This window comes from Roseixanthobacter pseudopolyaromaticivorans (assembly GCF_043195145.2).
Lineage (GTDB): Bacteria > Pseudomonadota > Alphaproteobacteria > Rhizobiales > Xanthobacteraceae > NCEH01.
The window spans coordinates 4757181-4982437 of record NZ_CM195539.1 but is presented as its reverse complement, the minus strand read 5'-3'; the positions used below and the strand labels follow the sequence as shown (position 1 = coordinate 4982437).

Genomic DNA, 225257 nt, shown 5'->3' with positions numbered 1-225257 from the left:
ACCAGCCATTCACTTCTGGTCGGCGCAATCCTGCATGTCCTCTATGCCGAGCCGGAAAAGACGCTGGCCGGCGTCGCCAACTTCCTCTCCGATCCGAAGCGCCCGGTGGAGTCGACGTTGCGCGCCATGATGAAGACCGCGCATCTCGGCGAGGCCGGGCCGCATCCCGTCGTCGCCAGTGCTGCGCGCGAACTGCTCAACAAATCCGACAATGAGCGCTCCGGCGTTCTATCAACCGCCATGTCGTTTCTCGGATTGTACCGCGATCCTGTCGTTGCCGAGGTGACGCGCCGCTGCGACTGGCGGATCAGCGACATTGTCGGCGGTGAGCGTCCGACGACGCTCTATCTTGTCGTGCCGCCCTCGGACATCAACCGCACAAAGCCCCTGATCCGCCTGCTGCTCAACCAGATCGGCCGGCGTCTGACCGAGGATCTGCAATCAGGGGGCGGCCGCCATCGTCTGCTGTTGATGCTGGACGAGTTTCCCGCGCTCGGCAGACTCGATTTTTTCGAGACCGCCTTGGCCTTCATGGCCGGGTACGGCTTGAAATCTTTCCTGATCGCGCAATCGCTGAACCAGATCGAGAAAGCCTACGGGCCGAACAATTCGATCCTCGACAACTGCCATGTGCGCGTGAGCTTTGCGACCAACGACGAGCGGACGGCCAAGCGCGTCTCAGACGCCCTCGGGACAGCCACCGAGATGAAGGCCATGAAGAACTATGCCGGGCACAGGCTGTCGCCCTGGCTTGGCCACCTGATGGTGTCCCGCTCGGAAACCGCCCGCCAGTTGCTCACGCCGGGCGAGATCATGCAGCTTCCGCCGGCCGACGAGATCGTCATGGTCGCCGGCATTCCGCCGATCCGGGCGAAAAAGGCGCGCTACTATGAGGATGCCCGTTTCCGCGAACGCCTGCTGTCGCCGCCCGCCTTGAAGCGCCCGGAACAGATTCGTCCGGACGACTGGACCAGCCTGCCGATCCCGGCGCGGCCGGAAGCGCTCGATGCGCAACCGGCAGGCCGATCCGACGACGAGGACCCGACCGAATCCGAACGGCGGCTGCAGCACGAGCTCCACCGGGTAAAGCCGGTAGAAAAGAAAGCGCCGATCGAGAACGAGTTCGAGATCGAGCCGCCTGACGACATCGATGAGGATGCCGTGCGCAACCAGCGCATGATCCGCCGGATGCAGGGCGTCGCACGGCAGGTCTCGCTCGATCCGAATGACGGCATGGAACTGTAGGCGCCATGACCAGTCACCGGAAGAAGATAAAGACCACGGTCTATCTGGACCCCGATGTCGAGAAGACCCTGGCGGATTTTGCCGCCCGCCGCGATCAGTCGCAGTCCATGATCGCGGAGGCGGCCATCGCGTCGTTCCTCTCGCCGGACGATGCCGAGCGGCGGGAGGCGATCGTCGCCAAGCGCCTCGACCAGATCGACCGCCGCTTGACGCGCCTGGAACGGGACGTCGGCATCGCCGTCGAGACCCTTGCGGTGTTCATCCGCTTCTGGATCACCACGACGCCCGCCTTGCCGGAGCCAGCCGCGCAGGCAGCGCGGGCCAAATCCAGCGAGCGATATGAAGCATTCATCACCGCGCTGGGCCGGCGTCTGGCGCAGGGGCCGAAGCTCCGTCAGGAGATTTCGGAAGATGTGCCCGAATCGGACGCCTGAACATCTCGCGCGCGGCATCTGGGAATCGATACGACCAGTTCAAGAACAGGGGCGCACCGCCGTTCTCCTGTATTTGCACGCCACGCTACTACTACGACCGAAACTTGTTGAATCGGCCTGATTCAGGGCTCTTTTAATCATCCCCGATCCGGGGATCATCTGTTGCGTCCCCACGAGAAACGGGGACGAGATGGCATCCACTCATCACAGACAGGAAGCGAGCCAGCGTGGCGCGCGCATGCTGCGCACCGCGCTCGGCAGCGCCATCGCGCGATTTCTGGAAGACCCGGCCGTGGTCGAGGTGATGCTGAATCCCGATGGGCGCATCTGGGTGGATCGGCTTTCCGAAGGGTTGGCCAACACCGGCGAGACGATGACGGCCGCCGATGGCGAGCGCATCGTGCGTCTGGTCGCGCACCATGTTGGTGCGGAGGTTCACGCCCGCTCGCCGCGCGTCTCGGCCGAGTTGCCGGAAACAGGTGAGCGTTTTGAGGGCCTGCTTCCGCCAGTCGTAGCGTCACCCGCCTTCGCTATTCGCAAGCCGGCTGTCGCGGTCTTCACGCTCGACGATTATGTGGCCGCCGGCATCATGACGGCCGACCAGGCGGTGAAGCTACGCGCAGCGGTCCAGTCCCGCGCCAACATACTCGTCGCTGGGGGCACTTCTACCGGCAAGACAACGCTGACCAACGCGCTGCTCGCCGAGGTGGCGAAGACAGCAGATCGCGTCGTCATCATCGAGGATACCCGCGAACTGCAATGCGCAGCGCCGAACCTTGTCGCGATGCGGACCAAGGATGGCGTTGCCACGCTTTCCGATCTCGTCCGCTCCTCGCTTCGCCTCCGGCCCGACCGCATTCCCATCGGCGAGGTCCGCGGCTCAGAAGCTCTCGACCTGCTGAAAGCCTGGGGCACCGGCCACCCCGGCGGCATAGGCACCATCCACGCTGGCTCCGGCATCGGCGCGCTGCGTCGCCTCGAGCAACTCATCCAGGAAGCCGTCGTCACCGTTCCGCGCGCGCTGATCGCCGAGACCATCGATCTCGTCGCCGTCCTCTCCGGCCGCGGCTCGTCGCGCCGGCTCGCCGAGCTCGCGCGTGTCGACGGCATCGATCCCGCCACCGGCGACTACCGCATCACCCCCGCAACCACCTCGAATGGAGAAGCTGAATGAATTCGCCCGTCGTTCCGAATGTGACCAATCCGCCCGTCCTGTCGTCCGTGCCCATCGGTCCAGATCTGCCCGCCGGCTCGATCATGCGCGGCAGCTACCGGCGTCTCGCCAGTTCGACCGCGCTCTTCACCATCATGATACTGGCCGCCACGCCGCCGGCCCATGCCTCCGGCTCCTCCATGCCGTGGGAACAGCCGCTTCAACAGATCCTCCAGTCGATCGAGGGGCCGGTCGCCAAGATCGTGGCGGTGATCATCATCATCGCCACCGGCCTGGCGCTCGCCTTCGGCGACACCAGCGGCGGCTTCCGCCGCCTGATCCAGATCGTATTCGGTCTGTCGATCGCCTTCGCGGCCAGCTCGTTCTTCCTCAGCTTCTTCAGCTTCGGCGGCGGGGTACTTGTCTGATGGCGGCGGTCCTCGAACAACTCGACGCGGTGCCGGGCTTTTCGGTGCCCGTCCATCGCGCCTTGACCGAGCACATCCTGCTGGGCGGTGCGCCGCGCTCCATCGCGATCATGAACGGCACGCTGGCCGGGGCCGTGGGCCTCGGCCTGCGCCTCTGGCTCGTCGGCCTCGCCATCTGGGCAATCGGTCATTTCGTGGCCGTCTGGGCGGCCCGTCGCGATCCGCTCTTTGTCGAGGTCGGGCGCAGGCATCTGCGCATTCCGGCTTTCCTCGCGGTGTGAGGAGGCGGTCATGATGAATCTCGCCGAATATCGTCGCACTGCCGCTCGCCTCGCCGACTATTTGCCATGGGTCGCTCTGGTCGCTCCCGGCATCGTGCTGAACAAGGATGGCTCGTTTCAGCGCACGGCCCGCTTTCGGGGTCCGGATCTGGATTCCTCCGTCGCGGCCGAGCTGGTTGCCGTTGCGAGCCGCATCAACAACGCTTTCCGCCGCCTTGGCCTGGGCTGGAGCATTTTCGTCGAGGCGCAACGGTACGAGGCCGCCACCTATCCCGACAACATCTTTCCCGATCCCGCGTCGGCTTTGGTCGATGCCGAGCGCAAGGCCGACTTCGAAGAAGCCGGCGCACATTTCGTATCGAGCTATTTCCTCACCTTCCTGTTTCTTCCGCCGGCCGAGGAAGCCGCGCGCACCGAGTCCTGGCTTTACGAAGGGCGTGAGCGCTCGGGCGTCGACCCGCACGAGATCCTGCGTGCCTTCACCGACCGCACCGATCGCGTGCTGGCGCTGCTCGACGGTTTCATGCCGTCCTGCGGCTGGCTCGATGACAGCGAGACGCTGACCTACCTGCATTCCTGCGTGTCGACGAAGCGCCATCGCGTCCGCGTGCCGGAAACGCCGATCTATCTTGATGCGCTGCTCGCCGATCAGCCGCTCACCGGCGGTCTGGAGCCGCGCCTTGGCGACCAGAATCTGCGCGTGCTGACCATTGTCGGTTTCCCGACCGCGACCACGCCCGGCCTGCTCGACGATCTGAACCGGCTGGCCTTCCCGTATCGCTGGTCGACGCGCGCGATCCTCCTCGACAAGACGGATGCGACGAAACTTCTGACCAAAATCAGGCGCCAGTGGTTCGCCAAGCGCAAGTCGATTGCCGCGATCCTCAAGGAGGTGATGACCAACGAGCAATCGGTGCTCGTGGACACCGACGCCGCGAACAAGGCCGCCGACGCGGACATGGCCTTGCAGGAGCTTGGCGCGGACGTGGCCGGCATGGCCTATGTCACCGCCACGATCACGGTCTGGGACGCCGATCCGCGCCTTGCCGATGAAAAGCTGCGGCTGGTCGAGAAGGTCATCCAGGGCCGCGACTTCACCGCCATGATCGAGACGGTGAACGCGGTGGACGCCTGGCTCGGCAGTCTGCCCGGCCATGTCTATGCAAACGTGCGCCAGCCGCCGATTTCGACGCTCAATCTCGCCCACATGATCCCCCTCTCTGCCGTGTGGGCGGGGCCGGAACGGGATGAACACTTCGATGCGCCCCCGCTGCTTTACGGCAGAACCGAAGGTTCGACCCCGTTCCGGCTGTCTTTGCATGTCGGCGATGTCGGCCACACGCTCGTCGTCGGCCCGACTGGCGCGGGCAAATCCGTGCTGCTCGCCCTCATGGCCTTGCAATTCCGACGTTACAACCGCTCACAGGTCTTCGCCTTCGACTTCGGCGGTTCGATCCGCGCCGTATCGCTCGCCATGGGCGGCGACTGGCACGATCTTGGCGGCGGCCTGACCGAAGGATCGGAATCCTCGGTATCGCTCCAGCCGCTTGCCCGCATTCACGACACCTATGAGCGTGCCTGGGCCGCCGACTGGATCGTCGCGATCCTCCTGCGGGAAGGGATCAAAATCACCCCGGAGGCAAAGGAGCACATCTGGACGGCGCTGACCTCGCTCGCCTCGGCGCCCGTTGGCGAGCGCACGATCACCGGCCTCAGCGTCCTTCTTCAGTCCAACGACCTCAAACAGGCACTCCGCCCTTTCTGCGTCGGCGGTCCTTATGGCCGGCTGCTCGATGCCGAAGCCGAGCATCTGGGCTCGGCCGATGTACAGGCATTCGAGATCGAGGGGCTGGTCGGAACGGGCGCAGCGCCTGCCGTGCTTGCCTATCTCTTTCATCGCATTGGCGACAGGCTCGACGGACGGCCGACGCTGCTCATCATCGACGAAGGCTGGCTGGCGCTCGACGACGAAGGCTTCGCCAGCCAGCTCAGGGAATGGCTGAAGACGCTTCGCAAGAAAAACGCCTCGGTCATTTTCGCCACGCAGTCGCTCTCGGACATCGACAATTCGGACATTGCCCCGGCGATCATCGAAAGCTGCCCGACCCGATTGCTCCTGCCGAACGAACGCGCGATCGAGCCACAGATCACAGCCATCTATCGCCGCTTCGGCCTCAATGATCGTCAGATCGAGATCCTCGCGCGGGCGACGCCCAAGCGGGACTACTACTGCCAGTCACGGCGCGGCAATCGCCTGTTCGAGCTGGGCCTGTCCGAAGTCGGCCTCGCGCTCTGCGCCGCTTCCTCGAAATCCGACCAGACGCTGATCGCCCAGATCGTCGCCGAGCATGGCCGCGATGGCTTTCTCGCGGCCTGGCTCAACGCCCGCGATGTCGGCTGGGCCGTCGATCTCCTTCCCAACGTCGCAACGCTCATCCCCCAACCCGAAAAGGAGCTTCAGTCATGAGCATCCGTCGACTTCGTAATTCCTCCGCTCTTCTCGCTGTGACCATGCTTGCCATGCCGCTCGCGGTCTCCCCCGTCGTAACCGGGCCCGCCTTTGCATGGAAGATCGTCTATGATCCTTCCAACTACGCGCAGAACGTTCTGACGGCTGCGCGCACGCTCGAACAGATCAACCACCAGATCACCTCGCTTCAGAACGAGGCGACGATGCTGATCAATCAGGCGCGCAATCTTGCGAGCCTTCCGTTCTCCTCGCTCCAGACGCTCCAGCAGAACGTTCAGCGGACGCAGCAACTCCTGACCCAGGCCCAGAACATCGCCTTCGATGTGCAGCGGATCGATCAGGCGTTCCAGCAGCAGTACGGCAACGTCTCCATGTCGGCCACGGATCAGCAGCTCGTCTCCGATGCGCGCTCGCGCTGGCAGAACACGGTCGGCGGCCTTCAGGACGCCATGCGCGTCCAGGCGGGTGTCGTCGGCAACATCGACACCAACCGCACGCAGATGAGCGAACTCATTAGCCAGAGCCAGGGCGCGACGGGCGCGCTTCAGGCGACGCAGGCCGGCAACCAGCTCCTCGCACTCCAGTCGCAGCAGCTTTCCGATCTGGTGGCGTTGCTTGCGGCCAACGGGCGTGCCGGCGCGCTGACCGAAGCCGAGCGCACGGCTGCGGCGGAGCAGGGACGAGAACAGCGCCGCCGCTTCCTGACGCCGGGCTCAGGCTACCAGCCGGGTAACGCGCAGATGTTCAACGGCAATTGAGGGCGGGCTTATGGACGGCAAGATGCTGGCCCGGCTGGGCGCTGTCGCATTCGTCGCCGTCGCCATTACGGCGGCGGTCGTCGAACTGACCCGAAAGGAGGAACCGAAAGAGGATTTCTCCACGCGCATTATCGAACCCTCGCACGATCCGCTACGCGCGGGGCAGCGCCGGTGCCAGCAACTTGGCCAGCAGGCCGCTAGCGATGCGGAATGCCTGCGCGTCTGGGCGGAAACCCGCGACCGTTTCCTGCGTCCGTCGTCTGCACCGGCGGCGCCGTCCTCCAGCGAAGGGCGGTGAACAATGGGCGGCTCGGGCGTTATCGACACATTTCTCGGAACCTTCACCCGCTATATCGACAGCGGGTTTGGTCTTCTCGGCGGCGAGGTCGCGTTTGTCGCCACCACGCTGATCGTCATCGACGTGACGCTGGCCGCTCTCTTCTGGAGCTGGGGCGCCGACGACGACATCATCGCCCGTCTGGTCAAGAAGACCTTGTTTGTCGGGGTCTTCGCCTACCTGATTTCCAATTGGAACAACCTCGCCAAAATTGTCTTCGACAGCTTCGCCGGCCTCGGACTGAAAGCCTCCGGCACCGGCTTCACTGCGCAGGATCTGCTCCGTCCGGGCAAGGTCGCACAGACCGGCCTCGATGCCGCGCGTCCCTTGCTCGACGCGATATCACCCCTGATGGGCTGGATCGCGGTTTTCGAGAACCTGATTCAGATCGTTTGCCTTTTGTTTGCCTGGGCGCTGGTCATCCTCGCCTTCTTCATTCTGGCGATCCAGCTCTTCGTGACGCTGATCGAGTTCAAGTTGTCGACGCTCGCCGGTTTCGTCCTGATCCCGTTCGGCCTCTTCGGCAAGACCGCCTTCATGGCCGAGCGCGTGCTTGGCAATGTGATTTCCAGCGGCATCAAGGTCCTGGTCCTCGCCGTCATCGTCGGCATCGGCTCGACGCTGTTCAGTCAATTCACGCAAGGCTTCGGCGGTCAGACCCCGAGCATCGACGACGCGATGGCCATCGTCCTTGCGGCGCTCTCGCTCGTCGGCCTTGGCATCTTCGGTCCCGGTATTGCCTCCGGTCTTGTCAGCGGCGGCCCGCAGCTTGGCGCAGGCGCTGCGGTCGGCACCGGCCTTGCTGTCGGCGGTGCGGCACTCGCCGCTGGCGGCGGCGCGGTACTGGCCGCGAAGGGCGGAGCCGCTCTTCTTTCCGGCGGCGCCGCTGCCGCGCGTGGTGGAGCTGCGGCGGCCGGCGCGGCATCATCGGCCTACACATTGGGCTCTATGGGACAGTCGGGCGCGTCTGGCGTCGCGTCCGGCCTCGGAGGCGTAGCACGCGCCGCCGGATCGGCCTCCGTTTCCCCGTTGCGCCGTGCCGCGTCCCGTGCCTCGGAAAGCATGAAATCCAGCTTCTCCGACGGCGCGCGTGCAGGCGTCAGCGCCACCGGCGGCTCCTTCTCATCTGGCGCGGGCACCGACGAATCCGATCCCGCTTCCGTCGCTCCCGCAACCACACCCGATCAGCCGCCGGCATGGGCCCAGCGCATGAAGCGCGGCAGCCATGTCGCCCACGGCGTCAGCGCTGCCGCCCATGCCGTTCGCTCGGGCGACAGCCATGGGTCCGGCGCATCCGTCAATCTCTCCGAAAGTGACCGCTCATGAATCTCTTCAAACGACCGGCCGTGCATTACGGCAAGACACCTGAGCCTGAAACACCTTACCAGAAGGCCGCACAGATCTGGGACGAACGTCTTGGATCAGCGCGCGTGCAGGCGAAGAACTGGCGCTACATGGCGTTCGGTTCGCTGATCCTGTCGGCGGGCTTCGCCTCTGCACTGGTCTATCAGTCCGCGCGTGGGACAGTGGTTCCCTGGGTGGTTCAGGTAGACAACCTGGGTCAGGCCCAGACCGTTGCGCCTGCCGTGGCCGACTATCGTCCGACCGATCCACAGGTGGCCTGGCATCTCGCACGTTTCATCGAGCAGACCAGAAGCATTCCCGCCGATCCGATCATCGTCCGGCAGAACTGGCTCAGGGCCTATGAATGGACCACGGACCGGGGCGCGGCGGCGCTCAACGATTATGCCCGTGCGAACGATCCCTTCACGAAGGTCGGCAAGCAGCAGATCGCCGTCGAGGTTTCCAGCGTCATCCGCGCTTCTCCCGACAGCTTCCGCGTGGCGTGGACGGAACGGCATTTCGAGAATGGCCAGCTCGGTGCGACTGAGCGATGGACCGCGATCCTGACCATCGTCATCCAGCCTCCGCGCGATGCCGAGCGGCTGAAGGTCAATCCGCTCGGAATTTACATCAACGCCATCAACTGGTCGCGGGAGATGAGCCAATGAGATCGGCTTTCCGTAACCCCGCCATTCCGGTTTTCCGTAAATCCGTACTTCCGGTTCTGCTGCTTTCCGCCTCGGCGTTGGCAGGCTGCGCTACGCCGCAGAAGCCGCCGGAAATCAGCTACGATCGAAATGTTCCGGCCTTGCCGGCCGTTCCCGTATCGGTGACAGATGATCGGCCCCGTCCGATCCACGTTCCTCCGGCCTGGACGCCGGCAAAGGGAGGCACTGCGGCCAGCACACCAGTCGCTCGCGTCGAGAACGCCAACGCTGCCGCTCGCGTGCAGCCGCGCCGGGAGGGGTACTTCAATGCGATCCAGATCTACCCCTGGTCCGAAGGAGCGCTCTATCAGGTCTATGCAGCTCCCGGGCAGATCACCGATATCGCGCTGGAACCCGGAGAGTCGCTGACAGGGGCCGGCCCGATTGCGGCCGGCGATACCGCCCGCTGGATTATCGGCGACACCGAGAGCGGCAGCGGTACGACACGCCGCGTCCATATCCTCGTAAAGCCTTCAAGGCCGGATATCACGACCAATCTCGTCGTGACCACTGACCGGCGCGTTTACATGATCGAGCTGCGTTCCGGCGCGAAACCCTATATGCCATCCGTCGCCTGGTCCTATCCGCGGCCGCGCGCCGGTCAAGGCCAGAGCATTCCGGCGACGCCGGTCATCCCGGCCGTTGCGGCGCGCAACTACCGCTACGGTTTGACCGGCGGGAATCCGCCCTGGAAACCCGTCTCCGTCTACGACGACGGCCGCAGGGTTTACGTCGAGTTCCCTCGCGGAATCGTTCAGGGCGAAATGCCGCCGATCTTCGTCATTGGTCCGGACGGCGAAGCGCAACTCGTCAACAGCCGTATTCACCAACACATCCTGATCGTTGATCGCCTGTTCGGCGCGGCCGAGCTTCGCCTTGGCAGCGGCGACAAACAGCAGGTCGTCAGGATCGTCCGGACGGACGGGAGACCCGCATCATGAGTGAGGACAATATCAACAATGCAGCTCCCATGCGCCTTCGCGCCGAGGGGCCGCGCGTCACCCGCCTTTCGCGAAAGGTGCTGGCAAGCTTCACAGCCGTCGGCCTCGTCGGGATCGGCGGCGCGCTGATCTACGCTCTCCAGACCCGCGATGGAGGCCAGGGCGGAGAGGAGCTCTATTCGACCAACAACCGACAGACCGCAGACGGTCTTGCCGGTCTGCCGCGCGACTACACCGGACCTGTCCTCGGCCCGCCACTGCCCGGCGATCTCGGGCGGCCGATCCTTGACGCCCAGAACAGGGGACAGCCCGTCGTTCCACCGACGATAACGACGCCCACCGTCGATGAGGCGGAGCAGCGCCGCCGGGCCGAGGAAGAAGCGGCGCGCACCAGTCGCGTTTTCTTTCAGACCCAACCTGGGTCGACAGCGACGACACCCGGCGGCTCAACCATGCCGAATGTTCCCGGCTTCGATCTCGCCGGGCTCGCTGGACAGCCCGGCCAGCAGACCGCCCAGGACCGGCAGCTTGCATTTTTGAATGCGCCCGTTGATCGCCGGACCACTTCGTCGGATCGGATCATGGCTCCGGCTTCGCCGTTCATCCTCCAGGCTGGGGCGGTAATCTCAGCCGCTCTCATCACCGGCATTCGGTCGGATCTACCCGGCCAGATCACGGCGCAGGTAACGGAAAATGTCTACGACAGCCCCACCGGAAGATTGCTTCTGATCCCCCAAGGAACGCGGATTATCGGCCAGTACGACAACAACGTGCAGTTCGGGCAAAGACGGGCGCTGCTGGTCTGGAACCGGCTCATCTTCCCGAATGGCCGATCCATCGTGCTGGAACGCCAGCCGGGCGCCGACACGCAAGGCTATGCCGGTCTCGAGGATGGTGTCGATTATCACTGGTGGGATCTCGCCAAGGCGGCCGGCCTGTCCACGCTGCTTGCAGTCGGCACGGAACTGGCAGTCAGCGACGAGGACCGCCTGGTGCGCGCTATCCGTGACGGTGCGCAGGATACCATCAACGACGCCGGCCAGCAGATCGTCCGGCGCCAATTGCAAGTCGCGCCGACGCTGACCATTCGGCCGGGCTTTCCCGTTCGCGTCATCGTCACGCGCGATCTCGTCCTCGAACCCTACAGAGGCTGACCATGGCAAAGCTGAAACTTGGACCGATCGCGGACGATAAGCCAATCAAAGTCACGGTCGAGTTGCCCGCCCAACTCCATCGCGATCTTGTCGCATACGGCCGCCTCCTCGCGGAACCGGGAACTCCGCCCGTTGATCCCATTCGGCTGATCGTGCCGATGCTCGAACGCTTCGTCATTAGTGATCGCGGATTTGCAAAGGCGCGGCGATCAGCAAATGTGTCCGTTTCAACAAGCGGACAAGACCGATCATAACCGGGGAGTAGACTGCCGCGAAATTTCTTTGGCCAAGCTTAGTAACCGCCGGAATGCGGGATTGTCATTTCTTGCGGACCAGACTGCACTGAAGGGCAGGACCTCTCCGGCAATCGGTCGATATGTCACGCCGGGAAATTGGGCGGCCGTCGTGGCCTCACTGGTCAAAGTCAGACCGCGGCCAATCGCCACCAAAGGCAGCAGGTTGTCGCGCCCGACATATTGCGGCTGCACATGAGGGTGATGTCCCAAATCAGAAAGTCTCTGGACAAGGTATTCATGTATTTGAGGGCCAGGCGCGACGTCACTGACAATGAAGTGCTCGCCTGCCAAATCGGTCCAGTTTAATATTTCCTTGCGCGCCAACGCGTGTTCTTCAGGCAAAACTGCGAACACACGTTCCGACCACAAGTGCGCCGTTTCACACTCCGTCCAAGCCGATGTGCCTGTGATGAACGCGACATCCAGGCGGAGCTGCCGGATGCCGGCTACATGCTCCGCTGGATTGCCGTCGATCAGCTCGGTTCGTACGCCGCTATGGTCCTTGCTGTAGGAGCGCAACAAATCGGAGAGGAAACCCGAGGCAAGAGACGAGAAGATGCCAATTCTGACCACACCTTCTTCGCCACGCCCGACCGTGCCAATGTAGCGACGCCCCTCGTGGATCGCTCGCAGGCCTTGCCTAGCTCGTAGTAGGAAGATTTGGCCCGCATAGGTCAGCGATACTCCGTTCGTGCAGCGGTTAAAAAGTGAGACACCAACCTCGTCTTCGAGATCGCGGATGCGGCGACTGATCGCTGATTGACATATTCCAAGAACGTTCGCTGCCTTCCGAAAGCTGCCATGCTCGGCGGCTGCCACGAAATAACACAGGTGGCGAATCTCTATTGGATCACATCTCTTCGCCCCCCGTCGTGTCATTAGCCCATCGATCCTAAAGGGTGTTCTCGCCGCTGTCGGATAGGAGTCGTTTCCGAGCAGTCGTTCTTTACGGTATCGGCAAACCGCAGCTCCGCTCGTAGCCCGCCCTCGCGCCGGTTTTCGAGGTATACCTCTCCGCCGAGACGCTTCATCGCGAGATCCGCGATCGCCAGACCCAAGCCACTGCCCATCGCGGTCTTGTTGCGGCCCCGGTAAAATCTGTCACGAACCTTCGGTAACTCCTCCGCGGGTATGCCCGGTCCGCTATCGTCAATGACGACGTTGATCCCATCTTTCTCGGTGCGCACCGAGCATCGCACCACTCCGTCCGACCCCGAATGCAGGGCGGCATTCTCCAGGAGGTTCCGCGCCGCGAGTGTGAACAGGGACGGATCGACCGAAAGGCAAATGCCTCCTAGCTGTGGATCCACTTCGATTGCAGCCGTGTCCGAATAATGTTGACCGATGTCGTCCGCCATTTGCCCGAGGATTTTCCCGAGGTTCACGTCTTGTTGAGCCGATGCGATTTCGCCGCTCTCGGTATTCGTCAGATCGGTAAGCTGCCGCACCAAACGAGACGTGCGGTCCACCCCGATCACCATCTGGCGCAAAGCATTGTTTCGTATCTTGGGGTCTTCGCTTCCCAACGCCACTTGCGCCTGTGTCTTCAGTCCGGCGATCGGCGTTCGCAGCTCATGTGCCGCGAAGGCGGTAAAGTCGCGCTCTCGTTGCCGAGCCGCGCTGACGCGACCGAACAGCCCGTTGAGCGAACGGATCACGGGCCTGATTTCAGACGGTGTTTCCGCGTCGGGCAGCGCGCTCAGATCCGACGCCGGGCGCGTTTCCAACGTGCTCGCCATCGCGTTCAATGGAGCAAGCCCCTTGCGAACGCTCAGCCAGATCAGTCCTGCCAGGATCGGAAGGATAAGCAACGCGGGCAGCGCGAGGCCACGGATCACATCGGCGACCAGCCTGTCGCGGACGCGCATATTGTCGCCGACGAGCACGCGCATGCCGAGATCACTGTTCATCACCGCGTAGACGCGCCAGATTTCTCCTGCGATCACCGTCTGGGAGAACCCTTCGCCGCTATCGGTAAGAGGTGTGGCCGGCGCGGCGTCCGAGCGCCCGACCAAAGTTCCGTCGAGCGCCCAGATCTGGCACGAGAGCTGACGGTCGTAGGAAGCGTGGAGGGCCGGCTCGACAGTCGGTAACTGTGCCGCGCGCTTCGGGTCGATCTCCTGGCTGGTGATCAGCGAGCTGACCATGCGCGCCGCTTCGATCAGGCGCGCGTCAAGTACCCGTTCGACCTCGTGACGCGTGCTGAGATAAATCCAGACGATCGCCGACATCCAGACGACGCCGGTTGTGATCATCAGGATCATGAACAGCCGGCTGCGGATCGACTTCATGCACTGTCCTCCGCCAGCTTGTAACCCACCCCTCGCACCGTCTCGATAATTCCGGGGCCGAGCTTCTGCCTGAGATTATGGATGTGAACCTCGATCGTATTGCTCTCCACATCCTCCTGCCAGCCATAGAGCCTCTCTTCGAGCTGCGACTTCGACAGGATCTGGCCCGGCCGGTCCATCAGAGCATGGAGGATGGAGAACTCGCGGCGCGACAGACGAACCGCCTCACCACATTTCGAGACGGCCATGGTGGAAGGCTCCAGGCGAAGATCCCGCCAGACCCGGCAGGCGGATCCGCCACCGTTGCCTCGTCTTGTTAGAGCGCGTAGCCGCGCAGCGACTTCATTCAGATCGAAGGGCTTGCCGAGATAATCGTCCGCGCCGGCATCCAATCCGGCGATGCGGTCGGGCACGCTATCACGCGCGGTCAGCAGCAGCACCGGCGTTGCGACCTGACGGCCGCGCAGTTCGCCCAGAACCTCCAGGCCTGATCCGTCCGGCAGCATCAGGTCGAGAACGATCGCGTCGAAAGCAGAGCCGCGCAAGGCGGCCGAAGCATCGGCGCAAGTGGCGACGGCGTCCACGGTGAAGCCGGCCAGTCCCAGCCCGACCTGCAAGCCGTTCATCAATACAGCGTCGTCTTCGACCAACAAGACTCTCATGCACACAAACCCTTGGACGCGACAGAACAATGGAAATCCGGTGCCCACCTTAAGCCAGCCTTAAGGTGACGGGCGTGGATCGCAGGACGCGCAGGCGTCGACCTGTCCGTATCAAGGCCAAAAGGAGATCCTATATGCCAGCTCTTACGCGTCGCGGCGCCGTGCTCGCCATTGGTGGCGCGGTACTGACCGTTCCTCTGATGAACCGTGCGGCGCTCGCGCAGACCGCCGCCGACGTATCCAAGGAAATGATCCTCAACGATCCGGCAGCGCCGGTCGCGGGCAACCCGAAAGGCGACCTCACCATCGTTGCCTTCCTCGATTACAACTGCCCGTATTGCAAGAAATCCGCTCCCGACCTCGACCGCGTCGTCAAGGAGGACGGCAAGATCAGGCTGGTCTACAAGGATTGGCCCGTCATCCGCCCGACCTCGATCGACGGCGCCATGATGGCGCTCGCCGCCAAATACCAGGGCAAGTACGACATCGCGCATCACGCTTTGATGGGAATTCCCGGCGTCGGGGTTCCGAAGGAGAAGATGCGCCAGGGACTTCAGGCCGCGGGCATCGACATGGCCCGCCTCGACGCCGACATGAAAGCCAAGTCCGCCGAAATCGACGCCATCATCAAGCGCAACATGGCGCAGGCCGACGCCATCGGCTTTTCGGGAACGCCGGCCTACCTCGTCGGTCCATTCCAGACGTCGACGCTGGATTATCAGGGGTTCAAGCAGGTCGTGTCCGATGCGCGCAAGAAGCAGGCGGAAAGCAAGTGAGAGGGCCACGCTCTCACCAGCCCCGCTCGCGATGCCTGATGTCGATCGTGCCGCCCTTCAGCATATGAGACCAGTAGAGCCAGGGCAGGAACTTTGTTTTCAGGTACCACATGCTCTTGCGGGGCACGCGGGGATCGAGCGGGAAACTTGGCGTCACCTTGCCGCCATAGGCGAACTCGGCAAGCACGATCTTGCCGAGGGCCACCGTCAGCGGGCACGAACCATAGCCGTCATAGGTTCTGGGCATGGCCTTGTCCTGCATGGCAGCCAGCAGATTGGCGACAACGACGGGGGACTGGAGCCGGACGGCCGCCGCCGTCTTGGCGTTCGTCGTGGACGCTGCGTCGCCGAGCGAGAAGACGTTCGGATAGCGGACATGACGCAGCGTCGCCGGATCGACCTCGATCCAGCCCGCCGCGTTGGCCAGCGGGCTTTCCCGCACGACATCGAGTCCGGTCTGCGGCGGGACGACATGGATCATGTCGAAGCGCATCTCGACGTCGCGTGCCGCGCCGTCCTTGTCGGTTACCGAAAACAGCGCCGCTTTCGCGGGACCGTTGATGGCGATCAGGTTATGCCGGTAGCAGACGTCGATACCGTACTCGTCGACCGCTTTCTGCAATGGCGGCACGAAGAACGGCACGCCGAACAGCGCCTCGCCGGCAAGGCAGAACTTGAGCTTCGAACTGTCGAGCCTGCCTCGCCGCCGAAGATGGTCGGCCATCATGTACATGATCTTCTGGGGCGCACCGGCGCATTTGATCGGCATCGCCGGCTGGGTAAACAGTGCGATCCCGCCCCGGAAGTCCTGGATGAGGCGCCAGGTGTATTCGGCCGTATCGGCGCGATAGTTGCTGCACACTCCGTTCTTGCCGAGTGTATCCTTCAGCCCCTGGATGGCGTCCCAGTCAATCTTCAAGCCGGGGCAGGCAACGAGATAGTCGTAACCGAGAGCCCGGCCGTCGCTCATCCTGACCAGATTGTTGTCCGGCTCGAAGCCGGTGACCGCGGCCTTGAGCCACGTCACGCCCTTCGGGATCAGCGATTGCTCCTCGCGCTCGGTCTGCCGGCGCGTGAAGACGCCCGCACCGACCAGCGTCCAGCCCGGCTGGTAGGAATGGGAGCCCGAGGGCTCGACGATCGCGACGTCCAGCTTCGGATCGTGCCGCTTGAGCTCGGCCGCCACCGTGATGCCGGCTGCACCGCCGCCGACAATGACGATCCTGTGTCTGAGACTCGGTGCCTGTGCGGCGCGGATGTCCTGAATGGCTTCCATGGCATTCCTCCCACTTGCAGAATTACATATCTGGTTTTATGTAAGTATGTAATTCAGATTGACAAGCGTCAAGGAGGAGCCCCATGAAACCGATACCGGTCACAGAGAAGTTTTCCGTCGCGGGGCAGCTTCAGCCCGAGGATTTCGCCGAACTTGCCAAGCGCGGCTTCAAGACGGTCATCAACAACCGGCCGGATGGCGAAGAGGCATCACAGCCTGGATCGGCGGCCGAGGAAGAAGCGGCCAAAGCAGCGGGCCTCGACTATGTCTTCATCCCGGTCACCAGCAACAACATGCGGCAGGAAGACGTTCGGCGCTTCGCCGAGGCGATCGTTGTTTCCGACGGTCCGGTGCTCGCACATTGCCGCTCCGGTGCACGCTCCTTCTACATGTGGGTGCTGGCTGGAGACGCCGACGTCGAAGGGTTCAGTGACGACAAGCTGATCGCCGTGGCAGGTGACGTCGGCATTGCTCCCGACCATGCTCGCGACTGGCTCGCTGCCCACCGGCACGTCGGCAAACCGGAGGTCAAGGGCTTCTACGAGAAGCGCACCGGCAGCATTCAATATGTCGTCAGCGACCCGGCGACGAAGACATGCGCCATCATCGACCCGGTGCTCGACTACGACGAGAAGTCTGGATCGACCAGCACTGAGCAGGCCGATACGATCCTCGCCTACATCGCGGAAAAGGGCCTGACCGTCGAATGGATCCTCGACACCCATCCGCACGCTGACCACTTCTCCGCCGCCCGCTACCTCAAGGACAAGACCGGGGCTCCGACCGCGATCGGAGCGCATGTCGTCGATGTGCAGAAACTCTGGAAGGGGATCTACAACTGGCCCGATTTTCCCGCCGATGGTCATCAGTGGGACCGGCTGTTCTTCGCCGGCGATACCTTCAAGGTCGGCACGATCGACGCGAGAGTGATGTTCTCGCCGGGGCACACGCTGGCCTCGATCACCTATGTCATCGGCGACGCGGCCTTCGTCCATGACACGTTGTTCATGCCGGATTCCGGCACGGCCCGCGCCGATTTCCCGGGAGGCAGCGCAAAGCTCCTCTGGCGGTCGATCATGGACATCGTCTCTCTGCGTGACGAAACTCGCGTTTTCACCGGCCACGACTATCAGCCGGACGGCCGCCCGCCTCGCTGGGAAAGCACGGTCGGCGAGCAGAAGAAGTTCAATCCGCACATTGCCGGCCAGACCGAGGAGAGCTTCGTCAAGCTACGCCAGGAGCGCGACGCGACCCTACCGATGCCCAAGCTCATCCTGCATGCCCTGCAGGTGAACATAAACGGCGGCCGGCTTCCCGAGCCGGAGGACAACGGCAAGCGCTACCTGAAGATCCCACTGGACGCGCTCGAGGGGGCGGCCTGGTGATGGACGCTTATTTCGCACCAATGGCCGGCGGCGCACTGATCGGCTTGTCTGCCAGTCTTCTCATGTTGCTCAACGGTCGCATCGCCGGCATCAGCGGCATCGTCGGCGGCCTGCTCGGCCGTCGCGGTGAGCGGCTCGGTCACGACATCGCCTTTGTCGCCGGCCTCCTTCTTGGTCCGCTGACCTACCTCGTCATCTTCGGCACTGCGCCACAGGTGGTCGTCGCGGCGTCCTGGCCGCTCCTTATCGTCGCCGGCCTGCTCGTTGGCGTCGGCACGCGCATGGGTTCCGGCTGCACCTCCGGACACGGCATCTCGGGACTGGCACGACTGTCTCCCCGATCCTTCGCGGCGGTGCTCACCTTCCTCTCGACCGCGATCCTGACCGTGCTCGTCATGCGGATGGGAGGCTGGCTATGACCCCGGCTCTGCGCATCCTGACGGCCCTTGCCGCCGGCCTTCTGTTCGGGCTCGGCCTCGCGATTTCCGGCCTTCTCAACCCCGCCAAGGTGAAAGCTTTCCTCGACATCACCGGCGCATGGGACCCAAGCCTGATCTTCGTTCTCGGCGCCGGCGTCCTCGTCGCCTTTATCGGCTACAGGATCGCCTTCGTGATCAACAAGCCTCTGTTCGACGATCAGCTTCATCTACCGACCAAGACCCGGATCGATGGCCCACTTATCCTCGGCTCGGCGATCTTTGGCGTCGGCTGGGGCCTGGCCGGCTTCTGCCCCGGTCCCGCAATCGCATCGCTTTCGCTCGGCCTCGCCCCCGCGGTCATCTTCGCTGCCGCCATGTTCATCGGAATGGTCACGCATGATCGATTCCTGGCCGGAAAGGGTTGAGCCATGCTTGCCAATCTCGGCCCTGCGCTCGCCTCGGGCGGGCTTGTCGGATTTTCCCTCGGCCTCGTTGGCGGAGGCGGCTCGATCCTCGCCACGCCGCTGCTGCTCTATGTCGTCGGCGTGACGCAGCCGCATATCGCCATCGGCACGAGCGCGCTCGCTGTATCGGTCAACGCCTTCGCCAACCTCATCGGCCACGCCCGCAGCGGCAACGTCCGCTGGCGCTGCGCGGTCGTCTTCGCCGGGGTCGGGACGTTCGGCGCTCTCGCCGGCTCGACGCTCGGCAAGGTCATTGATGGTCAACGGCTCCTCTTCCTCTTCGGACTGCTGATGATCCTCGTCGGCGTGATGATGCTTCGACCGCGCAAAGCCAACGCTTCTGCCGAGCGCCCGGCCGATCTGAGGACTTGCCTCGTCACGGCTGCCGTCGCCTTTGCCGCCGGGTCCGCCTCCGGTTTTTTCGGCATTGGCGGCGGCTTCCTGATCGTGCCAGCACTCATTCTCGCGACCGGCATGCCGATGATCAACGCGATCGGCTCATCACTCCTGGCGGTCGGCAGCTTCGGGCTCGCCACGGCGATCAACTACGCCGCATCCGGCCTTGTCGATTGGCCGATTGCCTTCGAGTTCATCGCTGGCGGCATCCTTGGCGGCATTCTCGGCATGATGCTCGCCAATCGGCTCTCCGCCGGCAAGAACACGCTCAATCGCATCTTCGCGGCGCTGATTTTCGTGGTCGCAGCCTATGTGCTCTACCGGAGCGCGGGCGCTCTCATGACCTGATCGAGGTATCCACAGTCATGGGAGCCGCCTGGCCTGAGCGCTCCTGTGGCTGACGGCTTGTTTGAACGTTGGAGAATATAATGATCGAAGACTGGAAGAAGCTGATCGAGAACATGAACGGCGGCGTGAAATCATTGCGCCAGGAAGCGCCTGCGGTGATGAAGTCATTTTCCGAAATGGCCCGATCTGCACATGCCGGAGAGGCGCTTGATCCGGCAACGAAAGAGCTCATTGCGTTGGCGATCAGCGTTGCGACACGATGCCAGCCCTGCATTGCCTATCATGCGGAGGGAGCGGCAAAGGCTGGCGCAACCCGTGAGCAAATCAGCGAGACCCTTGGCATGGCCGTCTATATGGGCGCTGGCCCATCCGTAATGTACGCGGCGAAGGCTTTCGAAGCCTTTGACCAGCTTTCGCAGTGATCAATTTGAAATGATAGCCGGTTGCGCTTGCGACTCGACCGTCACGTTGAACGCCCGGTCCAGACCAACCCCATCAGCATCAGCAGTGCGAGGGATAGCGCCGGAATGCTGCCCCATACAGAAAATACGGTTGGGCTACCCTGTGTCGGCAGAAGTGTTTCAATATGTCCGGCCGTTTGCCAGGGCACCCTCCCAACATTGTCGATGTTTGACTGGGGGAGCCGTCGATCCGTCCATTTAAGCCTAGCTTAAGCTTGAGACTGCGTTTCGGTCCGAAAACTCACGGAGGACCGAATGAATGCAGTCACGACGATGTTTTCTGATTTCGACCGCCGCGCTCTTGGCGATCCCTACGACCGTCACGCGCGTCGCCGCCCAGCAGCCGTCCCGTGAGGAAGTGTTTTTTGATCCGGTGACGCCAGTGCTCGGCAATCCGGATGGCGACGTCACGATCGTCGAGTTCTTCGACTACCAATGCCCGTTTTGCAAAAGCACCTATCCCGAGCTCAAGAAGTTCGTCAGCGACGACGGCAATCTGCGCCTCATGATGCGAGACTGGCCGATCTTTGGCGAAGCGTCGCGATTCGCGGCCGAGCATGTTCTGGCGCTGGATCCGCAGGCCTACGGCCGCGCTCACGAAGCGCTGATGGGTACGGAAGGACGGCTCGCCGAGAGCGATGTCATCGAAGTGCTCGAAGATGCCAGTGTCAAAGGTCTCGCGCCGGCTCACTCACCTGAAGCGGTGGCCGACACCTTGTCGCGCAACGACCGCATGGCCAAGGCCTTCGGCCTGGCCGGCACGCCCTCCTTCGCCATCGGCTCGAAGATCTACGGTGGCGTGCTCGATCGAACCGGCCTTGCCCAGGCAGTTCTCGAAGCGAGGAGGAAACGGACGTGATGCTGGACCGACGCTCTCTTCTGGTTGGCGGGCTGGCATCCGCAACCTTCGCCGTCGCGTCCGCTCGCGCCTGGGACGGAGCCTTCGACACGGCAAGCGCCCGCATGGACGGCCTGCAGGACGTCGAAACGCCGCTGCTTTCGGCGACGACATTGCACGCGACGCGGATTGCCTCCGAAACCTACGCAGGCTGGGCGGCCGAAGGCGGATGGCCCGCCTATCCGTTCACGCAACGGCTCTCCCTTGGCGCGCAGGGCAACGAAGTCTCCTGGCTGCGCCAACGGCTCGCTGTGACGGGTGACCTGGCGCCGCAATTTGGCGCGGGCACCGTCGTCGACAGCTTCGTCGATGCCGCCATTCGCAGGTTTCAGGCGCGGCATGGCCTGACCGTGGACGGGGTGGCGGGCACCGCCACGTTCGAGGCGCTCAACCGTCCGGCGGCAGACAGGGCGCGGAGTCTTGCTGCGAACATTCCCAGATTACAGGCCGCTCTGGTCGACGATCGCCGCCAGGTGACGGTCAACGTTCCCTCGGCGCAGATCGAGATGGTCGAGGATGGCGCCGTGGTGCTGCGCCAATCGGCCGTCGTCGGTCAGCCCAATCGCGCAACGCCGCTGCTTTCGAGCAAGATCCACGAGATCAACTTCAACCCATATTGGCATGTGCCGAAAAGCATCATCCGCCGCGATCTCATTCCGATCATCCGCAGGGACCCGGATTACCTGACTCGTATGGGGATGCGCATTTATACCGGCAACTGGAAAGAAGTGTCGCCGTCGAGCATCGACTGGAGCACCGAGGAAGCGACTAACTACATGTTCCGGCAGGAGCCGGGGAGCCGCAATGCTCTTGGACGCGTCCGCATCAACTTCGCGAATCAGCATTCGGTCTATCTTCACGACACGCCCGACCCCGGCCTGTTCGGCGATGCAAGCCGCTTTCACTCGTCCGGCTGCGTCAGGGTCCAGCGTATTCCGGAATTCGTGACCTGGCTGCTCAAGGACACGCCGGGTTGGTCTCCCGAGACCGTCGCGGAATTCCTGACCAATGGTCAGCGCCGGGACGTCGCGATCACCAATCCCGTCCCGGTCCACTTCGTCTACATCACGGCCTGGGGCGTTCCGGCGGGGCCGGCGCAGTTCAGGAAAGACATCTACTCTCTGGTGGACGGCTCGTGACGGCGAAGGCCGCGGCGGCGCTTAATGCTGCCTTAAGCTCGCAGGCAAAAGGCAGCAAACATGCAGATCTGTCCATAACATCGACTGGTGCATCACGAATGAAAAAGCTTCTACCCGCTCTTGCTCTTGCAACGATGCTCGCCGGCTGTAATGACAATAATGAAACAGTCTCGTCAAAGACGGCAAGCAACTCCGAGGCGATCCTTGCGTCGCTGAAGAGCCAGGGCCTGACTATCCACGGCCCCATGGAGGTGCCGGGCGGATTGCAGGCCTATGCCGCGAGCTCGGGCACGCAGCCGCTGGCCGTCTACATCATGCCCGACGCCAATTATGCGCTGATCGGCACCCTGATCGATGCCAAGGGCGATTCTGTTGCCGATGCCGCGTTGAAGCAGGCAACGAGTGAGCCGATGCACCGGGACGCCTGGGGAGCGCTTGAAGCCGCGGCCTGGGTTCAGGACGGCAATCCGAATGCGGAGCGTGTCGTCTACGCATTCACCGACGCCAATTGCCCTTTCTGCAATGAGCTATGGCGTTCGGCGCGACCATGGGTCGAGGCCGGCAAGGTCCAACTTCGCCATGTCATGGTGGGCGTGATCCGCGCCGATTCGGCCGCGAAGGCAGCCGCGATCATCGAAGCGGCCGATCCGCAAGCCGCCCTGACGCAAAATGAGATGAACCACGCCTCCGGCGGGATTGCCCCGCTGGCAAAAATATCGCCGGAGACGAACACCAAGCTCACCGGCAATGTCGAGCTGATGAGAAGGCTTGGCTTTAGCGGTACGCCCGGCCTCGTCGCGCGGGGCACCGACGGCGAACTTATCCTCCAGAGCGGCGCACCCCGAGGCGCCGCGCTTGAAGCGCTGTTCGGGCCGCTCTAGGCGGTTCGGCAAAGATTTTCCCACATTCAACGAATAAAGATGCCCTTAAGTCTGCCTTAAGCTGCCGATCGGACCTCTCCCGCCGTCGTAACATCAAGCGGGAGCGTGCATTGCCTTCAAGAACTGTCTGGTCCGTCATTCTCGCGGCCATGATCATGGCGTTTGCAGCGCTGTCGATCACGCCGGCATCGGCGCAGGTGACGTCTTCAGGAGGAATGCCGCTTCCCGTCGATCAGGCGTTCAAGCTCTCGGCGACACGGCAAAATGACGGTAGCGTCCAGATCCGATGGACGATCGCGCCGGGATACTACCTTTATCAGGATAAATTCAGCTTCGCTCGCGGCGGCTCGGATCTTCCGGTTCCTGAGCTCCAAGGGAACGGCCAGAGCAAGGACGACCCGACCTTCGGCCCCTCGACCGTCTTTCACGATCACGTCGCCGCGGTGGTTCCCCTTGATGCGTCGGCATCCGCTCCGCTCGAAGTCCGCTATCAGGGATGCCAGGACCACGGCATCTGCTATCCGCCGATCATGCGCCATGTCGATGCGACGACGCTTGCCGTAACCGATCCGGAGGAGCGCGCCCCTGCGACGCAGGCGAGCGAGTGGACGACCCCGGCCGTCACGACGACTGCGAACGGGCCGGCGACCGGAAACGAGACCGGCATTTCCGTCGCGGCCGACAATGGCGGCATGATCGGTTCGCTGCTGAAGGACGGCGGCGTCGCGATGGTTCTCGCAAGCTTCATGCTGTTCGGCGTGCTGCTCGCCTTCACGCCTTGCGTCTTCCCGATGTACCCGATCCTGGCCGGAGCGATCGCGCGGCAGGGCGAGTCCGTCACCGCACTCAGGGGCTTTACCCTGTCGCTTGCCTATGTGCTGGCGATGGCAAGCGCGTTCGGCCTGCTCGGCGTGGCGGCGGCCTGGTCCGGGCAGAATTTGCAGATGGCGCTTCAGTCGCCGCTCGCCATCGGCGCAGTCTCCGCCCTGTTCGTCGTGCTGGCCTTGTCGATGTTCGGCCTGTTCGAGCTGCAACTGCCATCGGCCTGGGTCAATGCGATCGGCCGGCTCGGTCAGGGCAATCGCGGTTCGCTGGCCTCGGCCGGGTTGCTCGGCTTCACCTCGGCACTGATCGTCGGGCCTTGCGTGACCGCGCCGCTCGCCGGTTCTCTGATCTATATCGCGCAGACCGGCGACGTCGCGCTCGGGGCAGCGTCCCTCTTCGCGCTTGGCCTGGGCAAGGGCATTCCCCTGATCGCCTTCGGCACGCTCGGCCCGAAGGCACTTCCCAAAGCGGGAGCGTGGATGACTATCGTCCGTCAGGCGTTCGGGTTCGTCTTCGTGGCGACCGCCATCTGGATGGTCTCGCGCATCATCCCGGCAGAAGCGGGCCTTGCGCTCTGGGCCCTGTTCGCGATCGGTCTTGCGGTCTGGCTCGGCGCCTTCGATGCGATCGGACCGGAAGCTCCTGGGCGGCGCCGGGCGGCAAAGGCGGCCGGCATCGCGGCCGCACTCTACGGCATCGTGTTGGCTGTCGGCGCTGCAAGCGGTTCCGGCGATCCCTTCCGGCCTCTCGCCAACCTTGCGGCTGGAACCGGAGGCGCTCCCGGTTCTTCGGAAGCGCTTGCCTTCCGCAGCGCGGGCACGCCCGCCGAGCTTCAAACGAGGATCGCGGATCGGAACGGTAAACCGAGCCTGCTCTACGTCACCGCGGACTGGTGCGTCACCTGCGCCGTCATAGACCGCAGCGTCCTTTCCGATCCCGCCGTCCAGTCCACGCTCGCCCGCTTCAATCTGATCAAGCTCGATGTCAGCGGCAACACGCCTGAACAGCGGCAAATCATGCAGGGCCTTCAGGTGGTCGGTCCGCCGACGATGATCTTCGTCGATCCCGAAGGGCGAGAGGCGACCGGAACGCGGCTTGTGGGAGACGTGACCAAAGCGACCTTGCAGGCCTCTGTTGAGCAGATTGGCTCCGACAAGACCGGGACGGTGCGATGAACGCCATCGCGATTGGGCCTTTCGTCTTCGCCTCGGAGCAATTCGCGGCCATTCTCGGCATCTTCACCTTCACGATCGCGACGTCGATCCTCGCGCGCCGAGTCGACCCCATCATCGGACAATGGTCGACCTGGGCGCTGATCGGCGGCCTGGTCGCTGCCCGCCTTGGTCATGTCGCGCTGCATTGGCAAAGCTTCGCGGCCGAGCCCATGCGGATCTTCGCCTTCTGGCAGGGCGGCTTCCAGCCGATTGCCGGCTTTGTCGGCGTGCTGCTCGTAAGCGTGTTGTTCATCCGCTCGCTCAAGGCCGGGCTTGCTGCCGCAGGGGCCCTCGGCCTCAGCCTCGTGCTGTGGGTCGGCGTGACCCAACTCACCCAGGCCACGCTCGGTCAGCCCGCCCCGACAATCGCGCTTCAGCAAATGGACGGTCCTCCGCTCGCGGTCAGCGACGTGATCGGCAAACCCGCTGTCGTCAATCTCTGGGCGAGCTGGTGCCCTCCATGCCGCAGGGAAATGCCGCTGCTCGCGGAAGTCGCCGCAAGCCGCGACGACGTCACCTTCCTGTTCGTCAATCAGGGCGAAGGCTCGGAAACGATCCGTGCCTATCTCGCGAAAGAAAACCTCAAGCTCGATCGCGTCCTGCTCGACCAGTCGATGCAGATCCCCCGCCACTACGGAAGCATGGGACTTCCCATCACCCTGTTCCTCAGAGCCGACGGGACACTCGCCTCCATGCACATGGGCGAGATCTCGCGCGAAGCGCTCAATGCCGCCATCGAACGGCTTGGAGGCTCGACATGATGCCTGCCTGCCCTATCCGATGGCGGGCAGCCCGTTCCCTTAACCCCGAACCTGAACCATCCGCCCTCCCTGACCGGAGCGCGGACAACGATGCGTGAATCCAGATGAGTCTATCAAAAAAGAGCGGATTATTTTCCGCGTTCCTGTTCAGCCTGCTCGCAGCCGGTTGCACCACCACGGCGACGCCGACAACCGCCGTCACGCAGCCGCTTGACCGCAACCGGCCCGCGACAGTCGCCAGCTACGCCGCCCAGACCAATGAAAGGTTTCCGGTCGCGGCGATCGACACATCCCGCGTCGATCCGAAGAATCTCCGACAGCAGGTGGACTACCGCACAAGCGAGCCGCCGGGCACCATCGTGGTCGATACGAAAAACCGCTTCGTCTATCTCGTTCAGGAGGGCGGCAAGGCGATGCGTTATGGCGTCGGCGTCGGTCGCGAGGGAATGGAATTCACGGGAACGGCCAATATCGCCTGGAAGCAGGAATGGCCGAAGTGGACGCCGACCCCGGACATGATCAGGCGCGAGCCGGAGAAATACGCTCAATGGTCTGGCGGCATGGAGGGCGGAGCCAACAATCCGCTCGGCGCCCGTGCGCTCTATCTCTTTAAGAACGGCAAGGACACCCTGTTCCGCATTCACGGCACCAACCAGCCGGAAACGATCGGGCATGCCGTTTCCTCGGGCTGCATCCGCATGATGAACCAGGATGTCATCGACCTCTATCGCCGGGTTCCGACAGGTTCGAAGGTTGTCGTGATCTAGCCATACCGACAATTTGCTTGCCTAACAAAAACAGGCTTCTGTCTCCTCGAGCGGAAGCCTTTCAAGCCACTGGGACGACTGCCATGGAGAACGATTGGGATCGTAGATTCGAAGGTGAAGACTATCTGTTCGGGACTGAGCCGAACGCCTTTCTTGCCTCGCAAGCCTTCCGGCTTGAGCCAGGCATGAAGGCGCTCGCAGTGGCCGATGGAGAGGGCCGTAACGGCGTCTGGCTCGCCGAGCGCGGCCTCGACGTCGTGTCGATCGACGCTTCGACGGTCGGCCTTGCCAAGGCGCGCGAGCTCGCCCTCCGTCGCGGCGTCAGCTTGCAGACCGTGCTTGCCGATCTCGCCGAATGGGAGTGGGAGCCCGAGGCCTACGATCTCGTCGTCGCGATCTTCGTGCAGTTCGCTCCGCCCGAGCTGCGCCGGATCATGTTCGAAGGCTTCCACACCTGCCTGAGGCCGGGCGGGCTCCTGATCATGCAGGGCTATCGCGTCGAACAGCTCGGCTATGGCACCGGCGGCCCGCCGCACGCCGATCATCTCTATACGCAGGATCTGCTGATCCGATCATTCGGGCATTGGGAAATCCGCCATCTGGAAGAGCATGACAGCGTGATCGAGGAAGGAGCGGCCCATTCCGGAATGTCGGCGCTGATCGATCTCGTCGCCGAGAAAGCCAGGCAGGACATCCTGCCGATACCTAAAATCGGCGTAGCTCAAGCCGGTCTTCAGGCGGAGATCCGCGCCGCGGCACGTCCCTCCGGCTGAGAGCGGGTGCTGCGCCGCGGCGTTCCTAGAACTTGTAGCTCGCGCCGATGAGAACCTTGTGCTGCGTCGCGCTGAAATCACCGACGTCCGAGCCGAAATCCTTTTTGCCGAAATCGGAGTAGCGGTATTCGCCACGGACGATGATGTTGTCGGTGAACGCATGCTCGATACCGGCGCCGGCCGTCCAGCCGATCAGGATATCGTCCTTCTTGCCGACCCCTGACGCATCGATCTTGGCGCCGGCTGCCGCAACACCACCGGTCGCAAAGAACAGTGTCCTGTCGAGGGCATAGCCTATGCGGGCGCGGCCGGAAGCATCCCATTCGAGATTGGCGTCACCCTTGTCTTCGAAATTGTAATTGAAGTCGTTTTCGATGCCGTAGACGATGTTACCGGACTGGAAATTATACCCGCCGTGGACCCCGGCGCTGCCACTGTCGAGATTGCGGTCCGCACCCAGTACGGTGGCCTTGTTCCAGGAATAGCCGCCTTGGGCACCGAGATAGAAGCCAGACCAGTCGTAAGGCGCATAGGCCTCCTGCGATCCCGCAGGAGCCGGCTGCTCATATGTCAGGTCGGCGGCGATAGCCGGCATTGCGGACGACACAGCCATTGCGGCAAGCGCGACAAATGTAAAACGCATCGAAAGACCTCATCTTGTTGCTACTGAACATGGGAGGCCGACAACAGATCGTTCACCCCGCTCATGTCGAACAAGATGCGGCAAACCGATATTGCGGTGTGTCCTTTGATATTCTGTTTTATTGCGCGGATCCGGCACGTAAAATCCGCAGGCTGCGCCGCCTCGAGCCGGGCGCGAACATTTCTCAACATAAAATATTCCACGGCAACGTCCGGGTCACCTACGTTCGAACCAACGAAACTGGACGCTCCTCACGCTCGGATAAAAAACTGCCGCTGTCTTCTCGCATGCAGGCCCCCGGCGCCGAGGGCTGGAACCTGGCGAGAATTCCATGCTGCAATTGTCGAGACGCTCGGGCGTTGCGTTCACAACCCTTTTCTGCGCGGCCCTGTCCGCATGCTCACAAGAGCCATCGCAGCAGGCGGCAAGGCCGGCTCCTGTGAAAGTTGCGGTTTACGAGGTCAAGCCGGAGCGGCTGCCCGTGGTCAGCGAGCTTCCTGGTCGTGTTGCGCCGACCGTGATCTCCGAGGTCCGCCCACGCATCACCGGTATCGTCCTGCGCCGTGTCTTCGAGCAGGGCGCGGTCGTGAAAGAGGGCGATGTCCTGTACGTCATTGACCCTGAACCGTTCGAAGCCAAAGTCATTTCCGCAAAAGCGACACTGGAATCAGCTGTAGCCGCGCAGCAGCTGGCACAGCAAAAGGCAAACAGACAGATACAGCTGACACAAACCGGTGTGACCAGCCGTGAGGCACGGGACACGGCTATCGCCGAGCTGGCGCAAGCCAACGCAGACGTCGAACGCACCCGTGCCGATTTGACGAGCGCCGAACTCGACCTGCGCTATACAGAAATCCGCGCTCCGATCTCTGGACGGATCGGACGCGCCCTCATTACTGAGGGCGCCCTTGTCAGCCCGACCTCCGACGTCATGGCGACGATCCAACAGACCGACCCGGTCTACGCCGATTTCACCCAGCCGGCCGACAGGTTGATTGCTCTCAAGAACGCCGTAGCCGACGGCATGCTGGAGGCCGACGCCTCGGGCAGCCCGTCCGTAAAACTCATATCGGCCGAGGGCAGGCCTTATCCCCATGATGGGCGGCTGTTGTTCCCGGAAGCCGTCGTCAATGCCGCGACCGGCCAGGTCATCCTGCGCACCGAGTTTCCCAATCCCGATGCCAATCTGCTCCCCGGCATGTATGTCCGCGCCCGCATCGAGCAGGCCTCCATGGACGGAGCGCTAGCCGTGCCGGAGCAGGCGGTCCAGCGCGATACCGCCGGCAAGTCCCAGCTCTACATCGTCGGAGATGGCGACAGGGTCGAGCTTCGGACCGTCGAGCTTGGCTGGCTGTCCAACGGTCGCTGGGTGGTTACGAGCGGCATCAAGGCGGGCGACCGCGTCGTTGTCGAGGGCTTCCAGAAAATCGCGCCGGACGCAGAGGTCGAGGCCGAGGCATGGGCGGCCGGCACACTCGCCCAGTCCAAACAGCAGAAAGGGAACTGACCGATGGCAGCGTTCTTTATCGATCGCCCGGTCTTCGCCTGGGTGCTTTCCATCGCAATCATGCTCGCCGGCCTGCTGTCGCTCACCGTGCTGCCGGTCTCGCAATATCCCAACGTCGCGCCGCCGCAGATCAGGATCGCGGCAACCTACCCCGGCGCATCGCCCGAGGACACCTATGAAGGGGTGACCCGGCTGATCGAAGAGGAGCTGAACGGCATTCCCGGCCTGCTCTATTACGAATCGACCTCCGATGCCTCAGGTTCGATCACCATCAACGTGACCTTCGAGCCCGGCACGGTTTCCGAGACGGCGGCGGTGGAGGTGCAGAACCGCGTGCGGCGCGTCGAGGCCCGTCTTCCCTCGTCGATCGTCCAGCAAGGCATCAGCGTCGATGCGACGGGCGGCGGCACGCTCCTCGTCGTGGCCTTGACGTCGAAGGCAGGCGAGACCGACGGGATCGGTCTCGGCGATTATATGAGCCGCAATGTCGCAAGCGAACTGCGCCGCGTGCCCGGTGTTGGTAATGTGCAGCTATTTGGCAGCGAGCGCGCCATGCGTGTGTGGGTCGACCCGGACAAGCTGGTCGGGTTCAAGTTGTCGCCGAGCGACGTCACCGACGCGATCCGTTCCCAAAACGCGCAGGTCGCAGCCGGAAGACTGGGCGCCGCGCCGGTCGGACCGGACCGCCGCACGACCGGGTCGCTTCTCATCAAGGGGCAGCTTGCATCGCCCGAAGAGTTCGGGGCGATCGTGTTGCGCGCGCAGTCCGACGGCTCAACCGTGCGGCTGCATGATGTCGCCCGCATTGAGGTCGGTGCGGAGAGCTACAACACGTCCGTGCGCATTAATGGTAAGCCGGCGTCCGGCGCGGCGATCGAGCTCGCGTCGGGCGGCAATGCGCTCGAGGTTGCGACCGCAATCCGGGCAAGGATGCAGGAGCTTCAGCCGACCTTCCCGCAGGACATCGAATGGTCGATACCCTACGACACCACGCCGTTCGTATCGATCTCCATCGAGAAGGTCATCTATACGCTTTTTGAAGCGGTCGTGCTGGTCTTCGTGGTGATGTTCCTGTTCCTGCAGAACATCCGCTACACCGTGATCCCGACCATCGTCGTGCCGATCGCGCTTCTCGGCGCTTGTGCCATCATGCTGGCGCTCGGCTTCTCGATCAACGTGCTCACCATGTTCGGCATGGTACTCGCGATCGGCATCCTGGTCGACGACGCGATCGTCGTCGTCGAGAATGTCGAGCGCATCATGATGGAAGAAGGCTTGCCTCCAAAGGAGGCGACGAAGAAGGCGATGAAGCAGATCACCGGGGCGGTGGTCGGCATTACTTTGGTGCTGACCTCGGTGTTCGTGCCGATAGCGTTCTTCCCAGGTGCCGTTGGCGTCATCTACAAGCAGTTCTCGCTGACTATGGTTGCCTCCATCCTGTTCTCGGCCTTTCTTGCGCTGTCGCTGACGCCAGCCTTGTGCGCAACCTTCCTCAAGCCGATCGCGAAGGGGCATGCGCATGCAAAGAAGGGTTTCTTCGGCTGGTTCAATCGCGGCTTCGACCAGACGTCGCACGGTTACAGCAACTGGGTCGGACGGCTGCTGCACAAGAGCGGCCGGGTCATGCTCGTCTATCTGTTGATCGCCGGCGCCACGGCCTATCTGTTCATGCGCCTTCCCACCGACTTCTTGCCGGTGGAGGATCAAGGCACCCTGCTGGCGCAGGTCCAGGGACCCGCCGACGCGACGGCATCGCGCACGCTGGAATCGGTCGAGGCGATGGAAAGGACCGTTCTGGACAACGACGCCGTAGAACGCGTCGTGGCGATCAACGGCTTCAGCTTCGCCGGGGCGGGAGAAAACGCCGCGCTGGTGTTCATGACGCTCAAGGACTGGAGCGAACGTGGCGCCGAGCGGTCCGCGGCGACGGTGGCGCAGACGCTTAACGGCGCGTTCCAGTCGATCAAGGACGCGATCGCCTTTGCGACCTCTCCGCCGGCAATATCAGGGCTCGGCAACAGCAACGGCTTTGCGTTTCGCCTCCAGGACAGGGCCAACCACGGCTATGCCGACCTGAGCGCGGCGCGCGACCAGTTCCTTGCCGAGGCGGGCAAGAGCCCGATCCTCGCGGGCGTCAGGGAAGAAGGTCTCGCCGACGCCCCGCAGATGGTGCTGACGCTCGACCGTGAGAAGGCGAACGCCTTCGGGGTGACCTTTGCCGAGATCAACCAGACGATCACCACCAATATCGGCTCGTCCTATGTCAACGACTTCCCGAATTCCGGGCGCATGCAACGGGTGACCGTTCAGGCCGAGCCGGCAAAGCGTGGCAGCATCGAGGACATCATGACCATGAGCGTGCGCAACAGCGAGGGCGGCATGGTGCCGATTTCCGCCTTCGCGACCTACAGCTGGTCGAAAGGGCCGACCCAGCTGGTCGGCTATAACGGGTTTCCGGCGATACGGATCAGCGGACAGGCCGCGCCCGGCTATTCGTCGGGCGACGCCATCGCCGAGGTCGAGCGGATCGCGGCCGGGCTGCCGGCCGGGTTCGGCTACGAATGGAGCGGGCAGTCGCTTCAGGAGATCCAGTCGGGCTCCCAGGTGCCGCTGCTGCTGGGCTTGTCCTGCCTGCTGGTCTTCCTGTGCCTGGCCGCCCTCTACGAAAGCTGGGCGATACCGCTCTCCGTCATGCTGGTCATCCCGCTCGGCATCGTCGGTTCTCTCGTGGCCGTGATGCTCCGCGACATGCCGAACGACGTCTACTTCAAGGTCGGGCTCATCACCATCATCGGCCTGTCGGCGAAGAACGCGATCCTCATCATCGAATTCGCCAAGGATCTGCGGGAGCAGGGAAGGTCGACCTACGATGCCGCCATCGAAGCGGCCCATATGCGCTTCCGGCCGATCCTGATGACCTCGCTTGCCTTCACCCTCGGCGTCGTGCCCCTGGTGATGGCCAGCGGCGCGGGATCGGCCAGCCAGCGCGCGATAGGCACCGGCGTCATGGGCGGCATGATCTCGGCGACCGTGCTCGCCGTGTTCTTCGTGCCTGTCTTCTTTGCGTTCGTCATGCGCTTTGCCCGTCGTGGATCATCGGCGGGCGATACTGTTACTTCCAACCTGCAATCCCGGTCTCATCTTTAGAGGTCTTGTTCGCAATATCTTGCAACAAAACTGAACGTAATGCTGCAACAAATGGTCTACGCTATCGCTTCGATCAGTTTTGGCGGGCTTTGCGTGGATATAGATCAGCAGGTAGAACCAACAGAATTGAGCAAGAAGGTGGAGCTCCTTCGCCAACTGGCCAACGCGAAGCGGCTTCAGATTTGCGCTATTCTTTCAGCGCGGGAATTGGACGTGAGAACTTTGGCGGCCGAGGTCGGCCTTTCACAGTCAGCGCTCAGCCAACATCTGGCGCGGCTTCGCGTCTCGGACATGGTAAAGGTGCGCAAGCATGGACAGTGCCGCTACTATCCCGTCCTATTCACCGGGTTGGAGCGTAGGGCGTCCTGGCAGGCTGACTTGAGCGTTCGGCACGCGGCTGCATCCGCTTGCGGCGGGGTGGTTGGGCCTGACGGGCGGCGTTGGAAGTTGCTGGGCGAGAGGATTGGTGGGGCACTAGCCCCGTTGCTTATGGTCCGGCCGGATGGAAGCTGCGGGCGAGGCCGCGGAACAGCACGGCATGCGGGCAGGCGGCGGCGAAGGCGAGGCGGACCCGGCTGGCGGTTTCGATGACCCGGCCCGCCACTTTGAGCAGGCGTAGCCTGAGGGTGGCGAACTCGGCAGCCGCCAACTCATGCGTCGTGGGAATGCGGTCGCGCAGGGTCAGCAGCAGCCAGTAGGCGGCGGTGTGCAGGACCAGACGGACCTGATTGGCCAGCGGTGAGCGGCAAGACGTGCGATCGGAGGCGAGTTGGGCCTTGTGCAGCTTCACCAGATTTTCCGCCTGTCCCCGCGCGCAGTATAGGGCGTCATAGACCCACTCGGCGCTGCCGCGGGTGAAGCTGGTGACCACGAAGCGAATATCGAGGCCCTGGGTGCTGGCCTCGATGCGGGCAACCACCCGACGCTGCTTGCCCCAGGATTTGGCGCCATAGTGGGTCTCGGCATAGCGGCGCAGCACCGGGGCATTCTCCTCGGCACGGCGGACCCGCACGTTGTCGGCCGCGTCCTCGACGGCGGCCCGCAGCACGGCATTGGTTGGCAGGCCAAAGACGTAGTCGATGCCCTCCGCCTCGCAGAAGGCCATCACCTCCGGGCGGCCGTAGTGCCCATCGCCGCGCAGGGTGATGTGGGTGCTCGGCCAGTGGCGCCGGATTTGCCGGACTAGACGGCGGAGATGGCCCCGGATCTCCGCGCCGGAGGGGGTCTTGCCCGGCCGCAGCAGCACCATAACCGGGCGGGAGGTCGCGGTGTCGTAGACATGGATGGGCAGAAAGCAGCGTTCGTCGTAGTGGGCGTTGAACAGCGACAACTGTTGGCGCCCGTGGACCACGTCCACCGTGTCGTCGATGTCCAACGTCACCGCCGCGGGCGGCTTCGGGTAGCTGGCGCAGTAGAGGTCCACCATGGCCCGCATCAGGCGCACCACCTCGCGCAGGGAGGGCGCATTCTCCCAGCGCGACATGGTCGGCTGCGAGCACAGGTCCCGCCCGCTGTCGGGCAGGCGACCGCAGGCCAGCTTGAAGCCGGGATCCCGGCGCAGGTGGTCGAGGTCGTCGGCATCCTCATAGCCGCAGGCGATCGCCAGGATCCGCGCTCGCAGGATGTCGGCCAATGGGTGGACCACCCGCGCCGGGTCGCGCGGGTCGAAGATCAGCGCCGCCAGCCGATCGCAAATGCCAAGCTGTCGCTCGGCCGCGGCCAGCAGCATTACCCCGCCATCCGAGGTCAGCCGCCCGCCGTCGAAGGCGGCGACCACCTTCTTGCGGCCGATCGCTGGAAAGCCGAAGGGCTCGGTCGTATCGTCATCCATGGCGGGTGTGGCGCGGCCTGATGCTGCTGCGGATTGGTCTCGACACCCAAGTCCGTAAACGCAATCAGCAGCTTACGCCACGCCCGCCAGCCGCACCGTAGGCCCGTGATGAATAAGAGCGGCTATTCATGTGATCGAAATGATGTTGTTCGAATGCTTGAGACAGTCCACCAAATCTTCGGCTTCAGGCCAAATCCAGTTGCCCGACATCTCGAGGAGTCGGATGAGGCATCTGAATAGCTGGAAATTTTCGCGCGAGAATTCTTGGAACCGCTAAAGCAGCGTTCTCATTCGAACTTGCAGGAACCATGCTGGCCGATCGTCAGGATGCTATTCATGCTCGTGTCGGCAACCGCATCACGATCATAAGTCCATTCGGCTCGCGGTCACGAAGCTCGAAAGTCCCCCCGTGTCCCTTCGTGATGATGCCATGCGCGATCGCAAGTCCAAGCCCGAAACCGGCGCCGCTGGCCGGCGAGCGCGATTGATCGACCTTGAAAAAGGGCTCCACCACCTGGGCCTTCAATTCGTCGTTGATTCCGGGACCGTCGTCGGCGACGGTAATAATCACGGCGCCGTCAGGCCCTTGCATGAGAAGGACCGCGATGTGATCGGCGTGACGCGAAGCGTTGTCAATGAGATTGGAGACAACACGCGAAATCGCCCGTGGTTTGCAATCATAGATGAGACGTCTGGGACCCTTGAACTTCACTTGCACGCCGACATCGACGAAATCGGATGTCACCGTTTGCAGCAGGCTTGACAACTCGACTTTTTTTGTCGGTTCGAGCGTCCCATCCAGAAACGCCAGGCTCTCGTCGATCATGGCGCCAAGAATCTCGATGTCCTTAAGCATTTTCTGGCGCAGTTCAGGCGGCTCGGAACGCTCAGCGCGCATGCGCAGCCGCGTCAAAGGCGTGCGGAGATCATGACTGATCGACGTCAACATGGTCGTACGCGCATCCATCAGGCTGCGCACCCGATCTCTCATCACATTCAAGGATCCGGCCAGGCTCCGGAGCTCCGAAGCGCCTTCGGCTTTGAACGGTTCATCAAGAGCTTCGTCGGTGGCAATCCGCTCCGCAGCGGCAGCGAATTTAACAATAGGCCGACCAATCAATCGCGCACTGATGAGAGCCAGGATAGCGGTCGGCACGAGGATCAGGGCTAACGTGCCCAGTACCGCAGGGAGTATCCATTTGGTGAGCGTAAAAGGCGGCAGATGGAAGACCAGCCCCCGATTGTCGGACATGGTCACGACAAGATTGCCGGCATCAAGAGATTGGATGAAGTCATTTGGCTCCCAAAAAACATTGGGGTCCAGAAGACGCCGGATCGCCGACGGCAGCTCTGCGCGAGTAACATGGCCGCCTTCCATTTGACCGGTATCGGCCCGTTCGACAGTAATGCCGGTGCTCCTCGCCCTTGTCAGGACCTCATCTTCCTGGACCGTGTCTGAAGCCATCTCGAAATCCCGGGCGACCTTGTCAATCCGTTCGATCACGCGGCCAATTTCCAATCCCTTGTCGAACCGACCTCGCATCATTGGCTCGGTGATCGCCCCGATCGTCGTGACGATAATCGCAAGCATCACGGTCAGTACGGCAATCTGTGTGCGAACGGATCCCCGGAGGAGGCTCACGGCTGCACTTCCACCTTTGCTGCGAACATGTACCCGCCAAGTCTCACTGTCTTGATCAGTGAAGGCTCCTTAAGGTTGTGTTCGATCTTCTGCCGCAGCCGGCTGATGTGTGCGTCGACGCTCCTCTCGACCGGGCCTGCCGCACCGGCATGTGTCATGGAAAGAAGTTGCTCACGGGTCAGGATTTTGTTTGGATTCCGGCAGAAGGCCCAGAGCAGGTCGAACTCGGCCGTCGTCAAGACAACCTCTGCGCCCTCGGGATCAATCACCTGCCTGGCTTTGGGGTCGATCATCCATCCCGAGAAGCTCAGCGGCTTGACCGGTTCTTCTTTGGCCGGCTCGATCCCGAAGGAGGCCCTACGCAGCAGAGCCTTGACACGCGCGATCAACTCCCGGGAATTGAACGGCTTCGTTACATAATCATCGGCGCCCAGTTCGAGGCCGATGATGCGGTCGATATCGTCACGGCGTGCGGTCAACATCAGGATCGGCATCGGTCCTGATGCGCGAAGGCGTCGGCAGATACTGAAGCCGTCCTCGCCGGGAAGCATGGCATCGAGAATGATCAGATCGAACCGGCGCCGTGCCAGGGCTTTGTCCATCGCCGCGCCGTTTCCGACCGGCACGGCGCCGAAGCCATTTTCATTTGCAAGCTCGACAAGCATCGAGGCAATTTCGTCGTCATCCTCGACGATGAGAAGACAGGGTGTGTCAGAGCCCTCGCTGCTGAGGCGTGTGCCGACATCTCCATAATCAGAGGTCAAATTCAATTTATACAATCTCCAACCTGCCGAAAACTGAAGGCATGCCTCGCGATAACGATGTCAATTAGTCCTTATCACCTGCAATCGTGAGGTTATGCAGGATTATGTTGCAAAATATTGTGGCTGTCACTTTGTGCCGGCAATCGGCAGTCCCGATCTCGGTAAGATTTCAGACCGGCTGTTGTGGGTCGCCTTCCTCGGCGGAGCGTATCTCCCGCCGCAAGAGGGGCCGTGCACAAGTATGCATTTTACCGGCGGCCTCCTTCAAGAACGATGCGAACTCGTCCAGCGTAGTTCCATCGGCTCTCAAAACCTGAAGGATGATGGGGTCGCGAAGAATTTCAGAGACCGTCATTTCTGCTTGGAACATCTTAGCCTCCTTTCGATCTATGAGAACGATAGAGGATCACCGTCGCGGCAGATTGACGGAATTCTGTTACAATCGCGGCTGCGTTTTCTTTTATGTTGGAGAATGTTCGCCGGTGTTGGTCGTGGCTTCGTCGGCTGCGCGTGCCTCCTGTCTTCACCAGCTCTCGTGGCGGTTCAAGGACGCGTTGCCGTGAAGGTTACGCCCCGAAGAAAATTGAGCTTGTCGAATGCCTTTGGTGCCATCCTGCGATAGTTGTGAGCCCAATCGGCGATCAAAGGCTCGATGTCGAGGATCGGGGCCATGGCTGACGCTCGGATCTCTGCAATCAAGGCGGACGTCGTAACAATCGCTGTAAGGGGCCGCGCCTTTGTTGCCCTCAGGAACTGGTGCGAGCTTGTAGCCACGACGACGTTCAAGCCTTCTGCCTCCAGCGCGCACTGAACGAATTTTGCCGCAAGCGGATTGGTCAGGTAAACGCAGATTCTGCATAGCGTTGGTAATGCAACGACATTGAACATAGTCCAGCTCCCGATGGCGTATAAGAGCCGTACCTCATGTGGTCTTTTTATTGCATTCTGCTTCATTGCAAAATGTTCGTGCACCTGACCTGGAAGACGGTTGGTGCGACGGCGAATATAAAATCACAAAATCGAACACACGCCAAAATGAGACTGACCTAACCTTCATCTTGTCCTGATGAGGAGTCTGATCATGTCTTTCGAAACCGCAGGCGAGAACATACTCGTCTTTCTGCCAAATCCCGCCGCACAATCCATCGTCACCCGGTTGGCGCAGCACGGATACAAAGCTGCCGCGATGTCGACAGTACCCGAATTATTCGATGCCTTGCGGTCGAACGAGTTCGCATTCGCCATCACTACCCGACCGGACATAACGCTTCTCAGGAGCATCCGTACCATTCCGGTTATCAACATCGAGATATTCTTTCATGCCGACCCTAACGGTGACGGAGGTGCATCCAAACGCTTCGACGGCAAGGCATTTATGGATCGGGTCGAGTTCCTGTCTCGTCCGACCGTGTTGCGACAGAACGAAGATGCGCCCCGTCACCGTGAGTCAGGGCAGCAAAAGGCTGTCGCGCCGCGTTGGTGGTCAAAGATCAAAGGCGTGTGGCAACGGGCAAACAACCGTTGCGTCCCCGATGTTCGAGCTTGATGAGTGGGCGCGGTCATGTGGGCGCCGTTCAATCGACGAGTCGATACCGCTTGCGTGAGGTAACCCGTATCGCTGCTCCGCCGCGGGAGCTGCTGTTTCTTGGAGCCTGCATGATGGTTTCCTGGTTGCTGAACGCTGCATCGATGAGTGGCTATATGCTTTTGGCTCTGTTCACTTTCGTCTCGCTCGCGCGTGCCTTCAGACACTACGCAAGCGTCATTGCGGATCGGCTGCCGAGGCGCTCACAGGTCAGGCATTATCTCCTGTTCACAACGTCGATCGCGTTTTTCTGCCTTCTCGCTGTCAGGGGGTGTTATCTCGCCGCCATCATCGTGGATAGCGAGCTCCGTACCGATCCTCTCAAGGTTCATTAACACTGGCGAGCTGACGCAATTCCCCAAGGGCACAAAGAGCCATCGGGACAACATTTCTGAACAAATATGAAAACACGGCAACGCAAGCTCTCCCTATGGTCGAGTCGCCATGGGTTTGACCATGTTCGTTCTTGCGAACCGGAGAGGTAACGTGAAATTCATCCTGAGACATTCGCTTGCATGCTTGCTACTGGGCTCGGCGCTCTTGGGGTGCACGACGGCCGACCCTTTGGCTTATTCGCAACTGACTTCTGTATCTTACCTCCAGCCGAACCCCACCGATCCCAGTGGACGCGTGCCTTATCGATATGCCGGCAACGCCAACTGGAAGTTTTATGACAAGGCGATCATCGACCCTGTGACGGTTTACCGGGGGCCCGACAACCAGTTCATCGATGTCAGCGAGCCGGAAAAAGCTGAACTGGCGGCCTACATGCGCGAGCGCTTCGCCCAAACCCTCGCAAGCCGTTTCAGGCTGGTAAACACAAGGATGCCGGGCACGGTGCGAATTCATCTGACGCTCACCGGGGCAAAAAAGACGACACCCGTCCTCGGGCCGTTCTCGCACATCGACATCGGGGGAGGAGCGTATAACGCAGTCCAAGCTGCCCGGGGCAAGGAGGGTTCGCTCACCGGCTCGGTATCCTACGCCGTCGAAATCTACGATGCTGCAGACAATCGCCTGCTCTCGGCTTTCGTCGCCAAGCAATATCCCGGCGCAATGAATGTCGGGGCCAGTTTCGGTGCATTCAAGGCGTCGAAAGTCGCAATCGACAAGGGCGCCGACGATCTGCTTGTTCAGTTCCGATAAGCCACAAGCCGCCGGATGACGATCGCTCCATAGATCGCCGGCCCGCACATTCCGATCCTCGAAAGGGTATGAAAATGCCGGATTTTTGCGCCCAGCAACTGACCAGCGCTCCCGGTTCCTGTTGCACCGACGTGTCGCCAGTCGAGCGTGTGTGGCAGCATCGCCACGATATCGATCTCAGCGATTTCCAGCCACGCAATCGCGCGCGCCAGCTTGCGATTGTAGCCGGCACGGCCCTGTTTGCCGTCGCGGTCAGCGCGATCGCTTACAATGGTCCGGGGGAAGTGCATCCGCGATTGGAGGCGGCAAGGCCGCTAGTCGATCAATCCGCTCAGCGCGCCACAGTCATTCAATCGACTGTCGACGCATCACCTGCCCTTCAGATCCATTCGAAAGAACTCGTTGCAGACCCGACCATTCCAGTTCCCAGGTGGCGGCCGGAACGGGACGTGCCACCTGTCAAGAAAGTGAAGACAGCGGAACGAATCCAGTCTGTGACGGCTGAAAATCCGCCATTTAACCATTGCGATCATGAATGCGAAACGGCTGGTCTGCTAATGGCAAACACCGCGAAAAATGGGATGCCACCGCAACAAGTGATGGAGGACCGAGGCGAAACCCGTATTACTTCTCCGCTAGACCTTGGCCGGGTTGTTCTTTCCGAGACCGCAGCGCTTCCACTGGCCACTTTGAAAGTCGGTCGAGACATATTGATTGACCTGGCTCATCCGAATTAATTTCTGACGCTCATCCACGCCTTAACTTGTCCGATCTCCAAGCTCAAAGCTGTGAGGTTGGTGCAAACGAAAGCTGCGGGACGGAGGAGGGAAAACGACATGGTGCCGATGAAGGGCAGCGCCAGCAGATGCATCCATCCCACGCCGATCTCCTTACCGCCGCTCAGGTTTCCGATGCGAATGTCGCGGACGCAATCCCTTGATCGTCTCCCAGAAGAGTTGCAGCCATTCGATCCAACATCCCGGCCAGACAATCTGCCGGACCCTCGCGAAGACGGCTCATCACGAAGTGATCGACGCCGGGCAGTGAGATCAGGGCGGAGCGGCCAGGAGGCATTGCCTCCACGCAAGCCTCGATCACGCCGGCCGGGATCGTTCGATCCTCTTGGCCCGCAACGATGAGCACGCGCCCGGCAAATCCTCTCAGAATGGCGAAGGCATCGCTGTCGCGCCAGCTCTCATGGCGCCGGATGATGGCCGAAAACGCCGGACCGAAGGGTGCTGAATACGCTTGGCCGTCGTACATCGCCGGCGCAATCATAACCAAGGCGTTCAGCGAGACGATTTGCGACAACCTGACGGCGACATAGCCTCCCATGCTCATAGAAACGGCACCGAGCAGATTGCGCGGTCGGACCGCTCCGATCGCCGCTTCCGCTTCTTCGACCCTCAGCGCCAGCGAACTCTCCTGCGGATCGCCGCCGGTCAGGCCGTGGCCCCGATGATCCAACGCCAACGTGCCAATGCCCCGCTCGGCGAGATCGACGCGAAGCGGTAATATGTCGGCGGACGCCGTGTTGCCGCCGCCATGCAACAGCAACGCCGATCGGTCCCGAGGCCCGAAGTAGCTTGCGTGTAGCGCGTAGCCGTGCATCTTAACTTCGTAGCTGACGACCTCGTTCTGCATCCGACACCAGCTATCCAACCGCAAGGTGCGACATGGTCGGATCGGGAATGACGACGATCGGGCTGCCGTCGCGGACTTCGTTATAGAGATGGATGACGTCCTGATTGAGCAGTCGGATGCAGCCTGAGGATACGGCCTTGCCAATCGAGAAGGCTTCCGGCGTGCCGTGCAGCCGGTATAACGTGTCGCGCCCGCCCTCATGAATGTAGAGCGCTCGCGCGCCTAGCGGATTGGTTAGGCCCGGATCCATGCCGCCATTGGCGATGCTGTAAGGTTCGAGTTCGGGCTGCCGCACGACCATGCTGTCCGGCGGCGTCCAGCGTGGCCATTTGCGTTTGTAGGCGACGATCGCGCGTCCAGACCAGGCGAAGCCTTCACGACCGACGCCGATACCGTAGCGGGTGGCGCGGCCGCCGGGCTTGACGTGATAGAGGTATTTGCCCGGCGTATCGACAATGAGCGTACCCGGTCTTTCATCAGTCTGATAACCGATCTCCATTCGCCAGAAGCGCCGATCGATCTGCGAGACATCCACGGCAGGGATCGGGAACTGCTCGTCGGGCATCGCCGCATACATCAGCGGGACAACCGGCTCGGGCTCGATCTCGGCGACCGGCGCCATCGTCGGAACGGATTGGCCGGTCGAAACGCAGCCTGACAGAGCCAAGGCGCTGGCGCCGAGCAGGAACGCGCGCCTGCCCAACGGGGCGGTAAACATGATGTTCGTCAATTGTCTCTCAACCTTCTGAATTCGTTCAGTTCAGAAGGCCGAAACTTCAGCCCCACCTTAAGCCTGCCTTAAGGCCAGACCTTCCCGTTGGCATCGACAACGGAGAACCCTGCATGCCTCATATGAAATGGAAATGCGTCACCGTCCGCGAACGCGCTTCTAAACCAGCAAGCCGCCAGGAGGTCTTACGACAGCTTGAGGGTGTCGCAACGCGGCGTCAGCTTCTTGTCGGCGCGCTATCCATGGCGACGATCGATGCCTTGGCGGCTGACGCGAACGCTGCACCTTCGCTCGTCACCAATCTCCGTGAGTATCGCGAGACGCTGGCGCGGCTGTCGCCGCACTACCAGGCAGCGCTTGTCGACATCGGAGCTGAATGGTGCGCCGTCTGCAAGACGATCGACCAGAAGATCCTCCCCGATCCCGATGTCCAGCACGCGATGCAGCGGATCGCGTTGATCAAGGTCGACGTCACCCGGATGGATCAGACGAGCCGGGAGCTCCTCAGATACCTGCGCGCCGACGGGCCGCCGACGCTCTTCGTGGTCCAGACCGAGAGCGGTCGCGAATACAGCGGCACCCGGTCGGTCGGGTCCGTGACGGCGCGCGATCTGATTCGACGCCTGCGCCCCTTCGCATAGGCGCTAAAGCGGCCCCGTTCTCATTGATTGAAATCAAAGCGAGATGGAGGCGATTCAAGATAGTTACATAATTAAGGAAAGTAGTGGAACGTGCCGTGAAACTGTTGCTCAAACTCGCATTTGCCGGCGTATGCGGACTTGGCCTGTCCTACGCCATCGCCCTTTCAACACCCTATTGGTTCAAACCGAAGACCGAAGCGTCCGTCGATATCGCGGATGCAAGCCTGATCCGGAAGGGCGAATATCTCGCCCACGCGGGAGACTGCATCGCCTGTCACACCGCCCCCGGCGGCAAACCATTCGCCGGCGGGCTCGGCATGCAGACCCCTATGGGTACGATCTATTCCACCAACATCACCCCGGAAAAGGAAACGGGGATCGGCGCTTACAGCTACGGAGACTTCGAGCGGGCCGTGCGCAAGGGAGTTCGACCGGACGGCACGCATCTTTACCCGGCCATGCCCTATGTCTCCTATGCCGTCGTCCGCGACGACGACATCAAGGCGCTCTACGCTTACTTCATGTCGAGCGTCGAGGCGGTCAGGCAGGACAACCAGCCGACGACCATGCCGTGGCCGCTCAGCATGCGCTGGCCGCTTGCCTATTGGCAGCTCGCCTTCGCCCAGCCTCGCGACTTCGCCACGACGGTCGCGGATCCGCAACTTGAGCGCGGAGCCTATCTGGTCGAGGGGCTTGCCCATTGTGGCGCCTGCCATACGCCACGCGGCATCGCGTTTCAGGAAACGGCGCTTGCCGACGGCGCCAACAGCCGCTTTCTTTCAGGCTCGGTTCTCGAGGGCTGGTACGCGAAAAACCTGCGCAGCGAGGACACCGGCCTGTCGACATGGACGACTGCCGAGATCGTCGACTTCCTGAAGACCGGGCGCAACGACAAGACCGCGGCCTTCGGCTCGATGTCGGATGTCGTCGAGCACTCGACGCAGCATCTATCGAACGATGACCTCACGGCGACCGCGACTTACCTCAAATCCTTGAGAGCTCGGGACGGCCGCAGCCCGACCTGGCAGCCGAAGGAAGATCTCACCACCGCGGCGCTCAAGGCCGGCGACTTCAGCGCGCCGGGCGCCACCTCCTATGTCGAGCATTGCGCGATCTGCCACCGCATGGATGGCAAGGGCGCGCCTCGCATCTATCCAGCACTCGCCGGCAACTCGATGGTGTTCGCCGACGATCCGAGCTCGCTCATCCAGGTCACGCTAGCAGGCGGGCGGATGCCGAAGACCCCGCACGACACGATGGCGTTCACCATGCCAGGCTTTGCCAGCCTGACCAACCGGGAGGTTGCCGACGTCCTGAACTTCATCCGCAACGGCTGGGGCAATCACGGCAGCGAGATCAGTGAAGCCGACATCTCGCGCATGCGCCACGAGATTGCGCGCAAACCTAAACACTACGTGCCGGGAGAACAAAAATGAACAGGCGCTCCCTTATCCTGACCGGAGTTGCCATCGTAGCCGTCGCAGCAGCAGCGTTCGCGATTCTGCACGAGCCGACGCTGGACGCGCCGCCTATGGACGCGATCGCCGTACTGGACGCCAATGGCAAGCGGATCGGCGACTATCGCATTCCGGCAGACAGCGCGATCGCAACACAGCCGAACGCAGAAGCCATCCAGCTTGGGAAGCGGCTTCTCAACGAGACGGCGCGGTTGCTCCCGGCCAATGTCGGCAATGGATTGAACTGCAACTCGTGCCACATGGCGCAGGGAAAGCTGTCTGACGCCAATCCCTACATCAACACGACCAACAGCTATCCGTCCTTCAACCCCCGCGCCAATCGCGAGGTCGATCTGACGATGCGTATCAACGGCTGTTTCCAGCGCTCGATGAACGGCAAGCCGCTTGGGCCGGAAAGCACCGAGATGCAAGCCATGCTCGCCTATATGGACTGGCTGCGCCAGGGCGTGGCGAAAGGCGACAAGACAGCCGTGCGCAACGCCGGGCCGATCGACGAGAGCCTTGTGCCCGATCCCGAAAGAGGCCGGACGATCTACGCCGCCCAATGCTCGTCCTGCCACGGCGCCAATGGCGAGGGGATGAAGGATCAGGCCGGTGACTTCATCTTCCCGCCGCTCTGGGGCGTTGAATCCTTCAACATCGGCGCAGGTCTTGCCCGTACCTACAAGGCGGCGCAGTTCGTCAAGTACGCCATGCCGCCTGCCATGCATCTTGAGGCGCCGCTTGGAGCCGGCGGGGTGCTCTCCGATCAGGACGCGGTCGATGTGGCGGAATTCTTCACCCACATGCCGAGGCCTGACTTCGCCGGCAAGGTCAACGACTGGAAAGGCGTCAAGAAGCCCAAGGATGCCAGGTACTGATCGATCGCTTCGATTGTGCAATTCGCGCTGCGTCGGGCGATCCGTCAGCGCTTGTTCTTGAGCGGCATCTCGTTGAGGACGAGCTGGTGGGACTGGCCGTCCTTCCAGCCGTCAGCCGCAGGATCGGGCACCGGCGCTGACTGCGCGAGATCCATGCGGGCCTTCTTCACATCCGCTGTCGTGATCCCGAGTTCCCTGTCTCTCGACTGAAGGGCTTCCGGCTTGAGCTGACCGTCAGCGGTGAATCCCATCATCAACTGCGGAATACCGATCGGTAGAGCGGAATTCTGGTCGATCTGCCAGGTGTGCCAGGTCTTCCCGTAGGTGGAGACCAGGCTGGCAATGGCGGTATGCTCGATCGCTTCCGGAATTCCGGGCATGACGAGTTCCCCCGACGTCGTCTCATGCCGGTGGCTGTGCCAAAGGGGCTTTTCCTCCTCCGGCAGTGTCTTGAAGATCCGTTCGGAGACGATGTATTCGATCCCGATCAGGCGCGAGTTGGCCTTGTTGCCGTCATAGATGACGCACTGGAAGAAATCTTCGTTGACGTGCGTGCAATAGTGGTGCGCCTCGATCTGCCGACCCATGTCGTCGGCGTAAAAGTGAAACCCGTTCAGGTACATGTTGATCGCACCGATCGGGCTATCGTTCTGAAGGAGGTCGGCGCCCATGCCGAGCATGCGGCTCTTGGTGGATTTGTCAGCGCCGGGGATCGGATCGCCCTGTTCGGCAGGCTGTTGCGCCAAGGCGCGACCGCAACCGCAGCCCAGAACGGCCGCGGTCGACCCAACCAGACCGACAAACCCGCGACGGTTTGGTCGCATGAGATGATGGGACATCGCGTGCTCCTTTCCTTTAAAGCGCCCTAAGCGCTCGCGGCGTTCAAAGTTCCGTCAGTGTCGGTGCGAAGTGCGCGGAAAGTACGTCGAGGCCGTGTCACCGCGCCTTATTGCATTTTCTTCTTCGCCAGCCGGTTTTCTTAAGTTTGCCTTAAGGTGCGTTTCCGAGCGCTGAACCCCGTGTGCCTGCCGCAAGAGCCAGGACGCAAGGGGGAGGGATAAGCGCATGGTGACTATGGGACTATTGCTGGCGTTGAGCTTCGCCGTCTCGCTGCTCGCGCTCGCCTTCCTGATCTGGGCGATCAGCAACCAGCAGCTCAAGCTCGATCAGGAAGACGCGAAAGTGATTTTCGCGGCCGGCGATGAGGGGCACCTCGACAGTCCCGATGCCGAGCATTCGCCTGCCAGACGCCACTACTTCGACGCGGCCACCGCCGGCATCGATCGCATTTCCACCAAGCCCGTCACCGTCCTTCTGGTCGCCGCGACATTCTGGCTCATCGTCGGCTCGACCTTCGGCCTGATCGCCTCGCTGAAGCTGCACTGGCCCGACTGGCTGTCGGCCTATGCGCCGCTCACCTTCGGCCGCGTGCGGACCCTGCATCTCAACCTCGTCATTTACGGCTGGCTTTCGCAGATGGGCGTAGCCTCGATGATCTGGATCCTGCCGCGCATGTTCCACACGCCGTTGCGCGCTCCGCGGCTACCCATCATCGGCGCGATCCTCTGGAATATCGCCGTCTGTCTCGGCGCCATCGCCATCGCCAATGGCTGGACCGACGGCGAGGAATGGCTGGAAATCCCCTGGCAGCTTGACATGCTGCTCGCGCTCGCCGGGGTGTTTTTCGTCATCCCGCTCGTCAAGACGACGATCGCCCGGCAGGTCCACCACATCTATGTGTCCGGCTGGTATTTCCTCGCCGGCATCCTCTGGTTTCCCTGTCTCTTCGTTATCGCCAACATCCCCTACATCCATTCGGGCGTCGAGGAAGCCACCGTCAACTGGTGGTTCGCCCATAATGTGCTGGGGCTCTGGCTGACGCCGCTCGGCGTCGGCACGGCCTATTATTTCATTCCGAAGATCATCGGAAAACCGATCTACTCCTATTCCGTCTCATTGCTTGGGTTCTGGGGCCTTGCGCTCTTTTACAGCCAGGTGGGCATCCATCATCTGATTGGCGGACCGGTGCCCACCTGGGTCGTGACGCTGTCGATCGTCCATTCGGTCATGATGTTCATCCCGGTGATCGCGGTCGCCATCAACCAGCACGTCACCGTCGCGCGCAATCTCTGGGCGCTGAAGGAATCGCTGCCGCTGCGCTTCATCTCCTTCGGTGCGGTGATGTACACGCTCGCCTCGTTCCAGGGTTCGACCGAGGCCCTGCGCTCGGTCAACACCGTCACCCATTTCACCCACTATACGGTCGGCCACGCCCATCTCGGCGCCTACGCCTTCGTGACCATCGTCATGTTCGGCGCCGCCTATCACATGCTGCCGCGCATGACTGGCCGGGCCTTTCCATGGCCGGCGCTCATCAATGCGCATTTCTGGCTGATCGTCGTCGGCTTCGCGATTTACTTCTTCGGGCTCTCCATCGGCGGCGTCCTGCAGGGCCTCGCCATGCTCGACGCGACCCGCCCGTTCTCCGACAGCGTGACGGTTACGATCCCCTATCTCGAAGCTCGCAGCGTCGGCGGCGGCCTGATGACGCTCGGCCACATCGTCTTCGCAATCAACGTCGCCGCCATCCTTTTTCCGCGCCGGGCAGCGGCAGCCGCAAAGGTGGTGCCCGCAGAATGAACCGCTATCTCCCTCTTTCCGTTCTGGCCCTCGGCATTCTCGCCTTCGCGACCCTCATGCTCGTCATCGCGCCCGGCATCCAGATCAGCCGGCATGACATCCCGCCGGAGCTCAAGCCCTATACCGAGCAACAATTGCGCGGCCGCGAGGTCTATGTCTCCCTCGGCTGCGTCTACTGTCACAGCCAGCAGCCGCGCTCGCCAGACCAGGCGCCTGACGGCGTGCGTGGCTGGGGCCGGCCGGCAATCGCCGCCGACTACACCTATGACCGCCCGCACCAGCTCGGTACGATGCGAACCGGACCGGACCTCCTGAATGTCGGCGCGCGCCTTCCCTCGCGCGACTGGCATCTGACCCATCTCTATCAGCCCCGCGCCATCTTCGACTGGAGCATCATGCCGGCCTATCCCTTCCTGTTCGAGGAAAAGGGCGCGGCCGCGCCCGGCGATGTCGTCGTCGCCCTACCGTCGGAATACGCGCCCAAATCCGGCGTCGTGATCGCAACGCAGGAAGCGCTCGACCTGACGGCCTACCTGCAGTCCCTCGACCGGACTTATCCCGCGCCCGCCAACGCGCTGCGCGACGACGGCTACAACCGTCCGGAGGGCGCGCGATGACGGCAGACAAATCTCCCCGCAAGGACGAGGCCGGGCGGCCCGACGAGAATTTCGAACCCTACGAGCTTCACGGCAAGATGCCGTGGCCGCTGATCGCCATCGCCGTCGGACTCGGCATCTGGGGGGCGGCAACCCTCTTCGATACGCGCGAGGATGTCGCGGCGGCCCGCGACGAGCGCATTGCGGAAAGCCGGGTGGCGACAGGCGCCAGCCCGGAGCCGGGCTCCGCGCTCTTCGTTGCCCGCTGCTCGACATGCCACCAGCCTGACGGCATGGGCGTGCGCGGCGCCATTCCGCCGCTTGCCGGCTCCGCCTTCGTCGCGCAAGGCCCCGAGCTCGTCTCGACGATCCTGTTGCGCGGCATCGACGGACCGATCCGCGTCGGCGATCACAATTTCAACGGCCATATGCCGAGCTTCGCCAGCGTGTTGACCGATGTCGAACTTGGTGAACTCGCGACCTATGTGGCGCACCGCTTCGGCAAGTCCTCCGAGACGATCGAAGCGGCAGCCATCGCGAAGCTGCGCGGCGATGTCGCGGACAAGGGCAGCTTCAAGGGCGGGGCCGAGATCGCCTCCGCCACCGGCCTTGCTCTCGGTAGCCAGCCGCCTTTCGTGGCGCAGACCGCCGTCTCGCTCAGCCCGGCGGTCTCCGCGATGATCTTCACCGGGCGCGGAGAGCAATGGGCCTGCGCGAGCTGTCACGGCGATCTCGGCCAGGGCAAGGAAAACGTCCCGCGTCTGGCAGGCCTTCCCGCCGATTACATTGTCAAGCAGATCGATGATTTCCATAATGGGCGTCGCCAGAACGAGTCCATGAAGATCGTCGTGGCTTCGCTGACCGACGAGGAGAAACGCCAGCTCGGCGAATACTATGCCGCCTTGCGCGTACCTTCGAACGCCAAACCGGAACTCGGCGGCGATCTCGCACGCGGCGAAGCGCTGGCGCTGCACGGTGACTGGAGCCGCAACGTGCCGGCCTGCTTCTCCTGCCACGGACCATCGGGCTTCGGCGTCTCGCCGGAGTTTCCCGCACTCGCCGCCCAGCATGCCTCCTACACGGCAAGCCAGCTCGCGGCCTGGGTCGGCGGACACCGCAACAATTCCTCGCTCGACCTGATGGGACGGATCTCCCGCGCGCTCTCCGACGCCGATCGCAGAGCGGTCGCAGACTATCTCGCCTCGCTTCCCCCCGTGCCGGCAGGAGAAGACGCCCAGATTGCAAAGATCGGAGAACGGCCATGACGGAGCCAGCAGAAAGCCCACCAGCCAAACCCGCCGATCCCCAGAAGGGACATATCGCGCGACTATGGACCCACGCGGCCGGCGCGGGCCTGATCGTTGCCGCGCTCGGCGCACTCGCCTATGAGAGTGGTTTCATTCCAGGACGAAAGGCTGCCGAAGATAGGGCTGGCCCCGCGACCGCCGGCACATTCCAGCCGCCGACCGATGATCAGATCCCGAACGATCAGTTTGGTGCCGCTGTCCGGCGCGGACAAGCGATCTTCATGAACACCTCGACCAACGCCTCACAGTATGTCGGCAACGGCCTGTCCTGTTCAAACTGCCATCTCGGCGCCGGCCGCCAGCCCTTCTCGGCGCCGATGTGGGCCGCCTGGGTGCAGTATCCGAAATATCGTTCGAAGAACAAGCAGATCAACACCATGGAGGATCGTGTCCAAGGCTGCTTCACCTTCTCGATGAATGCCCAGCACTCGGTCAAAGGCGGACCCCCGCCCCATGGCGACGACATCTATCGCGACCTCGAAAGCTACTTCTTCTGGCTGGCGACCAACGCGCCGACGAACAAGGAGCTGGAGGGTGTCGGCTTCGGCAAGGTTGCCAAGACGGAACTCGGCTATTCCCCCGAACGCGGCGCGCAGGTGTTTGCCGCCAATTGCGCCGTCTGCCATGGCGGTGACGGACAGGGCCAGAAAGACATCAACGGGCGCTATGTATTCCCGCCGCTCTGGGGCGCGAGTTCGTACAACTGGGGCGCCGGCATGGCGCGCATCGATACGGCGGCAGCATTCATCAAGCACAACATGCCATTGTCACAACCCGGCCGACTGACTGATCAGGACGCCTGGGACGTTGCTGCCTACATCAACAGCTTCGAGCGCCCGAAGGATGCGAGACAGAAAGGCAAGACGATCGAGGAAACCCGCAAGCAGTACCACGACGGCGACCAGATCTACTACGGTCAGACCGTCAACGGAGTGCTGCTCGGCGTCGGCACCCCGGATCCGGAACGTCCGGTCGGCGCCGTGGACTGAGTGCCTTGCGCCGCCTGTTCGGTGTCAGCGGAATGGCCTGCGGTGGCTGCGCGCGCGGGCTGGAACGTAAGATCGGCCGGCTCGAGGGGGTCCGCGCCGTCGGGGTGCATCACCTGACCGCATCGATGCTGGTCGATTGGGAAGAGGCCAGGCTATCGATCTGCGACATCGCAGCCGCCGTCTCGCACGCCGGGTACAGGCTGATCGACCGCCACCGGCCCGAGGAGCTATCGGCGATCCTGTCGGCAGACATCAGCCGCCTTTCGCTGCGCCTTGCCGTCGCCGTCATGTCGGGCATGTGGTCCATGGCGCTTGCCGTCGTGCTCTATGTCTCCGTTCTCGATCCGGACGTCGGCTGGTGGATCGCGCTCGCTTCCGGCGTGCTGGCCCTGCCGGTCGTCGCTTGGGCGGGAGCCGGCATCTTCTGGATGGCCTTGCGCTCGATCCGCCTGCGAGCGCCCGGCATGGACCTGCTGATCGCGCTCGGCGCTGGCGGTGCCTACCTCCTCTCCGTCCTCTCGCTCGCATCTGGCTCGTCACATGTGTACTTCGACACCGCGACGATGCTGATCACGCTCCTGCTCGTCGGTCGGCTCGTCGATCTCCTGACACGGCGAAGCGCGATCGATGCTCTCAAGGCACTCGAAGAGACTTCGGTCGAGACCGTCGTCAGGCGCACCTCGGCCGGCGATGAAAAGGTCCCAGGCACGCAGATCGGGATCGGAGACTGCGTCGTGATCGATGCCGGGTCGATCATCGGCGTTGACGGAACCATCCAGCAGGGAGAAAGCCTCATCAACCGCGCGGTCCTGACCGGCGAAAGCCGCGCCATCCCCGTCGGCATCGGGCAGCGTGTCGAAGCGGGTTCCATCAATCTGCAACGCCGCATCCTCGTCACGGTGGATCGCGCATATGGCGATCGCGACCTCGACCGCATGGGCGGAGCGATCGCGCTGGAACTCGCGCAACGGGGCACCACGGCGTCGCGCGCCGACCGGATGGCCGGGGCGCTGAGCTGGGGCATCCCAGGCCTTGCACTGGCGACGCTCGCCGCCGCGCCTATTGCCGGCGTCGCTGCGGCCGATGCCGTTCTCAGAGGCCTGACAGTGCTCGCCGCTGCCTGCCCATGCGCCTTGTCGATCGCAGTGCCCCTTGCCCAGGCGCGCGCGGCGGGCATTGCGGCGAAGCTCGGCTTGCGCCTGCGCGATCCCGTCGCTTTCGAGGCGCTCGCCCGGCCGGCGACGATCGTCTTCGACAAGACGGGCACGCTCACCGCCGGCCGCCCTTCCGTGGTCACCGTCGAACCCGCGTCCGGATGGGCCGGAGACGAGGTGCTGCGGCTGGCGGCCCGCGCAGAAACCGGCATCGACCACCCGCTCGCCCACGCGATCATCGCGGGCCATGGCCGGGAAGAAGGAAGGGGTGGAACCCGCCACGAGCGCGGAGCGGAGGCCGATGATGCCGAGGGTCGCCGCATCAGCGTGCACGGCGCCGAACGCGACGATGGCCTCACAACGCTTGCCGTGCGGCTCGACGGCATCGTCATCGGCACGATCGGCCTCACCGATGCGGCGGCTGCCGAAGCGCACAGCACCGTAGCTCGTCTTCAGAAGGCGGGCATCGCCCTATGGATCGCGTCCGGGGATGCCGCCGATCCGACGCTGAGGGTTGCAGGGGCACTCGGCATTCCGCCCGGCAGGGTCCGTCATGGCTGCACGCCGATCGAGAAGGCCGAGCTCGTCAAAGCCCAGCCCGGACCCGTCCTGTTCGTCGGCGACGGGGTCAACGATGCCCCGGCGCTGGCCGCAGCCGATTGCGGGATGTCCGTGTCCGGCGCCCATAGTGCTGCCGCCCAGACCGCGGGCGTCGTGATTATCCACGGCGGGATCGGCCAAATCCTCCTAGCGATCGATCTTGCGCGGCGCACGGTCGCCATCACCCGGCAGAATCTCGGCCTTGCCATTGTCTACAATCTCGTTGCCGTGCCGTTCGCAATGACCGGACTGTTGTCACCCTCGATGGCGGCACTAGCCATGCTCGCCAGTTCCAGCTCTGTCGCGCTGAATAGCCTGCGGCTGGCAGGGTTGCCGGCATCAGCCTCGTCAGAAAGAGGCAGGTACAAGTTCGACGACCTCGGCGAAGCCGCGATCCGCTGATCTGCGTCCGACCGAGGGTCGCAATCACTTTTGGTCCAGTAGGTGTGCGTATCGGCTCGCCTCTTGCAGGAGTGCTATTGCCTCGCCTCGCGACGTGCGGAATGAAACTCGGAGAAAATCTTGACCGATCTGATAATTTGGGAATGCCGATTCCCTCGGTCAGCCGCTCCGCTTCGAGAGCGTGGCTCGCCGCTCTGGGCCCTGAACTGGCCTCTGATGAAACTACTGCTTGAGGACTGGCCGCCGCTCTTCGCGCGCGGCTTCGCCGGTGTCGTATCAGCGATCTTGCTCGGCCTGTTCGCGCTCAGCCGCCGCCAGTCGCTCGTATTCCCGCGCGCGGCTTTTCCGAGGCTCCTCTTTGCCTCCTTCACCAATGTCTTCGCCTGGATGGGGTTCAGCACGATCGCAATGCGGTTCGTTACCGTCGGCCAGGGCGCCCTGATCGTCTACACCATGCCGATCTGGACGACGCTGCTCGCCTGGCCGCTCCTTAAGAGGCGCCCGACTATCCGGGATGTTGCTTCGCTGGTCCTCGGCATGGCGGGCGTCGGACTGCTGCTTGCCGGAGACGGTTTCAGCCTTGATGCTGGCAAGCTCATCGGTATTGCCCTTTCTCTCGCAGCCGCAGTGCTGTTCGCGCTCGGTTCGGTCGTCAACGACGCGCCACTGCCGATTCCTCCGCTCGTCTCGGTGACCTGGCAGGTGGGACTCGGTTGCTTGGCCATGCTGGTATTAGGCATCGTCTTCGAGCATCCCTCCTATGGAGCGCTTTCCGCCGCGGGCCGCGCCAGCTTCGTCTATATGGTGCTTGTGCCGATGGGCGCTTGCTATCTGGCCTGGTTCGAAGCCCTTCGGCGGCTTCCGCCTGTCGCTGCGTCCACCGGCATGTTGCTGGTGCCTGCGCTCGCGATCGTCGCGGCGGCGCTCATCCTGGGTGAAGCTTTCGGAGTCAGGCAGGTTTCAGCGATTGCCCTCACGCTCGCGGGTGTCGCGCTGGCGATGCGAAAGGCTTAACGCCGCTGCAACGGCGGTTCTCCGGCAAGGTTTTGTCAGCGCCGGCCGTTCGCAAGCTTGATGGCTAAGGGGGAACTGCGCAGCTTGATCATCGCCCAGGCGCCGATAAACGGACCGGGCGCCAGCAGCGCGAAGGACCACTGCCAGCCTCCAATCCACGCAGCGACGTGCGGCATCAGCCAGATGATGAAAACGGTCAGCGCGAAGCCGAGCCCCATCTGCAGCGAGAGTGCGGTGCCGACGAAATCCCTGTCTGAGAGCTCGGTGACGGCGGCCGAGAAGAGCGGGGAATCGCCGACGACCGTCATCCCCCAGACCACGGCGACGAGCACGATAAGCCAGATGGGGCCGGAAAAAACGAAACCGATCAGCAGGGCACAGAGACCGGAAACGATCATGAAACCCGCGGTTGTGACGGTGCGTCCGAAGCGGTCGGATAAAACTCCGCCCGCCACACAACCGACGAGGCCAGCGGCGATCGCGATGAAGGTGATAAGCGAGGCCACATGCGTGGGCAGCATGCCATCGGCGGCGGTTCGCATGAAAATCAGCAGCCAGGCGGCATACAGTTCCCACATATGACCGAAATAGCCGATGTTCACGAGCAGCAGATCGCGGTCGCGGAGCACGAAGCCGATCTGCCGCGGGTTGAACACCGCCTTGCCGAACGGATAAGGCCCTTCGCGGGCAAGAAGCAGGAAAAGTAGGCCGGCCGCAAGCGAGGCCAAGCTTGAGAGGCCGACGACGAGCCGCCAGTCGATCTGTTCTGCGAAGGTGCGGAAAAGGTGCGGCATGGACGAGCCCAGCGTCAGCGCGCCGACCACGGCGCCGAGCGCCAAGCCCCTGTTGCGCACGAACCAGGTCGAGACAAGCTTCATCGCCGGCGGATAGACGGCGGCAAGGGCCGTGCCAGTCGCAAAGCGGCAGAGGATCGCGCCGACCGGACCGGGTTCGAGGAGGAGGATCGCGTTCATGCCTGCCGCCAAGATCGCCGCGCCCGCCATGAGCCGGTTGAGGCGGACGATATCGGGCAGGTTGACGAGACTTGCGAGCAGCGCGCCGGTCACGAAGCCGATCTGCACGCCGTTCGTCAGCCATGCGACCCCGCTGTCCGAAAGGCGCCATGCCTCCTTGAGCTCGGGCGTCACCGCCGTCGCGGAGAACCACGTCGTCATGGAAAGCACGACGGATGCGCACAGGATGGCGAGGACCGGCCAGGGATTGGGGTTCGTCGCCCGACCGACGGCGACATGGGCGCGGTTCGCTACGGTCTGCATAGGGTGCGTCTTTGCAGTCGCAGCGATATGTGCGGTCGCGATCCAGCGAATGCAGGCGGTCTGCGCCGCGTTGAACGCGCTGGTGAGAATCTTGCTGATCGGTTCGTCTCACGCGCCTCGGTGATGACGCTTGCGCCGATGATCAGCCGAACCGCGCCAAACCAGCCCTCCCGCATCCCCATCCCCTTACCCCGCTTAACCTCAGTTGACTCTTTAGGTCTATTAATCTACTAGTTGGATGGGAGTTGCGCAAGGCAGGTTTTGGGAACAGCACCGATCGAGCGAAGCCCTCCGGAACAAACGATGATCGCCGGCAACCTATCCGCGGCCGATCATCAGGCTAGGAGAGAAATGTATGCGGGCAGAGCTCCTCTACATCACCGACACGTACTGCATCTGGTGCTACGGCTTTGGCGCCGCCATCGAGCGCATCGCGGCCGACTACGCCGACCGGATTGATGTCAAGGTCATGAACGGCGGCATGATCCCGTCCGACGTGCCGTTGCCGGATCTCTTTCGTCCCTATCCCGACGTGACCGGGCTGCATGCCCGCGTGACGTCCATGTCCGGCGAAGCCTTCGGCAAGGCCTATCTCGACGAAATCGAAAACATCAAGGCGTCGAAGCTGATCCTCAACTCGACGGTTCCGGCGCGTGCGGCGCTGGCGCTCAAGTCGCTCGGCGTCGAGGATCAGCTCGCCGCGTTCAAGGTCATCCAGCGCGCCTATTACGACGAAGGCCGCGATCTTCAGAAGCTCTCGACCTACGAGGCCGTTGCGACAGCATTCGGCGTCGACTTCGCTGCCTTCAAGGAGACGTTCGAATCGCCTGACGTCGCGAAGGCGCTTGTCGAAGAATACCGGTTCATCGGGAGACTCGGCGTCAGGGGTTTTCCGGCGGTTCTCCTGCGCGGCAACGACGGACGCCTCGTCATGATCGCCCAGGGCTTCCTGCCATTCGAGAACCTCAGGGCCAATCTGGAGCAGGCCCTTCGGCAGTACGGACCTGCAAGCCAGTCGGCAGGACAGAGCTGCACGCTGGATGGCGTGTGTAGCTGACGCGAGCCCGCTTGCGCCTGGGCGAAGATCGGCTTCCGCCCGGAGACGGACTTATACGAGAAAGACGATGCTCATGGTTGATATGCGTTCCACAGTCCTGTCCGAAGCGGAAAAGCTGATCCGCACCTGCGGTTACGCGGGCTTCAGCTATGCGGACATTGCGGCCACGGTCGGCATAACAAAGGCGAGCATTCATCACTACTTTCCGACCAAGGAGAAGCTCGTCGCGACGGCGATCGAGGTCTACCGGGCGCGCTATGCCGAAGCCTTCGGTCAGATCGAGACCCACCATTCCCATGCGCTCGATCGTATCGACGCCTATGGGCGGCTTTATCTCACCGGTCTCGACCAGGACCTCGGCTGCCTGTGCGCGGCGCTCGCCATAGAGCGCGACACCCTGCCGGCAGGGTTGAGGGAAGCGACGGCGACCTTCTTCAAGGACCATCTGGACTGGCTGGAGCGCACCTACGCCGATGGCCTTTCGAGGGGACAGGTCTCCGACCACCTCGACGCGGCGCATGCGGCGAAGCTGATCCTGTCGGTGCTCGAAGGCGCGCTTCTGATCGAACGCCTACTGGATAAGCGCGACGGCTTCGAGATCAGCCTCAGCGCGCTTCGCAACACATTGTCCTGCGTATGCAGCCGTCGATGAGGAGTTCGATATCGATGACCGGGAAGGACGTACATGAGGAGCCGGAAACCGGCAGGTTCGTGCTGGAGCTGGACGGAGAAACCGTCTTTGCCGACTGCGAGCGAAAAGCCGGTCTCATCGCGATCCATCACGTCTACGCGCCGCCGAGCCTGCGTGGAACGGGAGCGGCCGATCGACTGATGACGGGCATTGCGGCGCAGGCGCGCGACGAAGGAACCCGGATCGTCGGTCATTGCCGATACGCCGACGCCTGGCTGCGTCAGAGCGCTGAATACCGGGACCTGCTCGCCGCCCCGTCACGGAGACGGGACGCGCACGCCGCTCAGGGCGACTGATCACTCGCGCGGCTGCTTTGCCGCGGCACATGACCCGGAAGTTGGAGGCGGTCCGGAGAACAGATTTGGCACACGGCGGGGATGAACCGCCGCGCGCTCAAGACAAAGGCGCGATGAAGCGCCGAGCGGCGACAAGCCGCGCGACGGCCGCACATCGGGGATTTGGGAGGATCCGCATGTATGACTGGAACGATCTACGCTTCTTCCTTGCGGTCGCCCGCGCCGGAACGATCTCCGGCGCCGGCAAGCTCACCAATACCGATCATGCCACTGCCAGTCGCCGGATCACCGCGCTGGAATCAGCGCTGAACACGCAGTTGTTCGTCCGCAATGCGCGCGGCTACAGCCTCACCCGGCAGGGCGAAAGCCTTCTCGCCGTCGCATCGCGCGTCGAGGCGGAGGCGGCGAAGGTCGAGGATCATCTCGGGGAGCCTTCGCAGCCGCTCAGCGGAACGATCCGTGTGACGGCCCTCGAAGGGATCGGAAACTTCTTCCTGGCGCCGCGTCTCAGCGCTTTTGCCGCCCGGCACAAACACCTTTGCCTCGAACTCCTCACCATCCAGCAGATCGTCGCGATCTCGCGGCGCGACACGGACATCATCGTCACCCTGTCTCCTCCCAATTCCAAGCGCTTCCTTCAGGAGGAGCTGACGGATTATCGCCTGTTCGTTTATGGCTCGAAATCCTATCTTGCCAGCAAACCCGAAATCAGAACGGCCGAGGATCTGCTGGACCATCCGTTCGCCGGTTACGTCGACGAGCTGATCTTCACGCGCGAGCTCAACTATCTGTCCGAATTCCACAAAGGCCTGAAGGCGCGGCTGCAATATTCCAGCCTGCACGGGCAGATGCAGGCGGCATGCTCCGGTTACGGGCTCTGCGTCCTTCCTGCCTTCATCGCGAGCCAGAAGCCTGAACTGGTCGCGGTCCTGCCCGACAAGCTCTCACTCAAGCGCACCTACTGGATGATCGTCCACGAGGACATCGCGTCGAGCACTTCGGTCAGCTCCGCCATGGAATTCATGCGCAGCGAGGTTCGCGCGTCCCGGCCCCTGTTCATGGGCGAGGATGCTGCCGAGGCGAAAGACCAGCCGATGCCGAAATGCGCATAGACCCGATCACCAAGCAGGCCGTAGCGGCCAATCTGTTCAAAACCGAATCCAACAAGGGAGAGAAGCGGAAATGACCCAGGCAGACTATGAAACCATCCTCGTCGAAAAGCGCGACCGCGTCGGGCTGATCACGCTCAACCGGCCGAAGGCGCTGAACGCCCTGAACGAGAAGTTGTCGGAAGAAATCCTCGCCGCCGTAACCGCCTTCGAAGCGGACGACTCGGTCGGCGCTATGGTGATCTGCGGATCGGAGAAGGCATTCGCTGCCGGCGCGGACATCAAGGAGATGCAGGAGAAATCCTTCGTCGACATGTACGGCGGCGATTATTTCGGGGCTTGGGACAAGGTGGCGCGCGCCAGAAAGCCGATCATCGCCGCCGTCCGCGGCTTCGCGCTCGGCGGCGGATGCGAGTTGGCGATGCTCTGCGACTTCATTATCTGCGGCGAGGGCGCCAAGTTCGGCCAGCCGGAAATCAAGCTCGGCATCCTGCCGGGCATCGGTGGGTCGCAGCGCCTGACCGCGCTCGTTGGCAAATCGCTGGCCATGGACCTGATCCTGACCGGTCGCATGATCGAGGCCGCGGAAGCCAAGCAGGCCGGTCTCGTCGCGCGCGTCGTTGCGGACGATGCCGTCCTCGACACCGCCATCGAAGCGGCAACGATAATCGCCGGATACAACCTTCCTTCCGTGATGATGGCGAAGGAAGCCGTCAACACGGCGCTGGAACTCTCGCTTACCGACGGCATCCGCCTCGAACGCCGCCTGTTCCAGGCCGCCTTCGCAACGGAAGGTCAGAAAGAGGGCATGGACGCCTTCCTCAACAAGCGGACAGCCGCCTTCAACGGCCGCTGATAGCAGACCCGTCCCGGGTGGCCGCCATCGCGGCCGCCCGGCAAGAGACCGAGACCGGGCAGTCGGCATCGGCAAGCGGTCGCACGCGATGCCGCGCCTTTGCTCCATCCCGAAAGTCGTTCGGGATGGATGCGGAAAGTATTGCTCAAATATAATTAGTAAATCCGAGTCGGATAATAAGTATATCTGTTCTTTATTGCACAAATCCTGCGCGTAATTGCGCGTATAATTACATTGTCCGCAGTGCTATTCGAAATCAAGGAGCCGGGAGAGCTTCAGACAATTTACAGGGAGGTATTATCATATGCCCGCAATCTCATTGCCGCGCGCGCTGCGGATCGGAGCAGGAACGACGTCGGAACTGCCGGCGGCACTCGCCCAGCTCGGCCTGAAGGCGCCCGCCATCATCACCGACGATTACCTGATGAAGAGCGGCGGCGCCGATCGCATCGCGACCACGCTCGCCGCGAAGGGCATGACCGCACGAATCTTTTCCGGCGTGGTTCCGGACCCCACCACAAGCTCGGTGAACGCAGCGCTGCAATTCGTCGCCGAGGGCCAGCACGATTGCGTGGTCGGTTTCGGCGGCGGCAGTTCGATCGACACCGCCAAGGCGGTCGCCGTCCTTGCCGCACGCGGCGGCTCGATGCGCGCGCTCAAGGCGCCGCATCAGGAAGACGCGCCCGGCCTGCCGATCGTCGCGATCCCGACCACGGCGGGCACCGGATCGGAGGCGACGCGCTTCACCATCATCACCGATGACGAGAACGACGAGAAGATGCTGTGCGCCGGCATGGCCTACATGCCGGTGCTCGCAATCGTCGACTATGAGCTGACGATGACGGCGCCGCGGCGCCTGACGGCCGATACCGGCATCGATGCCCTGACGCACGCGATCGAGGCCTACGTCTCTCGCCTTGCCAATCCATTCTCCGATTCCATGGCGATCGCCGCGATGCGCGCCATCTGGCCCAACCTGCGACGGGTTTACGAGACCCCGGACGACCGTCCGGCCCGCGAAGCGATGATGATCGGGTCTCTCCAGGCCGGCATCGCCTTCTCAAACTCGTCCGTTGCGCTCGTGCATGGCATGAGCCGGCCGATCGGCGCGCATTTCCACGTCGCGCACGGGCTGTCCAACGCGATGCTGCTGCCGGTTGTGACCGCATGGTCGGCGCCGTCCGCCGAGAGACGCTACGCTGAGTGCGCCCGCGCGATGGGCATAGCCACGCCGGAGGAAAGCGATGAGAGCGCCGTTGCGCGCCTGATCGAAGCGCTGCGCGAGGTCAATCGGGAACTCGCCGTTCCGAGCCCGAAGACGTTCGGCATCGACGAGTCCCGCTGGAACGACCTGATGCCGGTCATGGCCGAGCAGGCGCTGGCCTCCGGATCGCCCGGCAACAATCCCCGCGTACCCGACGCCGACACGATCCAGACCCTTTATCGCCAGGCGTGGGCCTGAAGTCTTTTCGAACCTGAAAGTTGATGCAATGACCGTTTCCAATCTCATCGATCACGTCATCTCCGGCCGCCAGCCGGCCGAGCCGCGCAATGTCTCGGATGTCTTCAATCCGGCGACCGGCGATGTCACCGCCAGGCTCGCGCTCGGCAGTGCGCTTGAAGTCGACATGGCCGTCTCCGCGGCCGCCGCCGCCTTTCCGGCCTGGGCCGCGACGCCGCCGCATGTCCGCGCCCGCGTCATGTTCCGCTTCCGTGATCTCGTCGACCGCAACCTCGACCGGCTGGCTGCCATCATCACCGCCGAACACGGCAAGGTCCTGTCCGACGCCAAGGGCGAGGTAATCCGGGGCCTCGAAGTCGTCGAGTTCGCTTGCGGCATCCCCCAGGTGCTGAAAGGCGAGTTCTCCGAGCAGGTCGGCCATTCTATCGATGCGGTGTCCTTCCGCCAGCCGCTCGGCGTCGTTGCCGGCATCACCCCCTTCAATTTCCCGGCCATGGTGCCGATGTGGATGTTCCCCGTCGCGATCGCCTGCGGCAACGCCTTCATCCTGAAGCCATCCGAGCGCGATCCGAGCCTTGCCAACGAGCTCGCGAAGCTGCTCGACGAAGCAGGCCTGCCCAAGGGCATCTTCCAGGTCGTGCATGGCGGCAAGGACGTGGTCGACGCGCTGCTCGACCATCCGCAGGTCGAGGCGATCTCCTTCGTCGGCTCGACGCCGATCGCCGAATATGTCCACCAGCGCGGCACGGCGGCCGCCAAACGCGTCCAGGCGCTGGGCGGCGCCAAGAACCACATGATCGTCATGCCCGACGCCGACATGGACAAGGCGGTCGATGCCCTCATGGGAGCCGCCTACGGCTCGGCCGGCGAACGCTGCATGGCCATATCGGTTGCCGTGCCCGTGGGAGAAGCCACCGCGGATGCGCTGGTCGAAAAGCTGGCGCCGCGCGTGCGCACGCTGAAGATCGGCCCGGGCACCGATCCCGAGGCCGAGATGGGACCGCTCGTCACCCGGCAGCATGCGGACAAGGTGCTGGGCTATATCGACACCGGCGTCTCAGAAGGCGCGGAGCTCGTCGTCGATGGGCGAGGCCTCAACATCCAGGGTTACGAGAAGGGCTTTTTTGTCGGCGGCACGCTGTTCGACCGCGTCACCCCCGACATGCGCATCTACAAGGAAGAGATTTTTGGGCCGGTCCTGTCGGTCGTTCGCAGCCAGAGCTTCGACGACGCCCTGAAGCTCGTGAACGATCACGAGTTTGGAAACGGCACCGCGCTCTTCACCCGCGACGGAGACACGGCCCAGGCCTTCCTCGGCAATGTGCGCGCGGGAATGGTCGGGATCAACGTTCCGATCCCCGTGCCGATGGCCTTCCACTCCTTCGGCGGCTGGAAGCGCTCGCTGTTCGGCGATCACCACATGCATGGTCCGGAAGGGGTCCGTTTCTACACGCGCCTGAAGACCGGAACGGTGCGCTGGCCGAAGGGCATTCGCGCCGGCGCCGAGTTCGTCATGCCGACGCTGAAGTAGTAGGTGGCCCGCGATGTCTGCCTTGCTGCTCGATGACCATGTCGTCACCGCGACCGAAGGACGGCTGGGGCTCATCACCCTCAACCGGCCGAAGGCCCTCAACGCCATCGACCTGGAGATGGTGAAACACATCTCCGCCATCGTCGAGCGCTGGGAGTTCGATGCGGACATCGACGCCATCCTCTTGCGCAGCGCCATCCCGCGCGCCTTCTGCTCCGGCGGCGATGTGCGCTCGATCGGCATTCTCAAGGATCCCGCCGAGCGCGTTGACCTCGGCCGGGACTTCTTCGGGACGGAATTTATCCTCAATCGGCGCATCAATCGCCTTCGAAAGCCCTTCATCTCGCTGATCGGTGGGATCGCCATGGGAGGCGGCCTCGGCCTGTCCGTCCACGGCTCGCACTGCATCGTCAGCGAAGACGTCCGCATGGCGATGCCGGAAACGATGATCGGCTATTTTCCCGACATCGGCGCGACATGGTTCCTCAACCGCTGCCCTGGGCAGATCGGCCGCTATCTCGCCCTGTCCGGCGCCCATATCAACGCCGCGGACGCCATCTATTGCGGGCTGGCGACGCATCAGGTCCCGTCCGCCTCCTTCGAGGTCCTGGCGCAGGATCTCGCCGCCGCCTCGCATCTCGATGCGGCACGGGTGGACGCAATCATCAAGCGACATTCCGCGACCTTCGACGGCGGTGTGCTTGCCAACCGCATGCGGGCGATCGATCGGATCTTCGGCGATGACGATCTCGACGTCGTGGTCGATGCGCTCCAGCGCGAGGCCGGCGACGAGCCCTGGATCGCCGACGCGCTGGCCGCAATGCGCCGCGCCGCGCCGACCAGCCTGCGCGCGACATGGCGGCGGATGGTCGAAGGCAAGGACCAGCCCGTCGAGACGATCCTGATCGAGGACTACCGGATGGCGCTGCGCATGGTCGCGCGCCGGGACTTCGCCGAGGGCATACGCGCCGTGCTCGTCGACAAGGACCAGTCGCCCGCCTGGCAGCCGGCAACGCTCGCAGAGGTGAGCGAGACCGATATCGACAAACTGCTTCTGCCGCTCTCGCCCGCAGCTCGCGGAGAGCCCTACGACCTGACGTTCTAGCAAGAGGAGAGGACGGCCACTTCTACAGAATGCCAAGAATTCGGCCCTGTCATTCGTCTGGAGTCATCGTGTTTGGGAGACGCGACGACAAAGGCGGACATCAGCAAGGCTCAAGACGTCATCGACTGAACAGCGAAAAACCTAATCGGGAGGAACTTATGAACGATCCTGTTGTGACATTCGAAATCCGTGGCAGCGCCGCCTGGGTCACGATCAACCGGGCAAAGAAGCTCAACGCCCTGTCTTCCGAGGTGGTCACGACAATGACCAACCTCATCCGCGAGCTGGAAGCCAATGACGAGGTCCGCGTTATCGTCCTGACGGGCTCGGGCACCAACTTCTCGGTCGGTTACGATATTTCCGAGGAAGTCGAGGCGGGCATCGAGCGCGCCGAGGACTGGCATGGCGCACTGACCCGGAATGTCGGCCTCTCCATGACCGTCTGGTCGGTCACCAAGCCCACCATCGCCGCCGTCGACGGCTGGTGCCTGGCCGGCGCCTGCGAACTAGCCATGGCCTGCGACATGATCGTCGCCACCGACCGGGCGCAGTTCGGCGAGCCGGAGATCCGCTTCGGTTCGGGGCCCGTCACGCTCCTGATGCCTTTCCTGATCGGACAGAAGAAGACCAACGAACTGCTCCTGACCGGCGACGTCGTGACGGCGCAGGAAGCCCAGCGCATCGGCATGATCAATCACGTCACGACCCCGGACGAGTTGCAGGCCCATGTCGATCGTCTCGCCGAACGCATAGCGGTGACGCCCGCCATCACGCTGAAGCTCACCAAGATCGCGCTGACCCGCGCCTACGAGGCCATGGGCCTGCGCAATGCCGTCAACGTCAACCTCGACCTCGCAGCCACGCTCAACGCCGCCTACTCGCCGGAGAAGGCCGAGTTCGGCAAGCGCGTCAAGGACGAAGGTCTGCGGGCGGCGCTGAACTGGCGGGACTCCCGGTACGGAAAGCTGGAGGCGAAGTGAGCGAATAACCGGATCATCCGCCAAGCGGAAGGGAGGAATGACATGCTTTCAACGATGCAGGGAGGCCAGCTCGGAGTACCGTTGCTTCTGCGGCATATGCAGCGGGTCGTGGGACGATCGCGCGTGTACGCGCCGGACAATGCCGAGGGCACGAGCTTCGCCATGCTGGCCGAACGGGCCGGGCGTCTCGCCAACGCTCTGACGGGGCTTGGCGTTGCGTCCGACGCCGTCGTCGGGACGCTGTGCGGCTCGACCGAGGCCCATATCGAGGCCTATCTCGGCATACCGGGATCCGGCCGCATCTTGCACACGATCAATGTACGCCTGCACGACAACCAGATCGAATACGTGGTCAACCATGCCGGCGACCAGGCCGTCATCGTCGACATCGCCTATCTGGACAGCGTGCTGCGTGGTCTTGATCGCTGCCCGAACGTCAAATGGGTCATCGTGACCGGCGCCGCCGACGGTGACCTGCCGGATGTCGCAGGGTGCCGCCTGTGTTCCTACGACAGCCTTCTGGCTGCCGCAGAGCCGCAGGCCGAATGGCCCGATCTCGACGAGAACAGCGCAGCCGTCATCTGCTACACCGGCGGCACGACAGGCATGCCGAAGGGCGTGGCCTACAGCCATCGCTCCCTATGGCTTCAGGCGGCCTCACTCTGCGCCGCCAACTCGCTCGCCATCGGCTCGTCGACGCGCGTGCTTCCGGCCGTCCCGCTCTATCATGTCAACGGATGGGGCATACCTTATGCCGCGCTGATGGCCGGCGCCGACGTCATCCTGCCGAGCAAGTCTCTGCAGGCGAAGGACCTGCTGGCGCTCATCGACCGCCACGAGCCGAACCTGGCCGCGGGCGTTCCGACGATCTGGTCGGACGTGCTGGAGGAGCTGCGGGCCCGCGGCCGTACCTCACTCGGATCGGTTCGGTCGATAAGCTGCGGCGGCGCGCAGGTGCCCTCCGTCCTTGCCCAGGCCTATGCCGCCATGGGGGTCGAGATCTTCCAGGCCTGGGGCATGACCGAGACCTCTTCCATGTCGGCGATCGCCAGGATTCCGCCCTGGGCGGTCAGCGACAAGGAGAAGGAGCATTATCGCACCAAGCAGGGACGCGTCGTCTGCGGCCTCGAAGCCCGCGTCGTCGAGATCGGCGGCGGTGAACTCGCCTGCGACGGCAAGACCGTCGGCGAGATCCAGATCCGCGGCCCCTGGGTGACGGCGAGCTATCTCGGCAGCGACGACCGCGAGAATTTCGACGATGGCTGGCTGCGGACCGGCGACCTCGGCACCATCGACGCGGACGGTCACCTCTCGCTCTCCGACAGGGCGAAGGACGCGATCAAGTCGGGAGGCGAGTGGATCCCGTCGCTCAGCCTCGAGGAGAAGATCCTCGCGCACCCCGCCATCGAGGAGGTCGCGGTCGTGGCCGTCGAGGACGCGCGCTGGCAGGAAAGGCCCGCCGCCATCGTGGTCCTGAAGATCGGCGTAACGATCACCGGAGACGAACTTTCCGGCTGGCTCGAAAACCATGTACCGCGCTGGTGGCTGCCGAAGCTGTGGGCGGTCGCGAGCCAGTTGCCGCGTACCTCCGTCGGCAAGATCGACAAGAAGCTCATCCGCCAGATGATCGGCGAAGGCGCGTTCGCAAGCGTCGATCCACCGAGAAAAAAGACTTCAAGCAGATCGCCGCGCTCGGCGCCGAAGGCGCTGGCGGCGCGATAGGCGGCATCCCGCCGCAAACTGAATCTGACCACCAACAAGGAGTAACGACATCATGAACGCCAAACCCTTCATCGACGCCAACGCCGTATCCGAGACCGTCGCGGCGGTGCGCGAGAACCCGAAGCTCGCCCAGGTCTCGTTCACGCTCGAAAGCTCATCGCTCGGCGGGCTGAGGATGCAGTCGCGCACCGGTGCGCTTCACCAGGCCGGCGAGGCCGACGAAAGCCGCACCGGCAAGTTCTCCCTTCAGACAGACGAGCCCGTCTCGCTGCTCGGCACCGATCAGGCGGTCAGCCCCGCCGAATACGTGCTTCAGGCGCTCGCGGGCTGCTACGGCGTCACGCTCGCCGCATGCGCGTCGGCCAAGGGCATCGAGCTCAACCGGATCGACCTCGATCTTCAATTCGATATCGACCTTCAGGGCTTCCTCGGTGTCGACGACACCGTTCGTCCCGGCGCCCAAGAGATCAAGGTCAAGGTGCGCCTCGACAGCCCGAATACGTCGCCGGCCGAACTCGAGGAACTGATCGCAGATCTCCAGAAGACTTCGCCGATCCGCGACACGCTGGCCAATCCCGTCAAGGTGACGACCCAGCTCGCCTGAGTGCCACGCCGCCCGCCCGGCTCATCCCCGGGCGGGCTGCCGATAGAGCCTGCCATCCGCGCTGATCATGCTCGGCTGAGCCGCGCGCAGGCAGCACCGCTTCATCATCGATTGCTTGTGACCGTTGCCTGGGAGGTCAACGGACGGACGCGCTTTGCCAAATGAAACAACAGCCATAGGGAGGAACCGAAATGGCCAGTAACGCAACAGTGGTGTCGGGTCAAAAGGACCTGAGCGCCAGGGGCATGGACAAGGAACATCGGAAGGTCGCGGTTGCAAGCCTGATCGGCACGGCCGTCGAATGGTACGACTACTTCATTTACGGCACCTATGCCGCTCTTCTGTTTCCGCATCTGTTTTTCCCGAGCGTCGATCCGCTTACCGGAACGATCGCCGCCTTCGCGACCTTCGCCGTCGGCTTCATCGCACGCCCCATCGGCGCGGCCGTCTTCGGTCACTTCGGCGATCGCATCGGACGCAAGTCGATGCTGGTGTTCTCGCTGCTCCTGATGGGCGGAAGCACCGTCGCCATCGGCTTTCTCCCGACCTATGAGACCGCGGGCATGTGGGCCGCCGTGATGCTCTGCGCGCTCCGCCTCCTGCAAGGGTTTGCCGTCGGCGGCGAATGGGGCGCGGCCGTCGTCATGGCCGTCGAGCATGCGCCCGCCAATCGCCGCGGCTTCTACGGCAGTTTCCCGCAGGTCGGTGTCCCGGCGGGACTTCTTCTGTCGACCGGCGTCTTCGCCATCGTCTCGGCCTCGATGAGCAACGAGGACCTGCTCGCCTGGGGCTGGCGTATTCCCTTCATCGCCAGCATCGTCATGATCGCGATTGGGATGTTCATCCGCTCGACCGTTCAGGAATCGCCGGTGTTCAAGGAGATCAAGGAAAACAACGAGGCTTCAAAGGCGCCGGCGCTCGAAGTCGTGCAGCAGCACCGCCGCACGCTGTTCGTCACCATCGGCATGCGCATGATGCAGAATGCCGTCTACTATCTCTACACGGTCTTCATGCTGAGCTACATCGTCGGCACGCTGAAGATGGACCGGTCCGCCGGCCTCAACGCTGTGATGATATCTTCGGCGATCGGCATCTTCACCCTGCCTCTGTGGGCCTGGCTGTCCGACCTGATCGGCCGCAAGAAGGTCAGCATGTTCGGCACGGTCGCCTCGACTCTGTTCGTCATGCCGTTTTTCTGGATGGTCGATACAGGAAACGTCTGGCTGCTGACGCTCGCCATGATCATCGCCATCAATATCTTCCACGACGCCATCTACGGGCCGCAGGCCGTGTATTTCTCGGAACTGTTCGGCACCAAGGTCCGGCTTAGCGGGGCGAATATCGGCTATGCGATCGGCTCAGTGCTGTCCGGCGGCTTCGCCCCGATGATCGCGACGGCGCTGCTCGCCGCCAACGACGGCAAGACCTGGGGCATCAGCACCTACATGATGGGCATGGGCGTCATCAGCATCGTTGCGACATTCTTCGCGCGCGAAACGTTCAGAGACGTTCTTCATGAACCTGCCCCCAACAGGGCGGCTCTGGCGACCTAGACAAGGCGTTCGACTGCTGGCGATTTCGAAGCCCGCAGGCAATGCCGAAGGCCACGAAGCGCAGCGGACCTTTCGCTGCGCTTTTCCTTTTCCGGTGGATATCGGCATCAGATCGGAACAACTCTTCCCGCGGTCGTGGCATGAGGGACGCTCTCGGCGAGATAGATTTGCAATGCTTCTATTGCCGTCATCGGCATCTGCCCCCGGTCGCGGCCGAAGCGGCCTGGCACGCCCTGGGCGGTGACGAACGCCACTTCGTAGTCCGTCTGAGGACCGAGCTTCTCTTCGTCTGCGAAGATTTCGACGATGCGGCTCCCGAACGGATTCTCGATCTTGGCGAAGATTGTCAGTCCGCAAAAGCGCTTCACATATCCGCTCATCTGGCCGAACGGATCGGCGCAGAAGGTCCTGTCGAGATTCTGCTCCATCATCGTGCGGATCTCCTCGCCGGTCATAGTGACCGTCGATACGGGGGGATTGACCGGTATGATGTTCCATAGGTCGTTCATCGTGACCGGGCCTGCGGGTATCGGTGCTCCGTACCGCCAGCCGTTCGAAAAGGCGATCTTGCAGCCGGAAACATGGCAGAGCGCCGCCAGCAGCAGATCGTCCATCGTGCAGTCGAGGATCGTGTTGCGATGGAGTGCGGTGCCGACGTTCCCGACAGGAACTGAGAGACGCTCGCGCAATGGCGCCATCACGCCTTCCACGAGCGCCGCCATCGCCGGATCGGGCTCGACAGCGTCGTCCAAGGCGACCAACTCGTGCCGCTCCAGCCGAACGCCGCCGTCGCCGACGCTCAGATCCAGACGCCCGACGAAGGCGCCGTGGCACCCGGACTGGATGATGATCGCTCCGTTCGCCACGACCGGGCGTTCGAGCCTGTCATGGGTGTGTCCGCTCAGGATTACGTCGATCCCGTCGACCAGCCCCGCAAGCTTGACGTCCTGCGGCAGGCCGAGATGGGACAGGACGACGATCAGGTCGACGTCTTCTTTCTGGCGGAGCCGGCGGATCTCGCGGGGCAGTTCCTTGTCGCCATTGGTGAAGCGCAGGCCCTCGCTGAAATGCGGCGGCATGGTCTTGTCGACGATGGTCGCGGCAACGCCGATGACGCCGATCCGCAAGCCGCCGCGCTCGATGACGCGCGATGCCGCAAACGGTCGCCGGCCGGTCTTCTTATCAAAGCAGTTGATCGCCAGGACCGGATAGTCGAGCCGCTTGGCGAGCGCCCTGAAATGGGCCGGTCCCCAGGCGAATTCCCAATGCGCCGTCATCGCGTCGAACGCCAGCGCATTGGTCAGCGGGACCAGTGCCTCTCCCTTCGAAGAGACGGCCGCATAGGTGCCGTGAAACGTATCGCCATTGTCGAGGGCGACGACCGCATCCGGGCATTCCGATCTGACCTTGTCGAGGTAACCCGCGATGCGCGCATAGCCTCCGAGCGTGGGGAAGCGAGGCTTGGCGCCGTGCCAGACCAGTTCGGGATGCGGCTCCAGATAGCCGTGCGTGTCGTTGACCTGTAGAAGCGTGATATTGCGGCGTGTCGTTTCGACCATTCTGGCGTTCCTCCCGGCAACTCGATGCCCAGGATGAGCGCCTCGCCCCCAAGCTTAAGAGCGTCTTAAGACAGGTTTCCGATCAGCGAATTCGCGCGAAATAGCGGCTCATCGGGCGATTTCAGTCCTCGCGATAAACAGTTCCATTCCAGATACCGAATTTGCCGCCCGATCGCGGGATGCTCCGGCATCGGGCGTTGGCGTATTGCCTGAAACCACCCGCCGATATTCGGCGGGGGTCATACCCGTCCATCGTCGGAAGGACCGATGCAAAACCGGCGCGGCGCTGTAGCCCAGTTGCAACGCCAGACTCTCGATATTCCCGACGTTCGAAACAAGTGCTCGGAGCGCTACGTCCCTTCGCAGGTCGTCCTTGATCTCATGGAAAGAGGTCCCCTCGGCTGCAAGCCGTCGGGTCAAGCTACGCTGCGACATTGTGCATTGGTTGGCAGCCTCCGGCAAAGTCAGCTCGAAGCCTCGCGGCGAAACGAGAATATTTCGGCGTATCTTCAGCGTCAGGGCGTGTTCGGACGATTGCGTGAACATCCAGTCACGCGGCGCGCGCTCGAGAAACGCCAGGATCTCCGTCTTCGAGCGCACGATCGGCAGACGCATCGTCGCGCTTGAGAATTCGATCCTGGTGCTCGGCGCTTCGAATCCGGCCTTTGCCGGGAACATGGTGTTGTAGTCCGCGCCGAAAGGGGGGCGCAGGAAGGCGAATGAAATGCCCGCGATCGGAACCTCTGAACCGGCAAGCCATGATACGATTCCATGGACGAGTTTCATCATGATGACGTGCGAGAACCGATTGGTGACTCGCGCCCTCCCTGTCGAATAGAGCGTCATGCGTTCCACATCCGGGGCGGATTCATGCGAGAGGCGATGATCATCCAGCAGAAGATTCCAGACCTGCGCGAGGCGGTGAAGGGCGGTCGTCATGGACGGGGCATCGATGACCGTCCGGCAGATGATTTTCAGAGCCCCCGAACGTATCGGGCGTGACCAGAGGCCCATCATCTCATCGCCGGTTTGAACCGCTGCGATCTTATAGAGCGCGATGACTTGATCCTGACTGATCCTGCCATCTGGTCGACGCAGGAGCCGCTCCGCAATCCCCGCTTCATCCAGGAAATTCCGAACGCGGCTTTCGGAAGCGATGGCCTGAAGGCTTGCGAGCCACTCTTCGATCAGCGCAGCAGAAAGCGTAACGGGGTCAGGGCCCGTCAGCCTTCTCACCGCCGTTTCTTGGAGATTGGCCAAATCCGTCATCCTTTTGGCAATCAGTATCATTTCGAGCAAATGCTTTCCATGAAACTATGGCCAGCAATGCAACACCTCTGATCTCACGATAGCGGGATGCGCGAAATTTGCCGCATGCCAAGCTGCGACCAACTGGAGAAGCGAACGACAATGACGACGGCCCTACATATCGAGTTGAAAGGAGACATCGCGCTCCTGACGCTGTCGCGCCCCGAGCGCCGCAACGCCATCGATGAGGCCACCGTCATGGAGATCGGCCGCTTCTTCGCCGATCCGCCGCCCGGCACGAAGGTCGTCGTCCTGACATCTGCCGGGCCGCATTTCTGCGCCGGTCTCGATCTCGAGGAACACGCGCGGCTCGCCCGCACCCCGGCTCAATTCATGCGCATGTGCCAGAAATGGCATTGGGCCTTCGATCAGATCCAATATGGCGGACTGCCTGTGATCGCGGCGATCAAGGGTGCGGTCGTCGGTGGCGGGCTGGAGCTCGCCGCGGCCTGCCATACCCGTGTAGCAGAGCCCTCGACCTTCTTCGCGCTTCCCGAAGGCCAGCGCGGGATCTTCACCGGTGGCGGCGCGACGGTGCGTGTGGGACGGATCATCGGACCCGGAAGAATGGTCGACATGATGCTCGCCGCGCGCACCTATGATGCGCAGCGTGGCCTGGACCTGGGACTCTGTCACGAGATCGCTGCGGAGGGCAAAGGTCTGGAACGCGCGTTGGAGATCGCGGCGGCTGCGGCCAAGCACGCGCCTCTCTCGAACTATGCGATGGTCACGGCGATTGGCAGGATCAATGACATGTCGACGACCGACGGGCTTTTCACCGAAAGCCTCATGGCGGGGATCGTGCAGAGCGGTCCTGAAGTGGCGGAAGGGCTCCGATCGTTCCTGGACAAGAAAAGCAACAGGCTGGAGCCCGTCCCGAAATAGCCTGTCGCAGGTCAAGGCGCGGCGTCTTCGCCGAACTCATACCACTTCTTGCAGCAACCTTATGTCTTACTCGCGGTCCGGTTGTAGGCCTTCAGGGCGGTGTGAACTCGCGGGTCCTGATCACCTAATCCGGGCGAAATTTGCCGCACCTCGCACGATATCCCTACGCTCCGGCCGGACTTCCGGCCTCACCATGCTCAGGAGTGCCCGTTCAGGATCCCCGGCGCCGAACACCGCTTCGATGCTGCGTACGCACAGGACGACGGTCTCATCTGCGAGGCTGTAGTATACCTGTTTCGCTTGGCGGCGCGTCGTCACGAGCTCTGCTTTGCGAAGCTCAGCGAGCTGCTGGCTGAGTGCGGGCTGGCCGATGCCGGTCGAGATGTCGATCTCGGTAACCGACTTTTCCCCTTCGAGGAGAAGGGAGAGGATCATCAAACGTTGCGGCTGCGCGAACTTGCGCAGTTTGTCCGCGGCAATATCGGCCTGCGCGCGCGACTGCCAAAGCGTCTTCATCCGTCCCTCCGGCAGAACCAGTCGGCCTCATGCTGGGCCTTTTCATCGGCGGGCTGAAGCAGCGGCTGGCCAGGCTGCCAGTCGGCGGGAGCCAGCTTCTCTCCCGAATAGGTGGCTTGCAGTGCCTCGACCATCCGCACCATCTCATCGACAGAGCGGCCAATCGTCAGGGGGTAATGCGTGATCGCGCGGATCACGCCTTCCGGGTCGATGAAATAGGTTGCCCGCACGCCCGCGCTGCTCTCGGCCGCCTCGTCAATCATCCCGTAGGCTCGGCCGACGAGCATCGTCGGGTCCTCGATCACCGGAAACGGGATTCCCACGGAGAAGAGTTCGCGGATCGCGCGCGTCCAGGCGAGGTGCGCATAAAGGCTGTCCACGGATAGCCCGAGGAGTGCACAGTCGAGCGCGGCAAACCGGTCGTGCGCCTTGGCGAGCGCAACGAATTCCGTTGTACAGACGGGCGTGAAATCGGCCGGGTGGGAAAAAAACACCAGCCAGCGGCCTTTGAAGTCGGAAAGCCGAACCGGGCCATGGGTGGAGCGTGCTTCGAAATCCGGGGCGGTGTCGCCCATCCGCAAGGCGGTAGCAGGTATACGAATCGATACGTCGTTCATTGAAGTCTTGGTCTCGTAAACGTCATCAACGCGTTTGTCGCATGCCGGGCCGGTTGACGCAATATGATTACACAATTACATAGTTCGACAAACACATAAATGTCAGCGGTCAAATCGCTGATCGGCGGCCTCGCGAGGCTTCGATGCCGACGATAGCTCCAGGAACCTTCACCTTCCGGTTAGGTTCGGGACTCACACGAAGGAAAAGTTTCCTTCCAATGAGATGTCGCAGGTCCCGCTGCTCGCCTCGGTCACGCGATTGAAAGAGAAGCGCTATGTTTGATGCCCTGCTGCTGGCGAGAATTCAATTCGGCTTCACCGTCAGCTTTCATTTCATCTTCCCGGCCTTTTCCATTGGCCTTGCCAGCTACCTGATGGTGTTGGAGGCGCTTTGGCTGAAAACCGGAAACGGCGTTTACGCCAATCTTTATCGGTACTGGCTCAAGATCTTCGCGCTTGCCTTCGGCATGGGGGTCGTATCCGGCATTGTGATGTCCTACCAGTTCGGGACGAACTGGTCCGTGTTCTCGGACAAGGCCGGCCCGGTGATCGGCCCCCTGATGGCCTACGAGGTCCTAACGGCCTTTTTTCTGGAAGCCGGCTTCCTCGGCGTCATGCTCTTCGGCATCAACAAGGTCGGGCCGAGGTTGCATTTCGTGGCGACCTGCATGGTCGCGGTCGGAACATTCATCTCCGCGTTCTGGATTCTGTCGGTCAATAGCTGGATGCAGACGCCAACAGGATTCGAGATCGGCGCGAACGGCCAGTTTCTCCCTGGGCCAAGTTGGTGGGCTATCATCTTTAACCCGAGCTTCCCTTACCGCCTCGTTCATACGGTTATCGCCGCTTATCTGACGACGGCCTTCGTGGTCGGCGCGGTCGGTGCGTGGCATCTTCTGAAAGATCGCACCAATCCAGGCGCGCGAAAAATGTTCTCCATGGCGATGTGGATGGCGGCGCTCGTGGCGCCGATACAGATCATCGCCGGTGACATGCATGGTCTCAATACGCTCGAACATCAGCCCGCCAAGGTGATGGCGATGGAAGGACACTATGACAGCCATCCCGACGGTGCGCCGCTCATCTTGTTCGGCATTCCCAACAGCGCCGAAAAGCGCGTCGACTATGCGATCCAGATTCCCAAGGCCTCGTCGCTCATCCTGAAGCATGATCTCAATGCCCCACTGGCCGGCCTCGATACGATACCCGACGATCGCCATCCTCCCATCGGTGTCGTCTTCTGGTCATTCAGGGTCATGGTTGGCCTCGGGTTTGCGATGCTTGGCCTCGGCCTTTGGAGCCTTGCAGCACGGTATCGCAAACGCCTCTACGACTGGCGCCTTCTTCACAGGGCCGCGATCGTGATGGGCCCGAGCGGCTTCATCGCGGTGATAGCCGGATGGATCACGACTGAAGTCGGCCGTCAGCCCTTCACTGTCTACGGCCTCCTGAGAACGGCTGAATCGGCGGCTCCTCTCGATGCGCCGGCCGTGGCCGCGTCTCTGATCGCCTTCATCATCGTCTACTTCGCCGTCTTTGGGGCCGGCACTCTGTACATCCTCAAGCTGATGGCCAAGCCGCCGCAATCACACGAGAGCGCCGACCCGTCCGAAGGGAAACCGGTTCGCGCGGCGGGCATCACGCCCGCGCCGGCCGTTGAAGGAGGAGGCTCGTGATGATCGATCTCACCATCATCTGGGCAGGCATCATCGCCTTTGCCGTGGCAGCCTATGTCGTCATGGACGGCTTCGATCTCGGCATCGGGATCCTTTTTCCCTCGTTCCGTGTCGGCGGCGAGCGCGATCGCGCAATGAACAGCATCGCGCCGGTCTGGGACGGCAACGAAACGTGGCTGGTACTTGGCGGCGGCGGCCTTATGGCCGCATTCCCGCTCGCCTATGCGATCGTGCTCCCGGCCCTTTACGCGCCACTCATCGCGATGCTGCTCGGCCTTGTCTTTCGCGGTGTCGCATTCGAATTCCGATGGCGCGACCCAGGCCATCGCCAGTTCTGGGACATGGCTTTCAGCGCCGGCTCCATTATCGCCACCTTCGCTCAAGGGATCACGCTAGGGGCGCTTCTTCAGGGAATTCATGTCGAAGGAAGAGCCTATGCGGGCGGCTGGTGGGACTGGCTCACCCCATTCACGCTTCTCACTGGCGCAAGTCTCGTGGTGGGATACGCGCTCCTTGGGGCGGGCTGGCTGATTTGGAAGACAGACGGCCCTATACAGGCGCATGCCCGGAGGCACGCACGTATACTCACCATCGCGCTTGTCGCAGCGCTCGTCGCCGTCAGTGCAGCGACTCCGCTTCTTGAAGCGCGCTACTATCAGCGCTGGTTTGGATGGCCGGGCGTGCTCGCCGCAGCTCAAATGCCTCTGCTCGTCGCCATCGCCGCGCTCATCCTCTGGCGATCGATCGATCGCAGCCGGGATTGGCTTCCATTCGCGATGACCCTTGTCCTGTTCGCACTGTCAATGGCAGGACTGGCTATTTCGATATGGCCCGACGTTATTCCTGGGCGGGTGTCGATCTGGGATGCCGCCGCACCGGAACGCAGCCAGGTCTTCATGCTCGTCGGTGCGGGCGTACTCGTCCCGATCATCATCGCCTACACCGCATGGGCCTATTGGGTGTTCCGAGGCAAGGTCGATGAAACTGGATATCACTGAAAAGACGGCGCCCAAGCTCTGGAAACGGCTTGCTTGGTTCGGTGGTATATGGCTCGCAAGCGTCCTGGCTTTGACGCTTGTAGCATTGTCCATACGAGTTGTTCTCAGGCTGTGATCAGAGATCCGAAGCGAGGCAATCGTCAGCGTGCACCCCGACGAATGATCGCCCATGATCCGAATTGCCGGCTCGCCACGTCAGTCCGACAGGTCGCCTAAAGTGATGGTGCGGGTGGTCGGGCTCGAACCGACACTCCTCTCGGAACCGGATTTTGAATCCGGCGCGTCTACCAATTCCACCACACCCGCATATTCGCCGCCGATTCTAGCCGACGCTCTCTGCACCTATACTGCACCTAGAGCAAAAACCGAATGGCTCACTTCACTTTTTCTTCCCACCCAAGCCCCTGAAAATTCGACACATTCAACTCGTCGTGATTTCCTGTGGATTGGTAGACAAACCTCTTTTTGAGTCCGGCGCGTCTACCAGTTCCACCACGCCCGCATCAGGCGCTATCTATAACGGCTTGCGGGGCGCGCCAACAAAAAAAGCACGGTTCTCCCGCCTCAAGCGGCACCACACTGAAGCGGCCCGCAGCCCTGACCGCCGTCACATCGTGCAGATCGCGCTCACAGGCCCTGCGGCCGGTGGACGCCATGCCAGCCAGTGCCGAAGCTCAGGCTCTGAAGAGGCGACCGACTCATGAACTGGCTAGAGGAAACGCGCGGCTTCTCGTTCAGCGCCTCCAGGAAGGATTGCGCCCAGCTGTCGATATCGTTGCGCTTCAACACCGCCATCATGCGGGCGTGGCGTTCACGGCGTTCGTCGAGCGGCATTTCCAGCGCACGCCGCAGGGCGAGGGCCATGCCTTCGGTTTCATGCGGGTTCACCATCAGCGCACCGCCGGACAGCTCCGCCGCCGCACCGGCGAATTGCGAGAGAACCAGCACCCCGGGATCGTCCGGCTTTTGGGCCGCGACGAACTCCTTGGCGACGAGATTCATGCCGTCGCGCAGCGGGGTTACGAGCGCAACGTCGGCCAGCCGATAGAAGCCGGCGAGCGCGGAGCGTGAATAGGTTTTGTTCACGTAGCGCAGCGGCGTCCAGGAGACATCCCCATACAGCCCGTTCATCTGCCCGGCCTTGTGGGAGATGAAGCGATCCATCTCGATATATTCGGGCACTTCGGTGCGGCTCTTGGGCGTGATCTGCACGAAGGTCATCTTCTGGTGCAGCTCGGGCGCGGTCCGCAGGAGATGTTCGTACGCCTCCAAGCGATTCGGGATGCCCTTGGAATAGTCGAGCCGGTCCACGCCGAGGATCAGCTTCTTGCCGGTCAGGCTCTCGCCGAAGCTCTTCACATAGGCCGTACGCCCGGCATGACGGGCGCGCCGGGCGAACGCCTCGGTCTCGATGGCGACGGGAAATGCGCCAATCCTCACGCGCCGGCCGGCGATGTCATAAGCCGTTCCGTCAGATGTCGCCTGCCCGCCGCGGGTTTCCAGATAGCGACCGAAATTGTCGCGGTCGTTCTCGGTTTGGAACCCCACAAGATCGTAATGGGCAAGCGACCCGATGATCTCGCCGTGGCGCGGCAAGGTGGCCAGCAGTTCCGGCGGCGGCATGGGAATGTGCAGGAAGAAGCCGATGCGGTTCTTGTGCCCGCGCTCGCGCAGATATTTGGCGAGCGGCATCATGTGATAGTCGTGGATCCACACGACATCGTCTTCCTGCAGGATCTTCGACACGTGCTCGGCGAAATTGCGGTTGACGCGAATATAGCCAGACAGGTCGGCCCGCTGGAATTCGGCGAGATCGACACGGTAATGCAGGATCGGCCACAGCACGCGATTGGCGAAGCCGTTGTAATATTCCTGGTAATCGTCGTCCTTCAGATCCACCACAGCATACTTGATCTTGCCGCGGGTCGAGACCGTCGGGCGATCCGAGGGATTGTCATTGATACGGCCGGACCAGCCGAACCAGATCCCCGAGCGATCCTTCAGGGCGGCATTGACAGCGACGGTGAGACCACCGGCGGCGGTTTTCTCGCCCTGCTGGGGAACGGCAACCCTGTTCGATACGACGATGAGACGCGACACGGTCAATTCCTCCGTTCGATGGGATTCGCCGCGAGGGTGGCGATGAGAGCACGCACGCCCGCCGGTTCCGGCAGGACGGCATGGACACCGGGAAACCGGCGGCCGACGGAAATGGCGATGCCGCCGAGGGCGGAGACGGCGGCAAATCCTGCCTGGTCGGTTACGTCGTCGCCCAGAAACACGGGGGTGCGGCCGACAAACTCCGGCAGTTCCATGAATTTGCGGATGGCGAGACCCTTGTCGTGGCCCGCATGCTTCACCTCGAACACCAGCCGACCGGGCAGAATCACAAGGCGGCCGAGGGTGCGGTCCACCAAGGTGTGAAGCAGGCCTTCCAGCACCGGGCCGATGGAGGGGACACTGCGATAATGCATGGCGACGCTGGCGCCCTTATCTTCGGCCATGACGCCGTCGAGATCGTCAGCGATCAGCGCCAGGGCGTCGCGCACGTCCTGCGGCAGCGGCAGGACCGAGGTGTGGATGCCTTCCCCCGCCCGGCCGCGAGACTCGGCGCCATGAATGCCGGAGGCCGGAAGCCGCAGCGGAGAAAACAGGCGATCCAGATTTTCAATCGCGCGTCCGCTCACCAACGCGAGCGCGCCCTCGGCGCGCGTCTGGAGCGTGGAAAGATCGTGCAGCAGGCTGGCGGGCACCATCACGGCATCGGGGTGGGGCGCGATGTCGATCAACGTTCCGTCCACATCGAGGAAGAATGCGCACCGGGTGGGATCCAGGCGGGACGCCAGGGTGCGGCCATCCATTACGGAAACGGCTTCGGTGTTGGCACTCACCCCGGCATCGGTCCGGCCGGAGCCGGGCGCGAAAGAAGTGGAAAAGCCGGGGCTGAAAGTCGTCATGAAGCGTCGGTCCATCTTGATGATGTCACTGAAACGCCCTCGCTTGGTTTCAGGTTCCCCCGCAATGCGACCAAAAAAACGCCACGATGAATAAAGCAGCGCTTGCGCTTGCTTTGCGGCTTCGTCTCAACCTCGACCGGAACCGCACGCGGCGGTGGGCGTTGGGTCCACGAATCCACGGAGACCAAACGCATGTTCGGACAGTCCCGATCTTCCACGACCGACATTTCCAAGCGCCTGGAAGCGCTGCGCCACGATATTACGCTGCTGGGTGAGGCGCTGGCCGACGCGGCGGAGGAAAACACGCGCGCCCCGCGCCATCAGGCCGGCCGCTACTTCACCGACGCCTTGCAGACCCTGGAGCAGGAAGCCGCGCATGTGGCGCGCAATGGCCTGTCCCTCGCGCGCAAGGGGCGCCACGAGGCAAGCCGTCATATTGATGACGTGGTTGATCAAGCTCATGATCTCGTCGCCCGCAAGCCGGGATCGATCGTGCTGGGCGCAATAGCCGTGGGCTTGACCGTCGGGTATGTGCTGTATGCTATGACGGGTACGTCTTCGCGGCGTCAGTGAGAATTCCCTCGTTTGGCGGGGTTGTCCGCCGGCCGCCGACGGGGGCATGAAGAACTATCGGCCGGACGCATTCCCGGCGCCCGCCGGCGACAAGGATATGTGGAGATGAAAATGAGGGCGGCTATCATCGTGTTCGCGGCGGCTTTGGCGCTCGGCGGCTGCAGCCAATATTCGGAATCTGACCGCGCGGTCGGCGGTGGTCTGCTCGGCGCAGGCGCGGGCGCCCTGATTGGCGGCGCGGCCACCGGCACGGCCGGCGGCGCTGTGGTCGGCGGTGTGCTCGGTGGCGCCACCGGCGCGATTGTCGGCGCTGCCACGACCCCGAAGGCCTGCTGGGCGCGCGACGCCTACGGCAATTCCTATCGCGTCACCTGCCCCTGAGCACGCGACAAGTCCTGATTTGAGGGACAGAATCAGGGCGCCCCCCGGGGCGCCCTTTTTATTTCGCCTTGGCTTGAATTCGCACGGAACCTGAGCCGGGTTACAATGTTGACCTCCTGTCGGCTTGCTGCCGACGCCTCCAAGTCATCTTCATTGGCGGGCCCACTTTGCGGCTCGCCATTTTTTTATCTGCCACCATAAGAAAACCCCGGACAAGCCGGGGTCTTCAAAGCTCAGGCGAGATGGCAAGCGGGAAGACGCCTTTACGGCACGCTCGGCCCACCGCCGCGCCGCATGAAGCCGATGACGGCGGAGATGAGGAACAGAACGATCGCCACATAGAAGATGATCTTGGCAATCTCGATGGCCGTGCCGGCGATGGCACCGAAGCCGAGCACCGCGGCAATCAAGGCGATCACAAGAAACGTAATGGCCCAGCTGATCATGGCATTGTCTCCGTGTTGCGCCCCGGCCGCGACACGTCCTGATGCGGGCGCGGAGCGGGACAGATGAAGCCTTGCCGTGTCAACCCTTCTACGCCGTCGCGGTTCCCGGCTCCGGCCGCGCTTTGGTGGTGGCGGGAATATTTTGCACCGGGGCCGCATTCGCCGGAACAAAGCTCCCGGCACCGCGTTTGTCTGCGAATAGTGTACATGCGGAAGGAGAGCAGAATGCCCGGACCGCGACATACCCCGGCCGAGAAGATCATGCCTCAGGGCCTTTCAGCGCCGCATGGATACGACCAGTGCGAATTCACGCCGGATCAGGCGCCGCGCGATTATGCGCGCCCGCGTAAATTTCACGGTCCGGACGAGGAGCGCCGGCATCTTCGTGCGGTGTCGGCTGCAATCGGCGATGGAGAGACGCCGGGCATGGCCGATCGCCAGCCCGCCGCGCCGCCCTCCCCGCCCCGCAGCCCACACTGGGATGATGAGGGCGCGCCCGCGGACGGCTCCTCACGGTTGTACCGAGAATGAGACGTTCTGCGGTCCCACCCCTGGCCCTTCAATACCCGACCCTTGCAGGAAGGGATGCTGCCATGGCACAGCTTAGCCTGTTCTTGTGCAGCGCCCACCTGCCACCTGGCGAACCTATGTCATGCGCACTCTGCGTCCAGATCAAACCGTGACCATGCAGGACCAAAGAGAGGGAGGCGGTATGCGAGCCCCTCATCGCAGGGACATTTCCGCACGCCAGGATCTTCTGGGTAAGGAATTGCGCCAGCTGTTCGATGAATTCACCCAGGAAGACGTGCCCGACGATTTGTTGCGCCTCGCGCAGCAATTGCAGGGTGCTGTCGCTGCTCGAACCGATACCGGACCGAGCAGCGAAGACCCGTCAGCGGTGCCGGAGGCACCGAAGGAAAAAGACGAGGCGTAGCCGCCCGCCCGTCCGTCCGTTAAACAGAAGCGCACGCGACATCCCTTCCCTGATGGGAGGCGGTGCCGCGTATTCGTGCTTCGTTAGGGCAAACCTGAAAGATCACAGCACAATAAGGGCCCCAGGGTGGGGCCTTTATTGTGCTGTTTGCGTTGGGAAAGGAGACGGGTGATCACCCGCTGCAGGTGCAGGTCGGGGGCACCACTAAATTAATGAAGCTTGATAGCCTTATAGGCCGCAGGGCGTATCGCCGTTACGGGCCTCGGAAGTGCCAAACCTCAGGTGGAGGAGGTGCTGGTGATCCGAGCGGCGGACATGGCCAGGGCGTCGCCCTCCACCACGTCAGCCGTATCTTCCGCGCCCATAAGGGTCAGCAGCTTGGCGCGGGCGCGATTGACCCGGCTTTTGATGGTACCGAGCGCGCATCCGCAGACATCGGCCGCCTCCTCATAGGAGAGACCCGCCGCGCCGACGAGCACAAGCGCTTCACGCTGGTCCGCGGGCAGCAATTCCAACGCTTCCTTGAGGCTGGTCAGCGTGACCGCCCATTCCTGCCCAGGTCCCATGTTGGAATCCTGCTGGGCCAGCATCGCCATGCCGTCATTCTCACGCCGGCGTTTGCGGATCTCGGTATAATAAGTGTTGCGTAGGATGGTGAAGAGCCACGCGCGCAAGTTCGTTCCGGGGTCGAACTTGTCGATATTCGACAGCGCCTTCAGCAGAGTCTCCTGCACCAGATCGTCCGCTTCCGTCCGATTCCGTGTCAGGGAGCGCGCGAAGGCACGCAAGGCCGGTAGAAGTTCAAGCACCTGCGTGCGCAGGTCGAAAACCACGGGGGCGGAAGTCTCGGTGTCAGCATCCATGGGAGTTCTGGTTTCCGCTTCCTTTGGATGACACATCGATGCGTCCACGATCCTCTCCTCCCGACCGGCACACAATGCGCCCAGATGAAAGCAGCACGGCTGAACCCGACCTGGTCGGTGCAGACGTCCCGGAACCGTGGCAATGGCGAGGTGTACCATCCCTTCCTTCACCACCTAACGCACGGCGCGAGGTGAAGTTCCCGAAATGCCAGCAAAAATGCGCCGGATTCGCAAAAAGAAACGGGGAAGCCGGGTCGGCCTCCCCGCTCAGGCAAAACTAATCCCGGCTGGCTCTCACGACCGTCCGGAATGGGAGGCTTGGCCGCCTTTTTGGCCCGCCTGCGAAGCCAACGAGCGATCGCGCGAGAAGCTGCGATCCTCGTCCGCCACGCTCTGGCCGCCCTTGCGCCCCGCGGCGGAGGCCAAAGCGCGATCCTGGGAAAAGCTGCGCTTTTCCGCCGGCACGCTTTCGCCGCCCTTCCGGGCGATGGCACGCTGCTTTTCGGCGTCCATCGCCGCAAAGCCGCGGTTGGACGAGCCCTTTCCTTGAGCCTTCGTCATCTCCTCGCTCCTTAGCGTTGGGGGAATGAGCCCTTCCTGAGACTCCTCCACACAACGAGCGGGAGCGGCTGAGGTTCCGACTAAAGACAAGGAACCGTCGTTATCCTGGTGCCGTACATGGGAAAAGGTATGAAACTACGTTGCCGCCCGATGAACCTGGCGGGGCGGAAAGCGCACGATCACCCGCGCACCGGTCGGGCTCTCCTCCGTGGTGATGGAGCCGCCCATCTGCCGCGCGAAGCCATAGGCGAGGTCCGCATTTCCCTCCGCCAGGCGATCCCCGAGCGGCTCGCCGATTTCGATGCGCAATGCGATCAGGTCTGCCTCCTGCATCGCGTGCAGGGCGATGCGCACCGGCCCGCGCCCCTTGCTGACGGACAGGGCCATAACGATTTCCGAGAGCATCAGGGCCAATGGCACCGCAAGATCCGTGGACAAGGTGACGTCCTCGGCATCGACGATCACCATCACATTGCGGTCGGATGAGCCTTCCAGCAGCGCCCCGAGCTCGCGCAGCAGCTCGCGCAGGCGCACTTCCGATCCCTCATTCGCTTCGAACAGGATCCGGTGCACCACGGCGAGCGTGTTCACTCGGGTACGCAATTGCTCGAAGCGGCGACGGTCCGGCCCCTGCGGGATGCCCGAGCCGTACAGGCTGAGCAGGCTCACCACCACCTGGAGCGAATTCTTGATGCGGTGGTGGATCTCGCGAACCAGTGCGGTCTTCTGCGCCAAAGCTTCGCGCAGCTTGCCATCGCGCTCTCGCACCGCCAGGGCCATGTCCTCGATGGCGTTGCCCAGCACCCGGAACTCGCTCGGCGCATCACCCATGCGCGAGGGGCGAAAGCCGTAATGGCCCTGGGCATACACGGCGGTGACCCGGCGAAGGTACAGCAACCATTGCAACACGATACGGTCGGTTGCCAGCCATATGGCAACGATGGTGAACAGCACCATGACGACCGGTAGAACAAAGCTGACCGCGACATGCAGAGTGGTCCAGGCGAACAATTGGTCGGTCGGCTTCGCAAAGGCGACCCGCAGCCCCTGCCGATCCAGCGGGGCTGTGGCGAAGGTCCAGGAGCGGCCGGACTCGTCCTTCGCTTCTTCGAGCGAACCGGACGCCTGCACGGCGGCATGGTCGGCGAACAGGCGGCGGGAAATGCCGGGCGCGTTCGAGACCAGCTCCGTCCCATCGTCGTCCAGAACCGCGGCGACGCCATCGCTGAGCGGCGTCTCCCGCTTCAGGAGATTATCGAGCCATCCCGCATCGATGGCGATGGTAATCGCTCCCTCGAACAGGCCGGTCTCTCCGTAAAGAGGAAGGGTGGCGGCGAGAATCTGCTGGCGGGTGATCGGGCTCAGCATGCGGTGGCTGATGACGAACGCTTTGCTGGACACCACCTCGCGCCACCATTCTCGCCCTGAGAGATCCTGGCCCGGCGAGGCAAGCGCGGAGCACGCCACGAGCCCGTCCTTGCTGATGAGTGCGATATTGGAGGCAAACGGCAGGCTCAGGGTGGCGCCGTACAAGGTCGGCGCGCACTCGCTGCCCGCTGCCCGCACAGCCTGCACATTCTTGAGGGCCTGCAGCACATTCTCGGCGGAGGCGAAGACATTCTGCTGGCTGCCGGCGCCGGCGATGGCGCCCTGGAGAAGCCGATGCTGGGCTTCTTCTCCGGCACGGCGCAATTGCAGGACCCCCTGCAACATGCTTGCGGAGGCAATCGGCGTGATCGCGAGCAGGATCACCACCAGGAGCCCGCGTCGAACGCTATCGAGCAAATGACGCGGCTGACCCACCGCAGAAGCGAAGATCGCCGCCCGTTCGCGATGACGCGCCCGAGCCGCCTCGCCTCTTACCCACCACATGCCTCGCTCCGCGGTTCGGCCTTCACTGACCACCCCACCCGGCCGCTGCGCCAGGTCCGATCCTGCTGCTTCACGGAACAGTTCATAGGCCGGCGCTGAAGCTCCACGGGATGCTGCATTGCCGACCAACCGCGTCTATAATGCCCGGAAGTGCTAGAAAGTTCCTATTAGCGGGAACTTTTCCCGCACGGCCGCGTTACCAGGGACCTGTCCCGAGGCGAGAGAGCATGCCACAGCAACAGCTCATCAAGCAGCTTCCTTATTTGCGCCGTTACGCCCGTGCGCTTCTTGGTTCCCAGAAAGCCGGAGACGGCATCGTTCAGGCGACCCTCCAGGGGATTCTCAACTCAACGGTGCCGCTGGATCTCTCGGTATCGCCCAGGGTCGCGCTTTACCAGGCGTTCCACCACGTGTGGTCCCAACGGCCGTCGGGCAGTGCTGCGGTGGCGAGCCGGGCTGACCAGCGCCTGCAACTTTTGGATTCGTCGTCCCGCGTGGCATTGCTGCTGACCGCGATGGAGGGATTCTCGTTCGCAGAGGCCGCCTCCATTCTCCAGATCTCACTCGACGAAGTGGAGGCCCAGGTGGTCGCCGCCCAGCAGGAGATCGACGAGCAGCTCGCTACGCGCGTCCTCATCATCGAAGACGAATGGGTGATCGCGCTCGACCTGAAAACCCTGGTGACGGAACTCGGGCACGAAGTGGTCGGGGTCGCGCCCACCCACTCGAAAGCCGTGGAGCTGGCCCAGCAGAGCGATTTCGGACTCGTACTGGCCGACATCCAGCTGGCGGACGGTTCCTCCGGAATCGACGCGGTCACCGACATCCTCCAGACCTTCAACGTGCCGGTGATTTTCATCACGGCGTTCCCGGATCGCCTGTTGACCGGCGAGCGGCCAGAGCCGACCTACCTCATCACCAAGCCGTTCCTCAGCGAGACGGTGAAGGCGACCATCGCCCAAGCGCTGTTCTTCCATGAGGCCCGCACGCTCGGGCCGGAAGCACGCACCGCCTGAGGCGGCCTCCCGGCGCCGGGCTTCACCGGCGCCTACCCGCCCATGCCCCGGCCTTCCCTCCCCCTGGGGAGGGATACCGGACCTCCAAACCTCAAAATCTGGAACTGTGCAGCGGCGGCCGCGTTGTGTGCGCGAGCGGGTGAAACCCGCGCGACAGCTTCCACACAGCGGAGATAAGAGCATGGTCGATCAGCCGGACGCGAACCCCGGAAAGCCCTTCGACGCCGGCGTGGAGCCGAGCCTCGCGGACCTGCGGCAGGATCTCGAGAAACTGCGGGCCGATTTCGCGCAGCTTGTGACCACCCTCGGCAAGACCGCCCGCCATGGCGTGCGAGGCGCGGCCGGTGATGCCGAAGCCGCCGCGGACGAGATGACCGAGTGGGCCGAAGGACAGGTGGAAACCCTGCGCGAACGCATCGTGGCCCAGCCGCTCGCCGCATGTGCCATCGCGGCAGGCGCTGGGGCCCTGCTCGGCCAGTTGCTGGTTCGGCGGTGAATGCAATGGCAGCCCGCGCGCTGCTGATCTTCCTCGCCGCCGGTTTCCTCTGGATCGGCGGGGCCTTCCTGGCCATCTGCCTCTATCAGGCGCTGAGCAACCATTACGATCCGACGCTGGCAGCCCTTTTCACCGCCCTCGCGGGCTTCGTGGTTGCGGGCATGTTCGCAGGCATCGCCATGTCCGGTCGTCGCAGCCAGGGCATCGCCCCACTTTCGCTGGGCGCGTTCACCTCGGTGACGCGCATTGCCGAGCGTCATCCCATCGCGACGGTGGCCGTCGCGGCGCTGATCGGTGTCGGTCAGGCGATCCTGTTCGGCCGGCGCCGTTAGGCCGTCGGGCGGGGCGGGAAGTCCGGACCGCAAAGCGCTTCAGCTGCGTCGAAGCCGCATGAAGAAAAGGCCCCTCTCGGGAGGGGCCTTTTTCATTGGATGATTCCGCGACTGAAGAAATGCCGGTGGTGCAATGCGAAAAAAATCGACTGAGCATGTGCGGCGCTATGGAACCCTGCTCCTGCGCCGGCGTTTGACCAGTCGAGCGGCGGACGTGGCGGAGGTTTTCACCCCCTTCCCCTCCCCCCAGCTTCCGGCATAGCCGCCGCTCGCCCCCCATTCTTGGATTGATCGTCTGCTTTCGCAGGAACGTCGCCTCGCGCTTGGCTACGCCAGGCGCTAATCCGTTCCGACTGAAAAGCCGAGGGTCTCCAACGCCCGGCGCAAGGCGGCTGTGTCATAGGGCTTGGTCACCAGGGCGACCTCGGCGACGGTGGTGAAAATGTCCCTCAGCTCCCCAAGGCCATAGCCGCTCGCCACGATGATCGGCAAATTTCCCTCGCGCCCGCGCAACTCCAGCACGAGCGCCTCGCCCCGCATATCTGGCAGGCCAAGGTCCACGACCGCGAGGGCATAGCCACCAGGGCGGTCGGCGAGATGCGACAGGGCTGCAGCTGCCGAGGCGGCCTCGACCACTTCGAACCCCTCGTCGGCCAGGATCTGGCCCGCGACCATCGCAACGAACGGTTCGTCTTCGACCAGCAGGGCAACACCCCGCGGCTGAGGCGTGTGGGACACGTCTTACCCTTTCATCGTTCGGGCCGATCCTTCGCCCAGCGCGACCGCTCCGCATGGGGAACGATAACACCTTCGCAGGAACGTGGGGATAGAGCCCGGGGCAACGGCATGCCGCTGCGAAAATTTCAAAAGAAAGGGGCAGGCGCCTTTCGGCACCCACCCCCATGTGTTTGCCCGGTGTCGGGTTTTAGCGCGCGGACGGCGTCGTGGTCGCAGGCGCACCAGCCGTGCCGCCGGCTGAAGCCGGGGTGGGCGCGGCCGCCGTATATTCCTTGAATGCCGGCGCGGCCTTGAGTTCGTCCTTCGACTTGCGCAGCACCAGGCTGTCGCCGCTGTTGTTGCGCACCAGTTCGAGCGCGTTGAACGGCACCGCGACATCCTTTTCGCCGACCCCGAGGAAGCCGCCGACGCCGATCACCGCGCCCACGACGGCGCCGTTGCGATCCAGAAGGACGTCATTGACCTCGCCCAGGCTTTCATCGCCCGAGCCGCGCACCTTGGTGCCGATCAGGTTGGTCGCGAGCCACTGCTCTTGCTTCTGGCTCTCGATGAAAGCCGTGGAGCCGGAGGGCGCGGACGGGGTCGCACTGGCGCCCGACGAAGGCATGGTCGACGTCGAAGGGGTCGCAGAAGGCGCGCTCGTCGAGGGCGCGGTGGGCGCTGCACTCGGCGGCGTGGCCGTTTGGGCAAAGGCAGGGCCGGCCAGAAGCGCGGCCAGGGCTGTGACGGTGAGCATCTTCGTGTTCATGACAAACTCCGTTCTCTAGCGCCGCGTTCAGCGCGGGATTACGGAGAAAACAACGTGGCCATGGCAGCTATGTTCCCAACCAGCGCCAATCACACCCGCGTACATGACAGAATTCCACTTATCTCATTCTCCTCTCAATCCAAACTAACGGCAAAGCTTATGTTATTTACTGTACCGGCTCAACCTTATGCAACACACATCATATATTCCTCTAGGGAATGTATAAATCTGGCGGGAAATTCGGGCACGTGAACGTGTAGGAACAGCGCACCCCTGGATCTGTTGGTATTTTGAAATCACAAGCGCGTAAGAGCGGTGGACGAGGCGAGCAATCGTCACGACATCCTGCGGAGAACGAGGTCAAAATGCGTTTCTTCATCATCGCCACCGCCGCCCTCCTGGTGGCCGCCCCTGCGGTGGCCCAGGTGCAGCGGGTGCAGCCCTACCAGACCCAGACCATGCCGTATCCCGGCGTGCCCGGGCAAAACACCTCGCCGCCGGCCCCCCGCCAGCAGATGATCGCGCCCCCGCCCAAGCCGCCACGCCCCTCGACCGGCGACGCGGCGAACCGCATCCAGGGCTCGACGCGCAAGCCGCTTCCGAACGTCAACGGCGAGTGACCGGAATGTCACAGGTTGGAACTTTTCCTTTCAGGACAAGTCCTTCCGCTGCAACGACTTGCAAGGACACCTGACCCCATGGCAACTGGATCAGAGCCACGGTCAGGGGGTCACATGTTCCGCGCGCTGTCCGACTTCATCACAGAGATCACCGGCGGCCATCGCGACGCCAGCGCGTTCGTGGAGAACGACTACCGCCTCGCGGCCGCGGTGCTTCTCGTGCATGTCATGTCCATCGACGGCGCCGTAACCGACGACGAGCGCAGCGTTCTCAAACGCGTTCTGGCGACACGATTCGACCTTGCGGATTCCGAAACCGACACCCTGGTCGAACTCGCGATCGCGCGGGACGCCGAAGCGGTTGATCTCTATTCTTTTACCAGCGTCCTGAATCGCGCCCTGGATGAGGAGGGGCGCGAACGGATCGTGGAGATGATGTTCGAAGTCGCTTATGCCGATGGCGGATTGTCCGAATTCGAGGATAATCTGGTGTGGCGCGCCGCCGAATTGCTCAATGTCAGCTCGCGCGAGCGGGTGCGCATTCGCCGGGCAGTCCGGGACGACACGGAAACAGAAGGTGGACAAAGCACTTAACGAGGACGGAGCGGAGATCGACAGCGGTACGGCCGCCTCGGATACGGGGCGCATGCTGGTCATTCTTCACCAGGCGCATTCGCGGCCCGGACGCATCGGCGAACGGCTGGAGCAGCGCGGCTACACGCTCGACATTCGACGGCCGGCCCTGGGTGAGGCTTTGCCCGCCCATCTCGACGGCCACGCCGGCGTCGTCGTGTTTGGCGGCCCCATGAGCGTCAACGACCCGCTGCCTTGGATGCGAGACGAAATCGACTTCGTGGGCAAGGCCATGGCGGCCGACACCCCGCTACTCGGCGTATGCCTCGGCGCGCAGATCATGGCGGTGCAATTGGGGGCGAAGGTGTCGCGCCACGCGGAAGGCATGAGCGAAATCGGCTATTATCCGCTCGTTCCCACCGAACTCGGCCGCGATCTCCTGCCCTGGCCAAGCCATGTCTATCATTGGCATTCGGAAGGGTTCGACCTGCCCCACGGCAGCGACCTATTAGCGCAGGGCGAGACGTTTCCGAACCAGGCGTTCCGCCATGGGCACAACGCGTTCGGCCTTCAGTTCCATCCCGAGGTTACCCAGGACATGATGTGCCGCTGGGCCACCCGGGGGGCGCACCATCTCACCAAGCCGGGCGCCCAGCCAGGCGAGGCACATCTCGCCGGCTGGAGTCGCTATGACCCCGCCGTGTGCCATTGGCTGGATTGCTTCCTCGACAGCTGGCTCGGCCTGACCATGCCGACCCCGCCGCGGTAGCGCGAAGCCACGCCCTTCACCTCATGGCGTAGCGTCACAGGTTCCGGGTTAGCTGCGGTGGGTGTCGCGCTTTCTGGTCCGTGCGCTCTTGAAATCCCAGTTTTATCCGACCGCGCCCTTGCGTCCGGCGGAACGATGGACAACGCTTCGCGCCCACGTCGGCATGCGCCGCGGGAGATGGGGCGAGGGATGCAGGTTCGCGGCAGGCACGCGCCGGCAAAAGCGGCCGAGTACGGCGCATGCGGTCTCTGCCGCGGTCCGCACGAAGGCGCCCTCCCCCAAACATGGTCCGGCGGACCCCGCCCATGAGCCGAGAAGGTAGCGCCTATCGGCGGTCCATCCGTTCGGTGACCATCATCGGGCTGATCGGCGCCCTGCTCTCGGTCGCCATTGTCATGGCGGTCGGCATCGCGAGCTTCCGCGAGTTCGCGACCGGCAATCACATGCGGGAAGATCTGCTCTATTCCACCGCCCTGCGCGCCCAATTGCAGCGGATCTATGAGGAATTGCTGACAGCCGAGGCCGGCGGCCTCGGCTATGTGGTGACCGGCCGCGACGAATTCCTCGCTCCCCTGGAGCGGGTGCGCGCCGATATTCGCGGCGAGATAGACGCGCTCGCCCAATTGTCGGCGGAGCGCCCGCAGCATGCCGTTTCGCTCGGCGAGCTGGCCCGCTATGCCGATCAGGAAATGCGGCTGCTCGCCGACATGGTGGACACGCGCAATGCCTCCGGCGCGCTCGCCGCCTCCAATGTCTTGGAGACCCGCCGCGGCAAGGCGCTCATGGATCGCATCCGCCAGGTGGTGGAACAGGTGCGCAACGCCGAGGTCGCGGCCATCGAGCGCAAGACCTATGAGGTGCGCATCGCCGGCCAGCGCACCAAACGCACTCTGCTGCTGCTGCTGGCGGCCGCCATCACGGTGGTGGGTGGCTCCAGCCTGGTGATGATCGCCCATCTGGTCGGGCGCCGCCGCGCCGAGCTGGCGCTCTCCGATACGCTGGCACGCCACCGCGCGATCCTCGCCAGCGCCATGGACGCCATCGTCGTCATCACCAGCAAGGGCATCATCGAGACCGCGAATCCGGTCACCACCCGCATGTTCGGCTGGTCGCCGGAAGAGCTGACGGGACGTCATCTCGGGCTGCTGTTCGTGCTGGGCGAGGGGCGCAGCGAAGCCGACCTGCTCCAGCGACTGGAAAATTTCGCGCTTGAAGGCGGCCATGCGCAGGAACTCACCGGCCGTCGCAAGAACGGCACGACCTTTCCGATCGACGTGGCCGTGGGCCAGATGCGGGAAAGCGACGGCAACCGCCTGGTGGCGATCCTGCACGATGTCAGCGAGCGCAAGCGCGCCGAGATCATGAAGAATGATTTCGTCTCCACGGTCAGCCATGAATTGCGCACGCCGCTCACCTCCATCGCCGGTTCGCTCGGCCTGCTGGATGCGGGCGCGGCCGGGCCGCTTTCGGATGCCGCCAAGCGGCTGGTCGGCATCGCCCACCAGAACAGCCGGCGCCTGGTGCGCCTGATCAACGACATTCTCGACATCGAGAAGATGCAGTCCGCCTCCGTCGCCTTCGCGCGGGCGCCGGTTTCGGTGGCGCAGGTGGCGCGCGAAGCCATCGACCAGAACACCGCCTATGCCGACGAGCACCGGGTCCATCTCGCCCTCGACATCCAGGAGGGAGATTCCACGGTGGTGGGCGACCACGACCGCCTGATCCAGGTGTTGACCAATCTGATTTCCAATGCCGTGAAGTTCTCACCCGTGGACGGCATCGTCCGCCTCAAGGTGGAACGCCACGGCGAGATCGTGCGCGCCTCGGTGCAGGACCACGGCGCCGGCATTCCCAAGGCGTTCCGCGCCAATATGTTCACGCGCTTCGCGCAAGCCGACAATTCGGATTCGCGCCAGCGCGGGGGCACCGGGCTGGGCCTCGCCATCGTGAAGGACATCGTCGAGCGCCATGCGGGGCGCGTCTCCTTCGAGACCCATGAGGGATTGGGGACCACCTTCATGGTCGACCTTCCCGCCCGCCTGCCGGTACCCCCGCCCCAAGGCGGGCCATCGGAAGCCCATGTGCTTCTGGTCACCAGCGATGCGGAGCAGCAACACAACATCACAGCCATGCTCAGCGGCCACGGCATCGTGGTGGAGTGCGCCGACACCGCCGCCAAGGCTGAGGGGCACGCGGCCGTGCAGCCCTATTCGGTGATCCTGCTGGCGCTGCGCCTGCGCGATTCCGACGGCATCGCCCTGATCCGCTCCCTGCGCCGCTCCGAGCGCACGCGGACGACGCCGCTGATCCTGCTCTCGCGCAGCGGCAGCGGCGCCGTGGTGGAGGTCGCCGACTGGTTCGACATCCCGCCCGAGCGTGACCGCCTGATCGCCCTGATTTCCCGCAGCGCGGTCCTCGCGCGCGCCGGCTGCGTGCTGCACCTTTCCCAGGGCAACGACTCCCGGCGCGCGGTGGCCACCGCCCTGCGGGACCTGGTGGAGGTTATTCCAGCCGCCGGCCTCGACGATGCGAACGCCATTCTGGCCCAGCGCGACTGCCGCCTGGTGATCGTCGACATGTGGCCGTTCGACCTGTCGCTCGAACATCTCTCGGCTCTATGCCGCTTTTGCGCAGAGAACCACCTGCCGCTGGCGATGCTGTCTCCCCGCACCCATGATCCGCTGATGGCGCGCCGGCTGGATCAAATGTTCCAGAGCGAAGCCGGCGGCCTTGGCACCATGTTCGACGTGGTGATCGACCACATCTCCGGCTCCCCCTCCGGTCCGGGAAGGCCAGGCGCATGACGCTGCACATCCTCTATGTCGACGACGAACCGGACATTCGCGAGATCGTCACGCTCGCGCTCAGCCTCGATCCGCAGATCGGCGTGGCAACGGCGGCCTCCGGAGCGGCCGCGCTGGCGCTCGCGCGAGAAACATCCTTCGACCTGATCCTGCTGGATGTGATGATGCCGTCCATGGACGGCCCCACCACGCTGAAGCAGCTGCAGCAGCACGGGCTCGTGCCGCCCGCCTCTGTCGCATTTGTGACTGCGCGGACCCAGGCTCACGAAATCGCCCATTTCATGACCCTCGGCGCCATCGGCGTGATCGCCAAACCCTTTGACGCCATTCATCTGGCACGTGATGTGCGCGCCCTGATGCAGAAGACGGCGCGCTGAAACACGCCGTTACGTCAACGAACACAACACCTTCGGCCATTTTGATGCGCTGCAAAAAACAAGATGCAGTTAAACGCGTCCGGTTCTATTGTGCGCGCATTGGCTGAGGCCAAGGTGGTTTACGTTACGGGGTATCGGCAACACTTACGGGGACGGACAGATGAACACGCGCGCGCTTCCTCCCACCGTTCGAGGCCTAGGTTATTCACTCCGTGCAACGTCGCCGGACTTTGACGATCTCGGTCCGAAACTTGATGAAGCCGAGCGCCTTGGCGTCGATTTCGTCGAATTGCCCATTTTCGCCTGGACCCTGATCGCGGATTGCAAAATCCTTGAGGATCGGCTCGCGCGCCTCGTGGACGCCACCGCCGGGCGCCCCTTCGGCTACACCGTCCACGGCCCGCTCGCGATCAATCTGATGGAGAAGGGGCCGCGCCTTGCCCGCCACAAGGCGTTGCTGGACGCCGCGATCACGGTCGCCGGAGCCTTGAAAGCGGTCAATCTGGTGGTGCATGCCGGGTGCGTGCGCGACCCCGACGACCATATTCGCGTCGCCTATTCCCGCCAGCGCGAGGCGCTCGCACAGGCCGGCGACCGGGCGGCCGAAGCCGACGTGACCTTGTGCGTGGAAAACGTCTTCCGCTTCGAGGCCATGCGGGAAACCGCCGTCCCCTCGCGCCTCGCCGAGGAAATCGACGCGATCGGCCATCCCTTCGTGCGGGCCACGCTGGACGTGAGCCATGCCTTCCTGCGCTGCACGGACGCCGGCCTCGACCTGCTCACCGAGGTGGCAGTGCTCGCGCCGTTTGCCCGGCACGTGCATGTGCACGACAGCTACGGTCGGCCGCTGGAGAGCTGGACCATCGACGAGGCCGAACGGCTCGCGCTCGGCGAAGGCGATTTGCATCTGCCGGTGGGCTGGGGCTCCATTCCCTGGGACGAGCTTGCCGCGCGCTGCACCTTCGACCCCGGCGCCATCGTCAATCTGGAGCTGCATCGGCGCTATTGGAGCGAGTTGCCGACGCAGATCGAGACCGTGCGGGCCTTGTCGCACCGGCTGGTCACCACCGCCCCCGCGGTTCTGCTCTGAGGCAGCCAGGAAGCTTCATTGTGCCGGGCGGCGCAACGGCTTAGGTTCCCACGACAAGATGATCGGGGGAGAAACATGCCGGGCGCCATCGAACCAAGCACCGTGATGCTCATGCGCCGCTACAGCCTGTTTGGGCTGGTCTCTGGCCTTGCTCTGCTATGCCTGATTTTATCCTTCGCATCGCATCCGGCATGGCTGTTCGTATTCTGCGTGCTGTTTCCGCTGGTGCTGGTGGGCGTATTCGACGTGATGCAGCCGCACCATTCGCTGCTGCGCAACTATCCCGTCATCGGCAGCGTGCGCTGGATCTTCGAGGCGCTGCGCCCCTATCTGCGCCAATACATCGTCGAGGACGATCTGGAGGGTCATCCCTACAATCGCAATGTGCGCAGCCTCGTCTACGCCCGGGCGAAGGGTGAAGAGGACCGCCAGCCCTTCGGCACCGAGCTCGACACCCAGGCGCCGCAATATGAATGGATGACCCATTCGCTGGCGCCCACGCCCGTGGCCAAGACGCCCTTCCGCGTGCAGGTCGGCGGCAAGGATTGCACGAAGCCCTACGCAGCCGCGACGCTGAACATCTCCGCCATGAGCTTCGGCTCGCTCGGCCACAATGCCATCGAGGCGCTCAATCTCGGCGCCAAGCGCGGCGGCTTCTATCACGACACGGGCGAGGGCGGCCTTTCCCCCTATCACCGCATCCATGGCGGCGACATCGTATGGGAGTTGGGCTCGGGCTATTTCGGTTGCCGCAATCGCGACGGCTCCTTCTCGCCCGAGCGTTTCGCGGAGAAGGCCGCCGACCCGCAGGTGAAGATGGTGGAGATCAAGCTCTCCCAGGGCGCCAAGCCCGGCCATGGCGGCGTGCTTCCGGCCGCCAAGGTGACACCGGAGATCGCCGAGATCCGCGGCATCCCGCTGGGCGAGGACTGCATCTCACCCTCGCGCCACCCCGCCTTCTCCACGCCCGCGCAGATGATGGAGTTTGTCGCCCAGCTGCGCGAGCTTTCCGGCGGCAAGCCGGTGGGCATCAAGCTGTGCGTCGGCCATCCGAGCGAAACCTTCGCCATCGTCAAGGCCATGCTGAAAACCGGGATCGCGCCCGACTTCGTGGTGGTGGACGGTTCCGAGGGCGGCACCGGCGCGGCACCGCAGGAACTGGCCGACCATATGGGCATGCCCCTGCGCGAAGGGCTCATCCTCATGCGCAATGCCTTGGTGGGCACCGGAATGCGCGAGCATGTGCGGCTCGCCGCCGCCGGCAAGGTCACCTCCGGCTTCGGCATGGCGGCGAACATGGCGGTGGGCGCAGACTGGTGCAACGCGGCACGGGCCTTCATGTTCTCCCTCGGCTGCGTCATGTCCATGCGCTGCCACACCGGCCAGTGCCCGACCGGCATCACCACCAACGATCCCCATCTGCAGCGCGGCCTCGTGGTCGAAGAGAAGGCGCAGCGGGTGGCGAGCTTCCAGCATCATACGGTGGAAGCCCTGGCCGACCTCATCGCCGCGGCCGGCCTCAATCACCCGAGCGAACTGCTGCCGCACCACATCTGGCATCGCGTGACGCCGGTGCAGGTGCAGCCGCTGGACCGGCTTTATCCCTTCCTCTCCACCGGCGTGCTCAATGAGGCGCCGGAAGACACCCCCTATGCCGCCGAGTGGCGTGCGGCCGACTCCGACAGCTTCGCGCCGCGCGCGACTGTGGGGCCACGCCGCGCGGCGTGAGGCCTTCACGGGCGGCGGCGCCGGATTCCGGCCCGCCCGCGCCTTCCTGCAACCGCGAGCCCGGAGCACTCGGCGGGCGCTTTTTTCCCGCGCGGCCCTCTCTTCCGAGCCGTCCACGCGGCCGGCGCGCGCCACCTTGCGGCAACGCGGCATGCTGCCCATATGGAGAGGCGTCGGGGTGCCTCATGGGGTCCCGATGGATGTGGCCCGGATAGGGTGGCATCCGAACCGCAAAGTCGCTTGATAAGGACTTTGGCTTATGTCGCGGATCTCTTCATTGTCGAACCCCTTCCTTCTGGGTTTCGACGAGGTCGAGCGGGTGCTCGATCGGGTGACCAAGGGGGCCGAGGGTTATCCTCCCTACAATGTGGAGAGGATCGATTCGTCCACCGGCGCGCCGCTCCGGCTGCGGATCACGCTCGCCGTCGCGGGGTTTACCGTCGAACAGCTCGACGTCACCCTCGAAGAGAAGGAACTGACCATTCGTGGCCGCCAGGTCGAGGATGGGGAAGACCGCATCTACCTGCACAGGGGGATCGCGGCCCGTCAGTTCCAGCGCACGTTCGTTCTGGCCGAGGGCATGAATGTGCTCGGCGCCGAATTGCGCAACGGACTTTTGTCCATCGATCTCGTCCGCCCGGAACCGACCCGGCAGGCCAAGCGCATCGACATCGTCGCCCGACCGTGAAGGAACGGAAGGGAAGGCTCGGCGTTGCGGAATGGAGAGGTTGAGAAAATGATCGAGAAGAGCACCACCATCACAAGTGTCGCTCCCATCAGCCCGGAAGCACTCGCGGGCATGGGCGGCGGCGAGATCGCTTATTTGCGGACCATCAAGTCCGAGGATGTGCCCCGCCTGTTTCCCCAGGCGCCGCAGATCGCGCCGGGGCTGACCCTGTTCACCCTGCACGCGGCGGATGGCACGCCCATCATGCTGACCGACAGCCGGGAAGCCGCGCTTGCCAATGCGAGCGAGCACGAACTGATCACGGTCTCGGTGCATTGAGCATCGATTCAGCCGCCGCCGCGGTCCTGCCCATCGCAGGGTGCCGAAGGCGGCGGTTGTTGTCTGCGAACCCAGAACACGCGAGCCGATGAGCCCCTCGTTTTCCCCGCTTGTGAGGCAGGGAAAACACTTTGTCCTGCTCTGATCTCTGCTTAAGCCGCCGCGAGGTCGCGCACGAAGCTCTCCACCTCCCCACGCAGATCATTCGCCTGGGAGGAGAGATCCTGCGAGAGGGTCAACAGCTGGGTGGAGGCTGAGCCGGTGCTCTGGGCTGCGCGACCCACTCCGTCGATATTGCTCGTGACGTCCTGCGTGCCGCTCGCGGCCTGCTGACAGTTCATGGCGATCTCATTGGTCGCGCTGCCCTGTTCCTCGACGGCGCCGGCGATGGAGGAGGAGATCTGCTTCACCTCGGTGATCACGCGGATGATCTCGCCCATCGAAGAGACCGTACCGTCCGTTGCCGCCTGGATTTCCATGACTTTCGCGGAGATATCCGCGGTCGCCTTCCCGGTCTGCGACGCGAGTTCCTTCACCTCGGTGGCCACCACGGCGAAGCCCTTGCCGGCCTCTCCAGCGCGGGCCGCCTCGATGGTGGCATTCAGCGCGAGCAGGTTGGTCTGATCGGCGATTCCCTTGATGAGGTTGATGACGTCGCCAATATCGGTCGCCGCCTTGGCGAGGCCGGTGATGCGATCGTTCGAGGACTCGGCCTCCCGGAACGCGCGGTCGGCGACATCCGCCGAATGGCTGACGCGTCCGGAGATCTCACGGACCGAGGCTGCGAGTTCCTCGGAGGACGCGGCGACGGTCTGCACGTTGCTCGCCGCTTCCTCAGCCGCTGCGGCCACCGACTGCGCCTGACGCGAGGTCTCCTCGGCGGAAGCCGACAGGTTGCGCGCGGATTCGGCGACCTCTTGCGAGGATTGGGCGAAGCCTGCCGCAAGACCCTTCATGCGGCTGACGAAATTTTGCGCCAGTACCTCGCGCCGCTCCAGAGCCTGACGCTCGGCCTCGCGGCGCTGCAGCTGCTCCTCGCGCAGCGCCTCGGCTTCCTTCAACTGCTGACGCAGCAATTCAACCGTATTGCACATGGCGCCGATCTCGTCGCGCCGTTCGGTGCCCGCGACCTCCTGGCTGAGCTTGCCTTCGCCGAGCCCGATCATCACGGTCATAATGCGGCGCAGCGGAGCGACGATGCCTGTGCGTACGACGAAGGCCGACACACCCACCATCAACAGGGTCGCGGCGACGATGATGCCCAGCGTGATCCAGATGGTGTGCTCCGTGCGACGTGCCGTCTCCGCTACGAGGGCGGCGGATTCCTTGATGAGCCGGTCGTTGAAGCCAACGGTAGCCGCGATGACCGCTTCGATCGCGGGTCCGCACGTGTCCGCCATCATCTTGGACGCGAGCTTGATATCTTCATATGTCGATATGCCGGAACCGGTCTTGATGGCCTCGGCGCAGGCACCGGAGACGGTTGCGGCCAGATTTTTCTGCATGGCGCCGATCTCGGCTTTCTTGCCTGGCAAAATAGAAGCCGCTTCGCCCAGCAACACCTCATAATTAGACACCGCCTGCTTAAGGCCCGCTTCCGCCTTGGCGCCGTCTTCCTCCGTCATGGCTACGATGATGTGGTAAATTTCCGCCCGCGCCGTCATCGCCTGACGGGCAGAGCGCGCCATCTTGAACATTGCCTGATCGTAGCCGTCGACGATCCGGCTGTAGGCGTCCTGGATGTCGATCATGCCCGAGGCCGCATACAAGCCACCGGCGAGGCTGGTGAGGCCGAGCGCCGCCAACAAGCTTAAGACCTTGGCCGTCATTGGCAGGTTTGAATACTTGATCATCACGCCATCCCAGCTTCGGCGAGCTCATCCAGGTCCGCACATGCGAATGCCCTTGGGTGAGGTCGGACAGAAAGAAGCCGGAAAATGGGATGTCGGGCTTGCGCGGGCCTTGCGCGGCAGGCCCCCTCGTTCAGCCCCCAAGCGCCGCCGCGAAATTAAGCCGCACCGCTGGTTTTGGTGAAAGATGCGCAAGCGAGAGGGACAGCTGACGCTTAAAGGTCCAACCGCACTTAGGCCGCGTCTGACGCCGATGCGGCGGTGAGCAGCGCGTGGATCGATCTCGCATCGCGCGAGGCGCGCAGCTTTTCGGCGATCTCCGGGTCCCGCAACATGCGGGCGACGCGGGCCAGGGCTTTGAGATGGTCCGCGCCCGCAGCTTCAGGCGCAAGGAGCAGGAAGACCAGGTCCACCGGCTCGCCGTCCAGAGCCTCGAAGTCGATCGGCTTTTCCAGGCGCGCGAAAGCGCCGAACAGCTTGTCGAGCTTCGGCAACTTCCCATGCGGAATGGCGATGCCGCTGCCGACGCCGGTCGATCCGAGGCGCTCGCGTTGAAGCAGCGTCTCGAATATCTCCCTGGCATCGCGGTTGACGAGCACCGCGGCATGCTGAGCAAGCTCCTGGAGAGCCTGCTTCTTGCTGCTCGCCCTCAAGGACGGGAAAACCGCATCGGGGGCGAGAAGATCGGCGAGAGGCATAGGTTGAAAATCCCTGGCGACTGGCGGCCGGGGTGGGCTCCGAGAACGCGGGGGACGCTATTCCCAAGCCCAGGTGCCGGTCAATGGGTTTCCTCAAGGGCGAAGGCCGAGGGATCGATCCAGCCCACATGCCCATCCGGCCTGCGGTAGACCACACTCATTCGTCCGTGATTGGCATGGCGGAAGACAACCACGGATGCGCCGGTAATCTCAAGCTCAACCACGGCGTCCGCCACCGAGAGACTGCGCAGCTTGGTGACCTGCTCGGCGACCACAGTGGGGCTCCAGCCCTCGATCTCCTCGTCGGTCTCCATGTCGGGAGCGGACAGGACATAGCTCTGGGCGCTCAGGTCCTCGCCCTTGGCGTCGCCATTGCCGTGCCCGTGCTTGTCCTTGAGGCGTTGCTTGTAGCGGCGCAGCCGCTTCTCCACCTTGTCGACGGCGGCATCGGCGCAGGAATTCGCGTCATGCGCGTTTCCGTGGGCCTGGAGATTCACGCCGGAATCGAGGTGCAGCATGCACTCGGAGCGATATCCGGACCCATCGCGGGCAACGGTGACATGGCCTGACCAGCCTCCGTCGAAATATTTCCCGATCACCTCGGAAATCCGGTCCGACAAGCGGTGCCGGAGGGCCTCTCCGATGTCGATATTCTTACCCGAGACACGTAGAGCCATGCGATTTGATCCTCTTTGAGACGAGAGGCGAAGCGTTTCTCCACCACCTGTCTCTGTTCTTGCAAACCGGCCGGCTTAACAGTGGTAGGAGCGCTTTAGCCAACTGTCAACGCTGCGCATTGCCTTGCGGGTTCCCCAGAGAAACGGCTGTTTCGGTCCCGCGTGCGAAGCGGCCGGCGCAAACCCTCGCGCGCCAGCCTGTTTTGGCGCTTGCATCGCCCGCGCCGCACCCACAGCTATTTGCCGCCCGGCACCGACGGCGGCGGCGCAGCCGCGACAAGTTCACATGGCGAAAGCAAAACACCCCCGGCAGAGGCTGCCGAGGGTGTGGATGCGACGCGAAAGAAGCGGCGATCAGGCGATCGCGGTCTCGGACTTGCGCTCGTTGCGCTTGCGCTCGTTCGGATCCAGCCAGCGCTTGCGCAGGCGAATCGACTTCGGGGTGACTTCCACCAGTTCGTCGTCCTGGATCCAGGCCAGCGAACGCTCCAGCGTCATGCGGATCGGCGGGGTCAGGCGCACCGCCTCGTCCTTGGACGTGGTGCGGATGTTGGTCAGCTTCTTGCCCTTCAGCACGTTCACTTCCAGGTCATTGTCCCGGTTGTGGATGCCGACCAGCATGCCCTGATAGACCTTCCAGCCCGGCTCGATGATCATCGGGCCGCGGTCTTCCAGGTTCCACAGCGCATAGGCCACCGCCTCGCCCGCTTCGTTCGAGATAAGCACACCGTTGATACGGCTCGGGATCTCGCCCTTGTGCGGCTCATAAGCCTTGAACAGGCGGTTCATGATGGCGGTGCCGCGCGTGTCGGTGAGCAGTTCCGACTGATAGCCGATGAGGCCGCGCGTGGGCGCATGGAACACCAGGCGCTGGCGATTGCCGCCGGAGGGCCGCATCTCGATCATCTCGGCGCGGCGCTCGGACATCTTCTGCACCACGGTGCCGGAATATTCCTCGTCCACGTCGATGACGACTTCTTCCACCGGCTCCAGCGTCTCGCCGTTCGGTCCCTGGTGGAACACGACGCGCGGACGCGACACGGCCAGCTCGAAGCCCTCGCGGCGCATGGTCTCGATCAGGATGGCCAGCTGCAGTTCGCCGCGGCCGGAGACGAAGAACGAATCCTTGTCGGCCGATTCCTCGATCTTCAGCGTGACGTTGCCCTCGGCCTCCTTGAACAGGCGGTCGCGGATCATGCGGCTCGTCACCTTGTCGCCTTCGGTGCCCGCCAGCGGCGAATCGTTGACGATAAAGGACATGGTGACGGTCGGCGGATCGATCGGCTGCGCCTGGATCGGCGTTTCCACCGAGGGATCGCAGAAGGTGTCGGCCACCGAACCCTTCACCAGGCCGGCGATGGAGACGATGTCGCCCGCCTCGCCCTGATCGATGGGCTGGCGCTCGATGCCGCGGAACGCGAGAATCTTGGAGACGCGGCCGGTTTCCACCAGATTGCCTTCGCGGTCGATGACCTTGATGGACTGGTTCGGCTTCACGGTGCCGGAGGAAATGCGCCCGGTGATGATGCGGCCGAGGAAGGGGTTGGCTTCCAGCAGCGTGCCCAGCATGCGGAACGGCGCGTCGTCCACATGGGCGGCCGGCACATGCTTCACGACGAGGTCGAACAGCGGGGCAAGGCCCTGGTCCTTGGGGCCTTCCGGGGAATGGGCCATCCAGCCGTCGCGGCCGGAACCGTAGAGAATCGGGAAGTCGAGCTGGTCGTCATTGGCGTCGAGCGCCGCGAACAGGTCGAACACCTCGTTGATGACTTCCTGCGGCCGACCGTCCGGCCGGTCTACCTTGTTGATGGCGACGATCGGGCGAAGGCCGATCTTCAGCGCCTTGCCGACCACGAACTTGGTCTGCGGCATGGGGCCTTCGGCGGCGTCCACCAGCACGATGGCGCCATCCACCATGGAGAGGATGCGCTCCACCTCGCCGCCGAAGTCGGCGTGGCCCGGGGTGTCGACGATATTGATGCGGATATCCTTCCAGACCACCGAAGTGGCCTTGGCCAGGATGGTGATGCCACGCTCTTTTTCCAGATCGTTGGAATCCATCACCCGTTCGGCGACGCGCTGATTGTCGCGGAACGAACCGGATTGCTGGAGCAGCTTGTCCACCAGCGTCGTCTTGCCGTGGTCGACGTGGGCGATGATGGCGATGTTGCGCAGCTTCATAAGATTCTCAAACACCAAAACGCGGGCCCGAGAAATCGGACCCGCTCCCGCGAATTTCGCGGTGCAAAATACACATGCGCCCGGCTAAAGCAATCCGCAGCGCCGCGAACGGCCGGATGCGCTACGTCAGCCGCGCCGCATCTGGAAGGCCCGCAGGATCTGCTCCGGCGTCATCACCGTGCCGTCGGGCTTGCGCAACCACGCCAATTCCCGGTTCGCAGGCGCTTGGGTGGCCGCGAACGCCACCGCATCCTCCACGGTATCGAAGGCATAGGGCTCAGGCCAATGGTCCGGTGCGTTCACTGAGTGGGAGCTGGACCAGTATTGGAGTTTCACGGGCTTTTCCGTGGCGTGCGTCGATGCGCTCATTGTCTGCCTCCAAAGCTTGCCGGTCAGCGCGGCGCGCTTGCGGCCATCCTTCGCCCTGCCGGCCTGTTCTCCCCTAGGGGAGAAACGCTGCGCCGGCACGCGGGTTCCGCCTCCCTTTGCGCCCCCTTGCGCCCGCTTGCGGTTGCGGCCAATGAGAAACGCGAAATGGGCCGGCGCGGCCCGGGGCAACGGGCGCGGCAATGCCAGGCGAACTTTTGATCGGCGTGTTCATCAGCCTCGTGAATGTCGCGCTTCAGGCGCTCGCGAGCGTGGCGCTGATCACCGCCATGCGGCGGCTGGCGCACGGGCGCAGCCTCAAGCGCCGCTATGTGATCCTGCAGGTGGGCATGGTGTTCACCGGCACCATGCTCACCGCCACCCATCTCGTCCAGGTCGGCGTGTGGGCGATCGCCTATGACCTTCTGGGCGCGGTCAAGGACGGCCGCGACGCCTATTACCTGGCGTTCGTGAACTTCACCACGCTCGGCTACGGCGACATCCTGCCGACCCAGGAATGGCGTCTGCTCGGCCCGGTGACGGCGGCCAACGGCATGCTGATGTTCGGCTGGTCCACGGCGATCCTGTTCGCCGTGCTCACACGCATTACCGACATGCTGGGTTTCCTGAAGGACCCGGTCAGCAAACACGCTCCAGCAAGGCCTGAGCCGCCGCCGGCGCACGAACCTTCGCCCCATTGATCATGTAGACGAAGACATCGCGCGCACCCTTCGCGGGTGCCTTGCCGCTGATGGGCTTCATATCCTTCGGCACCTTGCCCTCCGCCCAGCTCTTGGCGCGGGCCGCCCAATGGTCGAGGGCCTTCGGCTCATAGCCGGTCTCGACCTCTTCCTTCGCGTCCTGCAGGCGCGCATAGACGAAATCGGCGGTGATGTCGGGAATCGCGGGATAGCCCGGCTTGTCGGCATAGATGATCGCCACCTTGTGCTTAGTGGCAAGCGCGATGAAATCCGCCGTGCAGAAGCTTTCGTGACGCACTTCCACCGCATGGCGCAGCTTCACCCCGCCCACGCTTTCCGGAAGCAGGGCGAGGAACGCACCGAAATCATCGGGGTCGAACGCCTTTGTGGGCGGGAATTGCCAATTGATGGGGCCGAGCTTCTCGCCCATCTCGGCGATGCCGCCGTCGACGAAGCGCGCGACGCTCTCGCCTGCCTCCGCCAGGATCCGCCGATGGGTGCAGAAACGCGTCGCCTTCAGCGCGAAGACGAAGCCCTCCGGCACCTGGTCCGCCCAGCTCTTATAGGTCTTGGGCGTCTGCCCGCGATAAAAGGTGCCGTTGATCTCGATCGAGGTGACGGCCCGGCTGGCGAACTCCAGCTCCTTGGCCTGCTTGAGCCCCTCGGGGAAAAACGTGCCCCGCCAGGGTTCGAACGTCCATCCCCCGATGCCGACGCGAATGGCCATGACGCGTTCCTTCTCTTCACACCAATGGCAGGACGTTGGAATACTTCACCTGTTCCAGGGCGAAGGACGATTCGATGGAGGCGATGCCCTCGACCCGGGTGAGCTTCTGCTTCAGAAAGCGTTCATAGGATTCCAGATCGGCCACCACCACCCGTAAAAGGTAATCGCGCTGGCCGGTCATGAGATAGCATTCCAGCACCTCCGGCCAATGGCGGATGGCGGCGGCGAAGGCATCCAGCGCGTCTTCCCGCTGGCGCTCCAGCTTCACCGAGACGAACACGCTCACCGGAAGCCCGACCGCGCGCTGGTCCAGCACCGCCACATAGCGCGTGATCAGCCCCTCTTCCTCCAGATGCCGCACGCGCCGCAGGCACGGCGAGGGCGACAGCCCCACCCGCGCCGCAAGTTCGGCGATGGTGATGCGCCCGTCTTCCTGGAGGGCGGAAAGGATCTTGCGATCGAGCAGGTCCATGGGCGCATGTTTCGTGCGTGCGAGGGCATTGAGACGGCAGAATACGCTAAAGAGGGACCTGCGCGAGCCTCAAATAGGCGATTTTCACCGCTGATCGCGGGATACTCTTAAGTCCTGGCTCCGCCGGTGCGGCGGCCCGAGGAGATGATGCCATGACCCAGGCCCGCGACGCGACAGACCTCGCCATCCTGGCCGAGCTGGAGCGCAAGGTGCTCTGGCTCGCCAGCTGGACCATCCACAACGCCAACCACCTGCGGCCCAGCGAAGACGGGCTGAAGGTGGGCGGCCACCAGGCCTCGTCCGCCTCGCTCGCCACCATCCTCACGGCGCTCTATTTCCATGTGCTGCGGCCGCAGGACCGCGTCGCGGTGAAGCCGCACGCGAGCCCGGTCTTCCACGCCATCCAATATCTGCTGGGCAACCAGACCCGCGAAAAGCTGGAAGCCTTTCGCGCCTTCAAGGGCGCGCAATCCTACCCTTCCCGCACCAAGGACACGGACGACGTGGATTTCTCCACCGGCTCCGTCGGCCTCGGCGTGGCGCAGACCCTGTTCGCCTCCATCGCCCAGGATTACGTGCGCGCCCACGGCTTTGCGCCGGAGCGCCCCGAAGGCCGCATGATCGCGCTTGTGGGCGATGCCGAGCTGGACGAAGGCAATGTCTTCGAAGCCCTGCTCGAGGGCTGGAAGCACGATGTGCGCAACACCTGGTGGGTGGTGGACTATAACCGCCAGAGCCTGGATGCCGTGGTGCGCGAAGGGCTGTACGAGCGCTTCGTCGGCATCTTCGAGGCCATGGGCTGGCAGGTGGTGATCCTGAAGTACGGCTCGCTGCAGCAGGCCGCCTTCGCCGAGCCCGGCGGCGCGGCGCTGAAGGCCTGGATCGACACCTGCCCGAACTCGGAATATTCCGCCCTCACCTTCCAGGGCGGCGCCTCCTGGCGCAAGCGGCTGATGGACGATCTCGGCGACCAGGGCGAGGTCTCCGCCCTCATCGCCCGCCGCTCGGACGCCGAGCTTTCCGCCCTGATGACCAATCTCGGCGGCCACGATCTGCCGAGCATCATCTCCGCGTTCGAGAGCATCGACCACGACAAGCCGGTCTGCTTCCTCTGCTACACGGTGAAGGGCTTCGGCCTGCCGCTCGCGGGCCACAAGGACAATCACGCCGGCCTCATGACCACCGCCCAGATGGACGTGCTGCGCGGCGCCATGAAGATCCGCGCCGGGCACGAATGGGACCTGTTCGAGGGGCTGGCGACGCCGCCGGCGGCGCTCGACGCCTTCCTGAAGAAGGTCCCGTTCGCGCAGGAGGGCACGCGCCGCTTCTCCGCGCCTGCCCTGCCGGTGCCGGCGCTGGCGACGCCGCCCAATCCCACCCTCTCCACCCAGGCGGGCTTCGGGCTGATCCTGCAGGAACTGGCGCGCGGCGACAGCGATCTGGCGGCGCGCATCGTCACCACCTCGCCCGATGTCACGGTCTCCACCAATCTCGGCCCGTGGGTGAACCGGCGCGGCCTGTTCGCCGAGCGCGAACTCTCCGACGTGTTCAAGCGCGAGCGCATCCCCTCCACCTTCAATTGGGAGTTCTCGCCCAAGGGCCAGCATCTGGAGCTGGGCATCGCCGAGATGAACCTGTTCCTGGCGCTCTCCGCGCTCGGGCTCTCCCATTCGCTGTTCGGCGCGCGGCTGATCCCGGTCGGCACGCTGTACGATCCTTTCATCTGCCGTGGGCTCGATGCGCTGAACTATGCCTGCTACCAGGACGCCCGCTTCATCCTGGTCGCCACCCCCTCGGGTGTGACGCTGGCGCCCGAGGGCGGCGCGCACCAGTCCATCTCCACGCCGCTGATCGGCATGGCGCAGGACGGCCTCGCGGCGTTCGAGCCCTGCTTCGTGGACGAGCTCGCGGTGCTGATGGGCTTTGCCTTCGACTATGTGCAGCGCGACGGCACGGGCGCGGACGACGAGCGCAACTGGCTGCGCGACGAGACCGGCGGCTCGGTCTATTTCCGCCTTTCCACCCGCCCGCTGGAGCAGCCCAAGCGCACCCTCACCGAAACCCAGAAGCGCCACATGGTGGACGGAGCCTATTGGCTGCGCGAGCCCGGCCCCAATTGCGACGTGGTGATTGCCGTGCAGGGCGCCGTGACGCCGGAAGCCATCGAGGCCGTGGGCCTGATCGCCGAGGACCGGCGCGACGTGGGCCTGCTCGCCGTCACCTCCGCCGACCGCCTGAATGCGGGCTGGACGGCGGCGGCGCGGGCGCGCGAACGCGGCCTGATGCACGCCACCAGCCATGTGGAACGCCTGCTCGCCCCGCTGCCGCGCCATTGCGGGCTGGTGACGGTGATCGACGGCCATCCCGCCACGCTGGGCTGGCTCGGCTCGGTGCACGGCCACCGGGTGAGGGCGCTGGGCGTGGAGCATTTCGGCCAGACCGGCACCATCGCCGATCTCTACCGCGCCCACGGCATCGACAGCGGGGCGATCGCGGCCGCGGCGCAGGGAGTCGCGCCGGGGCGGCCGCTGCGCCACCTCAAGGCGCTCGGCTGACTTCCAGCGCTTCGGCACGCAACGGGATGCCCGGCCGCCGGCACGCGGCCGGCGTGAAAAAGACGCCGGCGGGCATACGCCGGCTCACGCCTTCTTGGCGTCCGGGCCTTCGTAGCGGTCCAAAGCGGCACGCAGGGAGACGATCTCGGCCTGGAGGCGGATCAAGTCCTCGATGCTCTTGCCGGTCGCCTCGAAAATGCAGCTGGGCACATCCTTGGCCTGCGCCTGGAGCGCGCGGCCCTGCTCGGTGAGATGGATGCGCACCTGCCGCTCGTCGCGACTGTCGCGTTCGCGCCGCACATGGCCGGCGGCTTCCAGGCGCTTCAGCAGCGGCGTCAGCGTGCTGGATTCCAGGAACAGGCTCTCGCCGATCTGGCCCACGGTCTGCCCGTCCCGCTCCCAGAGCGCGACCATGACCAGATATTGCGGATAGGTGATTCCCAGCCGGTCCAGGATCGGCTTGTAGACGCGGTTGAACGCATGCCCCGTGGAATAGACGGCGAAGCACAGGAAGTCGCCGAGCTTCAATTGTTCTTGGTCCATGACCGGTCCTCGCAGGCACCTGCGCCCTTAAGGCGCCGCCCGAGCGCATATTAAATCGCACGCGATATATTGGCAAGCGATGCTGAGCCGGCTGGGGTTTGCCCGCTTGACAGCTTTGCGTTCCGCCTGTACCAATCGGTACATTCAAGACCATTCGGTACAGGAGCTATTCATGTCCGACGCGCCCGAGCCCCGCCCGCCGTTTCCCCCCTTCACCTTCGAGACCGCCGCCAAGAAGGCGCGCGGCGCCGAGGATGCCTGGAATTCCCAGGATCCGGTGCGCGTCTCGCTCGCCTATACGCCCGACAGCGTGTGGCGGAACCGCTCCGAATTCTTCACCGGCCGCCCCGCGATCGTCGCGTTCCTCACCCGCAAGTGGCAGAAGGAGCAGGACTACCGGCTCATCAAGGAATTGTGGGCGTTCCACGAGAACCGCATCGCCGTGCGCTTCCAGTACGAGTGGCGCGACGCGTCGGACCAATGGTATCGCGCCTATGGCAATGAGAATTGGGAGTTCGACGAGAACGGCCTCATGCGCTGGCGACAGGCCAGCATCAATGATGTGAAGATCGCCGCCTCCGAGCGCAAATTCCTGTGGCCGCAGGGGCCCCGCCCGGCGGATTATCCCGGCCTTACCGAACTTGGATTGTAATGGCGAAGATCGTCCACGAGCGTGAAGATGTGGTGCCCGCCCTCGGAGAAGTGTTCCGCGAACACGGCTTCGAGGGCGCGAGCCTGGCCATCATCCAGGCTCGCACCGGGCTCGGCAAAGGCAGCCTCTATCACTTCTTCCCCGGCGGGAAGGAGGAGATGGCGAAGGCCGTCCTGGCCCATATCGACCGCTGGTTCGAGGACGAAATCTATCGCCCCCTGCGCGAGGATGAGGACGCCCGCGCCGCCATCGCGCGGATGATCTCCTCCACCGATGCCTATTTTCGCTCCGGCAACAGGGTGTGCGTGGTCGGCGTGTTCGCCCTCGGCGAGACCCGCGAGCGCTTCGCCTTCGCGGTTCAGGATTATTTCGCTCGCTGGCGCGAGGCCCTGCGCGACGCGCTGGTGCGCGCCGGCCGGGAGCCGGTCGAGGCGGCGGATCTTTCGGAAGACGCGGTGCTCTCCATCCAGGGCGCCCTGGTGCTTTCCCGCGCGGTGAAGGATACCGCCGTTTTCACCCGCGCCCTCGCCCGGCTGAAGACCCGCCTCGGGGTGTAGATCTGCCCCAGCGCAAGCAGCCGCAATGCTCTTGCCCGGATCGCGCGCCTGTTCCAGTGTGCCGCCATGTCGAGCATCGCGCCCCCCCTCCGCCACCTCCCCGCCACCGCCGTCGCCGACGTTCTGGAGCGGATCGCCGCTCGCATCGGCGCGCGCTATGTGGTGCCGCCGGGCGCCGAGGCGGCGCCCTATCTGGTGGAGACGCGCGGCCTGTTCCAGGGCGAGGCGCCCGCCGTGCTGCGGCCGGGAACGGCGGAGGAAGTCGCCTTCTGCGTCGCCCAATGCGCCGAGGCCGGCCTGCCGCTGGTGGCGCAGGGCGGCAATACCGGGGTCGTGGGCGGGCAGACGCCGTTCGGCGAAATGCTCATCTCCCTCACCCGGCTCGACCGCATCCGCGACATCGATCCGACCGATCTGACCGCCACGGTGGAAGCCGGCTGCACGCTCCACGCGGTACAGGAGGCGGCGCGGGCGGCGGACTGCCTGTTTCCTCTCTCCATCGCGTCGGAAGGCACCTGCCGCATCGGCGGGAATCTCGCCACCAATGCCGGCGGCGTCGCGGTTCTGCGCTATGGCAACATGCGGGAGCTGACGCTGGGCCTGGAAGTGGTGCTGCCGGACGGGCGCCTGTGGAACGGGCTGTCCCGCCTGCGCAAGGACAACACCGGCTACGACCTGCGCGACCTGTTCATCGGCTCGGAAGGCACGCTCGGCATTATCACCGCCGCGACCTTGCGCCTGTTCCCGCCCGCGCGCCAGCGCTCCACCGCCTTCATCGGCCTGCCGAGCGTGGAAGCCGCGCTCGCCCTGTTCCGCCGCATGCGCGCGGTGGCGGGCGACAGCCTCACGGGGTTCGAGCTTCTGTCCGATTATTGCATCGAGACCGTGCTGAAACACATTCCCGGCACGGTGCGCCCACTCGGCGAGCGCCACGCCTATTACGTGCTGGCGGAACTGACCTCCACGCGTCTGGTGGACGATCTCGCCGCCCTCGCCGAGGGGATCCTCGAACAGGCAATGGAGGTCGGCGAGATCGCGGACGCGGTGATCGCCGCGAGCGAGACGCAGGCGACGGCGCTCTGGAAGCTGCGCGAAACCCTCCCCGAGGCCCAGAAGTTCGAGGGCGGCTCCATCAAGCACGATGTCTCGGTGCCGGTGTCGCGCGTGCCCGAATTCTACATCGAGGCAAGCCGGCTGTGCGAAGCCCATATGCCGGGGGTGCGGGTGTGCGGCTTCGGCCACATGGGCGACGGCAACATCCATTTCAACCTGAGCCAGCCGGTGGGCATGGACAAGGCGGACTTCATCGCCGAATGGGAGGCATTCAACCGCCTCGTCCACGATCTCGTCGCCGCGCTCGGCGGCTCGATCTCGGCCGAACACGGCATCGGCCTGCTCAAGCGCGAGGAACTGCGCCTCTATAAGGACCCGATTGCGCTGGAGATGATGGCTGCGGTGAAGCGCGCCATCGACCCCGCCGGCCTGCTGAACCCCGGCAAGGTGCTGATGCCCGGCGCGAACTGAAGCCGACCTTCGACCCCCGCCGCGCGGTAGCGTTCACGCGGCGCGCGGCGCGCCCTTGCGCTTCACCCCGACCACGGTGACCACGGCGAGCGCCAGCGGGATTGCGGCGGCCATGAACACCACATGGTTCAAGTGGTGATCCAGCAGCATGCCATAGACCACGGGCCCGATCAGCGAGCCGATGTCGTAGCCGGAATAGACCACGCCGAACACCTTGCCAGTCGAGCCTGCGGCGGCGGCGCGGCGCACCAGCACGTCGCGCGAGGGCATGGTGACGCCCACCGACGCTCCGATCAGCGTCAGCAAGCCGACGGCGGCGGCCGGTCCGTAGGCCACGAAGCCGAGCAGCAGGCACATCAGCGCCGCCACCGAAAGGCCGACCATCGCCACCACATGATGGCGCGTGATGCGGTCGGCCAGCCATCCGCCGGCCGCGACGCCCGCCGCCTGGCCGATCTGATAGGCGGTGACCGCGAAGGCGGCGATGCCGGCGGAGACGCCGAACCCTTCCTGAAAGGCGGTGATCGAGAAATTCTGCACGCCCACCAGCGACATGGCGGACAGGAGGAAATAGAGGAAGGCGAGCAGCACCACCGGCGTCATCAAGATGTGCATGAAGCTCGGCGCCGGTCCGCCGGGATGCTCCGCCCGACGCTCCGCATGGGAGGGGGTACGCAGCACGGCGCGGCTGCACATGAGGCCGACGGCGACGCACAGGCACGCGACGCCGAGGATGATCAGCGCCGCCCGCCATCCATAGAGCAGCGCCAGCCCGCCCGAGACGATGGGCGAGAGGGCAAAGCCGATATTGCCGAAGATCACATGGGCGGCGAACGCGCGCCCGAGCCGCTTGCCGCCCACCCGGTGGCTGAGGATCGACAGGTCGGCCGGGTGATAGACGCTATTGCCGAGGCCGGCCAGCATGGCCAGCGGCAGCATGGCGACATAGCTCGGCGCGGCACCGAGCGCGGCGATGGAGGCCGATTGCAGCACGATGCCGCACAGCAGCAGCCGGTCCGCGCCGAAGCGGTCCACCAGCACCCCGGCGAGCACCTGGCCCGCGCCCGAGAACAGATAGAAGATCGAGAGGATGAGGCCGAGCTCGGTGAACGACACGCCGAGATCGTCGCGCATCACAAGAAACAGCGGCGCAAGGGCGAGTTGGAGGATGTGGCTCACGAAGTGCGCGGCGCCCACGGCGCTGATGGTGGCAACTTCGCTCCGGGTGATGCGGCCGGGTTCCATGGTCGTGTGCACGGCGTCTCTCCTCGGCCCGCTCTTGAAGGGACGGGCTCTTCTTTTCCGGGCGCGTGCGTCCGGTCAGTACACTGCGCGTGACCCGCTGCCGCCGAAATAGCGCAGCGTCAGGCAGGTGATGTCGTCGGCCTGCGGGGCGCCGCGCTCGAACTCATGGATCGAAGCGAGCACACGCTCGGCCAGTTCCGGCACATGGCCGGTATTTACTCCACGGGAGAGCAAGCTTTCCAGCCGGCCCTCGCCATAGGGCTCGTCGTCGATGTCGAACGCTTCCGTCACCCCGTCGGTGAACAGGAACAGGGTGTCGCCCGGCGCGAGCTGCATCTCGTGCTCGACATAGACGAAGCCCTCCAGCACCGCCACCGCCATGCCCGCTGTGCTCGGCAAGGTGGAGAGCGCCCCGTCGCGGGTGATGCGATAGGGCAAATTGTGGCCGGCGTTGACGAAGCTCAGCCGCCCGGTCTCCAGGTCCAGCACCCCGTAGAACAGGGTCACGAACAGCATCTGCTCGTTTTCCACCGCCAGCAGATCGTTGAGGCGGCGCACGCAGCCGGCTGGCGAGCGCTCGAACAGCGCGGTGGAGCGCAGCAGGGTGCGCGAGATGGCCATGAACAGGGCGGCCGGCACGCCCTTGCCCGAAACGTCTGCGACCACGAAGCCGAGGGTGGATTTGTCGATCAGGAAATAATCGTAGAAGTCGCCGCCCACCTCGCGCGCCGGGGTCATGCTGCCGTCCACGGTGACGCGGGGATCGGGCGAGAATTCCTTCGGCAGGATGGCGAGCTGGACCTGGCGGGCGATTTCCAGCTCCTGCTGGAGCCCGGCAAGCTTGGTCTTGGTGATGAGGGCTTCGCGCAGTTCGACCACCATCGCGGAGAGGCGAGTGTATTGCTCCACGATGCGGCGGGAGAGATCATGCAGCACCCGCGCCACGCGGCGCAGCTCGTCGTCATTCTCCTGCTGCTCGCCGGACTGGAGCAGCGCCAGCACCTCCTCGCGGTCGCTGGCATCCAGCGCGTCGGCGAGGGCTTTCAGCTCGCGCGAAATGACCGTTTCCTGGCGACGGCGGACGCGGTCGCGCTGGCGCCGGCTTTCGGCGAGCGCCTGCACGTTTCCGCGCAGCCCGACCACCGCTTCCGCGATGCGGCCGATCTCGTCCTTGCCGGTGCGCTCCAGCGTCACCGAGGTATCGCCGCGCGACAGCGCCTGGAGCACGTCGATGGCGTCCTCCAGCGGCCGGAAGGAGTACCACAGGAAGCCGTTCACCCCGATCACGCCGATGACCAGCAGAACGATGCCGGCGCCGATCGCCCAGCTGCGGAGCATGCTCTGGGCGGCCCAGACGGCGGTGGTGTCTTTCAGCGAGACGAGACCGCCGATGATGCCGCCATTGATGTCTTCGACCGGCACGTTGACCACGGAATAGGTCAGCGGATCGAGAACGATCCGCTCGTACAGTGCCTGACGCGGCGCGATCTCCGGCGCGGCCCGCTCCCAGAGCGCGGCATCGGTGGTCGCGGCGATGCGGTCGCGCAATGTCAGCAAGGTCGCCGCCGACTGGGTGCTGGTGGCGAAACGCTGCACGGCCGAAGAGACGTCGCGCCCGAGCACGACCACCGCGCGGCCGGCGCCCTGCAGGGTGATCATGCGCGTCGCCACGACCATGATCTGATCGGCGGCGATCGACCGCAGGCCGCCGATGCGCTCGCCGGCTTGCGCGCGATCCAGGCTACCCGCGTCAAGAATGCTGCGCCCGACCGCGAGCCCGGCGGAGAACAGGATTTCGCGATCCGCCGCCACCACTTCGAAGCCGAGGCCGGAATCCGCATCGATCCCGAGATCCGCCAGCGCGGCGAGGATGCCCGCCCGGTCGTTCAGCGCCAACGCGACCCGCACCGGGCTCGAATCAACGATGCGGCCGAGCCGCTGGTCGAGTTCGGCCACCTGCACGGTGACGATCTCCCGCCAGAGCGAGGACTGGCCGGAAATGGCGATGTCCGAGGTGCGGGCCTCCTCCAGCCGGTCGCGCAACAGGCTGGCGCCCCAGAAGGTGGCCATCAGCGCCAGGAAGCCCAGCGCGACGATCAGCGTGATGCGGGTGCGCAGAAGCATCAGGAACCGCGCCCCACCTTGGCGGACGACGACGGATTGCGCGGCATCGCCTCACGGCGGATGCGCTCGACATCGGCCCGCAGCGCGCCTTCGAAATCCACTGCCAGCAACTCCTCGGCATAGGCCTGCAAGGCCAGCCATTTGTCCGCCACCCGATGCACCCCGGAGCTGGTGGCCCGATAGGCGCGGGCGATCGCCCCCTGCCCCAGGCGCGCGCCACCCGGCCCGCTGTCGAGTTCGCCATCGGCATTGCGGGCGAGCACGGTGGCGAGGCGGATGCGGCTTGTGGCCAGCGACGAGCCGGCGAAGAAAGCGCCGGCGACGCCGGCGATGGCGCTGCACGCGAGGACGGCGAGCGCGAGCGGCAGGTGGGAGGCGGCCAGGGCCGTGCTGAGCGTGGCGGGCGCCGTGGTCACGTCCACCTGCCCGACCTGGATCGTATCCACCTGGATCGGCACCGAAACGGTCTCCCCGCCGGGGCTGGGGCCGATGGCGAAGCGCGCTTCGCGCCCGTCCGGCCCGCGCAGCACGATGCGGGTGATTCCCGGGGTCTGCGCCATAGTATCGGAAAGATAAGCCTCGACGCCGGGAAGCAACTTGAGCGGAATGCCGAAGCGGGCCGCCTTTTCGAACTGCAGCGCGAGGGCGCGGGCAACCGAGGTGCCGATCACGTTGGCGTCGCGCCGCGCCGTCTCCTCGACCTTCTGCTTGAAGCCGTTGAACATCAGCACCCCGGCCCCACCGCCGAGGACCAAGGTGAGCAGAAACACGAACACGCCCACCAGGAGGCGATCACGCACCTTGCCCATGCGTTGCGATTCAATGGGCATCGTCGAGCGCCCCCAGTTGCGCCAGTCCCCGCTCGATTCTCTGCTCGCTCTTGGTCCAGGTCTCCTTCGCCTCGAACGCCAGCAGCTCCAGCCCCTGGCTCGGCGCACCCCCACCCGCCTCGCCGCGCAGCACCCGCGCGGCACGGTCGAAGCCGCGGGTGACCGCATAGACGAAGGCGAGCGCGGAGAGGATCGACAGGGCCACCGCGCCCGAGGCCAGGCTGGCGGTGCGCGTCAGCAGATCGAAATGCAGTGCATCGCCACGGGCCTGCCGCGACCTGTCCGATACGATGATGGCGATGCCACCGGCGAGGCCGAGGTCGTTCTCGAAGCGGGTTCCGAACACCGTTTCGCCCCGCGTCACCGTGTGCCAGATGCCGTCGCCCTGCAGCTTGTCCGTCCAGATCTCGGTGACGCTCTCGCCCACGGAGCCACGGTCGGTGCTGTAAACCGATTTGCCGGCTGCATTGAAGATGTCGATCGCGAGCACGGACGAATCACTGGCCTTCTCGCGCTCGATCCGAGACTGAAGCGGCGAAATCTGGTCCAGTGCGAGACCAATGGAAAGATTTGCCTCGGTCGTGCTGCGCAAAGCGCCGAGGAGCCGTGAAACGCGGGCCTCCTCGATTTCCGCATTCACCCGTTCGCCGGCAAGGAAAGCTCCTGCGGCCACCGCCGCGATGGTCAGCAGCACCGAGAAAACCACAACCAATACAAGGCGGCTGACGAATGGCATGAAAAAATGCTTATGCGCTGGAGACGGCGGACGTTAGCCGCCCCGGCGGCTTCAAACCAGACCTAAACTGCATCGGCGCTCAAAAAGCTTTGCGGCGAAGGCTCTTCCCTTCCCCCGCCCGCCCTGACAGAGTGCAAGCGCTTTGCGGGATTGCACAAATGATCCGAACCACCCTGGGCCTTATCGCACTGTTCGCGATGATCGCCGCGGCCTGCGTCGCGTTCGGTGCATATTTCTCCTACGTCACTCTGCAAAACGCGCATAGGGGTGCCATCGAGGCGCGATTCAGCATTACCGCAGAGCGCATTGCCACCACCGCCCAGTTCGCCGCCAGCCTGGGAATCGCGTTGCCGGCTCAGACGACCTTGTCCGAACTGGTGGCGCGCGAGGCCCGGCTCGACCCGGCGGTGGATTCCATCGATGTCGTGGACGATCGCGGAATGGTGCTGTTCAGCAGCGCGTCCGCCCGCGTCGGCGCCCCGGCCGGCCCCCTGCCCCATGCGGTGGGACGACGCATCGAGAACGACCTTGCCGCCGCCATCGGGCGCGTGGTGGTGCGCTACGATCCCGCATCCATGGATGCCGGCGCGCGGGCGCTCGCGGATGATCTGAGGACCATCGCCATTCCCACTTTGATCGGCGCCGCCCTGGCCACCATCGCCATCGGCATCCTGCTCGCCGCGGATCTGAAGCGCGCGGCGCGCCGCGCGGCGGAGCCCGAGAAATGGCCCCCCGCCGCCCGCACCGCGCTCGCCGCCGCGCAGTCGGTGCACGCCAGCGTCACGCGGGGCGGCTCCCCCGACCCCGGCGCCACAACGGAGACCGCGCGCTCATGATCGGCTTGCGTGCAGGCATCTCGCTCGCCATCGCGGTCATTCTCTGCGCCGCCCTGGCGGTGATCGGCTGGGCTGCCGGGCGCGCGGCGGAGCGCACCATCGTGCCGGCCATTTCCGCCAAGGCGGAATCGGTGGGCCGCTCGGCTGCGGCGCTGGTGGAAAACGCCGTGCAGGCGGGCATACCGCTCGACCAATTGGTGGGGGTCCGCGACTATTTCGACGATCTGCGGGCCGCCAACGATGAGCTGGCGCAGATCCGCATGCTGACCACCTTCGGCGCGGTGCTCACCCAATCGGGGGCGGCGAGCCTGCCGCCCGACACCCCCATCGTCTATTCCTCGGTCTCGGCGCGCAGCGGCGCCCCCCTCGCCACCATCGCCATCGCCATCGATACCAGCGTCATCTCCGCCCAGGTCAGCGCGGTGCTGGTGGATGTCGCCTTCATCGGCATCGTGTCCCTGCTGGTGGCGCTCGAACTGGTGGCGCTGGTGGTCGGCACCAGCGGCGTCGAGGCGCTCGCCGCGCTGGAAGCGCGGATCCGCGCCCTCGCCAGCGGGCGCCTGTCCCAGCATGCCAGCGAAGATGCCGCGAAGCTCCCGCTCATCGCGCCCATCGACGCCCGCGTCGAGCAGGTGAACGCGATGCACCGGCAGGTGCGCGCCACCGCCGAGGAGAGCGGCGATGCGCACGCGCTCGCGGCCCTCGCCGAGGTGGAAACCCGCACCGGCCTCGGCTCCGTGCATCCGGGCGAGAACCATGCGGCGACCATCGTGCGGCCGGCGCTGTTCCTGTTCATGGTCGCGGAAGAACTCACCCGGCCCTTCCTGCCGCGCCTGGTGCAGGGGCTCGTGCCGCCCAAGCTGCCGTTCAGCCTGGACTTCGCCATGAGCCTGCCGATCGTCGTCTTCATGGCCGGTGTGGCGCTGTGCCAATTGCCGTTCGCCGTGGCCTCCGAGCGCCTGGGGCGCCGGTCCAGCTTCATGCTGGGCGCGCTCATCGCGGCGCTCGGCTATTGCGCCTCCGGCCTCACCGGCGATTATTGGCTGTTCCTCGGCACGCGCCTGCTGTCGGCCATCGGCTATGCGCTGGTTTTCGTCTCCGCCCAGGGACACGTCATCGACCATTCGCGACCGAGCGAACGCACCGCGGGCCTCGCGGTGTTCGTCAAGGCCATCATGGTGGCCGGGCTGTGCGGCCCGCCGATCGGCGGCGTCATCGCCGACCGGCTCGGCGGGCAGGCCGCCTTCCTGGTGTCGAGCGGCCTGGCCGTGATCGCCCTGGTGGTGGCCTTCTTCTCCCTGCCGCGATCCGAGCCGCGCCGCAGCAGCGCCGGTGTCGGCCTCTCGGAACTCGCCGCCGCCCTGAAGGCGCCGCGCCTCTCGGCGCTGCTGTTCGGCTGCGCGCTGCCGGCGAAATTCCTGCTGGTGGCGGTGTGCTTCTATCTCGTGCCGGTGGAATTGCAGCGCGAGGGCTATAGCGCCGCGGCGATCGGCCGGCTGCAGATGATCTATCCGATCCTCATGGTGGTGGCGGTGCCGGTGTTCGCCGCACTGGCCGAGCGGATGAATGCGCGCTCCGGCTTCGTGATCGCCGGCGGCCTCATCGCGGGCGGCGGCGCGCTGCTGCTGACGCTCGGCACCTCGCCGGTGCTGATCGCGCTGGTGCTGGCGCTGCTGGGCATCGGGCAGTCCATGTCCATCGCCCCACAATCCGCTCTGGTGGCGGACAGCGCCCGCCACGTGCCTGGCGGAAGCTCGGCCGGCGTGCTGGGGCTGTTCCGCCTGATCGAGCGCTCGGGCAATGCGGCGGGGCCGGCCGCGGCCGGCTTGCTGCTCGCCGCCATCGGATTTGCCGCGGCCACCGCCTCGATCGGCATAATGGTGGTGGCGGGAGCCCTCGCCTTCGCGCTATCTGGTCGCCATGCATCCGCCACCCCGACCGAGGCCGTGAACCGGCCCGAGGTCTCACCGGAAGGAACACCCCTGTGATCGACCGGCGCTCCCTTCTCTCCCTGGGCCTGGGCGCGGGCGCGCTCGGCGCCATGGGCGCGCCCGCGCCCGCCTTCGCACAGGATCGCCCGTTCCGCATCCTGATGCTGACCTTTCGCGGCGATACGGACGTGGAGCGCGGCTTCCGCTATTTCTTCGACGCGGCCGGCGTGAAGGCGCAATTCCTGACCCGCGATGTGGAGCGCGACGCCACCCGCGTGAAGCCGATCCTCGCGGAGACACTGCCCACCTTCAAACCCGACCTGATCTACACCTATGGCACCCCCAACACGCTGGCGGTCGCCGGGCCTTATGACGCCCCCGCCGACGCGCCGTTCGTGCGCGACATTCCGGTCGTGTTCGCCCTTGTTGCCGCCCCGGTCCAGGTGAAGATCGCGCCCTCCGTGGCCTCCTCCGGCCGCAACGTGACCGGCGCCGTGCACGTGGTGCCGACCGACGTGCAGATGCGCGCGATGCAGACCTACAAATCGTTCTCCAAGGTGGGCGTGATCTATTCCCCGAACGAGAGCAACTCCCTCGTCATCGTGAATGAGATGAAGGCGTTCTGCGACAGCGTGGGCGCGACCCTGGTGACCCAGCCGCTGACCATGCACGGCACGCGGCCCACCGGCGAGGGCGTGGAGCAGTTCGTGCGCAACATGCGCGCCCAGGGCGTGGACTGGCTGTATCTTCCCCCCGACACCTTCCTCGCCACCATCTTCAATCGCATCGCCCCGGTGGCGATCGACGTGGGGCTGCCCACGTTCGGTTCCACCGAATTCTTCCTGCGCGAAGGCGACGGGCTTGTCGGACTTGTCAGCCGGTATTATTCGGTAGGACAATTGGCGGCTTCGAAGGCGGTCGAAATCCTGGTGCAAAAGAAGGCGCCCAAGGATATTCCGATCGAAACGCTGAAGCGCTTCGCCTTGATCATCAATATGAATGTGGCGAAGAAGCTGGGCGTGTTCCCGCCCATTGTCATGCTGAACTATGCGGAAGTCCTCACATGATGGCCGGTTTAACGGCAGCACGGCCCCTGGATGACAGCCTGACCTGGCGCGAACTGCGCCCGGAGGATCTGGACGAGGTGGAGACGCTGCATCGCCTGGCGGTCGGCCCGGTGGTGCGGCCCGATATCGTGAAGCCGGAATCCCGGTCCTATTTCGCCAGCATCCTCTCCGGCCGGGGACGGGTGATCGGCGCCTACGACGGCCGTCTCATCGCCTATGGCATCCTCCAGCACGATCATTCGCCGGCGGACGATCCGCGGCGCGAACTGGGCCTGGCGCCGGGCACGCCGGTCGGCCGCCTCGCCGGCGCGTCGGTTGCGCCCGCCTTCCGGGGTCGTGGCCTCCAGCGCATCACCATCAGCGCCCGCGTTGCCATGGCACCGCCGGAGATGGCCCTCTTCTCCACCGCCGCCCCGGTGAATACGCCGAGCTGGGCGAGCCTGCTGGCGGAAGGGTTTCCGATCCACGGCATCGTGCGGCGCTACGGCGGCTATCTGCGCTACATGATGGTCCGCGACGGCGCCACCTATGACCCGGCGCATGCGGTCACGGTGGATCCGCTGAACCTGCCCCTTCAGGAAGAATTATTCGAGAAGGGGTGGCGCGGCTTTGCCCGTTCGCGGCTCGCCTCGGGCGCTCCGGGAATCCTGTTCGCCCCGCCTCAGCCGAGGATTGCGTGATGTCCTGGCCCGCTCAGCTGGCGCCACCTGTCCCCTCCCTCCAGGAGCCGCCTGCCGGCGAACCATGAGCACGTCCCAGCCCCCACAGGCGCCGATTCGCGCATCGCTCACCATCGACGCTACAATCGATGCGATCGCGGACGCGACGGAGTGGCTCGGAACCATCGCGGAGGCGGAGGACTGGCCGGTCGCGCTGAAGTTCGGGCTCGAACTCAGTGTCGAGGAAGCGCTGGCCAATGTGGTGTCCTATGCCTTCGAGGGCGTGGACGCCCCGCCCATGATCCGGCTGGACGTGCTGGAGCTGGACGGCGATCGCATCGGCGTGCGGATCGTCGACAACGGCATCCCCTTCGACCCCACCGAAGTGGCCGAGCCCGAGGTGCCGGAGAGCGTCGAGGACGCCAAGATCGGCGGCCACGGCGTGCAGCTGATGCGGCACTTCCTGGAACACCTCACCTACCAGCGCCACGGGAACGAGAACCATCTCACCCTGGTGACCAAACCGAAGACGGCCTGACCCATGCCTGAATCCGGGGTGATTGCGCCATGCTGATTCTTGCCGGGCTTCTGGCCGGCCTGGGCTTGCTGTTCATCGGCCTCAAGCTGATGAGCGTTCACCTGCAGCAGGCCATGGGCCGGCGCGTGCGCACCATGCTGAAGGCGGCGACGCGCTCGTCCTTCTCCGGCTTCTTCTGCGGCGCCTTCGCGGGCGCGGCGGCGCAATCCAGCAATGCGGTCACGCTGATCGCCGGCAATCTGGTGCGCGGCGGCGTCTTCACCACGCGCGACGCGATCCCCGTGGTGGCGGGCGCGAACGTGGGCACCTCCGCTCTGGTGTTCATCGCCTCCATCGACATGCGCCTGGCGGTGCTGTTCCTCATCGCGCTCGTCGGCATGACCTATCAGTTGCGTCTCGACCGGCGCCCGAACTGGCGCGACTGGATGGGCGTGACGCTCGGCCTCGCACTGCTGTTTCTGGGCCTGGATTTCATCAAATCGGCGCCCAAGGGCATCGACGTGGCCCAGGCGGCCGAGGCCTTTTCCAACGGGCTCACCCCGCTGCTTGGCCTCGCGCTCGGCTTCGTCGCGGCGGTGATCACGCAATCGGCCTCCACCGCTACCATCCTCGCGGTCGCGGCCACGAAGGCCCGGCTGCTCGGGCTGGAGGATGCCTTCTACCTGATCCTCGGCGCGAATTTCGGCTCGGGCATCGCCACGCTCGTCACAGCCGGCGGCCTCGTGGGCATCGGCAAGCAATTGTGCTTCGTCCACATCTTGGTGAAGGGCGTCGGCTGCGTGATCGTGTTCGCCCTGTGGGAAGGTGCCAACCTGGCCGGCTGGGACAGCGCGGCGATCCTCACCAGCCTTGGCGGCGGCGAACCCTCCTTGTCCATCTCGCTGCTGTTCCTGGCCCTGCAGGTCAGCGGCGGCTTGCCCGTCACCGGGCTGCGCGGGCTGACGGAGAGGATCTCCGTCGCGCTCAGCCCAGCCTCGGTGGAGGATCGGGTGTCCCGCCCGCACTTCATCCATGACGCGGCCATCGGCGATCCGTCCACCGCGCTCGATCTCGCGGCCCACGAGACAGACCGGCTGGTGAGCCTGCTGCCGGACCTGCTACCCGATCTCGACCAACGCTCCACCGGCGCCGCCAAGGAGCGGACCGTGCTGTGGCACGGCTCGACCGCCATCGTCGCGGCGACCGGCCAGTTCGTGGTGCGGGTGATCGAGCGCCGGGTCGGCCGGGAGGATCTCGACCTCGCGCTCCATCTCCAGGAACAGCTCGATCTGGTGAAATTCCTTCAGGACACGCTGCACGATTTTTCGCAGGTGGTGGAAGAGTTCAAGGATCTGCCGCCGCTCGCCTTCAACCTGTCGGAAGCGCTGCGCACCATCGTCCTGTCGCTCGTGGATGCCCGCGGCGGCTCGATCGAGGATTTCGACATCCTGATCGGCCTGACCTCCGACCGCAGCGAGCTGCTGGATCGCATCCGCCGCGCGCTGGCCGGCTCCGCGCTCAATTCCGGGGAGGAGGCGCGCAAGCTGCTGCTCGCCACCAGCATGTTCGAGCGCGCGGTGTGGCTGGTGCGGCGACTCGCAGTGACGTTGCGCCCGGATGCGAATGACGATAAGCCCGCAACTGCACTTAACAAGGCGAACCTGGAAGAGGCTCATGCAGATTGAGCGCGAACAAGCCGGCGAAGACGTTCTGCTGAAGGTGGCCGGCCGTCTCGACACGCCGAACGCGAAGCCGTTCGAAGCAAGCCTGCTGGACGTGGTGAACACCACCAACGGCGGCATCGTGGTTGACCTTGCGGGCGTGGTCTATGTCTCGTCCTCGGGCCTGCGCGCCCTTCTCGTGGCGGGCAAGGCCATGCGCACCGCGAAGCGCAAGCTTTCGCTCAAGTCGCTTCAGCCGCAGATCCGCGAAGTGTTCGACATCTCCGGCTTCTCGACCCTGTTCGAGATCAGCTGACCGGACCCGGCGGCCCCAGGCCGCCGCCCGCATGATCAGCGCCCCGACCGACTTGCGGCGCAAGACGGCCGTGCGCATGCCGGCCGCCCCGCGGCATAGCCGCCTCAGTACGGCTCCTCAGTGCGGCTCCTCGTGGCTGCTGAGCCGGTCGGACAAGGCGAGCACCAGGCTCGAGAGCACGAACACCGCGTGGATGATGACCAGCCACATCAGCCAGGTGGTGTCGGCGCCCTTGTCCAAATTCATGAACGCCTTGAGCAGCGCGATGGCGGAAATCGCCACGATCGACGCGAGCAGCTTCTGCTTGAGGCCGCTGAAATCCACCCGCGTCATCCATTCCGGCCAGTCGGGATGGCCGTTGGGATCGATCTTCGAGACGAAATTCTCATAGCCCGAGAAGATCACGATCAACACCAGATTGCCGGTGAAGGTGAGGTCCACCAGGGTCAGGATGCCGAGGATGGTGTCGGACTCGGTGGCGTCCAGCGCGTGCGTCACGAAATGCAGCAGCTCGTGGCCGAACTTGAACAGCAGAACCAGCAGCGCGATGACGAGGCCGATGTAGAAAGGCGCCATCAGCCAGCGGCTGCGGAAGAGTATGCCCTCGATGCCCCGTTCCAGCATGGCCGCCCTCGTCGGTCTGTGCGTCGCAGCATGCCTCGCATGCAACGGCGGCGAGGGCAAGCCTGCCGGAAGATCCAGCCGCGCCGAGCCGCCGGGCCGCCGCGCTCAGCCGCGGCGGGACGTCATGGCCCGATAGGCTTCGATCACCTGGCTGTCGTCGGCCCGGCCGAGGCCCTGGGCGGAGGCGGCCAGGAACAATTGCTGGGCGAGCGCGGCGAGGGGCGTCGGCGCCTTCGCGCCACGGCCGGCCTCCAGCACGATGCCGAGGTCCTTCACGAAGATGTCCACGGCGCTCGTGACCTTGCCGTCGTCGGCCGCCATGCGGGGCCCGCGATTGTTGAGCATCCAGCTCGCCGCCGCGCTCTCGCCGAAGATCTCCAGCAATTGCGACAGATCCAGCCCCGCCCGCTCGGCCAGCGACAGCGCCTCGGCGGCGGTGGCGATATGCACGCCGCACAGAAGCTGGTTGATGGTCTTCACCATCGCCCCCTGCCCCGGCGCATTGCCGACGCGGAACAGCCGGCTGCCCATGGTGCGCAGCACGCCTTCGGTGCGGGCATAGAGCGGATCGGGCGCGCTGGCCATCACGGTCAGGGCGGCATTCTGAGCGCCGATGACGCCGCCGGACACCGGCGCATCCACAAGGCCGCGCTGCGACAGGGCAAGGCGCGCCGCCATGGCTTCCACGCGCGGCGGGGAACAGGTGGAGCACAGGATCACCGCCCCGTCCGCCGCCAGCGCGTCCGCCGCGCCGGCCTCGAACAGCACCTGCTCGGCCTGGTCGGCATTCACCACCATGAGCACCAGCAGGTCCGCGCCCTGCGCCGCATCGGCCGGAGAGGCGGCCGCGCGGCCGCCGCCGGCGGCGAAGGTGGAAAGCGACGCCGTGTTCAGATCGAAGCCGGCCACCTCGTGCCCGGCCGCAACAAGATGCTGCGCCATGGGCAGCCCCATGGCGCCCAGCCCGACAAATCCGATCCGCATGGTCTTATTCCTTCACCGCGCCGGTCATGGACGAGACGTAATAGTCCACGAAGAACGAATAGAGGATCACCACCGGCAGTGAGCCGATGAGCGCGCCCGCCATCAGCGCCCCCCATTCGTAGACGTCCGAGCGCACCAGCTCCGTCAGCACGCCCACCGGCACCGTCTTGTTCTCCGAAGACTGGATGAAGGTGAGGGCATAGATGAATTCGTTCCACGACAAGGTGAAGGAGAAGATGCCCGCCGAGATCAGACCCGGCACCGAGAGCGGCAGCAGAACCTTGGTGAGGATCTGCCAGCGCGAGGCGCCATCCATCAGCGCGCATTCTTCCAGCTCGTACGGGATGGAGCGGAAATAGCCCATCAGCAGCCAGGTGGAGAACGGGATCAGGAAGGTCGGATAGGTGAGGATCAGCGCCAGCTTGCTGTCATAGATGCCGAGGTGGAATACCATCAGCGCCAGCGGGATGAACAGGATGGACGGCGGCACCAGATAGGCCATGAAGATGCCGAGCCCGACCCAGCGCGAGCCGTGGAAGCGCATGCGCTCGATGGCATAGGCGGCGAACACCGAGGCCACCAGCGAGATCGCGGTCGCGCACACCGACACCAGGATCGTGTTCCAGAGCCAGCCGGGATAGGAGGTCTCGAACAGCAGATATTTGATGTGCTCGAGCGTCGGCTCCCACACCCAGAGCGGGGAATAATTGTTGTAGTCGGTGAGCTGCCAGTTCGGCTTGATGGCGGTCAGCGCCATCCAATAGAACGGGAACAGCAGCACGAACACGAACACCAGCAACGGCAGAATCACCGTGATGAGGCGCTTCGGCAGGCTGTCGAGATAGCTCATGCCGGTGGAATTGTCGGTGACGCCTTGATCGGTCATGGCCGGCACTCCGCGCGGGCAGGAAGAAAGGGGACGGGGCGGGTCATGATCATCAATCCCCCCCGCCCTGCTGCCACTTGCGGCGCTGCAATCCGAAGAAGCTGAACAGGATGGCCGAGAGCAGGAACGGGATCATCGCCACCGCGATGGCCGCGCCCTCGCCCAATTGTCCGCCGGGAATTGCCCGCTGGAAGGAGAGCGTCGCCATCAGATGGGTCGCGTTCAGCGGGCCACCGCGGGTGAGCACATAGATCAGCTGGAAATCGGTGAAGGTGAACAGCACCGAGAAGGTCATCACCACGGCGATGATCGGCGAGAGCATGGGCAGCGTGATGTAGCGGAAGCGCTGCCAGCCGCTCGCCCCATCCAGCGTCGCCGCCTCGTGCAGGGAGGCGGGAATGGTCTGCAGGCCGGCGAGCAGCGAGATCGCGACGAAGGGAATGCCGCGCCACACATTGGCGGCGATCACCGACATGCGGGCATTGGTGGAATCGCCGAGGAAATTGATGTTGGTGGAGATCAGCCCCATCTTCATCAGCGCCCAGGAGATGACCGAGAATTGCGCGTCGAAGATCCACCAGAAGGCGATCGCCGAGAGCACGGTCGGCACCACCCAAGGCAGCAGCACGATGGCGCGGAAGAAGCTCTTGAACGGCAGGTTCTCGTTCAGCAGAAGGGCGAGCCACAGGCCGAGCGCGAACTTCAGGACCGAGGCGCCGATGGTATAGATCAGGGTGTTGAAGACGGCGAGCCAGAAGATGCTGTCGCCCCAGAGGGATTCGTAATTCTCCAGGCCGATGAACACGCCGTCCCGGCCGATGCGCGTATCGGTGAAGCCGAGCCAGACGCCGAGGCCGAGCGGATAGGTGAGGAAGAAAATCAGAAACACCGCGGCCGGCAGCAGGAAGATCAGGCCGAGCACGTGCCGGCCCTGGCCTATGCCTGCCCACCATGATCGCAGATTGAATCCGGGCGCGGCCCGCGCCGTCACTTCAGTCATGAACTCACTCTCCCTGAACCCGCAAAGGCACGTGTGGGCTGGCCCTGAAAAACGCTCCCCCGCGTGCGGGGGAGGAGAGGAAAGGACCGGATCCAGGCGGCGCGGAAGGCCCTGCCGGTTGGTCGGCGCCGCCGGCCCGCACCGGGCCGGCGGCACGCGGCGATCAACTCAGCCCGATCACCGGCGGTAGATGCGGTTGGCGCGGGTTTCCGCGCGCTTGGCGGCTTCTTCCGGGGTGCGCTGGCCAGTGGCGGCTTCCGCCACCATGTCGACCACGATCCAGTCCGCCATGGCGGCGGCCGATTGCGGGCCGAGCGGGCCGGAATAGCCGTTCGGACGCAGCAGCTCGGAGGCCTTCGCATAGGGCGCGTGGTTGGGATCGGAGGTCCACACGGGATTGTTCGCGAACGCCTTCAGCGTCTGGCAGCAATAGGCGCTGGCGCCCTGGATCCACGCATTCATCTGCGGCGCGTCGAACATGAACGCCATATAGGCCTGCGCCGCCTGCGGGAACTTCGAATATTTGAAGATGCAGGCCGAGGTGGTCTGCGCCAGTTCCGCGACCCCGGTGGGGCCCACCGGCATGTTGGTGGTCTTGATGTCCGCAGCCATGTCCGCGAGCTTGGGATCATTCTTCGCAGCGTAATAGAGCGAGACGCCGTTGGCGGTCACTGAAATCTCGCCGGCGAGGAACGCGCGGTTGTTGTTGACGTCGAGCCAGCTCTCGGTGCCGGGAATGAAGGTCTTGTAAAGCTCGGCCGCATATTTCAGCGCGGCGATCGTCTCCGGGCTGTTGATGACAACCTTGCCCTGCTCGTCCACCATCTTGCCGCCATGGCTCCACAGCACCCAATGGCAGTAATTGTTGCCGTCGCCGACCCCGTGGCCGAGCGTGAAGCCCATGGGGTGGTTCTTCGCCTTCAAGGCCTTGGCGAGCTCGAGGAAGCCCTTGGTATCGCGCGGGAAGGTCGAGAATCCCGCGTCCTTCACCCAGCTGTCGCGATAGCACACCGCATTGCCGATGGTGGCGAGCGGCAGGGCGATGAACTTGCCGTCCGCCTTCGCATAAGCCTCGTTGCCGGGATACCAGCCGCCGAATTTCGCGCCGAGCGCATTGGCGAGCGGGGTCACGTCCAGCAGCTTGTCGGGATATTGCTGCGCATCGTCAAACCAGACCCAGACGATGTCGGGGCCGGAGCCCACGTTCGCCGCCACCGCCGCCTTGGGCCGGATGTCTTCCCAGCTCTCCTTGTCGATGCGCACTTCGATGCCGGTGGCCTCGGTGAATTTCTTGGTGTTGGCGAGCCAGGCATCCTCCTCGCCCTTCACGAACGGCGACCAGCGCAGCACGCGCAGGGCCGCGCCGGGCTCCGGCTTGAACTGGGGCATGGCGGCGCCCTGGGCGAAAGCGGGCATCGCGCCGAAGCCCGGCAGAGCCGCCGCGCCGGCGAGACCGGCGCCGCCGAGCAATACGTTACGTCTGGAAATGGTCATGGCGTTCCTCCATGGTGACTTATTGGCGTTGTCACGTTCTGCCGGCCGTCTGAGTCCTCGCCCTTGGGATCTTGCCCGCTGGATCTTGGCCCTTCGGTCGTTCGGCAGAATTCAGTCTGGCACGTCGCCGCCCGTGGCGCGCGCTTTTCGGGCCCTCGCGCTCACGCCTCCAGGCGCGCGCCGGTGGCCTCGTCGAACAGGTGCTGGAGGCCGGGCATCGGCGCGATATGGATGATTTCGCCCGGCGCGAACATCATCCGTTCGCGGAACAGCAGGGTCACTTCCTGCTCGCTCGCCGCATCGGTGCCGAGGCGCGCCACCACCAGCAGTTCCGAGCCGGTGGGTTCCACCACCACCACCCGCACGGGCACGCCCTGCGGATCGATGCGCACATGCTCCGGCCGCAAGCCATAGACCGCGCGGCGCCCGCTGGCGGAACCCGGCACCCGTTCCAGGGGCAGCACCACGCCGCTGTCGCTCATGAAGCGGGCGGTGCCGTTCACCTGCACCGTGCCCTTGATGAAATTCATCGAGGGCGAGCCGATGAAGCCGGCGACGAACTGGTTTGCGGGCTTGTCGTAAAGGTCGAGCGGCGCGCCGATCTGCTCCACCACGCCGTCGTGCATCACCACGATCTTGTCGGCCATGGTCATGGCCTCGATCTGGTCGTGGGTCACATAGACCGTCGTGGTCTTGAGGCGCTGATGCAGTTCCTTGATCTCGGTGCGCATCTGCACGCGCAGCTTGGCATCGAGATTGGAAAGCGGCTCGTCGAACAGGAACACCTGCGGATCACGCACAATGGCGCGGCCCATGGCGACGCGCTGGCGCTGGCCGCCGGACAATTGGCGCGGGAACCGGTCCAGCAGGTGCGAGAGGCCGAGAATCTCGGCGGCGCGGGCAACGCGCGCATCGATTTCCGCCTTGGGTGCGTTTCGCAGCTTCAGGGAGAAGCCCATGTTCGCGCCCACGGTCATGTGGGGATAGAGCGCGTAGTTCTGGAACACCATGGCGATGTCGCGTTCCTTGGGCGGAACGTCGTTCACCACGCGGTTGCCGATCAGGATCTCCCCGCCGGTGATGTTCTCCAGCCCCGCGATCATGCGCAGCAGCGTGGATTTTCCGCAGCCGGACGGCCCCACCAGAACGACGAATTCCCCGTCGCGGATATCCACATCGACCCCATGGATGACCGCCGTCGCTCCATAGGCCTTCTTCACACCGCGAATATCGACGGTCGCCATCCCGTTCCGCTCCTTGAAGTATCCACCCGACGCGCGCTCTTTATTGGCTCCGCTGAAACGGAGACTGGCGCTTCATTTGGGCCGCCGTGCGGCGGCCGTGCCCCAGCTTCCGCCAGGTGCGCGGCGATCATGGTGCGGCGCTCATTTTCGATCAAGTGCTTTTTAAAACGATTGAACCAAAGCATAAGGCGGCTTATCCAGAAGCGGCCCATCCTTCGCCGCGCCCCGGTCGAGGCGCAGCCCGCCACCCGAACGCCGAGCACTCTCATGACGGAAGATTCACGCCCCAAGCTGCTCCTCACCGGCCCCATCATGGACACAGTGGTGGAGCGACAGCTGGCCGAGCGCGCCACTCTTTTGGGCCTGGATGATTTCGAGGCGGCGATCGCGGCGCACGGCACCGAGATTCGCGGCATCGCCACCCGCGGCAAGCGCAAGGTGGACGACGCGCTCATGGCGCGCCTGCCGAAGCTGGAGATCATCGCCAATTTCGGCGTGGGTTACGACACGGTGGACGCCGCCGCCGCCGCCGCGCGCGGCGTCATTGTGAGCAACACGCCCGACGTGCTGAACGAAGAGGTCGCCGACCTCGCGCTCGGCCTGCTGCTGGCCACCGTGCGCGAAATTCCCCAGGCCGACCGCTTCGTCCGCTCGGGCGCGTGGAAGAAGGGGGCGTTCCCGCTGGGTCCCACCTTGCGCGACCGCACCGTCGGCATCGTCGGCATGGGCCGCATCGGCAAGGCGATCGCCAAGCGGCTGGACGCCTTCGGCGTGCCGGTGGTCTATCACACCCGCCGCGCCCAGCCGGATGTGGGCTACACGCATTATCCCGACCTCGTCGCCATGGCGCGGGACGTGGACACCATGATCCTCATCCTGCCCGGCGGCGCCGCCACCCGCGGGCTCATCAATGCCGAGGTGCTGGCCGCGCTCGGGCCCAACGGCATCCTGATCAATGTGGCGCGCGGAACCGTGGTGGACGAGCCGGCGCTGGTGGAAGCCCTCACCAACAAGACCATCCTCGCCGCCGGCCTGGACGTGTTCGTGGACGAGCCGAATGCGCCGGAAGCGCTGTTCGCGCTTGATAATGTGGTGTTGCTGCCGCACGTCGGCTCCTCCACCCATTTCACCCGCACCGCCATGGGCCAATTGGTGGTGGACAATCTGCTCTCTTGGTTCGACGGCAAGGGCCCCGTCACGCCGGTCGCCGAGACCCCCTGGCCGCGCGCCTGAGGCGCATAGACCCGCGCTGTCAGGGCGCGGGTCGCCACATTCTGTTTTCCCCCGACATGCTTTAGCGTGACGCATTTGCCGTGGTGAGACGGAATCGGATCATGCGTCGCCTTCGCCTTGCCTGCGCCCTAGCGCTGATGGCCCCCGCCCTTTGGCAATTGCCCGCAGCAGCCGTCGCGCAGGCGCAGTCTCCAACCCTCGCCGATCTTTTCCCGCAGGCCGATATTTTGGCCCAGGCGGACCTTCTCGCCCAGGCCGGCGGCACGGGGACCGCGCAGCAAAAGCCCGCCGCCAAGCCCGCCGCTCCCGCCAAGCCGTCCGCCCCCGCAAAACCCGAGCCGCCGAAGGTCGACCCCGCCCTGCGCGCCCAGGCGGAACAGGCGGCCGGCGCGTTCGTGCTCAGCAGCGCGGACGGCCAGCGCAAATGCCCGCTCACCCTGAAAACGGACCCCGCGGCCAACGGCTTCGCCCTGGCCTTCGACGGCGGCCTATGCGCGGGCATCGGCTTCATGCAGCAGGTGACGGCGTGGGTCCCCGATCCCTCTGGCGCGGTACGGCTGATGAACGCGCAAGGGCGGCTGGTGGTGGAATTCGGCCAGGCGACGGCCGGCAATTACGAGGCGCTGCGGGAAGGCGACGGCGTCTATTTCCTCGCCAGCCCCACCGCCAATGACGACAACGCGGTGCGGGTGGAGGAGATGCTCGGGGACTGGGATCTCGCGCGCGTCGCCGGCACGCCGATCTGCCACGTCACCTTCCTGGAGGAAGCGATCGGGAATGGCGGGCACAAGCTGCAGCTCGGCACGCCGTGTGATCCCGCCATCATCCAGTTCGGCCCGGTGTCCTGGAGCATAGAGGGCGGCAATGTGCTGATGGCGTCCGGCTCCGGCGGCACCCCGCTGCGATTCGCGCGGCAGGAGGATGGCGGCTGGGCGAAGGTGCCGGAGCGGGGTAGGCCACTGCTCCTGTTGCGGCAGTAACACATAAACAGGCCATAAAATAATTGCGGCACAGTCCAGCCACAGTTGTGCCCCAGGCGACGCACGCGCAGGTTTCATCCGCGCGTTGCACTTTTGCAACATGGAAATCCAGCATCCATGCGGTTTTGCCTAAAGTGCGGGCAGTTCGTGCCTGAATTTTCTCATTGGAACGCCTGCAAAAATTTGGTCTCAATCTGTGCAGATATCCATTGGGGGTTCACTTGATGAAGAAGATCGTTCTCGCCGCTGCCGCCAGCTTGATGCTGTCGGGCGCCGCCGCTTCCGCCGCCGACCTGAGCACCATGCCGGTGAAGGCTGTCGCCCCCGCGCCTGTCACTCCCATGTGGGACCTGGCCTTCGGCGTGACCGGCACTTCTGACTACCTCTTCCGCGGTATCAGCCAGACGAACAACAACCCGGCGATCCAGGGCTTCGTCGAACTCCAGCTCTTCGACTGGGTCTATTTCAACGTGTGGGCGTCCAACCAGAACTGGGTTGAGAACTTCCTGTGGGACGGCAACAGCTCCCTGGAAGTCGACTTCGCCGGTGGCGTGCGTCACACCTGGGGTAACTTCAGCCTCGACGTCGGCGGCGCCTACTACACCTATCCGGGCAGCAGCAACAGCCTCGATCCGGTCACCCTGCTGAAGACCGGCCCCGGCTCGACCGACTACAACTACTGGGAAATCTATGCGAAGCCCAGCTATGTGGTCGCTCCCTGGCTGACCGTCGGCCTGAACCTCTTCTGGTCCAGCGACTTTGCCGCCACCGGCACCGACGGCACGGCGCTGTCCGGCACCGCCAAGGTTCCCCTGCCCTCCTTCGGCCCGGGCGGCGACTTCGGCTGGTACGTGTCGGGTGAGTTCGGCCATCAGTGGCTCGACACCAACGCCTACAGCTATGCGACCACCAACCTGGTTGGCTTCACCTATAACGAGACCATCCCCGGCTATAACTGGTGGAACGTCGGCGTCGCCTTCACCTACAAGGCCGCCACCCTCGACCTGCGCTATTCCGGCACGGACCTCAGCGACAACAACTGCGCGTTCATGATCGGCAACAGCAACGCCTGCGGCAACAAGTTCCTGGCGAGCCTGTCCTTCGCGACCTCGCTCAACGCCCTCAAGTGATCGACGGTCCCCGTCTTCGGACGGGGACCTCTTCAAGCGCCGCGATCTTCGCGGCGCTTTTTTTATGTCCGCACCACCGCCCAAGCCCAAGCCTGTCGGCGGAAGCGGCGCATTGCGGCATGAGACGGGTGGCCGGATTGCGGCAAAGACGCGGCGCTCAGCGCCGCTACAGCAACGCCATTGCGCGAAACAGCGCTGCGCCGTACCGTTCTTTCGTCGCGCGGCAGCTATGCGCAATTTCCTCTGCTGGGCTCCGCCAAAAGCAGGGGCGTTGACCTTGTGAGTTTGCCGCTTTTCTGTCATGTTCAGCGAGATAGGGCAGCGCTACTGCCCTATCAATAGCGTCTCAGCTGTCGGTCATCGCGAGCGTCTGTCCAGGGCGCGCGCCTTTTCGCGCGGTAGCGCGGACCGGTCAGCGAGGGTTGCAGTCTGCCGGCACGGTTCCGGCATCAGGGAGAGGGTAAGACCATGGGTGCGACCGATCGCAAGGAAGGTTTGACCGGCCGGGTGGCTCAGAACGCCGCCGCCGTGACTGCCGGCGCGATTGTCGGTCGGCCCAAAGCCTTCGGCCTGTTCGATCCCGCCCAGGAGCGGGACGCCTGCGGCGTCGGCTTCATCGCCGACATCAAGGGCCGCAAGTCCCATCGCATCATCGAGGACGGCATCCAGATCCTGCTCAATCTGGAGCATCGCGGCGCCGTGGGCGCGGACCCGCGCGCGGGCGACGGCGCCGGCATGCTGGTGCAGATCCCCCATCGCTTCTTTTCCAAGGAGGCCGCGCGCCTCGGCTTCTCGCTGCCGGAGCCGGGCCATTATGCCGTCGGCCACATCTTCCTGCCCCGCGATGCCGAGGGCGAGGCGATTGTGCGCGCCGCGTTCGAGCGCTTGGTCGCGGAAGAGGGCCTGAGCCTGCTCGGCTGGCGCGATGTGCCCACCGACAATTCCTCGCTGGGCGAGAGCGTGCTGCCCACCGAGCCGCGCCACGTGCAGATCTTCCTCGGCCGCAGCGAGAGCATCGCCGACGAGGACACGTTCGAGCGCCGCCTGTTCGTGCTGCGCAAGGTAATCTCCAACGTCATCTATGACGCGAAGGACCCGCGCACGGCCGGCTATTATCCCGTGTCCCTGTCCTGCCGGACCCTGGTCTATAAGGGCATGTTCCTGGCCGACCAGTTGGGCGCCTATTATCCCGACCTGCACGATCCCGATTTCGAGAGCGCGCTGGCGCTGGTGCATCAGCGCTTCTCCACCAACACCTTCCCGGCGTGGCCGCTGGCCCATCCCTACCGGATGGTCGCCCATAACGGCGAGATCAACACGCTGCGCGGCAATGTGAACTGGATGGCGGCGCGGCAGGCCTCCGTCGACACCGAATTGTTCGGCGCCGACATCTCCAAGCTGTGGCCGATTTCCTATGAGGGGCAGTCGGACACCGCCTGCTTCGACAATGCGCTCGAATTCCTGACCCAGGGCGGCTATTCGCTGCCCCACGCGGCCATGATGCTGGTGCCCGAGGCCTGGGCCGGCAACCCGCTCATGGATGAGGAGCGGCGCGCCTTCTACGAATATCACGCCGCCCTCATGGAGCCGTGGGACGGGCCGGCGGCCATCGTCGCCACCGACGGGCGCCAGATCATCGCCACCCTCGACCGCAACGGCCTGCGCCCCGCGCGCTACATGGTGACGAGCGACGACACCATCGTGCTCGCCTCCGAAATGGGCGTGCTCACTCTTCCGGAAGAGAAGATCGTCACCAAGTGGCGTCTCCAGCCCGGCAAGATGCTGCTGGTGGACCTGGTGGAAGGTCGCCTCGTGCCCGACGAGGAGATCAAGACCTCGCTCGCCCGCGCCCATCCCTACAAGGAATGGCTGAAGCGCACCCAATTGGTGCTGGAAGACCTGCGCAAGGTCGAGGCGCGCGAGGTGCGCACCGACGTGTCGCTGCTCGATCGCCAGCAGGCCTTCGGCTACACCCAGGAAGACCTGAAGCTGCTCATGGCCCCCATGGCTGTGACCGGCCAGGAAGCCGTCGGCTCCATGGGCACGGATACGCCCATCTCCGTGCTCTCCAACAAGTCGAAGCTGCTCTATTCCTACTTCCAGCAGAATTTCGCGCAGGTGACGAACCCGCCCATCGACCCGATCCGCGAGGAACTGGTCATGAGCCTGGTGTCGTTCATCGGCCCGCGGCCGAACATCTTCGATCTGGAAGGCAACGCCCGCCGCAAGCGCCTGGAAGTGCGCCAGCCCATCCTCACCAACGAGGATCTGGAGAAGATCCGCTCCATCGGCTTCATGGAGGAGCGGTTCGACACCCGCACGCTCGACATCACCTATGCGACCGACAAGGGCGCGGCGGGCATGGAAGGCGCGCTGGAGCGCCTGTGCGAGCGCGCCGAGGCGGCGGTCCACGGCGGCTATAACATCATCATCCTGTCCGACCGCATGACCGGGCCGGACCGCATCCCGATCCCGTCCCTGCTGGCGACGGCGGCGGTGCATCATCATCTCATCCGCACCGGCCTGCGCACCTCGGTGGGCTTGGTAGTGGAGACCGGCGAAGCGCGCGAAGTGCATCATTTCGCGTGTCTCGCGGGCTATGGCGCGGAAGCCATCAACCCCTACCTCGCCTTCGAGACCCTGCTGGGGATGAAGGAAGACATTCCCGAGGAGGTGGACGAGACCGAAATCGTCAAGCGCTTCATCAAGTCGGTGGACAAGGGATTGCTGAAGGTGATGTCCAAGATGGGCATCTCCACCTACCAATCCTATTGCGGCGCGCAGATCTTCGATGCGGTCGGCCTCTCCTCCGAACTGGTACAGAAGTATTTCTTCGGCACCGCCACCACCATCGAGGGCGTCGGCCTTTCCGGCATCGCGGAAGAGACCGTGCGCCGGCACAAGCTCGCCTTCTCGGACGCGCCGGTCTATCGCCTCGCGCTGGATGTGGGCGGGGAATATGCCTACCGCATCCGCGGCGAGGAGCATGCCTGGTCGCCGGACAGCGTCGCGACCCTCCAGCATGCCGTGCGCGGCAATGCGCAGGACCATTATCGCGCCTTCGCGAAGATGATGAACACGCCGGACGAGAAGCAATTGCTGACCATCCGCTCGCTGTTCCGCCTGCGCGACGCGGACGAGATCGGCAATGCGCCGGTGGACCTCGCCGAGGTCGAGCCGGCGGCGGAGATCGTGAAGCGCTTCTCCACCGGTGCCATGTCGTTCGGCTCCATCTCGCGCGAGGCGCACACCACGCTCGCCATCGCCATGAACCGGATCGGCGGCAAGTCGAACACCGGCGAGGGCGGCGAGGAGGCGGAGCGCTACAAGACGCTCCCCAACGGCGATTCCATGCGCTCGGCCATCAAGCAGGTGGCGTCGGGCCGGTTCGGCGTGACCACGGAATATCTGGTCAATTCCGACGTCATGCAGATCAAGGTCGCGCAGGGCGCCAAGCCCGGCGAGGGCGGCCAATTGCCCGGCCACAAGGTGGATGCGGTGATCGCCAAGGTGCGCCACTCCACCCCCGGCGTCGGCCTCATCTCGCCCCCGCCGCACCACGACATCTATTCCATCGAGGATCTGGCGCAGCTCATTTATGACCTGAAGAACGTCAACCCGGCGGCGGACGTCTCGGTGAAGCTGGTGTCGGAAGTGGGCGTGGGCACGGTCGCGGCGGGCGTCGCCAAGGCGCGTGCCGACCACATCACCATTTCCGGCTTCGAGGGCGGCACCGGCGCCTCCCCGCTCACCGCCATCAAGCACGCCGGCTCGCCCTGGGAGATCGGCCTTGCCGAGACCCAGCAGACGCTGGTGGCGAACCGCCTGCGCGGCCGCATCGTGCTGCAGGTGGACGGCGGGCTGCGCACCGGCCGCGACGCCGTGATCGGCGCGGTGCTCGGCGCCGACGAGTTCGGCTTCTCCACCGCGCCGCTGATCGCTGCCGGCTGCATCATGATGCGCAAGTGCCACCTCAACACCTGCCCGGTGGGCGTGGCGACCCAGGACCCGGTGCTGCGCAAGCGCTTCAAGGGCACGCCCGAGCACGTCATCAACTATTTCTTCTTCATCGCGGAGGAGATGCGCGAGATCATGGCGCAGCTCGGCTTCCGCACCGTGGAAGAGATGGTGGGCCGGGTGGATGCGCTGGACCGTCAGCCGGCCATCGACCATTGGAAGGCCAAGGGCCTCGACTTCACCCGCATCTTCGCCCAGCCGAACATGCCGGCCGATGTCTCTATCCGCCACAACGAGCGCCAGCATCACCCGATCGAGAAGGTGCTCGACCGCACCCTGATCGCCAAGGCGGCGCCGGCGCTGGAGCGCGGCGAGAAGGTGGTGATCGAAAGCCCCATCCGCAGCGTGGACCGCTCCGTCGGCGCCATGCTCTCGGGCGAGGTGGCCAAGCGCTATGGCGGCGCCGGCCTGCCGGACGACACCATCGAGGTGAACCTCCACGGCACGGCCGGGCAGGCCTTCGGCGCCTTCCTCATGACCGGCGTGACCCTCAACCTGGTGGGCGAGGCGAACGACTATGTGGGCAAGGGGCTCTCGGGCGGCCGCATCGTGGTGCGCCCGCCGGCCAACAGCTCCATCGTCGCCGAGAATTCCATCATCGTCGGCAATACGGTGATGTACGGCGCCACTGACGGGGAATGCTATTTCCGCGGCGTGGCCGGCGAGCGGTTCGCTGTGCGCAATTCGGGGGCAGTCGCCGTCGTTGAAGGCACCGGCGACCATGGCTGCGAATATATGACGGGCGGCATCGTGGTGGTCATCGGCCAGACCGGGCGCAATTTCGCGGCCGGCATGTCCGGCGGCGTCGCCTATGTGCTGGACGAGGACAAGAGCTTCGCCAAGCGCTGCAATCTCTCCATGGTGGATATCGAGCCGGTGGAGGAGGAGGAAGACCTTCTCGAACGCCTGCACCACCACGGCGGCGATCTGGAGTTCAAGGGCCGCATCGACGTGCAGGGCGATATGTCCCGCCACGACGAGGAGCGCCTGCACCAGTTGATCGCCAAACACTTGCACTACACCGGCTCGACCCGCGCCCAGACCATTCTGGACAATTGGGCCGATTATCGGAGCAAGTTCGTGAAAGTGATGCCGGTGGAATACCGCCGTGCCCTGCGCGAAATGGAGAAGCGGCGCGGTCTTCAGGCGGCGGAATAGGGATCTCCCGCTCGCACCATCCGCTCCCTCTCCCGCTTGCGGGGGAGGGCTGGGGAGGGGGTCGAGCGAAGCGGGGAAGCCCGTCGCGACCTTCGGAAGGCTGGTCCCGCCGCTACGCGGCGCCCCCTCCCGACCCTCCCCCGCAAGCGGGAGAGGACTTTAGAACATCCAGAACGAGCCGCTGCATCGTGCGACATCGCATGCCGCAAAAGCGGAGTCCTCAAGCTGGAACAATTCTTGTAATGGAGCTATCGGCGCCGGGCGCGCGACGCGGCTCCTGGAGGGGATCGAATGGGTAAGGTTACGGGGTTCCTTGAGATCGATCGGCGCGAGCAGAAGTATCAGCCCGCGTCCGACCGCATTCGCCATTTTCGCGAATTCACCTTGCCCTTGCCCGACCCCGAGGTGGCAAATCAGGCTGCCCGCTGCATGGATTGCGGCATTCCCTTCTGCCATGGTCCCACCGGCTGCCCGGTGCACAACCAGATCCCCGACTGGAACGACCTCGTCTATCAGGGCGATTGGGAAGAGGCGGCGCGCAACCTCCATTCCACCAATAATTTCCCCGAGTTCACCGGCCGCATCTGTCCCGCCCCGTGCGAGGAAGCCTGCACCCTGAACCTGGAAGACGTGCCCGTCACCATCAAGACGGTGGAACAGGCGATCGCCGACAAGGCCTGGAAGAACGGCTGGATCAAGCCCGAGCCGGCGCAGGTGAAGACCGGGCGCGCGGTGGCCGTGATCGGCTCCGGCCCCGCAGGCCTCGCAGCCGCCCAGCAGCTCGCCCGCGCGGGCCACGATGTGCATGTGTTCGAGCGCGAGCCCAAGGCCGGCGGCCTTCTGCGCTACGGCATTCCCGACTTCAAGATGGAAAAGGCGCACATCGACCGCCGCGTCGCCCAGATGGAGGCGGAGGGCGTCACCTTCCATTACGGCGTGAACGTCGGCGTCACGAAGCCGATCCAGGAACTGCTCGACAATTACGACGCCGTGCTGCTCGCCGGCGGCTCGGAAGCCCCGCGCGATCCGCGCCTGCCGGGCCAGGAGTTCGAGGGCGTGCATTTCGCCATGCCCTATCTGGTGCAGCAGAACCGCCGCGTCGGCGGCGAGGATGTGGGCCGCGAGCATCCCCTCCTGGCGGCCGGCCGCCACGTGGTGGTGGTGGGCGGCGGCGACACCGCCTCCGACTGCGTGGGCACCGCGTTCCGCCAGGGCGCGCTTTCGGTGTCCCAGCTCGATATCCGCCAGGTGCCCCCCATGAAGGAGGACAAGCTGGCGGTATGGCCCTATTGGCCGACCAAGTTCCGCACCTCCTCCTCCCAGGCGGAAGGCGCCGAGCGCGAGTTTGCCTGCGCCACCCTCGGCATCGAGGGCCGCAACGGCCGCGTCACCGGCGTGAAGTGCGTGCGCGTGGACGAGAGCCGCCAGCCCATCCCCGGCACGGAATTCGTGCTGCGCGCCGACCTGGTGTTCCTGGCCATCGGCTTCGCCGCGCCGTTGCACGAAGGCATGCTGGATCAGTCCGGCGTCGCTTATGACAAGCGCGGCAATGTGGAGGCGGACGAGACCTCCTATCTCACCTCCGTGCCCAAGCTCTATGCGGCGGGCGACATGCGGCGTGGCCAGTCGCTGGTCGTGTGGGCGATCCGCGAGGGCCGCCAGGCCGCGCACGCCATCGACAAGGACCTGATGGGCGAGACCACCCTGCCGCGCTGAGCGGCCCATCGTTTCACTGCCGTGAGGCCGGGCTGGTCCCGGCCATCGATCCGGGGCCGCCGCGACGCGGACCCGTCGGTTTGCCTTCGAAGACCGTGAAACGGACCTCATCGCCCGAACGTCGGCGGAAATCGGCGGAACACCGGGGTTTCATCCCCCGAACCGGCGCGGAGACGGTGTTCTCCGCGCGTTTCGTCTTTGCTAACCCATTGTTTCACGTGAAACATTTTTTGCGGATTGCCCGGAAACGGGCGCTTCCGCGTCCCGACCTGTCACATCAGATAAGCCGCCGCCAGCAGGCCGATCACCACCACTGCCAGAAGCCCGAGCGTCACGAGGCCGAGCCGCTTCTCGATGAACTCCCGCGCCGCCGGCCCGAAATAACGCAGCAGCGCCGCCAGCAGGAAGAAGCGCGCGCCGCGGGTGATCAGCGACAACACCATGAACCAGAACAGATTATAATTGGCGAAGCCCGAGGTGATGGTCACGAGCTTGTAGGGGATCGGTGTGATCCCCTTCAGCAGGATCACCCAATGGCCGTAATGCGCATAGGCCTCACGGAAGCCTTCGACCTTCTGGCCGTAGCCATAGAGATTGATGAGGAATTGCCCGACGCTGTCATAGAGCAGCGCGCCGATGGCGTAGCCCACCAGTCCACCGGCCACCGAGGACAAGGTGGCGATGAGCGCATAGGTCCAGGCCTTGTCCGGCCGGGCCAGGGTCATGGGCACCTGCAGCACATCCGGCGGAATGGGAAAGATGGAGCTTTCCGCGAAAGAAACCACGCCCAGGGCCCAGGGCGCGGACGGGCGCGCGGAATAGGCGATCACCCAATCATAGAGTTTACGGAGCATCGGAAATCTTTGCGGTGCGGGAGGTTCGCGCGGGTCTAGACGGGGCGCGGGCTCCTGTCCAGGCGGGTGTGGATGGCAGCGCTTCGCGCAGTTGCATGCTGCGTTGCAGAAAGGTAGGAACCAGTCGCACGTCTGCGACATTAACCACCTTGAAAAGCGGACGGGGGGCGCAGCCTTCCGACGAGCCGGGTTTAACCAAATGGGAACCAGTGTGGCGGCACCGTGTCGTCAGCCGAGACCCACTTGGTGACCAGAATTCAGTTACGAGATCCGTCATGCTGAAGCGCATTGCCGTATTTGCCGTCCTCGTCCTTGGCTATGCCCTCACCGGCGTCGCGCTCAATGCCGGCGACTTCGGCCGCAGCGGCGCACCGGTGGCCATGGCCGTCGAGTGACGCTCCAAACCAACCATTCCCCGAGAGCACGCGGGCTCTCGGATCTGTTCCAGAGTCCCGTTTAGCCTTAAGTTCAAAGCTGGCGCCCGCCTTGATGAAGATCGGCGCGGCCCCATCCCTCCCCTTCCCCTCTGCTGCAAAAAGAGAGGCCGGCCCGAAACACGGACCGGCCCAAGATGCTCGGAGGGAGGCGTGGTGCGCCCAAATGGGCAGCGGATAAATTGACGGGCCCCGGCGCCGGTGCCCCGCCCGGCCCTGGCCGCGACGAGGCCCGTCTTGCCCCGGGTGCGGGTTTGGGCACGCAGCCCAGGGCAATCCTTGAAATATCAAGACCGGGCCGACGCCGGCCCGGCCGATGCCAACGCTCAGTGCGTGACGGCCTTTGCGGACGCGAGATCCGCTGCCGTGAGAGGCGGGCAGGAGAGGTGACCGCCCAGACCGGCGACAGCCGCCCGTTGGCGCACCAGCGCCAGCACCACATCGAGCGTGGGGGTCGGCACATCCACCAGACGTCCCATTTCCTGCACCACCGTCACCAGGGGATCGATCTCCATCGGGCGATCGCGTTCCAGGTCCTGGAGCATGGAAGTCTTGTGCGCGCCCACGGCGCCGGCGCCATTGATGCGACGCTCCACATCCACGCGGAAGTTGACGCCCAGCCGGTTGGCGATGGTCTGCGCCTCGATCATCATCGCGCGGGCCACAGCCCGGGTATCAGGATCGGAAGCGATCACGTCGAGCGTCGCGTGGGTCAGGGCGCTGATGGGGTTGAAGCAGAGATTGCCCCATAGCTTCAGCCATAGTTCGTCGCGGATATTGTCCAGAACCGGTGCGCGCAGACCGGCCTTCCCCATCATCTCGCTCAGGCGCTCCACGCGGGCGCTCTTCTCGCCCGAGGGTTCGCCGATCGGGAACTTGTCGCCATAGACGTGCTGGATGACGCCGGGAGCGACCACCTCGGTCGCCGGATAGACGATGCAGCCGATCGCGCGCTCGGGGCGCAGAACGTCCCACTGCTTTCCGCCCGGATCGATGCTTTCCAGCGTGCGGCCTTCCAGGGCGCCGCCGGACTTGTAGAAATACCAATAGGGCACGCCGTTCACGGCGGTGACGACGCTGGTGTCGTTGCCCAGCAGCGGCCGCATGCGGTCCACCACGCTCGGCACCGAATGGGCCTTGAGGGCGATGAAGACATAATCCTGCGGGCCGAGTTCGGCGGGATCGTCGGTCGCGCGCACTTTGGCGACGCGCTCCTCGCCATTGATCAGCAGCTTGACGCCGTTCTGCTGCATCGCTTCCAGATGCCCGCCCCGCGCGACAAGGCTGACCTCGGCGCCCGCCAGCGACAGCTGCACGCCCAGATACCCGCCGATGGCCCCCGCCCCGTAAATGCAAACCTTCATGGCGCTGCCCTCCCATGCCTCGAGCTTCGCACTCGAATGCCGTATAATGTATACCAGAAAACCAGACGACAGATGCCGCCGTCAAATCCTATTTCATGATATTGGTGAGAAATATTTCCAGAATGTGGAAAATTGTCACATCCGCTCGCCGCAGGACCATTTCGCTGTAAGGTGCCGGTCGCTGGCTTCCGTCACGGAGCCAATGAATTGGGCCAGTTTACCCATGCCAGAGTCCGAGATCCTGCCCCGCCGCCGGGGCCGCCCAGCCTCCACCGCTCCGGATGCGGGGGGAGAAGTGCAATCCCTCGATCGCGCCGTCGCCTTGCTGCGCGTGCTTGCCGAAGCCGACGGGATGAGCCTGTCGGACATCGCCAAGACGGCGGACCTGCCCGCCTCGACCGTGCATCGTCTGCTGGCGACCCTGCAGAAGCGCCAGCTGGTCAACCATGACCATGAGAACGGCCTGTGGACCGTGGGCCTGGGCCTGTTCCGGATCGGCGCGGCGTATCTGCGGATCCGCAAACTGCCGGACATCGGCCGGCCGGTGATCCGGCGCTTGCTGCACGAAACCGACGAGACGGTGAATCTCGCCATGTTCGACGGCAATGAGCTTGTGGTGGTGGCGCAGGCCGAGGGCCATTCTGCGGTGCGCGCCTTCTTCCGGCTCGGCGCCCGCTTGCCGCTGCACGCGACAGCCGCGGGAAAATGCATCCTTGCCGTCGCGACCCCGGCGTTCCGCGGCGCCTGCCTTGCCCAGATGCGCTATGAAGCGTTTACGGTCCGCACCCATCGCACCGAGCGCTCGCTGATGGACGACGTCGGATCGATCGAAGCGCGCGGTTTCGCCATCGATGACGAGGAGCACACCCTCGGCATGCGGGCGGTGGCCGCCCCCATCTTCAACGAATGGCGAGAGCCCATCGGAGCGGTCTCCGTCTCCGGCCCGGCGGTGCGCATGAGCGACGATCGCATCCAGCGATTGGGGCGACGCGTGGCCTCGGCCGCCGAGCAGATGACCCGCCTGTATTCAGGCGCGGACGAGGTGCTGCCACCGGAATTCATCGCCTATCGCTGAGCGCGCTCTTTCCCGCGCCTCCTTACCAGCGGACAGATTGAATTTCCGTCCGGACGCGGGCGCATGCCTGCACGCTTGCTGCAGCGCACGCGGAACTCAACGTAAAACGCGGGGCTGAGAGCCGCATCCTCCTGCAGGCTTATTGGCATATTGTATTTTTTATATTGATCGTAAGTATTCGGCGCACGATATGCCGATACGTCAATTTCATTTGCGCGCCTTTGACATACAATATACTCTTCAATCATCCGCTCCTAGCCAGGGCGGCAATAAAAGCAGCTACGTCAGCACGTTAGGGAAGGTGATCCGCTTACTTAAGAAAGCGGACGATCGGGAGGAAAAACGAATGCGTTTGGCCCTAGCCAATTCCGTGAAGCAATTCGCGGCCGTTTTGGCCGCCGCGGCGGCATTGTCGCCCTTGCCTGCGCTCGCGTGGGAACCCACAAAGAATGTGGAATTCATTGTTCCCGCGGGCACCGGCGGCGGTGCCGACCAGATGGCCCGTGTGATTCAGGGCATCATCCAGAAAAACAATCTGATGACCCAGTCGATGGTGGTCATCAACAAGTCGGGCGGCGCCGGTGCCGAAGGCTTCCTCGATATGAAGGGCTCGGCGGGCAACCCGCACAAGATCATCATCTCCTTGTCGAACATCTTCACCACGCCGCTCGCCACTGGCGTGCCGTTCAAATGGGACGACCTGACACCGGTCTCCATGCTGGCGCTCGACGAATTCATTCTCTGGGTGAACGCCAAGGCACCCTATTCGGACGTGAAGGGCTATCTTGAAGCCCTGAAGACAGCCGCACCCGGCGGCGAATTCAAGATGGGCGGCACCGGCTCCAAGCAGGAAGACCAGATCATCACCGCCGCGATCGAGCAGAAGACCGGCGCCAAGTTCATTTACGTCCCCTACAAGGGCGGCGGAGACGTGGCCGCGCAGCTGGTGGGCGGGCACGTGACCTCTTCCGTCAACAACCCGATCGAGGCGGTCTCGCAATGGCGCGCCGGCGAACTCAAGCCGCTGTGTGTTTTCGATGACGTACGCCTCGCCTACAAGACGCCGATCACTGACGGAAAGTCTTGGGGTGATATTCCGACCTGCAAGGAAGGTGGACTCGACATCGAATACCTGATGCTTCGCGGCATCTTCATGCCCCCCAAGGTCACCAAGGAGCAGGTCGATTATTATGTCGACCTCTTCAAGCGCGTGCGCGCGACGACCGACTGGGCGGACTTCATGGAGAAGGGCGCGTTCAACACCTCGGCCCTGACCGGTGAGGAATACAAGGCCTGGCTCGGCAAGGCTGCCGATACCCATCGCACCCTCATGGAAAAGGCAGGCTTCATCGCCAAGTGACGGACCGCCGGAAAGGCGTGCGCCTTTCCGGCACCTCATCGGCGGCGATGCCCATCCAAGCGAGGTTAAAGCATGTCAACGGACGTCGAAAAAACCGAAAAGACCGTCTCAAACAGATCCATGGACGTGGTCGTCGCGCTGCTTTTCATTGTGGTGGCCGTGGTGGTGATGGCCGACAGCTGGCGCGTCGGCGCCCGCTGGGCGAGCGATGGTCCCGAGGCCGGATACTTCCCCTTCTACATCGGCCTCATCATGATGATCGCCAGTATCGGCACCTTGGTGCAGAACCTCATCACGAAGACGCCGGACCTGACCAACTTCGTTGATCGGGAACCCTTCATCCAGGTGCTGAAGGTTCTTGTCCCTACCATCGTCTACACGGTGCTGATCACCTTTATCGGCATTTACTTTGCCTCGGCCATCTTCATCGCCTTCTTCATGTGGTGGCTCGGGAAGTACAAGCTGCCCATCATCCTCCCGGTCGCCATCGGCGTTCCGCTGGCCTTGTTCGTGATGTTCGAAATCTGGTTCCTGGTGCCCCTGCCGAAGGGCCCGCTGGAAACAGCGCTCGGCTATTGATCGCGGCCGCCCGCGCATCGGGCGCCCGCCAATCCGCAGGTCCCGCGCCGTCCCGACTCAGCCGCGACGCCGACCCGACCGCATCCGCCGCCAAAAACACAATACCCGCATGTCCAGGCAACAATTGCCGGGGCCGAGGGGAGGAAATCCGTGGAAGCGCTCACATCACTCATCGGGGGTTTTTCCGTCCTCGCCGATCCGATGAACATCGTCTACATGTTCGTCGGCATCGCGCTGGGCGTGCTGATCGGCGTGCTGCCGGGCCTCGGGGGCGCCAATGGCGTCGCCATCCTGCTGCCGCTGACCTTTTCCATGTCGCCGGTCTCGGCGATCATCATGCTCTCCTCCATCTATTGGGGCGCCCTGTTTGGCGGCGCTATCACGTCGATCCTGTTCAACATTCCAGGCGAGCCCTGGTCCGTTGCGACAACATTCGACGGGCACCCCATGGCCCAGAGAGGCCGGGCGGGCGAGGCGCTGACCGGAGCCTTCACCGGCTCCTTCATCGGCGCCTTCTTCGCCGTTCTGCTCATCACCTTCCTGGCTCCGGTGATCGCCAAGTTTGCGTTGCAATTCGGCCCAGCTGAATTTTTCGCGGTCTATCTGCTCACCTTCTGCTCGTTCGTGGGCATGGGGCGCGAATCGCCGTTCAAGGTGCTCGCGGCCATGACTTTGGGCTTCGCGCTCGCAGCGGTGGGCATCGACACCGTGACCGGCCAGTTGCGCATGACCTTCGGGTCGGTGGAACTGCTGCGCGGCTTCGACTTCCTCGTGGCGGTCATCGGCCTGTTCGGCGTGGGCGAAATCCTCCTGACCATGGAGGAAGGCCTCGCCTTCAAGGGCAAGAGCGCCAAGATCAACCCGAAGGTGGTGTTCCAGACCTGGGCGCAATTGCCGAAATATTGGTTTGGCATGCTGCGCTCGGCGATCGTCGGCTGCTGGATGGGCATCACCCCCGGCGGGGCGACTCCCGCCTCCTTCATGAGCTATGGCCTCGCCAAGAAATTCTCCAAGAACGGGAGCAATTTCGGCAAGGGCGAGCTGGAGGGGGTCGTGATGCCGGAAGTGGCGGCCCATGCGGCGGGCACTTCGGCGCTGCTGCCGATGCTCACGCTCGGCATTCCCGGTTCTCCCACCGCGGCGGTTCTGCTCGGCGGCCTGCTGATCTGGGGCCTGCAGCCCGGTCCCTTGCTGTTCGTCGAACAGAAGGACTTCGTGTGGGGCCTGATCGCCTCGATCTATCTCGGCAATATCGCCGGCCTGATCGTGGTTCTCACCACGGTGCCGCTGTTTGCCGCCATTCTGCGCATTCCGTTCAGCGTGATCGCCCCGATCATCCTGGTGATCTGCGCGGTCGGCGCCTACACCGTCCACAATGCCGGGCTGGACATCGCCGTGATGCTGATCTTCGGCGTCATCGGCTATGTGTTCAAGAAGCTCGACTATCCGCTGGCGCCCCTGGTGCTCGCCCTGGTGCTCGGAGACATGGCGGAAAGCTCCTTCCGCCAGGCCATGCTCGTGTCGCAAGGCCATCTCTCCATCTTCTGGTCGAACCCGCTGGTGGGCTCCATCGTGACCCTCGCCCTGGTCATGCTGTTCTGGCCGGCCATCAGCGCCATCAAGGCGCGGATGACCAAGGGAGCCCAGCACGCCGCGGCGGAATGAGCCCAGCCCACAGAAAGCCGGCGGCCCCGCCGCCGGCTTTCCCCGCAGGCCGCAGCGAACACACATGCGCGACCGGGGGCACAAAGGCGCAAACGCCTCACTCCGGCCGCAGCTCGCGGTAATGCTGCCAAGCGGCATCGCGGATAGGACCGTGGCGCACCCTTCGCCAAACCGCCAAAGCATGAGGCGCTTGCGGGCTCTTCCACCGCAGCCCAGCCCCTGAAGTCGTTGCACCGCAGCATGTTTCGCCGCCTCGGGGGTATTGCACCCCCAGCTAGCATACAGTACACAGTATTTCACCGACGGCGCGCGCCCGCCAGAAGGCGCAGGCCACAGGGAAGGGAACAACGGTCGTGCATCAGGTCGCCGACACACCAAAGCTCAACGTGGAGCCGCTTGGCGCCTCCTCGAGCTTGCGCATGCTGGCCTATGACGCACTGAAGCGGGCCATTACCGAGATGGACATCTATGGTTCGACCGCAGAATTCAGGCTCGACGAGCGCCAGCTCTCGGAAGATCTGGGCGTAAGCCGCACCCCCATCCGCGAGGCGATGACGGTGCTGGAGCAGGAGGGCTTCGTGCGCTCCGTTCCGCGGCGCGGTATCTTCGTGGTGCGCAAGACAAAACGCGAAATTCTCGAGATGATCACCGTGTGGGCGGCGCTCGAAGGCATGGCGGCCCACCTCGCAGCGACCCGCGCGAGCGCCTCGGATCTCAAGGGCCTGCGCCGTCTGTTCAACGATTTCGAACAAGAACCGCCGCACGCCCATACGCACGAATATTCCCAGGCCAACATTGCGTTCCACCAAGCGATCATCCGCATGGGCGGGTGCAACCTGATCGTGGACATGACGCAGAACCTGCTGCTTCACATGCGTGCGATCCGCGCGGTTTCCATCCGCCAGGAGAACCGGCTGGAAACCTCCATGCGCGAGCACACGGCGATCATCGGCGCGCTGGAAAGCCGCGACCCGGAGCTCGCCGAGCGGCTGGTGCGCGAACACACACTGGGCCTTGCGGCCCACGTCGAGAAACACGGGGTTTTTCCCGAATAGGCCGCCCGCCGGCCGACCGGGAAAATTGGACATCGCAAGGAGACGCGATATGTCAACGACGGGCATCATGAAGAGCGAGGCCATTGGGCGCGAGCAGCCCCAAGGCCAGTTCGGCGCCGTCCGTTTCGTCACGTTGGACGAGTGCGGTCGCATCATGAAGGTTCGTCCTGAGCGGGGCGCGGAAAGCGCGCTCTAGGACTCCACAACCGAATCGGTACAGCCAAAGATTTTCCGGGAGGAAGCGGAATGTCCGCAGTAGCACAGGTCATCGACGCGAATACCGCCGAAGCCGGCACGGAGCGGGAGCTGACGGATGGTTTCCATCTCGTCATCGACGCGCTCAAGCTCAACGGCATCGACACCATCTACGGCGTGCCGGGCATTCCGATCACGGATCTCGGCCGCATGGCGCAGGCTGAAGGCATCCGCGTGGTCTCGTTCCGCCACGAGCAGAACGCCGGAAACGCCGCCGCGATCGCCGGCTTCCTCACCAAGAAACCGGGCATCTGCCTCACGGTTTCCGCGCCGGGCTTCCTCAACGGCCTGACCGCGCTGGCGAACGCCACCACCAATTGCTTCCCGATGATCCTGATCTCGGGTTCGTCCGAGCGCGAGATCGTCGATCTGCAGCAGGGCGATTATGAAGAGATGGACCAGCTGGCCATCGCCAAGCCGCTCTGCAAGGCCGCGTTCCGCGTTCTGCACGCCGCCGACATCGGCATCGGCGTTGCCCGCGCGATCCGCGCCGCGGTGTCCGGCCGTCCGGGCGGCGTCTATCTCGACCTGCCCGCCAAGCTGTTCTCGCAGGTGATGGACGCGGAAGCGGGCGCCAAGTCGCTGGTGAAGGTGATCGACGCGGCCCCCGCCCAGATCCCCGGCGCCGACGCCGTGAAGCGCGCGCTGGACGTGCTGAAGGGCGCCAAGCGCCCGCTCATCATCCTCGGCAAGGGCGCCGCCTATGCCCAGGCCGACGACACGATCCGCGAATTCATCGAGAAGAGCGGCATCCCCTTCCTGCCCATGAGCATGGCCAAGGGCCTGCTGCCTGACACCCATCCCCAGTCGGCCGGCGCCGCGCGCTCGACCGTGCTGAAGGATTCCGACGTGGTGGTGCTGATCGGCGCCCGCCTCAACTGGCTGCTGTCCCACGGCAAGGGCAAGACCTGGGGCGACGCACCCAAGCAGTTCATCCAGATCGACATCGAGCCGAAGGAGATGGATTCCAACGTCGAGATCGTCGCTCCCCTGGTGGGCGACATCGGCTCCGTTGTTTCCGCCTTGCTGGCCGGCATCGACGGCACCTGGCAGGCCCCGCCGGCCGACTGGATCAAGACCATCGTCACCAAGCGCGACGACAATATCGCCAAGATGGCGCCGCGCCTGATGAAGAACTCTTCGCCCATGGACTTCCACGGCGCCCTCGGCGCGCTGCGGACGGTCATCAAGGAGCGTCCCGACGCGATCCTGGTGAACGAGGGCGCCAACACGCTCGACCTCGCCCGCGGCATCATCGACATGTACCAGCCGCGCAAGCGCCTGGACGTCGGCACCTGGGGTGTCATGGGCATCGGCATGGGCTTCGCCATCGCCGCCGCCATCGAGACCGGCAAGCCGGTTCTGGCGGTGGAAGGCGACAGCGCGTTCGGCTTCTCCGGCATGGAGGTGGAGACGATCTGCCGCTACAACCTGCCGGTCTGCATCGTCATCTTCAACAATAACGGCATCTATCGCGGCCTCGACACCGACCCGACCGGCCGCGATCCCGGCACCACGGTGTTTGTGAAGGACAGCCGCTACGACAAGATGATGGAGGCCTTCGGCGGCGTCGGCGTCAATGTGACGACCCCGGACGAGCTGAAGCGCGCCGTGGACGAGGCCATGGACAGCGGCAAGCCCACCCTCATCAATGCGGTGATCGACCCCGCCGCCGGCACCGAAAGCGGACGTATCGGCAATCTGAACCCGCAAAGCGTGGTCAAGAAGAAGTAGGCCGATCTCGCGAGAGCAGGGCGGGGCCGAAGGTCCCGCCCATCCCCTTCACCCGCGTCGATAACCAACGAACAAGACCAAGCGTTGCTTAAGGCGCGCGCGGAGAGGAAAAGAGGAAGAGATGGCCAAGGCTCTGGACGGTGTCCGTATTCTCGATTTCACCCATGTCCAGTCGGGACCGACCTGCACGCAGTTGCTCGCCTGGTTCGGCGCGGATGTGATCAAGGTTGAGCGTCCCGGCGAGGGCGACGTGACGCGCACCCAGCTGCGCGACGTGCCCAATGCCGACAGCCTCTATTTCACGATGCTGAACTCCAACAAGCGGTCCATCACGCTCGACACCAAGAACAAAGAGGGCAAACGCGTCCTCGAGGAATTGGTGAAGGTGTGCGACGTGCTGGTGGAGAATTTCGCGCCCGGCGCCCTGGACCGCATGGGCTTCACCTGGGAGCGCCTCCAGGAACTCAATCCGCGCCTCATCGTGGCGTCCGTGAAGGGCTTCGGCCCCGGCCCGTTCGAGGATTGCAAGGTCTATGAGAACGTCGCCCAGTGCACCGGCGGCTCCGCCTCCACCACCGGCTTCCGCGACGGCCTGCCCCTGGTGACCGGCGCGCAGATCGGCGACAGCGGCACCGGCCTGCATCTCGCGCTCGGCATCGTCACCGCGCTGTTCCAGCGCGAGCATACCGGCCGTGGGCAGAAGGTGCTGTGCGCCATGCAGGACAGCGTGTTGAACCTGTGCCGCGTGAAGATGCGCGACCAGCAGCGCCTCGCGCGCGGCCCGCTGCGCGAATACAGCCAGTTCGGCGAGGACATCCCGTTCGGCGACACCGTCCCCCGCGCCGGCAACGATTCCGGCGGCGGCCAGCCCGGGCGCATCCTGCGCTGCAAGGGCTGGGAGCACGACGACAACGCCTATCTCTATTTCATCACCCAGGCCCCGGTCTGGGAGAAGATCTGCGACGTGATCGGCGAGCCGACCTGGAAGACCAATCCGGACTACGCGACCGCCGCCGGGCGCCTTCCGCATCTCAACGAGATCTTCACGCGCATCGAAGCCTGGACCATGGCCCACACCAAGTTCGAGGCCATGGAAGTGCTCAATAAATACGACATCCCCTGCGGGCCGATCCTTTCCATGAAGGAGATCGCCGAGGACAAGTCGCTCTATGCCACCGGGACTCTGGTGGAGGTGGAGCACCCGGTGCGCGGCACGTACCTGACGGTCGGCAACCCGATCAAGCTGTCGGACAATGATGTACCGGTGGAGCGCTCGCCGCTGCTCGGCGAGCATACCGACGACGTGCTCGCCAATGTCCTGGGCTTCGATGTCGACCGGATCGCGGTCGTGAAGCAGTCGGGTGCGGTGGGTGAGCCGTTCCGCCAGGCTGCGGAATAGGGTTTCGCATGCGGCAGCGTGAGTCCGAAGGGCTGCGCTGCCGTGAATTTCAGCCCGCGCCGGCCTGCCGGAACGGGCATCGGGTACCAGCTTGAGTGGCCGGCGCCTTCGGGTGGCGGCAAGGGACAGGTGGCGATTATCGCCGAGAGAGTGAGACGATGCACTCGCATGTGATCCAGGCCGCACTCGCGGCACCCTGCGCCGGCGCGATCATCGCACCGGCACCGCGCACGGTCCCAGCCGGGCTCCACCCGGACCCGGTCGGCCGCGCGTCGGCCATGCCCACCCTGCCTTTTCGCGGCCGGCCCCGCTTTGCGCTGTCATCCTGCGCATCGAAGCCGGTGGCCCTCGTGCCAGATGTTGAAGAATTCCAGCTCCGTCGCACCGCGTGGAGCGGCAGGACACAGCAATGGAATAAAATAAGCTAGTACAAAACTAGCGCCCCTTCTTCGCGAAAGGTTGAACGACCGAAGCGGGGGAGGTTTTCACTTCCTGGCTGGAGCCAATTGGGCGTAGAAGGCCAGGAATAAAGTCAAACGCTCGAAAGGGAATTCGACGATCATGAGCAAGCCACTCGAAGGCATTAAGATTATCGACTTCACGCACGTCCAGGCCGGCCCGGCTTGCACGCAGCTTCTCGCCTGGTTCGGCGCGGACGTGATCAAGGTCGAGCGTCCCGGCTCGGGCGATGTCACCCGCTCCCAGCTGCGCGACATCAGCAATGCGGACGCGCTGTACTTCACCATGCTGAACAGCAACAAGCGCTCGCTGACGCTCGACACCAAGACCGCCGAAGGCAAGGAAGTCCTCACCAAGCTCATCAAGGAATCCGATGTGCTGGTGGAAAACTTCGGCCCCGGCGCGCTCGACCGCATGGGCTTCACCTGGGAGCACATCAACGAGCTGAACCCCGGCATGATCGTCGCGTCCGTCAAGGGCTTCAGCGACGGCCATCATTACGAAGACCTCAAGGTCTATGAGAACGTCGCGCAGTGCGCCGGCGGCGCCGCCTCCACCACCGGCTTCTGGGACGGCCCTCCGACCGTGTCCGCCGCTGCGCTGGGCGACAGCAACACCGGCATGCACCTCGCGATCGGCATCCTCACCGCCCTGCACGGCCGCAACAAGACCGGCAAGGGCCAGAAGGTCGCCGTCTCCATGCAGGACGCGGTCATCAACCTGTGCCGCGTCAAGCTGCGCGACCAGCAGCGCCTCGACCGCGTCGGCTATCTGGAGGAATACCCCCAGTATCCGCACGGCACGTTCTCGGACGTGGTTCCCCGCGGCGGCAATGCCGGCGGCGGCGGACAGCCCGGCTGGGTTCTGAAGTGCAAGGGCTGGGAGACCGATCCCAACGCCTATATCTACTTCACCATCCAGGGCCATGCCTGGGCGCCCATCTGCAAGGCGCTGGGCAAGGAAGAGTGGATCTCTGATCCCGCCTACAACACCGCCGAAGCCCGCCAGGACAAGATCTTCGACATCTTCGCCTTCATCGAGAACTGGCTGTCGGACAAGACCAAGTTCGAAGCCGTGGATATCCTGCGCAAGTTCGATATCCCCTGCGCGCCCGTGCTCACCATGAAGGAAATCGCCGAGGATCCGTCCCTGCGCGAGAGCGGCACGATCGTGGAAGTCGATCACAAGGAGCGCGGCAAGTACCTCACCGTCGGCAGCCCGATCAAGTTCTCGGACACCTCGGTCGAGATCACCGGCTCCCCGCTGCTCGGCGAGCACACCGACGAAGTGCTGGCTCAGCTCGGCTATAGCGAAGAGCAGATCAAGCAGCTCCACGCCGCCCGCGCGGTCTGAGGCTTCGTTCCAAACCGAAGGCTTCGGCCTTCTCGGGCGGCGCGCCTGCGTGCGCCGCCCCTCTTTCGATCACATCGCTCACCCTGGACGGGACGCGACGCGCCGCCCGCGCACCTTTCGCACCGTTCTTTGATGCATTCATGTTCCGCAGACTGCTTTGCCGCGCTGCTGGATCATTTTTCCCGCATTCGGGCGCGCCGCTCGCGGCACGCGCCCTCGGTGGGATGTTCGGGCCTCCGTGCAGGGAAGGTGTCGATTTGCGGCACTTCCCCTGCGCCGACGGCGCGGGGAACGGGACGAGATCGGCGCGTCGCCGGGCCGGCAGGCTGAGCCTGCGGTCCAGCCCTCTCAACGGCAGAGGCCCGGTTTGGCGGGGCCGCGCGCACGCCCAGTATGACCCTCGTCCGCCGGGCGCGTCACGCCGCCGGCATCCATCCCGGCCCGCCGCGCACCGCGTCGAAAGCCGGAGCCGCGGACAACGCGGCCCATTCACGCAAGGGGGAACACCCTCATGAACATCCATGAATATCAGGCGAAGGCCATCCTTCGCGACTATGGCGCGCCGGTCTCGCGCGGCATTCCCGCCTTCACCCCGGAAGAGGCCGAGCAGGCCGCGCGCGACCTCGGCGCGAAAGAGGTCGGTGGCCTCGTCGTGGTGGTGAAGTCCCAGATCCACGCCGGCGGACGCGGCAAGGGCACGTTCAAGGAATTGCCCGCCGGCGCCAAGGGCGGCGTGCGCGTGGTGCGCACCCCCGACGAAGTGAAAGCCGCGGCGCGCGAGATGCTGGGCAATACACTGGTCACGATACAGACCGGCCCGGCCGGCAAGCAGGTCAACCGCCTCTATATCGAAGAGGGCGCGGCCATCGAGAAGGAGTTCTACATCTCCCTCCTGGTGGACCGGGAATCCTCTCGGGTATCGTTCGTCGTCTCCACCGAGGGCGGCATGGACATCGAGGACGTGGCCCACAACACCCCTGAGAAGATCGTCAGCTTCTCGGTCGATACCGCCACCGGCATCCAGGCGCACCATGGCCGCCGCGTCGCCGACGCGCTGGCGCTCACCGGCGATCTCGCCAAGCAGGCCCAGGCCCTTACCGCGATCCTCTACAAGGCGTTCGTGGAAAAGGACATGGAGATGCTGGAGATCAATCCGCTGGTCGTCACCAAGGACGGCAAGCTGAAGGTGCTCGACGCCAAGGTCGGCTTCGACGGCAACGCGCTCTATCGCCATCCCGACGTCGCCGCCCTGCGCGACGAGAGCGAGGAAGACGAGAAGGAGATCGAGGCCTCCAAATACGACCTCAACTACATCACGCTGGACGGCACCATCGGCTGCATGGTGAACGGCGCGGGCCTCGCCATGGCCACCATGGACATCATCAAGCTCTATGGACTTGCACCCGCGAACTTCCTGGATGTGGGCGGCGGCGCCACGAAGGAGAAGGTGACGGCGGCGTTCAAGATCATCACCGCCGATCCGGCCGTGAAGGGCATTTTGGTGAACATTTTCGGCGGCATCATGCGCTGCGACGTGATCGCGGAAGGCGTGCTGGCGGCGGTGAAGGAGGTGGGGCTTTCGGTACCGCTGGTCGTCCGCCTCGAAGGTACGAACGTGGACCTCGGGAAAAAGATCATCCGCGAGAGCGGGCTGAATGTGATCCCCGCCGATGACCTCGACGACGCCGCGCAGAAGATCGTGGGCGCGGTGAAGAAGGAAGCTGCGTGATGTCCGTGCTTATCGACGCCAACACCAAGGTCATCACCCAGGGCTTCACCGGCAAGAACGGCACCTTCCATTCCGAGCAGGCGATCGCCTACGGAACGAAGATGGTCGGCGGCACCTCGCCCGGCAAGGGCGGCACCACCCACCTCGGCCTGCCGGTGTTCGACACCGTGATCGAGGCGCGCGAGGCCACCGGCGCCGACGCCAGCGTGATCTACGTGCCGCCTCCGGGTGCGGCGGACGCGATCCTGGAAGCCATCGACGCGGAAATCCCGCTCATCGTCTGCATCACCGAGGGCATCCCGGTGCTGGACATGGTGAAGGTGAAGCGCGCGCTCTCCGGCTCCAAGTCGCGCCTGATCGGGCCCAATTGCCCGGGCGTGATGACGGCGGGCGAATGCAAGATCGGCATCATGCCGGGCAACATCTTCAAGCAGGGCTCGGTGGGCGTGGTCTCGCGCTCGGGCACGCTGACCTATGAGGCGGTGTTCCAGACCTCGCAGGAGGGCCTGGGCCAGACCAGCGCGGTGGGCATCGGCGGCGACCCGGTGAAGGGCACCGAGTTCATCGACGTGCTGGAGCTGTTCCTGGCGGACCCGAAGACCTTGTCGATCGTGATGATCGGCGAGATCGGCGGCTCGGCGGAAGAGGATGCGGCGCAGTTCATCGCGGACGAGGCCAAGCGCGGGCGCAAGAAGCCCATGGTGGGCTTCATCGCCGGCCGCACGGCGCCTCCGGGCCGTCGCATGGGCCATGCGGGCGCGATCATCTCGGGCGGCAAGGGCGGTGCGGAAGACAAGATCGCGGCCATGGAAGCGGCCGGCATCCGCGTCTCCCCCTCGCCCGCGCGCCTCGGAAAGACCTTGGTCGAAGTCCTCAAGGGCTGATCGGATCCTCCGCGCGGCCCCGCCGCGCGGACCTTCATTGAACGGCCGGCCAGGGGCGCGCGAAGCGACGCCGCGCAGCCGGCCCCCTCATCTCATGTCAGGAGCCGCCAGATGGCGAAATGGGTCCGTTTCACGCAGAACGGAAGCACCGGGTTCGGCACGCTGGAGGGCGAGGCCATCGCCGTGCACCAGGGCGACATGTTCGCCGGCGCGACGCCGACCGGCGAGCGGGTGGCGCTCTCCGCTGTGACGCTCGAAGCCCCGAGCGTGCCGAGCAAGATCATCGCCCTGTGGAACAATTTCCACGGCCTTGCCGCCAAGCTCAATGTCGCCGAGCCGGCCGAGCCGCTCTATCTGCTCAAGGCCACCACCTCGGTCGCCGCACCGGGCAGCATCGTGCACCGCCCGCCGGCCTATTCCGGCAAGACGGTCTATGAAGGCGAGCTCGGCATCGTCATCGGCAAGACCGCGAGCAATATCTCAGAAGACGAGGCGGCCGCCCACATCTTCGGCTATACTATCGTCAACGACATCACGGCGGCGGACATCCTGAACAAGGATCCGACCTTCCCGCAATGGGCGCGCGCCAAGGGCTTCGACCAATATGGCCCGTTCGGCCCTTGGATCGAGACGGAATTCGACGCCGCCAGCGCCAGCGTGCGCACCATTCTCAACGGCGCCGAGCGGCAGAACTACCCGCTCGCCGACATGATCTTCCCGCCGCACCGCCTCGTGGCCCTGCTCTCGCAGGACATGACGCTGAACCCCGGCGATCTCATCGCCTGCGGCACCTCGGTGGGCGTCGGCTCCATGAAGGACCCGTCGAACGAAATCGATATCGTCATCGACGGCATCGGCACCTTGAAGAACATCTTCGTGCAATGACCTCCGGCCGGGGGCGTGCGCCCGGTGGCGAATGATGTAAGAGGGTCCCGGAACAGACTTCCGGGACCCTTTGCATGACCGCCCCTTCCGTCCCCGACCCTGCCGTCCCCGACCCCGCCGCGCCTGCGCCGGCCTTCGTCCCGCCCGATCCCGATTTCGCGCAGCGCGTGCGCGACAGCTTTTCCCGCCAGCCCTTCATGGCGACGCTCGGCGCGCAGCTGGGGCGCGTGGAGGCGGGACGGGTGGAGGTGATCCTGCCGTTTGCCGAAGGCCTCACCCAGCAGCACGGCTATTTTCACGGCGGGTCCATCGGCGCGATCGCCGACAGCGCCGGCGGCTATGCCGCATTCACCCTGTTTCCCGCCGATTCGAGCGTGGTCACGGTGGAATACAAGGTCAACATCATGTCGCCGGGCCGAGGCGAGCGGCTCATCGCCCTGGGCGAGGTGCTGAAGTTTGGCCGAACCCTCACCATCACGCGGGTGGAGGTGTTCGCGGAAGCCCAAGGGAAGCGCACCCATTGCGCCAGCGGCACGCAGACCCTGTTCTGCCTCGCCGGCCGCAGCGACACCCGCGCCTGATGCGCTTTCCCACCGCCCTCCAGCCTGCGACCCTGATCCGCCGCTACAAACGTTTCCTCGCCGATGTGGTGTTGGCGGACGGCAGCGAGACGACCGTCCATGTGGCGAATTCGGGCGCCATGAGCGGGCTCGCGACGCCCGGGGCGCGGGTCTGGCTGTCCCGCTCGCCCGTGCTCACGCGCAAGCTGCCGCTGAGCTGGGAGATGGTGGAGGCGGACTTCGGTGCCGGGCTGGAGCTGGTGGGCGTCAACACCATGCATCCCAACGCGCTTGTGGCTGACGCGATTCTGGCCGGCGCCATTCCCGAACTTGCCGGCTACGCCAGCCTGCGGCGCGAAGTGAAATATGGCGTCAACAGCCGCATCGATCTGTTGCTGGAAGGCGAGGGACGGCCGCCCTGCTTTGTCGAGGTGAAGAACGTCCACCTCATGCGTCGTCCCCACCTGTCCGAATTTCCCGATTGCGTCACCGCGCGCGGCACCAAGCACCTGGTCGAGCTGGCGGCCCAGGCCCGGGCCGGGGCGCGGGCGGTGATGGTCTATCTGTGCCAGATCGGCTCGGCGCAGAGCGTCTCCATCGCCCGCGACATCGATCCCGCCTATGGCGCAGCATTCGATCTTGCCCGTATCGCCGGGGTGGAAGCGCTCGCGTTCGCCTGCCGCCTGGATGCCGGCGGCATCGCGGTGGACCGCCCCATTCCCATGCTGGGGTAGAGCCTGCACCGGAGGCGCGGGCGGCATGCAAGGGCGCACGGACACTTGCTTTGCGCGCCGCATGGCCTAAATCTGATGCAAACGCAATCAATGCTGGCGACGCGCGCCGGTTCAGGACCAATGCGATGACCTATGTGGAAGCGGCCCAAGCGCCGCTCAGGAAAACCGGCCATATCAAGCTCTATGGCCCCGCCGCCTTCGAAGGCATGCGCAAGGCCGGCCAGCTGACAGCGCAGGCGCTGGACGCGGTCGCCGAAATGGTCGGCCCCGGGGTCTCGACCGCCGCGATCGACGATCTGATCTTCCAGTTCGCCATGGACCATGGCGCCCTGCCCGCCACGCTGATGTATCGCGGCTATCGCTATTCGGTGTGCACCTCCATCAATCACGTCGTCTGCCACGGCATGCCCAACCCCCGCCCGTTGCGCGAAGGGGATATCGTGAATGTGGACGTGACGCTGATCGTCGACGGCTGGTATGGCGATTCCAGCCGCATGTATGCCATCGGCGAAATCCCCCGCCGGGCCGAGCGGCTGATCGAAGTCACCTATGATTCCATGATGCTCGGCATCGAGGCCATCAAGCCGGGCGGCCATGTGGGCGACATCGGCGCGGCGATCCAGGATTTCGTCGAGCCCCAGCACATGAGCGTGGTGCGCGATTTCTGCGGCCACGGCGTCGGACAAGTGTTCCACGACGAGCCGAACATCGTCCATGTGGGCCGGCGCGGCGAGGGACCGGAGCTGAAGCCCGGCATGATCTTCACCGTGGAGCCGATGATCAATCTCGGCCGGCCCCATGTGAAGGTGCTTTCCGACGGCTGGACCGCGGTGACGCGCGACCGCTCGCTCTCCGCCCAGTTCGAGCATACGGTCGGTGTCACGCAGACCGGGGTGGAAATCTTCACCCTGAGCCCGAAGGGCTATCACAAGCCGCCCTATCTGCCGGCCTGACCATGGCGGGGGAGCCTGAGGACGGCGTCGCCGAAGCCGGCCCCCATTTCCTGGGGCACCGCGACCGCCTGCGCGCGCGCTTCCGCGAGGCCGGTTCGGCCGCCCTCGCGGATTATGAATTGCTCGAACTGGTGCTGTTCCGCGCCGTGCCCCGGCGCGACGTGAAGCCGCTCGCGAAAGCCCTGGTAGAGCGCTTCGGCTCCTTCGCCGAGGTGGTGGCCGCGCCAGCCGCGCTGCTCGCCGAGATTCCCGGCGTGAAAGATGCCATCGTCACCGAGCTGAAGATCATCGAGGCGGCCGCCCACCGCTTCGCCAAAGGCCAGATGAAGCGGCGCCCGGTGCTCTCCTCCTGGAGTTCGGTGCTCGATTATTGCCGCGCCTCCATGGCGTTCGCGGAGCGCGAGCAGGTGCGGGTGCTGTTTCTCGACAAGCGCAACCAGCTGATCGCCGACGAGGTGGTGCAACACGGAACCGTGGATCACGCGCCGGTCTACCCTCGCGAGGTGGTCAAGCGGGCGCTCGAACTCTCGGCCACCGCCATCATCCTGTGCCACAACCACCCCTCGGGCGACCCCACGCCCTCGCGCGCCGATATCGACATGACGCGCAAGATCATCGACATCGCCAAGCCGCTGGGCATCGACGTGCACGACCACATCATCGTGGGGCGCGACGGCCATGCCAGCCTGAAGGGGCTGCGGCTGATGTGAGGCCGGCCGGCGGCACACCTTCGCCGCCAGGCTCACGGTCGCGCAACACCGGAAACATTCGGCAAGCCTCGCGCACGCTTGCGCCCGCATATGGTCGTAACGGTGCCTCATTGAGCGGGCTTGGTGCGCAGATGCAGCTTTTCGGCAGAACATCCATGCCCTTTTGCCTCCCTTCCAGCGCCAGGCGGCGCTCCACGTTGGGCCTGCTAGCACTTGTCGGCGGCGCGGCAACGCTCGCGGGCGAACCGGCGCGAGCGCAATATTATCCTTATCCGCCCACGGTCTATGGCGCGCCTGCGGAGATGCCGCGCATCTATCGCGCGCCGCCGGGCTATACGACCGGAACAGTGATGCTGCCGCCGCAGGAGATCCGCTCCATCGTGCTCAATCTCGGCTATGGCCGGGTCGGGCGGCCGGTGCTGCGCGGGCGCACCTATATGATCGACGCAGTGGATGATCGCGGCCCGCTGATCCTCGCGGTGGATGCCTATTCGGGACTGGTGCAGCAGGCCGATCCCTCCATGTTCGGTCCGCCCGGCGGGCCCTATGGCCCAGCACCTGCTTATGGCGCCGCCCCACCGCCGGGCGCCTATGGTGCCCCTCCCGCTCAAGGGGCCTATGGCGCACCCCAGCAACGCAGCCAGCCGGTGGCGCGTGCCCCACTGCCCAAGCCCCGGCCCGCCGACAGCGAGATCGCCAGCACCTCGGGTCCGGACATCCCGGCGCCCGCCGTGCCGCCATCCGACGACGCTGCGGCCCATGACGATGCGCCCGATACTGCGGAAAATCCCGGTGCCATCGCCGTGGAACCGGCTGAAAGCGCCAATGCGCCGAAGGCTGGAACGCCCGGCCTCGCCTCGCCGAGGCCCAGCATGTCGGCCCCGGTGGTCGGGCAACCGGTCCCGGCTCAAACGCCGGCCGCGAGCAAGCCGCAGACCGCCGCGAACACGCCGATTCCCGCTTTGCCCCCAGCGCCGGCCCAGGGGCCGACGGGCGCGGGATCGGCGACACCCGGGGATGGCGTTTCGGCCGGAACTGCCTCCGTCCTCTCGCGTACGGCGGCGCCCGCCAACTGAGGCCGCTTAAGCGAGGCCCACCTGGGCCAGCGCCGCCGCTTGCCGCGATGCGACGCCCTCCAACGTGAAATCCGCCATCGCCTCTTCGAACAGGCGATGGAAGTTCAGCTCCGCCTTCAGATGCAGGAACACCGCGCCGAGCCCGATGGCCGCGCGATCCATGAACACGAATTCGCGCGGCACCGTCACCGGCCCAAGCTGCTTCAGCGCCGTATGCACCCGGAACGCCTCGCGCCGTCCATATTCGCCGGGCGCCACGCCGTCGGCGATGGTGCGCACGCGATCATCCATGAGCGGCCCATAAATGAAGCGCGCCCAGATGTTCAGCACGTCGATTAATTCGCGCTTGAGGCCCTTGAAGCCCCAGGTCTCATACGCGTGCACCACCCGCGCCTCGTCGTTTGCGAGCAGACCGCGATAGAGATCCATTACGCCGGCGACGAAGGCCGGGGGGAAGATGCGGATGCAGCCGTAATCCAGCAGGTTGATGCCCCCCGGCGTACCGGCTTCATCGGTAAAGACGGTGTAATTGCCGAGATGCGGATCGCCGTGGATCACCCCGAACCGGCTGAACGGGAGCCACCAGGCCGTGAACATGGCCCGCGCCAATCGGTTGCGCTCTTCCAGCGGGTGTTCGGTGAAACCCAGGATCTTCTGCCCCTCCAGCCAGTGTAGGGTCAGAAGCCGGCCGGTGGAGAGATCGGTGCGCACGCTTGGCACGCGCACATGGTCTTGCCCCTCCAGCATCAGCGCATAAAGGGCGGCGTGCTTGGCCTCGCGGCGATAGTCCAGTTCCTCGCGCACGCGCGCGCCGATCTCCCCGGCGATTTCGCGGGTGTCGATGGCAGGGTCCATGCGGCGATGGAGCGAGAAGAGAAGATCCAGCTGGCTGAGGTCCGCCTCCACCGCCGCCTGCATGTCAGGATATTGCAGCTTGCAGGCCAGTTCCTCGCCATCGAGCGCCACCGCGCGATGCACCTGGCCGAGGGAGGCGGCGGCGGCCGGCTTGTGCTCGAACGAGGCGAAGCGGGTTTCCCAGTCGCGGCCCAGCTCCGCCATCATGCGGCGGCGCACGAAGGCCCAGCCCATGGGCGGTGCGTCGTTCTGCAGTTTCTGAAGCTCGGCGGCATATTCGGGCGGCAGCACGTCGGGAATGGTGGACATGAGCTGCGCCACCTTCATCAGCGGACCTTTCAACCCACCCAGCGCCGCGGCCAGCGCCGCCGCATTGCCCTCCCCCGCCTTGTCGAGCCCGAACAGCCGCGTGCCCGCCATGCGCGCCGCGACACCCCCCACGTTGGCGCCCACCCGCGCGTAGCGGGCGGCGCGGGCGGAGAAGCGGTTGCGCTCGGCGTCTTCGGTCATGGGGCGGCTCGCTGTGCCCGGAGGCCGGGCTCAGCCGCGCGCGGTATGGCGGGTGAGTGCCAGCAGCACCAGGAGGGTGAGGGGCGTGAGAATGTCCGTATAGAGAATGGGGCCGGCATTTCCCGCCGCAAGGTTGCCGGTCTCGACAATCTGCACCACATGCCCCACCGCCGCCCCGCCGAGGAAGCCGGCCGCCACCACGGCAACGCCGAGGCGAAAGCCCCAGTTGCCATAAAAGGCCGCGATCACGCCGGCGACGCCCATGCCGAGATTGGCCATGCCCACCTCGAACTGGAACGGGCTCGGCGCCCAGCCGATGGCGCGCGCCGACTCGGCCGCCAAGAACACGTGGCCGAGGAACGCCCACAATCCCATCAGCCCCAGCGGCACCAGGAAGAGGTAGCGCAACAGCCGGTCCGCGACAAAGCCGGGCGGCAAGGGGCGCGGCGCCCGCGCCACGGCGAGGAGCGCGAGCGCCAGGGCAAAGCCCCACGACATCAGGGGAACCCAGAACACCATACGCGCCTCCCTCCATCCCAGCCCGCAAGGTGCCATCGTTTTTCCCACACTGCCAGCCTGCGGCGCCGCTGCGCTTGCCGGCGCGCGCGGCGCAGCCTATGGCAGGATCATGAGCGGATCCGGCAGCGCAAGATCGACCGTGGCGGGGTGGGCTCTCCGCCTCGCGCTCGCCTATGCGCTGCTGCTGCAGATGGTGTTCGCCTCCGCGGCTGCGGTCCAGCATGCCGCCGCCACGGCACCCGATCCCTGGAGCGCCACGTGCGCCGGGCTTGCCTCCACCAATTCGGATTCCCCGACCCAGGCCCCGCACATGGACCTGTGCTGCGTGCTCGGCTGCCTCGCCAGTCCGGCGCCGCTCGCGATGCCGGGCGGGGAGGCCGCGCGCCTGGAACCTGCGTCGCGGGTGACCGCGATCATGTTCGCGGAGCGACCGGTCGCAAGCCCCGCGCGCCATAGCTCCCGGCCCTTCCACGCCCGAGGACCTCCCTCCGCCGTTTGAGCCTGCCCGCAGATCCTCAAACCCGTTGGGAGACGTTCCATGTCCATTTCGTTCGCGCGCACCGCGCCCCTGGGCCTTGCCGCCGCTCTTTTCTTGACCTTTGCCGGCCCCGCCTCGGCCCATGTGACCCTGGCCGAAGGACAGGCGACTTCGGGCACCTCCTACAAGGGCGTGCTGAAGGTGCCACACGGCTGCGGAGACGCTGCCACCACCGCCATCAAGGTCAGCATTCCCGAGGGCGTGGTGACGGTGAAGCCGCAGCCCAAGGCCGGCTGGACCCTCGCCTTGGAGACCGGCCCCTATGAGAAGGCCTATGAGGTGATGCACGGTGGGCCGGTGAAGGAAGGGGTGAAGACCATCACCTGGTCCGGCGGCAATCTGCCCAACGCCTATTATGACGAGTTCGTCTTCATCGCCTATCTCGCGCCCCAGCCGCAGGCGACCAAGCTGTATTTCCCGGTGCTGCAGACCTGCGAGGGCGCGAGCGCCGACTGGTCGGAAATCCCCAAGGACGGCGCCCCCATGCCGTCGCGTCCGGCGCCCGCGCTGAAACTCGCGGCGGCCAACGCCCCCGCCGCAGCATCCGCCGTCAAGGTCGGCACGCTCACCATCGAGCAGCCCTGGGCCCGCGCGACCCCCGGCGGCGCGAAAGTGGCCGGTGGCTATCTGAAGATCACCAATACGGGCACCGTGACGGACAAGCTGGTGGGCGGCTCATTCGAGCGGGCCGGCCGCTTCGAAGTTCATGAAATGAGCATGAACAACGGCGTCATGACCATGCGACCGGTCTCGGGTGGCCTCGAGATTCCCCCCGGCGCCACCGTCGCGCTGGCGCCCGGCGGCTATCATTTGATGCTGCAGGATCTCAAGCAGCCGCTGAAGGAAGGCGAGAGCGTGAAGGGCACGCTGACCTTCGAGAAGGCGGGCACGGTGGACGTGGTGTTCGACGTGCGCGGCATCGGCGCCGGCGCGCCCACGGGCGGCGGCATGGGCGCGATGGAGCATCAGCACTGACCGCCTGAGTGCGGCGCGGCCTCACGCGGCGGCGAACAGCGGCCGCTCGCGCTGCAATTCCTCGCGCATCACCTCCCGCGCCAGAACCAGCGCGGGGGACAGGCTCTCGGCCCGTCCGTAGAGCGCAAAATCCACGCACGGCAGCACCGCGGTGCCGAGACCCGTCACCGTCACGATATCGGCCCGCCGCGCGCGGGCCGTACGCACCGTCACCCCGATCCCCGCGCCGACTGCGGCCAGCAGCCCCGGCAGGCTCGGGCTGGTGAAGGCGATGCGGAATGCCCGCCCCGCCGCATTGAGGGCGGAAATCGCCGCATCCCGGAACACGCACGGCGCCTCGAACACCAGCAGCGGCACCGGTGCATCCGCGGCAAGGCGCAGGTCGCGCGCGCCGAGCCATTCCATGGGTTCGCGCGCCAGGTCCAAGGCGGGAAGATCGCTTTCACCGCGAAACCCCGCGGCAAGGTCGAGAGTGCCTGCCTTCAGGCCCGCCATCAGGCGCCCGGTGGAGGCCACCTGCACCGTCAGCGGCGCGCCAGGCAGCACGGCGGACACGCGCTCCAGAATGCGCTGCAACGCCCCTTCCCCCACGTCCTGAACGAAGCCGAGACGCACCGGCTCGGACCCCGCGCCGGCGGCATGATGGCCGAGCACGCGGTCGTTGAGATCGAGCAGCGCGCGGGCATCGTCGAGGAAGGCGGCACCGCGCGCCGTGAGCGCGACGCCCCGCCCGCGCCGCTCCAGCAAGGCGAAGCCCAGCGTGTCCGACAGCCGGTCCATCTGGAGGCTCACGGCCGATTGCGACCGCCCGACCCGCGCGCTTGCGGCCGAGACCGAGCCGAGAGTGGCGACGGCAACGAAGCTGCGGAGAAGATCGAGATCGAGATTGCGGCTCATATTATGAGAATATCGAAATCATTGATCCCGATAAATCAATTTTTCATCAAATGATGTGCGGCGCTACGGTTATCTCATCCCACACGGAGACCTGACCGATGCCCATTCTGCAAGCGAAGCTCTCTGGCCAGAGCGATGCCGCTATTGCCGCCACCGCCGCCGGAACCCTTTCGGCCCTCACCGCCAAAATCCTGCGCAAGGACCCAGCTCTTACCTCGGTGGCGGTGGATTTCCTCGATGCCGGCTTGTGGTTTGTCGGCGGGCGAAGCTTGGCCGACGCCGGCCTCGCCAGCTTCTGGCTGGACATAGCGGTGGTGGATGGCACCAACACCAAGGACGAGAAAGCGGCCTATATCGCCGCCGTGTTCGCCGCCATGGGCGACCTGCTCGGCCCCCTGCACCCGGAAAGCTATATCCTGGTGCGCGAGGTGAAGGCGGACGCCTATGGCTATGGCGGGCGCACCCAGGAAAGCCGCTATGTGGAGAAAACCCTAAAGGCGGCCTAGGCGCCCCTGCGCGGGGCGGGAAGGCTCAGCCTTCGATTTCCTCGCGCAGGATTTCCAGCCGCAGCCATTCTTCTTCCGCGGCGTCCAATTCCTTCTGCACCTTGGCGAGCGCAGCCGAGGTGCGCTCGAACGAGCCGGGATCGCGCTCGTACAGCACCGGGTCGGACAGGACGGCGCCCAGCTTGTCGGCCTCGTTGCGCAGCTTGTCCAAGGTCTTGGGCAAGGTCTGGAGCGCATGCTTCTCGTGGAAGGTCAGGCGCCGCTTCTTGCCCTCGTCGGCAGCGGCGCCGGCCTTGGGAGCAACTTTTCCCCCCGTCTTCGCGGGCGCGCTCTCGCCGCGCTTTTCCTTCGCCTGCACGCCGTGGCCGCGCTGGTTCACCATGTCGGCATAGCCGCCGGCATATTCGGTGAACACGCCCGCCCCTTCCGCCGCGATCACGCTAGTGACGGTACGGTCCAGGAAGTCACGATCATGGCTGACCAGGATCACAGTGCCGGGATAATCCGCCACCATTTCCTGCAACAGGTCGAGAGTTTCCAGATCGAGATCGTTGGTCGGCTCGTCCAGGATCAGCATGTTGGACGGAAGAGCCAGCGCCCGCGCCAGCATGAGCCGCCCCCGCTCGCCGCCCGACAGCACGGACAAAGGCGAGTTCGCCTGGTCCGGGGTAAACAGGAAGTCCTTGAGATACCCCATCACATGCTTGGGCACGCCGCCGACCATCACCTGGTCGCTGCCGCCGCCGGTGAGGGCGTCGCGCAAGGTGGTGTTGGGGTCGAGCGCCGCACGCTTCTGGTCGAGCGACGCGATTTCCAAATTCGCCCCGAGGCGCACCGTGCCGCTGTCCGGGGCGAGTTCTCCGGTCAGCATCTTCAGCAGGGTGGTCTTGCCGGCGCCGTTCGGGCCGACGATGCCGATCCGGTCGCCGCGCACGATGCGGGTGGAGAAATCCGTGACGATGGGGGCGCCGTCGTAGGATTTGGAGATGCCCTTGGCTTCGATCACCAGCTTGCCGGAGGTTTCCGCCTCGGTGACCGTGATCTTCACATTGCCCTGGGCGCGGCGCTCCTCGCGTCGGTCGGTACGCATGGACTGCAGCAGGCCGAGGCGCCGCACATTGCGCTTGCGGCGGGCGGTGACGCCATAGCGCAGCCAGTCCTGCTCGGCGACGATCTTGCGGTCGAGCTTGTGGCGGTCGGTCTCTTCCTGCTCCAGCACCTGGTCGCGCCAGGCCTCGAAGCTGGCGAAGCCCTGGTCCAGCCGGCGGGTCGTGCCTCGGTCCAGCCAAATGGTGGCGCGCGACAGATTTTGCAGGAACCGCCGGTCATGGCTGATGACCACGAGCGCGGAGCGCAGCGACTTCAGTTCGCTTTCCAGCCATTCGATGGCGGGCAGATCCAGATGGTTGGTGGGCTCGTCCAGCAGCAGCACGTCCGGCTCGGGCGCGATCACGCGCGCCAGAGCGGCCCGGCGCGCTTCGCCGCCGGAGAGGTGGGCCGGGTCCTCGCTTCCCGTTAGGCCGAGCTGGTCCAGCAGATACTGGGCCCGATACTCCTGGTCGCCCGGCCCGAGGCCGGCTTCCACATAGGCGAGCGTCGTCGCAAAGCCGGAAAAGTCCGGCTCCTGCGGCAGATAGCGGACGGTGGCGCCCGGCTGGAAGAAGCGAACGGCGGCGTCGGCCTCGATCAGGCCCGCGGCCACCTTCAGCAGGGTGGATTTGCCCGACCCGTTGCGCCCGACGAGGCACAGCCTTTCGCCCGGCGACACGGAAATCTCCGCGCCGTCGAGCAAGGGGGTGGCGCCGAAGCGCAGATGGACGTCTTGAAGCGAAATCAGCGGTGGGGCCATGGCGTGGACTTAGTGGGTTTTGCCGGCGGATGGAACCCATCCGCGCCCGCAAAGGCACCAAGACCCGCCATGGGCACAGCAAACCGCGCTTCCGGCCGGACGCTTGCGCGCGCCGCAGCCGGGACGTCTGCTTGATTTCAGCTTAGTGGACGGTCGCTTCGCCGCGCAGCCGGGCGATCTGATCCTTCAGCAGGAGCTTGCGACGCTTGAGTTCGACGACCCGCAACGGGTCGGTGGAGGCGTGATTGAGTTCACGTTCGATGGCCATCTGAAGGGCTGCGTGACGACGCTTCAGCTCTTCGAGGTGCGACTGGACGGACATGCTTTTCGTCTCCCTGTCTGCAACGAACGATAGTCTGTCATGGAGGCGGCAAAGAGTCCAAGGGCTATTTTTACGCGCCTTCCAGCCTGCGGCGCCGTGCGGCTTGCGGCTTGGGGAGGCGGTGCGGTATGCGAGATAAGGCAGCTCGGACCGCGACGGATATGGCATGACCAGTGACGAGGAACGGGAGCTGAAATTGCTGCTGGAGCGCCTGCGGCAGGAGCATCGGGACCTGGATGCCGCCATCGACGCGCTCACCGCGGTGACCGGCTCGGATATTCTGCAAATCCAACGGCTGAAGAAGCGCAAGCTCCAGTTGAAAGACAGAATTTCCCACCTGGAAGACGAGCTTTTCCCGGACATCATCGCGTAAAAAAGCCCTCCGGACAAACCGGAGGGCTCCATTCATCTTGATCGGTGAAGCAAAAGCTCAGATTTGGCCCAGCATGACCTGCGCCGAGGAGACGTCGGCCTTGGAGGGAACGTCCTCCACATTGAGCGACTTCACGACGCCGTCCTCCACCAGCATGGAATAACGCTTGGAGCGTACGCCAAGGCCGGCCATGGAACCGTCGAAGGTCAAATCAAGCGCCCGCGAGAATTCGCCGTTGCCATCAGAGAGGAATACGATCTTCCCATCAGCGCCGGAGGCTTTTTCCCACGCGCCCATGACGAACGGATCGTTTACGGACACCACGGCGATGGTATCAACGCCCTTCGCCTTGATCTCATCCGCGCGCGAAACATAGCCCGGAAGATGATTCTTGTGGCAGGTGGGCGTGAAAGCGCCGGGGACGGCGAAAAGAACGACGCGCTTGCCCTTGAAGACATCGTCGGTCGTCTTGGGAACCGGGCCGTCTTCCGTGGAAACGCGGAAGGTCGCCGCGGGCAGGGTATCGCCGATTTGGATTGCCATTGGTGGTTTCTCCGCAGACTTATCGGCGCTCTTCGGCCGAATGCGGCGCAGAATAGGGGGATTTCCGCGCGATGAAAGTCGCGATCTCCGTCCCGCCGTCATTTCCCCTTGAGCGGCACCGTTGCCTCCACCGATTTGTCGGAATCCACCAGCGTGAGGCGCACCTGCTTGCCCTGCCATGTCTCCCCGGAAGGCAGGCCGTCGAGTTCCAGGGTGAAGCGGGCTTCCCCGTTCGGACCGAAGGTGCGGCTGGGCAGGGGGAGCGCCCATGTATTGTCGGGGCCTTCCACGAACAGGTCGGCCTTCTCGGAAGACACGGTCGCGGTCACCACCAGTAACGGCGCCGGCGCACGGGCGTTGCCCGGATTGGCCTCGGCGGGCGATGCTTCCTGGGCGATGACCTCGGCCGAGAGCAGCGCCGGCGCAGGGCCTGCGCCCAGGGCGACAGGAGCCGGCACCCGCGCGCGCGCCGCGGCAAGAGCCGCATTGGGGCCATCGCCGGCGGCGGGAATATCCAGGCTGGCCTCGGCATGCACCGGCACGCACAAGGCTTCGCACACGGCGAAATCCAGCGACAGGTCGAGACGCGCCGAGCGGCCCGGTTCCGCGAGCCGCACCCGTAGTGGCAGCAGCACGCTGCCGCCCTTGTAGCCGATGGAGAAACCGCTCGCGCCATCGGAGAAGCGCTTGGGCGCGGGGAAAGCGACATCCACCCGCGCCACGTTGCGTGAGCCGCTCCAGTCGAACCGGGGGGGCACGCCGCTGTCGCCGGGATACCGCCAATAGGTCTTCCAGCCCGGCGCGAGGCGGATCTCGATGCCGGCTTCCACCACGCCATCCGTCACCGCGCCGGAAATCAGGCGCATGTCGGCATTCTGCGCACTGCTCCACGGGGTTTCGGCCGCTGCCAGCGGCGCCGGCGGCGCGAGGAGGGCCAGGGAGAGGGCCGGTGCCAGCACCAGCAGGGGAAGACGAGGAAACATCATGCCGTGCGCCTACAGCCTCCCGCCCGCAAGCGCAAAGGGGCGGCGCGCACTTTCATGTGACGGCACAACGATGTGACCTCTGATTGCGCCAATGTGGCAGCATCCATGGCCGGTTCACCGTTTTCAAATCCGGCAGGCCGGGTTAGGCTGTGGGGATGATGGTCGATCGCAAGGCCTTTTCCCTCGGCGCCCCGCCGGATTTCCTCGACGGGCAGATGCTTATTGCCATGCCGTCCATGCAGGACGAGCGTTTCTCTCGCGCCCTCATCTATGTCTGTGCCCATTCCAACGAAGGGGCGATGGGCATCATCGTCAACCAGGCGGCCTCCCACATCAATTTCGCCGACCTCTTGGTGCAATTGGATGTGGTGCCGGAAGATGCCCGCATCCTGCTGCCGCGGCGCGCCGGGGCCGTCAAAGTGCTGCGCGGCGGCCCCGTGGAGACGGGGCGCGGCTTCGTGCTGCATTCGTCGGATTATTTCATCGAGAATTCCACCTTGCCCATCGACGGCGGCATCTGCCTGACGGCGACGCTGGACATCCTGAAAGCCATCGCCGGCGGCACCGGGCCGCATAGCGCGGTGCTGGCGCTCGGCTATGCCGGATGGGCGCCGGGACAGCTGGAGACGGAGATCCAGGCCAACGGCTGGCTGCATTGCCCCGCCGATCCGGACCTGATCTTCGGCGAAAGCATCGAGACAAAATACGATCTCGCCCTGCGCAAGCTCGGCATCGATCCCGGCATGCTCTCCAGCGACGCGGGCCACGCCTGACGCGGGCATCCGGCGGCCCGGCGGGGCCACGGCTCCGGGGGGGCGCACGTGGCACGCCCTCCTATTCGGCAGCGGCGCGGCGGCGGCGGTCCTTGGGGGTAGAGGGCTCGAACAGGGCGCGGCACTCCTCCGTGGTCAGCGGCTCGCCGAACAGGATGCCTTGCGCATATTCGCAGCCGAAGCGCGCCATCTCCGTGGCCTCGGCTTCCTTCTCCAGGCTTTCCGCCACCACTTCCATGCCGAGCTGATGGGCGAGGGCGACGATGGAGCCGACGATGATCGGCCGGGCCGCGCGCGCCGCGCCCTTGGCGCTGTCACGCACGAAGCGCTGGTCGATCTTGATGGTGTCGAACGGGAAGCGCTGGAGATAGGCGAGCGCCGACTGGCCGGTGCCGAAATCGTCCAGGCACAGGCCGGCGCCCAGTTCCCGGATGCGGGCCAGCATTACCGCCGCATATTCCGGGTTTTCCATCACCAGGCTCTCGGTGACCTCCAGCTTCAGCGAGCCGGGCGCCACCGCATTGCGGGCGAGGACGGCTTTCAGATCCTGGATCAGATCGTGCCGCAGCAATTGGCGGGACGAGACGTTCACGTGCATGAACAAAGGCGGGTCCACACGCACCAGGCGCTGCCATTGGCCGAGCTGGCGTGCCGCATGCTCCAGGGCGAACAGGCCAAGATCGAGGATCAGCCCGCTTTCCTCGGCCACGGGCAGGAAATCGGAGGCGGCCATTTCCCCCAAGGTGGGATGGCGCCAGCGCATGAAGGCCTCGAACCCGCCGATGGCCCGGTCGTGCATGCGCACGATGGGCTGGTAGCGCATGAAGATCTCGTTGCGCTCCAGCGCCTGCCGCAGCTCGTTTTCGAGCGAGACATGGTCGATCTTCTGCTGGCGCATGGCGGGACGGAACACCTCGATACGGTCGCCGCCGATGCGCTTGGCATAATACATGGCGAGTTCCGCGTCCTTCAGCACCTCGCTGCGCTTGCTCTGCTCCTGGCCGGGCAGGACGAGGCCGATGGAGGCGGTGATGAACACCTCCTTCTCGGCGAAGGTGATGGGCGCGCGCAGGGAACGGCGCATGGTGTCGGCGAAGGTGGTGATGCGCTCGGGATCACGCTCGGACATCAGGATCATGCCGAACTGATCGCCGGAAATGCGCGCCAAGGTATCCTGCGGCTTCAGCAGCCGCATGAGGCGGCGGGCGACCGTGAGCAGGATCGAATCCCCCACCCCCATGCCGACCGAGACGTTCACCTGCCGGAAGCGGTCGAGATCGATGACCATCACGGTCGGCTTCAGGCTCTCGTCCATCTTGGCGAAAGTGAGCGCCTGGTCCAGCCGGTCGAGGAACAGTTCGCGATTGGGCAGGCCGGTAAGATTGTCGCGCACCGCGTCGTGCAGCAGGCGCTCGGCGGCGATGCGCTCGCCCGTGACGTCAATGAGCGTGCCGATGCAGCGCACCACCTCACCGTCCGCCCCCACCACCGGGCGGGCGCGCAGGTTGAAGGTCATGTAATGGCCGTCGATGGCGCGCAGGCGGAAATCCTGGTCGATGCGACCGCGGCGCTGCTCGATGATGCCGTCGAGGGTGGCGCGGAAACGGTCGCGATCTGCGGGGTGAAGCACCTCCAGCCAGCCGGCCGCCTCGGTCTCCAGCGAACGGCGCTTCAGGCCCAGCGCCTCCTCCGCCTCGGGTGAGGTGTAGATGCGGTCGCTGTCCACATCCCAGTCCCAGACGATATAGCCGGAGCCCGCCAGCGCGAGCGCGCGCCGCTCCAGATCGGATGTCGAGCCCTGCACCGCGCCGAGGCCGGCGAAGGCGTGCTGCATCACCGTAAAGCCGATGAGCATGACGATCAGCACCAGGCCGCCGGACAGGGCCGGGGCGACGAGGTCGTTGGTGACGAGGCCGGCGACGGTCAGGCCCGCCATCACCACCCACACCACCAGCAGCAGCCAGGTGGGGATGATCAGCACCGCGCGGTCATAGCCGTGCTGGGACAGCCAGATGACCACGCCGAGCCCGGCCACCGCCACTGCCAGCAGCGAGAGGCGGGCGATGCCCGCCGCCATGGGCGCGTCGGCCAGCGCCACAGCCACCAGCGCCGCCAGGAAGGCGAGCCATCCGGCGGCCACGTGCATGTAGCGCACGTGCCAGCGGTTGAGATTGAGATAGGCGAACAGGAACACCAACAAGGTGGCGGTGAGGATCGCCTCGCCCGCGGCGCGCCAGAATTGCTCGGCCACGGGCGAAAGCCCGAACACCTTGGACCAGAAGGAGAAATCAAGCCCGATATAACCGAGCACCGCCCACGCCAGCGCGGCGGCGGCGGGGAACATGACCGAGCCCTTGACCACGAACAGGATGGTCAGGAACAGCGCCAGCAGGCCGGCGATGCCGATCACGATGCCATGGTACAAGGTGAAGCTGTTGACCTTGTCCTTATAGGCGTTGGGTTCCCACAGATAGAGCTGCGGCAGGTTCGGCCCGGCGAGCTCGGCGACGAAGGTGACCGTGGAGCCTGGATCCAGCGTGATGGTGAAGACATCCGCGTCGGGCGCCGCCTCGCGCTCCGGCTTGAAGCCCTGGCTGGGCGTCAGGGAGAGGATGCGGCGATTGCCGAGATCGGGCCAGAATAGGCCCGAACCCACCATGCGATAAAACGGCGCGACGATCAGGCGGTCCACCTGCTCGTCGGTATTGTTGGCCAGCGCGAAAGTGACCCAATTGCCCTGCGGCCGGCCGTCGGTGGTGCGCACCTCAATGCGGCGCACGATGCCGTCGGCACCCGGCGCCGTGGACAATTGGATGCGGTCGTTGTCGGTGTGCTGGCGTTCGACGGCGGGCAGGAGGTCCGTGACCTTGGCATCGAGACGGACGGCGATGGTCTCGACGGCATGCGCCGCCGGCGCACCGAGCCCGAGAACCGCCAACAGTGCGATGCAAAAGACAATCGTAGAACGCAACGGCAAACCTCCGCACCCGGCTATTCGCCAGGCCGAACGCGCATGACTAGCGCTCGGATGCGGCGCGAGCAAGGCATAGCCGACGCTATGCCTGTTGCGGCGCATCACCAACGGGCGCTGTCGGCTCACGCGACGGTCAGCATGATTTTGCCGATATGCGCGCTGGTGTCCATGCGCGCGTGCGCCTCGCTCGCCTTCTCCAGGGGGAAGGTGCAATCGATCAGCGGTCGCACCGTACCGGCGGCGATCAACGGAATCACATGCTGGGTCAAGGCGTTCGCGATGGCTTCCTTGTCCGCGACCGGGCGCGCCCGTAGGGTGGAGCCGGTATGCGTCAGGCGCTTCAGCATCAGGCGCATGAAGTCGATATTCACCTTCGAGCCGTCCTGGAAGGCGATCTGCACGATCCGCCCTTCCACCGCCGCCGCCTCGTAATTGCGCTGGATATAGGCGCCGCCCACCACGTCGAGAATGACGTTGGCACCCTTGCCGCCGGTCGCGCTCTTCACCTCGGCGACGAAATCCTGGGTCTTGTAGTCGATGGCGAGATCGGCGCCGAGCTTGAGGCAGGCCGTGCACTTTTCCGCGGAACCCGCGGTGGTGATCACCGTGGCGCCGAACGCCTTGCCGAGCTGGATCGCCGTGGTGCCGATGCCGCCCGTGCCGCCGTGGACCAGCAGCGTCTCGCCGCGCTTGAGGCCGCCCCGGTCGAACACATTGCTCCACACGGTGAAGAAGGTTTCCGGAATGGCCGCCGCTTCCACCATGGACAGGCCCTCGGGCACCGGCAGGGCGGTCGCCTCGTGGCTCAGGCAATATTGCGCGTAGCCGCCACCGGTGACGAGCGCGCACACCGCATCGCCGAGCTTGAAGCGCGTCACTTCGGCGCCCAGGGCCACGACGATGCCGGCGATCTCCAGGCCGGGAATGTCGGACGCGCCGGGAGGAGCGGGATAAAGCCCGCGCCGCTGCACCACGTCCGGGCGGTTCACGCCGGCGGCTTCCACCTTCACCAAAATCTCACGCGCGCCGGGAACCGGCACGGGCCGCTTGCCGGGCACGAGCACCTCGGGGCCGCCGGGGGTGGTGATGTTGATGGCGATCATGGTGGCGGGAAGCGAGGAGGATTGTGTCATGGCGCGGTTCCGGAAGGGAGCGGGAGGCGCCCGACCGTGACGGTGCGGGACGGCAGAGAGGGACCGGCGCGGCAGCGCCGGGGTTAGCCCTACTATCCCATGCCGGGCGGGGAAAAAACGGAAAGATGGACGCGCGGGGCGCGAGCGGCTTTTATCCGCCCGACGATCCGGAGCGGGCCTGCCTGTCTTCGGGATGCTTTCGGTTCAGCGGCCGGCGTTTCAGCCGGCGTTTCACCGGCCAGCCGTGCAACGGCCAGGAGTGCGCGCCATGGACGACGACCGCCCCATCGCCCCGAAACCCTCTGCGGTGCTCGCCCCGGCAGACCTCGACCGGCTCTCCGTGGATGAGATCGACGCCCGCATCGTGCTGCTGCGGGAAGAGATCGACCGGCTGGAGCGGGCCAAGGCGGCCAAGATCGCCTCGCGCGATGCCGCCCATTCCGTGTTCAAGTTCTGAACCGGGCGCTTCGCCTCCAGGGCGGCGCGCGTCGGCGCCGAGCGCCCAGGCTCCAGACATGGCAAAGCCGGCTCGGATGAGCCGGCGCAAGAGCGTGGCAAACAGGCCGCGCGCGGGGTTCGAAAGACGGCGAAGCGGTGCGACCGAGCCCCGCAGGACGCGGCGCCGCACCCCGTGCGATCAGCCCTTGAGCAGGCCGCCGAACTTGTTCTTGAAGCGGGAAACACGGCCGCCGCGGTCGAGCAGCTGCTGGGTGCCGCCGGTCCAAGCCGGGTGCGTGCGCGGGTCGATGTCGAGCTGAAGGCTGTCGCCCTCCTTGCCGAAGGTCGATCGCGTCGTGTACTCGGTGCCGTCAGTCATCACCACCTTGATGAAATGGTAATCGGGGTGAACGTCGCTCTTCATGGGTTGCGTCCTTCTCGCCGCGCCGAGCATTCAAGCCCGCAGCGGTATGAATTCGTTTCCTGAGGGAATGAGGCGGGTCTATAACCGAGAGCATCCGTTGACACAAGCCGACACCGCACTGGAACCCGCCGTCGATCCCTCCAAATCGACCAAAAGCCGCCGCAGCATCGGTCCGCTGCTTGCGCTTGGCCCGTATATTCTGCGCTATCGCTCGCGGGTATGCGGCGCGCTGATCGCGCTCACCGTGGCGGCCCTGGCCACCCTCGCCATGCCCGTCGCCGTTCGGCGCATGATCGATTACGGCTTCGCCGCCGACCATGCCGGGCTGATCGACCGCTATTTCGCCGTGCTGATCGTGGTCGTGGGCGTTCTCGCCCTCGCCTCCGCCGCGCGCTATTACCTCGTGACCACGCTCGGCGAACGGGTGGTCGCGGACCTGCGGGCCGCCGTGTTCGCGCGGCTCACCACGCTGGACGGCACCTTCTTCGATACCGCGCGGGCCGGCGAGCTAACCTCGCGGCTGGTGGGCGACACGACGCAGATCAAGTCGGCCGTGGGCTCGTCCGCGTCGGTGGCGCTGCGCAACCTCGTCATGTGCATCGGCGCCGTCATCATGATGGTGGTCACGAGCCCGCGCCTGTCGGGCCTGGTGCTCATCGTCATTCCCTTGATCGTGCTGCCCCTGGTCGCCTCCGGCCGCAAGGTGCGAGCACGCTCGCGGGCGGCTCAGGATACGCTGGCGGAGGCCTCCGCCTATGCCTCCGAAGTGATCGGCGCCATGCGCGCGGTCCAGGCTTCCACCGCCGAGGGCTCGGCCCGCGCCCAGTTCGACCGCGCGGTGGAAAAGTCCTTCGAGGCGGCGCGCGGTGCCACGGCAGCGCGGTCCTGGCTCACCGGCGTCATCATCTTCCTGGTGTTTTCCAGCGTGGTCGGCGTGCTCTGGGTGGGCGCCCAGTCGGTGCTCAACGGGTCCATGTCGTCGGGCCAGCTCAGCCAGTTCCTGCTGTTCGCGGTGCTGGCGGCGAGCGGGCTCGGGGAATTGTCGCAGGTGTGGGGCGAGGTGTCCGCCGCCTCCGGCGCCGCCGAGCGCATCGGCGAATTGCTCAAGGAAGAGCCGAAGGTGAAGGCCCCCGCCGCGCCCGTGGCGCTCGACCGGGTCTCCGGCGCCATAAGGTTCGACCATGTGGGCTTCACCTATCCCACCCGGCCCCATGCGCCGGCTTTGCGCGACGTTTCCTTCACCGTCCGCCCCGGCGAGCGGGTGGCGCTGGTGGGGCCGTCCGGGGCCGGCAAGAGCACCGTGTTCCAGTTGCTGGAGCGCTTCTATGACCCGCAGGCCGGCGCCATCCTGCTGGACGAGATCGACGTGACGCGCTGCGATCCTGTCGCGGTGCGGCTCAATCTCGCCCTGGTACCGCAGGACGTGGCCATCTTTGCCGACACAGTGCGCGAGAACATTCGTCTAGCCCGCCCTGAGGCGAGCGATGCCGAGGTGGAGGCCGCCGGCCGCGCCGCCTTGGTGGACGAGTTCGTGACCCGCATGCCCGACGGCTGGGACACGCTGGTGGGCGAGCGCGGGGTGACGCTTTCCGGTGGGCAGCGCCAGCGCATCGTGATCGCCCGCGCGATCCTGCGCGCCGCGCCCATCCTGCTGCTGGACGAAGCCACCAGCGCGTTGGATGCCGAAAGCGAGACGCTGGTGCAGACCGCGCTTGAGCGCTCCATGGAAGGGCGCACCACGCTGGTGATCGCCCATCGCCTCGCGACGGTGCTCTCCGCCGACCGCATCCTGGTGATGGAGGACGGCCGCATCGTCGACGAGGGGACCCATTCCGAACTGGTGGGCAAGGGCGGCCTTTATGCCCGCCTTGCCGCGCTCCAGTTCAATACGGCGGCCTGAGGCCGCTTCAGCCCACGACCAGGTCGGCCACTTCCGGGTGGCGGGCAGACCATGCTGCCATGAAGGAACATTGGGTGACGGCCTTGTTTCCGTCCTCGCGGATATGCGCGAAGGCGCCGGCCGCGAGACGCGAGCCGATGCCCTGGCCGGACAGCGCCTGCGGCACCTCGGTGTGGGTGAGGATGATCCGGTCGCCGTCGCGCTTGTAATAGGCGAGCGCCAGTTCATCGCCCACCTTCAGCTCGAAGCGGTTCTGGGCGGGATTGTCGATGACGTCTGTCGGCATGGGGACTCCGTTCCGTGTGCGATGCGTTGCCGAAGCATAAGCCCGAAGAACGGCGGATCGCAGCGGCGGGGCGCCATCACTTTCCCGTTGTGCACGGCCGCGTTCGGGCGGGCGCAGGTTCGGCTCAGACCGCGGGCCGCCATTCCATGCGCCAGATCGCCCGGCCGGACATGGGATTTTGCCCGGCGGAGGCGATCTCGAACCCGAGACGCTTGTAGAAGGCGACGGCACGCGGATTGTCCTGGTTCACATCCAGCGCGATGCCGCCTGGCGCACGGAGCTTGGCCGCCTCCATCAGCGCCTCCGCCGCCCCCTGCCCCCAATGGGCGGGCGCCACCGCCAATTGGTCGAGATAGCCGGTGCGCGGATCGATGATCACGAACCCGGCAGGCGCGCCGACGGGCGCATCCAGCGCCACATGGGTTTCTGCGCCCTGCCCGTGCAACTTGGCGATGTGATCCAGGAACCAGGGGCGGCGCGCCTCGAAATCGATCTCGGGCATGGTCTTCGCCCAGGTCGCGACCCAAAGATCGGCGAGCGCGGGCAGATGGGCGGGAGCGAAGGGCACGACGGTGAAGGACGAAGCCATGATGCGCCTTGCGTGGAGATTATTGCGCCACTCTAGCTCGCCTCGGGCCGGCGCGTCATGGCGCCTTGCAAGGCCACCTGCTGCGATCCGCCGGTCGAGCACGGTGCCCGCATCGGGAAAAGGCGGGGAGGGGTAAGGTCCAGGCGGACGAGACCTGTCCGGCGGAGGCGGCCGGCCCCTCCCCGGGCGCGCATGGTCTGCGCGCAGGGGAATTTTTGTCGCGCTCAGTCCGGCAGCACGAGGCGGCCGGCGTCGTCGAAGGGGAAGAAGGGATTGTGCGCCACTTCCCACACATGGCCGTCGGGATCAGTAAAATAGCCACTATAGCCGCCCCAGAAGACGCGCTGCCCCGCCTTCACCACCGTCCCGCCGGCCGCCTGCGCCGCCGCGAGGGTGGCATCCACCTCCCCCTCCCCGGCGACATTGAAGGCGAGCGCGATGCCGGAAAATCCGCCCGGTCCGCTGTCCACCATGGTCGCGTCCGCGGCCAGCGCCGGCCGGGGGAACAGCGCGAGCACCACGTTGCCAGCCTCGAAGAAGGCGACGCCCTGCGTCCCCCGATCCCGACGCACGAGGCCGAGGGCGTCATAGAAGGCAATCGCACGCGGAAGCGCGGCGACGCCGAGCGTCACGAGATGCAGGCGCAGCGGCGGCGCGGCGGGCGGAACGGAGGGGGCAGCGGACATCATCGGGACACTCTCACTCGAAAAGCGACAATTGCTCACCCACCTGGGTGGCGCGCTTGAAATGCTCGGTGGTCAGCTTGAGCCCGCGCCCCACAAGGCCGAGCCGGCGCGCGGCGATCTCGAAGCGCCGGCCGATGGTCCAGGCATAGGGCCCCTCCCCCCGGCCGCGCTTGCCGAAGCCGGAATCATAATCCTTGCCGCCGTGCATCTCGCGCACCAGCGACATGATGTGGCGCGCCTTCTCCGGGAAATGGGCGGCCAGCCACTCGCGGAACATGTCGGCGATCTCCAGCGGCAGGCGCAGCGTCACGTAGCCAGCCTCGATGGCGCCCGCAGCCTTGGCGCTGTCGAGAATGCGCTCGATCTCCATATCGTTGAGCGCGGGGATCAGCGGGGCGGTGAGCACGGCGGTGGGAATGCCCGCCTCGCTCAGCCGCCGGATGGTCTCCAGCCGCCGCGCCGGGCTCGCCGCGCGCGGCTCCATCAGGCGGGCGAGCTTGGGATCGAGGGTGGTGATCGAGATCGCCACCTTCACCAGCCCGCGCTCGGCCATGGGGGCGAGAATGTCGATGTCCCGCGCCACGAGGCCGGACTTGGTGACGATGCCCACGGGATGGCCGAAATCCCGCAGCACCTCCAAAAGCCGGCGCGTGACCTCATATTGCCGCTCGATGGGCTGGTAGGGATCGGTATTGGTGCCCATGGCAATGGTGCGGGGCGTATAGGTGCGGTGCATCAGCTCGCGCGCGAGCAGTTCCGGCGCGTCCGGCTTGACGAACAGCTTGCTCTCGAAATCCAGCCCCGCCGAAAGCCCGTGATAGGCGTGGGTGGGCCGGGCGAAACAATAGATGCAGCCGTGCTCGCAGCCGCGATAGGCATTGATCGACCGGTCGAAGGCGATGTCCGGCGAGGTGTTGCGGGTGATAACGGTGCGCGCGCGCTCCTCCACCACCTCGGTGCGGAACGCCGGCAGGTCCTCCAGGCTCGCCCAGCCGTCATCGAACAGGATGCGCGCCGCAGGCTCGAACCGCCCCGCGGCATTGGACACCGCGCCCCGCCCCCGGCGGCGGGCTTCGCCCACCTGCGCCAGCGGGTCCACGTCCACCGCCGTCAGCATGTGGTCGGGCGGGACCGAAGCCGCTGCGGCAGGCGCCTGTGGCAGCGCCATGGCTTCCGCTTCGGCACGGCCCAGGGCCAGCGCGTGCGTCCTGGCCGCTGCGCGCAGGCCCCGATCCTCATTCAGGCGGCCAACAATCTGGTCGCTTTTGTTGCTTTTTTTTGTCGCGGATGCGACGGAACGCTTCGCCTGTGCCCGCACGGGCCGCGGCGCGGGCCCTGCGGCCGGGGCACCGGCTGAAGTTGCCGGAAGGGCAGAATCGCGCTGAGAATCCATGATTTCATGGTACATCAGCCTGCGAACAAAACAAGAACGTTAGCCCGAATTCGACCCGTGTTTTTGGCCTTGAACCTTAGCGTATCTGGTATATTGTCCACCAGCGCGAGTTGCCACAGCAGCCCTTCTCCGCTAAAGGGCCAAGGCCACCGTCAGCTGAGGGGAAACGCCAATGGCCGAGCACGGCACAATTGAATATGTGACAGCCGAGGGCAACGATTACGCCGAGCATGCCCGGACGTTTGCGCTTTTTACGCAGCTCACGAAATACGGCGCGATTACGGTCGCCGTTATCCTCGTCCTCATGTGGATTTTCCTGCTCTGAGTCTCGCACTCGGACTTCGGAGACGTTTCAATGAAAATCGCTGTCCCCGTCGAGATTGATCTCGGCGAGCCGCGGGTTGCTGCGAGCCCCGATACGGTGAAGCGCCTGACCGCGCTTGGCGCCAACGTCGTGGTCGAAAGCGGCGCCGGCCTGAAATCCGGCATCCTCGATGCGGATTATGAATCCGCGGGTGCCACCATTGCTCAGACCGCATTCGACGCGGTGAGCGGTGCCGATGTGGTACTCAAGGTTCGCCGTCCGACGGAAGCCGAACTTTCGTCCTATAAGCGCGGCGCCCTGGTGTTCGCCATCATGGACCCCTACGGCAACGAGGCCGCGCTGAAGGCCATGGCCGACGCCGGCGTCGCCGCCTTCGCCATGGAGCTGATGCCCCGCATCACCCGTGCACAGGTCATGGACGTGCTGTCCTCCCAGGCCAATCTCGCCGGCTATCGCGCCGTCATCGACGCCGCCGAACAGTTCGGCCGCGCGCTGCCGATGATGATGACCGCCGCCGGCACGGTTCCCGCCGCCCGCGTGTTCGTCATGGGCGCCGGCGTTGCCGGCCTGCAGGCCATCGCCACCGCCCGCCGCCTCGGCGCCGTGGTGACGGCGACCGACGTGCGCCCCGCCTCCAAGGAACAGGTCGAGTCCCTCGGCGCGAAGTTCGTCGCCGTCGAGGACGACGAGTTCAAGCAGGCCGAGACCGCGGCCGGCTACGCCAAGCCCATGTCGGCCGAATACCAGGCCAAGCAGGCGGCGCTTGTCGCCGAGCACATCAAGAAGCAGGACATCGTCATCACGACCGCCCTGATCCCCGGCCGCGCCGCGCCGCGTCTGGTGACCGCGGCGATGGTGGCCTCTATGAAGCCCGGCTCCGTGCTCATCGACCTCGCGGTCGAGCGCGGCGGCAATGTGGAAGGCGCCGAGCCCGGCCAGGTGGTGGACGTGAACGGCGTGAAGATCGTCGGCTATCTCAACGTCGCCGGCCGCATCGCCGCCTCGGCTTCGCTGCTGTACGCCAAGAACCTCTACGCCTTCGTCGAGACCCTGGTGGACAAGTCGGCCAAGGCCCTCGCCGTGAAGTGGGACGACGAGCTCGTGAAGGCGACGCTCCTCACCCGCGACGGCGCCGTGGTTCACCCGAACTTCGCCCCCAAGGTTGAGGGAGCCGCCCAATGAACCCGATCACTGCACAAACCGCCGCCGACGCCGCCGCCCAGGCGCGCGCTGCCGCCGAGGTGGCCCGCCAGGCCGCCGAAGCCGCCCAGATCTATGCCGATCAGGCGGCCACGGCGCTGGGCGCGGTGGCCCATGCCGCCACCGGCGGCGCCATCGACCCATTCGTGTTCCGCCTCTCCATCTTCGTGCTGGCCGTGTTCGTCGGCTATTACGTCGTGTGGTCGGTGACGCCTGCGCTCCATACCCCGCTCATGTCCGTCACCAACGCGATCTCCTCGGTGATCGTGGTGGGCGCGCTGCTGGCGGTTGGTGTTTCCACGGTCGGCGATGCCGGCCATTCTCTGTGGGCGCGCGGCTTCGGCTTCATCGCTCTCATCTTTGCGTCGGTGAACATTTTCGGCGGGTTCCTCGTGACCAGCCGCATGCTCGCCATGTACCAAAAGAAGAAGTGAGGGCGGACCCATGAACGCCAATCTGGCCGCGCTTCTTTACCTGGTTGCGGGCATCCTCTTCGTGCTCGCGCTGCGGGGGCTCTCGCACCCCACCACGTCGCGTCAGGGCAATATGTTCGGCATGGTCGGCATGGCCATCGCCGTGCTCACCACGCTCGCGCTCTCGCCTCCCGCCGACATTCTCGGCTGGGTGCTGGTGATCGCCGGCATCGGCATCGGCGGCGGCATCGGCGCGGTTGTCGCCCGCCGCATCGCCATGACCGCCATGCCGCAGCTGGTCGCGGCCTTCCACTCGCTGGTCGGTCTCGCGGCGGTGCTGGTGGCGGCGGCGGCGCTCTATGCCCCGGCCGCGTTCGGCATCGGCGAACCGGGCAACATCCACGGCGCAAGCCTGATCGAGATGACGCTGGGCGTCGCCATCGGCGCGATCACCTTCACCGGCTCGATCATCGCTTTCGCCAAGCTCAACGGCAACATGTCCGGCAAGCCGATCATGCTGCCGGGCCGCCACTTCATCAACGGCGGCCTCGCGCTGCTGCTGCTGGTGCTGATCATCGCCTTCGTGATGACCGGCTCGATCCCGCTGTTCTGGATCATCACCATCCTGTCGCTGGTGCTGGGCGGCCTGCTGATCGTGCCGATCGGCGGCGCCGACATGCCGGTGGTCGTCTCCATGCTCAACTCCTATTCGGGTTGGGCGGCGGCCGGCATCGGCTTCACGCTGGGCAATACCGCGCTCATCATCACGGGCGCTTTGGTGGGCTCCTCGGGCGCGATCCTGTCCTACATCATGTGTAAGGGCATGAACCGCTCCTTCATCTCGGTCATCCTCGGCGGCTTCGGTGGCGAAGTGGCGGCGGGTGGCGGCGGCGCGGTGGAAACCCGCCCGGTGAAGAAGGGCTCGGCGGACGATGCCGCCTACATCATGAAGAACGCCCAGAAGGTCATCATCGTGCCGGGCTACGGCATGGCGGTGGCCCAGGCCCAGCACGCCTTGCGCGAAATGGCCGACAAGCTGAAGGAAGAGGGCGTCGAGGTGAAGTACGCCATCCATCCGGTGGCGGGCCGCATGCCCGGGCACATGAACGTGCTGCTGGCGGAAGCCCAGGTGCCCTATGACGAGGTCTTCGAGCTGGAAGACATCAACAGCGAGTTCGCCCAGGCGGACGTTGCCTTCGTCATCGGCGCCAACGACGTGACCAACCCGGCCGCGAAGACCGACCCGACCTCCGCCATCTACGGCATGCCGATCCTGGATGTCGAAAAGGCCAAGACGGTGCTGTTCATCAAGCGCGGCATGGGCTCCGGCTATGCCGGCGTGGAGAATGAGCTGTTCTTCCGCGACAACACGATGATGCTGTTCGGCGACGCCAAGAAGGTCACAGAGGAAGTCGTCAAGAACCTCTGATCGCCGCCCGCTCACGCGGGACGGGACGAAAAAGAAAGGCCGCCGGGCGCAAGCCCGGCGGCCTTTCTCATTGATTGGAGCCCATTCGACGGCGGGCGGCCGTCGCGGCGTGCTCAGGCGGCAGGGGGCTCCTTCGGCGTGGTGTCGAACCGGGCTTCGCCGATCTCGTGGCCGTGGCGGGAAATGAAGCGCGCGAGCGCGAAGGCGCCGACCACCGTCACCCCCAGGATCAGCGCCAGGAAGCCTAGGCTCCCGCCGTCCTCATGGAGCTTGGCGATGGCGGCCATGCCGGTCAGCAGGATGACGCTCACGCCTCCGGTCACCGCCCAGCTGTTGGACCGTTGCGGCTGCGGCTCGGGCGTCGGCATTGCGGGCATCTCCTGGTCCCCATCCATGTGGTCGTCCTCCCCCCGCGTGCGCGAGAAGAAAAGATAGAATGAAGTGCTCTTCCGCGACACCGCGCCGGGTCGGCGACGGCGCGCCAACCGCGCTCAGTCCGCGAAGAAAGCCACCAGGCGGGGAATGACCTTCCCCGGCGCCTCGTCCATCAGCCAATGGCCCGAACCCTCGACCACCACGCCCTCCACATTTTCAGCCACGAGCCGGCCCTGGGCGATGAGGAATTCGCCGGAGGCCTTCTCCCCGGTGAGCACCAGCATGGGCATGGTGAGCTTGGTTTCGGCGAAGCGGGCAAAATCGGCGGCGTCCCGCTCGAACGCGCGGAACACCTCGAACCCCGCCGCCATGCCGCCGGGCTGCGCATAGGCCGCCGCATAAAACTGGCGATCCGCCTCGGACACCGAATGGGCGGGATCGGCCGCGAAATCGTTCCAGAAATGCTCGAAATAGATGCGCTCGCGGCCCTCGACGAGCGCCAGCGGCGTCTTGCCGTAGAAATGGAAATGCCACAGGTCGCGCATCAGCCAGACGTGCGTCCAGTCGCCGACACCGGGAAGGAAGGCATCCATCAGCGCGATGCGCGTCACCGCTTCGGGATATTGGGCGGCATAGGCATAGGCCACCATCAGGCCGATATCGTGCCCCACCACGCCGGCGCGGGTGATGCCGAGCGCCGTGGCGAGGTCATGGACATCGCGGGCCATCGAAGCCTTGTCGTACCCGGCCTCGGGCTTCGAAGAGGCGCCGAAGCCGCGCAGATCGGGCGCGATCACGCGGTGCGTCCTGGCGAGTTCGGCGATCAGCGGCCGCCACATATGGCTGGTCTGCGCATAGCCGTGCAGCAGAAGCACCGGCTCGCCTTCGCCCGCCTCCAGATAGTGCAGGCGCAACGGGCCAAGCTCGACGAAGCGGCTCGCAATGTCCAAGCCCAGGTCGTCTTCTCCCGGCGCTCCCGATGTCCCTTGGTCCGCAGTCATCTCGGCGTCCTCCCCCGCGTGCAGGAAGAGGAAAGATAGCAGGAAACCCGCGCCCGGGGGCCGGCGGATGCGCCGGCCCGGCGGGAACTCCCACGTTTCTTCGCCCGCAGGCACCCAGCGCTCAGCTTTCCTTGAAGCCGTATTCCGGCGTGCCCTGCTCGGCGCCGTAATATTTGTAGGGCAGGAACTTGCCGCTCATGGTCAGCTTCACCCGGTCGCCCTTGGGATTGGCGAGGCGCTCCATGTCGATGTCGAAATCGATGGCGGACATGATGCCGTCGCCGAACTCCTCCTCGATCAGCGCCTTGAACGCCGGGCCGTTCACCATCACCATCTCATAGAAGCGATAGATCAGCGGGTCGGTGGGCGGCATGGGCATGCCGCGATAGGGCACTTCGTTCAGCATGCGCTCCTCGACCTCGGAAAGGCCGAACAGGTCCGCCGCGGCCTTGGCCAGCGGCTTCACCAGCTTCATCTGGCCGAGCAGCGCGCCCACCACCAGCATCGGCGACATGCCGCCGATTTCATCGGTGATGTACTTCCAGGTCCAGCCCTTCTCGCGCTTGATGTCGAGGATCTTCTCGGTGAGTTCTTCGCGCTTCATGTTCTTCTCCTTTTGCCTCGGGCGTTGAAATGAGAGGGGTCACGCCGCCCGCTGGTCGCCGTCGGGCGAAGGTGGGGTGGACGCGGTGGGGCGCACCACCGGGGGATGGCGGTGGTCGTATCCGACGGGGCGCTGGTCCTTGAAGGTCTTCGAGCGCTCCACCAGAAAGTCGATGAGATGATTGCGCACGGCGTAGAAATCGCCCTGCTTGTGGATGTCGAGGCGGCGGCGATCCCGCGGCAGCGGGTTCTGCACGATCTCGGCGATGGTGGCGTTGGGGCCGTTGGTCATCAGCACGATGCGGTCGGCGAGGTAAATCGCCTCGTCCACGTCGTGGGTGATCATGAACACGGTCTGGCCGGTCTCCAGGCAGATGCGGCGCACCTCGTCCTGCAACGTGCCGCGGGTGAGCGCGTCGAGCGCGGAGAAAGGCTCGTCCATCAGCAGCATCTTGGGCTCGATGGAGAGCGCGCGGGCGATGCCGACGCGCTGCTTCATGCCGCCCGAGAGTTCCGAGGGGCGCTTGTTTTCCGAGCCCTTGAGCCCGACCACCTCGATGAAGCGCATCGCATGGTCGCGCACCTGCGCCCGGCTCCAGCCCTTGTGGCGGGAGGAGACCGCATAGGCCACATTGCCGAGCACGGTCAGCCAGGGCATCAAAGCGTGGCTCTGGAAGATCACGGCGCGGTCGAGCGCCGGGCCTTCGATGGCGGTACCATCCACCACCACCGCGCCGTCGTCCGGGCGGTCGAGGCCGGACAGGATGTTCAGCACCGTGGTCTTGCCGCAGCCGGAATGGCCGATGATGCAGGCGAACTCGCCCTTGTGCATGGAGAACCACAAATCCTCGAACACGGTCGTGGTACGCCCGCCCGCCGCCTGGAAACGGCGGGAGATGCCTTCGATGGAAACATAGCGGGGCTCGCTCATGCGCCTCACTCCGGAAAGGTGACGAGGCGGGCGACGAAGGCGAGGATCTGGTCGAGCAGCATGCCCATCACGCCGATCACCAGAATGGCGATGATCACATTGGTGATGGACAGGTTGTTCCACTCGTTCCAGACGAAATAGCCGATGCCGGTGCCGCCCACGAGCATCTCGGCCGCGACGATCACGAGCCAGGCGATGCCGATGGAAATCCGCATGCCGGTGAGGATGGTCGGCGCGGCGGCGGGCAGGATCACGGTGAAGGCCCGCTTGAACGGCCCCACCTCCAGGGTGCGCGCCACGTTCAGCCATTCCTTGCGCACGCTGGCGACGCCGAAGGCGGTGTTCAGCAGCATCGGCCACACGGAGCAGATGAAGATGACGAACACCGCCGAGATGCCGCTGTCCTTGATGGTGTAGAGCGCGAGCGGCATCCAGGCGAGCGGCGAGATGGGCTTCAACACCTGGATGAAGGGGTCGAGCGCCTTGCTCATCAGCGCCGACATGCCGATCAGGAAGCCGAGCGGGATCGCCACCAGCACCGCGATGCCATAGCCGATCAGCACCCGGCCGAGCGAGAAGGCGAGCTGGATGCCGAGGCCCTTGTCGTTCGGCCCCTTGTCGTAGAACGGATCGGACAGGAGCTTGACGAGCTGAGCGCCCACGTCCAACGGGCTCGGCATGGCCGATTTGCCGGTGGTCGCGGTGAGGCCCATGAGCTTGGCATATTCCGGATCCATGCCGGAGGCCGCGCCCGGCCCGCCGGCGCCGAAGCCGGCGGTGGCGCCCTGCCAGATCAGCAGGAACACCGCCAGCAGCAGCACCGAAACCAGGGCCGCGCGCAGGGTCAATGAGGAAGCCATGCGCTCAGGCCCGCTTGATGGCGAAGCTCGCCACATAGGCGTCGGGCTTGGCGGGATCGAACGGCTTGCCCATGACGACGATGGTCTTGGTGGGCGCCGGCGGGGTGAGGCCCATGTCCTTCATCACCGAGGCGCACTCGGTGGCGAGGAACACCTGCTTGGCGATGCCGGCATAATCCACGTCGCCCTTCACCTGGCCCCAGCGCTTCATCTGGGTGAGGATCCAGATGGCGAAGGAATCGTAGGGGAACGGCTCGAAGGTGACCCGGTTCGGGTCCTTCTTGATGTTGCCGAGGCCGTCCGCATAGGTGCCGGTGAGCACCTGTTCCAGCACCACCGGGGGCGCATTGAGATAGTTCGCGGGGGCGATGGCCTCGGCGATTTCCTTGCGGTTTTCAGGCTTCTGGGCATAGGCGCTGGCATCGATGATGGCGCGCAGCAAGGCCGCATAGGTGTTGGGATTGGTGGTGACGAATTCCTTGCTGGCGGTGAACGAGCAGCAGGGATGACCGTCCCAGATCTCCTTCGACAGGATGTGGATGAAGCCTACCCCGTCATAGACCGCGCGCTGGCAGATATTGTCGGGGGCCAGGAAGCCGTCGATGTTCTCGGCGCGCAGGTTGGCGACCATCTCCGGCGGCGGCACGGAGCGCAGCTGCACGTCGGCGTCGGGATCGATGCCGTGCTCCGCCAGATAATAGCGCAGCAGGTAATTGTGCATGGAATAGTCGAACGGAATCGCGAGCTTGAACCCCTTCCAATCCTTCGGGTCGCGCTTGTCCTTGTGCTTCATGGCGAGCGTGATCGCCTGGCCGTTGATGTTCTCGATGGCCGGCACGGAGAAGGGAATGGGATTGGAGCCGAGGCCCATCGAAATGGCGATAGGCATGGGCGAGAGCATGTGGGAGGCGTCGTATTCCTTGTTGATGGTCTTGTCGCGCACCACCGCCCAGCCGGCGGTCTTCACCACGTCCACGTTCAGGCCCTGCTTGGTATAGAAGCCGAGCGGGTGCGCCATGATGATCGGCGTGGCACAGGTGATGGGGATGAAGCCGACCTTGAGGTCTTTCTTCTCGATCGGCCCGGTGCCTTGCGCGAAGGCTTCCGTGACCATGCCCATGGGCAGGAATTGGGCAAGGGCCGCTGCGACCGTGGTCCCGCCGATGGCCTTCAGGAAGGCGCGGCGATGGGCGTCCTGCGGAAACAGGGCGTGCAACACCGTCTTTTCCACCAGGCTGCCATAGCGGGCTTCTTCCGAGGCGCGGGCTGCGGCCTCGTGTTCCGCCGCCGAGCGGTGCCGCCCGCAGGCGCAGCCGGAAAACAAACGGGAAAAGCGCCGGAAGGTGTCTTTGCTCGTCATGGACCGCCTCGTTCGCTATGGGCCTGGAAGAAACGCGCTCTCCCTGACGTTAAGCAAAGCACGTGCCAGCGGCGGATCCTTCGATTTTCCCAATATAATCAAAAGCCTGGGAAAACGCCTGGATTTACGATTTTTCGTGATTTATGATTTTTCGTAATTCAACTCCCGAAAAATCGTAAATGGACGCCCTCGATCTGCCCCAGCTTCCGCGCTTCGGCCCGTTCGGCCCCGCCTTTGATGCGGGGATCGAGGCGGAGCTTGCGGTGGATACGGAAACCGCCCGCATCCTCGACGCCAATCCCGCCGCCTGCCGCCTGCTGGGGCATGAGCGCGAGGCACTGAAAGCCATGCAGATCTTCGATCTGCATCCCGGCCAGGCGTCCGCTTTGGTGGTGTTCACCCAGGCGGTGATGGATCGCGGCGCCCATTGGACGCGCTCGCTCTCCCCCCTGCACGCCGACGGGCGGCCCCTGCGGCTGGAATATGCCGGCATCCAGGTCACCAGCCCGCGCGGGCGCACCCTGCTCATCACCCTGCACGATCTGGAGGCGCGCCACCGCCGCGACATCGATGCCGATGCGGATTCCTTCATGCGCGAAGGCATCGCCGAATGGCAGCGGGTCGACCGCTTCTTCCGCGATATCGAGCGCGAGAACCGCCTCATCCTCCATGCGGTGGGGGAAGGCATCTATGGGGTGAATTCGGAGGGCAAGACCACCTTCGTCAATCCCGCCGCCGAGCAGATCCTCGGTTGGACGGCGGAGGAGCTGATTGGCCGCGACATGCACACCATGGTGCATCACCACCACCATGACGGCAGCCCCTACCCGCACAAGACCTGCCCGATCTACGCCGCCTTTCGCGATGGCGCGGTCCACCGGGTGGAGAACGAGGTGTTCTGGCATCGCTCGGGCAAGCCGGTTTGGGTCGAATACACCTCGACCCCGATCCGCGACCGGGGCGTGCTGATCGGCGCCGTGGTGGCGTTCCGCAACGTCACCCAGCGCCGCGAGGCGGACGAGAGGCTGCGCGCCGCGCTCGCCGAGGTGGACAGCCTGCGCGAGCGGCTGGAGCTGGAAAACGCCTATCTCCAGGAGGAAATCCGCGCCGAAGGCAGCCATCGCGGGGTCATCGGCCGCAGCGAGGCCATCAAGAAGGTGCTGCGGCAGGTGGAATTGGTGGCGCCCACGGAAGCGAGCGTGCTCATCACCGGGGAATCCGGCACCGGCAAGGAATTGATCGCCCGCGCCATCCATGAAGCCAGCGATCGGCGCGAACGCCCGCTGATCCGGGTGAATTGCGCGGCCATTCCGCGCGAATTGTTCGAGAGCGAGTTCTTCGGCCATGCCCGCGGCGCCTTCACCGGCGCCCTGCGCGACCGCATCGGCCGGTTCGAACTCGCCGACCACGGCACGCTGTTCCTCGACGAGGTGGGCGAAATCCCCATCGAGCTGCAAAGCAAGCTGCTGCGGGTGCTCCAGGAAGGGCAGTTCGAACGCATCGGCGAGGAGCGCACGCGGCAAGTGGACGTGCGCATCATCGCCGCCACCAATCGCGACCTGCGGGCCGAGGTGCGCGCGGGGCGGTTCCGTGAGGATCTGTTTTACCGCCTCAATGTCATGCCCATCGAATCCGCGCCTTTGCGCGAGCGGCGGGAGGATATTCCCGCCCTCGCTTTGCATTTCCTCGGCGGCGCCTCGCGCAAGCCGCTCTCCGGCGCGCTGCAATTGAGCGAGGGCGATATGCGCAAGCTCGTCGCCTACGACTGGCCGGGCAATGTGCGCGAACTCCAGAACGTGATCGAGCGCGGCATCATCCTCGCGCGCAACGGCCGCCTCACCATCGATCTGCCGGAGCCCCACGAAGACGCCGCGCCCGTCCCGGTATCGGGCGGCGCGGAGGGGCTGGAGACCGAGGGCGAGCGCCGCGCCCGCCATCGCGCCAGCATCCTCGCGGCGCTGGAGGCATCCGGCGGCAAGGTTTCAGGCCCGGGCGGGGCGGCAGAGCGGCTCGGGCTGAAATCCACCACGCTCGCATCGCGCATGAAGGCGCTCGGGATCGCGGCGCCCAAGCCCGGCGCGCGCGGCCACGCCCGCTAGGATCGTGGCAAAGGGCGGTTTCCGCGCGGCGCCGCCGCGTCGACGTTGCCGGCCGGCCGCTTAATCGCGGCCCGCATTCAGCCGATGGGCGATCCAGGTAAGGCTGGAATCGGCGATGCCCATCGCCTCAAGGGCATGGACAGTGAACAGCACGTAATCGCGGTTCGGACCGGATTTCCCGTGCGCGCGCCGCACCAGATGAAGCTGATCCTCCAGATCCAGGCGCCGCGCATATTGCGCATGGCTGCGGTTCACCAGATAGGCGACCGCGGATACGTCGCGCCGCGATCCATCCAGAATCTGCACCCGCCGCACGCGCTCGCGATAGACGCCCGAAATCTGCTCGCGCGCGGTGAGATAGGCATGGGTCTGCGCCCAATCCTCGGGCGCGATGCGATAGGCGATGCCGCGACACGAGCCCCCCAGGTCCAGGCCAAGCACCAGGCCCGGCTGCTCCGGCGTGCCGCGATGGTGAAAGGAATAGACGCACAGCGCCCGGTGCGCGCCGAGCAGACGCGCCTCTGCCTTCTCCGCGAAGGCGAAGCCGGGATTCCACATCAGCGAGCCATAGGCGAAGACCCAATGGTCGTGGGGCATTTGTGCGGGGGAGATCATCGCGGCGCGGGCCGGCATTGACACGGAACGTTCATCGTCGCCTAACAGCGTCTTCTTCCCTCTGCAAGGGCAAGCGCCCCGGCTTGTCCCGGCAGGCCGTATTTCCGGCTATTCGTACAGGCATTTTCGGTACCGGACTGATTATAGGAACGCTCATGACCGATACTTCGCCCGCGCCGCGTCGCCGCAAGAGCTGGATCGTCGCCATCCCGTTCGCTCTGGTGGTGATTCTCGCCATCGGCTGGTGCGGCCTGTGGTTCTATGCCGCCGGGCGCGCGGAACGGGAGATCGACGCCTGGATCGTGCGCGAGAAAACCCTCGGCCGGATCTGGAATTGCGGCGAGCGCAGCCTCGGCGGCTTCCCCTTCCGCTTCGAGTTGCTGTGCAAGTCGGCGACCCTGGAGACCCAGGGCGGCGACCCGCTGCGCATCAGCGCCGCCAATGCCCATGCGGTGGCGCAGGTGTGGGCGCCGAACCATATCGTCGCCGAATTTGCTTCCCCCGCGCGGGTCGAAGATCCCAAGACCGGCCGCATCTATGAGGCCAACTGGAGCCTGCTGCAGATGAGCGGCATCGGCGACACCAGCGGGCGGCCCCAGCGGTTCGCCCTGGTGGTGGACCAGCCCGACGTGAAATGGGTGCCCGCGCCCGGCGCGGACGCGCTCCCGGTGCTGTCCGCCAAGCATCTGGAGATCCACGCCCGCCGCAATCCCGCGACCACCGCGGTTCCGGACGGCGTGGACTATGCGGCCTCCATCGATGCGGGCGAAAGCGCCGCCTTGGCTGCCGCGGGCGCCACCGGCCCGCTGAACCTCAATCTGCAGGGCACCGTGACGGCGGCGGAGGATTTCCGGCCGATGGCGGTCACCGACCGGCTGCGCGCCTGGGCGGCCGCCGGCGGCATCTTCAAGCTCGACACCCTGACCATCACGACCCCCAAGGCGGCGGTCAGCGCGTCCGGCGCGCTCGCCCTCGACACAGCCGGCCGGCTGAACGGAGCCGTCAATGTCGGCTTCGCCGGCATCGAGGAAGTGACGCGGAACCTCTCGCGCAGCGGCCTCATTCCGCAGGAGATGGCGCCCATCGTCGGGGCGCTCGCGCTCGCGGGAAAGCCCGGGGACGTCGCCGGCCGCAAGGGTGCGACCTTCTCGCTGCTGCTGAAGGAAGGCGTGCTCCAGCTCGGCAAATTCCCCGTCGGGATCATTCCGCCGCTCTATTGAGCGGCACCGCCCTCAGCCGCCGCGACGGCCGAAATCCGGCGCGGCGGTTTCCTGCCCCTGCTCGATGATCGATTTGCGGATCGCACGGGTGCGCGTGAAATGCGCGAACAGGGCATCCCCGTCGCCATAGCGGATCGCCCGCTGGAGCTGCATGAGATCCTCATTGAAGCGCGCGAGCATCTCCAGCACCGCCTCGCGATTGTAGAGGAACACGTCGCGCCACATGGTGGGGTCGGATGCCGCGATGCGGGTGAAGTCGCGGAAACCGCCAGCCGAGAATTTGATCACCTCGGAGGTGAGCGTCTGCTCCAGATGCTCGGCGGTGCCAACGATATTGTAGGCGATGAGGTGCGGCACGTGGCTGGTGATGGCCAGCACCAAATCATGATGCTGCGCCGACATCTGCTCGACATTGGAGCCGAAGCCGCGCCAGAGCGCCGAGAGCTTTTCCACCGCCGCAGCGTCCGCCCCCTCGGGCGGGGTGACGATGCACCAGCGGTTCTCGAACAGGGTGGCGAACCCCGCCTCGGGGCCTGAAAACTCCGTGCCCGCCACCGGATGGGCCGGCACGAGATGGGCATAGGGCGGTACGAACGGCGCCATGGCCTCGAGCACGGCCCCCTTCACCGAACCCACGTCGGAAAGGATGGCCCCCGCCTTCAGATGCGGCCCGGCCTGCGCCGCCACCGCGCCCGATGCACCCACCGGAACGGCGGCGATGACGATATCGGCACCGCGCACCGCGTCGACGACGCTCTCCGTCACGGCGTCGGCGAAGCCGAGCGCCCGCACGCACGCGCGCACGCCGGAATCGGCATCGAACACCACGACTTCCCCGGCCAGCCCCTTCTCGCGTGCCGCACGGGCGACGGACGACCCGATCAGACCGGCGCCGATGACGGCGAGACGGCCGACGAGCGGCGCGTTCAACGCTCCGCCCCCGAGAGGAAGGCGGCGAGCGCTTCCACCGCGCGGCGGTTCGCTTCCTCGGTCCCGACCGTCATGCGCAGCGCATTCGGCAGGCCGTAGGAGGCGACGGCGCGCAGAATCAGACCACGCGCGCTGAGGAAGGCATCCGCGTCCTTGGCGGTGCGGCCAGGGGTCTCGTCGAAATGGATCAGCACGAAATTGGCAACCGAGGGCGTCACCTTCAGGCCCAGCTTTCCGATCTCGTCGGTCAGCCAGGGCAGCCAGTGCTCATTGTGCGCGACGGCGAGATCCACATGGGCCGTGTCGGCGATGGCCGCCGCACCGGCCAGCAGCGCCGGGGTGTTCATGTTGAACGGGCCGCGGATGCGGTTCATGGCATCGAGCACCGCCGCCGGCCCCACCGCCCAGCCGACCCGCAGGGCCGCCAGCCCGTGGATCTTGGAGAAGGTGCGGGTCATGATCACGTTCTCGGCGGAGAGCGCCAGCTCCAGCCCGGTCTCGTAATCGTTGCGGCGGACATATTCCGCATAGGCGGCGTCCAGCACCAGCAGCACGTTGCCCGGCAAAGCGGCATGCAGGCGGCGCACTTCCTCGAACGGCAGGTAGGTGCCGGTGGGATTGTTGGGGTTCGCCAGGAACACCACCTTCGTGCGTGGCGTCACGGCAGCGAGCAGCGCATCCACGCTCGCGGTGTGGTCGCGCTCCGGTGCCACCACTGGCTTGCCGCCCGCCGCCATCGTGGCGATAGGGTACACCAGGAAGCCGAACTGGCTGTAGACCGCCTCGTCGCCCGGCCCGATGAAGGCATTGGCGATCATGGAGAGGATTTCGTCCGAACCCGCGCCGCAGATGATGCGGTCGGGATCAATGCCGAACGTGTGCCCGATGGCCCGGCGCAGCACGCCGGCGGTGCCGTCGGGATAATCCTGCAGATGCGCGCCGGCTTCCGCGAACGCCTTCATCGCCTCGGGGCTCGGTCCCACCGGGGTTTCGTTGGACGAAAGCTTGAACACCTTCTCGACGCCGTGCGCATGGCTCTTGCCCGGCACATAGGCGCGGATATCGAGCACGCCGGGGCGCGGCTCGGGGCGGACGGGAAGACGGGGGCTTTGCGCGGCGGTGGACATACTCGACTCCACAGGTCACGAACGGGGGATGCCGTCCGCGCCAAGACGATAGGGGGCGGCGTGGCTGCCCACGGGGATAACGGCGTTGATCTGCGCGCCGGCCTGGCGCAGGGCGTCCAGCGCCGGGTCGCGGAAGCCCGAGGGCACGCTGAGCAGCACGGCGGCCTGACCGGGGGCGCGGTCGGCGGCGACCAGCATGTCGCCCTGCCCGCCCAGCGCGCCGGCAGCCCGTGCGCTCCAGCCGGACAGATGCAGGCTCCAGGTCTCCACCTCGGTCACGGCGGCATCGTTGATCGGGTGCGAGACCACGAATACCGGCAGCCCGGCGGGATGGTCCGCCCGCTCGACGAACGGCAGACGCGCGATGATCTTGGGCGCATTGCTGCCTTCCAGCGCCGTCCACCAGGCATCGCCGACGGACAGAGCGGAGGCCGGGAGCAGGCCCAGGTCGCCCTTGGAGCCCACCACTGCCTCGATCACCCCGCGCGGCCCCATATGGGTCACGAACGGCGTGGTGAAGCCGAAATGAAAGCGGGCGCTGTCGCGCATCTGCGGCTCACCCACCGAGAGGTCGGCATGCACCGCATAGGGCGCCTGGACATAGGTGAAGGTGGAGATGATGACGCGCCAGATGCTCTCGACGGTGTCGAGCGGGAGCAGGCCGGCGTGCCGGTCCACGAGCCGGCGCATCATCGCGGCCTCGCGGGCGGGGCGGAAGGCGGAGCCTTCGCTCTGGTTGCGCTTCACCGCGACCAGGCGATCGATGATCTCGCCGCGCTCCATGAGGAGGCGGTGCATGGCTTCGTCGATGCGATCGATCTCGGCGCGCAGGTCGGCGAGAACGGGAGGGGGAGCTGATGAATTCATGGGGCTCACAATCGGGCTGATCCTCTACCCCCAGAACGCCGCAAGATCAAAAGCTATGTTTTGCCGCCTCCTCGCCCCGGTCGCCGGAGCGGTGTCACTGCCCCTTGCCGAGCACCATGGTGGAAGCGGTGCGCAGGATGATCCAGACATCGGTCTTGAACCAGTCCAGCGGGTCCAGCAGACGCATGGCATAGGCATGGTCGTAGGACACTTTCGACCGCACGTCCTCGATGGAGGCGTCATAGCCCTGGTTCACCTGGGCAAGGCCGGTGATGCCGGGCTTCAGGCCGAACATGCGCTCGGTATAGAAGGGAATCTCGGTTTCCAGCTTGGCGAAGAAGGCCGGCCGTTCCGGGCGCGGGCCGACGATCGACATCTCGCCCTTGAGCACATTGAGCGCCTGCGGCAGCTCGTCGATGCGGGTCTTGCGCATGAAGCGGCCGATCGGCGTGACGCGCGGATCGTTGGCGGTGGCCCAGACCGCGCCGGTGCGCGCCTCCGCGTCCACATACATGGTGCGGAACTTGTAGAGATAAAACAGATGGGTGCAGGTGGGCGTCGCCTGGCCCACGCGCAGCTGGCGATAGAGCACCGGGCCGCGCGAGGTGAGCTTGATCGCCAGCGCCACCGGCAGGAACGCCACCGCCAGGACGCACGTCGCGACAAGGCCCACGACGATATCGAACGCGCGTTTCCCCAGGCGCACCATGGGATGCGTAAAATCCGCGTCGAAACTCACGACTCCGTTCCCCCCGCCCGATGCCAGCGTCCCTTGTCCCGCCCGGCGATCTGGCGAATCCCTCCGACCAGCCCCGCCGCGTGCCCTTCCACGAAATAGGCCGCGAATCGCGCCGCGCGGGGAAGATTGCCGCGATGCGTCATGGCGACGCCGGCCAGCAGATAGAAGGCGATCTGCCCGCCAAGCAGCAGCTGGTACAGCCCAATGCCCTCGAAAGCGAGCACCAGATTGCTCAGCAACGCCACCACCAGCAACAGCGGCACCAATGCGCGCAGCGCCTTGCCCGAAAGGAAGACGAAGGCGAGGCCCGGCCGGCGCGGGTCTGCCAGGCGCCACAGGCGCAGGGCCTGCTGGACGTTGCCCGAGGAAATGCGCACGCGGCGGCGGAATTCCTGGCCCCGGCGGGTGCGCTCCTCCTCGGTGGCGACGATGTTCAGATCGTAGACCGCCCGCGCTCCGCCGGCGACGATTCCCATGGGCAGGAGCACGTCGTCATTGATCGTGTCCCCCGGCAGGGGCGTCCACAGGGCGCGGCGGAACAGATAGAAGGCGCCGTGCACGCCGAACGGCGCGCTCAAGGCGGCCTCGTCGGCCTTGATGGCGGTCTGGTACGCCCAATAGCCCGCTTCCCCCGCGCTGCCCGCCGCCTTCAGCGCGTAGGTGCCCGCCACCACTCCGACCTCGGTCCGCGAGAAATGCGCGGCTGCGCGCATCAGGGCATCGGCGGAGAGGGTCGCCGAGGCGTCGGACAACGCGACGATGCCATCGGAGATGGACCCGATCACCTCGTTCAGCACCGCGACCTTGCCGCGATTGACCGGGAAGGCGCGCACCTCCGCGCTCAGGCCCGCGCATTCGGGGGACGACAGCGCGGCGCGGGCGATCTCCGCCGTTCCGTCGGTGCAGCCGTCGCAGGCGACGATCACATGCAGGCGGTCGCGCGGATAGGCGAGGCGCGCACAATCGCGCAGCTTGAGCGCGATGAAGCCCGCCTCCTGATAGGCCGGAATGACAAAGGTGACGAACGGCAGCCCGGCGGCGGCGCCGAGCGGCGGAAGGGGCGGAACGGGCCGCAGGCGGGCCAGCAGCCGCAGGGCCACGGGGTAGACGGCATGGTGATAGACCACGCCCGCGACGCTCACCCAGAACAGGATCTGAAGCATCAGCACGGCGCGCGCCCTGCCATGAGATCCTGATAAGCCTCAATCATCCGCTCCCAGGAGAAATGGGCGCTCACGAAAGCGCGCGGCGCAACCGGCGCGGGAGCGGCCAGCGCGGCTCGGAGCGCCGCCGCGAGTGCCGACGGGTCCTCCGGCGGCACGAGCCGTCCGGAGGCGGGGCACACCGCCTCGCGCAGGGAGCCCACATCGCTCGCCACCACCGGAATATCGCACGCCTGCGCCTCGAGCACCGACAGCGGCAGGCCCTCGTTGCGGGAGGGCAGACAGAACAGGTCGAGGGCGGGCAGCACCTCGGGCATGTCGCCGCGATGACCGAGGAAATGGACCCGGTCCGCGATCCCGAGTTCGCCCGCAAGCTGGCGCAGAGCCTCCATGGCGCTGCCCTGGCCGATCAGGGCCAGCCGCGCCTCCGGCACCGCCACCATGGCGCGCAGCAGCACGTCATGGCCCTTCACCGGCTCCAGCCGCCCCGCCGACCCCACGAGCGCGCCCTCGGCCGGCAGGCCGAGACGGGCCCGTGCCGCCGCGCGCGGGCCGGGGCGAAAGCGCTCGGTGTCCACCGCATTGGAGATCACCCGCACCTGGGCGCCCGGCATCACGGTGCGTGACACTGCGGCCACGGCCTGCGACACCGCGACCACCTGCGGCCGCACGATGCGCGCCATGGCGGCCGTGAGGGTGCGCTGCTGCGGCGCGTCATAATGCCAGGAATCGTGCTCGACATAGGCAAGGACGGGGACCCCCGCCAACCGCGCGGCAAGGCCGCCGTAGATCAGCGGGCCGATATGATGGACGAGGACCGCACGCGGCTTCAACGCACGCAAACGCGCGGCGAGCGCGAACACCAGGCCGGGCCGCAGGCCGGGCGCCTTGGCGAGCCCCTCCACTGGACCGGCCTGCGCCAAGGCGGGCCAGGCGTCCACGAGGCTTTGGGTGGTACCGTCCAGGCTGAAAACGGGATTCGATCCGGGCAAGCGGCGCGCGAGCTCAAGGGCCAGCACTTCGATCCCGCCCGGAGCGAGGCACTGCACGATCTGCACCAGTGCGCCGGACACGAATCCCCCTGTCATCGGCCATTATTCACCACTCATTAAGGTAAATGGTTCCTTGTTGCGAGCGAGCGATGCTGCGACACAACATGCTCGATTCGCACGGCAGGGGACGGGGCGCGCCAACGCGCGCGCCGGCACGGCGAACCGGGCGTTCGTGGCACCGCTGAAGACCAACCGGGTGGGCAATCAATGTCAAAGTTGGTTCAGATCGTCGAGGACATGGACGCCGCGTCCATGGCTAAGCTTAAGCCTGTATTTGAAGAATTGGGAACCGCCAGTGACGACGTCACGCTCGATTTGAGCGCCGTGGATTTCATCGATTCCTCGGGCATCGGCGGTATCGTCTATCTCTACAAACGCCTGCGCGTCGCCGGCCGCACCTTGCGCCTGCGCGGCGCGAGCGGGCAGCCCATGCGGCTCATCAATCACCTGCGCCTCGCCGACCTGACGGAAGAGAGCTGCCCCTCATGAGGATTGCGCACGATCCGATCGTGCTGGTGATCGTCGCGGGCCTCCTCACATCGGCCTGCGACACGGTCACCCATGTGCCCTGGCCGCCCAAGGGCACCGGGGGCATGGCGGAACGCCGGCCCTCGGAGGATCCGCGAATCGACGCCTTGCAACGGCGGCTCATGGTGCTGACCGAACGCAACGCGCGCTATTACGCGGCGGCGGATTACGACGACGCGGAAATGATGCTCATCACCTTGCGCCGGCTCTCGGAGGGCGGCTTGCCGGAAGACGCGGAAATCCAGATGGCCCGCCTGAAGCGCAAGCTCGACCAGATCGAGCGCGCCCTCGCGAAGCCAAAGGACGAGCGGGCGCCGTGACATGCAAAGCCGCTGCGCGCCCCTCGCCGCTTCTGGTCCGCTCGCCTGGCTCTGTGCGGCGCTGATCGCGCTTGTGCTGGGCCTGTGCGGGCCGGCACGGGCGCAGACTGCCGGCGGCGGCCCGGGCGTGGGTGCGGGTGCGGGCGAGGAGGTTCGGCTGCGGATCGGCGATGTGCTCGCGATCGCCTTGCCGGGCGAACCCGCGCTCAACAAGGATCTGAACGTGGACCGGCGCGGCCGCGTCACCCTGCCGGAAGTCGGCGCGCTGGATGTCGCCGGCCGCACGCTGGCGGAGGCCACCACGCTGATCCGCACCACCCTGGCGCGCGCCTATCGCGATCTCGAGCGGCTCACCGTCTCCCTCAAGGACCGGCGCCTCTACATCACCGTGCTTGGCTATGTGGACAAGCCCGGCGAAGTGGACCTGCCGGGAGATTCCACTGTGCAACAGGCGATCGGCGCGGCCGGCGGGCTGCTGCAGGGCGCCCAGCTCGACCGCCTCCAGGTGCGCCGGGGCACCCGCACCACCGTGTTCAACTACAAGCGCTATCTCGACACGGGCGATACCAGCCTGCTGCCGCAATTGCAGCCGCTCGACATCATCTTCGTGCCCGCCTCGCCGGCCACCGGGAATGTGCAGATCAATTTCGACAGCCGCACCCTCGCCGAGCAGGGCGACGCCGCCGAATCCCCCTCCGCTGTGAAGGTGTTCGGCGAGGTGAGCCGGGCGGGCTCCTTCGCCTATAAGGAGGGGCTCAGCGTGGTCGACATGATCATGCGCGCCGGCGGCGTTACCCGCTTCTCCTCCATCGACCAGGTGCGCGTGATCGACGGCGGGGAACCGAAGATCTTCAACCTGCGCAAATATCTCGATACCGGCGACGCGAAGCTGATGCCGCCGCTGAAGCCCGGCGCCACCATCTTCATTCCCAAGCAGGAAGACGAGATCCGCCGCTCGGTGCGCACTGTCTATGTCATCGGCGAGGTCGCCCGGCCCGGATCGCTCGAAGCGCCGCCCGATGCGCGCCTGGTCGAAATCCTCGCCAATGCCGGCGGCCCGACCCGCTTCGCCGACACGACGCGGGTGAAGATTCTCAAGGCCGACGGCACGGTCCAGCAATTCAACCTGTTCGCCTATACCGAGGGCGACAAGAAGCCCTTGCCGGAGATCCTGCCGGGCGATGCGGTGTTCGTGCCGGAGAAGATCGAGGCCTCCGATCGCCCCTCATGGCTGAAGGTCCCGCCCAATCGGGCGGTCGAGGTGATCGGCGCCGTACACCGGACCGGGCGCTACGAATGGTCCGACGAAATGACCTTGCTGGACCTCCTGGGCGAAGCGGGCGGGCCGACCCAGAACGGCGACATCGCCCATTTGCAGATCCTGAAGACGCGCCAGGGCGGCAAGGCGCTCGCCTTCGATCTCGGCGCCTTCATCACCACGGGCGGCAAGATATCGGACCTGCCGAAGATCGAGGCCGGCGACGTGATCCGCGTGCCGCCGCTGCCCGATTCGCCCATCGACAACAAGGCCAAGTGGGTCCAGCTGGCCAAGGAAGATGCGATCTATGTGATGGGCCAGGTGGGCACCCCCGGCCGCTATGCCTTCAACAAGAACATGACCTTCATGGACATTCTCACCGCAGCCAACGGGCCCACTTCCAACGCGGACCTGCGCAACGTGCGGGTGTCGCACCGCAACCAGCCCGGCTCGAAGGTCACCCAGGTCAATCTGGCGCAATATTTCGCCACCGGGGACGAGAAACTGCTGCCGAAGGTGCGCACCGGCGACGTGATCTTCGTGCCCGACCGCAACAACAAGGACTGGTTCGACGATCCCGCCGAGAACACGGTGCGGGTGCTGGGCGCCGTGGGCAAGCCCGGCCGCTATCGCTTCGCCGCCAACATGACCCTGCTGGATCTTCTCGCGGAGGCCGGCGGCCCCACGGCGGATGCCTATCAGCAGCGCATCGTGGTGGTGAACCTTGGATGCTGCCGCGAGCAGGCCCGCGTGTTCGATCTGGTGGAATTCGCCCGCACCGGCGACATCACCATGCTGCCGGTGGTCGGCCCGGGGGATACCGTCTACGTGCCCAATTCCTCGCAGAGCGAGTGGAAGATTTTCGTCGATTCCATGCGCAACATCCTGCCGGTGATCTCGCTCATTCTCGCGATGGGAGGCTGACCATGAGGGGCCGCAGCCTGCGCGAGGTCGAATCCATCTACCTCTCCACCTTCGGACAGGGCGCCCGCGCCGTGGGCATCACCAGCGTCCACAGCGGCAGCGGGGTCTCGGCGCTCGCCGCCGCCCTGGCGGTGCGGTCCCAGCGCCAGAACCGCACCTTGCTCGTCGGCCTTGCGGACCCGACCGCCGCCGTGCCCGCGCAGGCGACCGTATGGACCCCGGCCGATCCCGACCTTCTCGCCTTCATCGACAATGATCCGCGCGGCTTCGATACGCTGATCGCGGCCCCGCTGCCCGAGGCCAGCTTCGCCTTCCGCAGCGCAGCCGCGATCCGCGCCATGGTCGATCTGTTGCTGGAATCCTACGACGCCATCGTGCTCGATCTCGCCGCGGTGGAACCGCGCGAGCGCGTCGCCGTGCCGGTGGCGAGCATCGCCGGCGCGTGCGACAGCCTTGTGGTGCTCTGCATGGCGGGACGCGATTCGCGCGCCGCCCTCGCCCGCGCCGCCGCCGCCTTGCGCAGCGCCAACGCGCCGCTGAGCGGCATCGTGATGAACGATCGCTTCAACCAGAGCGTGGCGGACGAAATCACCAGCGAGGCGCGCCGCTACCAGCGCTTTGCCCCGCGCCTGATCGCCAAGCTGATCGCGGCGGTGGGCCGCATCAAATTCCTCAACGTGAAGCCCTAGCGCCCGCTCACGTGGCGACGCCGGCGCCAAGGAAGAAATTCATGGCCAGGAACACGATCGGCGGCTGCACCGAGTGGTTGCCGTTGAACTCCACATATTGCACGTCGTAGCCGGCGGCCTGGAGCTTGGCGGCATTGGCGCGCCCGGCGGTGGCGATGGGCAATTGCTCGTCCTGGAGGCCGTGCGCGATGAACACGCGCGGCGCGCCCTCCTGCACGTGCACCGACATGAAGCCGGCCGAAAACGCGATGATATGGCTGACGATGTCGCCATTGGTCAGGCCGAGGGACAGGGCATAGCTGCCGCCATCGGAGAAGCCGGCGAACGCCAGATGGTCGCGGTCCACCACGAAATGGGCGGCCACCTCCGCCAGCGCCTTGTCGAGCCGCTCGCGGTCCGGGCCGTTCCCGGCGATCACGATGTCCCAGGTGGGAAACTGGGACTGGGGCGCCAGAAGCAGGAAGGAATGCATCTCCGCCTGGCTTTCCAGCACCGGCAGGATCTTCTCCGCGCTGCCGCCGCCGCCATGAAACAGCACCACGAGCGGTGCCGGCCGGGTCGGATCGAGCCGCGACGGCACGAACAGCACGGCGTCGCGCTCCGGCGCGATGCCGAGCGCATTGCGGCCGGCGGGAAGCGGCGGCTTGCTGGGGGCGGCGGGCGTGAAGGTGAGGCGGCCGGCGAGGAAGGGGTCGATCATGATCCCACCTTAGTCAAATGGGGTAGGCGGACAAGACCGCCGGCCTGGTGTGTCCCCGGCCGCGCGAAGCCGCATCGCGGTCCTGCCCTCCTGGCGGTCGCCAGAGGAGTTATCGCGGCGCGATCCTCGCTCAAGCGGAAACGACGCGCTCAGCGGCCTTCCAGCATGTCGCGCGCCTCGCCGACCGCCTTCAGGCACTTGGCTTCATCGCCGGCCGCCTGGAAATTCTGGGCGGCATTGAGCGCGGCGGCGGGGCCCACCGGCGGCGGCAGGTTGCCGGTGGCGGCAGCGACCGAACCCGGGGTCGGCTGCTGGTCGAGCTGGGCACCGACGCTCTGGGGCTCGGGGCGCGGCGCCGCCGGCTTGCCCTGCACCGCATCCACCCGCTTCTGAAGGGCGACGATCTGCTCCAGGCAGCTCTCCGCGTGCGCAGGCGCCAGCGGAACCGCCACGGCGGCCAGGAGGCCGGCCGCCAGAACGGAGGCGACGACAGTGCGGGCGAATGCGGGTTTGGCGGTCATGGCGGCTCCATCTGCGCGGCCCGTGCAGCCGCTCTCGGCGCGGCTCCGGGGTGATTTGCGGCGGAGTGTGTCCATGTCCGACGACGGGGGCAAGACCATGCTGTGGACGAACAGCGCGCGTCCTCCCTTCGCTTTCCGCATGGCTCGCGGCCCCTGTCGGGACCGCCGCCTCACACCGGCCAGGCCTCCAGGCGATAGGCGGAATCCCAGAACATCCATTCGAGCTGAGTGGCACGGGCGAATGCGTCGAACATGCGCGCCCGGGTGCCGGCGGAAGCCTGCTCGGCGGCTTCGTCCGTGGCGGCGATCACCTCGCGCACGGCGGCGTGGAACTCCTCGCCGGCATAGGTATCGATCCAGGCCTGGTAGGGATTGCCGGGGGCGGCACGGGCGAGAATGTCGCGTCCCACCTCGGCATAGATCCAGAAGCACGGCAGCAACGCCCCGAGCACCACCTCGTAGGGCTCGCCATGGGCCGTCGCCAGGAGGAAGGACACATAATGGTGGCAGGCGGGGGAGAGGGGCGTGTGCGCGAAGGCCGCCGGCCCGATGCCGAACTGCAGGAAGAACGAGCCGTGCAATTCACGCTCGACGATGATCGCGACCTCGGCCCCCTTGGCGAACTGCACGATCCGGTCCGGGGTCGGCGCCTTGGCGGCGGCCAGCGCAAGGGCACGGCCGAAGCCGATCAGGTAATGGGCATCCTGCACGATGTAGTGTTTGAACCGCGCCTCCTCCAGCGTTCCCGCCGCCAGCTCGGCATTGAAGGGCATGGCGCGGATGGCGTCGTAAAGCGGGGCGTTCGCGTCCCACGCCTTGCGGGAGAAGCGAGTGTCGTTGCGAGCCTGAGAGGTCATCGAGGCGTCCGGGAGGGGCGCGCCTGAGGCGCACGCGAAGGCAGAAGGGGGCATATTAGCCGATCCGCCGGCGGCGGCGCCAGGGTATCGCCGGGGTCGCTGCCCGCGCGACGCCAATCCTGGGCGGTGCTATATAGGGTCGCACGAATGAACCCGCGCTTCGCTTTTTGCGCCCGCAGGCCACGAAGATCCAGATGCCATCCGAGCCCCATACGCTTTTCGCCCTGCTTGTGCTGACGGCCGCCATCGGCGCCGGGCTGCAGCTCTGGGCGTGGTCCCAGGCGCGCGGCGAGCGCCTGCTGCTGTGGGGCGGCATCGCCTACGCCATCATCACCTTGGGCATCGTCCTCAACGCCGCGCGCGAGGCCTTGCCGGCGATGTTCTCGCAGGTGCTCGGGACCGGCCTCGTCATTTATGGGGGCGGCCTCATCTATGCCGCCGCGCGTGCCTTCAACGGCCGGCAGATGGAGCCGCTGGTGGCGGTGGCCGGCGCGGTGCTGTGGCTGGTGGCGTGCCAGTTCCCGGATTTCTACAGCAACACGGCCGGCCGCATCACCGTCGCCTCGGTCCTGCTGGCGGGCTATTGCGCGGCAGCGGCGCGCGAATTCCTGCGGGCCCACGGCCTGCCGAGCCGCATTCCTCTCGCCATCTTGATGATCGTGCACGGCATCGGCCTGCTGTTGCGCATCCCGCTGGCGCTCATGCAGCCGCAGGGCCCGATCTTCATGTTCGCAAATCCGTGGTTCATCCCGATTGCGCTTGAAAATGTGGTGATGCTGCAATTGTTCGCCTTTCTCCTGGTGACCCTGACCAAGGAGAAGATCGCCGCCCACCTGCGGCTCGCGGCGGATACCGATGCCCTGACCGGCCTTCCCAACCGGCGCGCCCTGTTCGTCCATGCGGTGGCCGCCCTGGCGCGCGATGCGCGGCGCGCCCGGCCGAGCGCGGTCATCGTGTTCGATCTCGACCGCTTCAAATTCATCAACGACACCTACGGCCACCCGGTGGGCGACGCTGTGCTGCTGGCGTTCGCCAGCGCCGCCACGACGCAATTGCGCGCCGGTGACATGGCCGGGCGCATCGGCGGCGAGGAATTCGCGGTGGTGCTGCCGGAGACCGACGGCCAGCAGGCGGCCATCGCCGCGCGGCGCATCATGGTCACCTTCACGCATCTGTCCGGCATGGTGGAAGGCTGCGAGAGCATGTGCACCGCTTCGGCCGGCATCGCCGCGACGCGGCCCGGCACCACCGCCAGCATGGACGTGCTGATCCAGGCGGCGGACCGCGCGCTGTATGACGCCAAGCGGGAAGGACTCAATCGCCTGAGCGTCGCGCCGCCGATCGAAACGCCGACGCTTCTCACGTCGGGCTGAACCGATGAGCAAATTCGCGGCGCCGTGAAGCCGGCATATGGAATGGAAAGGCCTTGAGGAGAATGAGGGAGGAGAGCGGGGGCGGTGCTCTCCTCCCTCGACGTCAGCCATGCCCGGGTTGCGGCTCCGGACGTGACCGAACGGTTCGGTCAAGACAATCCCTGTGTAGCCGAGCTTTTTCAAGCGCGCAAGTGGAACTGAACGGTTCGGTCAATATTTAACCATTGTGAGCGTCCAGACAATTGACGCGGCCGCCCTTTCAGCCAAGGGTAATGCAACAACGCCAGCCCCTTGGGCGCCGTGGCCGAGTGTGGAGAACAAATTTTGTCGGTTGTGGAAACCAGGGAAGCAGTGGCGGGCCAGGACCCGGAGAAGCGCAGGCAGATCCTGGCCGGTGCGCGGCAGGTGTTTCTGGACCAGGGCTTCGACGCCGCCAGCATGGGCGAGATCGCGCGCGCGGCGGGCGTCTCCAAAGGCACGCTCTATGTGTATTTCCACGACAAGGTCGATCTCTTCGCCAGCCTCGTGAGCTGCGAATGCGCGGAGACCGCCGAGCGCCTGTTCGTGCTCGATGCCGCAGAGCCGGACCTTGAGGCGGCGCTGACCAAGCTCGGCATCTCCTTTATCGAGGCGATGCTGCGCCCCTGCCACGTGGCGACCGTGCGCAGTGTGATCGCCATTGCCGAGAAATTCCCTGCCATCGGCATGCGCTTTCTGGAAGCGGGGCCAAACTCCGGCACCCGCCGCCTGTCGGCCTTTCTCCAGGCGAAAGTCGACCAGGGCGTGCTCGACATCGACGACACGGACGCGGCGGCCAGCCAGTTCCTCTCCCTCTCCAAGGACACCATCCTCGCCCCGGTGCTGTTCGGAGCGGCGGCCACCATCCAGCGCGATCAGATCGAAGCGGTGGTCGGCCGCGCGGTGCGCATGTTCATGAGCGCCTACGGCGTCAAGCGCTGAACGCGGTCACGCGCGCCAGAACGGCTTCTCCGCCTCGCGCCGCGCCGCATCGCGGCTGATTCCCGCGTCGCGCATCTGGTCGTCGTCCAGATCCGCCAGTTCGCGCCGTTCGCGCGCCCGGCGCAGCCACACCTTCAACACTCCCAGGAGCTGCGCGAGACGGCTGTCGGGCACCGGCGCGGCGGCGCCGCGCACGGTGCCGCGCGCCACCCGGCCCCGCGCTGACGCTTGAGCACCCTGCGCGCGCCCCAGGGCGGGAAGCGCCGACCGACCGCGCTTTTCGGTCGGAGTAATCTGGCGAGTGAGCGATGTCATGGTAAGATCCTCATGAATTGCTCGCATTCATTGCGCCGATGTAATATCGGTGCAATTGTTATATTGCCCTCGGATCAATAATGCCTGCACCTGACTATCGCGCCCTCGCCGACATGCTCGCCGCCGATATCGCGTCCGGTCGCCTAGCCGCCGGTAGCCGGCTGCCGACCCAGCGCGACTTCGCCTATACCGTCGGCATCGCCCCTTCGACCGCCAGCCGGGTCTATGCCGAGCTGGTACGGCGGGGATTGATTTCCGGCGAGGTGGGGCGCGGCAGTTACGTGCGCACCTTGCCCACGCCGAGCAGCGGCGGGCTCGGGGAACCGGCGCAGGCGTCGGTGGATCTTCAGCTCAATTTTCCCATGCTCCCGAACCAGGATGCGGAGTTGGAACAGATCCTGGCGGGGTTTGCCCGGCAGGGCGGGCTTTCGGCGGCGTTCCGCCCCACTGGGGCCGCAGGGACGCGCGCGGCCCGCAACGCGACCGCTGACTTTCTGGCCCGCCCCGGCTGGCGGCCCGATCCGGCCGGCATCCTGTTCACCAGCAACGGGCGGCAGGCGATCGCCGCGAGTTTCGCCGCCCTCGCCCCGCCGGGCGAGCGCATCGGCGTCGAGGCCATGACCTATCCGGCCGTGAAATGGATCGCCGCGCGCCTCGGCATCACGCTGGTGCCGCTCGCCATGGATGAGAAGGGCCTCAAGCCCGACGCCATCGCCCGCGCCCACCGCGCGGCGCCGTTGCGCGGCGTCTATGTGCAGCCGAGCCTCCATAATCCGCTCGGCGTCTCCATGGACGCGGCGCGACGCGCGGAATTCGCCGATCTGCTGCAAAGCGAAGGGCTGATGGCGGTGGAAGACGTGATCTACGGCTTCCTGTGCGACGACGCGCCCTTGAGCGCGCGCGCGCCGGACCATGTGCTGCTGGTGGACAGCCTCTCCAAGCAGGTCGCGCCGGGGCTCACCCTCGGCTTCATCGCCGCGCCGCCGGCCTGGAGCGAGCGGCTGGTCGCGGCGGTGCGCGCCGGCGCCTGGGCCGTCACCGGCCTGTCCCTGGCCCAGGGGCTGCACATCATGGCCGAAGGCGTGGTCGCCCGGCTCGTGGCCGCCAAGCGCGCGGACGGGCAAGCGCGGCAGGCGATCGTGCGCGGCGTATTCGACGGCCCCATGCTCAAGGCGGACCCTCGCGCGTATCACGCCTGGCTGGAACTGCCCGAAACCTGGCGCGCGGAGGCCTTTGCCGGCGCCGCCGCCCGCCAGGGCATCGCCATCACCCCGTCCAGCGCCTTCGCCGTGACCCCCGGCCATGCGCCGAACGCGCTGCGGCTCGCCTTGTCTCCGCCCTCACACGCCGTTCTGCGCGAGGCGCTGCTGGCGCTGCGCCGGCTGATGGAGGGCGGCCCGGTGGAAAGCGAGGTGGAATAGGACGCCTATTCCGCCGCCGCCTTCATCTGCGGAATCTCGCCCAGCGAGACCCCGTTCATCTCGGCCACCACGTCGGAAATCTGCGGCACGTTCCAATCGCCCCGGCCCAGCCCCTCGGCGGCGGCATAGACGTTCTTGATGGTCGCGCCGATGAAATTGGCCGCCCCGGTCGCGGAAGCGAGATTGTTCACATAGCGCATGTCCTTGTGGGCATTGGACAAAGTGAACTTGTGGGCGTTCACGTCGCGCTCCAGCACATATTTGAAATAGGTCTGGTAGAAGCCGCAGTCCATGCGCGAGCCACGGATGACACTGTCGAAGGTCTGTGGCGAGACGCCCACCTTGCCGGCGAGCGCGAGCGCCTCGGCATAGAGCGCGCCATAGCCGAGCGAGAGGAAATTGTTGAGCAGCTTCATGGTGTGGCCGGCGCCGGGCGCGCCCACATGATTGATCCGCGCCGAGATCGCCTCCAGCGCCGGCTTCACCGTGGCAAAGGCCGCGTCTTCGGCGCCGACGATGGCGATGAGCGTACCCTCGGCCGCATTGGCGGGGGTGCCGCCGAGCGGGGAATCCACCAGAGCGATGCCCTTTTCCTTCAGCTCGGCATGCAGCGCCATGGTGAGCGCCGGCTCGGAGGTGGAGGTGTCCACAAGATGCAGCCCCGGCCGCGCGCCTTCCAGGATACCGCCCGGTCCGCGCACCACCGCTTCCACCTGGGGCGCGCCGGTGACGCAGAGGAAGATGATGTCGCAGGCGCGCGCGAGATCGGCCGCGCTCTTGGCCTCTGCGGCGCCACGCGCCAGAAGGTCTTCCACCGGCGCGCGGTTGCGATGCGCGAGGACGGTGAGGGGAAAACCCTTTTCCAGCAGGTTCTTCGCCATGCCATGGCCCATGAGGCCGACGCCAATGAAGCCGATGCGCGCTTTTTCCATTTCCGTTCCCTCCGAGTGACTTTGTCTTTTGGTCGCGGGGCTTAAATCGTTTAGCATGGATGAAGTGAGCAAGCGAAGCGTCTAAGACTTGGCAGCACGGAGGGATCATGGACGATACGGAAACGGCCAGCCTGGGCAGGGTCACGCTGCAACGCCTGGCTTCGGAACTGGGACTGTCCACGGCCACGATCTCGCTCGCGCTGCGCGACAGCCCGGTGGTGGCGCAGGCCACCCGCCAGCGGGTCCAGGAGATGGCGCGCGAGCGCGGCTATGTGGCCAATCGCGGCGCCGCCTCCCTGCGCACCGCCCGCACCAATATCATCGGTGTCGGCCTGCACGATATCGTCAATCCTTCCTTCACCGAGCTGCTCGCGGCGCTTGAAGATGCGCTGAGCGGCGCCGGCAAGACCATTCTGCTGGGCGTGAGCCAGGAAGACGTGGTGCGCCAGGCCCGCACCCTCGGCACGCTCGCCGAATACCGGCCGGACGCCTTCATCATCTCCCCCGCCGTGGACAGCACCGTCGCCGACCTGCGGGCGCTGGCCATCAGCGGCATCGCCGTGGTGCAGGTGACGCGCGAGGTGGAGGGATCGGGCTTCGATTTCGCCGGCTCCGACGATCAGGTCGGTGTCAGCCTGGGCGTCGCCCATCTGGTGGCGCTCGGCCACCGCCGCATCGGCATGATCGGCGGCCTGCAGGGAACCTCCACCGGGCGCAAGCGGCTCGCCGGCTACAAGGCCGGGCTCGCGCAGGCGGGGCTGCCGTTCGAGCCGGAGCTGCATGTGCCCGGCCCCGGGCTGCGCGAATATGGCCGCGAGGGCGTCGCGCGCCTGCTGGCGCTGGAACATCCACCGACCGCCGCGGTTTGCTTCAACGATCTGTGCGCCTTCGGGGCGGTCATGGGCGTGCAGGCGGCGGGGCTGGAGGTGGGCGCGGATTTCTCCATCGTCGGCTATGACGACATCGGCGAAGCGGCGCTCTGGCACCCGGCACTGACCACCGTCTACACCCGCATTCCCGAATATGGCCGGGCCGCCGCCGGCCTCGCGCTGTCGCGCATCGCCGCCCCCACCCGCCCGGTAGAGCGCGTGGTGCTGGAGCCGAAGCTGGTGGTGCGCGCCTCCGCCGGTCCCCCGCCGGCCCGTCCCGCACGCTGAGATGCCGGACATCGTCACGATCACCGATGCGCAGGACCCGCGCGTCGCGGATTTCCTCGCCGTGCGCGAGCGCGACCTGATCGGCCGGAAGAACCGCTTCATCGCCGAGGGTGAGGTGGTGCTGCGCCTGCTGGCGCCGCGCGCCGACCATCGCATCGCGGCGCTGCTGCTCTCGGCCGCCAGCGCCGCGCGCCTCGCGGACGTGATCGAGCGACTCTCGGACGAGGTGCAGGTGCATGTGGCGGCGCAGGCGGTGATGGACGCCATCGTCGGCTTCCATATCCATCGCGGCATCCTCGCCCTCGTGGAACCGCCGCCGCTCCCCGATCCGGCCGACTTGCTCGCGTCCCTGCCGGCACGCGCCCTGGTGGTGGGGCTGGTGGGCATCTCCAACCATGACAATATGGGCGGCATCTTCCGCAACGCCGCCGCCTTCGGCGCGAGCGCCGTGCTGCTGGACGCGGGGAGCTGCGACCCGCTCTATCGCAAGGCGATCCGGGTTTCCGTGGGCGCGAGCCTGATCGTGCCCTATGCGCGGGTCGCCAGCGGCGGCGCGATGCTGGAGGCGCTGGAACAGGCCGGCTTCGAGATCGTCTCGCTCAGCCCGTCCGGGGCAAGCCCTCTGTCCCGCCTGGAACGCGGCGCGCGCGTGGCCGCGCTGTTCGGCACCGAGGGGCCCGGCCTGCCCGGCGACCTGCTCGCGCGCACCCGCACTGTTTCCATTCCCATGGCGCCGGGTTTCGACAGCCTGAACGTGGCCACTACCAGCGGCATCGTGCTCCACCACCTCGCCGGCGGGACCGGGGCAAGCTGAGCGCGCCACGCGCCGATGCGCGCCCGGCCCTGCTTGGCACACATGGACGTTGTGTTGCGTCGCAATTGCACACTGGCGGCGGCGACCTATACTAAAGGGGCGTGGTCGCGCAGGGTCCGGCCATGCGCCAGTCCTTCTGCCGGTGACACCGCCCCATGAATTTGCCCCCTAGCCTCCTCGACCACATCGGCGATATCGGCGCGGACCCCGCCTCCACGCGCGTGGTGGTGGCCATGTCCGGCGGCGTCGATTCCTCCGTGGTGGCGGGGCTGCTGGCGCACGCCGGCTATGACGTGGTGGGCGTGACGCTGCAATTGTACGACCAGGGCGCCGCCGCCCTGCGCAAGGGCGCCTGCTGCGCCGGGCAGGACATTTACGACGCCCGCACCGTGGCGGAAAAGCTCGGCATTCCCCATTACGTGCTCGATTATGAAAGCCGCTTCCGCGAGGAAGTGATCGAGCGCTTTGCCGACAGCTATGCCTCCGGCGTCACCCCCATTCCGTGCGTGGACTGCAACCGCACGGTCAAGTTCCGCGACTTGCTGGCCACCGCCGAGGATCTCGGCGCCAGCGTGCTCGCCACCGGCCATTACGTCTCCAGCCGCGCCTTGGCGGACGGCCGCCGCGCGCTCTTTCGCGCCGCCGAGGACAATCGCGACCAGAGCTATTTCCTCTATGCGACCACCCAGGCGCAGTTGGCGCGGCTGCGCTTTCCGCTCGGCCACCTGAAGAAGAGCGAAGTGCGCGCGCTCGCCGCCGAGCTGGGGCTGGTGGTGGCGGACAAGCCGGACAGCCAGGACATCTGCTTCGTGCCCGGCGGCGATTATGCCGAAGTGGTGCAGCGCCTGCGGCCCGAAGCGGGCGATCCCGGCGACATCGTGCATCTGGACGGGCGCCTGCTCGGCCGCCATCGCGGCGTGATGCATTACACCATCGGCCAGCGCAAGGGCCTCGGCATCTCCACGCCCGAACCGCTGTACGTGATCGGCATCGACGCCGCGCGGCGCGAGGTCAAGGTCGGCCCGCGCGAGGCGCTCGCGGTGCACGCCATCCGCATCGCCGACGTGAACTGGCTGGGCGACGAGCCGTTCGCGGAGGCCTGCGCGGCCGGCCGCGAGGTGTTCGTGAAGGTGCGCTCCACCCGCGCCCCCGCACCGGGCCGGCTGGGGCTCGACGCGCAGGGGCACCCGCTGGTGCAATTGCATCTCGGCGAAGAAGGCGTTGCACCGGGGCAGGCTTGCGTGCTCTACGATGCACCCGACGGCGGTGCCCGCCTTCTGGGCGGCGGCACCATTCTGCGCACCCGCTCGGCGGTGCGCGACGCGATGCAGGCGCAGGTGGCCTGAGGGAACGAAACTTTCGCGGCGCACGTGCCGCATGACAAGACGTCCCGGCGGGGCGACCGCCGGGATGCACAGGCTGGGGCAGAGGCAGACATGGCGGTCCAGTACGATCTCGAAGGCCAGAAGCGCGCGTATGCGAAATGGGCGCCCATCTACGACACCGTCTATGAGAAGCTGCTGGCGGACGCGCAGCGCAAGGCCGCCAATGCCGCCGCGAGCTGCGGCCCGGACATTCTGGAGGTCGGCGTCGGCACCGGGCTGACCCTGCCCTATTATCCCCGCACCTGCCGCGTCACCGGCATCGATCTGTCCTCGGACATGCTGCGCAAGGCGGTGCAGAAGACCACGGCGCGCGGCCTGAAGCAGGTTTCGCTGCTGGCCGCCATGGATGCCTGCGCGCTCGGCTTCCCCGACGCCCGCTTCGACGCCGTCACCGTGCCCTTCGTCATCACCCTGGTGCCGGACCCGGAAGGCGCGCTCGACGAGATGCGCCGCGTGCTGAAGCCGGGCGGGGAAATCATCATCGCCTCCAAGCTCGGCGCCGATGCCGGCCCGGCCATGCATGTGGAATCCGCGCTCGCCCCGCTGGTGAAGAAGGTGGGCTGGAGCATCGCCTTCAAGGCCAGCCGCCTCGGCGCCTGGGCCGCCCGGCAGGGCGACATGGAAGTGGTGGAAATCTCGCCGGTTTTCCCGGTCGGCTTCTTCAAGCTGGTGCGCATCAAGAAATCGCGCGCCTGAGGGGGCGGCAGAGCGGTTGAAGAACGCACGCGCTTTCTTGACACCGCAGCGCCCGCTCCCCTATATCCCGTCCTCCGCAAGCTCGCGTGCCCGGCACCGAGCGGCGTGCGATGTGGCAGTGTAGCTCAGTTGGTGAGAGCGCCGGATTCATAACCCGGAGGTCGGCGGTTCAAATCCGCCCGCTGCTACCATTCGCCCCCGGCCGAAAACGCCCCGATCACTGGTCCTGAACAGATACCGCGCCGGCCACGCCGCGCGCGTGCCTTCCCTTTGCCCGCGCGTCCAGCGCGCCGACAAAAAAATGCCCCGGACCAGCCGGGGCATCGCGCGTCGTTCGGATCATCCGGGCGCGTCACCCCTCGCGGGTGCGCACCCATTCGATGATGCCGGAGAAGTCCTTGCCGGCATTCCCCTCTTCCTCGAAGGCGGTGTAGAGCGCGGTCGCAGCCGCGCCGAGGGCGGTCGCAGCCCCGGCCTGGCCGGCAGCTTCCTGGGAGAGGCGCAGATCCTTCAGCATCAGCGCGGCCGCAAAGCCCGGCTGGTAGCCGCGATTGGCCGGGCTGGTGGGCACCGGCCCCGGCACGGGGCAATAGGTGGTGAGCGACCAGCATTGCCCCGAGGAGGTCGAGGCCACATCGTAGAGCGCCTGATGGGAGAGGCCGAGCTTCTCGCCCAGCACGAAGGCTTCGCTCACCGCGATCATGGAAATGCCGAGGATCATGTTGTTGCAGATCTTCGCCGCTTGCCCCGCGCCCGCATCGCCGCAATGGACGATCTTCTTGCCCATGAGCACGAGGATGGGCTCCGCTTTCGCGAACGCCTCCGCCGTGCCGCCGGCCATGAAGGTGAGCGTGCCGGCTTCCGCCCCGCCCACGCCGCCGGAGACCGGCGCATCGAGCGGCTCATGCCCGGCGGCCAGGGCCGCGTCATGGAAGGCGCGCGCCGAGGCGACGTCGATGGTGGAGCTGTCGATGAACAGCGTGCCGGGCTTCGCCGCCGCGAACAGGCCGTTTTCGCCCGTGGTGGCACCCACCACGTGCTTGCCGCTGGGCAGCATGGTGACGACGATGTCGGCGTCCGCCACCGCTTCGGCGGCAGTCGCGGCGATGACGACGCCCTTCGCCTTCGCTGCCTCCAGCGCGGCGGGGGCAAGGTCAAACCCGCGCACGCCATGCCCCGCCTTGACCAGATTGGCCGCCATGGGCCCGCCCATGTTGCCGAGCCCGATGAAACCGATGCTACTCATAGGGTTTCCTCAAATATTTTAGAAATTTTTGCCCCAACTTCCGTTGCCGCTTCATTGCAGCTTTCAAACATCACCAAAGCAGCACTTGAATCAAGAATTCGTTCAGATTCTTCGATAAGGCTTCCTCCCCCTAGATAAAGAAGCTTATCCACGATGCGACCCGCGGTCATACCGGGAATCAAACCATAATCATCCAGAATGCCCTGCATTAAATCTCGAACTGGGAAAAATTGTTTCGCATATTCTTCGTAGAAGACATCAAAATCAAATCCGACACTTATTTTTGAGATCGGAATATTTTTACGTATTGATTTAAGAGATTTGCTCGCTCTAGAATCGAATATAAATCCAAAATAAGGATTTTTATTAAATAAAACCTTTGAGGCGGCGGATTTTGGCCCGCCGATCTTTTCATGCGGGCGCACGATTTGATCATCCAGCGACAAAACCCTTTCGCAGATGAGCCTAACACCTCTGAAAAAATCTGAATCACTTTGTGGAATTTTAGCCGTTTCAAATATCTCAAATACTTTCTTGATATTTTCGTCGTTTTCACCTCTCTTGAAATTTCTACTTAAATTATAATAATATAAAAACACTTGCCAAAAATATTTAGTTTCGTGAATTTTATTTATATTACCTTCAATATAATTTTCGCGATGAACCCAACACACGAGATGCTCAAGAACAGCATACCTCCAGGCGCTGGGGGATTTGAGGATTGAGTTATGCGGACCGGTCATGATCAGTTCGCCCGCGCCACCAGAGCGCGGGAAATGATGACCCGCATGATTTCGTTCGTGCCTTCCAGGATCTGGTGCACCCGCAGGTCGCGCACGATCTTCTCGATCCCGTAGTCGGCGAGATAGCCGTAGCCGCCGTGCAATTGCAGCGCCTGGTTGGCGACCTCGAAGCCGGTGTCGGTCACCACGCGCTTCGCCATGGCGCACAGGCGCGTCGCCTGCGGGTCCGCCCGGTCGTAGGCGGCGGCGGCGCGCCACAGGAAGGTGCGCGCGACCTCAAGGTCCGTCTCCATGTCGGCGAGGCGGAATTGCAGCGCCTGGAATTCGTTGAGCGCCTTGCCGAAGGCGGTGCGCTCGCGCATGTAGCCGAGGGCCTTGTCGAAGGCGCTCTGCGCCCCGCCGAGCGAGCAGGCCGCGATGTTCAGCCGGCCGCCATCGAGCCCGGCCATGGCGAATTTGAAGCCCTCGCCTTCCTTGCCCAGAAGGTTCTTCGCCGGCACACGCAGGCCTTCCATGATGACGGCGCGCGTGGGCTGGATCTTCCAGCCCATCTTCTTTTCATTGGCGCCGAACGAGAGGCCGGGCGTGCCCGCCTCCACCAGGAAGGCGGAGATGCCGGAGGGGCCGGGCCCCCCGGTGCGGGCCATCACCACATAAAGGTCGGAAGCGCCGGCGCCGGAGATGAACTGCTTCACCCCGTCGAGCACGTAATGGTCGCCGTCCTTCACCGCGCGGGTCTTCAGCGCCGCCGCGTCCGAGCCGCTGCCGGGCTCGGTGAGGCAATAGCTCGCCACCCGCTCCATGCTGCACAGGCCCGGCAGCCAGGCGAGGCGCTGGGCATCGTCGCCGAAGCGGTCGATCATGGCGGCGACCATGTTGTGGATCGACAGGAAGGCGGAGGTGGCCGGGCAGCCGGTGGCCAAAGCCTCGAAGATCAAGGTGCCGTCGAGCCGCGAGAGGCCGGAGCCGCCGCTCTCCTCGCGCACATAGATGCCGCCCATGCCGAGGGCGGCGGCGGCGCGCAGCGTCTCCAGGGGGAAATGCTCGGCCTCGTCCCATTTCTGGGCGTGGGGGGCGATTTCCTCGCGCGCGAAATCCTGCGCCATGGCGCGGATGGCCTGCTGGTCTTCCGTCAATTCGAACATGGCACCCTCCCGATCATGTGTCTGGCCGCCGGTTGGCCCGGCGTGCCGAAGGAAGGCGCATGGCGCTGGAACCGTCGCGTCATGCGCCTGAGGCGTGCGCGCGGCCAGGTCCCGCGAAGGGACCCGGCCGTTCGGCTCAGTTCATGGTGGGGATGACGAATTCCGCGCCGTCCTTGACGCCCGAAGGCCAGCGGGAGGTCACGGTCTTGGTCTTGGTGTAGAAGCGCACGCCATCCGGCCCATGCTGGTTGAGATCGCCGAAGCCGGAGCGCTTCCAGCCGCCGAAGGTGTGGTAGGCGATGGGAACCGGGATCGGCACATTGATGCCCACCATGCCCACCTGCACCTTGGAGGCGAAATCGCGGGCGGCATCGCCGTCGCGGGTGAAGATGGCGACGCCGTTGCCATATTCGTGCTCGGTCGGCAGGCGCAGGGCCTCCTTATAGTCCGGCGCGCGGACGACGGAGAGCACCGGGCCGAAGATCTCTTCCTTGTAGATGCGCATGTCGGCGGTGACATTGTCGAACAGGCAGCCGCCCATGTAGAAGCCGTTCTCATAGCCCTGGAGCTTGAAATTGCGGCCGTCCACCAGCAGCTTGGCGCCTTCATTGATGCCGATGTCGACATAGCTCTTCACCCGCTCGAGCGCCTCGCGGGTGACCAGCGGGCCGAAATCGGCGGTGACGTCGGTGGAGGGGCCGATCTTGAGGCTCTCGACGCGGGGCACCAGCTTCTCCAGCAGCTTCTCGGCGGCATATTCGCCCACCGGCACCGCCACCGAGATCGCCATGCAGCGCTCGCCGGCGGAGCCGTAGCCGGCGCCGATCAGGGCGTCCACGGCCTGGTCCATGTCCGCGTCGGGCATGATGATCATGTGGTTCTTGGCGCCGCCGAAGCCCTGGATGCGCTTTCCGGTCGCCGCCCCGCGCGCATAGATATATTGCGCGATGTTGGAGGAGCCGACGAAGCCCACGGCCTGGATGTCCGGGTCGTCGAGGATGGCGTCCACCGCTTCCTTGTCGCCGTTCACCACGTTCAGGATGCCGGCGGGCAGGCCGGCCTCGATCATCAGCTCGGCGAGCTTCATGGGCACGCCGGGATCGCGCTCGGACGGCTTGAGGATGAAGGCATTGCCGCAGGCGATGGCGGGGCCGAACTTCCACATGGGGATCATGGCCGGGAAGTTGAACGGCGTGATGCCGGCCACCACGCCGAGCGGCTGGCGCATGGAATAGACGTCGATGCCGGGGCCGGCGCCGTCGGTGAACTCACCCTTCAGCAGATGGGGAATGCCGCAGGCGAACTCGATCACCTCCAGGCCGCGCTGGATATCGCCCTTGGCGTCGGGAACGGTCTTGCCGTGCTCGCGTGCGAGCAGATCGGCGAGGGCGTCATAATCGCGCTGCACGAGTTCGAGGAACTTCATCATCACGCGGGCGCGGCGCTGGGGATTGGTGGCGGCCCAGCCGACCTGCGCGGCCTTGGCATTCTCCACCGCGGCGCGCATCTCGGCGGCCGAGGCGAGCGCCACGCGGCCCACAACTTCACCCGTCATGGGCTGCCACACGTCGCCATAGCGCCCGGACGTGCCGGCAACGTGCTTGCCGCCGATGAAATGGCCGATATCGCGCATGATGCGCCTCCCTGCTTTAAAGCGTTTCCCAGATTTTGGCGTCGCTTGTTGGCCGGCACAATGGCCTATCATTTTTTGCACATCCAGCGCTATTGTTGCACGGTCACTGTGCGGATTTTCACATGCCATCGGCCTTGTTCGACTGGGCGGACCTGCGCCATTTCCTGGCCATCGCCCGCACCGGAAAGCTCACCACGGCGGCGCGGCTGCTGGGTGTGGAGCATTCCACCGTCAGCCGCCGGCTGACCTCGCTGGAGCGCAGCCTCGGCGCGAAGCTGTTCGACCGCCAGCCCGCCGGCTACGTGCTCACCAGCGCCGGCGAACGGCTGATGACCACCGCCGAGGCCATGGAGACCCTCGCCGCAGGGGCGCAGCAGGACATCGGCGGGGCGGATCTCGGCGTCTCCGGCGCGGTGCGGATCGGCGCGCCGGACGGGTTCGGAACCTTCTTCCTCGCGCCGCGCATCGGCGCGCTGGCGGCGCTCCATCCCGCCCTCGACATCCAATTGCTCGCCATGCCGCGCGTGTTCAGCCTGTCGAAGCGCGAGGCGGACATCGCCATTTCCATCAGTCGGCCCAAGGAAGGGCGCCTGCACGCGAGGAAGCTCACGGACTATCGCCTCGGCCTCTATGCCGCGCGCGATTACCTCGCCCGCCACGGCCCCATCGAGAGCCGGGCGGCGCTGCTGCGCCATCCCTTCATCAGCTATATCGACGACCTTATCTACACGCCCGAGCTGGACTATGTGCCGCTGGTCTCGCGCGACCTGCGGCCGCGCCTGAAAAGCTCGAACCTCGTGGCGCAGTTCATGGCGACGCGCGGCGGGGCGGGGGTGTGCGTGCTGCCCAATTTCATGGGCGATACCGACGACGCGCTGGTGTCCATTCTCCCGCAGGAAGTCTCCCTCACCCGCAGCTTCTGGCTGCTGACCCATGCCGACATGCGCGATCTCGCCCGCGTGAAAGTCGCCTCCGACTTCATCGCCAAGGCGGCGCGGGAGGCGCAGGCGCTGTTTCTGCCGGCCGGAGCGCAGACAAACGCTTAGCCGTTGCGCTAAGTATCGCCTCATGATACTTAGCCGCATGGATCAGTATTCCGATCGCCTGGACGGCATTTTTCAGGCTCTCGCCGACCCCACGCGCCGCGCCGTGTTGGATCGGCTCGGCCAAGGGCCGGCGAGCATCAGCGAATTGGCGGCGCCGTTCGCCATGGCCCTGCCCTCGTTCATGAAGCACATCCATTTCCTGGAGGGCCAGGGCCTGATCCGCACGCACAAGGCCGGGCGGGTGCGCACCTGCGCCATCGAGGGCCAATCCATTGCGCTCGCCGAATCCTGGCTGCGCGGCCAGCGCGCGCTCTGGGAGGGCCGTGCCGACCGGCTGGAACGCTTCGTCACCACCGCCAACCGGGAAACACCAGAATGAGCCCAAGCGTGAATTCCGATCTCGACCTGACCCTCTCGCGCGTCATCAGGGCGCCTCGATCCGTGGTCTGGAACGCCTGGGCCGATCCCGCGCAATTCGCGCAATGGTGGATTCCCGCCCCCACCCTCTGTCAGGTGGCGCAGATGGAGTTTCGCCCCGGCGGCGCCTTCGTGACGCGGATGAGCGAAGAGGGCGGCCCATTTGTACCCCATCTCGACGCCTGCTTCCTGGACGTTGTGGCGCAGGAGCGGATCGTCTTCACCAACGTGCTGCTGGGGGGATGGCGGCCGGCGGAAAAAGGCTTCATCACCGCCATCATCACCTTTCGCGACCATCCCGACGGCACCACCTATGCCGCCCATGTCATGCACAAGAACGGCGCCGACCGCGCCATGCATGAAGAGCTGGGCTTTCACGACGGCTGGGGCACGGTCGCGAACCAGCTCGCCGCATTGGCCGAACGCCAGGTCTGCTAGAGCCGGCGCCCGCTTGGCCCGGTCATTCGGGATAGGTCTCGCCCCCGTCCGGCGCCGGCTTGTGGAAGAGAATGAACAGCAGGGGGTTGCCGGGCTCCGCCATGGCGTCGCTGCGCTGGCCCGTGACCGCGCCGGCCACGCCGCTGGTATATTCCGCCACCACCTGCCCGAAACTGTCGCGCTGGACCGCGACCTTCTGCCCGGCCTCGACCTTGTCGTTCAGCTTCACCAGATGCTCGACCAGCCCGCCCTGGGTGGCGAGGATGGGGAATGCACTGTTGCCGATGAAGACGTTGACGTCCTTCCCCGTGCGCCCCATCGGCCCGGGCAGGATGCCGTAATGCTTGAGGACGTTCATCGTGCCTTCCACGAACAGCGCGGCCATCTGAACGTCCAGCACCCGCGCGGCGCCGATCTCCGGCGTGAAGGCGGGGATGCCCGCGTCGATGAAGGCATTGTGCAGCACGCCGGGATAGACGTGATTGTCGAAGATCTGGCCCACGGGATAAAGCTCCGCCATCGCCTTGATCGCGGGCACATCCAGGCCGGCGATATTGAAGGCGGTCACATCGAAGCCCGTGGTCCCGGTGTGAAAATCGATGGCCGCATCGGCGTTCGGCCGCAGCAGGCGGTTGAACAGCAGCCCGGCATGCCGGCTGGGGGCGGTGAGGCCGTTCTCATTGCCCGGCCATTCCCGGTTCATGTCGATCAGATCGGCGCCCCGGCCCGCGTTGGGCCATCGGCGCTGCATGCCTTCCAGGGCCGGGCGGGAGACGTCGGTCACCGCCATCACCGTGCCCGACATCTGCCGCGGATCGAGCTGGTTCATCACGCTCTGCACCGTGTGCACGGAACTCATCTCATCGCCGTGCACGCCGCTGACCAGCACCACGCGCTTGCCCGGCTTTGCCCCCTTGGCGACGGTGACGGACACGTACCAATAGTGTCCCGTGGGCATCTGCACGCCCTGGAAATATAAAAAGTGCTTCTGCCCCGGCGCCAGGTCGGCGACGTTCAGGGCGCTGACCACCTGTTTCCCCTGGATCATGTCGCCGGTATAGACCGTGCCGGAGGACGCACCGGCGGGCGACGCGGCCCGGGGCTGGGTCTGTGCGCTGGCGGCGCCGGCATCAGCGACCAGCGCGGCCGAGGCGCCGATCGTTGCAAGGGACGCGATCATGAAGTCGCGGCGATCGAGGTGTTCGTCCGGCTGGTTTGGCATGGGGAGGCCCTGCGCTAAAAATCGGCGTTCGGGCGCCACCATACACGCCGATCGCGGATCTCTCCTCGTGCCCTCGCGGCACCGCGAGCCGCGCTGGGTCCGCGACACGGCAGACCGTCAACGCCCGCGCGGCGCGGCGCCGGGTCCGGCGTCCCGACACCGGAACCCGCGTCCCCACCTTGACGCGGAAGCCGGCTCCCCTTATACGAGCGCCTTCCCGATACATGCGGGTGTGAGACGAGGGGTCGGGTTCGGCCCTGGGCTTCCGCGTCCGTGACCAACGAATTTGAAGGACTTCTGCCATGTCCCGGCGGTGCGACCTGACCGGCAAGGGGGTTCTGACTGGCCACCTCGTGAGCCACTCGAACCACAAGACCAAGCGCCGGTTCTTGCCGAATCTCTGCAACGTGACGCTCGAGAGCGAAGTGCTCGGCCGTTCGGTGCGCTTCCGCGTCAGCGCCAACGCGCTGAAGAGCGTCGATCATCGCGGCGGCCTCGACGGCTTCCTCAAGAAGGCGCGCGACGAGGAACTCTCCCAGCGCGCCCTCGAGCTGAAGCGTCTCGTGGTCAAGGCCCTCGCCGAGGCGAAGCCGGCCGCCTGATCGCGTCTCGCGATCGATGGTCTGGGCGGTCCGCCATGGCGCGCCTGTTTCCGCTGCAATCCGAACCGCGGGCGTTTGCGCTCGCGGTTTTTTTCATGTGCGCCGCGGTGCTGACCGCCAACATCCTGGTGCAGTTCCCGTTCGAGCCGTTCGGCCTTGCGGATTATCTCACCTATGGCGCCTTCACCTATCCCGTCACCTTCCTGGTGAACGACCTCACCAACCGCCGCCTCGGCCCCGCCCGCACCCGGCGGGTGATCTATGTGGGGTTCGCGCTGGCGGTGGTGCTCTCCGCCCTCCTGGCGACGCCGCGCATCGCGCTCGCCTCGGGCACCGCCTTCCTGGCCGCCCAATTGCTGGACGCCACCGTGTTCGACCGCCTGCGCCGGCGCGCCTGGTGGATGCCGCCCTTCGTCTCCGGCCTGATCTCCAGCGCCATCGACACCCTCGTCTTCTTCACCCTCGCCTTCGCCGGCACCGAGTTGCCCTGGCAGACCTGGGCGGTGTTCGACTATGGCGTGAAGCTGGCGATGATCCTGCTGTTCCTCGGCCCGTATCGCGCCCTCATCGCCCGCATGCCGGCGTGGCCGGGTCCGCCGAGTGCCCGCGCCCGCGCCTGACCACGCCCGGCGAATTTCGCCAAGGCGAATCTTCACCGAAATTCCGGTTCGGTGGCGCGGAGAAGCCTGGAGGAGCGCGGAAAAGGGCCAGAAAACCCCTGTTCGTCTGCGCCAAGTCCTTGTTTCACGTGAAACATTTTTCTCCGGACCACCCCGTTTGCAGGGAAGATCCGGCAAAACCTAATCCTGGTCCCGCAGCAGGCGGCGGATCACCTTGCCCGAGCTGGTGAGCGGCATTTCCTCCAGGAACACGATCTCGCGGGGATATTCGTAGCCCGCCAGATTGTTGCGCACGAGCGCCTGCACCTCGGCCTTCAACGCCTCGCTCGGCACCACGCCATCCTTCAGCACAAGGAAGGCTTTCACCACCTCGGTGCGCACCGGGTCCGGCTTGCCGACCACGGCGGCGATGGCGATATCGGGATGGCGCAGGATGCAATCCTCGATCTCCGCCGGGCCGATGCGATAGCCGGCGGAGGTGATGACATCATCGTCCCGGCCGAGGAAATGGATATAGCCGTCGCCATCCTGCCGGGCGAGGTCGCCGGTCAGCATCCAATCGCCGGAAAATTTCTCCGCCGTCGCCTCGGGGCGGTTCCAATATTCCAGGAACATCACGGGGTTGGGCGCGCGGATGGCGATCTGCCCCATCTCTTCGACGGCGCAGGGCACACCATCCGGTCGCAGCACGGCGACGTCATGGCCCGGCAGGGCCTTGCCCGTGGCGCCGGCCCGCGCGACCCCCATGGCAGCATTGGAGCCGATGACGTAATTGCATTCGGTCTGGCCGTAGAATTCGTTGATGGGCACACCTAGGGCCTCGCGGCCCCATTGAAACGTCTCCGCCCCCAGCGCCTCCCCCGCCGACCCCACAGTGCGCAGATCGAAGCCGAAGCGTTCCTTGGGGCGCGCCACCGCCCGCATCATCTTCAGCGCCGTCGGCGGAATGAAGACGTTGCGCACCTGCGCCTGCGCCATCAGGTGGAACGCCCGCTCGGGATCGAACTTGCCCGGCGGCTGCACCACCACCGGCACGCCCAGCGCCAGCGAAGGGAACAGCGTGTTCAGGAGCCCCCCGGCCCAGGCCCAGTCCGAGGGGGTCCACATGCGGTCCCCGGCCTTGGGCAGATCGTCATGGGTGAACTGCATGCCCGAAACATGGGGCAGCAACACGCGATGCCCGTGCAGCGCGCCCTTGGGCTGGCCGGTGGTGCCGGAGGTGTAGATCATCAGCGCCGGATCGTCCGGCCCGCTGTCGATGGCAAGCGGGGCGGCGCTTTCGCCGGCGCAGATCTCGGCGAAGCCGGCGACGCCCGCCGCCGCCCCTTCGGTGCAGACAACCAGGGAGAGGCCCTCGGGCCGCACCGGCAGCTTGGCGAGCCCCGCCGCATCGGTCACCAGCGCCGTGGCGCCGGAATCCGCCAGCCGATAGGAAATGGCATCGATGCCGAACACCGCCGCCAGCGGCACGGCGATGGCGCCGAGCTTGTAGATGGCGAGATGGGTGGCAAGCACCTCCAGCCCTTGCGAGAGCAGGATCGCCACCCGATCCCCGCGTCCGATTCCCCGCCGGGCCAGCGCGCGCGCCAGCCGGTTCGAGGCGGCGGCCACCGCGCCATAGCTCAGGGGTGTGAAGCCACCTTTAGAAGGCAGGAACAGCGCCGGGCGGTCCGGCTCGCGTTCGGCCCAGCTGTCGCAGGCATGAACCGCGATGTTGTAGCGCGCAGGAATGCGCCATTGGAACGCGGCGCGACGGCGTTCATACTCACCGGATGCGGGCAACTTCACCTTCCTGCTTAAAGCTTAGGCAGGAACGCAAGCTAAAGCTCTGTTGCGTCCGCGTCCATCCTCATTGTGCGATGCACCCGCAAGAGGACAAGCGCCCCGGCGTCACCGGACTTTTTCCGGCTGCGCCAGCACGAGGGCCCAATAGACCTTGTATTTGGAGCGCGGATTGAACGCGGTGGCGATGCCCATGCGGGTCACGCCCGGGGTGAGCATGTTCTTGTTGTGGGGCGGGCTGTCGCGCCAGCCGGAGAAGGCCTCGGCGAGGGTGTGATAGCCGGCGCCCACATTCTCCACCGCGATCGCGGGGTCATAGCCCGACGCCTTCATGCGCATGACGAAAGTGCGCCCGCCGACCTCGTGCGAGAGCGTGTCCGCCTTGGCCATGGCGTCGGCCTGGTCCTGCGCGACGCGGCTCAAGGCGGGGTCGATGACGACGGCGGAAAGGCCCTTTCCGGTCCGGTAGGCGCTGATGATGGAGGCGGCGGCCGCCGGGTCCACGGGCTGCCCGCTCTTGGAGAGATCGTCATAGAAGGCGGGCTTGGTCGGCTCCACTTCCGTCGTGCCGCAGGCGGCGAGCAGGAAAGACAGGAGCACGATGAGGGGAGCGGCGCGCATGCGGCCTCCAGGACAGGAAAGGTTTCGGCCCGCTATGTGAGGGCGGCAAGGTTTAGGAAGCGTTAGCATCCCTCCCTCAGGCGCCCTCCGGCTGTTGCGCCGCGCCGAGGATGCCGGGACGGTCGGGCTTCCCATCCCCGGTGGCGGCTGGCGCGGGAGGCGAGGACGGGGCGGCGGCATCGGGAGCGGAAGACGGCGGCGCCAGTTCGGCCGGCCGCTCGGGCTCGACGCGCGGTGGCGGGGGAACCATGTCAGCCGGTGCGCGCGCCAACGCGGCCCAGGGCTGGCAGGCCAAGCCGACGCCCGCCTTGCGGAAGCGCGAAAGGATGGCGAAATGCAGATCGCTCTTCACCGTCAGCCCGTAATCCACATTCGCCACCACGCAGCGCAACTCGAAGCCGAGCCCGGAATCGGAGAATTTGGTGAGAAACACGCGCGGCGGCGGCGATTGCAGCACCTGGGGATGGTCGCAGGCGCAGGCCACCAGGATGTCGCGCACCTCTTCCAGGTCGCCGTCATAGGTGACGTTCACCGCCACGATCACCCGGCCCGTGGTGTTGGAATGGGTGAAGTTCTTCACCATGCCGGAGATCAGGTCGGAATTGGGGACGATGACGGTCGCCCGCTCAAAGGTCTCGATCTCGGTGGAGCGCACGCTGATGCGGCGCACGTAGCCTTCCTCGCCCTTCACATTGATGGTGTCGCCCACGCGGATCGGCCGTTCCGCCAGTAGGATCAGGCCGGACACGAAGTTCGACACGATCGACTGCAGGCCGAAACCGATACCGACGGAGAGCGCGCCGGCCACAAGAGCGATGTTCTCCAGGTTGAGCCCGATCTCCCCCATGGCGACCATCAGGGCGACGATGGTGCCGATATAGCCGACGATGGTGGCGATGGAGGATTGCAGACTGGGCTCAAGCCCTGTGCGGGGCAGGAATTTGGTCGCGATCCAGCGCTGGATGGAGCGGGCGATGAAGATGCCCGCCATCAGCAGGACGACGGCATAGACCACGTTGCCGAGCGTGATGGTGGTGGTGCCGATGCGCACGCCAAACGAGGTGCGCTCGATGGTGTCCATCACGTCGGCGGTGAAGGTGCCCCAGCTGCCGATGACCACCAGCAGGCCGATGGCGAGCAGCATCAGCTTGAGCAGCGCCGCGATCAGCGTGCCCAGCAGGTCCAGCCGCTCCTGCCGCAAACCGAGGGTGCGCGAAAGCTGGCGGGCATGGATGGCTTCCGGCGTCAGGCTGCCGAAGAAGGCTTCGATCAGCGCGTTCAGCACGTAGAGGGCGGCGATCACGGTGGTGGCGACCACGATCCGAGCAGAGACGAAAGCGGCGAAGCCGACATATCCCGCCACCAGCGCGCCGGCGAGGCCGGCCAGCACCAGCCACATGAGGAAGCGCACCCAGGGCACGCTGCTGGTCTGCGTCTCTCCGCCGGCCTCGTCATCGCCCTCGCGGGCGAGCACCACCAGCATGCGCGAGGTGAACAGACCGATCAGCAGCGCCATCACCGCGCTGGTCGCCACCGTGAGCGCCACCGGGGCGAACAGGGCGCGATGGATGGAATTGAGGAAGGCCGCGATGGAGAGCGTCCACACCATCCAGGTGAAGTAGCGATAGCCAAGGCTGGCGGCCGAGTTCGACAGGGGCGGCAGGCGCCGCCAGGACTGGTCCGGCGCCAGCACCGCGCGCGACACCGCAAGGCCGATCGACTGGATGAAGACGGCCACCAGAAGCCCGTGGATCACATCGGCCGCGCGCGGCGGCGTAATGTCGAACCCGGCAAGGAAGGAGAAGGCCGCGATCAC

Annotated in this window: 222 protein-coding genes and 2 tRNA genes (2 of these 224 cut by a window edge); 137 read left to right on the top strand and 87 right to left on the bottom strand. The window is 65.3% G+C overall.

Going from position 1 to position 225257, the window contains the following annotated elements:
• The 13 genes from V5F68_RS23275 to V5F68_RS23215 all read left to right on the top strand — a co-directional run.
• Positions 1–1245: the 3' portion of a conjugal transfer protein TraG gene (locus V5F68_RS23275; protein ID WP_394012937.1), read on the top strand. The gene continues 741 nt to the left of window position 1, outside the view; 1245 of the gene's 1986 nt are visible here — the last part of the coding sequence; its start codon lies off the left edge, out of view; the stop codon is at positions 1243–1245.
• A gap of 5 nt (positions 1246–1250) precedes the next feature.
• Positions 1251–1679, top strand: a complete 429-nt coding sequence (locus tag V5F68_RS23270; RefSeq protein ID WP_394012938.1) for a CopG family transcriptional regulator — start codon at positions 1251–1253, stop codon at positions 1677–1679.
• 190 nt (positions 1680–1869) lie between these two features.
• Complete coding sequence (gene trbB / locus V5F68_RS23265; RefSeq protein WP_394012939.1) at positions 1870–2853, top strand: P-type conjugative transfer ATPase TrbB; 984 nt, start codon at positions 1870–1872, stop codon at positions 2851–2853.
• An 83-nt stretch (positions 2854–2936) separates the two neighbouring features.
• Positions 2937–3260 carry a TrbC/VirB2 family type IV secretion system protein gene (locus V5F68_RS23260; RefSeq protein ID WP_394013052.1) on the top strand — a complete coding sequence of 108 codons (324 nt, stop codon included), beginning with the start codon at positions 2937–2939 and terminating at the stop codon, positions 3258–3260.
• Positions 3260–3541 carry a VirB3 family type IV secretion system protein gene (locus V5F68_RS23255; protein WP_100653002.1) on the top strand — a complete coding sequence of 94 codons (282 nt, stop codon included), beginning with the start codon at positions 3260–3262 and terminating at the stop codon, positions 3539–3541. The genes V5F68_RS23260 and V5F68_RS23255 overlap by 1 nt, the downstream gene beginning before the upstream one ends.
• A 10-nt stretch (positions 3542–3551) precedes the next feature.
• Positions 3552–6008: a conjugal transfer protein TrbE gene (gene trbE / locus V5F68_RS23250; RefSeq protein WP_394012940.1), complete on the top strand. Its 2457-nt coding sequence runs from the start codon at positions 3552–3554 to the stop codon at positions 6006–6008.
• Complete coding sequence (trbJ, locus tag V5F68_RS23245) at positions 6005–6769, top strand: P-type conjugative transfer protein TrbJ (protein WP_322432437.1); 765 nt, start codon at positions 6005–6007, stop codon at positions 6767–6769. The genes trbE and trbJ overlap by 4 nt, the downstream gene beginning before the upstream one ends.
• A 10-nt stretch (positions 6770–6779) precedes the next feature.
• The gene (gene trbK-alt, locus V5F68_RS23240; RefSeq protein ID WP_322432436.1) at positions 6780–7067 is read left to right on the top strand and encodes a putative entry exclusion protein TrbK-alt; all 288 of its coding nucleotides are present in this window, start codon (positions 6780–6782) and stop codon (positions 7065–7067) included.
• Between the two features lie 3 nt (positions 7068–7070).
• Positions 7071–8432 (top strand): P-type conjugative transfer protein TrbL, encoded by a 1362-nt coding sequence (gene trbL, locus V5F68_RS23235; protein WP_322432435.1) that lies wholly within the window; start codon positions 7071–7073, stop codon positions 8430–8432.
• Complete coding sequence (gene trbF, locus V5F68_RS23230; RefSeq protein WP_322432434.1) at positions 8429–9118, top strand: conjugal transfer protein TrbF; 690 nt, start codon at positions 8429–8431, stop codon at positions 9116–9118. Before trbL ends, trbF begins: the two co-directional genes overlap by 4 nt.
• Positions 9115–10098 carry a P-type conjugative transfer protein TrbG gene (gene trbG, locus V5F68_RS23225; protein WP_322432433.1) on the top strand — a complete coding sequence of 328 codons (984 nt, stop codon included), beginning with the start codon at positions 9115–9117 and terminating at the stop codon, positions 10096–10098. The genes trbF and trbG overlap by 4 nt, the downstream gene beginning before the upstream one ends.
• On the top strand, positions 10095–11252 hold the full coding sequence (locus V5F68_RS23220; protein WP_394012941.1) for a TraB/TrbI/VirB10 family type IV secretion system protein: 1158 nt from the start codon (positions 10095–10097) through the stop codon (positions 11250–11252). The genes trbG and V5F68_RS23220 overlap by 4 nt, the downstream gene beginning before the upstream one ends.
• A gap of 2 nt (positions 11253–11254) precedes the next feature.
• Positions 11255–11506, top strand: a complete 252-nt coding sequence (locus tag V5F68_RS23215; RefSeq protein ID WP_322432431.1) for a DUF2274 domain-containing protein — start codon at positions 11255–11257, stop codon at positions 11504–11506.
• Here the strand turns inward: V5F68_RS23215 and V5F68_RS23210 are convergent.
• Genes V5F68_RS23210 through V5F68_RS23200 form a run of 3 tightly spaced genes read right to left on the bottom strand, consistent with a single transcriptional unit; the run spans position 11501 to position 14501 of the window.
• Complete coding sequence (locus tag V5F68_RS23210; protein WP_394012942.1) at positions 11501–12427, bottom strand: LysR family transcriptional regulator; 927 nt, start codon at positions 12425–12427, stop codon at positions 11501–11503. The two genes, V5F68_RS23215 and V5F68_RS23210, sit on opposite strands and share 6 nt — an antisense overlap.
• The gene (locus tag V5F68_RS23205) at positions 12427–13839 is read right to left on the bottom strand and encodes an ATP-binding protein (protein WP_322432429.1); all 1413 of its coding nucleotides are present in this window, start codon (positions 13837–13839) and stop codon (positions 12427–12429) included. Before V5F68_RS23205 ends, V5F68_RS23210 begins: the two co-directional genes overlap by 1 nt.
• Complete coding sequence (locus tag V5F68_RS23200; protein ID WP_322432428.1) at positions 13836–14501, bottom strand: response regulator; 666 nt, start codon at positions 14499–14501, stop codon at positions 13836–13838. Before V5F68_RS23200 ends, V5F68_RS23205 begins: the two co-directional genes overlap by 4 nt.
• Before the next feature lie 134 nt (positions 14502–14635).
• Between V5F68_RS23200 and V5F68_RS23195 the strand changes: the two genes are divergently transcribed.
• Complete coding sequence (locus V5F68_RS23195) at positions 14636–15277, top strand: DsbA family protein (RefSeq protein ID WP_394013053.1); 642 nt, start codon at positions 14636–14638, stop codon at positions 15275–15277.
• A 13-nt stretch (positions 15278–15290) separates the two neighbouring features.
• On the opposite strand, the gene V5F68_RS23190 is transcribed toward V5F68_RS23195, so the two are convergent.
• Positions 15291–16553, bottom strand: a complete 1263-nt coding sequence (locus V5F68_RS23190) for an NAD(P)/FAD-dependent oxidoreductase (RefSeq protein ID WP_322432427.1) — start codon at positions 16551–16553, stop codon at positions 15291–15293.
• An 83-nt stretch (positions 16554–16636) separates the two neighbouring features.
• On the opposite strand from V5F68_RS23190, the gene blh reads away from it, so the two are divergent.
• The 12 genes from blh (at position 16637) to V5F68_RS23130 (ending at position 27284) form a co-directional block, all read left to right on the top strand.
• A complete protein-coding gene (gene blh, locus V5F68_RS23185) occupies positions 16637–17938 on the top strand; it encodes a bifunctional sulfur transferase/dioxygenase Blh (protein WP_322432426.1) in 1302 nt (433 codons plus the stop codon).
• Positions 17938–18357, top strand: a complete 420-nt coding sequence (locus V5F68_RS23180) for a YeeE/YedE family protein (RefSeq protein WP_322432425.1) — start codon at positions 17938–17940, stop codon at positions 18355–18357. The genes blh and V5F68_RS23180 overlap by 1 nt, the downstream gene beginning before the upstream one ends.
• Positions 18354–18782 (top strand): DUF6691 family protein, encoded by a 429-nt coding sequence (locus V5F68_RS23175; RefSeq protein WP_394012943.1) that lies wholly within the window; start codon positions 18354–18356, stop codon positions 18780–18782. The genes V5F68_RS23180 and V5F68_RS23175 overlap by 4 nt, the downstream gene beginning before the upstream one ends.
• Before the next feature lie 3 nt (positions 18783–18785).
• Positions 18786–19565, top strand: a complete 780-nt coding sequence (locus tag V5F68_RS23170; RefSeq protein ID WP_322432423.1) for a sulfite exporter TauE/SafE family protein — start codon at positions 18786–18788, stop codon at positions 19563–19565.
• Positions 19566–19645: 80 nt separating this feature from the next.
• Positions 19646–19987, top strand: a complete 342-nt coding sequence (locus V5F68_RS23165; RefSeq protein WP_322432422.1) for a carboxymuconolactone decarboxylase family protein — start codon at positions 19646–19648, stop codon at positions 19985–19987.
• A 298-nt stretch (positions 19988–20285) separates the two neighbouring features.
• Positions 20286–20885: a DsbA family protein gene (locus V5F68_RS23160; RefSeq protein WP_394012944.1), complete on the top strand. Its 600-nt coding sequence runs from the start codon at positions 20286–20288 to the stop codon at positions 20883–20885.
• Entirely contained in the window at positions 20885–22063 is a 1179-nt protein-coding gene (locus V5F68_RS23155; RefSeq protein WP_322432420.1) for a L,D-transpeptidase family protein, read from the top strand. The genes V5F68_RS23160 and V5F68_RS23155 overlap by 1 nt, the downstream gene beginning before the upstream one ends.
• Complete coding sequence (dsbG, locus tag V5F68_RS23150) at positions 22060–22944, top strand: thiol:disulfide interchange protein DsbG (RefSeq protein ID WP_394012945.1); 885 nt, start codon at positions 22060–22062, stop codon at positions 22942–22944. The genes V5F68_RS23155 and dsbG overlap by 4 nt, the downstream gene beginning before the upstream one ends.
• 155 nt (positions 22945–23099) lie before the next feature.
• The gene (dsbD, locus tag V5F68_RS23145; RefSeq protein ID WP_394012946.1) at positions 23100–24944 is read left to right on the top strand and encodes a protein-disulfide reductase DsbD; all 1845 of its coding nucleotides are present in this window, start codon (positions 23100–23102) and stop codon (positions 24942–24944) included.
• Complete coding sequence (locus V5F68_RS23140) at positions 24941–25744, top strand: prolipoprotein diacylglyceryl transferase family protein (protein ID WP_322432417.1); 804 nt, start codon at positions 24941–24943, stop codon at positions 25742–25744. The genes dsbD and V5F68_RS23140 overlap by 4 nt, the downstream gene beginning before the upstream one ends.
• Positions 25745–25848: 104 nt before the next feature.
• Positions 25849–26511: a L,D-transpeptidase gene (locus V5F68_RS23135; protein ID WP_322432416.1), complete on the top strand. Its 663-nt coding sequence runs from the start codon at positions 25849–25851 to the stop codon at positions 26509–26511.
• 83 nt (positions 26512–26594) lie between these two features.
• Positions 26595–27284 (top strand): SAM-dependent methyltransferase, encoded by a 690-nt coding sequence (locus V5F68_RS23130; protein WP_394012947.1) that lies wholly within the window; start codon positions 26595–26597, stop codon positions 27282–27284.
• 25 nt (positions 27285–27309) lie between these two features.
• Here V5F68_RS23130 and V5F68_RS23125 read toward each other — a convergent pair whose 3' ends face one another.
• Positions 27310–27927, bottom strand: coding sequence for an outer membrane protein (locus V5F68_RS23125; protein ID WP_394012948.1), 618 nt, complete (start codon positions 27925–27927; stop codon positions 27310–27312).
• A gap of 331 nt (positions 27928–28258) precedes the next feature.
• Between V5F68_RS23125 and V5F68_RS23120 the strand changes: the two genes are divergently transcribed.
• The 3 genes from V5F68_RS23120 to V5F68_RS23110 are packed head-to-tail and all read left to right on the top strand — an operon-like array spanning position 28259 to position 33172.
• Positions 28259–29434, top strand: a complete 1176-nt coding sequence (locus V5F68_RS23120; RefSeq protein WP_322432413.1) for an efflux RND transporter periplasmic adaptor subunit — start codon at positions 28259–28261, stop codon at positions 29432–29434.
• 3 nt (positions 29435–29437) lie between these two features.
• On the top strand, positions 29438–32581 hold the full coding sequence (locus V5F68_RS23115) for a multidrug efflux RND transporter permease subunit (RefSeq protein WP_394012949.1): 3144 nt from the start codon (positions 29438–29440) through the stop codon (positions 32579–32581).
• A 39-nt stretch (positions 32582–32620) separates the two neighbouring features.
• Entirely contained in the window at positions 32621–33172 is a 552-nt protein-coding gene (locus tag V5F68_RS23110; RefSeq protein ID WP_394104103.1) for an ArsR/SmtB family transcription factor, read from the top strand.
• Here V5F68_RS23110 and V5F68_RS23105 read toward each other — a convergent pair.
• The 5 genes from V5F68_RS23105 to V5F68_RS23085 all read right to left on the bottom strand — a co-directional run bounded on the left by V5F68_RS23105 (position 33069) and on the right by V5F68_RS23085 (position 37706).
• Positions 33069–34412 carry an IS1380 family transposase gene (locus V5F68_RS23105; protein ID WP_394012950.1) on the bottom strand — a complete coding sequence of 448 codons (1344 nt, stop codon included), beginning with the start codon at positions 34410–34412 and terminating at the stop codon, positions 33069–33071. The two genes, V5F68_RS23110 and V5F68_RS23105, sit on opposite strands and share 104 nt — an antisense overlap.
• Before the next feature lie 334 nt (positions 34413–34746).
• Positions 34747–36054 carry an ATP-binding protein gene (locus V5F68_RS23100; RefSeq protein WP_394012951.1) on the bottom strand — a complete coding sequence of 436 codons (1308 nt, stop codon included), beginning with the start codon at positions 36052–36054 and terminating at the stop codon, positions 34747–34749.
• Positions 36051–36719 carry a winged helix-turn-helix domain-containing protein gene (locus V5F68_RS23095; RefSeq protein WP_509274720.1) on the bottom strand — a complete coding sequence of 223 codons (669 nt, stop codon included), beginning with the start codon at positions 36717–36719 and terminating at the stop codon, positions 36051–36053. Before V5F68_RS23095 ends, V5F68_RS23100 begins: the two co-directional genes overlap by 4 nt.
• Before the next feature lie 268 nt (positions 36720–36987).
• Positions 36988–37188, bottom strand: coding sequence for a hypothetical protein (locus V5F68_RS23090; RefSeq protein ID WP_394012952.1), 201 nt, complete (start codon positions 37186–37188; stop codon positions 36988–36990).
• 173 nt (positions 37189–37361) lie between these two features.
• Positions 37362–37706: a hypothetical protein gene (locus V5F68_RS23085; RefSeq protein ID WP_394012953.1), complete on the bottom strand. Its 345-nt coding sequence runs from the start codon at positions 37704–37706 to the stop codon at positions 37362–37364.
• A 193-nt stretch (positions 37707–37899) separates the two neighbouring features.
• On the opposite strand from V5F68_RS23085, the gene V5F68_RS23080 reads away from it, so the two are divergent.
• The 4 genes from V5F68_RS23080 to V5F68_RS23065 all read left to right on the top strand — a co-directional run bounded on the left by V5F68_RS23080 (position 37900) and on the right by V5F68_RS23065 (position 40286).
• Positions 37900–38364, top strand: coding sequence for a hypothetical protein (locus V5F68_RS23080; RefSeq protein ID WP_322432411.1), 465 nt, complete (start codon positions 37900–37902; stop codon positions 38362–38364).
• 110 nt (positions 38365–38474) lie between these two features.
• A complete protein-coding gene (locus V5F68_RS23075) occupies positions 38475–38738 on the top strand; it encodes a hypothetical protein (RefSeq protein ID WP_394012954.1) in 264 nt (87 codons plus the stop codon).
• 151 nt (positions 38739–38889) lie between these two features.
• Positions 38890–39549, top strand: a complete 660-nt coding sequence (locus tag V5F68_RS23070) for a DUF3313 domain-containing protein (RefSeq protein WP_322432409.1) — start codon at positions 38890–38892, stop codon at positions 39547–39549.
• A 68-nt stretch (positions 39550–39617) separates the two neighbouring features.
• Positions 39618–40286 (top strand): hypothetical protein, encoded by a 669-nt coding sequence (locus tag V5F68_RS23065; protein WP_322432408.1) that lies wholly within the window; start codon positions 39618–39620, stop codon positions 40284–40286.
• A gap of 163 nt (positions 40287–40449) precedes the next feature.
• On the opposite strand, the gene V5F68_RS23060 is transcribed toward V5F68_RS23065, so the two are convergent.
• Together V5F68_RS23060 and V5F68_RS23055 are read right to left on the bottom strand one after the other, a co-directional pair.
• Positions 40450–41193, bottom strand: a complete 744-nt coding sequence (locus V5F68_RS23060) for an alpha/beta hydrolase (RefSeq protein ID WP_322432407.1) — start codon at positions 41191–41193, stop codon at positions 40450–40452.
• Between the two features lie 10 nt (positions 41194–41203).
• Entirely contained in the window at positions 41204–41911 is a 708-nt protein-coding gene (locus V5F68_RS23055; protein ID WP_322432598.1) for a L,D-transpeptidase, read from the bottom strand.
• 254 nt (positions 41912–42165) lie between these two features.
• Here V5F68_RS23055 and V5F68_RS23050 point away from each other — a divergent pair, with 254 nt between their 5' ends.
• The 3 genes from V5F68_RS23050 to V5F68_RS23040 all read left to right on the top strand — a co-directional run bounded on the left by V5F68_RS23050 (position 42166) and on the right by V5F68_RS23040 (position 44902).
• Complete coding sequence (locus V5F68_RS23050) at positions 42166–42564, top strand: thioredoxin family protein (RefSeq protein ID WP_322432406.1); 399 nt, start codon at positions 42166–42168, stop codon at positions 42562–42564.
• A gap of 95 nt (positions 42565–42659) precedes the next feature.
• Positions 42660–44000 (top strand): c-type cytochrome, encoded by a 1341-nt coding sequence (locus tag V5F68_RS23045; protein ID WP_394012955.1) that lies wholly within the window; start codon positions 42660–42662, stop codon positions 43998–44000.
• Entirely contained in the window at positions 43997–44902 is a 906-nt protein-coding gene (locus V5F68_RS23040; RefSeq protein WP_322432404.1) for a c-type cytochrome, read from the top strand. The genes V5F68_RS23045 and V5F68_RS23040 overlap by 4 nt, the downstream gene beginning before the upstream one ends.
• Before the next feature lie 44 nt (positions 44903–44946).
• Here V5F68_RS23040 and V5F68_RS23035 read toward each other — a convergent pair whose 3' ends face one another.
• Positions 44947–45741, bottom strand: a complete 795-nt coding sequence (locus V5F68_RS23035) for an OBAP family protein (protein ID WP_394012956.1) — start codon at positions 45739–45741, stop codon at positions 44947–44949.
• A gap of 226 nt (positions 45742–45967) precedes the next feature.
• Between V5F68_RS23035 and V5F68_RS23030 the strand changes: the two genes are divergently transcribed.
• The 6 genes from V5F68_RS23030 to V5F68_RS23005 all read left to right on the top strand — a co-directional run bounded on the left by V5F68_RS23030 (position 45968) and on the right by V5F68_RS23005 (position 53604).
• On the top strand, positions 45968–47542 hold the full coding sequence (locus V5F68_RS23030) for a cbb3-type cytochrome c oxidase subunit I (RefSeq protein WP_394012957.1): 1575 nt from the start codon (positions 45968–45970) through the stop codon (positions 47540–47542).
• Complete coding sequence (locus V5F68_RS23025) at positions 47539–48159, top strand: cbb3-type cytochrome c oxidase subunit II (protein WP_322432401.1); 621 nt, start codon at positions 47539–47541, stop codon at positions 48157–48159. Before V5F68_RS23030 ends, V5F68_RS23025 begins: the two co-directional genes overlap by 4 nt.
• Positions 48156–49403, top strand: a complete 1248-nt coding sequence (locus V5F68_RS23020; RefSeq protein WP_394012958.1) for a c-type cytochrome — start codon at positions 48156–48158, stop codon at positions 49401–49403. Before V5F68_RS23025 ends, V5F68_RS23020 begins: the two co-directional genes overlap by 4 nt.
• Positions 49400–50434, top strand: a complete 1035-nt coding sequence (locus V5F68_RS23015; RefSeq protein WP_394012959.1) for a c-type cytochrome — start codon at positions 49400–49402, stop codon at positions 50432–50434. The genes V5F68_RS23020 and V5F68_RS23015 overlap by 4 nt, the downstream gene beginning before the upstream one ends.
• Positions 50435–50439: 5 nt before the next feature.
• Positions 50440–52590 carry a heavy metal translocating P-type ATPase gene (locus V5F68_RS23010; RefSeq protein ID WP_322432398.1) on the top strand — a complete coding sequence of 717 codons (2151 nt, stop codon included), beginning with the start codon at positions 50440–50442 and terminating at the stop codon, positions 52588–52590.
• Between the two features lie 216 nt (positions 52591–52806).
• Positions 52807–53604 (top strand): EamA family transporter, encoded by a 798-nt coding sequence (locus tag V5F68_RS23005; protein ID WP_509274590.1) that lies wholly within the window; start codon positions 52807–52809, stop codon positions 53602–53604.
• Positions 53605–53639: 35 nt separating this feature from the next.
• Here V5F68_RS23005 and V5F68_RS23000 read toward each other — a convergent pair whose 3' ends face one another.
• A complete protein-coding gene (locus V5F68_RS23000; RefSeq protein ID WP_394012961.1) occupies positions 53640–54881 on the bottom strand; it encodes an MFS transporter in 1242 nt (413 codons plus the stop codon).
• A gap of 355 nt (positions 54882–55236) precedes the next feature.
• Here V5F68_RS23000 and V5F68_RS22995 point away from each other — a divergent pair, with 355 nt between their 5' ends.
• The 12 genes from V5F68_RS22995 (at position 55237) to V5F68_RS22940 (ending at position 67847) form a co-directional block, all read left to right on the top strand.
• A complete protein-coding gene (locus V5F68_RS22995; RefSeq protein ID WP_394012962.1) occupies positions 55237–55938 on the top strand; it encodes a DsbA family protein in 702 nt (233 codons plus the stop codon).
• Between the two features lie 67 nt (positions 55939–56005).
• Complete coding sequence (locus tag V5F68_RS22990) at positions 56006–56590, top strand: TetR/AcrR family transcriptional regulator (RefSeq protein WP_394012963.1); 585 nt, start codon at positions 56006–56008, stop codon at positions 56588–56590.
• 14 nt (positions 56591–56604) lie between these two features.
• Positions 56605–56925 carry a GNAT family N-acetyltransferase gene (locus tag V5F68_RS22985; RefSeq protein ID WP_394012964.1) on the top strand — a complete coding sequence of 107 codons (321 nt, stop codon included), beginning with the start codon at positions 56605–56607 and terminating at the stop codon, positions 56923–56925.
• 41 nt (positions 56926–56966) lie between these two features.
• Positions 56967–58037: a LysR family transcriptional regulator gene (locus V5F68_RS22980; RefSeq protein WP_394012965.1), complete on the top strand. Its 1071-nt coding sequence runs from the start codon at positions 56967–56969 to the stop codon at positions 58035–58037.
• A 70-nt stretch (positions 58038–58107) separates the two neighbouring features.
• Positions 58108–58890 carry an enoyl-CoA hydratase gene (locus tag V5F68_RS22975; protein ID WP_394012966.1) on the top strand — a complete coding sequence of 261 codons (783 nt, stop codon included), beginning with the start codon at positions 58108–58110 and terminating at the stop codon, positions 58888–58890.
• Positions 58891–59194: 304 nt separating this feature from the next.
• Positions 59195–60352 (top strand): iron-containing alcohol dehydrogenase, encoded by a 1158-nt coding sequence (locus tag V5F68_RS22970; protein ID WP_445322311.1) that lies wholly within the window; start codon positions 59195–59197, stop codon positions 60350–60352.
• 28 nt (positions 60353–60380) lie between these two features.
• On the top strand, positions 60381–61883 hold the full coding sequence (locus tag V5F68_RS22965; protein WP_394012968.1) for a CoA-acylating methylmalonate-semialdehyde dehydrogenase: 1503 nt from the start codon (positions 60381–60383) through the stop codon (positions 61881–61883).
• 13 nt (positions 61884–61896) lie between these two features.
• Positions 61897–62988 carry an enoyl-CoA hydratase/isomerase family protein gene (locus tag V5F68_RS22960; RefSeq protein ID WP_394012969.1) on the top strand — a complete coding sequence of 364 codons (1092 nt, stop codon included), beginning with the start codon at positions 61897–61899 and terminating at the stop codon, positions 62986–62988.
• Positions 62989–63146: 158 nt separating this feature from the next.
• Positions 63147–63968: an enoyl-CoA hydratase/isomerase family protein gene (locus tag V5F68_RS22955; RefSeq protein ID WP_394012970.1), complete on the top strand. Its 822-nt coding sequence runs from the start codon at positions 63147–63149 to the stop codon at positions 63966–63968.
• 42 nt (positions 63969–64010) lie between these two features.
• The gene (locus V5F68_RS22950) at positions 64011–65690 is read left to right on the top strand and encodes a long-chain-fatty-acid--CoA ligase (protein WP_394012971.1); all 1680 of its coding nucleotides are present in this window, start codon (positions 64011–64013) and stop codon (positions 65688–65690) included.
• Between the two features lie 52 nt (positions 65691–65742).
• Positions 65743–66294, top strand: a complete 552-nt coding sequence (locus tag V5F68_RS22945) for an OsmC family protein (protein WP_394012972.1) — start codon at positions 65743–65745, stop codon at positions 66292–66294.
• Positions 66295–66485: 191 nt separating this feature from the next.
• A complete protein-coding gene (locus V5F68_RS22940) occupies positions 66486–67847 on the top strand; it encodes an MFS transporter (RefSeq protein WP_394012973.1) in 1362 nt (453 codons plus the stop codon).
• A gap of 107 nt (positions 67848–67954) precedes the next feature.
• On the opposite strand, the gene V5F68_RS22935 is transcribed toward V5F68_RS22940, so the two are convergent.
• Together V5F68_RS22935 and V5F68_RS22930 are read right to left on the bottom strand one after the other, a co-directional pair.
• On the bottom strand, positions 67955–69406 hold the full coding sequence (locus tag V5F68_RS22935; protein ID WP_394012974.1) for a bifunctional metallophosphatase/5'-nucleotidase: 1452 nt from the start codon (positions 69404–69406) through the stop codon (positions 67955–67957).
• Between the two features lie 108 nt (positions 69407–69514).
• Positions 69515–70666, bottom strand: a complete 1152-nt coding sequence (locus V5F68_RS22930; protein ID WP_394012975.1) for an AraC family transcriptional regulator — start codon at positions 70664–70666, stop codon at positions 69515–69517.
• A gap of 150 nt (positions 70667–70816) precedes the next feature.
• Between V5F68_RS22930 and V5F68_RS22925 the strand changes: the two genes are divergently transcribed.
• Positions 70817–71599 (top strand): crotonase/enoyl-CoA hydratase family protein, encoded by a 783-nt coding sequence (locus V5F68_RS22925; RefSeq protein ID WP_394012976.1) that lies wholly within the window; start codon positions 70817–70819, stop codon positions 71597–71599.
• Between the two features lie 120 nt (positions 71600–71719).
• Here the strand turns inward: V5F68_RS22925 and V5F68_RS22920 are convergent, their stop codons facing one another.
• Both V5F68_RS22920 and V5F68_RS22915 read right to left on the bottom strand, forming a co-directional pair.
• Positions 71720–72115, bottom strand: coding sequence for an ArsR/SmtB family transcription factor (locus tag V5F68_RS22920; protein ID WP_322432396.1), 396 nt, complete (start codon positions 72113–72115; stop codon positions 71720–71722).
• Positions 72112–72732, bottom strand: a complete 621-nt coding sequence (locus V5F68_RS22915) for a peroxiredoxin (protein ID WP_322432395.1) — start codon at positions 72730–72732, stop codon at positions 72112–72114. The genes V5F68_RS22920 and V5F68_RS22915 overlap by 4 nt, the downstream gene beginning before the upstream one ends.
• Before the next feature lie 275 nt (positions 72733–73007).
• On the opposite strand from V5F68_RS22915, the gene V5F68_RS22910 reads away from it, so the two are divergent.
• The 3 genes from V5F68_RS22910 to V5F68_RS22900 are packed head-to-tail and all read left to right on the top strand — an operon-like array spanning position 73008 to position 75521.
• Entirely contained in the window at positions 73008–74408 is a 1401-nt protein-coding gene (locus V5F68_RS22910; RefSeq protein ID WP_394012977.1) for a cytochrome ubiquinol oxidase subunit I, read from the top strand.
• On the top strand, positions 74408–75406 hold the full coding sequence (gene cydB, locus V5F68_RS22905; RefSeq protein WP_322432393.1) for a cytochrome d ubiquinol oxidase subunit II: 999 nt from the start codon (positions 74408–74410) through the stop codon (positions 75404–75406). The genes V5F68_RS22910 and cydB overlap by 1 nt, the downstream gene beginning before the upstream one ends.
• Positions 75387–75521, top strand: coding sequence for a DUF2474 family protein (locus V5F68_RS22900; RefSeq protein WP_322432392.1), 135 nt, complete (start codon positions 75387–75389; stop codon positions 75519–75521). Before cydB ends, V5F68_RS22900 begins: the two co-directional genes overlap by 20 nt.
• Positions 75522–75627: 106 nt before the next feature.
• Here the strand turns inward: V5F68_RS22900 and V5F68_RS22895 are convergent.
• The 3 genes from V5F68_RS22895 to otsB form a co-directional block, all read right to left on the bottom strand.
• Positions 75628–75712 (bottom strand) — tRNA-Leu (locus tag V5F68_RS22895).
• Between the two features lie 321 nt (positions 75713–76033).
• Positions 76034–77506 (bottom strand): alpha,alpha-trehalose-phosphate synthase (UDP-forming), encoded by a 1473-nt coding sequence (gene otsA / locus V5F68_RS22890; protein WP_394012978.1) that lies wholly within the window; start codon positions 77504–77506, stop codon positions 76034–76036.
• Between the two features lie 2 nt (positions 77507–77508).
• Positions 77509–78363 (bottom strand): trehalose-phosphatase, encoded by an 855-nt coding sequence (gene otsB / locus V5F68_RS22885; RefSeq protein WP_394012979.1) that lies wholly within the window; start codon positions 78361–78363, stop codon positions 77509–77511.
• A gap of 192 nt (positions 78364–78555) precedes the next feature.
• On the opposite strand from otsB, the gene V5F68_RS22880 reads away from it, so the two are divergent.
• On the top strand, positions 78556–78936 hold the full coding sequence (locus V5F68_RS22880) for a hypothetical protein (protein ID WP_394012980.1): 381 nt from the start codon (positions 78556–78558) through the stop codon (positions 78934–78936).
• A gap of 111 nt (positions 78937–79047) precedes the next feature.
• Positions 79048–79317 (top strand): YMGG-like glycine zipper-containing protein, encoded by a 270-nt coding sequence (locus V5F68_RS22875; protein ID WP_394012981.1) that lies wholly within the window; start codon positions 79048–79050, stop codon positions 79315–79317.
• A gap of 263 nt (positions 79318–79580) precedes the next feature.
• Here the strand turns inward: V5F68_RS22875 and V5F68_RS22870 are convergent, their stop codons facing one another.
• Positions 79581–79763, bottom strand: a complete 183-nt coding sequence (locus V5F68_RS22870) for a DUF1328 domain-containing protein (protein ID WP_348845431.1) — start codon at positions 79761–79763, stop codon at positions 79581–79583.
• 679 nt (positions 79764–80442) lie between these two features.
• Between V5F68_RS22870 and V5F68_RS22865 the strand changes: the two genes are divergently transcribed.
• Positions 80443–80697: a hypothetical protein gene (locus V5F68_RS22865; protein ID WP_394012982.1), complete on the top strand. Its 255-nt coding sequence runs from the start codon at positions 80443–80445 to the stop codon at positions 80695–80697.
• Between the two features lie 278 nt (positions 80698–80975).
• On the opposite strand, the gene V5F68_RS22860 is transcribed toward V5F68_RS22865, so the two are convergent.
• The 3 genes from V5F68_RS22860 to V5F68_RS22850 all read right to left on the bottom strand — a co-directional run bounded on the left by V5F68_RS22860 (position 80976) and on the right by V5F68_RS22850 (position 83993).
• Positions 80976–81560, bottom strand: coding sequence for a sigma-70 family RNA polymerase sigma factor (locus V5F68_RS22860; protein ID WP_394012983.1), 585 nt, complete (start codon positions 81558–81560; stop codon positions 80976–80978).
• A 294-nt stretch (positions 81561–81854) separates the two neighbouring features.
• A complete protein-coding gene (locus V5F68_RS22855; RefSeq protein WP_348845434.1) occupies positions 81855–82121 on the bottom strand; it encodes a con-10 family general stress protein in 267 nt (88 codons plus the stop codon).
• Positions 82122–82256: 135 nt separating this feature from the next.
• Positions 82257–83993 (bottom strand): sensor histidine kinase, encoded by a 1737-nt coding sequence (locus V5F68_RS22850; protein ID WP_394012984.1) that lies wholly within the window; start codon positions 83991–83993, stop codon positions 82257–82259.
• Positions 83994–84220: 227 nt separating this feature from the next.
• On the opposite strand from V5F68_RS22850, the gene V5F68_RS22845 reads away from it, so the two are divergent.
• From V5F68_RS22845 to V5F68_RS22835, 3 genes are all read left to right on the top strand, one after another.
• Positions 84221–85009, top strand: coding sequence for a response regulator (locus tag V5F68_RS22845; RefSeq protein ID WP_394012985.1), 789 nt, complete (start codon positions 84221–84223; stop codon positions 85007–85009).
• A 181-nt stretch (positions 85010–85190) separates the two neighbouring features.
• Positions 85191–85505 (top strand): hypothetical protein, encoded by a 315-nt coding sequence (locus V5F68_RS22840; RefSeq protein WP_348845437.1) that lies wholly within the window; start codon positions 85191–85193, stop codon positions 85503–85505.
• A 5-nt stretch (positions 85506–85510) separates the two neighbouring features.
• A complete protein-coding gene (locus tag V5F68_RS22835; protein ID WP_394012986.1) occupies positions 85511–85837 on the top strand; it encodes a hypothetical protein in 327 nt (108 codons plus the stop codon).
• A gap of 339 nt (positions 85838–86176) precedes the next feature.
• On the opposite strand, the gene V5F68_RS22830 is transcribed toward V5F68_RS22835, so the two are convergent.
• A complete protein-coding gene (locus V5F68_RS22830) occupies positions 86177–86575 on the bottom strand; it encodes a response regulator (protein ID WP_394012987.1) in 399 nt (132 codons plus the stop codon).
• Between the two features lie 187 nt (positions 86576–86762).
• On the bottom strand, positions 86763–87323 hold the full coding sequence (locus V5F68_RS22825; RefSeq protein WP_394012988.1) for a PRC-barrel domain-containing protein: 561 nt from the start codon (positions 87321–87323) through the stop codon (positions 86763–86765).
• A 365-nt stretch (positions 87324–87688) separates the two neighbouring features.
• On the opposite strand from V5F68_RS22825, the gene V5F68_RS22820 reads away from it, so the two are divergent.
• From V5F68_RS22820 to V5F68_RS22780, 9 genes are all read left to right on the top strand, one after another.
• A complete protein-coding gene (locus V5F68_RS22820; protein ID WP_394012989.1) occupies positions 87689–87943 on the top strand; it encodes a hypothetical protein in 255 nt (84 codons plus the stop codon).
• 114 nt (positions 87944–88057) lie between these two features.
• Positions 88058–88537: a tellurite resistance TerB family protein gene (locus V5F68_RS22815; RefSeq protein WP_394012990.1), complete on the top strand. Its 480-nt coding sequence runs from the start codon at positions 88058–88060 to the stop codon at positions 88535–88537.
• Complete coding sequence (locus tag V5F68_RS22810; RefSeq protein WP_394012991.1) at positions 88521–89285, top strand: glutamine amidotransferase; 765 nt, start codon at positions 88521–88523, stop codon at positions 89283–89285. Before V5F68_RS22815 ends, V5F68_RS22810 begins: the two co-directional genes overlap by 17 nt.
• A gap of 305 nt (positions 89286–89590) precedes the next feature.
• Positions 89591–92089: an ATP-binding protein gene (locus V5F68_RS22805; RefSeq protein WP_394012992.1), complete on the top strand. Its 2499-nt coding sequence runs from the start codon at positions 89591–89593 to the stop codon at positions 92087–92089.
• A complete protein-coding gene (locus V5F68_RS22800; protein WP_394012993.1) occupies positions 92086–92466 on the top strand; it encodes a response regulator in 381 nt (126 codons plus the stop codon). Before V5F68_RS22805 ends, V5F68_RS22800 begins: the two co-directional genes overlap by 4 nt.
• A gap of 289 nt (positions 92467–92755) precedes the next feature.
• Positions 92756–93556: a TIM barrel protein gene (locus tag V5F68_RS22795; protein WP_509274589.1), complete on the top strand. Its 801-nt coding sequence runs from the start codon at positions 92756–92758 to the stop codon at positions 93554–93556.
• Between the two features lie 75 nt (positions 93557–93631).
• Positions 93632–95284, top strand: coding sequence for an FMN-binding glutamate synthase family protein (locus V5F68_RS22790; RefSeq protein WP_394012995.1), 1653 nt, complete (start codon positions 93632–93634; stop codon positions 95282–95284).
• Between the two features lie 259 nt (positions 95285–95543).
• Positions 95544–95972 carry an Hsp20 family protein gene (locus V5F68_RS22785; protein WP_348845448.1) on the top strand — a complete coding sequence of 143 codons (429 nt, stop codon included), beginning with the start codon at positions 95544–95546 and terminating at the stop codon, positions 95970–95972.
• A gap of 48 nt (positions 95973–96020) precedes the next feature.
• On the top strand, positions 96021–96290 hold the full coding sequence (locus tag V5F68_RS22780) for a BQ00720 family protein (RefSeq protein WP_348845449.1): 270 nt from the start codon (positions 96021–96023) through the stop codon (positions 96288–96290).
• A 152-nt stretch (positions 96291–96442) separates the two neighbouring features.
• Here the strand turns inward: V5F68_RS22780 and V5F68_RS22775 are convergent, their stop codons facing one another.
• The 5 genes from V5F68_RS22775 to V5F68_RS22755 form a co-directional block, all read right to left on the bottom strand.
• A complete protein-coding gene (locus tag V5F68_RS22775) occupies positions 96443–98095 on the bottom strand; it encodes a methyl-accepting chemotaxis protein (protein WP_394012996.1) in 1653 nt (550 codons plus the stop codon).
• A gap of 278 nt (positions 98096–98373) precedes the next feature.
• Positions 98374–98838 carry a PTS IIA-like nitrogen regulatory protein PtsN gene (ptsN, locus tag V5F68_RS22770; RefSeq protein WP_394012997.1) on the bottom strand — a complete coding sequence of 155 codons (465 nt, stop codon included), beginning with the start codon at positions 98836–98838 and terminating at the stop codon, positions 98374–98376.
• Between the two features lie 80 nt (positions 98839–98918).
• Positions 98919–99515, bottom strand: a complete 597-nt coding sequence (hpf, locus tag V5F68_RS22765) for a ribosome hibernation-promoting factor, HPF/YfiA family (protein ID WP_394012998.1) — start codon at positions 99513–99515, stop codon at positions 98919–98921.
• Positions 99516–99869: 354 nt separating this feature from the next.
• Complete coding sequence (gene typA / locus V5F68_RS22760) at positions 99870–101696, bottom strand: translational GTPase TypA (protein WP_394012999.1); 1827 nt, start codon at positions 101694–101696, stop codon at positions 99870–99872.
• Positions 101697–101822: 126 nt separating this feature from the next.
• Complete coding sequence (locus V5F68_RS22755; protein ID WP_348845454.1) at positions 101823–102065, bottom strand: hypothetical protein; 243 nt, start codon at positions 102063–102065, stop codon at positions 101823–101825.
• Positions 102066–102265: 200 nt separating this feature from the next.
• Here V5F68_RS22755 and V5F68_RS22750 point away from each other — a divergent pair, with 200 nt between their 5' ends.
• Positions 102266–102763, top strand: coding sequence for a potassium channel family protein (locus tag V5F68_RS22750; RefSeq protein WP_394013000.1), 498 nt, complete (start codon positions 102266–102268; stop codon positions 102761–102763).
• Here V5F68_RS22750 and V5F68_RS22745 read toward each other — a convergent pair.
• Positions 102702–103490 carry a DUF72 domain-containing protein gene (locus tag V5F68_RS22745; protein WP_394013001.1) on the bottom strand — a complete coding sequence of 263 codons (789 nt, stop codon included), beginning with the start codon at positions 103488–103490 and terminating at the stop codon, positions 102702–102704. The genes V5F68_RS22750 and V5F68_RS22745 overlap by 62 nt on opposite strands.
• A gap of 16 nt (positions 103491–103506) precedes the next feature.
• A complete protein-coding gene (locus V5F68_RS22740; protein WP_348845457.1) occupies positions 103507–103962 on the bottom strand; it encodes an Lrp/AsnC family transcriptional regulator in 456 nt (151 codons plus the stop codon).
• Positions 103963–104114: 152 nt separating this feature from the next.
• On the opposite strand from V5F68_RS22740, the gene V5F68_RS22735 reads away from it, so the two are divergent.
• Positions 104115–106517: a thiamine pyrophosphate-binding protein gene (locus tag V5F68_RS22735; protein WP_394013002.1), complete on the top strand. Its 2403-nt coding sequence runs from the start codon at positions 104115–104117 to the stop codon at positions 106515–106517.
• 84 nt (positions 106518–106601) lie between these two features.
• Here V5F68_RS22735 and V5F68_RS22730 read toward each other — a convergent pair whose 3' ends face one another.
• Positions 106602–107060, bottom strand: coding sequence for a MarR family winged helix-turn-helix transcriptional regulator (locus V5F68_RS22730; protein WP_394013003.1), 459 nt, complete (start codon positions 107058–107060; stop codon positions 106602–106604).
• A gap of 172 nt (positions 107061–107232) precedes the next feature.
• Between V5F68_RS22730 and V5F68_RS22725 the strand changes: the two genes are divergently transcribed.
• From V5F68_RS22725 to V5F68_RS22715, 3 genes are all read left to right on the top strand, one after another.
• Positions 107233–107712 (top strand): nuclear transport factor 2 family protein, encoded by a 480-nt coding sequence (locus V5F68_RS22725; RefSeq protein WP_394013004.1) that lies wholly within the window; start codon positions 107233–107235, stop codon positions 107710–107712.
• The gene (locus V5F68_RS22720; protein WP_394013005.1) at positions 107712–108269 is read left to right on the top strand and encodes a TetR/AcrR family transcriptional regulator; all 558 of its coding nucleotides are present in this window, start codon (positions 107712–107714) and stop codon (positions 108267–108269) included. The genes V5F68_RS22725 and V5F68_RS22720 overlap by 1 nt, the downstream gene beginning before the upstream one ends.
• Before the next feature lie 66 nt (positions 108270–108335).
• Positions 108336–109793, top strand: coding sequence for an FAD-binding oxidoreductase (locus V5F68_RS22715; protein WP_394013006.1), 1458 nt, complete (start codon positions 108336–108338; stop codon positions 109791–109793).
• Positions 109794–109826: 33 nt separating this feature from the next.
• Here V5F68_RS22715 and V5F68_RS22710 read toward each other — a convergent pair whose 3' ends face one another.
• The 4 genes from V5F68_RS22710 to V5F68_RS22695 all read right to left on the bottom strand — a co-directional run bounded on the left by V5F68_RS22710 (position 109827) and on the right by V5F68_RS22695 (position 114728).
• Complete coding sequence (locus tag V5F68_RS22710; protein WP_394013007.1) at positions 109827–111050, bottom strand: MFS transporter; 1224 nt, start codon at positions 111048–111050, stop codon at positions 109827–109829.
• A gap of 63 nt (positions 111051–111113) precedes the next feature.
• Positions 111114–113162, bottom strand: coding sequence for a SpoIIE family protein phosphatase (locus V5F68_RS22705; protein WP_394013008.1), 2049 nt, complete (start codon positions 113160–113162; stop codon positions 111114–111116).
• Positions 113162–113992: a hypothetical protein gene (locus tag V5F68_RS22700; RefSeq protein ID WP_394013009.1), complete on the bottom strand. Its 831-nt coding sequence runs from the start codon at positions 113990–113992 to the stop codon at positions 113162–113164. Before V5F68_RS22700 ends, V5F68_RS22705 begins: the two co-directional genes overlap by 1 nt.
• On the bottom strand, positions 113982–114728 hold the full coding sequence (locus V5F68_RS22695) for a hypothetical protein (protein ID WP_394013010.1): 747 nt from the start codon (positions 114726–114728) through the stop codon (positions 113982–113984). The genes V5F68_RS22700 and V5F68_RS22695 overlap by 11 nt, the downstream gene beginning before the upstream one ends.
• A gap of 158 nt (positions 114729–114886) precedes the next feature.
• On the opposite strand from V5F68_RS22695, the gene V5F68_RS22690 reads away from it, so the two are divergent.
• The 7 genes from V5F68_RS22690 (at position 114887) to V5F68_RS22660 (ending at position 121715) form a co-directional block, all read left to right on the top strand.
• Positions 114887–115564, top strand: a complete 678-nt coding sequence (locus V5F68_RS22690; RefSeq protein ID WP_394013011.1) for a hypothetical protein — start codon at positions 114887–114889, stop codon at positions 115562–115564.
• Positions 115561–117552 (top strand): MFS transporter, encoded by a 1992-nt coding sequence (locus V5F68_RS22685; RefSeq protein ID WP_394013012.1) that lies wholly within the window; start codon positions 115561–115563, stop codon positions 117550–117552. The genes V5F68_RS22690 and V5F68_RS22685 overlap by 4 nt, the downstream gene beginning before the upstream one ends.
• Positions 117549–118562 (top strand): ABC transporter substrate-binding protein, encoded by a 1014-nt coding sequence (locus V5F68_RS22680; RefSeq protein WP_348845469.1) that lies wholly within the window; start codon positions 117549–117551, stop codon positions 118560–118562. The genes V5F68_RS22685 and V5F68_RS22680 overlap by 4 nt, the downstream gene beginning before the upstream one ends.
• On the top strand, positions 118559–119242 hold the full coding sequence (locus V5F68_RS22675) for a GNAT family N-acetyltransferase (RefSeq protein ID WP_394013013.1): 684 nt from the start codon (positions 118559–118561) through the stop codon (positions 119240–119242). Before V5F68_RS22680 ends, V5F68_RS22675 begins: the two co-directional genes overlap by 4 nt.
• Positions 119243–119306: 64 nt before the next feature.
• Positions 119307–119759, top strand: a complete 453-nt coding sequence (locus V5F68_RS22670) for an ATP-binding protein (RefSeq protein ID WP_394013014.1) — start codon at positions 119307–119309, stop codon at positions 119757–119759.
• Between the two features lie 29 nt (positions 119760–119788).
• Positions 119789–121423 (top strand): Na/Pi symporter, encoded by a 1635-nt coding sequence (locus V5F68_RS22665; RefSeq protein ID WP_394013015.1) that lies wholly within the window; start codon positions 119789–119791, stop codon positions 121421–121423.
• The gene (locus V5F68_RS22660; RefSeq protein ID WP_394013016.1) at positions 121413–121715 is read left to right on the top strand and encodes an STAS domain-containing protein; all 303 of its coding nucleotides are present in this window, start codon (positions 121413–121415) and stop codon (positions 121713–121715) included. Before V5F68_RS22665 ends, V5F68_RS22660 begins: the two co-directional genes overlap by 11 nt.
• A 117-nt stretch (positions 121716–121832) precedes the next feature.
• Here V5F68_RS22660 and V5F68_RS22655 read toward each other — a convergent pair whose 3' ends face one another.
• From V5F68_RS22655 to V5F68_RS22630, 6 genes are all read right to left on the bottom strand, one after another.
• Positions 121833–122339: a TIGR00645 family protein gene (locus V5F68_RS22655; RefSeq protein WP_394013017.1), complete on the bottom strand. Its 507-nt coding sequence runs from the start codon at positions 122337–122339 to the stop codon at positions 121833–121835.
• 105 nt (positions 122340–122444) lie between these two features.
• A complete protein-coding gene (locus V5F68_RS22650; protein ID WP_394013018.1) occupies positions 122445–123323 on the bottom strand; it encodes an NAD(P)-dependent oxidoreductase in 879 nt (292 codons plus the stop codon).
• Positions 123324–123327: 4 nt separating this feature from the next.
• Positions 123328–124209, bottom strand: coding sequence for a carbohydrate ABC transporter permease (locus V5F68_RS22645; RefSeq protein WP_394013019.1), 882 nt, complete (start codon positions 124207–124209; stop codon positions 123328–123330).
• A gap of 52 nt (positions 124210–124261) precedes the next feature.
• Positions 124262–125209, bottom strand: coding sequence for a carbohydrate ABC transporter permease (locus tag V5F68_RS22640; RefSeq protein WP_394013020.1), 948 nt, complete (start codon positions 125207–125209; stop codon positions 124262–124264).
• Positions 125210–125386: 177 nt separating this feature from the next.
• Entirely contained in the window at positions 125387–126703 is a 1317-nt protein-coding gene (locus V5F68_RS22635) for an ABC transporter substrate-binding protein (RefSeq protein WP_394013021.1), read from the bottom strand.
• A gap of 161 nt (positions 126704–126864) precedes the next feature.
• Complete coding sequence (locus tag V5F68_RS22630; protein WP_394013022.1) at positions 126865–127947, bottom strand: ABC transporter ATP-binding protein; 1083 nt, start codon at positions 127945–127947, stop codon at positions 126865–126867.
• Positions 127948–128214: 267 nt separating this feature from the next.
• On the opposite strand from V5F68_RS22630, the gene V5F68_RS22625 reads away from it, so the two are divergent.
• The 5 genes from V5F68_RS22625 (at position 128215) to V5F68_RS22605 (ending at position 138181) form a co-directional block, all read left to right on the top strand.
• Positions 128215–129180 (top strand): 2-hydroxyacid dehydrogenase, encoded by a 966-nt coding sequence (locus V5F68_RS22625; RefSeq protein WP_394013023.1) that lies wholly within the window; start codon positions 128215–128217, stop codon positions 129178–129180.
• Positions 129181–129281: 101 nt separating this feature from the next.
• Positions 129282–130160 (top strand): protease inhibitor Inh/omp19 family protein, encoded by an 879-nt coding sequence (locus V5F68_RS22620; protein ID WP_394013024.1) that lies wholly within the window; start codon positions 129282–129284, stop codon positions 130158–130160.
• A 224-nt stretch (positions 130161–130384) separates the two neighbouring features.
• On the top strand, positions 130385–131290 hold the full coding sequence (locus V5F68_RS22615) for a TorF family putative porin (RefSeq protein WP_394013025.1): 906 nt from the start codon (positions 130385–130387) through the stop codon (positions 131288–131290).
• 468 nt (positions 131291–131758) lie between these two features.
• On the top strand, positions 131759–136465 hold the full coding sequence (gene gltB / locus V5F68_RS22610; protein ID WP_394013026.1) for a glutamate synthase large subunit: 4707 nt from the start codon (positions 131759–131761) through the stop codon (positions 136463–136465).
• 291 nt (positions 136466–136756) lie between these two features.
• Positions 136757–138181, top strand: a complete 1425-nt coding sequence (locus tag V5F68_RS22605) for a glutamate synthase subunit beta (protein ID WP_394013027.1) — start codon at positions 136757–136759, stop codon at positions 138179–138181.
• A 272-nt stretch (positions 138182–138453) separates the two neighbouring features.
• On the opposite strand, the gene V5F68_RS22600 is transcribed toward V5F68_RS22605, so the two are convergent.
• Together V5F68_RS22600 and V5F68_RS22595 are read right to left on the bottom strand one after the other, a co-directional pair.
• Positions 138454–139035: a YqaA family protein gene (locus V5F68_RS22600; protein ID WP_394013028.1), complete on the bottom strand. Its 582-nt coding sequence runs from the start codon at positions 139033–139035 to the stop codon at positions 138454–138456.
• A 760-nt stretch (positions 139036–139795) separates the two neighbouring features.
• Positions 139796–140833: a 2-dehydropantoate 2-reductase gene (locus tag V5F68_RS22595; RefSeq protein WP_394013029.1), complete on the bottom strand. Its 1038-nt coding sequence runs from the start codon at positions 140831–140833 to the stop codon at positions 139796–139798.
• Positions 140834–141056: 223 nt separating this feature from the next.
• On the opposite strand from V5F68_RS22595, the gene V5F68_RS22590 reads away from it, so the two are divergent.
• From V5F68_RS22590 to V5F68_RS22510, 17 genes are all read left to right on the top strand, one after another.
• Positions 141057–141908, top strand: a complete 852-nt coding sequence (locus V5F68_RS22590; RefSeq protein ID WP_394013030.1) for an IclR family transcriptional regulator — start codon at positions 141057–141059, stop codon at positions 141906–141908.
• 346 nt (positions 141909–142254) lie between these two features.
• Entirely contained in the window at positions 142255–143268 is a 1014-nt protein-coding gene (locus V5F68_RS22585) for a Bug family tripartite tricarboxylate transporter substrate binding protein (protein ID WP_394013056.1), read from the top strand.
• Between the two features lie 72 nt (positions 143269–143340).
• Positions 143341–143847 carry a tripartite tricarboxylate transporter TctB family protein gene (locus V5F68_RS22580; protein ID WP_394013031.1) on the top strand — a complete coding sequence of 169 codons (507 nt, stop codon included), beginning with the start codon at positions 143341–143343 and terminating at the stop codon, positions 143845–143847.
• Positions 143848–143997: 150 nt separating this feature from the next.
• Complete coding sequence (locus V5F68_RS22575; RefSeq protein ID WP_394013032.1) at positions 143998–145512, top strand: tripartite tricarboxylate transporter permease; 1515 nt, start codon at positions 143998–144000, stop codon at positions 145510–145512.
• A gap of 419 nt (positions 145513–145931) precedes the next feature.
• Complete coding sequence (locus tag V5F68_RS22570) at positions 145932–146567, top strand: GntR family transcriptional regulator (RefSeq protein WP_348845927.1); 636 nt, start codon at positions 145932–145934, stop codon at positions 146565–146567.
• A 49-nt stretch (positions 146568–146616) separates the two neighbouring features.
• Positions 146617–146763 carry a hypothetical protein gene (locus V5F68_RS22565; RefSeq protein WP_394013033.1) on the top strand — a complete coding sequence of 49 codons (147 nt, stop codon included), beginning with the start codon at positions 146617–146619 and terminating at the stop codon, positions 146761–146763.
• 50 nt (positions 146764–146813) lie between these two features.
• Entirely contained in the window at positions 146814–148556 is a 1743-nt protein-coding gene (gene oxc / locus V5F68_RS22560; protein WP_394013034.1) for an oxalyl-CoA decarboxylase, read from the top strand.
• A 121-nt stretch (positions 148557–148677) separates the two neighbouring features.
• Complete coding sequence (gene frc, locus V5F68_RS22555) at positions 148678–149955, top strand: formyl-CoA transferase (RefSeq protein ID WP_394013035.1); 1278 nt, start codon at positions 148678–148680, stop codon at positions 149953–149955.
• A 561-nt stretch (positions 149956–150516) separates the two neighbouring features.
• Positions 150517–151767 carry a formyl-CoA transferase gene (gene frc, locus V5F68_RS22550; RefSeq protein WP_348845493.1) on the top strand — a complete coding sequence of 417 codons (1251 nt, stop codon included), beginning with the start codon at positions 150517–150519 and terminating at the stop codon, positions 151765–151767.
• Between the two features lie 511 nt (positions 151768–152278).
• Positions 152279–153496 carry an ADP-forming succinate--CoA ligase subunit beta gene (gene sucC, locus V5F68_RS22545; protein WP_509274588.1) on the top strand — a complete coding sequence of 406 codons (1218 nt, stop codon included), beginning with the start codon at positions 152279–152281 and terminating at the stop codon, positions 153494–153496.
• Positions 153496–154380 carry a succinate--CoA ligase subunit alpha gene (gene sucD / locus V5F68_RS22540; protein WP_509274403.1) on the top strand — a complete coding sequence of 295 codons (885 nt, stop codon included), beginning with the start codon at positions 153496–153498 and terminating at the stop codon, positions 154378–154380. Before sucC ends, sucD begins: the two co-directional genes overlap by 1 nt.
• A 111-nt stretch (positions 154381–154491) precedes the next feature.
• Entirely contained in the window at positions 154492–155265 is a 774-nt protein-coding gene (locus V5F68_RS22535) for a fumarylacetoacetate hydrolase family protein (protein WP_394015183.1), read from the top strand.
• Positions 155266–155339: 74 nt separating this feature from the next.
• The gene (locus tag V5F68_RS22530; RefSeq protein WP_394015184.1) at positions 155340–155846 is read left to right on the top strand and encodes a PaaI family thioesterase; all 507 of its coding nucleotides are present in this window, start codon (positions 155340–155342) and stop codon (positions 155844–155846) included.
• Positions 155846–156559, top strand: a complete 714-nt coding sequence (gene sfsA / locus V5F68_RS22525; RefSeq protein ID WP_394015185.1) for a DNA/RNA nuclease SfsA — start codon at positions 155846–155848, stop codon at positions 156557–156559. The genes V5F68_RS22530 and sfsA overlap by 1 nt, the downstream gene beginning before the upstream one ends.
• Positions 156560–156684: 125 nt before the next feature.
• A complete protein-coding gene (map, locus tag V5F68_RS22520) occupies positions 156685–157512 on the top strand; it encodes a type I methionyl aminopeptidase (RefSeq protein WP_348845498.1) in 828 nt (275 codons plus the stop codon).
• Between the two features lie 2 nt (positions 157513–157514).
• On the top strand, positions 157515–158222 hold the full coding sequence (gene radC, locus V5F68_RS22515; protein ID WP_394015186.1) for a RadC family protein: 708 nt from the start codon (positions 157515–157517) through the stop codon (positions 158220–158222).
• Between the two features lie 197 nt (positions 158223–158419).
• A complete protein-coding gene (locus V5F68_RS22510; RefSeq protein ID WP_394015187.1) occupies positions 158420–159298 on the top strand; it encodes a hypothetical protein in 879 nt (292 codons plus the stop codon).
• A 6-nt stretch (positions 159299–159304) separates the two neighbouring features.
• Here V5F68_RS22510 and V5F68_RS22505 read toward each other — a convergent pair whose 3' ends face one another.
• Together V5F68_RS22505 and V5F68_RS22500 are read right to left on the bottom strand one after the other, a co-directional pair.
• A complete protein-coding gene (locus V5F68_RS22505; protein WP_394015188.1) occupies positions 159305–160663 on the bottom strand; it encodes an ABC1 kinase family protein in 1359 nt (452 codons plus the stop codon).
• Between the two features lie 30 nt (positions 160664–160693).
• Positions 160694–161182 carry a DUF6790 family protein gene (locus V5F68_RS22500; protein ID WP_394015189.1) on the bottom strand — a complete coding sequence of 163 codons (489 nt, stop codon included), beginning with the start codon at positions 161180–161182 and terminating at the stop codon, positions 160694–160696.
• A 109-nt stretch (positions 161183–161291) separates the two neighbouring features.
• Here V5F68_RS22500 and V5F68_RS22495 point away from each other — a divergent pair, with 109 nt between their 5' ends.
• Both V5F68_RS22495 and V5F68_RS22490 read left to right on the top strand, forming a co-directional pair.
• Complete coding sequence (locus V5F68_RS22495) at positions 161292–161681, top strand: hypothetical protein (protein WP_394015190.1); 390 nt, start codon at positions 161292–161294, stop codon at positions 161679–161681.
• A gap of 39 nt (positions 161682–161720) precedes the next feature.
• On the top strand, positions 161721–162695 hold the full coding sequence (locus tag V5F68_RS22490) for a DUF1775 domain-containing protein (protein WP_394015191.1): 975 nt from the start codon (positions 161721–161723) through the stop codon (positions 162693–162695).
• A 21-nt stretch (positions 162696–162716) separates the two neighbouring features.
• On the opposite strand, the gene V5F68_RS22485 is transcribed toward V5F68_RS22490, so the two are convergent.
• Positions 162717–163592 carry a LysR substrate-binding domain-containing protein gene (locus V5F68_RS22485; protein WP_394015192.1) on the bottom strand — a complete coding sequence of 292 codons (876 nt, stop codon included), beginning with the start codon at positions 163590–163592 and terminating at the stop codon, positions 162717–162719.
• Between the two features lie 98 nt (positions 163593–163690).
• Here V5F68_RS22485 and V5F68_RS22480 point away from each other — a divergent pair, with 98 nt between their 5' ends.
• A complete protein-coding gene (locus V5F68_RS22480; protein WP_394015193.1) occupies positions 163691–164098 on the top strand; it encodes a tautomerase family protein in 408 nt (135 codons plus the stop codon).
• 25 nt (positions 164099–164123) lie between these two features.
• On the opposite strand, the gene V5F68_RS22475 is transcribed toward V5F68_RS22480, so the two are convergent.
• Positions 164124–165947: an ABC-F family ATP-binding cassette domain-containing protein gene (locus V5F68_RS22475; protein ID WP_394015194.1), complete on the bottom strand. Its 1824-nt coding sequence runs from the start codon at positions 165945–165947 to the stop codon at positions 164124–164126.
• 142 nt (positions 165948–166089) lie between these two features.
• A complete protein-coding gene (locus V5F68_RS22470) occupies positions 166090–166269 on the bottom strand; it encodes a YdcH family protein (protein ID WP_394015195.1) in 180 nt (59 codons plus the stop codon).
• 166 nt (positions 166270–166435) lie between these two features.
• On the opposite strand from V5F68_RS22470, the gene V5F68_RS22465 reads away from it, so the two are divergent.
• Entirely contained in the window at positions 166436–166642 is a 207-nt protein-coding gene (locus V5F68_RS22465; protein WP_348845510.1) for a YdcH family protein, read from the top strand.
• 57 nt (positions 166643–166699) lie between these two features.
• Here V5F68_RS22465 and V5F68_RS22460 read toward each other — a convergent pair whose 3' ends face one another.
• Both V5F68_RS22460 and V5F68_RS22455 read right to left on the bottom strand, forming a co-directional pair.
• Positions 166700–167185 carry a peroxiredoxin gene (locus tag V5F68_RS22460; protein WP_348845511.1) on the bottom strand — a complete coding sequence of 162 codons (486 nt, stop codon included), beginning with the start codon at positions 167183–167185 and terminating at the stop codon, positions 166700–166702.
• 98 nt (positions 167186–167283) lie between these two features.
• Entirely contained in the window at positions 167284–168171 is an 888-nt protein-coding gene (locus V5F68_RS22455; protein ID WP_394015196.1) for a protein-disulfide reductase DsbD domain-containing protein, read from the bottom strand.
• Positions 168172–168326: 155 nt separating this feature from the next.
• Between V5F68_RS22455 and V5F68_RS22450 the strand changes: the two genes are divergently transcribed.
• Entirely contained in the window at positions 168327–168944 is a 618-nt protein-coding gene (locus V5F68_RS22450) for a YqgE/AlgH family protein (protein ID WP_348845513.1), read from the top strand.
• Positions 168945–169005: 61 nt separating this feature from the next.
• Here the strand turns inward: V5F68_RS22450 and V5F68_RS22445 are convergent, their stop codons facing one another.
• Positions 169006–171915: an EAL domain-containing protein gene (locus tag V5F68_RS22445; protein WP_394015197.1), complete on the bottom strand. Its 2910-nt coding sequence runs from the start codon at positions 171913–171915 to the stop codon at positions 169006–169008.
• 125 nt (positions 171916–172040) lie between these two features.
• Positions 172041–173051 (bottom strand): NAD(P)H-quinone oxidoreductase, encoded by a 1011-nt coding sequence (locus V5F68_RS22440; RefSeq protein WP_394015198.1) that lies wholly within the window; start codon positions 173049–173051, stop codon positions 172041–172043.
• Between the two features lie 268 nt (positions 173052–173319).
• On the opposite strand from V5F68_RS22440, the gene V5F68_RS22435 reads away from it, so the two are divergent.
• Positions 173320–173508 (top strand): DUF1192 domain-containing protein, encoded by a 189-nt coding sequence (locus V5F68_RS22435; protein ID WP_394015199.1) that lies wholly within the window; start codon positions 173320–173322, stop codon positions 173506–173508.
• Between the two features lie 180 nt (positions 173509–173688).
• Here the strand turns inward: V5F68_RS22435 and rpmE are convergent, their stop codons facing one another.
• Positions 173689–173913, bottom strand: coding sequence for a 50S ribosomal protein L31 (gene rpmE, locus V5F68_RS22430; protein ID WP_348845517.1), 225 nt, complete (start codon positions 173911–173913; stop codon positions 173689–173691).
• 67 nt (positions 173914–173980) lie between these two features.
• On the opposite strand from rpmE, the gene V5F68_RS22425 reads away from it, so the two are divergent.
• The gene (locus V5F68_RS22425; protein WP_394015200.1) at positions 173981–175813 is read left to right on the top strand and encodes an ABC transporter transmembrane domain-containing protein; all 1833 of its coding nucleotides are present in this window, start codon (positions 173981–173983) and stop codon (positions 175811–175813) included.
• A 7-nt stretch (positions 175814–175820) separates the two neighbouring features.
• Here V5F68_RS22425 and V5F68_RS22420 read toward each other — a convergent pair whose 3' ends face one another.
• The 4 genes from V5F68_RS22420 to V5F68_RS22405 all read right to left on the bottom strand — a co-directional run bounded on the left by V5F68_RS22420 (position 175821) and on the right by V5F68_RS22405 (position 178491).
• On the bottom strand, positions 175821–176099 hold the full coding sequence (locus V5F68_RS22420; RefSeq protein WP_394015201.1) for a GNAT family N-acetyltransferase: 279 nt from the start codon (positions 176097–176099) through the stop codon (positions 175821–175823).
• Positions 176100–176223: 124 nt separating this feature from the next.
• Positions 176224–176688, bottom strand: a complete 465-nt coding sequence (locus V5F68_RS22415) for a GNAT family N-acetyltransferase (RefSeq protein WP_394015202.1) — start codon at positions 176686–176688, stop codon at positions 176224–176226.
• A gap of 224 nt (positions 176689–176912) precedes the next feature.
• Positions 176913–177377 (bottom strand): VOC family protein, encoded by a 465-nt coding sequence (locus V5F68_RS22410; RefSeq protein WP_394015203.1) that lies wholly within the window; start codon positions 177375–177377, stop codon positions 176913–176915.
• Positions 177378–177387: 10 nt separating this feature from the next.
• Positions 177388–178491 (bottom strand): PA0069 family radical SAM protein, encoded by a 1104-nt coding sequence (locus tag V5F68_RS22405; protein WP_394015528.1) that lies wholly within the window; start codon positions 178489–178491, stop codon positions 177388–177390.
• Positions 178492–178939: 448 nt separating this feature from the next.
• On the opposite strand from V5F68_RS22405, the gene V5F68_RS22400 reads away from it, so the two are divergent.
• From V5F68_RS22400 to V5F68_RS22385, 4 genes are read left to right on the top strand one after another with little or no spacing between them, the layout of a single operon-like run.
• Complete coding sequence (locus V5F68_RS22400; RefSeq protein ID WP_394015204.1) at positions 178940–179092, top strand: aa3-type cytochrome c oxidase subunit IV; 153 nt, start codon at positions 178940–178942, stop codon at positions 179090–179092.
• Positions 179093–179122: 30 nt separating this feature from the next.
• Complete coding sequence (locus V5F68_RS22395) at positions 179123–180274, top strand: Re/Si-specific NAD(P)(+) transhydrogenase subunit alpha (protein ID WP_348845523.1); 1152 nt, start codon at positions 179123–179125, stop codon at positions 180272–180274.
• Entirely contained in the window at positions 180271–180726 is a 456-nt protein-coding gene (locus tag V5F68_RS22390) for a proton-translocating transhydrogenase family protein (protein ID WP_348845524.1), read from the top strand. The genes V5F68_RS22395 and V5F68_RS22390 overlap by 4 nt, the downstream gene beginning before the upstream one ends.
• Before the next feature lie 10 nt (positions 180727–180736).
• Positions 180737–182134 (top strand): NAD(P)(+) transhydrogenase (Re/Si-specific) subunit beta, encoded by a 1398-nt coding sequence (locus V5F68_RS22385; protein ID WP_394015205.1) that lies wholly within the window; start codon positions 180737–180739, stop codon positions 182132–182134.
• A gap of 113 nt (positions 182135–182247) precedes the next feature.
• Here the strand turns inward: V5F68_RS22385 and V5F68_RS22380 are convergent, their stop codons facing one another.
• The 6 genes from V5F68_RS22380 to V5F68_RS22355 form a co-directional block, all read right to left on the bottom strand.
• On the bottom strand, positions 182248–182502 hold the full coding sequence (locus V5F68_RS22380) for a hypothetical protein (protein ID WP_394015206.1): 255 nt from the start codon (positions 182500–182502) through the stop codon (positions 182248–182250).
• A 123-nt stretch (positions 182503–182625) separates the two neighbouring features.
• Positions 182626–183510 (bottom strand): alpha/beta fold hydrolase, encoded by an 885-nt coding sequence (locus V5F68_RS22375; RefSeq protein ID WP_394015207.1) that lies wholly within the window; start codon positions 183508–183510, stop codon positions 182626–182628.
• Between the two features lie 121 nt (positions 183511–183631).
• Positions 183632–184114 carry a cyanase gene (gene cynS, locus V5F68_RS22370; RefSeq protein ID WP_348845527.1) on the bottom strand — a complete coding sequence of 161 codons (483 nt, stop codon included), beginning with the start codon at positions 184112–184114 and terminating at the stop codon, positions 183632–183634.
• Positions 184115–184153: 39 nt separating this feature from the next.
• Positions 184154–185044 (bottom strand): ABC transporter ATP-binding protein, encoded by an 891-nt coding sequence (locus V5F68_RS22365; protein ID WP_394015208.1) that lies wholly within the window; start codon positions 185042–185044, stop codon positions 184154–184156.
• Between the two features lie 5 nt (positions 185045–185049).
• The gene (gene ntrB, locus V5F68_RS22360) at positions 185050–185904 is read right to left on the bottom strand and encodes a nitrate ABC transporter permease (RefSeq protein ID WP_394015209.1); all 855 of its coding nucleotides are present in this window, start codon (positions 185902–185904) and stop codon (positions 185050–185052) included.
• 4 nt (positions 185905–185908) lie between these two features.
• On the bottom strand, positions 185909–187264 hold the full coding sequence (locus tag V5F68_RS22355) for a CmpA/NrtA family ABC transporter substrate-binding protein (protein ID WP_394015210.1): 1356 nt from the start codon (positions 187262–187264) through the stop codon (positions 185909–185911).
• A gap of 179 nt (positions 187265–187443) precedes the next feature.
• On the opposite strand from V5F68_RS22355, the gene V5F68_RS22350 reads away from it, so the two are divergent.
• Entirely contained in the window at positions 187444–189363 is a 1920-nt protein-coding gene (locus V5F68_RS22350) for a sigma 54-interacting transcriptional regulator (protein WP_394015211.1), read from the top strand.
• Positions 189364–189423: 60 nt separating this feature from the next.
• Here V5F68_RS22350 and V5F68_RS22345 read toward each other — a convergent pair whose 3' ends face one another.
• Positions 189424–189996, bottom strand: a complete 573-nt coding sequence (locus tag V5F68_RS22345; protein ID WP_394015529.1) for a gamma-glutamylcyclotransferase — start codon at positions 189994–189996, stop codon at positions 189424–189426.
• A gap of 137 nt (positions 189997–190133) precedes the next feature.
• Here V5F68_RS22345 and V5F68_RS22340 point away from each other — a divergent pair, with 137 nt between their 5' ends.
• Complete coding sequence (locus V5F68_RS22340) at positions 190134–191198, top strand: DUF2125 domain-containing protein (protein ID WP_394015212.1); 1065 nt, start codon at positions 190134–190136, stop codon at positions 191196–191198.
• A gap of 12 nt (positions 191199–191210) precedes the next feature.
• On the opposite strand, the gene V5F68_RS22335 is transcribed toward V5F68_RS22340, so the two are convergent.
• From V5F68_RS22335 to V5F68_RS22310, 6 genes are all read right to left on the bottom strand, one after another.
• Positions 191211–192128, bottom strand: a complete 918-nt coding sequence (locus V5F68_RS22335; protein ID WP_394015213.1) for a prephenate/arogenate dehydrogenase family protein — start codon at positions 192126–192128, stop codon at positions 191211–191213.
• A complete protein-coding gene (gene hisC / locus V5F68_RS22330) occupies positions 192125–193255 on the bottom strand; it encodes a histidinol-phosphate transaminase (RefSeq protein ID WP_394015214.1) in 1131 nt (376 codons plus the stop codon). Before hisC ends, V5F68_RS22335 begins: the two co-directional genes overlap by 4 nt.
• Positions 193256–193270: 15 nt before the next feature.
• Positions 193271–194122 carry a chorismate mutase gene (locus tag V5F68_RS22325; protein ID WP_394015215.1) on the bottom strand — a complete coding sequence of 284 codons (852 nt, stop codon included), beginning with the start codon at positions 194120–194122 and terminating at the stop codon, positions 193271–193273.
• A gap of 94 nt (positions 194123–194216) precedes the next feature.
• Positions 194217–194861, bottom strand: a complete 645-nt coding sequence (locus V5F68_RS22320) for a sugar transferase (RefSeq protein ID WP_394015216.1) — start codon at positions 194859–194861, stop codon at positions 194217–194219.
• Positions 194858–196024 (bottom strand): glycosyltransferase family 2 protein, encoded by a 1167-nt coding sequence (locus V5F68_RS22315; protein ID WP_394015530.1) that lies wholly within the window; start codon positions 196022–196024, stop codon positions 194858–194860. Before V5F68_RS22315 ends, V5F68_RS22320 begins: the two co-directional genes overlap by 4 nt.
• A complete protein-coding gene (locus V5F68_RS22310) occupies positions 196024–197112 on the bottom strand; it encodes a glycosyltransferase (protein WP_394015217.1) in 1089 nt (362 codons plus the stop codon). The genes V5F68_RS22315 and V5F68_RS22310 overlap by 1 nt, the downstream gene beginning before the upstream one ends.
• A gap of 171 nt (positions 197113–197283) precedes the next feature.
• Here V5F68_RS22310 and V5F68_RS22305 point away from each other — a divergent pair, with 171 nt between their 5' ends.
• Genes V5F68_RS22305 through V5F68_RS22290 form a run of 4 tightly spaced genes read left to right on the top strand, consistent with a single transcriptional unit; the run spans position 197284 to position 200795 of the window.
• The gene (locus V5F68_RS22305; protein WP_348845538.1) at positions 197284–197565 is read left to right on the top strand and encodes an STAS domain-containing protein; all 282 of its coding nucleotides are present in this window, start codon (positions 197284–197286) and stop codon (positions 197563–197565) included.
• The gene (locus V5F68_RS22300) at positions 197562–197924 is read left to right on the top strand and encodes a hypothetical protein (protein WP_348845539.1); all 363 of its coding nucleotides are present in this window, start codon (positions 197562–197564) and stop codon (positions 197922–197924) included. Before V5F68_RS22305 ends, V5F68_RS22300 begins: the two co-directional genes overlap by 4 nt.
• Before the next feature lies 1 nt (position 197925).
• Complete coding sequence (locus V5F68_RS22295; RefSeq protein ID WP_394015218.1) at positions 197926–200106, top strand: SLBB domain-containing protein; 2181 nt, start codon at positions 197926–197928, stop codon at positions 200104–200106.
• Positions 200107–200108: 2 nt separating this feature from the next.
• Positions 200109–200795: a P-loop NTPase family protein gene (locus V5F68_RS22290; protein WP_394015219.1), complete on the top strand. Its 687-nt coding sequence runs from the start codon at positions 200109–200111 to the stop codon at positions 200793–200795.
• A 7-nt stretch (positions 200796–200802) separates the two neighbouring features.
• Here the strand turns inward: V5F68_RS22290 and V5F68_RS22285 are convergent, their stop codons facing one another.
• The 3 genes from V5F68_RS22285 to V5F68_RS22275 all read right to left on the bottom strand — a co-directional run bounded on the left by V5F68_RS22285 (position 200803) and on the right by V5F68_RS22275 (position 202873).
• Positions 200803–201495 (bottom strand): alpha/beta hydrolase, encoded by a 693-nt coding sequence (locus tag V5F68_RS22285; protein ID WP_394015220.1) that lies wholly within the window; start codon positions 201493–201495, stop codon positions 200803–200805.
• Positions 201496–201644: 149 nt separating this feature from the next.
• Positions 201645–202016 carry a hypothetical protein gene (locus V5F68_RS22280; protein ID WP_394015221.1) on the bottom strand — a complete coding sequence of 124 codons (372 nt, stop codon included), beginning with the start codon at positions 202014–202016 and terminating at the stop codon, positions 201645–201647.
• A gap of 170 nt (positions 202017–202186) precedes the next feature.
• Positions 202187–202873 (bottom strand): TenA family protein, encoded by a 687-nt coding sequence (locus tag V5F68_RS22275; protein WP_394015222.1) that lies wholly within the window; start codon positions 202871–202873, stop codon positions 202187–202189.
• A gap of 194 nt (positions 202874–203067) precedes the next feature.
• On the opposite strand from V5F68_RS22275, the gene V5F68_RS22270 reads away from it, so the two are divergent.
• Together V5F68_RS22270 and V5F68_RS22265 are read left to right on the top strand one after the other, a co-directional pair.
• Positions 203068–204246 (top strand): GGDEF domain-containing protein, encoded by a 1179-nt coding sequence (locus tag V5F68_RS22270; protein WP_394015223.1) that lies wholly within the window; start codon positions 203068–203070, stop codon positions 204244–204246.
• A gap of 351 nt (positions 204247–204597) precedes the next feature.
• Positions 204598–205206, top strand: coding sequence for a TetR/AcrR family transcriptional regulator (locus V5F68_RS22265; RefSeq protein ID WP_394015224.1), 609 nt, complete (start codon positions 204598–204600; stop codon positions 205204–205206).
• A 6-nt stretch (positions 205207–205212) separates the two neighbouring features.
• On the opposite strand, the gene V5F68_RS22260 is transcribed toward V5F68_RS22265, so the two are convergent.
• Complete coding sequence (locus V5F68_RS22260) at positions 205213–205521, bottom strand: DUF1127 domain-containing protein (RefSeq protein WP_394015225.1); 309 nt, start codon at positions 205519–205521, stop codon at positions 205213–205215.
• A gap of 80 nt (positions 205522–205601) precedes the next feature.
• Between V5F68_RS22260 and V5F68_RS22255 the strand changes: the two genes are divergently transcribed.
• Positions 205602–206942 (top strand): aminotransferase-like domain-containing protein, encoded by a 1341-nt coding sequence (locus V5F68_RS22255; protein WP_394015226.1) that lies wholly within the window; start codon positions 205602–205604, stop codon positions 206940–206942.
• Between the two features lie 5 nt (positions 206943–206947).
• Here V5F68_RS22255 and V5F68_RS22250 read toward each other — a convergent pair whose 3' ends face one another.
• A complete protein-coding gene (locus V5F68_RS22250; RefSeq protein WP_394015227.1) occupies positions 206948–207931 on the bottom strand; it encodes an NAD(P)-dependent oxidoreductase in 984 nt (327 codons plus the stop codon).
• Positions 207932–207981: 50 nt separating this feature from the next.
• Between V5F68_RS22250 and V5F68_RS22245 the strand changes: the two genes are divergently transcribed.
• The 5 genes from V5F68_RS22245 to V5F68_RS22225 all read left to right on the top strand — a co-directional run bounded on the left by V5F68_RS22245 (position 207982) and on the right by V5F68_RS22225 (position 212117).
• A complete protein-coding gene (locus tag V5F68_RS22245) occupies positions 207982–209031 on the top strand; it encodes a LacI family DNA-binding transcriptional regulator (protein WP_394015228.1) in 1050 nt (349 codons plus the stop codon).
• Position 209032: 1 nt separating this feature from the next.
• Positions 209033–209845 carry a TrmH family RNA methyltransferase gene (locus V5F68_RS22240; RefSeq protein WP_394015229.1) on the top strand — a complete coding sequence of 271 codons (813 nt, stop codon included), beginning with the start codon at positions 209033–209035 and terminating at the stop codon, positions 209843–209845.
• Positions 209846–210000: 155 nt separating this feature from the next.
• On the top strand, positions 210001–211191 hold the full coding sequence (gene mnmA / locus V5F68_RS22235) for a tRNA 2-thiouridine(34) synthase MnmA (protein WP_394015230.1): 1191 nt from the start codon (positions 210001–210003) through the stop codon (positions 211189–211191).
• A gap of 90 nt (positions 211192–211281) precedes the next feature.
• Complete coding sequence (locus tag V5F68_RS22230) at positions 211282–211926, top strand: class I SAM-dependent methyltransferase (RefSeq protein WP_394015231.1); 645 nt, start codon at positions 211282–211284, stop codon at positions 211924–211926.
• Between the two features lie 114 nt (positions 211927–212040).
• A tRNA-Met gene (locus V5F68_RS22225) sits at positions 212041–212117 on the top strand.
• Between the two features lie 161 nt (positions 212118–212278).
• Here the strand turns inward: V5F68_RS22225 and mmsB are convergent.
• The 4 genes from mmsB to V5F68_RS22205 all read right to left on the bottom strand — a co-directional run bounded on the left by mmsB (position 212279) and on the right by V5F68_RS22205 (position 216693).
• Complete coding sequence (gene mmsB / locus V5F68_RS22220; protein WP_394015232.1) at positions 212279–213172, bottom strand: 3-hydroxyisobutyrate dehydrogenase; 894 nt, start codon at positions 213170–213172, stop codon at positions 212279–212281.
• Positions 213169–213915 (bottom strand): hypothetical protein, encoded by a 747-nt coding sequence (locus V5F68_RS22215; protein WP_394015233.1) that lies wholly within the window; start codon positions 213913–213915, stop codon positions 213169–213171. The genes mmsB and V5F68_RS22215 overlap by 4 nt, the downstream gene beginning before the upstream one ends.
• Before the next feature lie 2 nt (positions 213916–213917).
• On the bottom strand, positions 213918–215060 hold the full coding sequence (locus V5F68_RS22210) for an acyl-CoA dehydrogenase family protein (protein ID WP_394015234.1): 1143 nt from the start codon (positions 215058–215060) through the stop codon (positions 213918–213920).
• Positions 215061–215196: 136 nt separating this feature from the next.
• Positions 215197–216693: a CoA-acylating methylmalonate-semialdehyde dehydrogenase gene (locus V5F68_RS22205; RefSeq protein WP_394015235.1), complete on the bottom strand. Its 1497-nt coding sequence runs from the start codon at positions 216691–216693 to the stop codon at positions 215197–215199.
• Positions 216694–216815: 122 nt separating this feature from the next.
• On the opposite strand from V5F68_RS22205, the gene V5F68_RS22200 reads away from it, so the two are divergent.
• The 3 genes from V5F68_RS22200 to V5F68_RS22190 are packed head-to-tail and all read left to right on the top strand — an operon-like array spanning position 216816 to position 218594.
• The gene (locus tag V5F68_RS22200) at positions 216816–217739 is read left to right on the top strand and encodes a LysR family transcriptional regulator (RefSeq protein WP_394015236.1); all 924 of its coding nucleotides are present in this window, start codon (positions 216816–216818) and stop codon (positions 217737–217739) included.
• A 37-nt stretch (positions 217740–217776) separates the two neighbouring features.
• Positions 217777–218118: an ArsR/SmtB family transcription factor gene (locus tag V5F68_RS22195; protein WP_394015237.1), complete on the top strand. Its 342-nt coding sequence runs from the start codon at positions 217777–217779 to the stop codon at positions 218116–218118.
• The gene (locus V5F68_RS22190) at positions 218115–218594 is read left to right on the top strand and encodes an SRPBCC family protein (RefSeq protein ID WP_394015238.1); all 480 of its coding nucleotides are present in this window, start codon (positions 218115–218117) and stop codon (positions 218592–218594) included. The genes V5F68_RS22195 and V5F68_RS22190 overlap by 4 nt, the downstream gene beginning before the upstream one ends.
• 22 nt (positions 218595–218616) lie before the next feature.
• On the opposite strand, the gene V5F68_RS22185 is transcribed toward V5F68_RS22190, so the two are convergent.
• A complete protein-coding gene (locus tag V5F68_RS22185) occupies positions 218617–219816 on the bottom strand; it encodes a M14 family metallopeptidase (RefSeq protein ID WP_394015239.1) in 1200 nt (399 codons plus the stop codon).
• Between the two features lie 302 nt (positions 219817–220118).
• On the opposite strand from V5F68_RS22185, the gene rpmB reads away from it, so the two are divergent.
• Positions 220119–220418: a 50S ribosomal protein L28 gene (gene rpmB / locus V5F68_RS22180; protein ID WP_394015240.1), complete on the top strand. Its 300-nt coding sequence runs from the start codon at positions 220119–220121 to the stop codon at positions 220416–220418.
• A 35-nt stretch (positions 220419–220453) separates the two neighbouring features.
• On the top strand, positions 220454–221038 hold the full coding sequence (locus tag V5F68_RS22175) for a queuosine precursor transporter (protein ID WP_394015241.1): 585 nt from the start codon (positions 220454–220456) through the stop codon (positions 221036–221038).
• A gap of 180 nt (positions 221039–221218) precedes the next feature.
• Here V5F68_RS22175 and V5F68_RS22170 read toward each other — a convergent pair whose 3' ends face one another.
• The 3 genes from V5F68_RS22170 to V5F68_RS22160 form a co-directional block, all read right to left on the bottom strand.
• Positions 221219–222826 carry an AMP-binding protein gene (locus tag V5F68_RS22170; protein ID WP_394015242.1) on the bottom strand — a complete coding sequence of 536 codons (1608 nt, stop codon included), beginning with the start codon at positions 222824–222826 and terminating at the stop codon, positions 221219–221221.
• 102 nt (positions 222827–222928) lie between these two features.
• On the bottom strand, positions 222929–223441 hold the full coding sequence (locus V5F68_RS22165) for a CAP domain-containing protein (RefSeq protein WP_394015243.1): 513 nt from the start codon (positions 223439–223441) through the stop codon (positions 222929–222931).
• A gap of 76 nt (positions 223442–223517) precedes the next feature.
• Positions 223518–225257 carry the 3' portion of a DUF3772 domain-containing protein gene (locus tag V5F68_RS22160; protein WP_394015244.1) on the bottom strand. It continues 813 nt past the right edge of the window, so only the last 1740 of its 2553 coding nucleotides appear in the window; the start codon falls outside the window, past its right edge; the stop codon is at positions 223518–223520.

Coding starts and splice junctions, on each gene's coding strand:
- V5F68_RS23270 (WP_394012938.1), top strand. CDS start 1,251: ATGACCAGTCACCGGAAGAAGATAAAGACCACGGTCTATCTGGACCCC.
- trbB (WP_394012939.1), top strand. CDS start 1,870: ATGGCATCCACTCATCACAGACAGGAAGCGAGCCAGCGTGGCGCGCGC.
- V5F68_RS23260 (WP_394013052.1), top strand. CDS start 2,937: ATGCGCGGCAGCTACCGGCGTCTCGCCAGTTCGACCGCGCTCTTCACC.
- V5F68_RS23255 (WP_100653002.1), top strand. CDS start 3,260: ATGGCGGCGGTCCTCGAACAACTCGACGCGGTGCCGGGCTTTTCGGTG.
- trbE (WP_394012940.1), top strand. CDS start 3,552: ATGATGAATCTCGCCGAATATCGTCGCACTGCCGCTCGCCTCGCCGAC.
- trbJ (WP_322432437.1), top strand. CDS start 6,005: ATGAGCATCCGTCGACTTCGTAATTCCTCCGCTCTTCTCGCTGTGACC.
- trbK-alt (WP_322432436.1), top strand. CDS start 6,780: ATGGACGGCAAGATGCTGGCCCGGCTGGGCGCTGTCGCATTCGTCGCC.
- trbL (WP_322432435.1), top strand. CDS start 7,071: ATGGGCGGCTCGGGCGTTATCGACACATTTCTCGGAACCTTCACCCGC.
- trbF (WP_322432434.1), top strand. CDS start 8,429: ATGAATCTCTTCAAACGACCGGCCGTGCATTACGGCAAGACACCTGAG.
- trbG (WP_322432433.1), top strand. CDS start 9,115: ATGAGATCGGCTTTCCGTAACCCCGCCATTCCGGTTTTCCGTAAATCC.
- V5F68_RS23220 (WP_394012941.1), top strand. CDS start 10,095: ATGAGTGAGGACAATATCAACAATGCAGCTCCCATGCGCCTTCGCGCC.
- V5F68_RS23215 (WP_322432431.1), top strand. CDS start 11,255: ATGGCAAAGCTGAAACTTGGACCGATCGCGGACGATAAGCCAATCAAA.
- V5F68_RS23210 (WP_394012942.1), bottom strand. CDS start 12,427: ATGACACGACGGGGGGCGAAGAGATGTGATCCAATAGAGATTCGCCAC.
- V5F68_RS23205 (WP_322432429.1), bottom strand. CDS start 13,839: ATGAAGTCGATCCGCAGCCGGCTGTTCATGATCCTGATGATCACAACC.
- V5F68_RS23200 (WP_322432428.1), bottom strand. CDS start 14,501: ATGAGAGTCTTGTTGGTCGAAGACGACGCTGTATTGATGAACGGCTTG.
- V5F68_RS23195 (WP_394013053.1), top strand. CDS start 14,636: ATGCCAGCTCTTACGCGTCGCGGCGCCGTGCTCGCCATTGGTGGCGCG.
- V5F68_RS23190 (WP_322432427.1), bottom strand. CDS start 16,553: ATGGAAGCCATTCAGGACATCCGCGCCGCACAGGCACCGAGTCTCAGA.
- blh (WP_322432426.1), top strand. CDS start 16,637: ATGAAACCGATACCGGTCACAGAGAAGTTTTCCGTCGCGGGGCAGCTT.
- V5F68_RS23180 (WP_322432425.1), top strand. CDS start 17,938: ATGGACGCTTATTTCGCACCAATGGCCGGCGGCGCACTGATCGGCTTG.
- V5F68_RS23175 (WP_394012943.1), top strand. CDS start 18,354: ATGACCCCGGCTCTGCGCATCCTGACGGCCCTTGCCGCCGGCCTTCTG.
- V5F68_RS23170 (WP_322432423.1), top strand. CDS start 18,786: ATGCTTGCCAATCTCGGCCCTGCGCTCGCCTCGGGCGGGCTTGTCGGA.
- V5F68_RS23165 (WP_322432422.1), top strand. CDS start 19,646: ATGATCGAAGACTGGAAGAAGCTGATCGAGAACATGAACGGCGGCGTG.
- V5F68_RS23160 (WP_394012944.1), top strand. CDS start 20,286: ATGCAGTCACGACGATGTTTTCTGATTTCGACCGCCGCGCTCTTGGCG.
- V5F68_RS23155 (WP_322432420.1), top strand. CDS start 20,885: ATGCTGGACCGACGCTCTCTTCTGGTTGGCGGGCTGGCATCCGCAACC.
- dsbD (WP_394012946.1), top strand. CDS start 23,100: ATGGCGTTTGCAGCGCTGTCGATCACGCCGGCATCGGCGCAGGTGACG.
- V5F68_RS23140 (WP_322432417.1), top strand. CDS start 24,941: ATGAACGCCATCGCGATTGGGCCTTTCGTCTTCGCCTCGGAGCAATTC.
- V5F68_RS23135 (WP_322432416.1), top strand. CDS start 25,849: ATGAGTCTATCAAAAAAGAGCGGATTATTTTCCGCGTTCCTGTTCAGC.
- V5F68_RS23130 (WP_394012947.1), top strand. CDS start 26,595: ATGGAGAACGATTGGGATCGTAGATTCGAAGGTGAAGACTATCTGTTC.
- V5F68_RS23125 (WP_394012948.1), bottom strand. CDS start 27,927: ATGCGTTTTACATTTGTCGCGCTTGCCGCAATGGCTGTGTCGTCCGCA.
- V5F68_RS23120 (WP_322432413.1), top strand. CDS start 28,259: ATGCTGCAATTGTCGAGACGCTCGGGCGTTGCGTTCACAACCCTTTTC.
- V5F68_RS23115 (WP_394012949.1), top strand. CDS start 29,438: ATGGCAGCGTTCTTTATCGATCGCCCGGTCTTCGCCTGGGTGCTTTCC.
- V5F68_RS23110 (WP_394104103.1), top strand. CDS start 32,621: ATGCTGCAACAAATGGTCTACGCTATCGCTTCGATCAGTTTTGGCGGG.
- V5F68_RS23105 (WP_394012950.1), bottom strand. CDS start 34,412: ATGGATGACGATACGACCGAGCCCTTCGGCTTTCCAGCGATCGGCCGC.
- V5F68_RS23095 (WP_509274720.1), bottom strand. CDS start 36,719: ATGCTTGTCGAGCTTGCAAATGAAAATGGCTTCGGCGCCGTGCCGGTC.
- V5F68_RS23090 (WP_394012952.1), bottom strand. CDS start 37,188: ATGTTCCAAGCAGAAATGACGGTCTCTGAAATTCTTCGCGACCCCATC.
- V5F68_RS23085 (WP_394012953.1), bottom strand. CDS start 37,706: ATGTTCAATGTCGTTGCATTACCAACGCTATGCAGAATCTGCGTTTAC.
- V5F68_RS23080 (WP_322432411.1), top strand. CDS start 37,900: ATGTCTTTCGAAACCGCAGGCGAGAACATACTCGTCTTTCTGCCAAAT.
- V5F68_RS23075 (WP_394012954.1), top strand. CDS start 38,475: ATGATGGTTTCCTGGTTGCTGAACGCTGCATCGATGAGTGGCTATATG.
- V5F68_RS23065 (WP_322432408.1), top strand. CDS start 39,618: ATGAAAATGCCGGATTTTTGCGCCCAGCAACTGACCAGCGCTCCCGGT.
- V5F68_RS23060 (WP_322432407.1), bottom strand. CDS start 41,193: ATGCAGAACGAGGTCGTCAGCTACGAAGTTAAGATGCACGGCTACGCG.
- V5F68_RS23055 (WP_322432598.1), bottom strand. CDS start 41,911: ATGTTTACCGCCCCGTTGGGCAGGCGCGCGTTCCTGCTCGGCGCCAGC.
- V5F68_RS23050 (WP_322432406.1), top strand. CDS start 42,166: ATGGCGACGATCGATGCCTTGGCGGCTGACGCGAACGCTGCACCTTCG.
- V5F68_RS23040 (WP_322432404.1), top strand. CDS start 43,997: ATGAACAGGCGCTCCCTTATCCTGACCGGAGTTGCCATCGTAGCCGTC.
- V5F68_RS23035 (WP_394012956.1), bottom strand. CDS start 45,741: ATGTCCCATCATCTCATGCGACCAAACCGTCGCGGGTTTGTCGGTCTG.
- V5F68_RS23030 (WP_394012957.1), top strand. CDS start 45,968: ATGGTGACTATGGGACTATTGCTGGCGTTGAGCTTCGCCGTCTCGCTG.
- V5F68_RS23025 (WP_322432401.1), top strand. CDS start 47,539: ATGAACCGCTATCTCCCTCTTTCCGTTCTGGCCCTCGGCATTCTCGCC.
- V5F68_RS23020 (WP_394012958.1), top strand. CDS start 48,156: ATGACGGCAGACAAATCTCCCCGCAAGGACGAGGCCGGGCGGCCCGAC.
- V5F68_RS23015 (WP_394012959.1), top strand. CDS start 49,400: ATGACGGAGCCAGCAGAAAGCCCACCAGCCAAACCCGCCGATCCCCAG.
- V5F68_RS23005 (WP_509274590.1), top strand. CDS start 52,807: ATGAAACTACTGCTTGAGGACTGGCCGCCGCTCTTCGCGCGCGGCTTC.
- V5F68_RS23000 (WP_394012961.1), bottom strand. CDS start 54,881: ATGCAGACCGTAGCGAACCGCGCCCATGTCGCCGTCGGTCGGGCGACG.
- V5F68_RS22995 (WP_394012962.1), top strand. CDS start 55,237: ATGCGGGCAGAGCTCCTCTACATCACCGACACGTACTGCATCTGGTGC.
- V5F68_RS22990 (WP_394012963.1), top strand. CDS start 56,006: ATGCTCATGGTTGATATGCGTTCCACAGTCCTGTCCGAAGCGGAAAAG.
- V5F68_RS22985 (WP_394012964.1), top strand. CDS start 56,605: ATGACCGGGAAGGACGTACATGAGGAGCCGGAAACCGGCAGGTTCGTG.
- V5F68_RS22975 (WP_394012966.1), top strand. CDS start 58,108: ATGACCCAGGCAGACTATGAAACCATCCTCGTCGAAAAGCGCGACCGC.
- V5F68_RS22970 (WP_445322311.1), top strand. CDS start 59,195: ATGCCCGCAATCTCATTGCCGCGCGCGCTGCGGATCGGAGCAGGAACG.
- V5F68_RS22965 (WP_394012968.1), top strand. CDS start 60,381: ATGACCGTTTCCAATCTCATCGATCACGTCATCTCCGGCCGCCAGCCG.
- V5F68_RS22960 (WP_394012969.1), top strand. CDS start 61,897: ATGTCTGCCTTGCTGCTCGATGACCATGTCGTCACCGCGACCGAAGGA.
- V5F68_RS22955 (WP_394012970.1), top strand. CDS start 63,147: ATGAACGATCCTGTTGTGACATTCGAAATCCGTGGCAGCGCCGCCTGG.
- V5F68_RS22950 (WP_394012971.1), top strand. CDS start 64,011: ATGCTTTCAACGATGCAGGGAGGCCAGCTCGGAGTACCGTTGCTTCTG.
- V5F68_RS22945 (WP_394012972.1), top strand. CDS start 65,743: ATGAACGCCAAACCCTTCATCGACGCCAACGCCGTATCCGAGACCGTC.
- V5F68_RS22940 (WP_394012973.1), top strand. CDS start 66,486: ATGGCCAGTAACGCAACAGTGGTGTCGGGTCAAAAGGACCTGAGCGCC.
- V5F68_RS22935 (WP_394012974.1), bottom strand. CDS start 69,406: ATGGTCGAAACGACACGCCGCAATATCACGCTTCTACAGGTCAACGAC.
- V5F68_RS22925 (WP_394012976.1), top strand. CDS start 70,817: ATGACGACGGCCCTACATATCGAGTTGAAAGGAGACATCGCGCTCCTG.
- V5F68_RS22920 (WP_322432396.1), bottom strand. CDS start 72,115: ATGAAGACGCTTTGGCAGTCGCGCGCGCAGGCCGATATTGCCGCGGAC.
- V5F68_RS22915 (WP_322432395.1), bottom strand. CDS start 72,732: ATGAACGACGTATCGATTCGTATACCTGCTACCGCCTTGCGGATGGGC.
- V5F68_RS22910 (WP_394012977.1), top strand. CDS start 73,008: ATGTTTGATGCCCTGCTGCTGGCGAGAATTCAATTCGGCTTCACCGTC.
- cydB (WP_322432393.1), top strand. CDS start 74,408: ATGATCGATCTCACCATCATCTGGGCAGGCATCATCGCCTTTGCCGTG.
- V5F68_RS22900 (WP_322432392.1), top strand. CDS start 75,387: ATGAAACTGGATATCACTGAAAAGACGGCGCCCAAGCTCTGGAAACGG.
- otsB (WP_394012979.1), bottom strand. CDS start 78,363: ATGACGACTTTCAGCCCCGGCTTTTCCACTTCTTTCGCGCCCGGCTCC.
- V5F68_RS22880 (WP_394012980.1), top strand. CDS start 78,556: ATGTTCGGACAGTCCCGATCTTCCACGACCGACATTTCCAAGCGCCTG.
- V5F68_RS22875 (WP_394012981.1), top strand. CDS start 79,048: ATGAGGGCGGCTATCATCGTGTTCGCGGCGGCTTTGGCGCTCGGCGGC.
- V5F68_RS22870 (WP_348845431.1), bottom strand. CDS start 79,763: ATGATCAGCTGGGCCATTACGTTTCTTGTGATCGCCTTGATTGCCGCG.
- V5F68_RS22860 (WP_394012983.1), bottom strand. CDS start 81,560: ATGGATGCTGACACCGAGACTTCCGCCCCCGTGGTTTTCGACCTGCGC.
- V5F68_RS22855 (WP_348845434.1), bottom strand. CDS start 82,121: ATGACGAAGGCTCAAGGAAAGGGCTCGTCCAACCGCGGCTTTGCGGCG.
- V5F68_RS22850 (WP_394012984.1), bottom strand. CDS start 83,993: ATGTGGTGGGTAAGAGGCGAGGCGGCTCGGGCGCGTCATCGCGAACGG.
- V5F68_RS22845 (WP_394012985.1), top strand. CDS start 84,221: ATGCCACAGCAACAGCTCATCAAGCAGCTTCCTTATTTGCGCCGTTAC.
- V5F68_RS22840 (WP_348845437.1), top strand. CDS start 85,191: ATGGTCGATCAGCCGGACGCGAACCCCGGAAAGCCCTTCGACGCCGGC.
- V5F68_RS22835 (WP_394012986.1), top strand. CDS start 85,511: ATGGCAGCCCGCGCGCTGCTGATCTTCCTCGCCGCCGGTTTCCTCTGG.
- V5F68_RS22825 (WP_394012988.1), bottom strand. CDS start 87,323: ATGAACACGAAGATGCTCACCGTCACAGCCCTGGCCGCGCTTCTGGCC.
- V5F68_RS22820 (WP_394012989.1), top strand. CDS start 87,689: ATGCGTTTCTTCATCATCGCCACCGCCGCCCTCCTGGTGGCCGCCCCT.
- V5F68_RS22815 (WP_394012990.1), top strand. CDS start 88,058: ATGTTCCGCGCGCTGTCCGACTTCATCACAGAGATCACCGGCGGCCAT.
- V5F68_RS22805 (WP_394012992.1), top strand. CDS start 89,591: ATGAGCCGAGAAGGTAGCGCCTATCGGCGGTCCATCCGTTCGGTGACC.
- V5F68_RS22800 (WP_394012993.1), top strand. CDS start 92,086: ATGACGCTGCACATCCTCTATGTCGACGACGAACCGGACATTCGCGAG.
- V5F68_RS22790 (WP_394012995.1), top strand. CDS start 93,632: ATGCCGGGCGCCATCGAACCAAGCACCGTGATGCTCATGCGCCGCTAC.
- V5F68_RS22785 (WP_348845448.1), top strand. CDS start 95,544: ATGTCGCGGATCTCTTCATTGTCGAACCCCTTCCTTCTGGGTTTCGAC.
- V5F68_RS22780 (WP_348845449.1), top strand. CDS start 96,021: ATGATCGAGAAGAGCACCACCATCACAAGTGTCGCTCCCATCAGCCCG.
- ptsN (WP_394012997.1), bottom strand. CDS start 98,838: ATGCCTCTCGCCGATCTTCTCGCCCCCGATGCGGTTTTCCCGTCCTTG.
- hpf (WP_394012998.1), bottom strand. CDS start 99,515: ATGGCTCTACGTGTCTCGGGTAAGAATATCGACATCGGAGAGGCCCTC.
- typA (WP_394012999.1), bottom strand. CDS start 101,696: ATGAAGCTGCGCAACATCGCCATCATCGCCCACGTCGACCACGGCAAG.
- V5F68_RS22755 (WP_348845454.1), bottom strand. CDS start 102,065: ATGAGCGCATCGACGCACGCCACGGAAAAGCCCGTGAAACTCCAATAC.
- V5F68_RS22750 (WP_394013000.1), top strand. CDS start 102,266: ATGCCAGGCGAACTTTTGATCGGCGTGTTCATCAGCCTCGTGAATGTC.
- V5F68_RS22745 (WP_394013001.1), bottom strand. CDS start 103,490: ATGGCCATTCGCGTCGGCATCGGGGGATGGACGTTCGAACCCTGGCGG.
- V5F68_RS22740 (WP_348845457.1), bottom strand. CDS start 103,962: ATGGACCTGCTCGATCGCAAGATCCTTTCCGCCCTCCAGGAAGACGGG.
- V5F68_RS22735 (WP_394013002.1), top strand. CDS start 104,115: ATGACCCAGGCCCGCGACGCGACAGACCTCGCCATCCTGGCCGAGCTG.
- V5F68_RS22730 (WP_394013003.1), bottom strand. CDS start 107,060: ATGGACCAAGAACAATTGAAGCTCGGCGACTTCCTGTGCTTCGCCGTC.
- V5F68_RS22725 (WP_394013004.1), top strand. CDS start 107,233: ATGTCCGACGCGCCCGAGCCCCGCCCGCCGTTTCCCCCCTTCACCTTC.
- V5F68_RS22720 (WP_394013005.1), top strand. CDS start 107,712: ATGGCGAAGATCGTCCACGAGCGTGAAGATGTGGTGCCCGCCCTCGGA.
- V5F68_RS22715 (WP_394013006.1), top strand. CDS start 108,336: ATGTCGAGCATCGCGCCCCCCCTCCGCCACCTCCCCGCCACCGCCGTC.
- V5F68_RS22705 (WP_394013008.1), bottom strand. CDS start 113,162: ATGCTTCTGCGCACCCGCATCACGCTGATCGTCGCGCTGGGCTTCCTG.
- V5F68_RS22700 (WP_394013009.1), bottom strand. CDS start 113,992: ATGCCCATTGAATCGCAACGCATGGGCAAGGTGCGTGATCGCCTCCTG.
- V5F68_RS22695 (WP_394013010.1), bottom strand. CDS start 114,728: ATGCCATTCGTCAGCCGCCTTGTATTGGTTGTGGTTTTCTCGGTGCTG.
- V5F68_RS22690 (WP_394013011.1), top strand. CDS start 114,887: ATGATCCGAACCACCCTGGGCCTTATCGCACTGTTCGCGATGATCGCC.
- V5F68_RS22685 (WP_394013012.1), top strand. CDS start 115,561: ATGATCGGCTTGCGTGCAGGCATCTCGCTCGCCATCGCGGTCATTCTC.
- V5F68_RS22675 (WP_394013013.1), top strand. CDS start 118,559: ATGATGGCCGGTTTAACGGCAGCACGGCCCCTGGATGACAGCCTGACC.
- V5F68_RS22670 (WP_394013014.1), top strand. CDS start 119,307: ATGAGCACGTCCCAGCCCCCACAGGCGCCGATTCGCGCATCGCTCACC.
- V5F68_RS22665 (WP_394013015.1), top strand. CDS start 119,789: ATGCTGATTCTTGCCGGGCTTCTGGCCGGCCTGGGCTTGCTGTTCATC.
- V5F68_RS22660 (WP_394013016.1), top strand. CDS start 121,413: ATGCAGATTGAGCGCGAACAAGCCGGCGAAGACGTTCTGCTGAAGGTG.
- V5F68_RS22655 (WP_394013017.1), bottom strand. CDS start 122,339: ATGCTGGAACGGGGCATCGAGGGCATACTCTTCCGCAGCCGCTGGCTG.
- V5F68_RS22650 (WP_394013018.1), bottom strand. CDS start 123,323: ATGCGGATCGGATTTGTCGGGCTGGGCGCCATGGGGCTGCCCATGGCG.
- V5F68_RS22645 (WP_394013019.1), bottom strand. CDS start 124,209: ATGACCGATCAAGGCGTCACCGACAATTCCACCGGCATGAGCTATCTC.
- V5F68_RS22640 (WP_394013020.1), bottom strand. CDS start 125,209: ATGACTGAAGTGACGGCGCGGGCCGCGCCCGGATTCAATCTGCGATCA.
- V5F68_RS22635 (WP_394013021.1), bottom strand. CDS start 126,703: ATGACCATTTCCAGACGTAACGTATTGCTCGGCGGCGCCGGTCTCGCC.
- V5F68_RS22630 (WP_394013022.1), bottom strand. CDS start 127,947: ATGGCGACCGTCGATATTCGCGGTGTGAAGAAGGCCTATGGAGCGACG.
- V5F68_RS22625 (WP_394013023.1), top strand. CDS start 128,215: ATGACGGAAGATTCACGCCCCAAGCTGCTCCTCACCGGCCCCATCATG.
- V5F68_RS22620 (WP_394013024.1), top strand. CDS start 129,282: ATGCGTCGCCTTCGCCTTGCCTGCGCCCTAGCGCTGATGGCCCCCGCC.
- V5F68_RS22615 (WP_394013025.1), top strand. CDS start 130,385: ATGAAGAAGATCGTTCTCGCCGCTGCCGCCAGCTTGATGCTGTCGGGC.
- gltB (WP_394013026.1), top strand. CDS start 131,759: ATGGGTGCGACCGATCGCAAGGAAGGTTTGACCGGCCGGGTGGCTCAG.
- V5F68_RS22605 (WP_394013027.1), top strand. CDS start 136,757: ATGGGTAAGGTTACGGGGTTCCTTGAGATCGATCGGCGCGAGCAGAAG.
- V5F68_RS22600 (WP_394013028.1), bottom strand. CDS start 139,035: ATGCTCCGTAAACTCTATGATTGGGTGATCGCCTATTCCGCGCGCCCG.
- V5F68_RS22595 (WP_394013029.1), bottom strand. CDS start 140,833: ATGAAGGTTTGCATTTACGGGGCGGGGGCCATCGGCGGGTATCTGGGC.
- V5F68_RS22590 (WP_394013030.1), top strand. CDS start 141,057: ATGCCAGAGTCCGAGATCCTGCCCCGCCGCCGGGGCCGCCCAGCCTCC.
- V5F68_RS22585 (WP_394013056.1), top strand. CDS start 142,255: ATGCGTTTGGCCCTAGCCAATTCCGTGAAGCAATTCGCGGCCGTTTTG.
- V5F68_RS22580 (WP_394013031.1), top strand. CDS start 143,341: ATGTCAACGGACGTCGAAAAAACCGAAAAGACCGTCTCAAACAGATCC.
- V5F68_RS22570 (WP_348845927.1), top strand. CDS start 145,932: ATGCTGGCCTATGACGCACTGAAGCGGGCCATTACCGAGATGGACATC.
- V5F68_RS22565 (WP_394013033.1), top strand. CDS start 146,617: ATGTCAACGACGGGCATCATGAAGAGCGAGGCCATTGGGCGCGAGCAG.
- oxc (WP_394013034.1), top strand. CDS start 146,814: ATGTCCGCAGTAGCACAGGTCATCGACGCGAATACCGCCGAAGCCGGC.
- frc (WP_394013035.1), top strand. CDS start 148,678: ATGGCCAAGGCTCTGGACGGTGTCCGTATTCTCGATTTCACCCATGTC.
- frc (WP_348845493.1), top strand. CDS start 150,517: ATGAGCAAGCCACTCGAAGGCATTAAGATTATCGACTTCACGCACGTC.
- sucC (WP_509274588.1), top strand. CDS start 152,279: ATGAACATCCATGAATATCAGGCGAAGGCCATCCTTCGCGACTATGGC.
- sucD (WP_509274403.1), top strand. CDS start 153,496: ATGTCCGTGCTTATCGACGCCAACACCAAGGTCATCACCCAGGGCTTC.
- V5F68_RS22535 (WP_394015183.1), top strand. CDS start 154,492: ATGGCGAAATGGGTCCGTTTCACGCAGAACGGAAGCACCGGGTTCGGC.
- V5F68_RS22530 (WP_394015184.1), top strand. CDS start 155,340: ATGACCGCCCCTTCCGTCCCCGACCCTGCCGTCCCCGACCCCGCCGCG.
- sfsA (WP_394015185.1), top strand. CDS start 155,846: ATGCGCTTTCCCACCGCCCTCCAGCCTGCGACCCTGATCCGCCGCTAC.
- map (WP_348845498.1), top strand. CDS start 156,685: ATGACCTATGTGGAAGCGGCCCAAGCGCCGCTCAGGAAAACCGGCCAT.
- radC (WP_394015186.1), top strand. CDS start 157,515: ATGGCGGGGGAGCCTGAGGACGGCGTCGCCGAAGCCGGCCCCCATTTC.
- V5F68_RS22505 (WP_394015188.1), bottom strand. CDS start 160,663: ATGACCGAAGACGCCGAGCGCAACCGCTTCTCCGCCCGCGCCGCCCGC.
- V5F68_RS22500 (WP_394015189.1), bottom strand. CDS start 161,182: ATGGTGTTCTGGGTTCCCCTGATGTCGTGGGGCTTTGCCCTGGCGCTC.
- V5F68_RS22495 (WP_394015190.1), top strand. CDS start 161,292: ATGAGCGGATCCGGCAGCGCAAGATCGACCGTGGCGGGGTGGGCTCTC.
- V5F68_RS22490 (WP_394015191.1), top strand. CDS start 161,721: ATGTCCATTTCGTTCGCGCGCACCGCGCCCCTGGGCCTTGCCGCCGCT.
- V5F68_RS22485 (WP_394015192.1), bottom strand. CDS start 163,592: ATGAGCCGCAATCTCGATCTCGATCTTCTCCGCAGCTTCGTTGCCGTC.
- V5F68_RS22480 (WP_394015193.1), top strand. CDS start 163,691: ATGCCCATTCTGCAAGCGAAGCTCTCTGGCCAGAGCGATGCCGCTATT.
- V5F68_RS22475 (WP_394015194.1), bottom strand. CDS start 165,947: ATGGCCCCACCGCTGATTTCGCTTCAAGACGTCCATCTGCGCTTCGGC.
- V5F68_RS22470 (WP_394015195.1), bottom strand. CDS start 166,269: ATGTCCGTCCAGTCGCACCTCGAAGAGCTGAAGCGTCGTCACGCAGCC.
- V5F68_RS22465 (WP_348845510.1), top strand. CDS start 166,436: ATGACCAGTGACGAGGAACGGGAGCTGAAATTGCTGCTGGAGCGCCTG.
- V5F68_RS22460 (WP_348845511.1), bottom strand. CDS start 167,185: ATGGCAATCCAAATCGGCGATACCCTGCCCGCGGCGACCTTCCGCGTT.
- V5F68_RS22455 (WP_394015196.1), bottom strand. CDS start 168,171: ATGATGTTTCCTCGTCTTCCCCTGCTGGTGCTGGCACCGGCCCTCTCC.
- V5F68_RS22450 (WP_348845513.1), top strand. CDS start 168,327: ATGATGGTCGATCGCAAGGCCTTTTCCCTCGGCGCCCCGCCGGATTTC.
- V5F68_RS22440 (WP_394015198.1), bottom strand. CDS start 173,051: ATGACACAATCCTCCTCGCTTCCCGCCACCATGATCGCCATCAACATC.
- V5F68_RS22435 (WP_394015199.1), top strand. CDS start 173,320: ATGGACGACGACCGCCCCATCGCCCCGAAACCCTCTGCGGTGCTCGCC.
- rpmE (WP_348845517.1), bottom strand. CDS start 173,913: ATGAAGAGCGACGTTCACCCCGATTACCATTTCATCAAGGTGGTGATG.
- V5F68_RS22425 (WP_394015200.1), top strand. CDS start 173,981: ATGAGGCGGGTCTATAACCGAGAGCATCCGTTGACACAAGCCGACACC.
- V5F68_RS22420 (WP_394015201.1), bottom strand. CDS start 176,099: ATGCCGACAGACGTCATCGACAATCCCGCCCAGAACCGCTTCGAGCTG.
- V5F68_RS22415 (WP_394015202.1), bottom strand. CDS start 176,688: ATGGCTTCGTCCTTCACCGTCGTGCCCTTCGCTCCCGCCCATCTGCCC.
- V5F68_RS22410 (WP_394015203.1), bottom strand. CDS start 177,377: ATGATGTCCGCTGCCCCCTCCGTTCCGCCCGCCGCGCCGCCGCTGCGC.
- V5F68_RS22405 (WP_394015528.1), bottom strand. CDS start 178,491: ATGCTGACGGCGGTGGACGTGGACCCGCTGGCGCAGGTGGGCGAAGCC.
- V5F68_RS22400 (WP_394015204.1), top strand. CDS start 178,940: ATGGCCGAGCACGGCACAATTGAATATGTGACAGCCGAGGGCAACGAT.
- V5F68_RS22395 (WP_348845523.1), top strand. CDS start 179,123: ATGAAAATCGCTGTCCCCGTCGAGATTGATCTCGGCGAGCCGCGGGTT.
- V5F68_RS22390 (WP_348845524.1), top strand. CDS start 180,271: ATGAACCCGATCACTGCACAAACCGCCGCCGACGCCGCCGCCCAGGCG.
- V5F68_RS22385 (WP_394015205.1), top strand. CDS start 180,737: ATGAACGCCAATCTGGCCGCGCTTCTTTACCTGGTTGCGGGCATCCTC.
- V5F68_RS22380 (WP_394015206.1), bottom strand. CDS start 182,502: ATGCCGACGCCCGAGCCGCAGCCGCAACGGTCCAACAGCTGGGCGGTG.
- V5F68_RS22375 (WP_394015207.1), bottom strand. CDS start 183,510: ATGACTGCGGACCAAGGGACATCGGGAGCGCCGGGAGAAGACGACCTG.
- cynS (WP_348845527.1), bottom strand. CDS start 184,114: ATGAAGCGCGAAGAACTCACCGAGAAGATCCTCGACATCAAGCGCGAG.
- V5F68_RS22365 (WP_394015208.1), bottom strand. CDS start 185,044: ATGAGCGAGCCCCGCTATGTTTCCATCGAAGGCATCTCCCGCCGTTTC.
- ntrB (WP_394015209.1), bottom strand. CDS start 185,904: ATGGCTTCCTCATTGACCCTGCGCGCGGCCCTGGTTTCGGTGCTGCTG.
- V5F68_RS22355 (WP_394015210.1), bottom strand. CDS start 187,264: ATGACGAGCAAAGACACCTTCCGGCGCTTTTCCCGTTTGTTTTCCGGC.
- V5F68_RS22350 (WP_394015211.1), top strand. CDS start 187,444: ATGGACGCCCTCGATCTGCCCCAGCTTCCGCGCTTCGGCCCGTTCGGC.
- V5F68_RS22345 (WP_394015529.1), bottom strand. CDS start 189,996: ATGCCGGCCCGCGCCGCGATGATCTCCCCCGCACAAATGCCCCACGAC.
- V5F68_RS22340 (WP_394015212.1), top strand. CDS start 190,134: ATGACCGATACTTCGCCCGCGCCGCGTCGCCGCAAGAGCTGGATCGTC.
- hisC (WP_394015214.1), bottom strand. CDS start 193,255: ATGTCCACCGCCGCGCAAAGCCCCCGTCTTCCCGTCCGCCCCGAGCCG.
- V5F68_RS22325 (WP_394015215.1), bottom strand. CDS start 194,122: ATGAATTCATCAGCTCCCCCTCCCGTTCTCGCCGACCTGCGCGCCGAG.
- V5F68_RS22315 (WP_394015530.1), bottom strand. CDS start 196,024: ATGCTTCAGATCCTGTTCTGGGTGAGCGTCGCGGGCGTGGTCTATCAC.
- V5F68_RS22310 (WP_394015217.1), bottom strand. CDS start 197,112: ATGACAGGGGGATTCGTGTCCGGCGCACTGGTGCAGATCGTGCAGTGC.
- V5F68_RS22305 (WP_348845538.1), top strand. CDS start 197,284: ATGTCAAAGTTGGTTCAGATCGTCGAGGACATGGACGCCGCGTCCATG.
- V5F68_RS22300 (WP_348845539.1), top strand. CDS start 197,562: ATGAGGATTGCGCACGATCCGATCGTGCTGGTGATCGTCGCGGGCCTC.
- V5F68_RS22295 (WP_394015218.1), top strand. CDS start 197,926: ATGCAAAGCCGCTGCGCGCCCCTCGCCGCTTCTGGTCCGCTCGCCTGG.
- V5F68_RS22290 (WP_394015219.1), top strand. CDS start 200,109: ATGAGGGGCCGCAGCCTGCGCGAGGTCGAATCCATCTACCTCTCCACC.
- V5F68_RS22285 (WP_394015220.1), bottom strand. CDS start 201,495: ATGATCGACCCCTTCCTCGCCGGCCGCCTCACCTTCACGCCCGCCGCC.
- V5F68_RS22280 (WP_394015221.1), bottom strand. CDS start 202,016: ATGACCGCCAAACCCGCATTCGCCCGCACTGTCGTCGCCTCCGTTCTG.
- V5F68_RS22275 (WP_394015222.1), bottom strand. CDS start 202,873: ATGACCTCTCAGGCTCGCAACGACACTCGCTTCTCCCGCAAGGCGTGG.
- V5F68_RS22270 (WP_394015223.1), top strand. CDS start 203,068: ATGCCATCCGAGCCCCATACGCTTTTCGCCCTGCTTGTGCTGACGGCC.
- V5F68_RS22260 (WP_394015225.1), bottom strand. CDS start 205,521: ATGACATCGCTCACTCGCCAGATTACTCCGACCGAAAAGCGCGGTCGG.
- V5F68_RS22255 (WP_394015226.1), top strand. CDS start 205,602: ATGCCTGCACCTGACTATCGCGCCCTCGCCGACATGCTCGCCGCCGAT.
- V5F68_RS22250 (WP_394015227.1), bottom strand. CDS start 207,931: ATGCTAAACGATTTAAGCCCCGCGACCAAAAGACAAAGTCACTCGGAG.
- V5F68_RS22245 (WP_394015228.1), top strand. CDS start 207,982: ATGGACGATACGGAAACGGCCAGCCTGGGCAGGGTCACGCTGCAACGC.
- V5F68_RS22240 (WP_394015229.1), top strand. CDS start 209,033: ATGCCGGACATCGTCACGATCACCGATGCGCAGGACCCGCGCGTCGCG.
- mnmA (WP_394015230.1), top strand. CDS start 210,001: ATGAATTTGCCCCCTAGCCTCCTCGACCACATCGGCGATATCGGCGCG.
- V5F68_RS22230 (WP_394015231.1), top strand. CDS start 211,282: ATGGCGGTCCAGTACGATCTCGAAGGCCAGAAGCGCGCGTATGCGAAA.
- mmsB (WP_394015232.1), bottom strand. CDS start 213,172: ATGAGTAGCATCGGTTTCATCGGGCTCGGCAACATGGGCGGGCCCATG.
- V5F68_RS22215 (WP_394015233.1), bottom strand. CDS start 213,915: ATGACCGGTCCGCATAACTCAATCCTCAAATCCCCCAGCGCCTGGAGG.
- V5F68_RS22210 (WP_394015234.1), bottom strand. CDS start 215,060: ATGTTCGAATTGACGGAAGACCAGCAGGCCATCCGCGCCATGGCGCAG.
- V5F68_RS22205 (WP_394015235.1), bottom strand. CDS start 216,693: ATGCGCGATATCGGCCATTTCATCGGCGGCAAGCACGTTGCCGGCACG.
- V5F68_RS22200 (WP_394015236.1), top strand. CDS start 216,816: ATGCCATCGGCCTTGTTCGACTGGGCGGACCTGCGCCATTTCCTGGCC.
- V5F68_RS22195 (WP_394015237.1), top strand. CDS start 217,777: ATGGATCAGTATTCCGATCGCCTGGACGGCATTTTTCAGGCTCTCGCC.
- V5F68_RS22190 (WP_394015238.1), top strand. CDS start 218,115: ATGAGCCCAAGCGTGAATTCCGATCTCGACCTGACCCTCTCGCGCGTC.
- V5F68_RS22185 (WP_394015239.1), bottom strand. CDS start 219,816: ATGCCAAACCAGCCGGACGAACACCTCGATCGCCGCGACTTCATGATC.
- rpmB (WP_394015240.1), top strand. CDS start 220,119: ATGTCCCGGCGGTGCGACCTGACCGGCAAGGGGGTTCTGACTGGCCAC.
- V5F68_RS22175 (WP_394015241.1), top strand. CDS start 220,454: ATGGCGCGCCTGTTTCCGCTGCAATCCGAACCGCGGGCGTTTGCGCTC.
- V5F68_RS22165 (WP_394015243.1), bottom strand. CDS start 223,441: ATGCGCGCCGCTCCCCTCATCGTGCTCCTGTCTTTCCTGCTCGCCGCC.